We start from the raw sequence: 225963 nt of genomic DNA, 5'->3' as shown, positions 1-225963 counted from the left end.
GCAGATCGAGGTGCGCGGAATTGGCATTGCGATGCTGCCTTTTGCGCCGGAAGTTCCGCTGCGGCTGGTTATCGACCTTACAGATGGTGCGCAGCAACACTATGAGCAGGATGTCATTGAGCTGTCGGGATTGCGATTTCAGCGTCTCATTGTCGGGCAGCGTCAAACACAGTTTGAAGTCCTGATGAAGATTCTAGAAAAAATTGCGTAATTCTTTCGGCAATTGTATGGCAATGCGGCTTTTGCTCTTGCCATTCTGTTGGCAGTGCACAAAATAGCGTCCGCGAATTCCGGCTTTCTTTATCGCTTGGGAGAAAGTCCAACGGTGTTGGTTTGAATGATTGGTATGGTGTTGGTAACGCACGGGCATCTGGCGATTGAGTTTCGTCTGGCGCTCGAACATGTCGTCGGGCCGCAGAAACTGTTCGAAACGGTTTCCATCGGTCCTGAGGACGATATGGAGCAACGACGAAATGACATTCTGATGGCGGTGAAATCTGTCGACACCGGCTCCGGCGTGGTGCTGCTGACAGATATGTTTGGCGGGACGCCGTCCAATCTCGCCATTTCGGTGATGAGCAGCGGGCATGTGGAGGTGCTCGCCGGTGTCAATCTGCCCATGCTGATCAAGCTGGCCTCCGTGCGCGATATCTGCCCGCTGGAACAGGCCGTCGCCCAGGCTCAGGAAGCAGGGCGCAAATATATCAATATCGCCAGCCACGTCCTTGGAGCGAAATGATGATCGAACCGTCTCCCGAGGATTGCCCGCCCGTTGTCGCGCCGGAGGGCGCGATTGTCAGGGAGATGCTGATCGTCAACCGCAAGGGGCTGCACGCGCGCGCCACTGCCAAATTCGTCAATTGCGTCGACCAGTTCGATGCAGCCGTCACGGTGTCGCGCTGCGGAGAGACCGTGGGCGGCACGTCGATCATGGGCATCCTGACGCTTGGCGCGGGACAGGGCTCAACGATTACCGTGGCTGCAACCGGCGTCGATGCGGAGCGGGTGATCGATGCGCTTGCCGCTCTGGTGGCCAACCGGTTCGGCGAGGACGATTAGCGGGTTTGTTTCAATTTTGCGCCTTCGCCGTCCGGCATCTTGTGTGGAAGGCGCTTCGTGCTTAAATTCAGAGATCAATGCAGGATCTTTTCATGACTTATGCTGATGCTCAGGCCTTCCCCGCGCGTAAAAGCGGCGTGATCAAGTTGCACGGGCCGGAGGCCTTTGCCGCGATGCGCAAGGCGGGAGCGCTGGCCGCCGAGGCGCTTGATCTTATGGTTGACCTTGTCAAGCCGGGCGTTTCAACCGCTGCGCTCGACAAGGCCGCCTTTGAATTTGCGATGGACCATCAGGCTTATCCGGCGCCGCTCAATTATCGCGGGTTTCGCAAGAGCATCTGCACATCGATCAATCATGTCGTTTGTCATGGCATTCCGGACGAAAAGCCGCTGCGCGAGGGGGATATCGTCAATATCGACATCACGCTGATCGTTGACGGCTGGCACGGCGATTCCAGCCGCATGTATCTTGTCGGCGAAGTGCCCCGCCGGGCCGCGCGGCTTGTCGAGGTCACCTATGAAGCGCTGATGATCGGGATCAACGAAGTCAAGCCCGGTGCGACGACAGGCGATATCGGTGCCGCTATCCAGGCCTATGCCGAAGGTGAGCGTTGTTCGGTGGTGCGTGATTTTTGTGGTCACGGCCTCGGGCAACTGTTCCACGATGAGCCGAATATTCTGCATTATGGGCGCAGGGGCGAGGGGCCCGTCCTCAAGCCCGGTATGATCTTCACCATTGAGCCGATGATCAATCTTGGCCGGCCGGCAGTTAAAATTCTGTCCGACGGCTGGACGGCGGTCACGCGGGATCGTTCGCTCTCGGCGCAGTTTGAGCATACTGTGGGTGTCACGGAGACCGGCGTCGAAATATTCACGCTCTCGCCGCGCGGCCTGCATCAGCCGCCTTACAACGCCTGACCGGACAGACCGCATGGCGGCCAAATCCGCGAAAGGCTTTTCGGAGGCGCCGCATTATCTCGGCCACCGCCAGCGCCTGCGCGAGCGGTTTACGGAGCATGGGGCCACCAGCCTGCCGGATTATGAATTGCTGGAGCTTTTTCTTTTCCGTTCGGTGCCGCGGCGCGATATCAAGAAAATGTCCAAGGATCTCGTCAACCGCTTTGGCTCTTTTGCCGAGGTTGTGGCCGCGCCGCTTGATCTGCTGATGGAAGTGAGCGGGGTGGGCGAATCTGTCGCCTCAGACCTGAAACTGATCGAAGCTGCGGTTCAGCGCGTGACGAAAGGGCGTCTGAAGGCGCGTCCGACGCTCGGGTCATGGTCGGAAGTGATCGATCATTGCCGCGCAACCATGGCTTTTGCCGACAGGGAAGAGTTCCGGTGCCTGTTCCTTGACAAGAAAAACGGCCTGATCGCCGATGAGGTGCAGGGGCGCGGCACGGTTGACCATACGCCGGTCTATCCGCGCGAGGTGATCCGCCGGGCGCTCGAACTGGCTGCAACCGCGCTGGTGCTGGTGCATAATCATCCCTCCGGCGATCCGTCGCCTTCCACCGCCGATGTCAAGCTGACGCTGGAACTGATCGATATTGCCCGTCCGCTCGGCATCATCGTCCATGACCACATCATCGTCGGGAGGCAGGGACATGCCAGCCTCAAAGGGCTGCGCCTCATCTAGGCAGTCCGGTTCGCCCGGTCGGGCCGATCAGGGCCTGTGAGCCTCCTTGCAGCCATTCTTGGGCGAACTGAGAACGATGCATGAGCTTGCTTGTCAAAACAGAAAATACTCCGGCAGTCCGTTCACGCCTCATGTGCGGCGTTAATAAAATATATGGCGCGATATAGTCATTATTGGCCGCTACAGGCCCAATTCATCTGCGGATACATAATGACACTGGCGGAACATCTTCCTTTGCGTGTGCTGATGCTGCCGCGGCGCAGTCAGATGCAGCAGTCGGAGCCGCTGGCCGACATCATCGTCTTGCTGGATCCGGCGGGCTGGGACGAGCTTGGCCGGATCATGCCGCCAGCGCGCGCTGCCGTCGTTCCGGTGATCGATGCCAGCCGCATATCGCTTGACTGGGCGGATGTTCGGGCAGGCGATGCAGGGTCTCTGGCGCAGGCGCTGCCTGCCCTTGTGCCACTGGTGGCGCGCGTGGCGGCTCTCCCGGCCGGCTATTTTGAGAGCGGCGATGAGCGCGTCTGGCTGCTCGCACGCATGATGACGCGCGAAACGGCGTTGATGCCCGGGTTTTCCTTGCCGCCTGTCTTTGATGCCGGTGGCCCGACAGAGCTTTTTGCCGGTGGACTTACTTCGGATGCCCCGGTTTTGGCCGAGGAACTGGCGGAGCTTGGACTCGTTGATCGCTGTGCGCATGAGCGTCTCCGGGTGTGTCCGGCTTGCGGCACGCCCGCGCTCAGGCTTCGTTCGGTTTGTCCGTGCGGCGCGGGCAAGGCGGCCTGCACCTGCGGTGATACAGAGGCGGCGCTGATAGAATATGTGTGTTGCCGCTGCGCCCATGCCGGTTCATTTGATGGTTTGGCCAGCGAAGTGCACTATGCTTATCAGATCAACGAGGCAGGGCGCCGCGCCATCGTCTCCGGCGTGGAACTTTCGGCCTATTCCCCCGCGTTCCGGGAGCGGCAGTTGTTTTGCGCCAGCATGGTGCAATCTGAACGGCAGGGGCAAAGCGCGTCGGATCGGCTGCTGCGGATCAGGCCAAAAGCACAATCAGAACGGGATGGCGCTGCGCGCAGACAACGAATCCGGCATCAGCTCGTGCGTGAAGCGCTTGCGCCTTTTGCCAAATCCTATGTCTTCGATCAGTGTATCGTGGCGCATTTCGAGTCGAGTTCGGAGGAATTGTGGGATTCGGTGCCGCATGTGCGCGATATTCTGGCCGGCGCCGGAATAGAGGCGCAGGTTGATGTCATCAGCCCGCGTGATGTCATCAGAATGACGCAGGCGCAAGCCATTGATGCGAGCTCAGGAACAGGCGTAATTCCTTTGAAATAAATGTATTCCGGACAAGGTTCCGTCGTCTCTGTGCCATGATTGTTGCGCTATATGCGCTGAATAACGACAAGGTTTCCTTTATGCTGGATTGGCTGTTCCACCCGAGTTTTCACCATCTTCTCGCTCAGTTCGGCCCCTGGGCGGTTATGGTTGTGGTGATGCTGGAGAGTGCGGGCGTGCCGCTTCCGGGCGAGACAATGGTGGTGAGCGCGGCGCTCTATGCCGGCGCCACCGGCAATATCCATGTTTACTGGATTGTGGGCGCGGCGGCGGCGGGTGCGATTATCGGCGACAATATCGGTTATTGGATCGGGCGCGAGCTTGGCCTGCCTATATTGATCCGGCACGGCTCGAAAATTCATCTCACGCCAGCGCGGCTGCGCCTTGGCCAATATCTGTTTCTGCGGTTTGGCAGCGCCATTGTGTTTTTTGGGCGGTTTGTCGCCCTGCTGCGCACTTTTGCTGCTTTGCTGGCTGGGGCCAATCACTTCCACTGGGAGCGGTTTTTGTTCTTCAACGCGCTTGGCGGCGTGATCTGGGCCAGCATTTACGGCTTCGGCGCTTATTGGCTCGGCCAGAGTTTCGAGCATATCAAGGGGCCGTTCGGCGTTGCGGCGCTGATATTGGGCGTTCTCGGCGTCGTGGCCTTTGCGATATTTTTCCGGTATCACGAGGACCGGCTGCTGAAGCTTGCCGAAGAGGCCTTGCCCGGCCCCTTGCAGGTGGATTAATCCTCGGAGGGCTTGCCGACACGCAGGCTTTTGATGGCGCCGCGCGCCTTCTTGCTTTCAAGGCGCCGCAGCCGCGAGCCGTAGGTCGGCTTGGTGGCCTTGCGAGGTGGCGGCGGTGGTTCCAGCGCCTTCAATATCAGCTCGGTGAGTTTGTCGCGCGCATCCTGCCGGTTGTGTTCCTGTGTGCGGAAGCGCTGCGCGGTGATGGTGATCAGGCCATCCCTGGTGGCGCGGTGGCCCGCAAGCCGGATCAGCCGGGCGCGGATGTGATCGGGCAGCGCAGGCGTATGCGCGGCATCAAAACGCAACTGAACCGCTGTTTCAACTTTGTTGACATTCTGTCCGCCCGGCCCGGAGGCGCGGATGAACCGTTCGTCCAGTTCCGCTTCGTCGATATTGAGCCATGAATTGATGCGCATGGCTCTTGATAGAGCATTTTCCGGTTTGATGGAAACAGGTCTAAATCACCTCATAGCCATATTCAGCCGACGACACGCTCAGCCAGTGCCAGAAACTTCCAGCAAGGGAGCGCGGCACCGCCATGAGGAATGAGTCGTCGCCGGTGCGGCAGAGCAGTGCGCTGATATGAGATATGCCGGTGAGGGCCACTTCTCCGGTTTTAAGCACGGCAGGATCGATGTCGATGGTTACGCCTTTGCGCAGAACTTCGCGCACATTTGGCCCGCTGATTTCGACGATGGCCCGGCCGCCGCTCTGGTCGACAAGCGCGGCATGGGGCGTGGCGAGTTGTTGCAGCAACGCGGCATCCGCGCCGGTGGCCAGCCATTGACGCGGCCCTGCCCAGTACAGGCACAGTCCGTCTTTTTCGGCGCGGCAGGGAGTGAGCGGCAGATCAAGGCCGAGGCTGGCCCGGTATTGGCTGCGCAAGCTGTCTTGCTGCCCTTTGAAAGCCAGAATGGAGACCAGCGCCAGGCCGTTCATTTCCTTGATGACGACGCCCGCCTCGCCAGGGCGGCCATGGTGGCCGGGTGCAAGCGCAAGGGCGGGACGGGGAGAAAAATCAAGCACGCAGGCGGCTCCCTTCCGGATCGATGAAATGCGCAGAACAGACTTCGACAAGTGTTTCCTGCCCGCGGATGGGGTCATAGGCGCGTATGCGCGTGCCCATGCGCTGCGCGCCGTCTTTCAGCAATGCAAGGCCGATGTGATGCTTCAGATTGGGCGAATAACCCGCCGAAGTCACATGGCCAAGGTCATTGGCAGCAATATTGGCGACGCGCTCCTCGAGCAGATGGGCGCCAGCGGCGAAGCTGGCGCTTTTATCAACAGGCCGCAGGCCGACGAGCATTGGCCGGCCAGTCGCCACCAGAGCGGGGCGGTGGCTGAGCACACGGCCGATGAAGTCCTTTTTCATGGCCATCATCCTGCCCAGACCAAGGTCGGCTGCGGTTGTCTGGCCGTTGAGTTCGCCGCCGCCGACATGGCCCTTCTCGATGCGCATGACATTGAGCGCCTCGATACCATAGGGACGGATGTCATATTCGGCGCCCGCGGCCATGATGGCACGGATAAGGCTGTCGCCATATTGCGCAGGCACGCCGATTTCATAGGCCAGTTCGCCGGAGAAGGAAATGCGGTAGAGCCGCCCGCTGATATTGCCAATGGTGACTTCGCCGCAGGCCATATAGGGGAAGGCCTCGTTTGATATGTCCTGCGAAACCAGCGCCGCGACGACCTTCCGGGCATTCGGCCCGGCAATGGAATATTGCGCCCAATGTTCCGTCGCTGAGATGAGCGTGACATCGAGATGCGGCCAGAGCACCTGCGCGCAGAAATCAAGATGCTGCATCACCTTCACCGCATTGGCGGTGGTGGTCGTCATGAAATAATGATTTTCGCCCAGACGCGCCGTGGTTCCGTCATCCATGACGAATCCGTCCTCGCGCAGCATCAGGCCGTAACGCACCCGGCCGATGGGCAGCGTCGAGAAGGTGTTGCAATAGACGAGATCGAGAAATCTGGCCGCATCCTTGCCCTGAATGTCGATCTTGCCCAGCGTCGAGACATCGGCGACACCGACACTGGCGCGCACGGCCAGAACTTCGCGGTTGCAGGCGTCCAGCCAGCTCTTGTCGCCCCTGTCGGGGAAATATTGCGCCCGCAGCCACAGGCCCGCTTCCATGAACACCGCGCCCTGTTCCACGGCCCAGTCATGGCCTGCCGTCCTGCGGGTGGGGCGGAAGTCCCTTCCGGTGTGAATGCCGGCCAGCGCGCCGATGGATACGGGCGAGTAGGGCGGGCGGAAGCGCGTGGTTCCGGTCTGTTCGATGGTTTTGCGGCTTATCTGCGCCATCAGGGCAAGGCCATTGACATTGGCCGTCTTGCCCTGATCGGTGGCCATGCCCAGGGTGGTGTAGCGCTTCAGATGCTCGACCGAGCGGTAGCCCTCGCGATGGCTCAGTTCAATGTCCGCTGCGCCGACATCGTTCTGGAAATCGACGAAAGCCTTGCCGGGCGCATTCTTCACCTGCCAGAAGGCAGTGACGGCGACGGATTCGTCCGCGACCGGCGGCAGGGGCAACGGCACTCCGGCAAAGCCACAGTCTCGCGCAGCTTGCGCGCCGGCCTGCGCGCCTGCGCTCAGGCATCCGGCGAGCGACATATCGCCGTTGGCCGCGCCCGCGACAGACATGCCGGGCGGCAGGGTTCCGGGCAGGAAAGCGCTTTTTTCCTCGTTCCATTGCGGCTTGCCGCCAAGGTGCGAGGTCAGATGCACGGACGCGTTCCAGCCGCCGGACATGGCGATCAGGTCGCAATCGATGGTCCGTTCGCGGCCTCCGGCCTCGCGGATGAGCGCGCCGGAGACGCCGAGCTTGCCTCGGGCCTGCGCCACGACCCCGCAGATCACCTCCGCGCCTGCCTGCCGGGCAAGGGCTTTCAACCGGTCTGAGGGATCCCGCGTCTCGACATAAGCGGCAATTCCGATCCCCGCCGCGTGCAGGCTCTCGAGCGTCCGGAACGCATCGTCATTATTGCCGAAGATAACGGCGCGTGTTCCGGCTTTCACGCCGAGGCGTGTGGCATAGGTGCGCGCCGCATTGGCGAGCATCACGTTCGGGCGGTCATTGTCGCCGAACACCAGCGGGCGCTCTATCGCGCCTGCCGCCAATATGCTCCGGCGCGCGATGATGCGCCACAGGCGCTGGCGCGGCGCGAATTGCGGCGGCGTGGCGACGTGATCATTGACCCGTTCAATTGCGGCATAGGTGCCGTGATCATAAACGCCGAAGACGCAGGTGCGCTTCAGGAGTGTGACATTCCTGAGGCTTTTCAGTTCCGTGAGCGTCTGCTCCAGCCATTCCTGACCCGTTTGTCCGCCAAAATCATAGTTTTCGCTCAGAATGCGCCCGCCGAAGGCAAAATCCTCCTCTGCCAGCGTAACGCGCGCGCCGCTGCGCGCCGCACTCAGGGCTGCGGCAAGGCCAGAGGGGCCGGAGCCGATTACCAGAATGTCGCAATGATGCGTGACTTTGTCGTAATGGTCGGGGTCGGGCAGGCCCGAAGCGCGGCCAAGGCCTGCCGCGCGGCGGATCAGCGGTTCATAGAGCTTTTCCCACAGGGCAGCCGGCCACATGAAGGTCTTGTAGTAAAAGCCTGCCGCAAAGATCGGCGCCGCGAGAGAATTAATGCCGAGCACATCGAAGGCGAGCGATGGCCAGCGGTTCTGGCTCCGGGCCTCCAGCCCGTCATAAAGCTCGGCGGTTGTGGCGCGCGTATTGGGCTCACGCCGCGCGCCCTGCCGCAATTCAACGAGCGCATTCGGTTCTTCAAAGCCGGCGGAGAGCACGCCGCGCGGGCGGTGATATTTGAACGAGCGGCCCATCAGCCGTATGCCATTGGCCAGCAGCGCCGAGGCGAGCGTATCCCCCGGATGCCCGGCATAGGTTTTGCCGTCGAAAGTGAAATTCAGGCTGGCGCTGCGGTCGATAAGGCCGCCGTGCGCGGTGCGGAAGGGCTGGCTCATGGCGTGCGCTCCGCATGTGATGGGTAAAGCCCCTCGCTCCAGGCCTCGCCCCGCGCGCAGGCAGAGGGGGCGGTGCAGACGTTGCGCCCTCGCCCCGCCTGCGGGGAGAGGGTTGGGGTGAGGGGCATGGAAGGCTCCGGCTTGATATTACAACGCATATTGGCTTTCATCCTTCAAGCGCCTCAGCAAGCTCGGTGCCGGAGATCATGTGGGTGGAGACGTTGCGCGTCACCACGATCCAGGCGCGGCACCCGCTGGCGTGATACCATAATTCACGGTGCTCGCCCGGCGGGTTGGGGCGGATATGCACATAGTCATGCCAGCCTTTCATGTTCTCTAAACCGGTGCCGTCCGGCCGTCCGGCCAGACTGGCATCGCCGAGATAGGCGAATTCTTCGTTCGTGCGGGGGCCGCAATGCGGACAGGTGATGCGCATTTTGCCTCAATGCAGGTTGGGTTGCGGGCCGACGCCATGCTCGTCGACGAGATAGCCGGTCTCGAACCGGTTGAGCCGGAGCGCGGCGTTGAATTCATGCGGCGCGTCATGGGCGATTGTATGGGCGAAACACCATCCCGAGGCGGGCGTGGCCTTGAAGCCGCCATAGCACCAGCCGCAGTTGAGATAGAGGCCGGCAATGTCGGTCTTGTCGATGATCGGCGAGCCATCCATCGACATGTCCATGATGCCGCCCCATGAGCGCAGCACCCGCAAGCGTCCCAGAAGCGGGAACAGAGCCACGCCTTCCTCCATCACTTCTTCGACGGTGGGCATGTTGCCGCGCTGGGCGTAGGAATTATAGCCGTCGATCGAGCCGCCGAAGACAAGGCCGCCTTTGTCGGACTGGCTGATATAGAAATGGCCGGCACCGAAAGTGATGACCTGATCGATCAGAGGCTTGATGCCCTCGGTGACAAAAGCCTGCAGCACATGGCTCTCGATCGGCAGCCGCAGCCCTGCGAGCGCGGCGACGCGGCTGGTGTTGCCGGCGCAGGCGAGCCCGACCTTTTTTGATTTGATAAACCCGCGCGACGTCTCGACGCCCACGACATGGCCATGCTCCGTGCGTATGCCGGTGACCTCGCAATTTTGCACGATGTCGACGCCGCGCTGGTCTGCAGCCCGGGCATAGCCCCAGGCCACGGCATCGTGCCGCACCGTGCCGCCGCGGCGCTGCAGCAGCGCGCCGACAACCGGAAAGCGTGCATTGTCGTAATCTATATGCGGCACCATTTTGCGCAGGGCCTCGCGGTCGAGATATTCTCCGTCGACGCCATGCAGGCGCATGGAATTGCCACGGCGGATCGCGGCATCGCGCTGCGCATCGTTATGCACAACGTTGAGCACGCCGCGCTGGCTGACCATGGCGTTGAAATTGATGTCCTGCTCCAGCCCTTCCCAGAGCTTCAGGGAATGTTCATAGAAGGGCACATTGCCCGGTTCGCGGTAATTGGAGCGCACAATGGTGGTGTTGCGCCCGACATTGCCGGAGCCGATCCAGCCCTTTTCGAGAACGGCAATATTGCTCAGGCCGTGGTTCTTGGCCAGATAATAGGCCGTAGCGAGGCCATGCCCGCCGCCGCCCACAATAATTGCATCATATTCGGCCTTAGGCTCGGGGTCCCGCCAGGCGGGTTTCCAGTCCTGCTGGCCTTTGAACGCCTGCCCGATCACATTGAGAATATTATAGCGCAAGGGTCACCTCATTCGCGCGTATGATAGGCTGCAATGACGCGCAGGCTCAATGGGGTAGCCTATCTAATTGCGTGAGAGGCAATGCGAAATTGGGCATGTGGCGTATCAGGTCTGGCCAGAAGGTGCCGCTGCGCGAAGCCCGTGGATGGCCGGATCAAGTCCGGCCATGACGCGTTTGGCGATGTCTTGCAGAACAAGCCGTCATGCGCGGGCCTGACGCGCGTATCCGCGATTTGAGTCAGACCCAATTTCCCCCTACCCAAAGCGGCCGGCTTTGATTATGGTGCGCCGCAGTTCAGAACGTATGGGGCAGCTATGGCCGATCATAAGATTCCGCATTTCCACAATCAGCCGGGGCTGGCGCAGATTGCCGTCGGCGCGCGCGAATTCATGTGCGTCGGTGCTTTGCCGCCTTTCGATCATCCGCATATTTTCATCGATATCGGCCATGATAACGAGGCCATCTGTCCCTATTGCTCGACGCATTATGTCTATCGCGAATCGCTGCATGGCCATTCCGATCCCGCCGAATGCGAGCTGATTGAAGCGTGAGCGCCTCTGCGCTCATAGCGGGCGCAGGCATTGGCGGCTTGAGCGCGGCGCTGGCGCTGGCCAGAACCGGTATGCGTGTCGATGTCTTCGAACGCGCGCCGGATATCGAGGAAGTGGGCGCGGGCATCCAGATTTCGCCCAATGCCACCCGCGTGCTTGGCCGGCTTGGTGTTCTTGAGGCCGTTGCCGCGGCCGCAACCGTGCCGCAGCGTGTCGTTGTGCGGCGTGGCCGTGATGGCGCGCTGCTGAGCCAATTGCCGCTGGGCGAGGCCGCGGTGCGCCGCTGGGGCGCGCCGAGCTATACGATTCATCGTGCAGATCTGCAGAATATCTTGCTTCAGGCCGCACGGCGCGATTCGCGCATTGCCATCCACGCCGGTAACGAACTGCGCGGCTTTGCGCTGGACGGCGGCGAGGTGGTGCTGGCCGTCCAGCAGGGATTGCTGCGTGTGATGCGGCGCGGCGATCTGCTGATTGGCGCTGACGGGCTGCATTCGGTGGTCCGGGCACGGCTTAACGTGCCGGGCGCGCCGCGCTATACGGGTCAGCACGCCTGGCGGGCGCTGCTGCCCTGGGCTGCCGTGCCAAAAACCCTGCAAAACAATGAGACCGCACTCTGGCTCGGCCCGAAGACGCATCTGGTGCATTATCCGCTGCGCGGCGGCAGCGTGATGAACATCGTGGCGATTGTCGAGGCTGGCGAGGAGAAGATCGGCAACAGCTGGTCCGAGCTGGCGGATCCGGCGCGTCTGCACGCCGCTTTTACCGGATGGAACACCGCGGCCCGCGCCTTGCTGACAGCCGTGCCGGAATGGCGGCGCTGGCAATTGTTTGACCGTGACCCCAGCCCGCGCTGGGGCGACGGGCCGGTGACCTTGCTTGGCGATGCGGCGCATCCCATGCTGCCGTTTCTGGCGCAGGGGGCCAGCCAGGCCATCGAGGATGCTGCCGAGCTTGCATTGCAGCTTGGCCGGGGCGGGCCTCTGGCGTCTGCATTGCGCGCCTATGAGGACGCCCGCGCGCCGCGCGTGGCGCGCGTCCAGCTGGAAGCGCGCAATCAGGCCCGGATCTATCACCTCTCCGGCCCGGCGGCCTTTGCACGGGACACCGTCATGCGCATGATGGGCACTGAGCGTTTGCAGCAGCGTTACGACTGGCTGTATTCGGCCTGAATTTTGCGCCAGATCAATGTGCGAAGCGCTGCGCGCCATTATGCACGACCTATGATTGACCGTCTCCGCTTTGCCAGCCTCAATGTGCCCCGCTACACATCCTATCCGACCGCGCCGCATTTCAGCGCTGCAGTGAAGGCTGCCCGAATGCGGCAATGGCTGGGCGAGCTTGCGGCTGACAACAGGCTCTCGCTGTATTTCCATGTGCCGTTCTGCGTGTCCATGTGCCATTATTGCGGCTGCACCACGCGCGTTGCCAAAAAAATGGCGCCGGTTGACGTTTACACCGGGTATCTCCTCGATGAAATCGATCTTGTCGCCGCCGCCAGCGGCGCGCATCGCGTGACAGATATTCACTGGGGCGGCGGGACGCCCTCGATGCTCGGCCCTGAGAATTTCGCCTTTATCTGGCAGCGGCTGAACGAGCGCTTCGATCTTTCCGGCCTCGCGCATCACGCGATTGAGCTTGATCCGAGAACGCTGACGCCAGAATTTGCCGCCGCTCTGGCTGCCACCGGCGTCAACCGGGCCAGCTTCGGCATTCAGGATTTCAATGAGGATGTGCAGAAGGCGATCGGCCGCGTTCAGCCGTTCGATGTCGTGGCGCGGGCTTTCGGCCTGCTGCGCGCTGCGGGCATCACAAAGATCAATGCGGACCTGATTTACGGATTGCCGCATCAGACATTGGCGCATCAGGCGGAAAATATCCGCCAGACCGTGCGGCTGAACCCGGATCGCGTGTCTGTTTTCGGCTATGCCCATGTGCCCTGGATGAAGAAGCATCAGCGTCTGATCGACGAATCGGCCTTGCCGGACACGGCGACCCGGCTTGATCAGGCCGAAGCCGTGAGCCGGATGCTGATCGAGGCGGGATATGCCGCCATCGGCATGGATCATTTCGCCAGACCGGACGATAATCTGTGCGCCGCCGCCGAGGCGGGCATTCTGCATCGCAATTTTCAGGGCTATACGACAGATGCCGCCGATGCCATCATCGGTTTCGGCGCTTCGGCCATCAGCACCCTGCCGCAGGGCTACGCCCAGAACGAGCCGTCGACCGGGCTTTATCAGAAGCAGATCGGCGAAGGTCGTTTTGCCACCTGCCGCGGCCACGCCTTTTCGCAAGATGACAAGATCCGCAGCGCATTGATTGAGCGGTTGATGTGCAATTTTGCCGTCGATGTCGGCGAAGTTGCGCCGTCCAGCGATCTTGCCGGTGCATTTGACCGGCTTGGCGCCCTTGCCGCGGAAGGGCTTGTGCGTGTCGAGGGCAGCCGCGTGGAAATGACGCCGGAGGGGCGGCCGTTCGTGCGCATTGCCGCGCATGCGTTCGATGCCTATGCCTCGCCCGAGGCCCGCTATTCACGGGCCGTATGATCAGATCAGGGCAAAAAAGCCGGGTTCGACGCTGATGTCTTCGATAATCTGGACATTCACGCCAAGACGCAATTCTTTCAGCAGATGACAGAGCGCCTCGCCGTCGACAAGGTCTATGGGCGGCGCGCCGGGCCGGCCTGCCTCACGCAGCGCGGCCGGGGTGAAGCTTGAGGTCGTGAAAAACAAGCCTTTTTCGGCGCGGCCGGTCAGAGCGCCGCGAAAATCCCGCAGTTCAGGCGCGCCGACAGGCTGACGCCAGCGCTTGCACTGAAACATCACATGAAACGAGACAAGATTGACCCGGATAATGCCGATCCCGTCAATGCCGTCATCGCCGCTGCGCCCGGTAATTTCAACCCGGATGAAATTGCTGGCGCGCAGGATGCGCTGGCAGAGCCGCTCGAAAGCATCCGGCGTCATGGCCAGAATGGCGTCGAGCAATTGCCCCTGCCAGAGCGGCAGGACGGGCGCGGAAACGCCAGTGTCCTGCGGCGCCGGCAAATGGGCTGTCCGCGCCCTCTGTGCCACCAGTGGTTCCAGACCGCCTTCAGGCAGGCTGAGCGCCCTGAACCCGTCCGGCGTCAGCGCCCAGAGACCACGTGCCTGCAAAGCGATGAGATTGGCGGCGCGCAGCAGCGAGCGCGCCGCGGACAGATCAAACTCAAGACCGGGCCTGTCGGCGTCTGCGAACTCCGCGCCGGACGGAGATGCGCGCATCTGTTCGATGGCGAGGGCATCGATCTCCTGGCTGGTCGCGGGACGTTTCAGGCGTTTCAAAGCGCCAAGCACCAGTTCCATCATGTTTGAACTGCGCGGCACGATGGGTGTGGCCATTGCGAACCTTCAGGTTGGGGACTCCCCGTATGGGGCTGAAGCCCGGGCCGGCAGGCCGGATCGGATCAGGCTGAACCTTTTACTACAAGGGAATCTCAAGATTTATAAATTATATTCATGATATAACATGAATTGGCGTGAATAGTCATGAGCGACTATCTGAATAATCGTAAAATATACAGGCCGAAGCGCAGTTGCAGGCAATGCTTTGCTTAAGATCAGAGATTCTGCTGGTGTTTAAATGGTGCGGACGACGGGAATCGAACCCGTACACCTTGCGGCGAGAGATTTTAAGTCTCTTGCGTCTACCAATTTCGCCACGTCCGCATTGGCTGGGCCATGCCACTTCCGATTAGCCTGTCTGCGCTGGCTCGGCAAGACCCATTTCAACTGAGCCTGGTTTGCGGCGGCAATTCACCCTTCTTGAACGAAATCATGAGTTGCAGGGATTGAGCAATGCGCTCCGCCCGGTCAATCAGCAGATTGGCGGCACCATCCGCGAATTGTTCATGCGCTGTCTGGCGGAACAGGTCGAGCCAATGGGCAAAATGCGGTGCGTCCAACCCGGGAATTTTGAGATGTGCCGGTACGGGGCGGCCATGATAGCGCCCGCTCATCAGAATGACCGAGGACCAGAAATCGCACATTTTGGCGAGATGCGGTGTCCAGTCGGCAATTTCAGCATCGAAGATCGGCCCCAGCATCTCGTCGGCGCGGATTTTGGCATAAAAGCCATGCACCAGATCGTGAAGCTGCTGTTCGGTGATGCCAAAGCGGACGCCCGGCGCCTCGCCCATCTGAATGACGCGGGGAGGTGCTGTCATCCGAGGCTGTCCCGTGCAATGGGCGGCTGGAATGACAGGCCCATGTCCCACGGAAAATAGATCCATGTGTCCTGGCTGACCTCTGTGATGAACGTGTCAACCAGAGGGCGGCCAAGCGGCTTGGCATAAACGGTGGCATAATGGGCGTTCGGCAGCATTTCGCGCACCACCCGGAAGGTGCCGCCGGTATCGACGAGATCATCCACCACCAGCACCTTGCCGCCCTGATGGTTGACCCCGGCGGCTGCGTCCGCAATGCCCTTGATGACCTGCAGCCCGGATTGGTTCTTGTAATCATGATAAGAGGCGATGCAGACCGTCTCGATCATCCGGATGCCGAGTTCACGCGCGACGATGGCCGCAGGCACAAGACCGCCGCGGGTGATGCAGACAATGGCGTCGAAGGGCCCGCTGGCGGAAAGCCGCCAGGCTAGGGCGCGGGCGTCGCGGTGGAACTGATCCCAGGAAACGGGAAAGGCTTTCTGGTTGAGCGGTTCGGACATCGGTCTTCCTGAATTATAGCGGATTACGATCTGCCTGCAGCTTTTGCAGCATGGCGCGGATATCGGCAAGGCCTGCCTCGATGGCTGCGACATCGCGTCCGCGCACGACGATCTGCGCCGAGAAGACGCCGTCGCGGAACGAGGGATAAGAGCCGATCGAAAGGCCGGGATGTTTTGCGGCAATTTCGCCAAGGGGCGTGCCGTAAATGCCCTCTGGCACGCCATTCGTCTCGATGGCGCGCGAGAGCATTTTGACGCCGGTGTCGAGCGTGGGGGCGACATTGTCCAGCATGGCCTGCATCACCATCGGCACGCCGGCCATGACAATGACATTGCCGATGCGGAAGCCCGGCGCCTTGGAAATGGGGTTGAGAATCAGGTCCGCGCCCTCGGGGATGCGGGCCATGCGGCGGCGCGCCTCGGTGAGGTCCTCCGGTTTGTAGCGCTCCAGCATCAGGGCAATGGCGCGCGGGTCTTCGCCGATAGCGACGCCAAACGCCCGCGCCACGCAATCGGCGGTGATGTCGTCATGCGTCGGGCCGATGCCGCCGGTGGTGAAAACATAGCCATAGCGTGTGCGCAGCGCGTTGAGCGCAGGCACGATCTCGGCCTCGTCATCAGGCACGACGCGCACTTCCTTCACGTCGATGCCGATATTGGTGCAATATTCGGCGATATAGCCGATGTTTTTGTCCTTGGTGCGGCCGGACAGGATTTCATCGCCGATCACGAGAATGGCGGCGGTTATGATTTTTGCGGGGGTGTTTTCTTGGCTCATGCGCTCGTTTTAGGGGAAAAGGCCGGGCGTGGGAAGGGGGAAGGACAGAGCATCCTGTCTTGCGGCGCGCGTAGCCCGGCGGCTCGCGCGCACGGGCCTATCCGGCTGCATCCTGTGTTTCGCGGATGCCCCGCTGCCAATAGTCCTTGACCCATTGCACCGGCCCGTAACCGAATTTCATCCGAGTGCCCCAGCGGGAATTGTCGTCGCGGACAAGATCATCGGGATGGGGATAACCATGAAACACCACAATCTTGACGCCTCTGGGCTCTTTTACCTGCCTGAAGACGCGGTTCAGCGGCCATGAATGCAGACAATGACGCTTAAAGCTCACGGTCCAGTTTTCCGGCAGATAATGCGGCGCATGCGCATACCAGCCGATATATTTCTGGTCGTTGCTGGCCTTTTTATAGGTGCCTTCCGGGTCGGCGAGAAAATCCTCGAGCAGGTGATATTGCTCCCGCGGACGGAACAGAAACACCGAGCTCTGGCCATGCCGCTTGGGGCGCAGCGTCGCTGGCAGGTAATCGAGCGGCCAGATGTTCCACTCCCGCAATATATGCAGGCCGCCGAGTTTCTCGGCCCGCTCGAAAAAGGCGTCGAGATCGTCCATGACGAGAATATCGACATCAAGCACCATGACAAGGTCGTCGGGCTCGAACAGGCCGCGCTTGAACATGGCGAGCTTGGGCCACCCGCCCTTGGATTTCTTGTGTTCCGGCAGGCCGAGCGAGGGCAGTTCCCGGATATGGATGCCTTTTGCGAGGCCGGTGGGATCGTCGGTGAAGCAGATGAATTCAAAAGGCCGGCGCATGTGCCGCTTTACGGCGGCATAGAGCACATTGACATAGGAAGGGGGAAACTTCGTTCCCCATTTCATGCAGACGATCTTGTTCATTTGGGTTTGATTGCCCTTCTCTAATCCTCTGCCTCACCCTTCGGCAACCTCAGGGCGAGGAGAGGGGGAAGGATAATGACTTCGGTTAGTCTTGCGGCACAAATCTCATGGCCGCGCCATTCATGCAATAGCGCAGGCCGGTCGGGGCGGGGCCATCCTCGAAAACATGGCCGAGATGGCCGTTGCAGTTGGCGCAATGCACTTCCGTGCGCACCATGCCATGGCTGCGGTCAATGGAGCTTTTGACGGCGCCGGGCAGCGGGTCCCAGAAGCTGGGCCAGCCGCTTCCCGATTCAAATTTGGTTGTCGAGGGGTAAAGCGGGTTGCCGCATCCGGCGCACAGGAATGTGCCGTTGCGGTGTTCATGCAGCAGCGGGCTGGTGCCGGGGCGCTCGGTGGCATGTTCGCGCAGCACGCAGAAGGCCATGTCGTCGAGTTCGGCTTTCCATTCGGTTTCGGATTTTTCGATTTTCGTCATGTCGGGCTCCCTGATGAATGAAACCAATATAGAGCCTGTTTGGGCAAATTCGCGAGGGTGACGAAAATTTGATGAGGCGCACCTGTGTTCCGGCTTTCGGCGCCGGTTTGTCATTCACCGTGGTTCGCGGCTAAAATACCCGAACCTGAAAGAGAATCATAATGCAGCATTTCAACCATAACGGCATCCGCCTTGCCTATCTCGATGCGGCGCCGGTCGGCCGGGACAGAGGCGAGCCCATCCTGCTTATTCATGGCTTTGCCTCTAACTATAATGTCAACTGGGCGGCCACTCTCTGGGTCAAAGTACTCACCGAGGACGGGCGGCGGGTGATCGCCATCGACAACCGTGGCCATGGCCAGAGCGACAAGATCTATGAGCCGGACGCCTATTCCACCGAGAATATGGCCGGGGATGCGCTGGCGCTGATGGATCATCTGGGGATCGGCTACTTCGACGTCATGGGCTATTCGATGGGCGCGCGGATCAGCGCCTTCCTCACAGCGGCGCATCCCGAGCGCATCCGCAGTCTTATCCTTGGCGGACTGGGGCATTATCTCATCGAGGGCGGCGGGCTTTCGACGCGTATCGCCGAGGCGCTGGAAGCGCCGAATATCGCTGATGTCACCGAACCGACGCAACTCATGTTCCGCAAATTCGCCGAGAGCACGAAGAGCGATCTCAGGGCGTTGGCCGCCTGCATCCGCGGCTCGCGGCAGGCGCTGGGCCTGCCGCGCGCGGCGCGCCTCACCCCGCCCACGCTGGTCGCTATTGGCACAACCGACAAAGTGGCGGGCGATGGGGACAAGCTTGTCGCGGTTCTGCCGCATGCCGAATTTCTGCCCATACCGGGCAGGGACCACAACCTCGCCGTGGGCGACAAGGTTTACAAGGCGGGTGTTCTGGCCTTTCTTGCGCGCCGTCCCTAACGTAAAGCTTTACCTTAGGGTATGCCGGATTCATGAGTCATATGAATCACCTGCGGCAGGGAATTCATCAGGAAAGTGAGCCACTTCGCGCGTTGAATCAGATGCTTCGTAAAATGATTCAACTTGCGTGGCTCAGGCCGGGAGCGCTTGGCGACTAAAGACAGGATAGCATGGCGGCTTTAATTTCCGGTAAAGCGCGGGGGGCGTTTTTCCAGAAAGGCTGTCCGGCCTTCGATATAATCGGCGCTGTTGAAGCAATCCGCCGCCAGTTTTTCGCAGGTTTCAAAATCCGGTGCGCCCGCCAGGCGGGCGGCGTGGCGGATGGCGGCCTTGGCCGCGCTGATTGTCAAAGGGGCATTGGCGGCAATGGTTTGGCTGATGGTCCTGAGGCCGGAGTCGAAATCCGAAGCGGAGAAAACCCGGGCCAGAAAGCCGAGCCGCAGGGCCTCTTCCGTTTCAAAGCGGCGCGCCGTTGCAAAAAGATCCATAGTGGCCTGCATGCCCAGCGCGGCGACGATCATCGCCATGGCGCGGGGCGGATAGCCGACACCAAGCCGCGCCGCCGGAATGGCGAAGGCCGTACCCGCTTCGGCGATGCGGATATCGCAGCTTGCGGCGAGCCCAATGCCGCCGCCCATGCAGAAGCCGCGCATGGCGGCGAGCGTCGGCTTGGTGCAGCCTGCCAGCGCGGCAAAGGCATCTTCATTGGCCTGTTCATAGGCTCTGCCGCCGGCCGCCGTGGCGCGCAACGTCGAAAACTCGCTGATATCGGCGCCGGAGCAGAAGGCGGCGCGTCCGGTGCCGCGCAGCACGATAAGGCGGACATGTCTGTCGGCGTCGAGCTTTTCCACCAGAAGCGGCAGGGCCTTCCACATGGCAAGATCGAAGGCATTGCGCCGCGCCTCGTTGTTGATCTCTATAGTGCCGATGCCGTCGGCGATACTCGTCTGGAGCTTTTCGGACACGGCGACTCCTTTGGTTGCAGGTCTGAGTATAGCCAGCCCGTGCCTTCTGCCCAGCCTCCTTCAGTTTGATCTTTTGACCTATCTGGCACAACTGGCCCGGCTGACCTATCTATGCTAGGATCGAAAAAAACTCGGAGTGTTCCATGTCGCATCAGAGGGCGCCTGCCAGTTTCGGCGGCAAGGTCGTAGGATTGGGCAAGAATGACCCTGTTCTAGCACGTGTCCGGCAGGAAGCCGAGGACCTGATCAAGGCCGAGCCGGAGCTTGCCGGCTTCATCATGTCCACTGTGCTTAATCAGGACAGCCTTGAGGGGATTGTCATTCACCGCCTGTCGCAGCGCCTGTCGCATCAGGAGGTTCCGGCCGAGCTTATCCGGCAGGTCTACAATGAATTTGTAGCCAAGGATCGCTGGTTCGGCGAAGCCTTCCGCGCCGATCTGATGGCCGTCGTCGACCGCGATCCGGCCTGCAACCGTCTGATCGAGCCGATCCTCTATTTCAAGGGCTTTCATGCCATCCAGACGCACCGCCTTGCTCATGCGCTGCGTGCGGCCGGGCGGAAGGATTTTGCGCTTTACCTGCAGAGCCGCGCTTCTGAGGTGTTTCAGGTTGATATCAATCCGGCGGCGCAATTCGGCAAAGGGCTGTTTTTTGATCATGCCACCGGCATCGTCATCGGCGAGACCTGCGTGATCGAGGACGATGTCTCGCTGCTGCAGGGCGTTACTCTGGGCGGCACCGGCAAGGAAATCGGCGATCGTCATCCGAAGATCCGCCGCGGCGTGCTCATTGGCGCAGGCGCCAAGGTGCTGGGCAATATCGAAATCGGGCGCTGCGCCCGCGTCGCCTCCGGATCGGTCGTGCTGGCCAATGTGCCGCATAATACCACGGTGGCGGGCGTGCCGGCGCGTGTTGTCGGCGCAGCCGGATGTGCCGAGCCTGCGCGGACCATGGATCAGTTGTTGGCAGAAAAGCTTGAGCCTTAAATCGCTCTCGCCAAGCGCTGGCACACGCGCTAAAACCTCGGCAAATCACTGAGGAGATGAACGCGTGAAAAAGCACGAAATTCCCAAGCTGCAGAAGTTCCTGCGCAAAAGCTTTGGCCACCCCGGGCTGGTTGTCATCCCGGACCCCAAAAATGCCGAGGCGGCTGGCGTATTCATCGGCGAACGGCGTCTGGGTACGATCGTCGTCGATGATGAGGATGGCGACCGGTCCTTCTCGATGGATATGAAAATTCCCGTGGATCGCGCGGCGCTTCAGTCCTATCTGCGGCTGCTGTTTGAGAATGACGCGCTCAAGATCATGGCGCGCGGCAAGAAGGTTGATTCCGTCGAACTGAACAATGGCGACGAATTTCTCGGCATCATTTCCGCCGACGATCCGAAGCTGAAGAGCTTCACGTTTCAGATGGCCATTCTCGATCTTGACCTTGAAGAAATCTGAGGATTTTCATGCCCATCTACGCTCTTGACGGCATTGCGCCGCAACTGCCCGCCGATGCCTCGCACTGGGTTGCGCCCGACGCCAATCTCATTGGCAATGTGGCGCTGGGCGAGGAGGCGAGCGTGTGGTTCGGAGCCACCTTGCGCGGCGATAATGAAAAGATCAGCGTCGGCGCGCGCAGCAATATTCAGGAAGGCTGCATTCTGCACACGGATATGGGCTTTCCGCTGACCATCGGTGCCGATTGCACCATCGGCCATGGCGTGATTCTGCATGGCTGCACATTGGGTGAAGGTGTCCTCATCGGCATGGGCGCTGTGGTGCTCAACGGCGCCAGAATTGGCGACGGCTGTCTTGTCGGCGCCCATGCGCTGGTGACAGAGGGCAAGGAATTCCCGCCGAACTCGCTCATTGTCGGCTCGCCGGCAAAGGCCGTGCGCCAGCTGGATGCCAGCGCCGTCGCGCGGCTGAAGGCCTCTGCGGCGCATTATGTCGCGAATGCGAAGCGGCACAAACACGGCCTGCGGCAGGTGGGGTAATCAGCGGCGGAAAGCGAGAGGGCTGGGCTGTCAGTTGTTGGAAGCGCTGGCCTGCGTTCCGACAACATCGCCTTCGGACAGCCAGATATTCGGATTTTCCTGCGACTGGCGCTTGATGAACGTATAGCCGGTATCATTCCAGGCGCGCATATCCTCAACCAGATTGTCGAGAATGAAGTCGCCCTTGCTGGTTTTGACGGTGAGCACGGCATGGCCATTGCCTTGCAGGTCGCGCACCACCGTCATCAGCAACGCCTGACGCGGAAATCCCTCGTCCATCAGCAACTTGCGCTTGTAGAGCGCATAGATCTTGCAGTCGCCCTTGCCGTCCGTCGGGTAATCCCAGTGGTCGAGCAATGTGCCCCAATGTTCGAGGTTGCTGACCGGCTGGATATAGGCATTGACCTGCGCATTGATGCGGATCAGTTCGTTGAGTGCGGCGCTGGTGAGGTTGATATCGAGGGCGGGCAGGGGCTCAACCGCGCATTCCTCCGGGCGGCGGTGACAGAAATCCACCCAGCCATAAGGAACGGAGGTTGGCTCGCCAACCGGCGCATAGGTGCTCCTGAAGGTTTTTGCTTCGGCAAGACCTGCCATCTGCGCCAGACCCAGAACCATCAGACTAATTGTGAGCACCTTGGAAAACATGTCGATCCCCGTTTGCTTTCAGGGATCACCTTGCCAGAGATGATTTTCTGCTCTTTCAAGCAAAAAACTCAAATTTTACATGATCTTATAAAGAGCTTTTCATGTTTTGTAAGGCATAACGGGGTGTTAAAATTAATCTTTCGCAGCTTGATGATTTCTCTTAAATTCCTGATTATATTGTGCTTTTTCATTGGCTCGGATTTTACTCAAATTTTCGATTCATTTTAGCGAAACACTTTGTTCACCGTAACCGGGCGCCTCATGGTTAATTTTGGCGGCCCGGACCAAAAAAATCTGAAATTTTTCGCGTCGTAGGCTTTCCGGATGGGAGATTCCGGTCCGGGTTCAGCGTCCGCCTTCATAGACGCGTAAGTGCTTCCATACGCGCGGCCGCGGCATATGAGGGGCAAGCGGCAGGTGTCGCCGTTCAAAAAACGGCAGTCTTTCGCGTGGGGTTTGCAGGGCGCGTTGGGTAAAAACCGGAATCTGCGCCGGGGTAATGAAGCGATGGCTGACAAGCCTTGGTGCGGAGAGAACGGTTTCGCCGGGCGATGGCGGTTGGTGCATCGGCGAGAGGCAGCCAAGCAGGCGCGAATGGGTGCGCCCGTTATGGCGCAGCGGCAAAATCAATAATTCCAGACCGACAATCTGTCCGCCGAACTGAGCCTCCGCTCCCGCCGTCAGCGGCTTCATCTCGTCACAGACGCTATGAAGCAGATCCGAAATTCGGGCTCTATCGTCGGCGTGCCAGAGGTCGGCAAAAGCTGACTGGCGTAAATCCCGGTCGAACAGAGCGTTGGTGCGCGTCCCCGACAGGCGGAACATAAAGTTCTGATCGTCATCGGCCTCTAGAATAAACGTATCGGCCAGCAGCGAGCGAATGACATCGGGGTCGATGTCGCGCCGTTCTGGCGCCGAGCGCTTGGCGCGCAGCACATTCCAGTAGGCGAACAGTTCCTTGGTGATCGAATGTCTCATTTTGGGAATCCTGCCTCTCTTGTCCGGGTCGGTTGTGCGAATCTGAGACAATTCGTCCCGTATTCGCCGTATGGACAGGCAAGATGCAGATGCGATGCCGGTTTGCCGACCGCAGCTTGGTTAATGAAGAGTAAAGCGCATTAACCTTAATTGTATTTGCGGATTGAGTCTTTGCCGCAAATGGCGGACAGTTCAGGGGCTCCAGTATCTGAACAGGCCACCGATCTCCAGCGGCGGCAGGTGAGAGTAGAACAACATTCCGGCGTGCGACGGATCCAGCGTTGTCATGTCGAATTTTACCCGATAGTTTCAAAGAGGGTCGTCACTGGCCCTCTTTTTTTTGGAGAAAAATTTGTCCGAGATTCGCCGTTCTCAACCGGCTTTCAACATTCCCACGGTTGTTGTGGTGCTGATCGCCCTGTGCATAGGCATTTTTTTGCTTCAGGATCAGCTGGGCGATCAGGTCAATATGGATATGATCCGCCTGTTCGGCTTCATCCCCGCACGCTTGACGGGTTGGTTTGATCCGAATGCGCTGGCGACATTGATGCAGGACCTCTCCTCGGCACAGAACACACGCGATGCTGCTCTGGCCGGCTTTTTTCTGGGGGATGGGGCGCCGGAGCCCTGGACGGTGCTGAGCTATGCTTTTCTCCATGGAAGCTGGGCGCATGTGCTGCTCAACAGCCTCTGGCTGATGTCCTTTGGCGCGGCGGTTGCGCGCCGGTTTGGCACTGTGCCTTTCCTGGTCTTTTTCTGCGTGACGGCAATAGCCGGGGCGGGGGCGCATTTCATGGTTCATCCGCTTTCGGCCGAGCCGGTCATCGGTGCATCGGCGGCGGTTTCGGGCTGCATGGGGGCGGCGCTGCGCTTTGCTTTCGCGCCGGGTGCGCCGCTTGGCGGGGCATCAGGCGTCTATTTTCTCACCCGCAATGCGCCTTACAGGCTGCCGGCACCGCTGCTGCGCGCCGTTCTTTCGGATTCGCGGGCGATGACGTTCCTGCTTGTCTGGTTTGGCGTCAATCTTGTCTTCGGCGTGGGTTCAACGTCGTTCGGGTTATCGGATGCGCCCATCGCCTGGGAAGCGCATATCGGCGGATTTCTGGCTGGGTTCGTGCTGTTTCCGCTGTTCGACCGCTTCCGGACATAAAAGGAGCCTTGCGGGAAAATTCAATTCAGCGCATCCTGTCTGTCCTTCCTGCTTGGTCGGCAGAAACCAGGGGAAGGCAGGAAACATCAGGAGGTCGACATGACTGTTGCCCGTATTTTGGCGGTCAAGGGCCGTCTGGTCACAACCGTGCTCCCCCAGACGATTTTGGCGGACGCCGTGAACCTTCTCTCCGAAAAGAAGATCGGCGCGCTTGTTGTGGCCGGTGTGAACGGCGAGGTTTTGGGAATCCTCTCCGAGCGCGATATTGTCAAGGCGCTCGCGCGCGTCGGCGCTGTATGCCTGCGCGATCCTGTTTCCGCACATATGACGACCAAGGTCATCACGGCAACGGAAGAGACCAGCGTCAACAGCGTCATGGAAGAGATGACCTCAGGGCGCTTCCGTCATGTTCCGATCATTAAAAATGGCCGCCTCAATGGGCTTATTTCCATCGGCGACGTGGTCAAATACCGCCTTGAGGAGATCGAGAGCGAGCGTCAGGCCCTGCGCGAATATATCGCCTCAGCGTGAGGGCGGCGGGGCCGGGGTATCCAGAATGAGCTTTGGCCCGTTTTCACTCATCTCGATGCGGCGGTAGAAGCAGGATTTGCGGCCCGTGTGGCAGGCTTTGCCGTCGCCGCCCACGCGTACCCGCGCGATCAGCGCGTCCTGATCGCAATCTGTGCGCAATTCCATGAGCGTCTGCACCTGGCCAGATGTATCGCCCTTGCGCCAGAGTGTCTGGCGCGAGCGTGACCAATAATGCACGATGCCGGTTTCCAGCGTCTTGCTCAGCGCCTCGGCATTCATATGCGCCAGCATGAGAATTTCGCCTGTGGCGTGCTCTACCGTCACGCAGGTGATCAGCCCGTCGGCGTCAAATTTGGGGGTGAAAGCCGCGCCCTCTTCAAGGGCTTGCTTTGTCGAGGGTGGGGCAAATGGCGTTGAACTGGTCCACATGTGCGGGTTATGCACTTTTTTTGTACCAAGGCCAAACTGAAATTTGCGCTCATCCTTTGCTCAGCCCGGCCTTTCCCTGAGGCCGTCATGGCCGGATTTGATCCGGCCATCCACGTGGATACGCGGGTCGAGCCCGCGCATGATGCCAAGACAATTAGAATGCAGAAAGGCGGTCAGAATTACTGTCCAGCGCGGCACATTTTATGTGCAACGGCCATTCTGTAGCCGGCAATAATAAAATGCTTACCGTCCGCCCATGCGCAGCATGGTCATGAAGCGCACCTGCTCAGCCGGTGTCTCCTGAAAAATGCCGGTGAAGCCGCTGGTGAGCGTGACTGCGCCCTGCTTTTGCACGCCGCGCATCGACATGCACATGTGTTCAGCCTCAATCAGCACGGCGATGCCGCGCGGTTTGAGCGCCTCGTCGATGGCATTGACGATCTGGCTTGTCATGGTTTCCTGTGTCTGCAGGCGGCGGGCAAAAATCTCGACCACACGTGCCAGCTTGGACAGGCCGACTACGCCATTCGATGGAAAATAGGCGATATGCGCCTTGCCGACGAAGGGCACCATGTGGTGCTCGCAATGGGAGGAGAAAGGAATATCCTTCACCAGCACCATGTCGTTGTAATCGCCGACATCATGGAACACTTTTTTCAGTACCTCGGCAGCATCATCCTGATATCCGCCGAAGAACTCACCGAATGCCTTGGTCACGCGGCGCGGGGTATCCAGCAATCCTTCCCGCTGCGGGTCATCGCCGGCCCAGCGGATCAATGTGCGCACCGCCGCTTCCGCTTCTTCGCGGCTGGGTCGTTGGACGGGCTTGAGGCTCTCTTTATTTATGAAGGACTTGACCACGGCATCCATGTGGAGCCTCCCTTTCATCTTCATTCAACTGAGATCATTTACGCAGGATGAAACTAACTGGATCAGTTTCATTCTTCTTGACACGATACGACCCCTCGTCATCTGCCGAATGCAGGATTATATAGCAAAAGGAAAGTGTTTTTTCAGAGGATCGTCATGCTCAATGAAATTTATTCGCGCACCATCCTTGAGCTGGCGGCCAATATTCCGAGGCTTGGCCGGTTGCCCGATGCTGAAGGGACGGCGACAGGCCATTCCAAATTATGCGGCTCCACCGTTACGGTGGATGTGAAGATGCAGGGCGACGTCGTCTCGGATTTTGCGCATGAGGTGCGCGCCTGCGCGCTGGGGCAGGCTTCATCGTCTTTCATGGCACGGCATGTCATTGGAAGTTCGCTTGACGAATTGCGGCAGGTGCGTGACCAGATGCGCGCCATGCTGAAGGAGAACGGCCCGCCGCCCACCGGAAAATGGGCGGAATTACAGGCTTTCGAGCCTGTGCGCGATTTCAAGGCCCGCCACGCCTCGACATTGCTCACCTTCGATGCCGTTGTGGAGGCTGCGGAAAAAGCCATGGCCAAACAGACGGCGGCAGCGTGAATCGCGGCTCTCCCGGGCGCCTTGCCGCCCATTGGCTTATCCGGGCCTATCAGCTGACCCTGTCGGGTCTGATCGGCCGGCAATGCCGGCATCTGCCCACCTGCTCTGACTATACCGACGAGGCCATCCGCCGTCATGGGCTGTGGGCGGGCGGCTGGATGGGGTTTGCCCGTATCTGCCGCTGCAACCCCTGGGGAACGGCGGGCTATGATCCCGTGCCGCAGAATCTGCCCGAAGGCGCGCATTGGTATCGCCCGCTGGCCTATGGCAAATGGCGTGGTCCGCTGGTCTGCGATCAGGTGGAGCCAGACTGACCGCGCGTCACGCCAGGCTGCGCCAAAGCCATTCTACCAACGCTATTGTGCCATGGATTCCAGCGCCAGCGCATAGATGCTGTATCTGGCGGAAGCAGGAAGGGCAGCCAGAGCGGCATAATAAAGGCCGCCGATCACACAAACACGGGCGGGTTCCATCGGCTTTTCCGGCATCTGGCCGTCAAGAAGGGCGGAAATTTCCGCCTTGCTTAGCCCCGCCTGTGTCAGACGCTGCTCCAGCTGCGCAAATTCGGCGTCGCCGGGCGGCTGCCGGTCCATTTTGCTTTTTTCGCCGTCGATGATGGCATCGAGACCGGCATTGGCCATTTCACCGATTATGGCGCGGTTGGCGCGGGCAAAATCGGCGAAGGCAGGCGCATCGCCGCCAAAAAGGAAGTGGTCGCACAGGCGGGGCTCCTGCTGGCCAAGCAGATTCATCACCCGCGCCTGAACCCCGAAAATGCGGTCAATGGCCGAAGGAGCCGCTTTTGCCGCCATCATGCCGCGCGATTTGCGCAATATATCCACCGCGTCCAGCAAAACTGTTTCGGACGATACGGCGCCATTGACGAAAATCTGACTTTCCTTCGAATAGAATCTCTCAAAATCAATCGGATAATTCGCCTTGAAATTGGCATAGAAGGCGGAAAACTCCGGCGTGCTCCTGATGATTTCGTCGAGCTTGCCCGATGCCTGCATCATGACATTGGCCGGCGGCGTGGGCGCAGGCGGCTCCGGCTTTTCCATGACGACAGGTGCGGGCCGGGGCGGAGGGCTGGCCCGCTCTGCCAGAAACCGCGCTCCGAAAAAGGCAGCAACGCCTGCGCCGATAATGCCAATGATGATAAGTATCAGTCGCACGCGGGAAAATTCCTGATGATATGAGGGCTATGGCTTGCGATCATGGCTTTTGCGCGGCCCTCAAAGCAAGGATAGGCTTGAAATTTCCCCCGGCAGCCTTCATACACGCCAGCGCGCACGTCTTCAAACATTTATGCGCAGCTTATCAACATGCTTACGCTGATTGGTTTTAGCGAGTGAGCCAGGAGGATATTATGATTCACGTTACTTTTCCGGATGGCAACAAGCGCGCCTACGAGCCCGGAATTACCGGCATCGAAATTGCCAGAAGCATTTCGCCCTCGCTGGCCAAGCGCACCGTGGCCATGACGCTGGACGGTGCGCTGAGCGATCTGGCCGATCCTGTCGATCGCGACACCAAAATCGAATTTCTCAACCGCGAAGACCCGCGCGCGCTGGAACTCATCCGGCATGATTGCGCCCATGTTCTCGCGGAAGCCGTGCAGAGCCTCTATCCCGGTACGCAGGTCACCATCGGCCCGGTGATCGAAAATGGCTTCTATTACGATTTCTATCGCGCTACGCCGTTCACGCCGGATGAATTTCCGGCCATCGAAAAGAAGATGCGCGAGATTATCGCCCGCGATGCTGCCTTCACCAAGGAGGAATGGAGCCGCGACGATGCCAAGAACTATTTCGAGAAGAAGGGCGAGGCCTTCAAGGTGGAGCTGGTGGACGCCATTCCGGCCGACCAATCCCTGAAAATCTACAAACAGGGCGAGTGGCTCGACCTCTGCCGCGGCCCGCACATGACCTCTGTCGGCAAGATCGGTTCAGCCTTCAAGCTGATGAAGGTGGCGGGCGCCTATTGGCGCGGCGACTCGACCAAACCGATGCTCTCGCGCATTTATGCCACCGCTTTTGCTCGGCAGGAGGAGCTCGACGCCTATCTGCTGCGCCTCGAAGAGGCGGAAAAACGCGACCATCGCAAGCTGGCCCGCGAAATGGATCTTTTCCATTTTCAGGAGGAAGGGCCGGGCACCGTTTTCTGGCACCCCAAGGGCTGGACTTTGTTCCAGACGCTGATCGCCTATATGCGCCGCCGCCTTGCCGCCGACTATCAAGAAGTGAATGCGCCGCAGGTGCTGGACAAGGGCCTGTGGGAGACTTCGGGCCATTGGGGCTGGTACAAGGAAAACATGTTCATGGCGCGCCCGGCCGGCGACGATGCCGATGCCGAGGACGAGCGTATCTATGCTCTCAAGCCGATGAACTGCCCCGGCCATGTGCAGATATTCAAGCATGGCTTGCGCTCTTATCGCGAACTGCCGGTGCGCTTCGCGGAATTTGGCATGGTGCATCGCTATGAGCCCTCGGGAGCGCTGCATGGCGTGATGCGCGTGCGTGCCTTCACGCAGGATGATGCCCATATTTTCTGTCTCGAAAGCCAGCTTGCCGAGGAATGCCTCAAGATCAACGATCTGATTCTCTCGGTCTACAAGGATTTCGGCTTTGACAAGATCGTGGTCAAGCTCTCGACCCGCCCTGAAAAGCGCGTCGGCACCGATGCCATGTGGGATCATGCCGAAGACGTCATGATGAAGGTGCTCGAGGAGATCAAGACCCGCAACGGCGACATAGTGTCTATCGAACTGAACCCCGGCGAGGGTGCGTTTTATGGGCCGAAGTTCGAATATGTGCTGCGCGACGCCATCGGTCGGGACTGGCAATGCGGCACGACGCAGGTCGATTTCAACCTGCCAGAGCGGTTTGGCGCGTTCTATATCGACGCCAACAGCACCAAGCAGACGCCCGTGATGGTGCACCGCGCCATCTGCGGCTCTATGGAGCGTTTCACCGGCATTCTTATCGAACATTATGCCGGGCATTTCCCGCTCTGGCTGGCGCCGGTGCAGATTGTCGTGGCCACAATCACGCAGGATGCAGACGATTATGCTTTGGAGGTGGTCTCGCTTCTGCGCAAGGCCGGGCTGAAGGTTGAGGCGGACCTGCGCAACGAGAAGGTCGGCTATAAGGTACGCGAGCATTCTCTGGCCAAGATTCCGGCCATGGTGGTGCTGGGCAAGAAGGAGGCGCAGGAGCGCACGGTGTCTATCCGCCGGCTTGGTTCGCAGGCACAGGTCAACATGACGCTGGATGAGGCGCTGACTGCCTTCAGGCAGGAAGCAACGCCGCCTGATCTGCGGCGCTGAGGGTTTCCGCCCCGGAGTGCGCTCCCTTGCCATGTCATACGCGGGCCAAGCCCGCGTATGAGGTGGATGGCCGGAACAAGCCCGGTCATGACGGGAGGGTTCGCGGCGAAAGCGTGCTGCGAGGCGAGGAATTGCCTCACCCTCTTTCAAAAGCAGAGGGCAAACACATGACAGCGACAGAAACCAGCTAGGCTCTATTCGTCATCCTCGTCGAATGTCGAAAGATAATCTTCCAGCTGATCGAAACTGCCGCCCCAGCCCATGCTCATACTGTCCATGCCGGCGACGAAAGCGGCGCTTTCGTCCGGTGTTGGATTGATCGGCGTCCATTCTAGAGACACAAGCGTTCCATCCGGCACGGGCTTGAACGTGACTGTCGTCTGCAATTTCAAAGGCCAGTTGGCCTGCCAGGGATTGCGGGCAACATGGCCTTTTTCATCGGCGAAGGAATGTTCCCAGACGAGCCGGTCTTCTGAAATATCGCGATAAACGAATTTGCCCCAATGTTTGGGCATGCCGTCCATTTCCATGCTGAACAAAGCGCTGCCGCCGACCTGGAGGTCATGGGCCAGCATGGTGGCGCGGCCGCCTTTCGGACCCAGCCAGGCGGCGATGCGGTTGGGCTGGGTCCAGCATTCCCAGACAAGGGCAGGCGGCGCCCTGAATGTGCGGCTGATACGAAAGCTTTCCTGCGTGCTCATGGTAACCTCATGATCCGACGATGATGTCGAATCCTTCATAAATTGCCGCACAAAGCAAGAGAGCGCCGGTGAGGGCGCTCTCTGATTGATTGTATCTGATGTCAGAGAATGGGCTCTGGTTCGTGCAGATGCGGTGCCTTATGCAGCTTCGGATCGTCCTCGAAATCATGTGGCACGGTTTCATCCTTGCCGGTATTCGGCAGTATGAAAGACAGGGCCACCGATACGAGCGTATTCACTATAACCGAGAAGAAGCCGATATAGACCGAGAATCCGAGCGGTGTCGGCCAGACAGGAATCCACTTCGGCGGCGCATAAGCCAGGAAGAACCCAAGCGCCATACCGGCTATCCAGCCGATAAGCAGGGGGGTGCCGTGGATGCGGCGGGTATAAAGGCCGAAAACCATCGCAGGGAAGATCTGAATCATCGCCACGCCCCCAAGCAACTGGAAGTCAATTGCATATTGGGTTGGCATGAAGAAAATGAATGCAAGCGCCCCCACCTTGACGACGAGCGAGATGAACTTGGCAATGCCCGATTCCTGCTCCGCGCTCATGTTGCTGTTGACGAAAGGCCGCCAGACATTGCGCGTGAATGTATTGGCTGCGCCAATCGACATCACGGCTGCGGGAACAAGCGCTCCGATGGCGATGGCGGCGAAGGAGAAGCCAACAAACCAGTTCGGGAACATTTTAAGGAACAGCTGCGGTACGACATCGCCCGGATTGCTCACCTTGATGCCGGCGGCATGAGCCATGATGCCGAGAAGAGCGATCAGGCCAAGCACCAGCGAGTAGGCCGGCAGCGTCATTGCATTGCGCCGTATCGCATGGGCCGACGAGGCCGAAAGCACGCCGGTCAGCGAATGCGGATACATGAACAGCGCCATAGCCGAGCCGATCGCCAGCGTGATGAACGGCATGATCTGCGCCTGCGTCAGAGTGATGCCCGCCGCAAGTTTGGTTGGAGGTGTTGCCGCTGCCGCTGCAGCAACCTTGGCAGCATAGACCTTATCGGCTGCATCGAAAATGGCGCCAAATCCGCCCAGTTGATAAGGAATGATGATGACCGCCGCCACGACGAAGACATAGATCATGATGTCCTTGACAAAGGCGATCATGGCCGGTGCGCGCAGGCCGCTCTTATAGGTGTAAAGCGCCAGGATAACAAAGGCGATGGTCAGCGGAATGTGGGATTCCCAACCCTCTCCCTGGAAGCCGAGAGCCTGGATGACTTTTTCCATACCCACCAATTGCAGAGCGATATAGGGCATCGTGGCCAGAAGACCGGTGACGGCAATCGCCAGTTCCAGCCCTTTGTTGCCATAGCGCCCATAGACGAAGTCGCCGGCTGTGACATAGCCCTTGCGCGCCGATACATTCCACAGCCGCGGCATGATAAGGAAGATCAGCGGATATACGATAACCGTATATGGCACAGCGAAAAAGCCATAAGCGCCAATGGCATAAACCAGTGCTGGCACGGCAATGACCGTGTAAGCGGTGTAGAGGTCCCCGCCGAGCAGGAACCATGTGATCCATGACCCGAACTGGCGGCCGCCGAGGCCCCATTCGTTGATCTGGGTCAGGTCACCGGCCTTCCAGCTGGAGGCAATAAAGCCCAGGACGGTGACAAATGCAAAGAAGCCAACGAAAATGATCGTTGCTGTCCAATTGAGATGGTCAATCACTTCGAGGCTCCGGTCTTGCTCGCGGCATATATGAAGGCGACTGAAAATGGCACAAGCAGAAGATTGTACCAATAAAAGAACGGAAATCCGAACAGGCGAGGGTCCACGCTATTGTAAATCGGCGTGGCCAGTGCTGCGATGCACGGAATGATCAGTAGAATATATTTCACGAGTCCCTCCATATTCGTGGATTAAATCGGCTTTTTCTGTCTTTTTAAACCTTAGATATGCCGATTCACTACACTAGGTTCCATGATAAAGGCAAGCAAAGTCCGCTGGTTGTGGCTTTTGCTCCTTCTTTCTGACCGAATGATCCATATCGCTTTTTCACGGCGTTTTAAATCATGTCGGGTCACGGGCGTTGTATTCGCCGTTAATTATAATTGCAATCTCAATAATACATTACGTAAATTAAGTAAATACCGTATAGATTTATGCTGTAATCGTTGATAATAATTATTTGTTAAGCTTTTACAACATTGAGGGTGCCATGTTAAGCTGGATGAATAGGCGAAACTTTTCTGACAAATCTCGTCCGCGTTATCTTGTTTCTGGCAACTCGTCCGAGAATGTGCCGGTCAGTGCAGCTTCTGCGATGCATGCAACCGTCGCTGAAGACGTGAATGTGGCAATCCGTGCTTTGGGCGGGCACCATGAGGGGTTGCGCGCGCGCTGCGAGACAGTCGTTTCAACTCTGGGCATGTTTCGCTCGGCCTCCAATGAAATTGAAGAGCTTTTTCGTGAATTCGGCATGATCGCCTCGGGCCTTCAGGAAAAAAGCAAGGCGCTTCAGGACGTCTCGCACATGCTTGCGAAGGAAACGGAACAGCATAAGACGGCGCGCGAGGAAATTGCGGCGCTCACACATGCGCGTTCTGTCCTCGAAAATGAGGTGAATGCGATATATTCAGCAAAGTCCACGCTGGAAAAGCGCTACGCGGCGATTGAGACACAATTGCGCGCGACGCAGAGCGAATCGAAAGAGACGATGGCCCGCCTGCGCGATTGCGAGCAGGAGCTTTCCTCGCGCAAATCGGAGATTGCCAGCGCGGAGCAGGAAATTCAGCGGCTGTCGCAACGGATCAAGGTGCTGGACAAATCCTATACGGAGGCCAGCGAGGATCGGCGCATCGCACGCGAAAAACTCCTGTTCGAGACGGAAGAGCGGTTGAAGATCTCGAAAGCCAATGAAGATCTGAATGTCGCCCTGACTCAGACGCGCCGCAATTTTCTTGAGGCGCAGGGCGAGGCCGAGCAGTCCCGGGCACGAATCGTTGAGATCGAAAGCCATCTGCACCGCGCCAATAGTGAAATAGGCAAATTGCAGGATAATCTGCGTACGGTTGAAGGCGCGCGCGATACCGACCTTGCCGCCGCCAATTTGAAAATCGAGGGTATGAATTCAAGGCTCAAGCTCACGGAACATCTGCTCGAGCAGGCCAGGGATGAAGCGCGCCGCATGTTGGACGAGCGTCTCGCCTTTGACGAAACCGTCCGGCGCTACAAGGCCGCCGAGACTGCGATGGTGGAATTGCGCAATGAGCACAAGAAGGCGCTGGCGAAAGTGCTCGAACTTGAACAATCGCGCAGCACGCTCATTGACAGGGCCGACGAATTGCTGGCGCAGGTGCAGGAAAAGCAGTCGCTCAACGAGCAGGCAGCAGAGCGCATCCGTCTGCTGCAGGAACGCACCAGCCAGATCGAGGAGATCCACGGCCGCGAGATCGAAAAGATGAGCGAGCAGATCAAGAAACTGGCCGATGATCTGGCTGCGGAGCGTAACAGCAAGGCCTTTATCGAAGGTGCATTGCAGACTGCCCGCAAGGATCGCTCGCAGTTGCAGAGCAAGATCATCCAGCTCAAAAAGAGCGATACGCAAAAGACCTCGGTTATCGTCGATGAAGTTGTCGACGACGAGGCCCGGGATAATGAGATGTTGAATTTCGCCCTCAAAAGCAGCGAGGAGAACATCAAGAACCTGCGGCAATCCTGATCCGGCCGCGCCGCACTGTCGCCTCAGAAAATCGCCGCCCTCAGGGCGGCGTTTTTATTCAGGCGACCACTGCCGCGAAGGTCCGGCCGGGCTGGTGCGATCAAAGCCCGATCAGGACGCCAGCGACCGAATATCAGAAAGCCTTGAATGTTATGATGGTGCGGGTATCGACGATGCCGGGAATGACCTGAACGTGCTTGCCGACGAAATGGCCGATATCTTCTTCCTTCGGCACATAGAATTTCGCCAATATGTCGAATTGCCCGGCAATGGAATATATTTCCGAGGCGATCTCCGCTTCCGCCAGAGCATTGGCGACTTCATAGGTGCGGCCGAGCGCGCATTTGATCTCGACAAAGAAGGTTTGCATCGCTCACTCCTGTTTGGTCAGAACTTCAATATCGCGATCATAATTGGTTTGCACCTGAAATTCCGCCTGATAGGTCTTGGAATTGTGTCTGGCAATGGCAATGTAATCGCCCTCAGCCAGAACAAGTGACGGGAAGGCGCCCACCAGTTCGCGAATGGTGTCGCCGCCGGGGGTGAGTACCGTAAAGTTGGTATTGGCGAGGGCTTCGCCGCCGGGCTTGTTCACAAGCTTGAGGGTGATGGTGGCGGCATGGTGATGCAGCGTGGCGTCCGTGATTTTGCCTGCCGTGACGGAAAGATCGGCTTCGACAACGGAATTGGTTGTGAGCGGCGTGCCGGGAGTGGCGTCAAGCGCCCCGACGCCGACTGTGTCGAGATACACCGATTTGACGTGATAGCGCCCTTCCGGCAGCGGAATCAATTCGCCAGGTTTTGCGTCCGGGACGATGAGCTTGCCCTCCGCATTGTTTCGCTCGGGCACATAAATTGACATGGATACCCGGTTTGCGGGCAGTTTGTTGCTGCCAAGCACCGGCGTGATCATCATGGCCCCGGCGTTTATGCTGATCCGCTGATTGACGGGGCTGCTGTCGATGGTGACGATTTTGCTGGCCTCCGCGAGGCCGAAGGCCACATGTACGGTATAGGTGCCGCCGGGCAGCGAAAAGGACGGGGCGGGATCGGTGGATTCCGTAACGAGATCGACGGAATTGTCGTTATCCAGCTGGCCCCTGAAAATCCGCCAGTGCAGATTTGAGCTGATCGGCGTCGGATTGTTTCCAAGCGTTGCGCTGAGGATCAGATTGGGCGTGGACTGGGCCAAAGCTGTCTGAAGGCCGGCAAAGACACCCAGCAGCACCGCAAGGGCGGCGCAGATCGATGTTGCGAGGCGGGTTGTTCGAGTTTGCTTCATGATCTGATTGAACCGATCTTTGCCGTCACGTCAAATGCGCGTGCTGTTTCAGCAGCGCGCGTAACGCCGCGACAAGATTTTTGACGGAGAGGGGGCGGTAGTCGAAGCGCACAATATGATGGCCGGCAGCAATCTCGACACCGCGAAACAGGACATTGGTTCGCAGCAAAGGCATGGGTTCATTGTCGACGCTAACCTCCCATCCGGGATAGTAGATATCGTGCAGAACAAGTATGCCAGCCTTATCCGTGTCAACAACGAGCGTAACCGAATTGGCGTGATAGGCGCTGATACGAACATTGGTATTGGCGGCGGAAGCTGTTGCGGCGGCGGTGTAGTGGCTGTGCAAAAGGTTTATGTCGCTCTTGTCGATGAGTGCGGTGCGGCTGACGTCGAAATCCGGCAGGGCCTCGCCATCGGCGATAGCCTCGCTGTCGATTGGCAGCGACTCGGTGGCAAGATAAGCGCGTGGGCAGGGCGGCCGCAGCCTATAAATATACATGCCCTTGGTGCTGTACATCAGGGTTGCAACCGGGCGCGGCACATGGCGCGGCAGCTTCGGAAGGGGCTCGCCGAGAACAAGATACTCGAGGCCGAGAAGGCGGGCGAGCTTTGACTGGTAGCCGCGGAAATTTTCCGGAAAATGACGCAGGGAAATATCCCCCGCATTGTCGCCGGGGCCGACCGCACGCTCATAATCGGCGATGCGCAGCGGATTATAGCCGACAGTGTCCTCAAGACCAAACACCATAGAGGCGTTCATCCAGGCTCCCGAAAGACCGATGATCTCGACCCGGGGGAATTCGCCCCTGTCATGCGCGGCATTGATGGCCGCCCGCAGCATGTCGAGTCCCTGCTGCTGGTCGGCGGGCAGCCGGTCATAGGGCGCGTAAAAATGCGCGGGCTCGGCGTCGACGGAGGAGGCTGCATTACGCATCAGCAATTCTGCGCCAGTGACACCTACAAGCACGAAAACCATCAGCCGCGCGTGGCGCGTGCCAAGCCCCCAGACAACAGTCGCCACAATAAAAATCATGACCGCCGAGCCGCGAATCAAAGCGTCGAGCGAAGATGCGAAATGATGCTGCGTGAAGGCAAAATCCAGAGCCAGCCCGATGATGGACACGACCAGAATAGCCGCGAGCGCGGGCCATGCCCTTGTCCAGAGCCCTTTGGGTGCGGGCGGGATCTGGTTTTTGGCGACAAGATTGGCAAAATAGCCTGCCATCAGGGCGAAACACATGTTCATGGCGAATGTGGCGTCAGCCGGTCGGCGATAGAGGGCAACGCCGGGAACATGATCGAATATCCATTCGAAGGCGGGAGTTTCTCGGCCCAGTGCGTAAAAAATCGTGCAAATGCAAATCCAGAGGATCAGCCGCAGGTCGCGATCGAAGATGTGCCGGCGGGCAAGGCCGATCCAGAGCAGCAGCAGCGTCGGAAAGGAGCCGATGAAGAGATAGTTGATCGCGCGGTCCGTCCAGTCCCCGTTGGGCATTGTCGCATAGCCTGGGCCCCAGTAATCGTAGTTCCAGTCAAGCGTGCCGAAGAAATTCGGAATGGCCAGCGTGAGAAAATTGACAACAGACAGCGAGCCTTCCGCCGCCACGCCATAGGCGAAAGAAGGGCGGTTGGATTGTGCCAGAAATTGCAATGTGAGCAGGCAGGGAATCGCAAGAAGCGCCAGACCGGCAAAACCCATCAGGAGAATGAGCCAGATGCGGCTGCGCAAAAAAGCGAGCGGACGCGCGGCTTGCGTGATCTCCCATGCCAGCGCCGCGATCAGCCACAGACAGAACAGAAACGCCACCTGATCGCGCCCCTGCGCCATCAGCGCCGCCAGAAGGCTGAAAGCCAAGCCCGCGCCATAGGATTTTTCGCGCAAGGCTCTGACCATGAAATACCAGCAGAATGGAAAGAAGCTGTAAGACAGGATCATGCCCGTGTGCTGCAACCGGGCCGAGGCCGATCCGCCAATCATGTAGATCATGGCCGCCAGAACGGCGCCGGGCGCCGCCCAGTTCCGCTGGCGGAACAGAGCCAGCGTCCCGAGACCGCCAAAGATAAGATGCGCCATGATCACGGCATCGAAAACCTGCATCGAAGCCTTCGGCGCCAATAGCGCAAAAAGCACCATTGTTGGCGAGAATACCAGCGATTGCGGGTCGGCGGCGGAGGGATGTCCGGCGAAATGATAGGGATTCCAGAACGGCAGTTCGCCGTTTGCGAGCTGCTCGCCAAGAAAACGGAACATCGGATAGAAGTGGTTTTTGGCGTCCCAGGGCACGACATCGCCATGCAACAGCCATATTGCATCGGCGGCTATGCCAAACAGTACGACAATTGTCGTGGACAGGATCACGCATTGTGTGCTCCAGCCCGGCAAAGGCGCTTGTTGATCTTGACGAGAGACCGGTCTCGGCGGCATGTGTTCAATCAGAATGAGTTGGAAAATGCGGCGCAGGCCGGTCTTCTCAAGAGATGACGGCAAAGGTTCTGGCCGAGAAAATGGTCAAGATCAAGGCACTTTCTGGTAAGACGCTGGCATATTGAGGTTAAATGCATTCATGAATGAGATTCTGGATCATCTCGGGCGGCGGCGCTCGGTCAAGCCGCTCGAGATGCGTGCGCCCGGACCCGATGCGGCTCAGCTCGAGAAAATTCTGACATTGGCGGCCCGGGTGCCCGATCATGGCAAGCTGGCGCCATGGCGCTTTATTGTCTTCCAGGGCGAGGGGCGCGCTCGCGCCGGAGCGGCGCTGGCGGAGGTTTATGCGCGCCAGCACCCGGAAGCGGACGCCGACCGGCTGGATGTGGAGAGACGCCGGTTCCTGCTGGCTCCCCTCGTCGTGGCGGTAGTTTCCACAGCCGCGCCGCATGTCAAGATTCCTGTCTGGGAACAACAGCTCGGCGCCGGTGCCGTGTGCATGAATCTGACCATCGCCGCGACGGCCATGGGCTTTCGCACGGCATGGCTGACCGACTGGGTGGCCTATGCGCCCGAAGCTTTGGCGGCGCTGGGCATTGGCGCGGACGAAAAGGTTGCCGGGTTCATCCATATCGGCTCGTCGGACGTAGAACCTGCGGATCGGGCGCGGCCAGACATGGCGCAGAAGATAAGTTATTTCTAACGGGAGTTTCCATGTTTTATGCCCAGAATGAGCGTGATCGCGACCTGCTGCCGCATGATCCGTTCAAGGCTATTGTTGCGCCGCGTCCGATCGGCTGGATCTCGTCCTGCTCGCAGAACGGCGACCTCAACCTCGCGCCTTATAGTTTTTTCAATGCATTTTCGGGTTCGCCGCCGCTGATCGGCTTTTCCAGCGAGGGGCGCAAGGATTCCGTGGCCTTTATCGAGGAAACCGGAGAATTCACCTGGAACATGGCGAGTTATGACCTGCGTCACGAAATGAACCTCTCCGGCGCAACCCTGCCGCGTGGCACGAGTGAATTCGACCATGCCGGGCTTGCCACGACGCCTTCGCGGCTGGTGCGGCCGCCGCGGGTCGCTAATACGCCGGCTGCGCTGGAATGCAGGCTGACCCAGATTATCCAGCTCAAGGATATCAATGGCGATGCGACCCATAATTTTCTGGTGATGGGGCAGGTGGTCGGGGTTTATATCGATGACCGCTTTATCGAAAACGGCCGCTTTGAAACCGCCAAGGCCGCGCCTATAGCCCGTTGCGGCTATTCGGATTATGCCGTGGCCAACGCCATGTTTTCGATCATAAGACCGAAATAAAGCGGAATAAATTCTTTTATTATTTGCTGTTATTTAAATTTAATACAATATAAACTATATTTTTGCAGATTCATGGGTGGTCTATTCTGAGTGATCCCCATGATGACGCATGAAATTCTTGTTGAACTGCGCGCGGCGTCTTCAGTAATGCGCGCGCAAGCAGCAGGAATGCTGGCGCGAACCTTGCTTCATGTTCGCGCTACGCCGGACGAACGTGCCGAACTGACGGTAATTTTGACTGCGTTGCTGGACGATGCTTCGCCGGAAGTGCGCCGCGCGCTGTCGTTTGCCTTTGCGGATGCACCGGATGCACCTCATCACATCGTGCGTAGCTTGGCCGCAGATCAGGGCGAAGTGTCTTGTTTCATTCTTGCGCGGTCTCCGGTTCTCGATGAAAGGGACCTGCTGTCGCTTGTGCCTCTGGCCGATAATCTGTCGCTGTGCGCCATCGCTTTGCGGCGCAATCTTGGCGAAGCGGTCAGCGCGGCCATTGCCGAACAGGGCGGTTATGACGCAGCGCAGGCCCTCGTGCGCAACACAAGCGCGCAGCTCAGCAGCCTGACGGTGCGCCGGCTGCTGATGCGCCACAACGACGGGGCACTGCGCGAGGCTCTGCTTGCGCGGCCTTCTTTTACGCCCTGCCTGCGATATGAGCTGGTTGCAGCCACCGCAGGGGCGCTCTCGGCACTGGTGCGCAGGCGCGGATGGATGCCGGAGCCGCGTATACAAAAGCTGTGCACCGAGGCGCGCGAATCGATCGCCGTGCAGGCGTCCCTGCATCAGGACGATAAGACTCTGATTGAATTTATTCAGTATCTGCGTGATCTGGCGGCGTTGAATTCGAGCATGTTGCTCCGGGCCATTCTCACCGGTTCGCTGGATTTTTTCCGCTGTGCACTTGCCGTGCTCGCCAACGAACGGCCGGAGCGCGTCGCGGTTCTGATGTCGGAGGCAGGGGGAGCCGGTTTTGCGGCGCTGATCCGGCGTTCTGGCCTGCCGCCATCGCTCAGCACGGCGTTTTGCTCCGCTTTGTCTTTCCGGCTGGCGCTGGGCTGCGACGTGCCGGACGCGCGGCAGGTTCACTCTCTTGCCGATCATGTGCTGCGCTCATGCGCGCGGGCCGATGCGCTGCCAGACGCATTGCTCAATCTGCTGCGTTCCCTGGCGACCGATGCTGCGCTACGGGCGGCGCGCCAGCGTTCGAATGATCTGATGGCGGAGAGTTTGCGTCAGGTCCATCTTGAAGCCATGAGCTATGCGGCTGTTGCGGCCGCACTGGAATCACCAACCGACATGACTGAGGTGGATGGTCTCTATATCGCCCGGAATGCCGAACTTCTTGTTGCGGCCTGACGGTGCCCCTGTTCAGTAGCCAAATTGCTCCGCCAGAATTCTCTCGTCGAGGGAATGTCCCGGGTCATGCAAAAGAATGAGATTGGTGTTGTGATCCATGACAATCTCAACCCGCGTGACGCCTTTCATTTCAAAGTGATCGGCTACGGCGGCCACCGGGCGCTTATCCGCCTCCAGAACATCGATCACCACTTTCACCCTGTCAGGCAACAGTGCGCCGCGCCAGCGGCGCGGACGGAAGGCGGAAATTGGCGTGAGCGCCATCAGCGGCGTATTGAGCGGCAGGATAGGCCCGTTCGCGCTCAGATTGTAGGCGGTTGACCCTGCGGGCGTCGACAGCAGCAGCCCGTCCGCCACGAGTTCACCCAATCGCTCTTTGCCATCGACGCTGATGCGCAGTTTGGCAGCCTGATAGGATTGGCGCAGCAGCGACACTTCATTGATTGCGCGTGCCGTGTGACGTGAGCCATTTGACAGAGTCGCCGCCATGATCAGCGGATGGATGATCGAGCTTTCAGCACGTTCCAGCCGCTCGCGCAGGTTTTCCGGATGGTATTCGTTCATGAGAAAGCCGACCGAGCCGCGATTGAGTCCGTAGATCGGCTTGGCCATGCCCATGAAGCGGTGCAGAACCTGAAGCATCAGCCCGTCGCCGCCCAGCGCCACTATGACATCGGCGTCCATCGGTTCGTGATTGCCGTAGAGCGCGATACATTCTTCCAGCGCGGCATCGGCCTCCGGTGTACCGGACGACAGGAACGCGATGGATTGAAATTTACCCTTCTTCCCCCCATTCAAGCTCATACTGATGTGTGCTCCCGTTCATTTTGCCATCAGCATAGTGCGCTTGGTTGAAATCGCAATTGAAAGTGCCATATGGCGAGATGAAATGGCGTGTCTGGCCTGCAATCGCTGCTGCGGAGCGGCGGACTGCCGCGAGGGGGTATCATCATGGACAAGATTGGCGCCGAGCAGATGGCGCGCCTGTTTACCGAGGGGCGGACGTTCAGTTATTTTTTGCCGCGCGCTGTGGAGGACACGACATTGCGCGACCTGCATGAACTGGTGAAATATGCGCCAACTTCGGCCAATTGCATGCCGATGCGCGTCGCCTTTGTTAAAAGTCCCGAGGCCAAGGCGCGGTTAAGGCCACATCTCGCGCGCGGCAATGTCAACAAGACCATGGCGGCGCCTGTTACGGCCATACTGGCCTATGACATGGATTTTGCGTCCAATTTGCCGAAGCTTTATCCGCACGAGGACGCGCGCCCCTGGTTCGAGGGCACGGAGGATGAAGTTCGCGTCACGGCGCTGCGCAACGGCACGATTCAGGCCGGATTTTTTATTCTTGCAGCGCGCAGTCTTGGTCTCGATGCGGGGCCGATGTCAGGTTTCAGCGAGGCAGGGGTGAATGCGGAATTTTTTTCTGGAACGGCGATAAAGGCCAATTTTCTGGTCAATCTCGGCTATGGCGATGCTTCGCGCCTGCACCCGCGCCTGCCGCGCCTCAGCTTTGACGAGATGTGCAGCATCATATGAGGGAACCGGCAGCAGCGTAACTGGCGGTGTAGGATCTGTTAACCAGCAAAGTGCGCACCATTTCCATTTCACTTTGCAGCGTTCGCATGATTTCCGCGCCAAGCCGGATCAGCTCGCTGTCGTCGAGCCCCTGCCACGTGAGCAGAAGGTCGACAAGGCGGGTCGCGCCGATATTTCCCGAACAGCTTTGCAAGGCATGGCAGGCTGCGTTGAAGGCAGCAAGATCGCCTTCCGCTATGGCCAGCTTCATCGCTTTCGCCAGCGTGGCGCTTTCTTCGATGAATTGAGCGATGATCTCGGAGCAGAATTCCTCTCCGCCCAACCGGGCGAGATTGGCCAGAGGCGCCGGATCAAAATGGTCGGCTTTTCTGATTTGCGGCGCGGCCCCGGCTTTCTGTACGGCTGCTGGCGGCGCAACCGGATAGGAATGCGCGACCTGATTGATAATGGCGAGCAGGCGTTCGGTCTCGATGGGCTTGGTGCATACGGCTTTCATGCCCGCTTCGAGGCATTTGCGGCGCGTTTGTTCGGATGTGTCGGCCGTCAGCGCTATGATCGGCGTTTCACGCGCGTTGCCTGACGAAAGCTGATAGAAATTGGCCGCCTCGATGCCGGACAATTCAGGCATATTGACGTCAAGCAGCGCCACATCGAAGGTAGAACCCAGCAGCGCATCGAGCGCTTTTTCCCCATTGTCGACGGCAGTGACATCGTGGCCGGCAAGGGCGATGAGCTTGGCCATGATCTTCTGGTTGGTCTGGTTGTCCTCGGCGATTAAAATTTTCAGAGCGCGCGGCGGCGATGTTTCCAGAGAGATGTCGGGGTATATGATGTCGGTAGGCGGCCGGAACTGCGAAGATATACCGCGCTCATCGAGCGCCGCCACATTGATTTCAAACCAGAAATGACTGCCCTGATGCAGGGCGCTGTTGACGCCTATGGTTCCGCCATGCAGTTCGACCAGTTGTTTGGTGATGGCAAGCCCCAGCCCGCTGCCGCCGAATTGTGAAAGAATCGCGTCGTTGGCCTGTGTGAAGCGTTCAAAAATCCGGCTTTGCTGCTCCGGTGCGATGCCGATGCCGGTATCATATATGTCGCAGCGCAGCCGAAGCCGTGCGCCATCGCGCGCAGGAATTGTCAGCAGCACGCGCACCGAGCCGCGCGACGTGAATTTGACGGCGTTGCCGATAAGATTGAGCAGAATTTCCTCCAGATGGCGGAAATTGGCCTGCACAAATTGCGGCACATCATTGTTGATTTCCACCACAAGCCGCGTTTCGCGCCGCGTGGCCTGTACGCTGAGCATGGCGCGGATATCCGAGACCAGTTGATATAGGTCGACTTTTTCCGACAGCACACCCTGCGCGCTGGTCTCTGCCTTGGCGATGTTGAGGATGGAATTGATCATGCGCAGAAGCGAGCGGCTGGCCGAGGAAACGGTGCGAACCATATTGTCCTGTTCGCTCGACAGGCTGGTGCTCTGCAACAATTCGCTCAATCCGATGATTGAGGTGAGCGGTGTGCGCAGTTCGTGGCTGACCGAGGCTATGAACAGGCTTTTGGCCTTATTGGCCTCTTCGGCTTTGTTCAGAGCCGCGGAGAGTTGCCGGACAAGGCGCGCGGCGTAGAGCGGAATCATGATCAGTCCGCTGACAAGGCCGGCAACGATATAGGGATGCGCCTGCCAGAACGGGTTGATGAAATTTGCGGTCAGCAGCCCGGCGAGGCTGAGCCCCATGCCGATCAGCAGGTAGAAATTGCCAAATCTCAGCCCGTTTCCAAAAATAACCCACAGGTAAAGCGCGTATCCGGCTGTGAAATATTCACCGCCGACCGCAAGACAGGCGGTAATGGTGGCGATATCAATGAAAATTCCGAGAACTTTTCTGAACGTATACTCACTCTTCCATATGACAATATGTGCAAAGATTGTCAGTGAAAGCGCCGAATAACAAAAATGGATCAGGCGCAATTGTCCTGTCATGACAGGGGAAATGCCCGTATTTACAAAGACATCTGTATAAAAAAGAATGCCGAAGACAAGACAGAAGCACAGCCGGTTATAGGCAATCTCATATTCCCTGTTTCCGAGCCTGTTAGGGATGGGGAGCCTCTTTGCGATTTTCGCTGTCAGGTCTTTTCGGAGGTTGTTCAGCAGCTGCATTAATGGTCCAGTGTGATGAAGCGATTTCCAGCTTGATTATGGCATTAATGTTGGAAAATAGCCTGATATCGATAAACATAAAGCTAATGCTGGTGAATTATATTGAAATTTAATATTGTTTTTATAAAAGCTGATATGTCCGCTTTGGAGGTTTATATTTCCAGGCATTGCGTAATAACGCAATAAATACTCTATGATACAACCGGGTTAAAATTGGCTAATCTTTTGACAGACTTTTCCAGGCATCAATTCATACAGGATTGCAATACTTTTCCTGATTTTGAACTGATCTATGAGAGCCAGTCGCAGACAGCCTGGTTGACGGTGCGTCCCACGGCGCCGGTGCGCGCAACAGCAAGCTTCGTGCAGCAACTGACTTTGGCACAGGCGGCAGTCGCCCGCCGGAGTGTCGAAACGGATCCGTTGCCCGTCAGATTTTGTGTCACGTCCTCTGCGCTGCCGGGAATATACAATTTTGGCGGCGATCTGCCTTTTTTTGTCGATTGTGTTCGCAGGCGGGACCGCGAGGCGCTTTTGTATTATGCGCATGCCTGTGTCCGGATGATCCACAACAATTGCGTGGGCTGGGGTACGCGAGCGCTCACTCTGGCGCTTGTACAGGGCGATGCTCTGGGCGGCGGGTTTGAGTCCGTTATCAGTCACGATTTTGTTGTGGCGGAACGCGGCGCTCGCATGGGCATGCCCGAGATATTGTTCAATACTTTTCCGGGAATGGGTGCTTTCAGCTTTCTGCGGCGCAAGCTTGATGCGGTGCGCGCCGAGAGGATGATCCTTTCAGGCAAGATCTATTCAGCGTCCGAACTGTTTGACATGGGCCTCGTCGATGTCCTTGCTGAAGATGGACGGGGCAGGGACGAGGCGCGGCGCTTTATCAGCGACACGCGTCGCTACGATGTGCTTTGCTCTGTCAAAAAGGTGCGGGAACGCATTCACCCGCTCGAAATCGATGAAATGATGGATATCACCGACATATGGGTTGAGAATGTCATGAACATTCACCCATCTGATCTGCGCCGCATGGAGCATCTCGTCGCCGCCCAGGTACGTCGGCTGGCGCCGCTCCAGACTTCCTGATCATTCACGCAATAAAAAACCCCGCGCCGGAGCGCGGGGCAGATATGATGTAACCTCCGCTAGTTATTCGAGAATATGTCGCGGTCTTTGGTTTCAGGAATGAAGATCAGCCCGACAATAGCGGTCAGCAGCGCGAAGGCCACCGGATACCAGAGGCCATAGTAGATGTCGCCCGTGGAGGCCACCATGGCGAAAGCAGTTGCCGGCAGCAATCCGCCGATCCAGCCATTGCCGATGTGATAGGGCAGGGACATGGACGTGTAGCGGATGCGGGTCGGGAACAGTTCGACAAGGGCTGCGGCCATTGGCCCGTAAACCATCGTCACGAAGATGATGAGTACGAACAACAGGCCGATAACTGCTGAAGTTTGCGGACGGGCTATGTCGAACAAGCCGTTCATCTTGAGGATATTCGGGTCACCAGCCTTGGGATAGCCTGCTGCATACAGCGCAGTGGTCACATCCTTGGTAAATGCAGCCGGAACAGCCTTGACGGCATCGCCCTCAAGCTTGGTCTTGTCATAGGCGTTGATCGCCGTTTCGCCCACTTTCACGACAGCCAGCTGTCCGGCAGGGCCGGGCTGCGTGCTGTAGCGCACGGAGCTTTTTGCCAGCAGGTCGCGGGCAAGATCGCACGAGGTTGTGTAGACGCGGGTGCCGACAGGATTGAACAGCGAGCCGCATTCAGCCGGATCGGCGACGACGGTCACCTTGACGGTATTGATGGCCTTGTCGAGATCCGGATTGGCAATGGCAGTGATCTGGTGGAATACCGGAAACAGACAGATCGCGCTGATGAGGCAGCCCGACAGGATCACCGGCTTGCGACCGATCTTGTCGGAAAGCCAGCCGAAAAACACGAAGAACAAGGTGCCCAGCGCCAGAGCCCAGGCAACGAGCAGGTTTGCGGTGACGCCGTCAACCTTCAGGATCGCCTGCAGGAAGAACAGCACATAGAACTGGCCGGTGTACCAGACAGCCGCCTGTCCGGCGACAAGGCCGACCAGCGCGAGAATGGCAATCTTGGCGTTGGACCAGTTCCCGAAAGCTTCCGTTATCGGCGCTTTGGAGGTTGTTCCCTCGTCTTTCATTTTCTGAAAGGCCGGCGATTCGCTCAGCTGAAGGCGAATCCAGAGAGAGACGGCCAGAAGGGCGACGGACACCCAGAACGGCACGCGCCAGAAGAATTCCGCAAAGGCCTTTTCACCCGTGATCGAGCGGGTTACGAGAATCACCAGCAGGGACAGGAAGAGGCCAAGCGTCGCAGTGGTCTGGATCCATGAGGTATAGAAGCCGCGACGGCCATGCGGGGCATGTTCGGCGACATAAGTGGCGGCGCCGCCATATTCACCGCCAAGAGCCAGACCTTGCAGCAGGCGCAGGCCGATCAGGATTGTCGGTGCCCAGAAGCCGATCGAATCATAGCCCGGCAGCAGACCCACGATAAAGGTCGAAAGGCCCATGATCAGAATGGTGACGAGAAACGTATATTTGCGGCCGACAATATCGCCGACACGCCCGAAGACCAGCGCGCCGAAGGGGCGAACAAGAAAGCCGGCGGCAAAGGCCAGAAGGGCGAAGATGCCCTGGGTTCTTGTGTCGAACTTGCTGAAGAAGTTGGCGCCGATAATGGCTGCCAGCGACCCGTAAAGGTAAAAATCGTACCATTCGAAAACGGTGCCGAGCGAAGAAGCAAAAATAACTTTCCTTTCTTCGCCGGTCATCGGGCGTGCCACGCCCTTGGCTGCAATCGTGCTCATGTTCTCTCCCTCTCCTGCGGCTTCGCGCCGCATTTTTCCCGAACCATCGGCATGTTCCCCACATGTTATTGGTTCGTTGGCGTCCGGCCGGTAAATAGCCGTCCGCGATTTCCTCAATGCTTATATTCTAGCGGAGGAGAGGGGTAAGCGTCGATGAAACCTTCGTCTATGAGCGCGGTGCGGGGCAGGCTGTAACGTGGGTGCTGCGCGGCGCGGCCAAAGACATTTTCAGTGTGCCCGGAGCTTTTGCGAGACGAGACTCAGCGCTACCGCGCAGGCATTGGACACATTCAGGCTTTTTATCGCGCCGGGCATATCGAGGCGGGCCAGAACATCGCATTTCTCGCGGCTGAGCCGGCGCAATCCCTTGCCTTCCGCGCCGAGAACCAGTGCGACCGGCGCTTGCAGGTCGGTCTGCGCCAGATCTGCGGGCCCGTCGGAGTCTAGGCCGACGCGCTGGTAGCCCATGTCGCCCAGTTCTTCGAGGGCGCGGGCGAGATTGACGACACTGGCGATGGCCACATGTTCAAGGCCGCCCGATGCGCTTTTAGCCAGAATTCCGGTCATTTCCGGCGAATGGCGCTCGGTTGTCACGATTGCCTCAACATTGAAGGCAGCTGCCGTGCGCAATATGGCGCCGACATTATGAGGGTCCGTGACCTGATCGAGAACAAGCACAATCCCCGTGCGGCTGAGTTCGGAAAGGTCGATGGGCTCCAGAGGGCGCGCTTCAAGCAGCAGGCCCTGATGCACCGAATCACGCGGGAGCCGGATGGAAATTTCCTCGCCGGGGACAATCCGCAGTTCGACGCCCCGCGCCGCAATATCGGCGGCGAGTTTCTCGGCCGCCGAGTCGGTTGCAAAAAGCCGCACCAGCTTGCGGCGCTTCGAGCGCAGGGCCTCCCGTACCGAGTGATAGCCAAAAATGAGAGCCATATCCTTCGTGCGGGCCTGCGCGGAGGTCATGCCCCTTTGAAAGGCGGGCTGAGAGGCGCGTCCCGGGCCGGTTTCGCGCGGTGGCGGGCCTGAGGGCCTTTTTCCGGAAAATCCGCCTTTGCGGTCGTGGGAGCCGGTTTTGCGCGTCAAGATATGATCCTTCTTTGATGTGTTGTCTTCATCTCATGCCTCGCTTTCCGGCGCAATTGGCCAGTCTTGCCGAATTAAAACAGGAGGGCTGCTTTTTTCGGTTGACATATGCGCGGCAAGACAAGATAAACGCGGCGCTTCAGCCATTGCCGACTTGCTGAAGTCCAGTTGCTGACGCATTGGCAAATGGAGGAGTGTCCCGAGCGGCAAAGGGGGGGGACTGTAAATCCCCTGGCTAGCGCCTTCGTAGGTTCGAGTCCTACCTCCTCCACCATTTATTGTTCGCGCGATCTGTGTTACCCAGAAAAGGCGCGGGTGTAGCTCAATGGTAGAGCAGCAGCCTTCCAAGCTGAATACGAGGGTTCGATTCCCTTCACCCGCTCCAGTTCCATGCGCCCGCTGCGGTTTTGCGCCGCGGGAACGGTTTGTATCGGGGCAGTCTGGCCCGGAGGGAAGCATGATCATCACCACCATGAACGAACTGGCGGGCTATCGCGTCGAACGGTATCTCGGCCTTGTCCGCGGTGTTACAGTGCGCTCGCGCAGCGTGGTCGGCAATTTCGGCGGGGCGATACAGGCTTTTTTCGGCGGGCGGCTCTCGGTCTATATTTCGCTGGCGGAGCGGGCGCGCGCCGAGGCCACGCATCTCATGGAACTCCATGCCGAAGAACTCGGCGCGAACGCAATTCTGGCCATGCGATATGACGCGAACGACATCATGGCGGGTATTACGGAAGTGCTGGCTTATGGTTCGGCTGTGCGCGTGACGCCGCTCTGAGGTAGCGGAAAAGACCATGTTTTGCCCTTGCAATTTACATTAAGATGTTGCAAACAGGCTTGGCCTGACGGCATGCAGGGGTGTAGCTCAATCGGCTAGAGTATCGGTCTCCAAAACCGAGGGTTGAGAGTTCGAGTCTCTCCGCCCCTGCCATCTTGTATTTCTGAAATCAATCAAGATATTGCAGATCGATCGCTTCTCCCCGTTCTGTCATTACAAATTTCACTACAGAGGCAGGTTTGGAAGTGGCCGGCAAGATTCGGAATCTTGATTTTACGCGCGGTCGATATTCCACGCGCCTCGCAGTCCAGAAAGAACTGAGTGGGAATCGTTGGCACGACCGAACTTGTCAAGGCGCTCTTGGCTTGGATCAACTGGGAAATCTCGCAGAGCTAACGGAGATTGTTATTCGTGATCTAACTAACGATGAATTGATTCAAATCCATTCAGCCAACGGCGATAATGATTGTGATGGTGGCGATGCGGTTCAGTATGACTTTCAGCCCGTGCAGACGTGAGCCCGAACTGAAAGCGACACATTTATTTTCGCACGCCCTTCGATGTAAAAAAATCAACACGAATTAGGCCCTGATCAGTAAAGCGAAGTCCTAGAAAAAATCAGATTGGCCCAAGGGGGGGGCAGAATGCGTTCGAACAAAAAAACGAATATGAAAACCATTCCGGAGCTTGCATTATTTGAGTTATAATTTGGGAAATGTAATTAGTATTGAAGTTTTGTCAAAAGATTATCAGACAAAAACAAAGCCTGCTCGCCAATGCTCAAAGCTTGATATGGTTTAGCTCTCATTGAATTTAACGCATCATTAAACGCAATATACCAATCACGTATTGCATCAGATTTCGAATTATCTCGAGCATAAGCTTGTCTGAGACTGTCTGAAGTAGACTTTAGCTTTGATCTAAGCTCAGTCTCACAAAGTTTCGCAGTGTCCATTGCATTGCGAACATATGGAGTATCTCCAGCAATCCTATTAGCTTTGTACAAAATATCGTAGTTATAAGTGCACCTAACTAAAATGCTGTTTATAATTTCTTTGTCCTTAGCGAAATTTTCAGAAGATTTTGAGCGATCGATTAACGCACCAGCAGACTTAGAATCGGGAATTAATGCCTCAGCTCGCGGAGAAGTTGACGCAACGATGTCAGGCGATGGCGTTTCTCTGCCATAAGGATCACAATAACTTGGATCGCTCTTAAGAGTCTTAGTGGCTTCTGGATTACCTTCTAAAGCGCTTCTTACTAATTTTGCACATTTAGATTTTGGCATTCTTACGTAAACATCAGCAATATTGCCGGCGCAAGCACCACAAAGCCCCATGTCCACGAGCTTGTTCTCTAAATCATACGACCTCAATTCAGGCTTAGAAAAGGATTCCCGGATTGGATCAACTGAAAAAAATGAGGAATTGGCGTCACTGTCATCTGTTATTTTAGTCACTTTACAGTTTGTAAGCTGTAAAGCCTGAATTTTTTTCCCATCAATGACTAATTCCACTGGATAGCAATAGCCACCGTGTGAGCAATACACGCCCTCGCCGGATGCTTTATCAAGACGGTATTGGGTTATAGCGTCATCATATTCACCAAGTTTAAGTATTGAACTTGGATTTTCGACGGCAGCAACGTCGTGAAGAACAAGCGCTTTGCAGGGATCGTTCGCATGTGCTGGCGAAAGTGGGGCAAGAGCCAGAAACGCGAATAATCTCAAAATTTTTCGATACTTCTGAACCAATCAAACACCATGGCAGTTAAAGCGTCACAATACTATGTTTTGTGCAACAAGTGGACTGAATCGTCAAGCAAGGATCGCTATGCCGCCATCTCTAATCGCGTGAGTCTGTAGCAGGCTTGGAAAAAACGCTAAAAAAATATGAGCCACTACAAACCTGATGACGGTGTTCAAGTTTATTCAATAAAATCAATGTGTATAAAATAGTTCTTCAGAGTTCGAGTCTCTCCGCCCCTGCCATTTTCACAGGCCATTCTCTTACATAAAAGTCTCGCTCTGGCATCAAAGTCTCGACGCCGGTTCTGCCGTACTGATAGGCTTGACGCGCTGATCCTTCCGCCTGCGGGCGATGCGTATGTGCCTCTTCCAAGCAGTGCATCTGATTGCAAGCAATGTGTCTGGAAAATTTAAATATTAAAATATAATTACTTTCATATTATTAAATTTGAAGTATTTTTTTAAAACCAAGCGATAAATTTTTCATTTTAATCTAAATTTTTAACGAAATAAGCTTCGCGCAAGTTTCGGTTTCTACTTTCACATCTGCATTGAACCGCGTTCAGGGCGCGCCCGGAGTGTTGCCCGAAAGCCGGTCTTATCCGAACCAAAGGGGTTGGACAGATGATCGAAGAAGAAAAAAGCAAGATAGAACTGTCAGAGCGCCTGAATTTCATGGCGATGGACGGAAAGGCTCTGCAAAAGCTCGCGGCTTTGAATCCGGTCGTCATGAAATCCATCGGTCCCGCGCTTGAGGTTTTTTATGGCAGGGTTCGGACGACTCCGGCGACCCGGAAATTCTTCAGTGATGACCGTCACATGTCTGCAGCGCAGAGCCTGCAGGAAAAGCACTGGGGCATCATTTCGTCTGCCCAGTTTGATCAGTCCTACGTGGATGGCATTTTGCGCGTCGGCAAGACTCATGCGCGGATCGGGCTGGAGCCGCGATGGTATATCGGCGGCTATGCGCTGGTTCTGGAGCAGTTGATTCACGCCGTGGTCAGGCATTTGTGGCCCAGCCGGATGAGTCTTTCGCGGCTTTCTCCCGAGGCGGCGGCGAGTTCCATCTCAGTATTGGTGAAGGCAGCCTTGCTGGATATGGATTTCGCCATTTCGGTTTACCTTGAAACGCTCGACGAGCAGCGCAGAAAGGCGGAGGAGGCGCAAAACAAAGTCAAGGTGGAAGCGGAGAAGGCGGTAGCTAAAACCGCAGTTGGTCTCTCCCGGCTGGCGGCAAAAGACCTGACTTTCCGTCTGGACGGCGACATGCCGGAAGCCTTCGCCCAGTTGCAGAAGGATTTCAATGACGCGATCAGCGAAATGGAACGTGCGATTGAGGGCGTTTCACGCGGAATGCACGCCATGCATGGCGAGGCGAGCGAAATCACCTCTGCAGCCGACGATCTGGCGCGTCGCACCGAGCAGCAGGCGGCAAGCCTCGAGCAATCGGCCGCGGCTCTGACGCAGATCACCAGCACCGCCAAGAATGCGGCTGAAGGGGCGCATAACGCGCAGAAGATCGTTGTCGCCGCCGACGAAAATGCCAAAAAGAGCACGACCATCGTCCGGCAGGCCGTCTCGGCGATGGATGCCATTGCCAAATCAGCCCAGCAGATCAGCCAGATTATCGGCATCATTGACGAGATTGCCTTTCAGACCAACCTGCTGGCCCTGAATGCCGGCGTCGAGGCCGCCCGTGCAGGCGATGCCGGACGCGGCTTTGCGGTCGTTGCCTCAGAAGTGCGCGGTTTGGCGCAGAGGTCTGCGGATGCCGCCAAGGAGATCAAAGGCCTCATTTCGACATCGACGCAGCAGGTCGAGCAGGGCGTCAAGCTTGTCGCCGAGACGGGAAAATCGCTCGAACTCATCATGCGGCAGGTGGCAGAGATCAATAGTGTTGTCAACAATATAGCTGCCGGAGCCAAGGATCAGTCCATCGGGCTCGACGAGGTCAATACAGCTATTGGCGCCATGGATGTGGCCACGCAGCAGAACGCAGCGCTGGTGGAGGAATCCACCGCCGCAAGCCATTCGCTGTTGCGCGAGACCAAGCAGTTGCAGGATGTCATGAAGCAATTCAGATTTACCGAGCAGAAGGGCGCCGATCCTGTCAAATTGCGCCGCGAACTGGAAAATGTTGCTCCGCACGCTTTTCAAAAACCGGCTGAAGCACCGCAGGCGCCGCCGCCGAAGCGTCCGGCCGCCAAGGTGGCCAATGGTTCCGATAGCGGTGACTGGAAGGAATTTTAGCCGCAGGGTGCCTCTTTCCCGGGGTGGTTGGCAGTCTCCCCGCAGAATGCTCTTGCTGCCGTGATTGGATCCGACATCTATCCGTGGGGTTTATTCGATGAGTGTGTCGATGATTGACGTGTTGGGTGCGGGAGCCGTGCGCGCCGGCCTTTCGGGCGAGATTCTGTCCGATCTTGTTGAACGTACGCATCTTGTGTTTGTTTTTGAGGCGCCGTCCGCGCAACTGGCATATGCCAATCGTCTTTCATTGACACTCGCCGGTCTGGACAGCGGCGCGTCATTAAAGCAAGTGGATGCTGTCATCGAACGGCCGGAGCCGCAATTTGATCTTGCCTGGCGGACAGTCATGTCCGGCCGGCTCGCGGAGCTTGCCCTGACGATGCGCCCGGTTGGCAGCGAACAGCTTTGGGTTATGCCCGGACATCTGATTCCGGGCAGGAATGGCGACCATGTGTTCTTTCTCGTTGCGGAAGCAGCTCTGGCGGATTGCGACCGTCATGCATCGCGGGAGCGCGCGAAAGTTGCCGATCATACTCTGGGCTTTGTCGAAATTTCATCAGAGGGGTTGATCACATCGGCCAATTCCAATTTTCTCGAGTGGAGCGGCTATCAGCCGGATGAACTCGTCGGGCAGGATTTTCGCATTTTGCATGAGTCTGCCGCGACGCGGACGCCCGCATTCCGCCGCTTCTGGACCAAACTGATGCGCGGCGAGGCCGAATCCGGCGAAGTGCGGCTTCTGGGCCGGGAGGGGCAGGATCTGTGGCTGAATGCGACCCACATGCCCATATTTGATGGATCGGGCCGGGTGCGGAAGGTTATTCTCGCCGCCTCGGACCTGACACGGGTCAGGAATTCGGCCAATGATTTTGAAGGCAAGATACGGGCGATCTATCGCTCGCAGGCCGTAGCCGAATTTGATCCGAACGGGAATGTTCTGGATGAAAACGCCAATTTTCTGGCGTTGATGGGCTATTCTCCGAAGGAAATAGCCGGCAAGCACCATCGCATATTTTGCGATCCGGCTTACACGAACACCGATGCCTATCGCGCTTTCTGGGAAAAACTGAGCCGCGGAGAATTCGACTCGGGCGTCTATTGCCGCATTGGCCGCGATGGCCGCGAGGTCTGGATTCAGGCCAGTTACAATCCGGTTTTCGATCAAGGCGGCAAATTATGCAAAATTGTGAAATTTGCAGCCGATATAACGGCCAGCAAGTTACGTCATGTTGAAATGGAGGGGCGGATCAATGCGATAGAACGCAGCCAGGCCGTCGTCGAATTTGATCTCGAAGGCCATGTGCTGAGAGCCAATGAGAATTTTCTGCGGATCATGGGCTATTCCGCGCGAGAAGTTGTCGGGCAGCATCACAGCATTTTCTGCCCCGGCGATTACATCAAGACCGAAGAATACCGCGATTTCTGGATAAGGCTTAATCGCGGCGAGTTTCATTCAGGCAGATTTCATCGCATCGGCAAGTTCAACCGGAGTGTGTTCATCCAGGCGAGCTATGGCCCGATCCTTGATTTGAAGGGGGAGCCCATAAAAATAGTTAAATATGCCTATGACATTACCCAGCAGGTTGAACTGGAACAGAAGCTCAATGACAAGATGTCGGAGATGATGTCCGTTGTCACCGAAATGACCGGGTCGATTGATGAAGTGACCCGCGTTGCCGATGTTGCCAACAGTCTGGCGAGTGAGACGCAGAACAGCGCCGAAGTCGGGCAGGAGGCGCTTCAGAATGCGATCATTTCCATCGACCTTATTCAGAAATCGTCGAATGAAATATCTGAAATCGTGAAAGTGATTGGCGAGATCGCCAGCCAGACCAATCTGCTTGCCTTCAACGCGGCAATTGAGGCGGCGCGCGCTGGCGAGAACGGCGTCGGCTTTTCAGTGGTTTCGGCGGAGGTGCGCCGTCTGGCCGAGCGCAGTTCCGAGGCGGCTCTCAATATCACCAAGCTGATTGAGGAATCGGTTCTGCGGGTCAATCAGGGCAGCGACCGTTCGCAGCATGCAAAACTGGCGTTCGAACGTATCGTCGCCAGCATTTGCAAAACGACCGAGTCGATCAGGGATATCGCCAATTCAACTCAGTCTCAACAGGCGGTCTCGCAGCATGTCGTGAGATTGATTGAGGATTTGACCGTTGCCAGCAGGGCTTGAGGCATAAAGATGCAAACCTTGGGATTGATGCGGATCGGCGCGTTGTTCATGGCCCTGCCGGCCTTGAATATCCTCGAAGTTGTGTCTCATCCGAAGAGGCTGGCGGCGTTTGCCGGCGCCGCGCCTTTTCTGAAAGGTTCGCTGCAATTGCGAGGACTGGCGATTCCGGTGCTCGATCTGGCCAAGATCCTGAACACGGTTTCCGATTTGCGTTCCGGGCCTGTCATCGTGGTCATGCGTCACAACGGGTGCGTGCTTGGCCTTTGCGTCGATGCTGTTTGCGGGATCGCCACTCTGCCGGCGAAGCGGCTTGATGAACTGAAATGGTCTGGCTGCTCCGGTGCCGAGCTGCCGACCCATAGTTTCGAGCATCAAGGCCAGACATTCGTCCTGCTTGACCCGGGGCGCATTGCTCAACTGCCGGGAGTGCCTATGGTGTCCGAACGGCCGGATATTGGCGATGAAGGAGCAAATGCGAATTCGGAGCCTATTCTTCTTTTTCGTTGCGGCAAGCTTGGCTTTGGAATGCCGGTCGATATTGTCGGCGCTGCGACTGCCAGCACCGCCCTGAAGCCAAGCGCTCTTCAATCGGACATTTGCCTTGGCGTTATCGATTTTCATGGCAAGGAGATTCCGGTGGTGGATTTTCAGAGCCTCCTTGGGTTTCGCGAGATTCCTCCTGCCGCGCAAACCAGCGTTCTGGTGCTGAAATATCCGGAAAACGGCGCTCTTGGTCTCGCAATCGACGAGGTGTGCGAGATTGTGCGGGTGCCTTCGGATGAGATACATCCGGTGCCGGTTCTCGCCACAGCGAGCCACGCTTTGCTCATGGGCGCTATCATGCGGCCGGATGGCGCGCAGCACTTTATATTTGAAACGGATGGTCTCCTGAATCACGCGTCTCTGGCGGCGCTGGCGCGTCTGGCGCATGACAGGCCGGATGATGCCACAGAGGCCGGCATGGCTGAGGCGGCTGATGTAGCCGGTGAGCCCTATATTCTTTATGCTGCGGGTGGCGAATATGCATCGCCGCTTGGCCAGATTTCTGAAATTTTGCCCTATGGACACGGTATATTGCGCATGGAGCAGGCGCGAATGGATCATGTCGGCATGATCCAGCATCGCGGCGCGGTGGTGCCTTTGTTCGATCTTGCGGTGATGATGGGCCAGACCGTCAATATAGATCCCCGGCATGCCCGCGTGCTCATCGTGCATGACAGCGGGGTCACTGTCGGCTTTGTTGTTGCAAGGCTGCGCTCCATCGAGCGCGGGAGGCGCAGGCCCGTGCAGGCGGCGGGTGCGGCCGGGGCCTCGATTTGGGATGGTGTGGTCGAGGTGTTCTTTGACAGAAAGGCCAGGATTATTGCCTGTATGGATCTCCAGACTCAGGTTCGGGCGCTGCTGGACGCAGTTGATTGGCGCATGGACGGGTTTGATCGCAGCATAGATAATGATGTCGCCAGTGATGCCGCGCCCGGTTTTGGCTCATCCGCTGAAATTGCCATTGGCGCTGCCCGCGCGAATTGAAGTTTCGGGTAATTTTTTTCTTTGCAATTGGCCCAAGCTGGAGTATACGCCCTTCATCAGGCGCGTGACCGTTCGGTTCCGCGCCCTGTTTTTTGGTCCGGCTTTTGAACCGGGCCGCAACCGAGATTGGGCAGATGGTAAATCCGTTCGAATTCTTGTCGGAAGTGCGGGCCGAGGGACGCAAGGTGACCTGGCCGACCCGCCGTGAAACGCTGGTGACGACCGCCATGGTGCTGATCATGGTGATATTGGCCAGCCTGTTCTTCCTGACTGTCGACCAGGTGATTCACCTGGCTCTCAGCTTTATTCTGGGGCTTGGCCAATCATGAGCATGAGCTGGTATATCGTCCACGCCTATTCCAACTTCGAAAAGAAGGTGGCGGACAGCCTCAAGGAGCAGGCTGCCCAGCGCGGACTGAGCGAAAAATTCGAGGAAATCCTCGTGCCGACCGAGCAGGTTATCGAGGTGCGCCGCGGCCGCAAGGTCGCAACCGAGCGCAAGCTGTTTCCGGGCTATGTGCTGGTCAAATGCGACCTGACCGACGATGTGTTCCATCTGATCAAGAGCCAGCCGAAAGTGACCGGGTTCCTCGGCGCGGACAATAAGCCGATGCGCATTTCCGAGGCTGAGGCCAATCGCATCAAAGGGCAGATCGCAGAGGGCGTCGATCACCCCAAGAGCGCCATTCATTTCGAAATCGGCGAGCAGGTCAAGGTTTCGGACGGGCCATTCGCTTCGTTCAACGGCATCATCGAGGAAGTGGACACCGACCGTTCGCGCCTCAAGGTGGCCGTTTCCATTTTCGGACGTGCAACGCCGGTCGAACTGGAATATGGACAGGTCGAAAAGACCAAATGATTTTCACGCGGGGATGGTCCCCGCATGAAATGTGGGAGATGGTCCGGGCAGCCAGTCCGGGGAGCCGTTGAACCACAAACTGCAACCGGCACGGCGAAAGCCGGGCCAAATTTGGAGCAGAGAACATGGCAAAGAAGATCACGGGCTACGTGAAGCTTCAGGTTCCGGCCGGCGAGGCGAAGCCATCGCCCCCAATCGGCCCGGCACTTGGTCAGCGCGGCCTCAATATTATGGAATTCTGCAAGGCGTTCAACGCCAAGACAGCGCAGATGGAAAAGGGATCGCCGATCCCCGTGGTGATCACGGTTTATCAGGACCGTTCGTTCACCTTCGAAATGAAATTGCCGCCGGTGTCCTACTGGCTGAAGAAGGCCGCAGGCATCCAGTCGGGTTCCAAGACCCCGGGCCGCGGTTTTGTCGGCAAGGTCACCAAGGCCCAGATTAATGAGATCGCCTCGAAGAAGATCGTCGATCTCAATTGCTCGACCGTTGAAGCTGCAGCTGCGATGATTGAGGGTTCCGCCCGTTCCATGGGCCTGCAGGTTGTGGGGTAAGATCATGGCACATGTCGGAAAACGTATTAAGAAGGCCCGTGAGGCCATCAATCGCACCAAGCTTTATCCTGTGGCTGAAGCCCTGAAACTGGTGCGCGCCAGTGCAAGCGCAAAGTTCGACGAAACCGTCGAAATTGCCATGAATCTGGGCGTCGACCCCAAGCATGCGGACCAGATGGTGCGCGGCGTCGTCAATCTGCCGCACGGCACTGGCCGCGTTCTGCGCGTCGCCGTGTTTGCCCGCGGCGCCAAGGCCGACGAGGCCAAGGCTGCAGGCGCCGACGTTGTCGGTGCTGAGGAACTGGTGACCATCGTCCAGGGCGGCACGATCGATTTCGATCGCTGCATCGCTACTCCGGACATGATGCCGCTGGTCGGCCGTCTGGGTAAGGTGCTCGGCCCGCGCGGCCTGATGCCGAACCCGAAGGTCGGCACCGTCACCATGGACGTCAAGGCTGCTGTTGCTGCCTCGAAGGGTGGCGCCGTCGAGTTCCGCGTCGAGAAGGCCGGTATCATCCAGGGCAGCGTCGGCAAGACGTCGTTCGGTGAAGCCAAGCTCGAGGAAAACATCCGGGCGTTCGTCGATGCCGTGGCCAAGGCCAAGCCGGCCGGCTCCAAGGGCACCTATATCCAGCGTGTTGCGTTGAGCTCCACGATGGGTCCGGGTGTCAAGGTGGAAGTGGCCAGCGTCACTGGCGCTCAGGCCTGACGGGATAGCTTTTGCCGCATTTAATGCTTGGCAAGGGTGAAAAATCGCGCTAGTAAAGCGACGTGGAGCGGTTCGCTGCTCCACGCAAAAATTGAGATTCCATGGAAGTTCATTCGAAAGATTGTCTTTCATGGTGGATAAGCCGGTGGATCGGGGGAACACCTCGTGTCCTGACCGGCTATGTCCTGTCCGAGACTGCAGATGTAAATTCGTGATGAAAATCAGGGATTTGCTTAATTTCATCGAGGCGTTCCGGGTCTTCGGATCTGGGATTTAGGGGAGTTCCCCTGCCGAAGTCTGCATAGACGGGGAAGACCGCGAGTTTATGGGGCGAAAGCCCTGTCGTTTGGTTCGAACCATCTTTCCGGGCGAGTTATTCGCCGCGGGGACAGGCACGTGAGGGCCGGCCTGCAAGGGCTGGCATGTGCAAACGGCGAAGTTATTTCGTCAACCGGAGAGAGCAAAGTGGATAGAGCGGAGAAAAAAGAACTCGTCTCGACCCTCAATGATGTTTTCAAGAAAACGTCGGTGGTGGTTGTGGCGCAGTACTCCGGCCTGACCGTTGCCCAGATGCAAAATCTGCGCAAGCAGATGGCCAAAGCTGGTGCAACCGTGAAGGTCGCCAAGAACCGTCTCGCTAAAATCGCTCTTGAAGGCACGGATGTCGCTTCCATCGGTCCCCTGCTCAAGGGACCGACCCTGATCGCCTATTCGGACGATCCGGTTGCGGCGCCGAAAGTTGCGACCGCCTTCGCCAAGGAATTCGACAAGTTCGTTATCCTTGGCGGTGCGCTGGGCGCAACAGCTCTGAATGTGGATGGTGTCAAGGCGCTTGCGACCTTGCCGTCTCTGGATGAACTGCGTGCGAAGTTGATCGGCCTGCTTGTCGCGCCGGCAACCAAGATTGCACAGCTCTCCACCGCTCCCGCCGCCAAGCTGGCGCGGGTTGTCGGAGCTTATGCCAACAAAGATGCGGCTTAATCGGGCTGTTTATCATCAATATCAAGTTCGAACCGAACTGCTTTAAGGAAGTGAATAATGTCTAAGCTTGAAAAAATCGTCGATGAATTGTCGTCCCTGACCGTTCTGGAAGCTGCTGAACTGGCAAAGCTTCTTGAAGAGAAGTGGGGCGTTTCGGCTGCAGCCGCTGTTGCTGTTGCTGCTCCTGCCGGCGCTGCCGCCGCTGCTGCGCCTGCTGAAGAGCAGACCGAGTTCACCGTTGTTCTGGCTGCTGCCGGCGACAAGAAGATCGAAGTCATCAAGGAAGTCCGCGCCATCACCGGTCTGGGCCTGAAGGAAGCCAAGGATCTGGTTGAAGCTGCGCCGAAGACCGTCAAGGAAGGCGTTGCCAAGGACGAAGCCAAGAAGATCAAGGAAACCCTTGAGAAGGTTGGCGCCAAGGTCGAGCTCAAGTGAGTTCTCCGGCCCGCAAGCTTTGCGGGTGCTGAGTTTCAAGCGAACGGTCCCGAAAAGGTTCGGGGCCGTTCACGTCTTCCGGATTGCCTCTGGCAAACCGGGTGCCAAAGGGCAAACAGGGGCTGATCCCCGCGCGGCAATGCTGCGATCCGGCGTGAGACCATTTTGGTCCGCCGTTGAGATTTGAAGGTGCGAGGAGCGACGATGGCGCAAACGTTCACCGGCCGTAAACGTGTCCGTAAGTTTTTTGGTCACATCCGTGAGGTGGCCGAGATGCCGAACCTTATCGAGGTTCAGAAGGCATCCTATGATCAGTTTCTGATGGTGAAGGAGCCCGCAGGCGGCCGCCCATCTGACGAGGGTCTGCAGTCCGTATTCAAGTCCGTGTTTCCGATTGGCGATTTCGCGGGGAATTCCCTGCTTGAATTCGTCAAATATGAATTTGAGGCGCCTAAATATGACGTGGACGAGTGCCGTCAGCGCGGCATGACCTTTGCCGCGCCGCTGAAGGTGACTTTGCGCCTGATCGTGTTCGATGTGGATCCGGATACCGGCGCCAAGTCGGTCAAGGACATCAAGGAGCAGGATGTCTACATGGGCGACATGCCCTTCATGACGTCCAACGGCACGTTCATCGTCAATGGCACGGAGCGTGTCATCGTCAGCCAGATGCACCGTTCGCCGGGCGTGTTCTTCGACCACGACAAGGGCAAGACCCATTCGTCGGGCAAGCTTCTGTTCGCTGCGCGCATTATCCCCTATCGCGGTTCCTGGCTCGATATCGAGTTCGACGCGAAGGACATCGTCTATGCGCGCATCGATCGCCGCCGCAAGATACCTGTGACTTCGCTGCTGTATGCGCTGGGCATGGACGGCGAGGAAATTCTCTCGACCTTCTACAAGACCGTCACCTACACCCGCCAGAATTATGACGCGGAAGCCGGCTGGCGCATGCCATACGACGCCGAGCGCATGAAGGGTGTCAAGGCGTCCGTCGACATGGTTGATGCCGACACCGGCGAAGTGGTCATCGAGAACGGCAAGAAGCTGACCGCGCGTGCGGCGCGTCTGCTGGCCGAGCGCGGCGTCAAGGCTCTGCGCGTCAGCGACGACGATCTTTATGGTCAGTATATCGCGCAGGACCTCTACAGCCCGCAGACGGGCGAAATTTATGCTGAAGCCGGAGACGAAATCACGGCCAAGACGCTGGCCTTCCTCGTGGAGACCGGTTTCGAGGAAATTCCGGTTCTGGACATCGACCATATCAACGTCGGTCCCTATATCCGCAACACGCTGAATGTGGACAAGAATTCCTCGCGTGAGGATGCGCTGTTCGACATTTACCGTGTCATGCGCCCCGGCGAACCGCCGACCATCGACTCGGCTGAGGCCATGTTCCAGTCGTTGTTCTTTGACTCTGAGCGTTACGATCTTTCGGCTGTGGGCCGCGTCAAGATGAACATGCGTCTCGACCTCCAGGTCGAGGATACGATGCGGGTTCTGCGCAAGGACGACATTCTCGCTGTTGTGAAGGCGCTGGTCGATCTGCGTGACGGCCGTGGCGAGATCGACGATATCGACCATCTCGGCAATCGCCGCGTGCGCTCGGTCGGCGAACTGATGGAAAATCAGTATCGTCTTGGCCTGCTGCGTATGGAACGTGCCATCAAGGAGCGCATGTCGTCGGTCGAGATCGACAATACGATGCCGCAGGATCTTATCAACGCGAAGCCTGCCGCAGCCGCCGTGCGCGAATTCTTCGGTTCGTCGCAGCTGTCGCAGTTCATGGATCAGACCAACCCGCTGTCCGAGATCACGCATAAGCGCCGTCTCTCGGCGCTTGGCCCGGGCGGTCTGACGCGCGAGCGTGCCGGCTTCGAAGTGCGCGACGTGCATCCGACCCATTATGGCCGCATCTGCCCGATCGAGACGCCGGAAGGCCCGAACATCGGCCTGATCAACAGCCTTGCGACCTTCGCCCGCGTCAATAAATATGGCTTCATCGAAGCGCCGTACCGGCGCGTGCGCGATGGCCATGTCACGGATGAGGTGGCTTATCTCTCCGCCATGGAAGAGCAGAAATATTCCGTCGCTCAGGCCAATGTTTCCGTCGATGCCAATGGCGTTCTGGCGGACGATCTGGTCGTTTGCCGTCATGCCGGCGATGTGGTGATGGTGCCGCGCGACCGTGTCGATTACATGGACGTTTCGCCCAAGCAGCTTGTGTCCGTTGCTGCGGCGCTGATTCCGTTCCTTGAGAACGACGACGCCAACCGCGCGCTCATGGGCTCCAACATGCAGCGTCAGGCTGTGCCGCTTGTGCGCGCCGATGCGCCGCTGGTCGGCACCGGCATGGAATCTGTCGTGGCCCGCGATTCGGGCGCGGCGATTTCCGCCCGCCGCACCGGCGTTGTCGATCAGGTGGATGCGACGCGTATCGTCATCCGCGCTACGGAAGAGATGGATCCGGCCAAGCCGGGCGTCGATATCTACCGTCTGATGAAATATCAGCGCTCGAACCAGTCAACCTGCATCAACCAGAAGCCGCTCGTTCGCGTGGGCGATTTCGTGCAGAAGGGCGACATCATCGCTGACGGTCCGTCGACCGATCTTGGCGATCTTGCCCTTGGCCGTAACGTGCTGGTCGCGTTCATGCCCTGGAACGGCTATAACTTTGAAGACTCGATCCTCCTCAACGAGAAAATCGTCAAGGAAGACGTGTTCACCTCGATCCATATCGAGGAATTCGAGGTGATGGCGCGCGACACCAAGCTTGGCCCGGAGGAAATCACCCGCGATATTCCGAACGTCTCGGAAGAGGCGCTGAAGAATCTAGACGAAGCCGGTATCGTTTACATCGGTGCCGAAGTGCAGGCAGGCGACATTCTGGTCGGCAAGATCACGCCGAAGGGCGAAAGCCCGATGACCCCGGAAGAAAAGCTGCTGCGCGCCATTTTCGGCGAGAAGGCTTCGGACGTGCGCGACACCAGCCTGCGCGTGCCGCCGGGTGTGCAGGGCACCATCGTTGAGGTGCGCGTGTTCAACCGGCACGGCGTCGACAAGGATGAGCGCGCTCAGGCGATCGAGCGTGAGGAAATCGAGCGTCTTGCCAAGGACCGCGACGACGAACTGGCCATTCTTGACCGCAACGTCTATGCGCGTCTCGCTGATGTGCTCGAAGGCAAAACCGCAGTGGCCGGGCCGAAGGGCTTCAAGAAGGATACGGTGCTCAGCCGTGCCCTGATGGCGGATTATCCGCGTTCGCAATGGTGGGTTTTCGCTATCGAGAACGATCAGGCGATGGGCGAAATCGAGGCCATGCGCAAGCAATATGACGAGTCTAAGAAGGCGCTTGAAAACCGCTTCATGGACAAGGTCGAAAAGCTGCAGCGCGGCGATGAACTGCCGCCCGGCGTGATGAAGATGGTCAAGGTCTTTGTCGCGGTGAAGCGCAAGATCCAGCCGGGCGACAAGATGGCCGGCCGCCATGGCAATAAGGGTGTGGTTTCGCGCATCGTGCCTCAGGAAGACATGCCGTTCCTCGCGGATGGCACCCCTGTCGATATCGTGCTCAATCCGCTCGGCGTGCCAAGCCGCATGAATGTCGGTCAGATTCTCGAAACACATCTGGGCTGGGCCTGTGCAGGCCTTGGCCGGCAGGTGGGCGAGGCTTACGACGCTTACATGAAGGCGATCAAGGCCGATGCTGCGTCCGCAGGAGAGGCTATCGCGCCGCTCAAGCTGAAGCTGCAGCAGATCTATGGCGAGAACGAAACCGTCAAGTCGCTGTCGGATGAGGGCATTGCCGAACTGAGCCAGAACCTGCGTCGCGGTGTGCCGATCGCAACCCCCGTTTTCGACGGTGCGCGCGAGAAGGACATTGTCGAGATGCTGGAAATGGCAGGTCTGGCTTCCTCCGGTCAGTCGACGCTCTATGACGGACGCACCGGCGACACGTTCGACCGTCAGGTGACCGTGGGCTATATCTACATGCTGAAGCTGCATCACCTTGTCGACGACAAGATCCATGCCCGTTCCATCGGCCCCTACAGCCTCGTGACCCAGCAGCCTTTGGGCGGCAAGGCACAGTTCGGCGGCCAGCGCTTCGGCGAAATGGAAGTCTGGGCGCTGGAAGCTTATGGCGCGGCCTATACCTTGCAGGAAATGCTCACCGTCAAGTCGGACGACGTGGCGGGCCGCACCAAGGTTTACGAGGCGATCGTGCGCGGAGAGGACACGTTCGAATCCGGTATTCCGGAGAGCTTCAACGTTCTCGTCAAGGAAATGCGCTCGCTCGGCCTCAATGTCGAACTGGTCTCGCACGCCAAGCCGCTGCCGGAGACACCGTCGGCTGAAGCTGCGGAGTAATGCGGTCCGGGCGGGCTTTCGGGTCCGCCCCCAGATTTTGTTCGGGGCAGGGAACTGCCCCACAGTGCTTTTCCGGCCATGGTGGCGCGGCGCGCCCCAGCTTTAGGAGATGGTTATGAATAAAGAGGTTATGAATCTCTTCAATCCGGTGGCTCTGCCTCAGGCGTTCGATGCGATCCAGATCGGTATCGCAAGCCCTGAAAAGATCCTTTCCTGGTCGTTCGGCGAAATCAAGAAGCCGGAAACGATCAATTACCGCACCTTCAAGCCGGAGCGGGACGGCCTGTTCTGCGCCCGCATCTTTGGCCCGATCAAGGATTACGAGTGCTTGTGCGGCAAGTACAAGCGCATGAAATATAAGGGCGTTATCTGCGAGAAGTGCGGCGTTGAAGTAACGCTGTCCCGCGTGCGGCGCGAGCGCATGGGCCACATTTCGCTTGCCGCCCCGGTTGCGCATATCTGGTTCCTCAAGAGCCTGCCGTCGCGCATCGGTCTTCTGCTCGATATGACGCTGAAAGATCTGGAGCGCATTCTCTATTTCGAATCCTATATCGTCATCGATCCGAACCTGACGCCGCTCAAGACCCGCCAGTTGCTGTCGGAAGACGAATATCTGCGCGCCCAGGACGAATATGGTCAGGATTCCTTCGTGGCCATGATTGGCGCCGAAGCCATCCGCGAGATTTTGCGCTCGATGGACCTGGCCAAGATTGCGGCTGAACTGCGTATCGAGATTGCTGAATCCACCACCGATCTCAAGCCGAAAAAGCTGGCCAAGCGCCTGAAGATCATCGAGGCTTTCATGCAGTCTGGCAATAAGCCGGAATGGATGATCCTGACCGAGGTGCCCGTCATTCCGCCGGATCTGCGTCCGCTGGTGCCGCTCGATGGCGGCCGCTTCGCCACATCCGACCTGAATGATCTCTACCGTCGTGTGATCAACCGCAACAACCGCCTGAAAAGGCTGATCGAGCTGCGTGCGCCGGATATCATCATCCGCAACGAAAAGCGCATGCTGCAGGAATCGGTTGACGCGCTGTTCGATAACGGCCGCCGCGGCCGTGTCATCACGGGCGCCAATAAGCGTCCGCTCAAGTCTCTCGCAGACATGCTCAAGGGCAAGCAGGGCCGTTTCCGTCAGAACCTGCTCGGCAAGCGCGTGGATTATTCCGGCCGCTCGGTCATCGTGGTGGGTCCGGAGCTCAAATTGCATCAATGCGGCCTGCCGAAGAAGATGGCGCTCGAACTGTTCAAGCCGTTCATCTATTCGCGTCTCGATGCCAAGGGTCTGTCTTCGACCGTGAAACAGGCCAAGAAGCTGGTGGAGAAGGAAAAGCCGGAGGTCTGGGATATCCTCGACGAGGTCATCCGCGAACATCCGGTGATGCTGAACCGCGCGCCGACCCTGCATCGTCTTGGCATTCAGGCTTTCGAGCCGGTGCTGATCGAAGGCAAGGCGATCCGCCTGCATCCGCTCGTCTGTTCGGCCTTCAACGCCGACTTCGACGGCGACCAGATGGCCGTGCATGTGCCGCTGTCGCTGGAAGCGCAGCTTGAGGCGCGCGTGCTGATGATGTCGACCAACAACATCCTGCATCCCGCCAACGGCCAGCCGATCATTGTGCCGAGCCAGGACATCGTGCTTGGGCTTTATTATCTCACGCTGATGCGCGACGGCGACATCGGGCAGTACCGCGTCGATCCGGTGACGAAAATGCCGCTGGCCGGCATTTTCAGCAATATCAACGAAATTGAAGCCGCAATCGCGGCCAAGGAAGTGACGTTGCACACCCGCATCAAGGGCCGCGCCTGGACCTATGATGCTGCTGGCAACCGCGTGGCGAAAATCTTCGACACCACGCCGGGCCGCATGTTGCTGGGCCAGCTCATTCCTGAGCACAACAAGATCCCCTTCGATGTCGTCAACAAGCTGATGACGAAGAAGGAAATCTCCAACATGATCGATACGGTTTACCGTAACTGCGGTCAGAAGGAGACGGTTATCTTCTGCGACCGGATCATGGCGCTTGGCTTCCGCGAGGCGTTCAAGGCCGGTATTTCGTTCGGCAAGGACGACATGGTTGTGCCGGAGACCAAGCCGAAGATCATCGCCGACACAACGGCGCTCGCCAAGGAATATGAGCAGCAGTACAACGACGGTCTCATCACCCAGGGCGAGAAGTACAACAAAGTCGTGGATGCCTGGGCCAAGTGCTCGGACAAGCTCGCCGAGGAAATGATGATCCGCATCTCGTCCGTCAAGAAGGACGAGAATGGCAAGGATCGCCAGATTAACTCGATTTACATGATGAGCCATTCGGGAGCCCGCGGTTCGCCGGCCCAGATGAAGCAGCTTGCGGCCATGCGTGGCCTTATGGCCAAGCCGTCGGGCGAAATCATCGAGACGCCGATCATTTCCAACTTCAAGGAAGGTCTTTCGGTTCTCGAATATTTCAACTCGACCCACGGTGCCCGTAAGGGTCTTGCCGATACGGCGCTGAAAACCGCGAACTCCGGTTACCTCACCCGCCGCCTCGTCGACGTGGCGCAGGATGCGATTATCTCGACCGAAGATTGCGGCTCGCAGGGCGGCATCCGGATGCGCGCGATCATCGACGCGGGTCAGGTTGTTGCGTCTCTGGCCATCCGCATTCTGGGCAGAACTGCAGCCGAGGATCTCAAATCGCTCGACGGAAGCGTGATTGTTGCAGCCGGGGAGATGATTCAGGAATGGCATATTGACCGCATCAATGCTGCCGGCATTCAGGAGGTGAAGATCCGCTCGGTTCTCACCTGTGAAGCGCCGAACGGTGTCTGCGCCAAGTGCTATGGCCGCGATCTTGCTCGCGGAACGCCGGTCAACATGGGTGAGGCCGTCGGCGTCATCGCAGCACAGTCGATCGGCGAGCCGGGAACCCAGCTCACCATGCGCACCTTCCACATCGGCGGTGCGGCGCAGATTGCCGATTCGTCCTTCATCGAGTCGAACTTCGAAGGTACGGTCAAGATCCGCAACCGCAATCTGGCCCGTAACTCTGATGGCGACCTCATGGTCATGGCGCGTAACGTTGCTGTGGTCATTGTCGGCGCCGACGGACAGGACCGCGCCGTGCACCGCGTGCAATATGGCGCGCGCCTCAAGGTCGACGAGGGCGATCAGGTCAAGCGCGGTCAGCGTCTGGCCGAATGGGACCCCTATACCCGTCCGATCATGACGGAAGTTGAAGGCACCATCGGCTTCGAGGATCTCGTTGAGGGCGCGTCGATTTCGGAAGCCATCGACGAGGCCACCGGTATCGCCAAGCGCGTCGTCATCGACTGGCGCATGAGCCAGCGCTCCAGCAGCCTCAAGCCGGCTCTTGTCGTCAAGGGCAAGGACGGCAAGGTGGCAAAGCTGCCGCGCGGCGGCGATGCGCGCTATCTCCTGCCTGTCGAGTCGATCATCTCGTTCGAGCAGGGCGCGCATGTCAACGCGGGCGATATCATTGCCCGTATTTCGATGGAAAGCGCCAAGACCCGCGACATCACCGGCGGTCTGCCGCGTGTGGCGGAATTGTTCGAAGCCCGTCGTCCGAAGGATCACGCGATCATCGCGGAAATCTCCGGTACGGTTAAGTTCGGCAAGGACTACAAGAGCAAGACGCGCATCACCATCGAACCGCATGAGGACGGGCTGGATCCGGTGGAATATTTCATTCCGAAGGGCAAGCACATCCATCTGCAGGACGGCGACGTGGTGGAGAAGGGCGATTACATCGTCGACGGCAATCCGGCTCCGCACGACATTCTTGCGATCAAGGGTGTCGAGGAACTGGCGGCCTATCTCGTCAACGAGATTCAGGAAGTCTACCGCCTGCAGGGCGTGGGCATCAACGACAAGCACATTGAGGTGATTGTCCGCCAGATGCTGCAGAAGGTGGAAATCTCGGATGCCGGCGACAGCGACCTGCTGAGCGGCGAGCAGATCGACCGTATCGAAATGGATGCGATCAATCAGAAGCTTCTGGAAGAGCACAAGCGCCCCGCCGTGGGAACGCCTGTTCTCCTCGGCATCACCAAGGCGTCGCTGCAGACCAAGTCGTTCATCTCGGCTGCCTCGTTCCAGGAAACCACCCGCGTCCTTACCGAGGCTGCGGTCAATGGCAAAATGGATACGCTGGAAGGGCTGAAGGAAAACGTCATTGTCGGTCGTCTCATCCCGGCAGGCACGGGTGCAGCCATGTCGAAGCTGCGCCGCATCGCCACCATGCGCGACGAACTTATCGTCCAGCAGCGGGCCGAGACGTCCAAGCAGCCGGTTCAGATTGCCGCCGATCCGGCGGAATAATCCGAATCAGAATATTTAGAGACGGGGCCGTCTTCCGGACGGCCTCTTTTTTTGGCCAAATCGGAGACATTTGCCTCTCTATCTGAGCTCAGGCCGCTTTAGCGTGGCAATCCGGCGCCAGCCGGGGAGCAAACCTTAAAAAATCGAGTCATTTCAGTTTGATTTGACTCATCAAAGGGGTTGACGGGGGGGGAGGGTTTCAGTATGTTCCGCGCACTTCAACAGGCTGTAGGCTCTCTTCTTTCCGGACGTCTCGTCCAGAACACAAAGGTCCTAAACGCTGTTGGCCCTAGCCATGACGGTAAACGTCACTCCTAGCGCAAGCTAGTCAAGGCAAGATTGGCGAATTTCGCCAGTCCTCTGCGATTTGCGCACTTTAAGCCTTTAGTGAAAAGGCCAAGGTGCGGATTCGTGTTGCTTTATGAGTGTTGTGTGTCGCGGCAGGAATTCAAGCCGGGTGAAAGCCCGGGAGAGACAAGACAGAACTTCGGTTCACCAGAAGGGCAAACGATGCCAACGATTAGTCAGTTGATCCGCAAGCCGCGGGCGCCAAAGACCTACCGCGAAAAGGCTCGCCACATGGAGGCAAGCCCCCAGAAGCGTGGCGTGTGCACACGCGTTTACACCACGACGCCGAAGAAGCCGAACTCGGCTTTGCGTAAGGTGGCGAAGGTGCGTTTGACCAATGGCTTCGAGGTCATCGGCTATATTCCGGGTGAAGGCCATAACCTTCAGGAACATTCGGTTGTGATGATCCGCGGCGGCCGTGTGAAGGATTTGCCGGGTGTGCGTTATCACATCCTTCGCGGCGTTCTCGATACGCAGGGCGTCAAGGATCGTAAGCAGCGCCGTTCGAAATATGGCGCGAAGCGTCCGAAGTAATTTAAGAGGATTGAAGCGATGTCACGTCGTCACAGCGCTGAAAAGCGTGAAATTATTCCGGACCCGAAGTTCGGCAACATCATTGTCACCAAGTTCATGAATTCCATCATGTATGATGGCAAGAAGTCGGTTGCTGAATCGATCGTTTATGGCGCATTCGCCAACGTCGAGGCAAAGCTGAAGGCTGACCCGCTGCAGGTGTTCATGGCGGCTCTCGACAATGTGGCCCCTGCCGTTGAGGTTCGTTCACGCCGCGTTGGTGGTGCAACCTACCAGGTTCCGGTTGAGGTGCGCACCGAGCGTCGTCAGGCCCTTGCTATCCGCTGGCTGATTTCTGCTGCCCGTGACCGCAACGACAAGACCATGGTTGATCGTCTTTCATCCGAATTGATCGATGCTGCCAATAACCGCGGCAATGCCGTTAAGAAGCGCGAAGATACGCACCGCATGGCGGAAGCCAACCGCGCCTTCTCGCATTATCGCTGGTAATTCTTTTTAAGGACCTCAACATGGCCCGCTCGCATCAGATTCAGGATTACCGAAATTTCGGTATCATGGCTCACATCGACGCCGGTAAAACGACGACGACTGAGCGTATTCTTTATTACTCCGGCAAATCGCACAAGATTGGCGAAGTGCATGACGGCGCTGCCACCATGGACTGGATGGAGCAGGAGCAGGAGCGTGGCATCACGATCACTTCGGCTGCCACCACCACGTTCTGGAAGGGCAAGCGCCTTAACATTATCGATACCCCCGGCCACGTGGACTTCACCATTGAGGTGGAGCGCTCCCTGCGTGTTCTCGATGGCGCTGTCTGCGTTCTCGACGGTAACCAGGGCGTTGAGCCGCAGACCGAGACCGTCTGGCGTCAGGCCGACAAGTACAACGTTCCGCGTATCGTGTTCGTCAACAAGATGGACAAGATCGGCGCTGATTTTTACAAGTGCGTCGAGGATATCAAGACCAAGGTTGCCGGACGTGCGGTCTGCATCCAACTGCCGATCGGTTCCGAGAGCGACTTTGCCGGCATCATCGATCTCGTTCGCATGAAGGCTGTGGTCTGGGAAAACGAAGCGCTGGGCGCGAACTATCATGATGAGGAAATTCCGGCCAGCCTGAAGGATAAGGCCGCTGAATACCGCACCATGCTGATCGACGCTGCCGTCGAACTCGACGACGATGTCATGGCTGCCTATCTCGATGGCAATGAGCCGGACGAAGCCACGCTTCATCGCCTCATCCGCGCCGCCGTGCAGGGCCGCGTGTTCGTTCCGGTTCTCTGCGGTTCGGCCTTTAAGAACAAGGGCGTTCAGCCGCTTCTTGATGCCGTTGTCGAATATCTGCCGTCGCCGCTCGATCGTGGCGCGATCAAGGGTATAGATTTCGAAACAGAGGCTGAAATCGTTCGCAACCCGTCCGATGACGAGCCCTTCTCCATGCTCGCCTTCAAGATCATGGACGACCCGTTTGTCGGCACCATCACCTTCTCGCGCGTTTATTCGGGCAAGATCGAGTCGGGTACGACCGTGCTCAATTCCACCAAGGACAAGCGCGAGCGTGTCGGGCGCATGTTGCTGATGCATGCCAATAACCGCGAAGACATCAAGGAAGCCTATGCCGGCGATATCGTGGCTCTGGCTGGTCTGAAAGAAACGCGCACCGGCGATACGCTCTGCGATCCGAACAAGGCCGTGATCCTCGAAAAGATGATCTTCCCCGAGCCGGTTATCGAAATCGCCGTCGAGCCGAAGTCCAAGGCTGATCAGGAAAAGCTGGGCATTGCCCTGGCCAAGCTGGTTGCCGAAGACCCGTCCTTCCGTGTCTCGACCGACTCTGAGTCCGGTCAGACCATCATGAAGGGAATGGGCGAACTTCATCTTGACATCAAGGTCGACATTTTGCGCCGCACCTACAAGGTGGACGCGAATATCGGCGCTCCTCAGGTGGCTTACCGTGAAAAGCTCACCAAGAAGGTCGAAATCGACTATACGCACAAGAAGCAGACCGGCGGTACAGGCCAGTTTGCCCGCGTGAAGATTGTGTTCGAGCCGAATGAGCCGGGTGCAGGTAACGCTTTCGAATCCAAGATCGTGGGCGGCGCCGTGCCGAAGGAATATATTCCGGGCGTTGAAAAGGGCATCAACAGCGTCATGGGTGCGGGCATTCTTGCCGGCTTCCCGGTTGTGGACGTCCGGGCAACGCTGGTGGATGGCGCGTTCCATGACGTTGACTCGTCGGTTCTCGCCTTCGAAATCGCATCGCGTGCTGCTTTCCGCGAGGCACTCCAGAAGGGCGGTTCCGTTCTTCTTGAGCCGATCATGAAGGTGGAAGTGGTGACCCCGGAAGACTATACCGGTTCGGTCATGGGCGATCTTCTGGGTCGTCGTGGTCAGGTTCAGGGTCAGGACATGCGCGGTAATGCGGTCGTCATCAATGCGATGGTGCCGCTCGCCAACATGTTCCAGTACGTGAACACCCTGCGCTCGTTCAGCCAGGGCCGCGCGAACTACACCATGCAGTTCGATCATTACGAGCAGGTGCCGACCGCGGAAGCGGAAAAGGTCAAGGCGAAATATTCGGCTTGATCGGTCACTGAACATTCAAAGTTTTGAACCCTTAGGTTTAAGAGGAGCCTGTCATGGCAAAAGAAAAGTTTGAACGCACTAAGCCGCATTGCAACATCGGCACTATCGGTCACGTCGACCACGGCAAGACCTCGCTCACCGCAGCGATCACCAAGGTTCTGGCAGAAGCCGGCGGCGCCAAGTTCACCGCTTACGACCAGATCGACAAGGCTCCGGAAGAGAAGGCCCGCGGCATCACCATTTCGACCGCTCACGTCGAATATGAGACCCCGAACCGTCACTATGCCCACGTCGACTGCCCCGGCCACGCCGACTATGTGAAGAACATGATCACCGGCGCAGCCCAGATGGACGGCGCTATTCTCGTCGTGTCCGCTTCGGACGGCCCGATGCCCCAGACCCGCGAGCACATCCTGCTTGCCCGTCAGGTCGGCGTGCCTGCTCTCGTTGTGTTCATGAACAAGGTTGACCTTGTCGACGACGCCGAACTGATCGACCTCGTTGAAATGGAAATCCGTGAACTTCTCTCCAAGTACGAGTTCCCTGGCGACGAAATCCCGATCACCAAGGGTTCGGCTAAGGTTGCTCTCGACGACGGCGACAAGAAGATCGGTCATGACGCTATTCTGGCTCTCATGAAGACGGTTGACGAATATATCCCGCAGCCGGCCCGTCCGCTGGATCTGCCCTTCCTGATGCCGGTCGAAGACGTGTTCTCGATCTCTGGCCGCGGCACCGTGGTGACCGGCCGTGTCGAGCGCGGCATTGTCAAGGTTGGCGAGGAAATCGAGATCGTCGGCCTGCGTCCGACCACCAAGACCACCGTTACCGGCGTTGAAATGTTCCGCAAGCTGCTCGATCAGGGTCAGGCCGGCGACAACATCGGCGCGCTGCTGCGCGGCACCAAGCGTGAAGACGTTGAGCGTGGTCAGGTTCTCTGCAAGCCGGGTTCGGTCAAGCCGCATACGAAGTTCAAGGCTGAGGCCTACATCCTCACCAAGGAAGAAGGTGGCCGTCATACCCCGTTCTTCACGAACTATCGTCCGCAGTTCTACTTCCGCACCACCGACGTGACCGGCGTCTGCACGCTGCCGGAAGGCACGGAAATGGTGATGCCGGGTGACAACATCTCGATGGATGTGGCTCTTATTTCTCCGATCGCCATGGAAGAGAAGCTCCGCTTCGCTATCCGCGAAGGCGGCCGCACCGTTGGTGCAGGCGTTGTCGCATCGATCATTGAATAATTGAGGCTGATTGACTGGGCGGGGTCCTCGCCCCGCCTACCAATCGAGGGATGAACCTTATGAACGCTCAGAATATTCGCATACGTCTCAAGGCCTTTGATCATCGAATCCTTGATTCGTCGACGAAAGAAATCGTGTCTACGGCCAAGCGCACCGGCGCCCAGGTTCGTGGGCCCATCCCGCTGCCGACGCAGATCGAGAAGTTTACTGTGAACCGCTCGCCGCACGTCGACAAGAAGTCGCGCGAGCAGTTTGAAATTCGCACTCACAAGCGGGTGCTTGACATTGTTGATCCGACGCCGCAAACCGTCGACGCTTTGATGAAGCTCGATCTTGCAGCCGGTGTCGATGTCGAGATCAAGCTCTAAGTTTTGTTGTAACAGGCACCTCTCAACGAATGTGCCTTGAAGGATAAAGAACCATGCGGTCAGGTGTTATCGCACAGAAGGTCGGAATGACCCGCATCTTTACGGATGCCGGTGAGCACGTCCCTGTGACAGTTCTGAAGCTCGATGGCTGTCAAGTTATCGCGCATCGGACGCAAGACAAGAACGGCTACACGGCTGTTCAGCTCGGCATTGGCCGGGCGAAAGTCAAGAACGTTTCGCGCGCCGAGCGCGCCCGTTTCGCCATTGCGAAGGTTGAGCCCAAGATGCAGATTGCTGAATTCCGCGTGCCGGAAGACAAGCTGCTGCCGGTTGGTGCTGAAATCACCGCTGATCACTTCGTTGTCGGTCAGTTTGTCGATGTCAGCGGCACCACGATTGGTAAGGGCTTTGCCGGACCGATGAAGCGTTGGAATTTTGGCGGTCTGCGCGCCACGCATGGTGTCTCGGTTTCGCATCGTTCGCATGGTTCGACCGGCGGTCGTCAGGATCCGGGCAAGACCTTCAAGAACAAGAAAATGGCCGGTCACCTCGGTGTGGAGCGTGTCACCACCCAGAACCTGCGCGTCGTGCAGACAGATGTCGAGCGCGGACTGGTTCTGGTTGAGGGCGCTGTGCCCGGTTCCGCCGGTGGCTGGATCTATCTGCGTGACGCCGTCAAGAAGGCTCTGCCTCAGGATGCGCCGCAGCCCGGCAAGTTCCGTCTCAATAACGAAGTGAAGAAGGAGGGCGAGTGATGAAGATTGACGTCTCGTCCCTCGATGGGAAGAAGGCCGGTTCGGTCGAACTGAACGATGCCATTTTTGGTCTCGAGCCACGCCAGGATCTGATCGCCCGCATGGTGCGCTATCAGTTGGCCAAGCGTCAGGCCGGAACACATGAAACGCAGGGCCGCGCCGACGTTTGGCGCACCGGCAAGAAGATGTTCAAGCAGAAGGGTACGGGCTCTGCCCGTCACGGTTCTGCCCGCGCGCCGCAGTTCCGCGGCGGTGGCCGCGCCTTCGGACCGGTGACCCGCTCGCATGCTCACGATCTGCCCAAGGCCGTGCGTGCGCTGGCGCTCAAGCATGCCCTGTCCGCCAAGGTCAAGGCCGGCGAACTGATCGTGCTGGAGAACACCCAGTCGGAGCCCAAGACCAAGGTCGTGCTTGGCCATCTCAACACGCTCGGCATCAACAATGCTCTGTTCATCGATGGGGCGCAGGTGGATGCAGGTTTCAGCCTCGCTGCCCGCAACATACCGCACATCGACGTGCTGCCGGTGCAGGGCATCAATGTTTATGACATTCTTCGTCGCAGCAAACTGGTGCTGACGAAGGCTGCTGTGGAAGCGCTGGAGGCGCGGTTCAAATGAGCAATCCGTCCCGCATTTCCAAGGACTCGCGTCACTATGACATCATAGTGTCGCCGGTCATCACCGAAAAGGCCACGATGGCCTCGGAGAGCAACCAGGTCGTCTTCAACGTGCGCAAGGATGCCACCAAGCCTCAGATCAAGGCAGCTGTAGAAAAGCTGTTCGACGTCAAGGTGAAGGCTGTCAATACCTTGATCCGCATGGGTAAGCGTAAGGTGTTCCGCGGTTTCCGCGGCCAGCAATCCGATGTCAAGAAAGCCGTTGTGACTCTCGCCGAGGGCCACAAGATTGACATCACGACAGGCCTGTAAGGATTACGATCAATGGCACTGAAATCTTTCAAGCCGATCACTCCGGGCCTGCGCCAGCTGGTGATCGTCGACCGCAGCGAGCTCTACAAGGGCAAGCCGGTCAAGACCCTCACGGAAGGAAAGTCTTCCAAGGGTGGTCGCAACAATCTCGGTCGTGTGACCGTTCGCTTCCGTGGCGGCGGACACAAGCAGACCTACCGCATCGTCGACTTCAAGCGCCGCAAGCTTGATGCGCCGGCTGTGGTGGAGCGTCTGGAATATGACCCGAACCGCACAGCCTTCATCGCTCTCATCAAGTATAATGATGGCGAACTGGCTTATATTCTGGCGCCGCAGCGCCTTAGCGTCGGCGACGAGGTCGTCTCCGGCAACCAGGTTGACGTGAAGCCGGGAAATGCCATGCCGCTGGCCAATATTCCGGTCGGCACGATCGTCCACAACGTCGAGATGAAAATCGGCCGTGGCGGTGCAATCGCCCGCTCTGCCGGTTCTTATGCTCAGATTGTCGGCCGCGATCAGGGTTATGTGTCTCTGCGCCTCAACTCGGGCGAGCAGCGGCTCATCCATGGCCAGTGCTTCGCCACGATCGGTGCGGTATCCAATCCGGACCACATGAACACCAGCCTCGGCAAGGCCGGTCGCGCCCGCTGGCTCGGCCACAAGCCGCATAACCGCGGCGTGACCATGAACCCGGTCGACCATCCGCACGGTGGTGGTGAAGGCCGCACCTCGGGTGGCCGTCATCCGGTTACGCCGTGGGGCAAGCCGACCAAGGGTAAGAAGACCCGCAGTAATAAGTCGACAACGCGCTTTATCGTCGTGTCGCGTCACGACCGCAAGAAGAAGGGTTAACGAATGTCGCGTTCAATCTGGAAGGGACCATTCGTTGATGGCTATCTGCTCAAGAAGGCGGATGCAGCCAGCAGCTCGAAGCGGTCGGAAGTTATCAAGATCTGGAGCCGTCGCTCGACGATCTTGCCGCAGTTCGTTGGTCTGACCTTCGGTGTCCATAACGGCCATAAGCATGTGCCGGTGCAGGTTTCCGAAGAGATGATCGGTCACAAGTTTGGTGAATTCGCCCCGACACGGACCTTTACGGGTCACGCCGCGGACAAAAAGGCGAAGAGGGGCTAAATCATGTCTAAGCCTAAAACGCCGCGTGCGCTGAAGGATAATGAAGCAAAGGCTGTCTTGCGCATGGTGCGCATCAGCCCGCAAAAGCTGAATCTTGTCGCGCAGTTGATCCGTGGCAAGAAGGTCTCCGGCGCTCTCGCCGACCTGACCTTCTCGCGCAAGCGTATCGCCCATGATGTCAAGAAGACGCTGGAAAGCGCCATTGCCAATGCCGAGAACAACCATAGCCTCGATGTCGACGATCTCGTCGTCGCTGAGGCCTATGTCGGCAAGGCCATGGTTCTCAAGCGGTTCAGCCCGCGTGCGCGCGGCCGGGCCAGCCGGATCGAGAAGCCGTTCTCGAACCTGACCATCGTCGTTCGTGAAGTTGAAGCCAAGTCGGCCTGAGGAGAGACATATGGGACAGAAAGTCAATCCAATCGGTCTGCGTCTCGGCATCAACCGCACGTGGGACTCGCGTTGGTTCGCGAACAAGGGTGAATATGGCCAGCTTCTTCATGAAGACATGAAGATTCGCGAAGTGCTGATGAAGGCGCTGAAACAGGCTGCCATTTCCAAGATCATAATCGAGCGTCCGCACAAGAAGTGCCGCGTTACCATTCATTCGGCACGCCCGGGCGTGGTCATCGGCAAGAAGGGCGCTGACATCGACAAGATCCGTAAGCTTGTTGCTGGCCTGACGAAGTCGGAAGTGGTGATCAACATTGTCGAAGTCCGCAAGCCGGAAGTCGACGCCACCCTGGTGGCGGATTCGATCGCTCAGCAGCTGGAACGCCGCGTTGCATTCCGCCGCGCCATGAAGCGGGCTGTTCAGTCGGCCATTCGTCTTGGCGCTGAAGGCATCCGCATCAATTGCTCCGGCCGTCTCGGCGGTGCCGAAATTGCCCGGCTGGAGTGGTATCGCGAGGGCCGCGTGCCTCTGCATACGCTGCGCGCCGATGTGGACTACGGTGTCGGAACGGCCCATACGGCTTATGGCACCTGCGGCATCAAGGTCTGGATCTTCAAGGGCGAAATCCTTGAGCATGATCCGATGGCGCAGGACAAGCGTCAGGCTGAGAGCGATAATTCCGGCAACGCCAGCAGCCGCCCGCGTCGTGAACGTGAACCCCGTGATGCGGCCTAAGGCCCTGCAGCACAAGAATTGAAGAGTTGAGAACATGTTGCAGCCAAAGCGAACAAAGTTCAGGAAAGCCTTCAAGGGTCGCATCCGCGGCGCTTCGAAGGGCGGAACCGAACTCAATTTCGGCCAGTATGGCCTGAAGGCCATGGAACCTGAGCGTGTTACCGCGCGCCAGATCGAAGCCGCCCGTCGCGCCCTGACCCGCCATATGAAGCGTGCCGGCCGCGTCTGGATCCGGATTTTCCCTGACGTGCCGGTTTCGAAGAAGCCGACCGAAGTGCGTATGGGTAAAGGTAAGGGTGCGCCAGAATTGTGGGCATGCCGCGTTGCCCCCGGCCGTATCATGTTCGAGCTGGACGGTGTTCCGCTGGATGTGGCGCGTCAGGCGCTCACGCTGGCTGCTGCCAAGCTGCCGATCAAGACCCGCTTCATCCAACGTATTGCCGAATAGGAGAGAGGAATATGTCAAACAAGCAGCGCCTCTCTGATCTTAAGGTCATGACCGTTGATCAGCTTTCGGAAGAAATTCTGAATTTGAAAAAAGAGCAGTTTAACTTGCGCTTCCAGCGTGCTACAGGACAGCTCGAAAACACGTCCCGTGTTCGCATCGTTCGGCGTGAGATTGCCCGTGCCAAGACCCTTGCCGCCCAAAAGCGCAAGGCGTCGAAGGCATCGGCGTAAGTTATTAGAGGATAAACCATGCCGAAGCGCATTTTGCAGGGCGTTGTTGTCAGCGATAAGCAGGACAAGACCGTCGTTGTGAAGGTAGAGCGTCGTTTCACTCATCCGCTCTTGAAAAAGACGGTGCGTCGTTCGAAGAACTACCATGCACATGATGAAAACAAGACGTTTAAGGTTGGCGACACGGTTTCCATCGAGGAAACCAAGCCAATTTCAAAATTAAAGCGTTGGACTGTACTCGTTCCATAGTCTAAAGGCTTTATAACCACGAGGAGGCCTCTGGCCTCCTTCAGGCGTAGTCCGGGGAAGCATGGCGACATGACAGCCGGAAACCGATCTGAGAGAGAAGGCAAACCATGATTCAGATGCAAACGAATCTCGACGTCGCCGATAATTCTGGCGCGCGGCGCGTGATGTGCATCAAGGTATTGGGCGGCTCGAAACGCAAGTATGCGAGCGTCGGCGATATTATTGTTGTGTCCATCAAAGAGGCCATTCCACGCGGTCGCGTGAAGAAGGGCGATGTCATGAAGGCAGTTGTCGTGCGTGTGGCTAAGGATATACGCCGCACCGACGGGTCAGTGATCCGTTTTGACAATAATGCGGCGGTTCTGATCAACAATCAGTCCGAGCCGATCGGCACCCGCATCTTTGGCCCGGTTCCGCGCGAGTTGCGCGCCAAGAACCACATGAAGATTATTTCTCTCGCGCCGGAGGTGTTGTAATGGCCGCCAAGATAAAAAAGGGCGACAAGGTCGTCATCCTGGCTGGCCGCGACAAGGGCAAGTCGGGCGAAGTTGTTTCGGTCAATCCGACTGAAGGGCGCGCTACCGTGCGCGGCGTCAATCTGGTGAAGCGTCATCAGCGTCAGACACAGACGCAGGAAGGCGGGATCATCACCAAGGAAGCTCCGATCGATCTGTCGAACGTGGCTATTGCCGATCCCAAGACCGGCAAGGCAACGCGCGTTGGGTTCAAGGTGCTGGAAGATGGCCGCAAGGTTCGTTTCGCGAAAGCTTCAGGAGATTTGATCGATGGCTGAGGATAAGAAGGCCAAGGCTGCTCCGAAGGGCGCCAAGGCTCCGGCTGCTGGCGCTGAAAAAGTTGCGCGCGGCAGCATTGCTATTGAAAACACCAGTGCGGCTTCGGCCATGCCTGCGGATTATGTGCCGCGCATGAAGAAGCTCTATCTCGAGCAGATCCGCCAGCAGATGGTTGAGCAGTTCGGGTACAAGAATGCGCTGGAAGTGCCGAAGATCGAGAAGATCGTGCTCAACATGGGCGTGGGCGACGCGGTCAACGACACCAAGAAGGTGACGTCGGCTGCAGCCGATCTCGCGCTCATCTCCGGCCAGAAGCCGGTGATTACCCGTGCACGCAAGGCAATCTCGACGTTCAAACTGCGCGAGAATATGCCGATCGGCGCCAAGGTCACGCTGCGTCAGGCGCAGATGTACGAATTCCTCGACCGTCTCGTGACCGTGGCCCTGCCGCGCGTGCGAGATTTTCGCGGCCTGAATCCGAAGTCTTTTGATGGCCGTGGCAATTATGCCCTCGGTATCAAAGAGCATATCATTTTCCCTGAAATTGATTATGACAAGGCTGAGGCCAACCTGGGTATGGACATTATTGTCTGCACCTCGGCCAAGACAGATGAAGAAGCGCGCGCGCTCCTGCGGGCGTTTAACTTTCCGTTCCGGCAGTGAGCTCTCGCTCAAACGCGGCAACCTGAGGGTCAATATTTATGGCTAAGAAAAGCGCGATTGAAAACAACAATCATCGCAAGAAGCTGGTCAAGCAATATGCTGGCAAGCGGGCAAAGTTGAAGGCTATCGCCAACGACAAGAGCCTGAGCATGGAGGAGCAGTTCACCGCTCGTCTGAAACTCGCCGAACTGCCGAGAAATTCGGCGGTCAATCGTGTCATCAACCGTTGTGAGGTTACAGGCCGTCCGCGCGCCTTTTACCGCAAGCTGAAGATGTCACGTATTGCGCTTCGTGAATTGGGCAACAAGGGCCTGATTCCGGGGCTGGTGAAATCGAGCTGGTAGGAGCTAACCCATGTCAATGACAGATCCGTTGGGCGATATGCTCACACGCATCCGTAATGCCGGTATGCGTCGCAAGAACAGGGTTTCGACTCCCGGTTCCAAGATCCGTGCGCACGTTCTCGACGTGCTGCAGCAGGAAGGTTACATCCGCGGTTATTCGACCACGGAATTCGGCAACGGCCGCACCGAGTTTGAAATCGAACTGAAATATTTCGATGGACAGCCGGTCATCCGCGAAATCGAGCGTGTCTCGAAGCCGGGCCGTCGTGTTTACGCCGCTGTGGACAATTTGCCCCGTGTGGCGAATGGTCTCGGCATCACCATCGTCTCGACGCCGAAAGGCGTTATGGCAGATCACTCCGCCCGCGAACATAATGTCGGTGGCGAAGTTCTCTGCAAAGTCTTCTAACGATAGAGAGGGATTGAACAATGTCTCGTGTCGGTAAGAAGCCGGTTGCAGTTCCCGCGGGCGTGACCGCCCGTCTGGAAGGCCAGAAAGTCGTCGTCAAGGGCTCGAAGGGCGAATTGTCCTTTGTGGTTCCGGATGACGTGTCCGTAACAATGGAAGGCGGGGCCGTTTCGGTTGACCCGCGTTCCGACAGCAAGCGCGCCCGCGCCCTCTGGGGCATGTCGCGTTCGATGATCAACAACCTGGTGGTTGGCGTCAGCTCCGGTTTCGAAAAGAAGCTCGAGATCAACGGCGTGGGCTACAAGGCTGCCGTCGTCGGTAAGAACCTGAGCCTGTCGCTCGGCTACAGCCACGATGTAAACTATCCGATTCCGGATGGTATCTCGATCGTGACGCCGAAGCCGACGGAAATCACCATTTCCGGCATTGACAAGCGTCAGGTCGGACAGGTGGCTGCCGAAGTGCGCGCTTATCGCGGTCCTGAACCCTATAAGGGCAAGGGCGTCAAATACGTGGGCGAATTCATCTTCCGCAAGGAAGGCAAGAAGAAGTAAGGAGTGGCCAATATGGCAAAGGATGTACAAGCCGGAGAACGCCGCAAGGCGCGTGTCCGTCGCTCGATCCGGGCCCGGGCCTATGGTCGCCCGCGTCTTTCGGTGTTTCGTTCGTCGAAGCAGATTTATGCCCAGATCATCGATGATGAGAATGGCGTGACGCTGGCTTCCGCCTCGACGCTGGAAAAGGCGAACCGCGAGCAGTTGAAGACCGGCGCCAATGTCGACGCCGCCAAGCTCATCGGCAAGCTAATTGCCGAACGCGCCAAGGCTGCAGGCATTGAGGCGGTTGTCTTCGACCGTGGCAATTATAATTATCACGGCCGGGTGAAGGCTCTGGCTGAAGGTGCCCGTGAGGGTGGCCTGAACTTCTAAAAAAGCGATAATCCCGTTTGTAGCGGGGTTATCTTTGTTGCAGGGGAGGCTCTCCTGCTTTCGAAGCGAGCGGAATTTCCGCGTTAAGTGACGGATTTTAAAATGGCACGTGAAGGTGAAGGCGGCGGTCGCGGACGCGATCGTGAACGCGAAAAAGTCGAAAGTGAATTTGTTGATCGTCTGGTGCACATTAATCGTGTGGCCAAGGTGGTCAAGGGTGGCCGCCGTTTTGGTTTTGCCGCTCTCGTCGTTGTAGGCGACCAGAAGGGTCGGGTTGGTTTCGGTCACGGCAAGGCTCGTGAAGTTCCGGAAGCGATACGCAAGGCAACTGAAGCTGCCAAGCGCGGCCTCATCCGCGTGCCGCTGCGCGAAGGCCGCACTCTGCATCACGATGTGAACGGCCGTCATGGCGCCGGGCGCGTCATTCTGCGGGCGGCTCCGGCTGGTACCGGCATTATTGCCGGCGGTCCGATGCGCGCTGTGTTCGAGACGCTGGGCATGCATGACGTAGTGGCCAAGAGTCAGGGTTCTTCGAACCCTTACAACATGGTCCGTGCGACCTTCGATGCGCTCAAGCACGAAGACAGCCCTCGCGCTGTTGCGGCTCGCCGTAACCTCAAGGTTTCAACCATCCAGTCGCGCCGTCAGGGCGTTGACGCGGATTCAGCTGATTCGTGAGGCCACAGATGAGCAATTCAGCAGTTAAATCCGTTGTGGTCGAGCAGACCGCCAGCCCCGTCGGTCGTCCCGCCGATCAGCGCGCAACCTTGAAGGCCCTGCGCCTGAACAAGATTGGCCGCCGGTCGACTCTGGTCGATACGCCTGCGGTTCGCGGCATGATTGCCAAGGTTGCGCACCTCGTGCGCGTCGTTGAAGGCCAGTGAGGAGAGCATCATGAGACTCAATGGCATTTCAGATAATGCAGGTTCGTCCAAGAAGCGCATGCGCGTTGGGCGTGGTATCGGCTCTGGCAAGGGCAAGACCGGTGGTCGCGGCGTCAAGGGTCAGAAGGCTCGCTCGGGCGTTGCCGTCAAGGGCTTCGAAGGCGGTCAGATGCCGTTGCATCGCCGTCTGCCGAAGCGCGGTTTCTGGAACCCCTTCGCCACCGATTATAATGAGGTCAATGTTGGCCGCGTTCAGGAGGCTGTCGATTCGGGCAAGCTCGATGCGTCGAAGCCTGTGACGGTTGAGGCGCTTGTCGCCGCTGGGATCTGCTCCCGTCCGCGTGACGGCGTCAAGATCCTCGGCTCGGGTGAACTCAAGGCCAAGCTGGTTTTTGAAGTGGTGGGCGCGTCCAAGGGTGCGATCGAGGCCATTCAGAAGGCTGGCGGTTCAATCACCTTGCTGGGTCAGGCAGAAGCCTGAGATTGTGCAGCATTGCGGTTGACGCGAATGTGATTAATATCGGAACGGGGCGTGGGGTTGAAACCTTGTCGCCCCGTTTGCATGTAGGGGCTTCCGGGTGATATGGGAGGCTGTCTCCGGTCAGCGCGATCCCCGGATATTCCGGGCTTGTTGCAGACGATCGGATTTTTGATCAATTTGGAGCGATAAGATGGCATCGGCAGCCGAACAATTAGCGGCAAATCTCAATTTCTCCGCCTTTTCCAAGGCGGATGAGCTGAAAAAGCGGATTTGGTTCACGTTAGGTGCGCTGATCGTCTATCGGTTGGGGACATATATTCCGTTGCCGGGCATTGATCCGACCGCATTTGCCGCGAGCTTCAAGGGGCAAAGCCAGGGTATCGCCGGCATGTTCAACATGTTCTCCGGCGGCGCGGTGCAGCGTATGGCGATTTTCGCCCTGAACATCATGCCTTACATTTCGGCTTCGATTATCATTCAGTTGCTCACATCCGTTGTGCCACAGTTGGAAGCAATCAAAAAGGAAGGCGAGTCAGGCCGGAAAACCCTCAATCAGTATACGCGCTACCTCACGGTGGTGCTGGCCGCCTTTCAGGCCTGGGGCATCGCCGTAGGCCTTGAGGGTCAGGCCAATGTCGTCGCTGATCCAGGCTTCTTCTTCCGCATTTCGACCGTGATCACGCTGATGGGCGGCACGATGTTCCTGATGTGGCTGGGTGAGCAGATCACCGCGCGCGGTGTGGGCAACGGGTCCTCGCTGATCATTTTTGCCGGCATTGTTTCGGGATTGCCTGTTGCCATTGTCAATACGCTGGAGTTGGGCCGTCAGGGCGCGCTTTCGACCGGCATCATTCTCGGTGCGCTGGTGATGGCCATCGCCGTTGTCGGCTTCATCGTGTTCATGGAACGCGCCCAGCGCCGTCTGATGGTGACTTATCCGAAGCGTCAGGTCGGCAACAAGGTGTTCGATGGCCAGACGTCGTTCCTGCCGCTCAAGCTGAATACGTCAGGCGTGATTCCGCCGATTTTCGCTTCGAGTCTTCTGCTCCTGCCGACCACAATCGCCAATTTCGCCCAGACCAGCGGAACAGGTTTCCTTGGGCTCATTGCAACATACCTCGGTCATGGGCGGCCGCTGTATATGCTGCTTTATGTCGCGCTGATCATTTTCTTCTCGTTTTTCTACACGGCGAGCGTGTTTAACCCGGTTGATACCGCCGACAATCTGAAGAAATACGGCGGTTTCATTCCCGGTATCCGTCCCGGCGAGAAGACGGCGCAGTTCATCGACAAGGTGCTCACCCGCATCACCGTGATTGGCGCGCTCTATGTGGCCTTCATTTGTCTTATACCCGAAGTGCTGATTTCCTATGCAGCGCTGCCGTTCTATTTTGGCGGCACATCGCTGCTGATTCTGGTCAGCGTCATGATGGACACAGTGGCTCAGATTCATGGGCACCTGCAGGCGCATCAATATGAAGGCCTCGTCAAGAAGGCAAAATTGCGGGGTAAAAGAAAATGAGACTCATTCTTCTGGGTCCGCCGGGGGCAGGCAAGGGTACACAGTCGCAGCGTCTGGTTGAGAAATATAAAATTCCGCAGCTTTCCACCGGCGACATGCTGCGCGCCGCCGTGAAGGCCGGGACGCCTGTCGGCTTGAAAGCGAAGTCGGTGATGGATGCCGGGCAGCTTGTGTCGGACGAGATTGTGGTCGGCATTGTCGCTGACCGCATCGAGGAGCCGGACGCGCACAACGGTTTCATTCTTGATGGCTTTCCGCGCACGGTCGCTCAGGCCGAGGCTTTGGGCAGGATGCTGGACGGCAAGAAGATGAAGCTCGATGCCGTGATCGAACTCAAGGTGGATGAAGCGGCCTTGCTCGCCCGCATCGAAAAGCGCGTGGCGGAAACGCTGGCCGCGGGCGGAACTGTCCGCGCCGATGACAATGCCGAGAGCTTCAAGATCCGGCTCGAGGCCTATCGCGCGCAGACTGCGCCTGTCTCCGCCTATTATGCGGGACAGGGGCAGCTCAAGACGGTCGATGGCATGGCTCCGATTGAGCAAGTATCGGCAGCGATTGACAAAATTTTATCGTAAGGCTTGACGCGCGCTGCGAAAGCAACTAGGAACGCGCATCTGCAAATGAGCGCTTCCCTGCACTGCAGGGGAAAAGCGCTCTTTTTGTCGTTACCACAAGGGCCGGCCTCCACCGGACGTGGTTTCATCCCTGCCGGATATTCCGGCGCACATGGAGTGTAAAAAGTGGCACGTATAGCTGGTGTTAATATTCCGACCAACAAGCGCGTTCTGATCGCGTTGCAATATATTCACGGCATTGGCCCCAAAAAGGCCGAGGAAATTTGCCAGAAGGTGAATATTGCCGCTGATCGCCGCGTCGCGCAGCTTTCGGATGCCGAGGTTTTGCAGATCCGCGAGACCATTGACCGCGACTACATGGTTGAGGGCGATCTGCGCCGTGAAGTGGCGATGAACATCAAGCGCCTTATGGATCTTGGCTGCTACCGCGGCCTGCGCCACCGCCGCGGCCTGCCGGTTCGCGGTCAGCGCACGTCGACCAATGCGCGTACCCGCAAGGGCAAATCCAAGCCGATCGCCGGCAAGAAGAAGTAAGAAATCCCCAGCGCCTGGAATGACGGGCGCGTCTGAAGGATAGGAAAAAGAGACTATGGCAAAAGAAGCAACACGCGTCCGCCGCCGCGAACGCAAGAATATCGCATCGGGCGTTGCCCATGTGAACTCGACATTCAACAACACCATGATCACCATCACCGATGCGCAGGGCAACACGATTTCGTGGTCCTCGGCCGGCACGATGGGTTTCAAGGGTTCACGTAAATCGACCCCCTTTGCTGCTCAGATGGCTGCTGAAGATGCCGCTAAAAAGGCCGCCGAGCATGGCGTGCGCACCATTGAAGTGGAAGTCTGCGGTCCGGGTTCGGGCCGTGAATCGGCATTGCGCGCGCTTCAGGCTGCGGGCTTCACCGTGACCTCGATCCGCGACGTGACCTCGATCCCGCATAACGGCTGCCGTCCCCGCAAGCGTCGCCGCGTCTGATATTTCTATTGCGAAGCGGCCAGTGCCGACGGGCATTGGCCGTCCTTTATTCTCCGACAGCTTGGGGCCAGGGTTGACGAACCGATATGCCTCTTGCGCACAGATAAGGTGCCGTCGTGATCCAGAAAAATTGGCAAGAACTGATTAAGCCGAACAAGCTTGAGGTTGTCGTTGGCGACGATCCCAAGCGCTTCGCCACTGTCGTCGCAGAACCGCTTGAGCGGGGCTATGGCCAGACGCTCGGAAATTCCCTGCGTCGCATCCTGCTCTCTTCGCTGCAGGGCGCTGCCGTAACGGCCATTCAGATCGATGGCGTGCTGCACGAATTCTCTTCGATTCCCGGCGTCCGCGAGGACGTGACCGACATTGTCCTCAACGTGAAGGACATTGCGATCAAGATGCAGGGCGAAGGCCCGAAGCGTCTGGTGCTGAAAAAGCATGGTCCCGGCGTCGTTACCGCGGGCGATATTGCCACCACCGGCGACGTGCAGGTTCTCAACCCGGAAGTCGTGATCTGCACGCTCGACGAGGGTGCCGATATCCGCATCGAATTCACCGTGAACACCGGCAAGGGCTATGTTCCTGCTGACCGCAACCGCTCGGAAGATTCGCCGATCGGCCTTATTCCGGTCGACAGCCTGTATTCCCCGGTCAAGAAGGTCAGCTATCGCGTCGAAAACACCCGTTCCGGACAGGTGCTCGACTATGACAAGCTCACCATGCAGATCGAGACCGACGGGTCGCTGACGCCTGAGGATGCCGTGGCTTATGCGGCGCGTATCCTGCAGGATCAGCTCAATGTCTTCGTGAACTTCGAAGAGCCAAAGAAGGAAGAAGTTGCCTCGGCTATTCCGGAGCTGGCTTTCAATCCGGCCCTGCTCAAGAAGGTGGACGAACTCGAGCTTTCGGTCCGTTCGGCCAACTGCCTAAAGAACGACAATATCGTCTATATCGGCGATCTCATCCAGAAATCGGAAGCAGAGATGCTCCGCACGCCGAATTTTGGCCGCAAGTCCTTGAACGAAATCAAGGAAGTGCTGGCGCAGATGGGTCTGCACCTCGGCATGGAAGTGTCGGGCTGGCCGCCGGAAAACATAGAGGATCTCGCCAAGAGGTTCGAAGAGCATTATTGATTTTTGCCCCCCCCCCATGGAGGGGAGGGTGATAAAGAACGCCCGTACCGTGGCACGGCGGGCGTAACCTTCAAGGAGTAGCCAATGTATCACGGTAGAGGATTTCGTCGTTTCGGCCGTACCGCCGAGCACCGCAAGGCAATGTTCGCTAATATGGCGCAGGCCCTGATCAAGCATGAGCAGATTGTTACCACGCTGGAGAAGGCCAAGGATCTGCGCCCCGTCGTCGAAAAGCTGGTCACGCTCGGCAAGCGCGGCGACCTGCATGCACGCCGTCAGGCTATTTCGCAGCTGCGCGATGCCGATCTCGTCAAGAAGCTGATCGATGTGCTCGGCCCGCGTTACAAGGATCGCCACGGCGGTTATCTGCGCGTTCTGAAGGCTGGTTTCCGTTATGGCGACAATGCGGCTCTTGCCGTCATTGAGTTTGTCGACCGGGACGTCGAGGCCAAGGGCAAGGATTCGGGCCCGGTTCAGGTCAAGGCCGAGGCCGAGGCAGCCTGAGTCTGATGACAGAATTGTAATGGGGCGGTCTTCGGGCCGCCCTTTTTTTTGACTGAATTCGTGCCTATCTCTATGGCCTGTTGTGTTTACACTGAATCACTCTCTCTCCATTCAAATGGGGAAAGCAGACGTTCGCGATGTTTCCGCCCAAGCGCAACGCACTCGAACGCAGAGCAGGAGAATTTCATGAAATGGACGGGTTGGATCGGTGCGGGATTATTGGCCGTTGCAGCTTTGACGCTTCCGGCTGCCGCTCAGCCTTCGGTCGTGCCAGAGAGTCCGGCGCAGGTGAAATATTCCTTCGCCCCGCTGGTGAGGAAAGTGCAGCCGGCCGTGGTGAATGTCTACGCTTCGCGCACGGACCAGAGCGGCCATAATCCGCTGTTCGACGATCCGTTCTTCCGGCAGTTTTTTGGACTGGGGAATGGCCAGCGCCCCGGCGGACCTACGGCGCAATCGCTGGGTTCCGGCGTCATTGTCGATCCGGATGGCCTGATCGTGACCAATTATCATGTCATCGAGGGCATGACCGATGTGAAGGTGGCGCTGGGGGATAAACGCGAGTTTCCGGCCCAGATCGTTCTGCGTGATCCGCATTCCGACCTCGCCGTGCTGCGCATCAAAGATGGGGGCGGCTTTCCGGCCATGGAAATGGGCGACTCCGATACGCTGCAGGTGGGGGATTTCATTATCGCCATTGGCAACCCGTTCGGCGTCGGCCAGACCGTGACGCAGGGCATCATCTCTGCATTGGCGCGCACGCAGGTCAGCGCGAATGATTACCAGTTTTTCATCCAGACCGATGCCGCGATTAACCCCGGAAATTCGGGCGGTGCGATGGTGGATATGAGCGGCAGATTAGTGGGCATCAATTCAGCGATTTACTCGAAATCCGGTGGTTCAAACGGTATCGGTTTCGCCATTCCGGTGAATATGGTGCGCACTGTGGTTGCCGCGGCGCGGAGTGGGTTGACCAAGGTGCGCCGTCCCTGGGTGGGCGCAAAGACCCAGACCCTGACCAAAGATGTGGCGGACAGTCTCGGGCTGGACAGACCGAGCGGCGCGCTGGTCACCAATGTCAGCGCCAGGAGCCCTGCCGCCGAGGCCGGGTTGAAGGTGGGCGATGTGGTGACCGAGGTCAATGGCCATGCGATCGACGATCCGGAAGCCTTTGGTTTTCGGCTTGGAACACAGCCGCTTGGCAGCACCGCCGAACTGAAGGTCATGCGCTCCGGCAAGCCGGCGATGCTGACCTTGCGGATGATGGCGGCGCCGGAGGTGCCGCCGCGCGATCCGGTGCGGATCAAGGGCGAATCGCCGCTGACCGGTGCGGTGCTGATCAATATTTCGCCTGCGGTGGCCGAAGACATGTCCATCGACACCGTCGCGGACGGCGTTGCTGTCTCCGAGGTGCAGACTGGCTCGATCGCCGATGATCTCGGCGTCCAGAAAGGCGACGTCATTGTCGCCATTAATGGCGTCAGGATGCAGAATACGGCAGAAATAACATCGGCGACGGCGTCGCGGCGTTCCTACTGGAAGCTGACAATCAACCGGCACGGGCAGGTGTTTACATCGGTTTTCGGCGGATGAGTGGTTTTATCGGCGGTTTGGCGCTAAGCTGTTCGCATGAGTAATCTTTTTTCAGTGGCAGGTTTGGCGGCGGAGGCACCGCGTCCGCTGGCCGATCGTCTGCGGCCGCAGAGTCTGGGCGAGGTCTCGGGGCAGCAGCACCTGCTCGGGCCGGAAGGGGCGCTGACGCGGTTGCTGCGCACCAGATCTCTGGGCAGCCTGATTTTCTGGGGCCCGCCGGGAACCGGCAAGACGACGGTCGGGCGCCTTCTGGCGCATGAGACGAAACTGGCCTTCGTGCAGATTTCGGCGATTTTTTCCGGCGTGGCCGAACTCAAGAAGGTGTTTGACGAAGCGCGCGCCCGCAGGCTGACCGGGCAGGGCACTTTGCTGTTCGTGGACGAGATTCACCGTTTCAACCGCAGCCAGCAGGACAGCTTCCTGCCCGTGATGGAGGACGGCACGGTGGTGCTGATTGGCGCGACCACGGAAAATCCGTCGTTTGAACTCAATGCTGCGCTGTTGTCGCGCGCGCGCGTCATGACCTTCAGGTCGCTGGACGAGGCGGCTCTGTATCAGTTGCTGGAGCGCGCCGAAGGCGCGGAGGGCAAGAGTCTGCCGCTCGGCGCCGATGCGCGCGCGGCTTTGGTGCGCATGGCCGATGGCGACGGGCGCGCGGCCCTGACGCTGGCCGAAGAGGTCTGGCGCGCCGCCCGCGAGGGTGAGGTTTTCGATACGGCCGGTCTGGCTGAAGTGGTGCAGCGCCGCGCGCCGATCTATGACAAGGCGCAAGAGGGCCATTACAACCTGATCTCGGCCCTGCACAAAACGGTGCGCGGTTCGGACCCCGACGCGGCGCTTTATTATCTGGCGCGGATGCTGGTGGCGGGGGAAGATCCCCTGTTCATCGCCCGGAGAGTGGTGCGCATGGCCAGCGAGGATGTCGGCCTTGCCGATCCGCAGGCGTTGCAGATAGCCCTCGCCGCCAAGGACACTTTCGAGTTTCTGGGTTCGCCCGAGGGCGAACTGGCTTTGGCGCAGGCGGTGGTCTATGTGGCCTGCGCGCCAAAATCCAATGCTGTTTATTCGGCATTCAAATCGGCCATGCAGCTTGCGCGCGAACATGGCTCGCTGATGCCGCCGAAGGTCATTCTCAACGCGCCGACCAGTCTCATGCGTAATGAAGGCTATGGCGAAGGCTATCTCTATGATCACGATCAGCCCGAGGCCTTTTCCGGGCAGAATTATTTTCCGGATGCGCTGGGCCGTGTCGAGCTTTACCATCCGGTCGAGCGGGGCTTTGAGCGCGAGATCAGAAAACGGCTTGATTATTGGGCAAAGCTCAGGCTTCAGCGAGGCGAACCGTGATAAAAGACAAAAAGCCCAATGAGAAGAAATCGGCCTTGCCGAGCCGCGAGGATATTCTCGCATTCGTCGCGCGGGAGAAGGCCCTGCCGGGCGCAAGCCACGGCGGCAAGATCGGCAAGCGGGAAATCGCCAAGGCATTCGGCATCAAGGGCGATGCCCGCATTTTTCTCAAACATCTCCTGAAGGAGATGGAATCCGAAGGTCTGCTGGAGCAGCGCAACCGCGCATTGGTGAAGACAGGCGCTTTGCCGCCTGTGGTGCTGGCCGATGTCAAGGGCCGCGATGACGATGGCGAACTTTATGCCTTTCCGGTGGATTGGGATGAAGCACAGGGCAAGCGGCCGCGCATTCTGGTGCATGTGCCGCGTCGCGCCAGGCCGGATGCACCCGCCCCCGGCGTGGGGGATCGTGTTTTGTTGCGTGTCGAGCCGCAGCGGCATGTTGAAAAAGGCCAGCCTGCCTTTGTCGCCCGCGTGATCAAGATTCTGCCGAAGGCCCGCACACAGGTGCTGGGCGTTTACCGGGCGGGACCGGGCGCAGGCGGGCGCATCGTACCCGTGGAGAAGAAGGCGCAGGGTAAGGAACTGCTGGTGGCCGAGGGCGATACGCTGGAGGCCGCCGACGGCGATCTTGTGGCGGTGGATCTGGTGCGCAACGGCCGTTTTGGCCTGCCGGGCGCCAAGGTGCGCGAGCGGCTTGGCTCGCTCAATTCGGAGCGGGCGATCAGCCTTATCGCCATTCATACGCACAATATACCCAATGTGTTCAGCGCCGCGACGCTGAAGGCGGCAGAGGAGGCGCAGCCCGCCTCCATGGCCGGACGCGAGGACTGGCGCAAGATTCCGCTTGTCACCATAGATCCGCCAGATGCCAAGGATCATGACGACGCGGTTTTTGCTCAGGCTGATCCCGATCATTTCGGCGGGTACATCGTCACGGTCGCCATTGCCGATGTCGCGGCCTATGTGCGCAGTGGTTCAGCGCTCGACCGCGAGGCGCTGGAGCGCGGCAATTCCGTTTATTTTCCTGATCGTGTCGTGCCGATGCTGCCGGAGCGGATTTCCAACGATCTGTGCTCGCTGCGCGTGGGCGAGGACCGGCCCGCGCTGGCCGTGCGCATGGTTATCGGGCCGGATGGACGCAAGAAGCACCATAGTTTTCATCGCATCATGATGAGGTCGGCCGCCAAACTGGCTTATGCGCAGGCTCAGGCCGCCATGGACGGCACACCGGACGACGTGACCGGCCCTCTGTTCGGCGACGTGCTGAAGCCGCTGTACGAGGCTTATCGCGTGGTGGGCGTGGCCAGGGCCCAGCGTCAGCCGCTGGAGCTTGACCTGCCGGAGCGCAAACTGGTGCTTGCTCCGGATGGCTCGGTGGAGCGCGTCACCGTTCCCGAGCGGCTTGATGCGCATCGCCTGATCGAGGACTTCATGATTCTGGCCAATGTCTGCGCGGCGGAAACATTGGAGGAGGCGCGCATACCGCTGATTTATCGGGCGCATGACGAGCCAAGCCTCGAGAAGATCAACAATCTTGCAGAATTTCTTGCCTCCATCGGCATCAAGCTGGCCAAGGGGCAGGTGATGCGCGCAGCCCAGTTCAATGAAATTCTTGAGCGGGTCAAGGGGACGGAAAACGAGCATCTGGTCAATGAGGTGGTTTTGCGCTCGCAGGCGCAGGCCGAATATGTGACGCAGAATTATGGTCACTTCGGCCTCAACCTGCGCCGCTATGCGCATTTTACGTCGCCGATACGCCGTTATGCCGATCTCATTGTGCACCGTGCGCTCATCCGCGCCCTCAAATTCGGCGATGACGGCCTCAAGGACAGCGAATTCCCGCATCTTCCGGAGATAGCGGAGCAGATATCCATCGCCGAGCGGCGCGCCATGACGGCGGAACGCGAGACCATCGACCGGCTTATTGCCGCCTATATGCAGGACAAGGTGGGCGCCAGCTTCCATGGCCGCATCGCCGGTGTGACCCGCGTCGGTCTTTTCGTCAAGCTGGATGTGACGGGCGCAGACGGTTTCATTCCGGCGGCGACTTTGGGCGCTGACTATTACAGCTATGACGAATCCAGCCACAGCCTCACGGGAACGCGCACCGGTGAGACGCACCGGCTTGGCGACAGGGTGGAGGTGCGTCTCGTCGAGGCGGCGCCGATAGCCGGGGCTTTGCGGTTTGAGATGCTCAGCGAGGGGACGTTTTCGCCACATGGCAATAAATCCCGCCCCCGCGACCATAAGTCAGCTTTTGTTCGGCCAAATGAACGGGCTAAGGAGAGGCACAGATCAAGGAGACGATGATATGTCCTACGTAACCGAGCCGTCGCAGGTCGCTGCCCCGCGTGAGATGTGGCAATCGATCCGGCGCGGGTTTTTCGGCAAATGTCCGCATTGCGGCGAGGGGCGGCTGTTCCGCGCCTACCTTAAGGTGTGCGACAATTGCCCGAATTGCGGCGAAAATCTCTCGCACCAGCGCTCGGACGACGCCGCGCCCTACATGACGATTTTCGTTGTTGGTCATATCGTCGTGGCCGGCATTCTGTATGGCGAGGAATATTTCGATCCGGTGCCGAACTGGTTCAATTTTTCCGTCTGGCCGCTGCTGACCATCGTGCTTTCGCTCTGGCTGCTGCCAAAAATGAAGGGTGCCCTCGTCGGCCTGCAATGGGCGGCGAAGATGCATGGCTTCGGCCTGCCGGACGCCAATACGGCCGGGGTCGCTTCGTGAATGAACCGACGCTGCGCCTGAACGAAGCGGAGCGGGCCCGGCTCTGGCCCAATCAGCGCCCGAAGGATGCCGCAACCCTCATCCTGCTGGATAACAGCGGGACTTCGCCGAGCGTGCTGATGGGCAGGCGGCATGACGGACATAAGTTCATGCCGGGCAAATTCGTGTTTCCCGGCGGGCGTATCGAGCGCGCCGATTATGCGATGAATGTTGCGGGCGCCTTGCCCGCCCATGTGGAAGAGCGGCTCATGGCGCGCATGCAGCGCCCGTCGGCCGCCAAAGCCCGCGCTTTGGCGCTGGCTGCCGTGCGCGAGACCTTCGAGGAAACCGGCCTGATGCTCGGCACCCGGGATTTTGGCCCGCCTGAGCGCGTTCCGGCGGGGCCGTGGGCGCAGTTTGCGGCAGCGGGCGTCTATCCGTCTCTGGAGGATTTTCATCTGATTGCCCGGGCAATCACACCGCCCAAAAGACCCAAAAGGTTCGATGCGCGGTTTTTTTGTGCCGATGCCGGAGCCATTGCGCATCGCGTTGAAGGGATTGTCGGCCCCGATTCGGAATTGACGGAACTGGTCTGGGTGCCTCTGGCGCAGGCGCGTGCGCTGGATCTGCCCACCATCACCCGGGTTGTGCTCGATGAGCTCGATGCGCGGCTTGCGCGCCGCATGGCGCCTTATGTGCCGGTGCCGTTCTTTTTTGAAAGCCGCGGCAAATGGCAGAGGGTTGAGCTTTAGCGGCTTGACATTGCGCGTCAAATCCGTATTTTGCCCGCACTCGTTAAAGAGGCGGTGCTGCCGCCTTGTTGGGCCTGTGCCCGTTTCATTTTAAGGACCAATACCATGGCAAAGGCCGCCACGATCAAGATCAAGCTGCTTTCGACGGCAGATACCGGTTTCTTCTACGTTGCCAAGAAGAACGCCCGCACCAAGACCGAGAAGTTCACCTTCAAGAAATATGATCCGGTTGTGCGCAAGCATGTCGAATTCAAGGAAACTAAGATCAAGTGATTGATCAAAAAGGCCCCGGAAGGGGCCTTTTTATTTGGGGTGAACGGCTTTCCCGCTTTGGCGGAAATGCCCAGAGCATTACGTTTTCATTCAGAAGCATGCGTCAGCTTTTGGCGATCACCCGCGCATTTATCGGCGGGCGAAAAGCCCGACGGTGGCCATTTTCTCCGATCTCAGCCTGCGCGATTTGCCCATTCTGACTGACCTCTTCATCCTGAGCTTGTCGAAGGATGCGGGGAAGCGTCCGTCGGGAGGAGAAAGCCGCACGTTTTCATGAGGTTGAAACGCCAGAAATGCGATAAATCTATCCTTCTCGCGAAGGAGAAGGATCGCTCAGGGCGGGCGTGAGAACGCGGCAGGCTAGAGCAAGCCCAGCGCGGCAAGTTCCCGGCGCAGTTTTTCTGGCATGTCGGCGGGAACATTGGCATCGAGATCAGGCGGGGCATCGGATTGGGCGAGATAGCGCCAGCCCTGAAATGGGCGGCAGGGGCGCGGCTGCACCGGAACGACAACCGGGTCCATGACGAGGTCGCAGCGTGTGATGCCGTCGCTTGCCGTGAAGGGCCGGATGGCGGTCAGGCGCTGGCGCGCCATGATCTGCCCCTTGATGACCCAGTAAAGCGAGCCGCCGTCCAGTATTTCGTCCAGGCGCTTGGGCACCATCCGGGTGGTGTGCATGGCCTCATAGGCTTCGCCGAGGCGTTCCTTGGCGGCGCGGCGCTCGGCCATGTAGCGGTCGAGATCGGCAATGGAATCGGCGCCGACGCAAAGTTTGATCAGATGAAGAGTCATGGTTTCAAACTAGATCGAAGCTGCGGATTCGGAAAGGGACAAGGAAAAAATCGTCTCTTGCAGTTTGCTGCGACATTCCTATTTGACAATAGGCCTCTCTGTCCCCCATTTTCCTGCCCGAATGTTTTTGGGCCTGCAAGGCTCCGGCTGAAAGAAAAGAAATGAAAGTTGTCATCGTCGAATCGCCCGGCAAGACCAAGACGATCAATAAATATCTCGGTAAGGGTTATGAGGTGCTTGCCTCTTTCGGCCATATCCGCGACCTGCCGGCCAAGGATGGCTCGGTTGATCCCGAGCATGATTTCAACATGCTGTGGGAGGTGGATGGCAAGGCGGCCAAGCGGGTTGCCGATATTGCCAAGGCGGTGAAGGAGTCCGACGGTCTCATTCTCGCCACCGACCCAGATCGTGAGGGCGAGGCAATTTCCTGGCATGTGCTTGAGGTGCTCAGGGCGAAGAAGGTGCTCAAGGACAAGCCGATCGAACGGGTGGTTTTCAACGCCATCACCAAGGATGCGGTGATGGAGGCGATGCGGCATCCGCGTCAGATCGATCAGCCGCTGGTGGATGCTTATCTCGCCCGCCGCGCGCTGGATTATCTTGTGGGGTTCAACCTCTCGCCGGTCTTGTGGCGCAAGCTGCCCGGCGCGCGCTCGGCAGGACGGGTGCAATCCGTGGCGCTGCGCATTCTGAGCGACCGCGAACTTGAAATCGAAAAATTCGTGCGTCAGGAATATTGGTCGCTGATCGCGCATCTCAAGACAAAGGACGGCGCGGCTTTTCAGGCACGGCTGGTGGGCGCCGACGGCAAGAAGATCACGCGTCTCGATGTCGGCACCGCAGCGGAGGCCGATGCCTTCCGCGCAGCTCTTGAAAAAGCCCGGTTCACCGTGCGCGCGGTGGAGGCCAAGCCGGCTAAACGCCATCCCTATCCGCCCTTCACCACCTCGACTTTGCAGCAGGAAGCCTCGCGCAAGCTCGGCTTTGCCCCGGCGCACACCATGCGCATAGCTCAGCGCCTCTATGAGGGCGTGGATATCGGCGGCGAGACGGTGGGTCTCATCACCTATATGCGAACGGACGGCGTCGATATGGCGCCGGAGGCGATTGCCAGCGCGCGCAAGGTCATTGGTTCCGAATTCGGCCCCCGGTATGTTCCGGATGCGCCGCGCCGTTATTCGGCCAAGGCCAAGAATGCGCAGGAAGCCCATGAGGCCATCCGCCCGACTGATCTCTCACGCCTGCCCAAGCAGATCAGCCGGCATCTCGATGCCGAACAGGCCAGGCTCTATGAACTGATCTGGACACGAACCCTCGCCAGCCAGATGGAAAGCGCCCTGCTGGAGCGCACCACGGTCGATATTACGGGCGAGGTGGACGGGCGGGAGCTTGATCTGCGCGCCACCGGTCAGGTGATCCGCTTCGACGGCTTTCTGGCGCTGTATCAGGAAGGCAAGGACGACGAGGACGAGGAGAACGGCGGACGTCTGCCGCCGATGAATGTGCGTGATCCCGTCACGCGCGAGAAAATCGAGGCCAGCCAGCATTTCACCGAGCCGCCGCCGCGTTACTCGGAAGCTTCGCTGATCAAGCGTATGGAAGAACTGGGCATCGGCCGCCCGTCGACCTATGCCAGCACCATCGCCGTGCTCAAGGAGCGCGAATATGTGCGCGTGGAGAAGAAGAGGCTGGTGCCAGAGGATAAGGGACGTCTGGTGACGGCCTTTCTGGAGAGCTTTTTCAAGCGCTATGTTGAATATGATTTCACTGCCGACCTTGAAGAGAAGCTGGACAAGATCTCAAACGCAGAACTGGACTGGAAGCAGGTTCTGGCCGAATTCTGGCTGGAATTTTCGGCTGCGATCGGCGAAACGAAGGATCTGCGCACGACGCAGGTGCTGGACAGCCTCAACGCTCTGTTGGGGCCGCATATTTTCCCGGCCAAGGCCGATGGCGGCGATCCGCGGGCCTGCCCGACCTGCGGCACGGGGCAATTATCGTTGAAGCTTGGCAAATTTGGCGCGTTCATCGGATGCTCGAATTATCCTGAATGCAAGTTTACGCGCCAGTTTTCATCCGCCGGCGAAGAGCAGGCCAGAGTGGAGGGCGAGAAGCCCGGCCTGAAAGTGCTGGGGGTGGATCCGGCCACTGGCGAGGAGATCAGCCTGCGCGATGGGCGCTTCGGCCCCTATGTGCAGCAGGGCGATGGTGAAAAGCCCAAGCGCTCCTCGCTGCCCAAGGGCATGAGCGCGGCCACAGTCGATCTTGAAAAAGCGATTGCGCTGCTCAGCCTGCCGCGGGAGGTGGCGCGCCATCCTTCGAGCGGTGAGCCCATTCTTGCCGGGATCGGCCGTTTCGGGCCATATCTTCAGCACGGCAAGGTCTATGCTAATCTTGGCAAGGACGACGATGTTCTGGAGATTGGCGCCAACCGCGCCATCGATCTGATTGTCGCCAAGGAATCGGGCGCGCCAAGCTCGCGTTTTGGCGGCGGCGCGTCGTCCGGCACGGCTCTGGGCGAGCACCCGTCCGGCGGCACGATCACCATCAGGGATGGACGCTATGGCCCCTATGTGGCCTGGAACAAGATCAACGCAACCCTGCCGAAAGGCGCCGACAAGAGCAAATTCGCGCTGTCGGACGCGATTGCGCTGATAGACTCCAAGGTCAAGGGCGAGTCCGCCGCGGCAAGCGGGCGCGTGCTGGGCGCGCATCCGCAAGGCGGCGAGGTTGTCGTGCGCGCGGGACGTTATGGCCCCTACATTGCTGTGGGCAAAGCCAATTTCAACGTGCCGAAGGACATGAACCCCGAGGCACTGAGCCTTTCCGAAGCTCTGGCCATCATCGAGGAGAAGGGCGGCCTGCCGGAAACAGCTGCGGCCAAAAAGACCGCAGCCAAGCCGCGCATGGCCAAAAGCACGGCGGCTTCGGCTAAAAAGCCGGCCAACGCCAAAAAGCCTGCGGTTAAAAAGATCGCCAAGACCGGGAAATAGAACGCTGCTCAGGCTGACGCGCCTGAGACCGGAACGGCTCAGAGAATGATGCTGACGCAGTCGCGTCCGTCTGGATATTTGCAATCGAGATGGATGCGGACGCGGGGCTGGAGCGAAAGAGCCACAGCGCGGCGGGCGTCGCGCAGGTCCAGTCTCTGTCGCAGGTAGGCGCGCAATGTGCGTGCAGGGCTGGCGAATTCGTCGACATAAGTTGCTATGCGCGTAAGCCCAATGCGCGACAGCAATGGCCATTCCCGGGTGCGGGGGAGGCCGATGGAATCATGAAAAACCGACATTTTCAGCTCCTGAACGCAACGCGGAGACAGATCGATTAATTTCTGGTGGGGAAGCAGGAAAACCCCGCACGCTTCAGACGTTTGCAGGCTGCGACGGCTTCGTTTTCCTCAAGTCCGGCGAAGCGTGCCCGATACAGGGTCTGGCCGCCCTTCTGCACCTTTTCTGTGAAGGGAGACGCATCGCCCAGAGCACCTTTTGACTCCGAACGGGCACGGCTGAGCAGGGCGTTGGCCTTGGCCATGTCATCCGCTGCGCCGATCTGGATCATCCAGCCCGTGTGCGCGGCTGTCTCTTTTGCGGGCGCCTGATAGGCCGCCTGTTGCGGCGCAAGAGAGCCGGTCGGCATCGTATCCTCATTATCGGCAACGAGAATTGGCTTTGCTGCATTCGGCGCGGCAACGCCGGCAGGCCCCTGAACCCAGCGCATGGCCGGCTGCTTTGCATCGGCGGTGGTGATGAGGGGGCGGGCGCTGGTGGAGCCGTCCAGCGGCACGGTCTGCGTGCTTGCGCCGCGGGTCGCAACCGGCGTCTCAGGCGGGAGCGGGGCCTTCACGCTGGCGGAAATATAGGCCGGACGGGGCTTGGCTTCCGAAGCGGCGAGGGCGGCGGCGACCATGGGCATGGGCTTTGCGGCGGGTGTCCGGCTTGCGGTTTCCGCCACGGGCGCGTCGCCTTCCTCGCTGTCCGTGCTGTCATCGGCGGTGCTGGAATTGTTCAGAGCCTTGTCCTGCATGCGCAAACCGGGCGAGCTTTCTTCGGCGACCTTGATGGGCTGTGCCGATGGGCGGTCGGTGATCAGCGCGGCCGTGCGGCGTGTTGCGCCTTCATCAAGGTGGTCTTCCAGCAGGCTGGTCATGATGCGGTCACGCTCGGGACCGGACCGTCCGCCCAGAACAGAGGCGACAAGCCAATGTCCGTCCCTTTTGATCGAGGACAGCAGGTTGAAGCCCGACGCATTGGTAAAACCGGTTTTTATGCCGTCGACGCCTTCAACATGGCCGATCAGCCGGTTGTGATTGAGGATGGTGTGTCCGGCGAAATCAAATTCATGGGTCGAGAAATAATGATAATATTTCGGGAACCGATCCTGAATGGCGCGCCCGAGCAAGGTCAGATCGCGCGCCGTGGTGACCTGCTCGTTGTTGGGCAGGCCAGAAGCATTGCGATAGACAGTGCGGGTCATGCCCAGTTCGCGCGCCTTGCGTGTCATCATATCGGCGAAGGCGGGCTCGCTGCCGCCGATATTCTCGGCGATGGTCACGGCAACGTCATTGGCGGATTTGGTGACGATGGCCTTGATGGCTTCCTCAACCGTAATCGTGTCGCCCGGCGTCAGGCCCAGTTTGGACGGAGATTGCGCCGCAGCATGAGCCGAGACCTTGAGTTCGCTGTTGAGCGAGAAGCGGCCCTTTTCCATCTCCTGGAACAGCAGATAAAGCGTCATGACTTTGGTCAGAGAGGCCGGGTGGCGCAAGTCATTAGCATTTTGCGCATAGAGGATGTGGCCTGAATTGGCATCCACAACCATGGCGGCGAAGGGCGGCGTGTAGCCGCCGCCGCCGTGATGCCGGCGATGATGCAGGCGTGCTTCAGCGGGCGCTGTCATCAGTGTCGAGCAAGCCAGAGCAATACTGAGACCCATAGCGATGGTGCGCATTTTTCCACGCAACGACTTACTCATCAACATAAGCCCAATCCTGCAATCTTCCGGTACTATCAATCATGTTTGAGACAAGTGCAAAAGCGTCGCCCAAACGTCACATGCCTGCACGATATTGGAATGAGGTTACCGTGAGGTTAAAGGGTTAAAAATCCCTCCTAAAAGAGCTGATAAAGCTATTCAAATGATTTATGTTGCGGTGCACAAAATTCGCTTGACAAAAATTGTGCAGTGCGATTATATGACATTCATTCGAGATGACGGCCCTGTCGTTTCAATCCCCCGCCGATATCGGCGCAGATAAAGGTGAGACCATGCTTAAAAACTTTGAAGACCTCCAGAAGTTCAGCAAAGACCAGATCGAAGCTGCGACCAAGGCCGCCACCAATGTGGGCGAAGGCGTAAAGGCCATTGCCGCCGACGCTACCGAATTTTCCAAGAAGTCCTTCGAGGACATGACCGCTACCACCGAGGCTCTGCGTTCCGCCAAGACCTTCGAAGCAGCCGTCAAGATCCAGCAGGACTACGCCAAGACCGCCTACGAAGCCTTCATCGCGCAGGCCACGAAGGCAACTGAAGCTTATGCAAATCTCGTCAAGGAAACCTTCAAGCCGGTCGAAGGCATCTTCGCCCAGTTCCAGGACCTCACGAAGTCTGCTTCGTAATCTTCCGCCCTCAGAGGCAAAGTTTCAACGCCGTGACGGCATCCCCGTCGCGGCGTTTTCTTTTGTCTGGGCATGTCGTCGCTGCTTGGGCCGGGCTATCGTGATCAGGCTCGTCTGGGGCTGAAGATGGAGAGATCGAGTTCTTCGGACAGAATTTCCAGAGCTTTCTGCCCGGCGAGCGAATTGCCCTGTTCGTCGAGCGCGGGCGACCAGACCGCAATGGCCATGCTGCCGGGGGCAATGGCCAATATACCGCCGCCGACGCCGCTTTTGGCGGGAAGCCCCACGCGAACCGCGAAGTCGCCTGCCGCGTCATACATGCCGGCCACGGTCAGCAGCGCGTTGATCCGGTTTGTGTCCATCGGCGTGAGCAGGGCGCGCCCCTGTCCGTCGACGCCCCTGTTGGCGAACATAAGACCCGCCTGCGCAAGGTCGGATGTTGTCATGGATATGGCGCATTGCTGGCAATAGGTGTCGAGCAGATCGTTTACCTCGCCTTTGATTGTCCCGTAGTCGCGCATCAGATAGGCAATCGCGGCATTCTTGTTGCAGGTGGCTCTTTCGCTCGCGCTGACGGCGGCGTCGATATCGACCTCGGTATTCCCGGAAATATCGCGGATAAAGCGCAATATGCCGATCAGGCCATGAGCCATGCGCTGATTGATCAGATCCGTCACGAGCAGGGCTCCCGCATTGATGAACGGATTGTAAGGCCGGCCCTGTTCGTCATCCAGCCAGTGCAGGGAATTGAAGCTGACGTGGGTGCTGTCCTTGCCGATGCTGCTCCAGGCCTCCTGTCCCATGACCCGGATCAGCAGGGCAAGCGCAAAGAGCTTGGAAATGCTCTGGATGGAAAACGGCACGCGGCAATCGCCGATCTCAAACTTCTGTCCGTTGACGGTGCTGATGGTCAGGCCAAACTGATAGGGCTTGATTTTTGCAAGTTCGGGAATGTAGTGCGCGACCTTGCCGTGTTTCCATAAGGGAGCCGCTTCGCATTTGATGCGATGAAGCGCTGATTCGATCCGTCGTTTCGTGTGCATGGCGTCCTGTCAGGTTTGGGACAGAGGCATATATCATGACCGGACGTTGGTGATGTTCAATTCTCTGCATTAAATCAACGACTTTGATGCGCTGTATTGAAATTCAGGGAAAATCGTTAAATAGCCGGATGGATTTCGTGAATTTCAGTGCAAAATAGTGCACGCGGAACGTTTATGACAGCGCGGCACTCACACGGATGGATGCCACGCATCAGTCAGGGCTAGATCGTCCATTGCCGAATTGTCGTTCAATATCCTGCCGCTTGACTGCGGCTGCGTGTGGACCGCGTGCGAAGGCAATGCCAGCCAGAACAGTCCCATCAGCACGATAATCGTGAGCGTGAGGGCAATGTCGCGGCGCTTCTGGTCCATTTGGTAAAGGCTTTTGATAAGCTTCATCTGATGAAACCAGTGCAGAAGAGAACGATTGAGGATGTGACGCCCTTGTTTGCGGACGAGATAGGGCCAAATTGTGATGGCATTGGTTCAAATTGGTGGCAAATTCTTAATCACGGATTTGTTTGACGCCGGACACTGGCAAAAACGCCGGAAGGTTCATAGATTAAGCACAGACCAAGACAAGGGCTTTTCAGGAATGAGTGGTGTTTTTGCGACATCGGCGGGATATGGGCAGGCCTATCGGCTGGGCGAGGCCGGCGAGCCGCCGCGCCGGGGCAATGGCGGTCAAGATCCGAATATCGGCCTGATCACGAAAACCAAGGAAAAAACTAAAAAACCCAGTCTTTACAGGGTTCTTCTGTTGAACGACGATTATACGCCGATGGAATTCGTCGTTATCGTGCTGCAGAAGTTTTTTAATAAGTCGGCGGAACAGGCAACCGCTATCATGTTGCATGTGCATCACCATGGGGTGGGCGAATGTGGCATCTTTACTTATGAGATTGCCGAGACCAAAGTTACCCAGGTGATGGATTTCGCGCGGAAGCATCAGCATCCGTTGCAGTGCATCATGGAAAAGCAGTGAGGGATTGAGTTATGCCGACTTTTTCGAGCCATTTGGAACAATCCCTGCATCGCGCTCTTGCCGCAGCGAACGAGCGTCATCATGAATTCGCAACGCTTGAACATCTGCTGCTGGCCCTTCTCGAGGATCAGGATGCGGTGGCCGTCATGCGCGCCTGCTCAGTGGATATTGATCAGCTTCGCAAGAGCCTTGTCGATTATATCGACAACGAGCTTTCGAACCTGATTTCACAGGGTCATGCCGACGCCAAGCCCACCGCCGGTTTTCAGCGCGTCATCCAGCGCGCGGTGATTCATGTCCAGTCGTCCGGCCGCGAGGATGTCACCGGCGCCAATGTTCTGGTGGCTATTTTCGCTGAGCGGGAAAGCCACGCCGCCTATTTCCTCGCCGAGCAGGATATGACCCGCTATGACGCGGTAAATTATATTTCGCACGGCATCGCCAAGCGGCCCGGCCTGTCGGATGCGCAGCGCAATCCGCGCGGCGCCGAGGGGCGGGAGGATTCTGAGCCGCATGGCAAGGAATCGGGCGAATCCAAGAAGAAGGATTCGGCGCTCGACGCCTATTGCGTCAATCTCAACAAAAAGGCTGCTGAAGGACGGATCGATCCGCTGATCGGGCGTGAGGCCGAGGTTTCGCGTACAATCCAGATACTTTGCCGCCGCTCGAAGAATAATCCTTTGCTGGTTGGTGATCCGGGCGTCGGCAAGACCGCCATTGCGGAAGGGCTGGCCCGCAAGATCATCAAGGGCGAGGTGCCGGAAGTTCTGGCCGAATCCACGGTGTTCTCGCTCGATATGGGCACATTGCTGGCCGGCACGCGCTATCGCGGCGACTTCGAGGAGCGCCTGAAGCAGGTGATGAAGGAGATCGAGCAGTTCAAGGGCGCTATTCTGTTCATCGACGAAATTCACACAGTGATCGGCGCCGGGGCGACATCCGGCGGTTCGATGGATGCTTCAAACCTGTTGAAGCCTGCGCTTGCGCAGGGGACATTGCGGTGCATCGGCTCCACCACCTACAAGGAATACCGCCAATATTTCGAGAAGGACCGGGCGCTGGTGCGGCGCTTCCAGAAGATCGATGTCAATGAGCCGTCGATCCCCGATGCCGTGGCTATCATGAATGGCCTGAAGCCCTATTTCGAGGAATTCCACAAGGTCAAATATACCGCAGAGGCCATTAAGGGCGCTGTGGAGCTTTCGGCCCGCTATATTCACGACCGGAAACTGCCCGACAAGGCCATAGATGTGATCGACGAGACCGGCGCAAGCCAGATGCTGTTGCCGGAGGCCAAGCGCAAGAAGGTCATCGGCATTAAGGAAATAGAGACGACTATCGCCACGATGGCGCGTATCCCGGCCAAGAGCGTGTCGAAGGACGACATTGAGGTTCTGCAAAATCTCGAGGAGACTTTGAAGCGCGTGGTCTATGGGCAGGACAAGGCCGTCGCCGCACTCACTTCCGCCATCAAGCTTGCCCGTGCCGGCCTGCGCGACGGCGAGAAGCCGATCGGCTCCTATCTTTTCTCCGGCCCCACCGGCGTCGGCAAGACGGAAGCCGCGCGCCAGCTTGCCAAAAGTCTGGGAGTTGAGCTCATCAGGTTCGACATGTCGGAATATATGGAGCGCCACACCGTTTCACGGCTGCTCGGAGCGCCTCCCGGCTATGTCGGTTTTGATCAGGGCGGCCTGCTGACGGATGCCATCGACCAGCATCCGCATTGCGTGCTGCTGCTGGATGAAATTGAAAAGGCTCATCCCGATCTTTTCAACATTCTTTTGCAGGTCATGGATCACGGCAAGTTGACCGACCATACCGGCAAGCAGATCGATTTCCGCAATGTCATTCTGATCATGACCACGAATGCGGGTGCGCAGGATCTGGCACGCGAAAGCATCGGCTTTACCGCCGGAAAGCGCGAAGGCGATGATGTCGAGGCGATCAACAAGCTGTTCGCGCCGGAGTTCCGCAACCGTCTTGACGCCATCGTGCCCTTCGGACGCCTGCCGGAGCCGGTGATCTCCAAGGTCGTGGACAAATTCATCATGCAGCTTGAGGCGCAGCTTGCCGACCGCAATGTCTCGATCGAGCTTTCGGATGAAGCGCGCCAGTGGCTGGTCAAGCATGGCTACGATGAGGCGATGGGCGCGCGGCCAATGGCGCGCGTCATCCAGAGCACCATCAAGACGCCGCTGGCCGACGAGGTTCTGTTCGGACGGCTCAAGAACGGCGGCACTGTGCGTATTGTGGTCACGGCGGATGAGAAGGGTGAGACGAAATTGTCCTTCTTCTATCCGGAAGGGCCGACATTGCCGCGCCCTGAGCGGGATATTGTCGAGGCTGGCAAGAAGCGCAGCGATGCCGTGAAAAAGCCGGGGAGCCGCAAGCCGAAAGTGCCGACATCGGATAATGTGTCGTAAGTGAGTGCTGAGGAGTCGGCAATATTGCAACCGTTCCGCCGGGGCATTCTCGATGCCCTGACGGGACCGGCGTTTTTTGTCGGGATTGCCCTGACCGGCGTCGGCGGGCTGGCGCGCGATGCGGGCCACCCCTTGTTCGCGGCGGTCTTGTCGACGCTGCTGATCTGGGCGGGGCCGGCGCAGATCATCTTTTATGGGCTTGTCGCATCCAAGGCGAGCTGGGTGGCCATTGCGCTGGCGGTTTCTTTATCGTCCATTCGCTTCATGCCGATGAGCGTTTCTCTTTTGCCGAAGCTCACCACCGATAAAACCCGCCTGCCGCTGCAATTTCTGGCGGCGCATTTTATTTCCGTCACCGTCTGGGCGGAATGCATGCGCCGGGTTCCGCCGATGCCGCGCGATATCCGCATGAATTATTTTCTTGGCTTCGGAACGGCGTGCATCATTGTCGCGTCCGCATTCACCGCGGCAGGCTATTTTCTCATGCAGGCAGTGCCGCCGAATTTCGGCGCCGCGTTGCTCTTTGTTTCGCCGCTCTATTTTCTGCTGGCGGTGATGAAGGGGGCCCGCGGCCTGCCGGACTGGCTTGCACTGGTCTTCGGGCTTGTGCTGACGCCGCCGGCGGTGATCTGGATTGGCGGAAGCTTCGACCTGCTGGTTGTCGGAATTATCGGCGGCAGCCTGGCTTATGCGGCAGGAAAGCTGCGGGGGCGCTGATGGACTGGCAGTCGACGCTGATGCCCTATGCGATGCTGGTCGTTTTCGGCTTCTTGCCAAGCGAGATCTGGCGGTTTGTTTCGGTCTTTCTCGTTCAGGGGCTGGATGAGGGCGCTGAAGTGCTGATCTGGGTGCGGGCTGTTGCCACGGCGCTGCTTGCCGGCATCGTCGCGAAGATTTTGCTGCATCCCTCAGGGGCGCTGCTGCATGTGCCTCTCTGGGGGCGCGGAGGCACATTGCTGTTTGCGATAGGCGTTTTCTTCGCCCTGAAGCGCGCCGTTATCCCCGCTGTATTGGCCGGCGAGGCGATGCTGCTTCTCGTGGGATGGTATTTTGCGGCGGGCTAGCCCAGCGCCGCACGGATTTTTGCGGCATGCTCCGCCAGCACATCGGGATTTTCCATGCCGCCTGAATGCGGACGAAGCGGTACGCCCTCGAAACGCGGGATCACATGGAAATGTGTGTGGAACACGCTCTGTCCGCCGGCCGCTTCGGAAAATTGCATAAGCGTGACGCCGTCGGCTGAGAATGCGCTCTTCACCGCAATGGCGATGGTCTGCGCGCGCAGGATGAGTGCCGCTAGCGTCTCCGGCTTTATGTCCAGAATATTGCGGGATGGCGCCTTGGGCAGCACAAGGGTGTGGCCCTTGCCTTGCGGCATGACGTCCATGAATGCGAGCGTCACGTCGTCTTCGTAGACCTTGTGACAGGGGATCTCGCCGCGCAGGATTTTGGCGAAAATATTGTTGGAATCATACGACATGAAAAACCTCGGCAGTTGGCTCTGCCGAGGTTTGCCAATGTTGGCCGCGAGGTCAAGCCTCAAGGCCCGCTAAAGATTACTGATTGTCAGCCGGCCCCTGTTTGCCGGGGCCGCCATTTGCGCCGTCCTGACCGTTCCAGCGATCTCCCCGGCCATGGTGCGGGTGCATATTGTCGAAGATCTCCTTCTGCTTGTCGGAGAGGCTGGCGTAGAAGGCTTCAAGCTTGGGCTGAACGGTCTTCATGCCCGTCAGACGCGCATCGAGCGTCTTGATGGCGAATGCCGCGCGGGAGGGCATCGTTGAGAAATCCGGCTTGTCGGCGCAGACCGCAGCCTTGACGTCGTCATGAGATTTGGCGAATGCCGCCTGAAGATCGTCAAACAGTTTCTTTTGCGCATCATTCATATCCAGCCGCTTCGACACGCGCTCGGCCATTTTGGCGGGATCGAAATGCCGGGTATTTTCAATGCAGAGGCGCTCATACATGCGCATGCCGGGGTTAGGTCCGGGGCCCGGTCCGCCGCCACGGGCAAAGGCTATGCCGCTGCCGGCAAGGGTCGCAGCCATTGCGCCAGCCATAATAATTTTTGTCAGAGTCTTCATGACATGCTCCTTCGCGATACAGGATCAACCTGCTCGCTGATGAAGATGAAATTGTGGCGGATGAAGTTCAACTTAAAGATTTGTCATTCTTCGTACATGTCCGGTTCAGAAATACTGTCCTTGCTTGAGTTTGAACGTCGGAATGGCGTCATCTGGCCAAGCAGCATGGCGTGCTCGCTGACCGCGGCGCGCTCTTCCACAAGATATTCGGCGACGGCGCGCCGCAGACGCGGGTCAGCAATATCATGGGCCGAGTAGGTGATGACGGGCTCATAGCCGCGGGCAAGCTTGTGCTCGCCCTGTGCGCCCGCTTCCACGCGCTGCAGGCCGCGGCTTATGGCAAATTCAATCGCCTGATAATAGCAGACCTCAAAATGCAGGAACGGGTGGTGCTCGATCGCGCCCCAGTTGCGCCCATAAAGCGCATCCCCGCCAATGAAATTGATCGCCCCGGCGATGTAGCGCCCGTTGCGGCGCGCCATGATGAGCAGAATGCGATCCGCCATGCCAGCGCCGATCTCGCTGAAAAAGGCGCGGGTGAGATAGGGCCTGCCCCATTTGCGCGATCCCGTATCCATATAGAACGCGTAAAATGCATCCCAATGATGTTCCCTGATATCCGCCCCCGACAACCATTCGATCTCGATGCCCGCGCTCAGCGCATCCTTACGCTCGCGGCGGATATTCTTGCGCTTCTTCGAGGAAAGCGCCGCAAGGAAATCCTCGAAGTCGCGGTAGGCGCGATTGAAAAAATGAAATTGCTGGTCGGTGCGTTGCAGGAACCCGGCCAGCCCGAGTTCATCCCATTCGCGTTTTGTCAGAAAGGTGGCATGGATGGAGGAGGCCTTGAGCGAGGCGCGCAGCCCGCGCAAAGCGCCGACAAGCTCAAGGCGATGACTTTGCGTGCGCGCCAGCAACCGCCGCCCCGTTGCCGGCGTGAACGGAACGCTGACCTGCAGCTTGGGATAATAGCTGCCGCCAGCCCGTTCATAGGCCTGTGCCCAGCCCTGATCGAAGACATATTCGCCCATGGAATGAGATTTGACATAGGTGGGGCAGGCCGCCTGCACCTCGCCTGCGCCATTTTGCAGGATGATGTGGGCGCTTTGCCAGCCGGTGCCGCGCCCGACAGAGCCAGAACGCTCAAGCGCACTCAGAAATACATGGGAAATGAACGGGTTGAATGAATCGCCTTCAGAAAGTGATTCATCTTTTTCAGCACTTGATTCAACTGCCTCAGAGGCGGGTTCATGCGGTTGCGTGATTGATTCAGGTGTCTCGGAGACTGATTCAGCTTGTATGGTTAATGGATTGGAAACGCGCGCTTTTTCCGGATTGGCGCAGGCATCCCATTGTGCGGCGGGGATATCTCGCAGGGATGGGACGATACGAAGGCGCAGGTCTTCAGTCATGGTTCAATCGTTCCGGTTCAGACATGAGCCCCCGCATGTTTACGGCATCTGGCTCTGGCTGGATCTGGTGGTTTCCGGCGTTGCCATTATTCCGGAACAAAGCCTTCGAATACCATCTGGTCGGCGTGACGCGCGGCATGGATGCGCTGTTCGGCGGTGCGCACTGTCCAGCTCATGACTGGCAGATGCAGGCCATGGCGAAACAATATGCTGGCGGTGGAGGGCAGATCCTGCACCCAGAAGGAAAGAAAATCCGGACGCGATTGCGGAAAATGCACGAGATTTGCGAGATCGCGCTTGGTGGCGGCAGAGAGGAAATCCCACTCGGGGTCGTCATAATGCGCCTCGGCCACAATGCCGAGCGGCCGCGGACACTCAAGCTCGCGCAGACGGATCAGCATGGCCGGATCAAAACTCTTGAAGGCCAGCGGGCCTTGATAATTCTGAGCAACCGCAGATGCGCGATCCGCGAGCCGGGTGTTGTTGTCGAAGGCGCTTTTGATTTCACAGATCAGCGGTACCTGGCCATTGAGTAGGGCGAGCAGGCTTGCAAGTGTGGGTATGTGGTCCGTGCTTCCCTTCAGGGCGGTGCGCGCTGCCTCGGCGCTGGTCAGGCCATGGATGACACCTGTTGCGCCGGTGAGGCGCTCAAGCGTGTCGTCGTGGAACACGAGAGCCTCACCATCGCGCGAGAGCTGCACATCGCATTCAATGGCGAAGCCGTGCCGGACGGCCGCTGCCGCAGCGGAGAGCGAATTCTCGACGATGCCTGCCGCAAGCGTATGCAGGCCGCGATGGGCGATGGGGCGGGCGGTAAGCCAGCCGGGCGCATTGGCCATTATGCGACCTCGAACACGGCTTCGATCTCTATGGCGCTGCCGAGCGGCAGGCTGGCGACGCCAACGACAGCCCGGGCATGGCGGCCTTTGTCGCCCAGTACTGCGACAACAAGATCGGACGCGCCGTTCATCACCGCAGGCATGGCGGTATATTCCGGTGTGACATTGACAAAGCCGCCAAGCTTGACACAGCGGCTGATGCGATCCAGCGAACCCAAAGCCGCTTTGGCCTGCGCCAGAACATTGATGGCGCACCGGCGGGCGGCTTCCACACCGTCGGTCTGCGCAACATCCGCGCCGAGCTTGCCGACATGTTCTGCCGCGAGTTTGCCTTCGGTATTGAGCGGAAGCTGACCCGAGATGAACAGCAGATTGCCGCTCTGTACATAGCCGACATAATTGGCCAGCGGCGCGGCCGGCGAGGGCAGGGTGATTCCAAGATTTGCCAGATTGTGTTCAGCGGACATAAGATCGACTCCCGTTTTGTATGCGGGCTATTTTTGTGGGTAAACGGGCAAGGGGTCAAACCTAATTTCGCCATTTTGCTCTGTTGCATGGGATACCTGAAATGACGCGGGAGTGCATGATGAACTGGAAAAGCGCGGCATTGGCTGTTGGCCTGTCTCTGGCCATGGCCGGCACGTCTCAGGCGCAATTGCTGGCGCACCGGGCAGTATATGAGCTCAAGCTCCTGCATGGCAGCGGCTCAGGCGGTCCGGCGGATGCGCGCGGGCTGATCGCCTATGATTTTTCCGGCTCGCAATGCGAGGGATACACGACCAATTTCCGGCAGATGATGGAACTCTCCGGCGAGGACGGCAGCGTGCATGTCAGCGAAGTGCGCACCACCACTTTTGAAGACGCGGCCTATAATAATTTCCAGTTCCGGGCCAGCACGCTGAACGATGGCAGGCCCGGCGATGCGGTGGACGGCAAGGCCATGCGCGATGCGAATGGCGGCGTCAGCGTGAGCCTTGCCAAGCCGGATACAAGAAAGCTGAGCTTTCCCAAGGACATATTTTTCCCGACCCAGCATGTTGTCGCCATCATCAATGCCGCACGGGCCGGAGAGACCACTCTTGCCCATCAGGTTTATGATGGCTCCGACAATGGCGAAAAGCTGTTCGATACGCTGACCGTGATCGGCAAGGCCAAAACCGATGTGCCTGCGGGATTTGCCGGGCAGCAGGCTGAACTCAGGAATGTGCGGCGCTGGCCGGTCACCATCTCCTATTTCGAGGCGGGCCGTGCCCATGAGCAGCCGAGCTATGTCGTTTCCTTCGATCTTTACGAGAATGGCGTTTCGCGCGACCTCAAGCTCGATTACGGCGATTTCGTGCTGCAGGGCGAAATGCGGAAATTCGAGGCCGCGCCTGCCAAAGCATGCGCCAGATAGCCTCGTCAGGCCGCGTCGCGGATAACGCGGTTGCGGCCTTCGGTCTTGGCGCGATAGAGCGCGCGATCGGCGCGTTTGATGATGACGTCGCTTGAAATTTCCGGCCCGCGTTCGGCAAGTCCGATAGAGACGGTGATGTTGATCTTGTCCGCGCCGCCGTGAATGGGGAAGGGCTCGTCGGAAATCGTGGAGCGGATGCGCTCGGCCACTTTCATGGCGACAAGAGCGCTGGTGTCGGGCATGGCGATGACAAATTCTTCTCCGCCCATCCGGCACAGAAGGTCGGCGCCGCGCACGATGCGCTTGACCCGTGTTGCAAAGGTGCGCAGCACATCGTCGCCGGCATCATGGCCAAAGGTGTCGTTTACGCGTTTGAAATGGTCAATATCCATCACAAGCACCGAGAGCGGCTTGTTGCGTCCCGAGGCCTGTTCCATCAGGCTGGCTAGATGCATATCCATGAAGCGGCGGTTGTGCAGCCCCGTCAACTGGTCGACCACGGCCATTTCAATGGTTGTCTGTACTTCATTGCGCAGTGAATCCGCATATTTCTTGCGGCGCAGCTGCGTCCGGATGCGGGCGACAAGCTCGTTCCTGTCGACAGGGCGCATGATATAATCGTTGACGCCGAGATCAAGGCCGCGCATGACCCGTGTGCGGTCTTCCGTGTCGGTGATCAGGATAATCGGCAGGGTTCGTGTGCGTTCGAGAGCGCGGATCTGGCTGCACAGACGCAGCGCATCATAATTGTTAAGGCCAAGGCTGACCAGAATGACGTCGAAGTCACCTTCGGCGGCGCGAAACAGCGCCTCCTGCGGCTGGCGTTCGAGCTCAACCTCATGAAGCACGGATAATATATCGCTGATACGGGAGGCAGCGGAATCCCTGTCCTCGACCAGAAGAATGCGGCCCGTGGGATCGCGCTCGGCCATGATATCAAGCGCGGAGTCGCGCAGGCCGAAATTGGATGAGGATTTGGCGCGGATGCGCAGTTCATCCGTGGCGACTTTCAGCCGCGCCAGCGAGCGCACGCGCGCCAGCAGCGCCAGTTCGTCAACAGGCTTGGTGAGGAAGTCGTCGGCGCCGGCCTCCAGCCCCTTGACGCGGTCGGCCGGCTGATCCAGCGCCGTGACCATAACCACGGGCAGATGGGCGGTGCGGCGGTCGGCCTTGAGCCTGATGCAGGTCTCGAAGCCGTCCATTCCGGGCATCATCACATCCAGCAGAATGATGTCGACATTGCCCTGCTGGGCGATGGCGATGGCCTCTTCGCCCGAGCTGGCCGTATAGACCTCGAAATATTCAGCCGTCAGCCGTGCTTCCAGCAATCTGACATTGGCGGGAATATCATCGACAACAAGAATACGCGCGCTCATCGGCCGGCCTCACTTGTCATCCAGATAGATGCGCACGGTTTCAACGAATTTCGCCACGGAGATCGGCTTGGACAGATAGGCCTCGCAACCGCCCTGACGGATTTTTTCCTCATCGCCCTTCATGGCGAAGGCGGTAACGGCAATCACCGGGATATGCTTGAGATCCTCGTCGTCCTTGAGCCAGGCCGTGACCTGAAGGCCCGAGACTTCCGGAAGCTGTATGTCCATCAGGATGAGGTCAGGCCGGTGTTTGCGGGCCAGTTCCACGGCCTCGACGCCGTTGCGCGTCTGAATGGTGGCATAGCCATGGGCCTCCAGCAAATCGTTGAAGAGCTTCATGTTCAGTTCATTGTCTTCGACGATCAACACGCTTTTTGTCATAATTTCACCTGGGTGTCGCAGCCTGCGGCGGCGGTATCTGGCTGTGACATGATGCCATTTTCGTTACTTTATAGTATATGCCGTAAACGTGAACGATTTGAAAATGGGCCTGTGGAGAACTCATGTCATGGCCATCGTACGGAGAGAAGGCGCATCGGAAAACCGGCTTGCGCGACAGCGCGAAGCTGATGAGAAACTGGCGCTGTCAGCGCTGCAATATATGATCGGCGACGAGGATGTGATGCTGCGGTTTTTTGCCGAAACCGGTCTTGCGCCCGAGTCCCTGCGCGAGGCAGCGCAAGCGCCGCAGTTCTGGGGCTCGGTGCTGGATTTCATCTGCGCGGGGGATGACCTGATTGTCGCCTTTGCCGAACGGGAGAAGGTCAGGCCGGAATCGATCATGGCGGCGCGTATGCGCCTTTCCGGGCCGCAGCACTGGGATTCAATATGAGCGCTGTGGGCATGGGCCGTCCGGTCTGTCGCGATTGCCTTGCAGAGGCATCCGATATGTCGGCCGTGCGCTGCCCGTCCTGCCGGTCTCCGCGGCTGCTCAGACATGCGGAGCGTGACGCGCTTGCCATTGCCCATATCGATTGCGATGCCTTTTACGCTTCGGTCGAGAAGCGCGACAATCCGTCGCTCATCAATGAACCGGTGATCATCGGCGGCGGCAAACGCGGCGTTGTTTCCACATGCTGCTATATTGCCCGCACCTATGGCGTGCGTTCGGCCATGCCGATGTTTCAGGCGCTCAAGGCCTGCCCGAAGGCGGTGGTCATTGCGCCGGACATGGCCAAATATGCGCGCGTCGGGCGCGAGGTCCGCGAGATGATGCGGGCGCTGACGCCGCTGGTGGAGCCGCTCTCCATCGATGAGGCCTTTCTTGATCTGTCGGGGACGGCGCGGCTGCACGGCGCCAGTCCTGCGGTCAGTCTGGTGCGCCTTGCGCATAAAATTGAAAAGGACATCGGCATCACGGTTTCGGTCGGGCTATCCTATTGCAAGTTTCTGGCAAAGATCGCTTCTGATTTCGACAAGCCTCGCGGCTTTTCGGTTCTTGGCCGGGCGGAGGCGGTGGACTTTCTCTCCCGCCAGAGCGTGGGGCTGATTTACGGCGTCGGCAAGGTGGCGCTGGAGCGTCTCAGCCGCGATGGCTACCGTCTCATCGGCGACCTGCAGCGCGCGCAGGAGCCGGATCTGATGCGCCTTTACGGCGAGGAGGGGCGGCGTCTGTGGCGTCTGGCGCATGGCGAGGATAACCGGCGTGTCAGCCCCGAGCGCGAAACCAAGAGCGTTTCGGCGGAAACTACCTTCTTTGAGGATATTTCAACCCATGCGGCTTTATTGCCGGTGGCGCTCAAATTGTCCGAGCGCGTGGCGCAACGCCTGAAAAAAGCCGGTCTTTTAGGCCGAACCGTGACGTTGAAGCTCAAGGGCGCGGATTTCAGACTGCATACCCGAGCCAGAACGCTGCATGAGCCGACACAGCTTTCCGGGCGCATCTTCGCCGCCGCGCGCGAGGCGCTGGGTGCGGAGCCGGAAAAGCCTTACCGGCTTCTGGGCGTCGGCGTGTCCGACCTGTATCCGGCAGCGGAGGCCGACCACGGCGACCTTGCCGACGTGACATTACACCGCGAAAAGGCGACCGAGGCCGCGATGGACAAGCTCCGCGCCCGCTTTGGCGACGGCGTGCTGGTGAAGGGCATCGGGTTCAAGGGGTGATTAGTTCTCTATCCCTCGGGAGACGGTTAGGATCAGGCATCATTACAAAAGTCACGCGTTTTGCAGCTTTTCTGCCACTCTCACGGCAAAATAGGTCAGGATGCCGCTTGCGCCGGCGCGCTTGAAGGCCAGCAGGCTTTCCATCATTGCCTTTTCGCCGTCCAGCCAGCCGTTGTTGCCCGCAGCCATGATCATCGCATATTCGCCCGAGACCTGATAGGCGAAGGTCGGCACCGAAAACGTGTCGTGCACACGCCGGACAATGTCGAGATAGGGCATTCCCGGCTTGACCATGACCATATCCGCACCTTCCTCAAGGTCCATCTGCACTTCGCGCAAGGCTTCGTCGCTGTTGGCAGGGTCCATCTGATAGGTGCGTTTATCGCCTTTCAGGACACCGCCCGAGCCCACCGCGTCGCGGAACGGGCCATAGAAGGCCGAGGCATATTTGGCCGCGTAGGCCATGATCTGCACATGCTCGAAGCCCTCTTCATCCAGCGCGGCGCGGATGGCGGCCACGCGTCCGTCCATCATGTCGGATGGGGCGATGATGTCGGCCCCGGCGCGGGCCTGGTTCAGCGCCTGTCCGATGAGGGCGGCGACGCTGGCGTCGTTGACGATGTCGTTGCCGTCCATCAGCCCGTCATGGCCGTGGCTGGTATAGGGGTCGAGCGCGACATCGGTGATGACGCCGAGTTCCGGCACCTCGATTTTCAGCGCCCGCACGCATTTGCATACGAGATTTTCGGGGTTGTGCGCTTCCGAGCCCAGTTCGTCCTTGAGATCGGGGTCGGTATAGGGAAACAGCGCAATGGCCGGAATGCCTAGCGCGGCGGCGCGTTTCGCTTCTTGCACGAGCAGATCGATCGAAAGGCGCTCGACGCCGGGCATGGATTTCACCGGTTCGCGCCGGTTCTGTCCGTCGATAATGAAAACCGGCCAGATCAGATCATCGACCGAAAGCGCGCTTTCAGCGACCAGACGACGGGCCCAGTCGCTTTTGCGGTTGCGACGGGGGCGGTGGGTCAGTTGCAGTTTCAAGATCGGACCTCTTGGCGATTGGGTGCAGCACTGAATTGTTCCTGCACCCGTTTTCCCGCCGCCGTCAAGCGAAACGGCATTCCTTTATTAGCCGGATTTCCAGTTGCCCGTTTCGCCCGCAAATAGGTAATGGTGCAGGAGAAGGACAGGAGAGCATGAATGTCGATTCCATCGCCGCAGCCGGAAATTGTCGTCAGCACTGAAGGCGAGGCCGGACTCATTGTTCTTAACCGCCCCGATGCGCTCAATGCCCTGACGCTGAACATGGTGCGCCTGCTGGACGCGGCGCTCGGTCGTTTCGAGACGGATAAACGCGTGACGCGCGTGCTGGTCTGCGGCGCGGGGACGAAGGCGTTCTGCGCGGGCGGCGATATCCGGCGTCTCTATGAACAGGGCCGTGCGGGGGATCACGCGGCCCAACTGACATTCTGGCGTGAGGAATATCGCCTCAATATCCGCATCAGCCGGTTTTCAAAGCCGGTCATTTCGCTGATCGACGGCATTGTCATGGGCGGCGGGGTTGGCATATCGCAGCATGGCGCGTTGCGGATTGCCAGCGAGAAATATCTCTTCGCCATGCCGGAGGTGGGCATAGGCTTCTTTCCCGATGTCGGCGGAACCTATTTCCTGCCGCGCCTCAGGGATGATTTCGGCATAATGCTCGGCCTGACGGGACAGCGCGTGAAAGCGGGCGATGCGCTGGCCTGCGGCCTTGCGGATGCTTTTGTTCCGTCCGATCAATTCTCTGCCCTGAGAGAGGATCTGGCGGCTGGCGGCGCGATTGCGGATGTGGTGGCGAAATTCGCGCAGCCCGCGCCGCAGGCCGATGTTTTTGCGCGCTGGGCGGACATGCGCGCCTGCTTCACAACCATCGATGCAGCGGCGATCATGGAATGTCTGGCGCGCCGTGCCCGGGACGGGCACGACGATGCCGCGCGCATATTGGCCGATATGAAGGGCAAATCACCTTTTTCGCTGGCCCTGACCGCGGCGCAATTGCGCGAAGGCCGGCGTCTGAGCCGTGCGCATGAGGGGCTTGCCGCCGCAATGCAGGTTGAATATCGGCTTGTATCACGTATTATTCACCATAATGACTTTTATGAGGGTATTCGTGCGGTCATAATTGACCGGGACATGAAGCCGAAATGGCAGCATGAGAGCGTTGCCGCTGTGCCAAAAGGGGACATTGACGCCATGTTTGCCGCAATGCCCGGGCAGGAATTGAACGAGGACATCGGATGAAATCTTCCGGCGCTGCGCAACGCCCGAAACAGGTGCCGCTGGTGGTTGGGCCGCAACCGCCCATATCCGCCTCGCGAGAGGCCGCTTTTGGCACCAATCTGCCGCGATGGGGCTTTTTGCTCATCGTCTTTATGCGGGTGACGGCCTGCGTGTGGCTGCTGAAGGGCCTGCTGATCTGGTGCGGATTGCTTAACATCGGTCCAGTCCGCCCGATTGATATCGCAAATCTGTCAACGATCGCGGCGTTTGGCGTGGCGTTTTTCGCCGTATTCGACTTTGTTGCCGCTGTCGGGCTTTGGCTCGCGGCGTCCTGGGGCGGGGTGCTGTGGCTTGCGGCTGTCATCGCGGAACTCGCCACAATCACGCTGCTGGAATCGGCGCTGCCCAGCTATCTGGGCGAGCATATTGTCACGGTCGTGCTGGTTGTCTGCTACTTCGTGCTCTCCTGGCTTGCGGCGCGCGCGCTCGACAAAGAGGCCAGCTAAACCGGCACAACAGAGCTGGAGTCTTAGTAAACAGCTGATTTAATTTATCTTTGATTCACTCAATTTTGTATACGAGGGATTCATTCTATTACTTAAACTCGCTTTCATTCCTGCTGGTTAGTTTCATCCTCACAAACGAACCGGGCCGTGAGCCGGGAGTTAATCAGGGGTAAGACCATGTCAGCAGTGATGAAGAGCCAATCAACGGAAGCCCGCAAGGAGCGGGTGAACGAAATCCGCCCGATCTATCTTGAATCCCTCTCGCTGGTTGAGCGCCTGCATCGTTGCCTGCTCGACGTGATCAAGGATGAATTTGACCGCCGCAACGAAACGGAGATCAATTCGGTTCAGGCATTGCTGCTTTATAACATCGGCGACAAGGAACTCTCGGCCGGCGAATTGCGCACCCGCGGTTATTATCTGGGCTCGAACGTCTCCTATAATGTCAAGAAGCTGGTGGACATGGGCCATCTGCACCATGCCCGCTCCCGCATCGACAAGCGCGCCGTGCGTATCAGCCTGACGCCGAAGGGGAGAATCATTCACGATATCGTCGCCGAACTCTATGAGAAGCATGTGCGCACGGTGGAGCAGATCGGCGGCATTCAGGGAGAGGAATTTGCAGCACTTAACCGCGCGTTGACCCGCCTTGAACGCTTCTGGACGGATCAGATCAAATATCGCCTGTAAGTTTGAGCTGCGCGAACGACATTTTTTCGGGTCCGGCTATGTCCGGGCCCGATGTTTTTGGCAGGCTGCCATAATCTTGCCTGACTGGTCATGCATTTTTAATCACAAATCAGCAATAAATGCTCATATTTTATGAACGGCTGGAATTGCCAGTGCGGGCGTATGGCCGTACGAAGCAGATATGAGCGTAATGTTTTGTGGAGAAGTGCGTTGATCATGGGCACGAGCGAGAAAAATGCTCCTTTGCTGGGGCGGAGGATTGTGTTGACGGGAGCCGCGTCGGCTATGGTTCTGGGAATGTTGACGCAGGCCAGAGCCGATGATCTCGATAATCAGGCCGAGTGGCGCCAGAATTATGAAGTTTCGGCAAATCTGACCGTTCCGCGCTCCACGACGCCGATTTTGTCGCCTCAGACCGTTGCCGCCACCGAAGCGGCCATAACCCAGTATACCGATCTCATGGCGCATGGCGGCTGGCCGATGGTGCCAACGGGCCAGACCATGAAGCTGGGCTTCAAGGGCAAGTCGGTGCTGATCCTGCGCCAGAGACTGATCGTGACCGGCGATATGAGCGCCGATTCGAACGCCAGTCCAGTTTTTGATTCCTACGTTGAAGCGGGCGTGAAGAAATTTCAGGCGCGCCACGGCCTGACGGAAACCGGCGTTGTAGGGCCTGAAACGCTGACCATGATGAACATTCCTGTGGAATCGCGGCTGCGCCAGCTTGAAACGAACCTCATCCGGCTGCGGTCGTTCTCGGGCAACCTTGGTGAGCGCTATGTGACGGTGAATATTCCGGCGGCGCAGGTCGAGACCGTCGAGAACGGGCAGGTTGTCACCCATCACAATGCGGGCGTCGGCAAAATCGACCGGCAGTCGCCGGTGATGAATACCCGCGCGCTCGACATCAATTTCAACCCGTACTGGACGGTTCCGGCAAGTCTGATCAAGAAGGATCTCATCCCGCGCATGCAGGAGGATCCGAATTATCTGAGCGACCACAAGATCCGCGTGTTCAACCAGCAGGGTCAGGAAGTTCCGCCGTCCTCGATCAACTGGCATTCCACGGAAGCCGTCAATTACCGTTATCGTCAGGATCCGGGCGGCGATATCAATTCTCTGGGCTTCGTGCGCATCAATATCGCCAATCCTTACGGCGTTTACATGCATGACACGCCGGAGAAGGGCGTGTTCGGCGATGATTTCCGGTTTGTGTCCTCAGGCTGCGTGCGCGTGCAGAACGTGCGCGATTATGTCGCGTGGCTGCTGAAATATGAGCCGGGCTGGGATCGCGCCCGGGTTGATCAGGCGATGGAATCGGGCGAGCGGCTCGATGTGAAGATCACCAAGCCCGTCAATGTCTATTGGGTCTACATCACCGCCTGGGGCACGCCGGAGGGCGTGGTCAATTTCCGCGAGGATATTTATCAGCGCGACGGCAATGGCGCGACGCCGCCGGTGGCCAACAATGCCGTTTATTCCCGCACGCCGGTGCAGGACGCCAATTCGGTGGTTGAGCAGCCGAACGGGCAGGTTATGCCCGTCTCCAGTCAGGGGCAGGCGCCTGCGCCGGTCAATATCGACCAGCTTGCGCCTATGACCCAACAATAAGCTGAGTTGCAAAAGTTCTGAAGGCCGCGCCGCTCCAATGTTGCGGCCTTTTGCTTATTTAACGCCGGCCGTGCAGATGCCCCGCACAGACGGGTTAGAGGTGCGACATTGCGGTGTCGGAAATTGCGCGCTGGTGTCGCTTGTCGTGGCTTCTGCTCTTTCCTGACGCATAGACTTGTGTTAGGGGCTAAACTTCCCGTTCAAGCTCGTTCCGAACAAGGATCATCCGATGAGTTCCGCACCGCGCTATGCTTTATCCAACAGTTTCTTTTCCGCCGCGCTGGCCGATGCCGATCCGGAGATTGCGCGCACGATCGAGCTTGAACTCGGCCGCCAGCGCAGCGAAATCGAATTGATCGCGTCGGAGAATATCGTCTCGCGTGCCGTGCTTGAAGCGCAGGGCTCGGTGATGACCAACAAATATGCCGAGGGCTATCCGGGGCGTCGCTATTATGGCGGCTGCCAGTTTGTCGATATGGCCGAGAAGCTGGCCATTGATCGCGCCTGCAAGCTCTTCGACTGCAAATTCGCCAATGTGCAGCCCAATTCCGGCAGTCAGGCCAATCAGGCCGTGTTCATGGCTGTGCTGAAGCCGGGCGACACGTTCATGGGCCTTGATCTTGCTGCGGGCGGACATCTCACGCATGGTTCGCCGGTCAATATGTCCGGCAAATGGTTTAACGTCGTGTCTTATACTGTGCGGCCCGACGATCAGCTGATCGATATGGATGCCGTGGAAAAGCTGGCGCTGGACCACAAGCCGAAGCTGATCGTGGCAGGCGGTTCTGCCTATCCGCGTCATTGGGATTTTGTCCGTTTCCGCGCCATCGCCGATAAGATCGGAGCCATTTTTCTGGTGGACATGGCGCATTTCGCCGGTCTTGTGGCTGGCGGGGCGCATCCCTCGCCATTCCCGCATGCGCATATCGCCACCACCACCACCCACAAGACATTGCGCGGCCCGCGCGGCGGCATGATCCTCACCAATGACGAGGATCTGGCCAAGAAGATCAATTCGGCCGTGTTCCCCGGCCTGCAGGGCGGCCCTCTGATGCATGTGATCGCGGCCAAGGCGGTGGCCTTCCATGAGGCGCTGCAGCCTGAGTTCAAGCTCTATGCCAAGGCCGTGGCCGACAATGCCAAAGTGCTGGCCGCCACGCTGATGGCGCATGGCTACAAGCTGACCACGGGCGGCACCGACAACCATCTCATGCTGGTTGACCTGCGCTCGAAAGGCCTGAACGGCAAGGCGGCAGAGGCGGCGCTGGGCCGCGCCCATATCACCTGCAACAAGAATGGCGTGCCGTTCGATACCGAAAAGCCGATGATCACCTCGGGCATCCGCCTAGGCACTCCGGCTGCGACCTCGCGCGGCTTCGGCGCCGAGGAATTCAAGCTTGTTGGCGAATTGATCGCCGAGACGCTGGACGGGCTGGCGAAGAATGGCGAGACTGGCAATTCCGCGATTGAGGAGAGCGTCAAGGCCCGCGTGCATGAACTCACCAAACGCTTCCCGATTTATGCGTGAGGCGCCGGCCTTGCGCCGGATTTTCCAGCAAGGATAGACCATGCGCTGTCCCTATTGCGGCAGTCTCGATACGCAGGTGAAAGATTCCCGGCCGACGGATGATTCAGCCTCCATCCGCCGCCGGCGCATCTGCCCTGATTGCGGAGGCCGCTTCACGACATTCGAGCGGGTGCAGCTGCGCGAACTGACCGTGGTCAAGAAGACAGGCCGCCGCGTGCCTTTTGACCGCGACAAGCTGACGCGCTCGATCAATGTTGCCCTGCGCAAGCGTCCGGTGGAGCCGGAGCGAGTGGAGAGGCTGGTCAATGGCATTGTCCGCCAGCTTGAAAGTTCGGGGGAGACGGATATTCCGTCCGAGGATATCGGCAAGATCGTCATGGAAGGCCTCAAGGGTCTCGATGCCGTGGCTTACGTGCGCTTTGCCTCGGTCTACCGGGATTTCCGCGATGCCAAGGATTTTGGCGCTCTCGCCGAGGAATTGTCCGGCCTGAAAGAAAACAGCGATGACTGACGCGCGCCTGATGCAGGCGGCGCTGAGCTATGCCCGGCGCGGCATGGGGCGGGTTGCGCCCAATCCAGCGGTGGGGGCGCTCATTGTCCGGCATGGCGTCATTGTCGGACGCGGATTCACCCAGCCCGGCGGACGCCCGCACGCCGAGCCCGTGGCGATCGCACAGGCAGGCGCAGCCGCGCGCGGCGCAACGCTTTATGTCACGCTGGAGCCATGCAGCCATCACGGCAGGACGCCGCCCTGCGTCGATGCGATTATCGCGTCAGGCATTTCGCGGGTTGTTTCGGCGCTTGAAGATCCCAACCCGCTGGTGGCGGGGCAGGGCCATGCCCGTTTGCGCGCTGCCGGTATAAATGTCGATGTGGGCGTTGGGGCAGATGCCGCCCGGCGCGAGCATCTTGGCCATATTCTGCGCGTGACCCGCAACCGGCCGATGGTGACGCTGAAACTGGCCCAGACCGCAGACGGCTTTGCCGCCGGCGGACGGCATGATCCGCGCCTGATGATCACCGGGCAGGCGGCCAATGCCTATGTGCATATTCTGCGCAGCCAGCATGATGCAATCATGGTGGGAATTGGTACAGCGATCGACGACGACCCGTTAATGACCGTGCGCATTCCGGGGGCATCCTATGTGCCCTTGCGGGTGGTGCTCGATTCGCAGGCGCGACTGAGCCCGCGCTCCCGTCTTGCCACGACGGCGCGCGACGTGCCGATGCTGGTGTTCACAGGCCCGCAGGCCGATGCGGGACGTGTAGCGGTTCTGGAGCGCCTTGGCGTGACCGTTCAGGCGCTGCCGCTGGCGGACGGTTGTCTTGATCTTTCTGCTGCGCTGCGGGCATTGAGCGAACGCGGCATTCTGCGCGTGATGAGCGAGGGTGGCCCGAGGATCGGCGCTGCTCTGATCGCCGGAGGGCTTGCGGATGAGGTTGTGCTGCTCACCGGCCCCAAGCCGCTGGGGAGGGAGGGCGTTGCGTCGCTCCCGACCGGGGCGCGGGCGCGGCTGCTGGACCGGGTTCATTATGCGCGTCAGGATATCCGCATGATCGGACAGGACCGGGCCGAATTTTTTGAGAGGATATGACAATGTTTACCGGGCTGGTTACGGATGTGGGCGAGGTGCTGAGCGTCGAGGATCGCGGTTCGCTGCGCCGCATGCGCATCGGCTGTCATTATAAGCTGGAATCCATCGCGCTCGGCGCGTCCATTGCCTGTGCGGGCGTGTGCCTGACCGTCGTCGATATGGGCCGCGCCAGCGATCTGACATGGTTCGATATCGATGCCGCCGCAGAGACTTTGTCTCTTACCACGCTCAAGGACTGGAAGCCGGGGCGCCGCATCAATCTGGAGCGCTCGCTGAAAATCGGCGATGAACTCGGCGGCCATATTGTTTCGGGCCATGTGGACGGGCTTGCGCAACTGCTTTCGCGCGAGGATTTCGAGGGACAGGCGAAATTCACCCTGCGGGCGCCGCAGCATCTGAAGAAATTCATCGCGCAGAAAGGATCCGTGGCGCTGGACGGCACTTCGCTCACTGTTAACAGTGTCGAGGACGATGTGTTTTCCGTGCTGCTCATTCCGCACACGCTGGCGGTGACAAGCTGGGGCCTCGCCAGGGCCGGGGATGCCATTCATCTCGAGGTGGACATGATGGCGCGTTATGCCGCCCGTCTGGCCGAGGTGGGGTGATTGAGCAAGAATCGGGTTGCTCTTGCGCGTCGCGCAGTTTAACACAGCCGCATATCGAATGAGGAAGAGGGCCTATGGCTGAACCACGGCGCGAGACGCCCGTGCAGGTTGAATCTGTGCACGGAGCGCGGTTTTTAATTGTCGAAGCGCGTTTCTACGACGATATCGGCACCATGCTGCTCGACGGCGCCAAGGCTGCCTTTGCTGCGGCTGATGCACGGTTCGATGTGATCAGCGTGCCCGGAGCGCTGGAAATTCCGGCCATGGTGGCCATTGCCCTCGATGCGGCGCGCGATCTTGGCCGTCCCTATGATGGCGTGGTGACGCTGGGCTGCGTTATCCGCGGCGAGACCTATCATTTTGAAATCGTCGCCGGTGAAAGCGCCCGCGCGCTGATGGATCTGAGCATTGCGCGCAAGCTGCCGCTCGGCAATGGCATCCTGACTGTCGAAAATATGGCGCAGGCCGTGGCCCGCGCCGATATGGCGCAGGGCGACAAGGGCGGCGATGCGGCCCGCGCGGCACTGGCCGTTCTGCGGATCAAGCGCCAGATTGGTGCGCACTGATGGCAGCGGGCAACAAACGCGCCAATTCGCGGCTGGCCGCCGTGCAGGCGCTCTATCAGATGGATGTGACCGGCAAGGGAATCGACGAGGTCTTCGCCGAGTTCGAGACGTTCTGGATCGGGCAGGAGATCGAGGGCGACCAGTATCGTCCGGCCGAGCTGGCGTTTTTCCGCGATACGATGAACGGCGTGCTCAAGGATCAGGTGGCTATCGACCGGCTGATTGATGCGACGCTGGCCGAAGGCTGGCCCCTGACCCGTATCGAGGCCCTGATGCGCGCCATATTGCGCGCCGGAACCTACGAGCTGAAAAAGCGCAAGGACATTCCGCCGCGCGTCAGCATCTCGGAATATGTCGATGTGGCCTCCGCCTTCTTCGGACGCGAGGAATCGGGCATGATCAACGCCGTGCTGGATTCTGTGGGGCGCAAGGTCAGGCCGGACGAATTCCAGAAATAGGTCTTCTCTTTTTGCGCATCTGCGCGGATTGTGCGAGCCATGGCTCTTTCCGAAGACGAAATCATCGCCGCCTATTTCGCGCCGCTGGCCGGTGAGGGGGCATTCGGCCTGACAGATGATGCGGCGGAAGTCGTGCCGCCGCCGGGCGAGGCTTTCGTTGTCACCAAGGATCTCATCGTTGCGGACGGACATTTCTTCTCCGACGATCCGCCTGCCGATATAGCCCGAAAATTGCTGCGCGTGAATTTGTCCGATCTTGCGGCCAAGGGCGCGCGGCCATTTGGCTGTTTTCTCGGGCTTGTCATGCCCGAAGGTTTATCCGAACACTGGTTGCCGGAATTTGCCAGCGGTCTGGGGCAGGACATTCGCGGCTTTGGTTTTCCCTTGCTGGGCGGGGATACGGCCAAAGGTCCGCTGACATTGTCGCTGACGGCACTGGGCACCGTGCCGCTGGGCGGCATGGTGCGGCGTGGTGGCGCGCGGGCCGGAGACATTCTTTACGTGACGGGCACCATCGGCGATGCGGTGCTTGGTCTGAAGATCCGGCTCGATCAGCCGCAGGATCGCGGCTGGATCGCCGCATTGCCGCAGGAGGCGCGCGATTTCCTGCTGCAGCGCTATCTGGTGCCGGAGCCGCGCGTGGCGCTGGCGCAGGCAGTGCGGCAGCATGCCCATGGCGCGATGGATATTTCCGACGGCTTTGTCGGCGATGCGCGCAAAATGCTGAGGGTCTCGGGCGTGGGGGCTGTGATTCGCCTTGCCGACGTGCCGCTTTCCGCAGCCGCGCGGCTGGCGCTGGCGCACAGCCCGCATCTGTTCGATGACATGGTGACAGGCGGCGATGATTATGAGCTTCTGGTCGCCGTGGCGCCCGGGCAAAGCTCCGAATTTGAGCGCGCCGCCCTATCGAGCGGCGTGGCGCTGTGCGCTGTCGGACGGTGTGGCGGCGCAGATGCGGTTTTTCTCGGGTCCGATGGCGAGTCGCGCCACTTTGCCAGAGGCTCCTACGCGCATTTCTGAATTTTCGAAAATTATTTCCCCGACTTGATCATTATCCACCAAAACATTGAAAAAATGTGCGCTTTTGTCCTTTTGCGCGCATTGCGGCCCGCCTGACTTTCTGGCAACAATTACACACAGACTCCGGACAGTCCGATCACGGAGCGGCCGTAAAATGCGGAAAGCTAAGGAGAAGAAACGTCAATGGCAGTTATATGGCTCATTTTGCTGGGGGGACTCCTCTCGGTTATCTACGGCGTCGTGACCATTAATCAGGTGATGGCGGCGGATGCTGGCTCGCAGCGCATGCAGGAAATTGCCGCGGCAATCGCCGAAGGCGCGCAAGCCTATCTGAAACGCCAATATATTTCGATCGGTGCAGTCGGCGTCGTGATCTTCATCCTGCTTTGGGCCTTGCTCGGCGGGAAAGTGGCCATTGCCTTTCTGATCGGCGCCGTGCTTTCCGGCGCGGCTGGCTTTATCGGCATGAACGTTTCTGTACGCGCCAATGTGCGCACGGCGCAGGCGGCCTCTCAGTCTCTTGCGGGCGGCCTCAATATCGCCTTTAAGGCCGGCGCCGTGACAGGCATGCTGGTTGCGGGGCTGGCGCTGATCGGCGTGGCTGGCGAATTTTATGTGCTGACAGGCCCTATGGGGCTGGAACCGGGCAGCCGCGAGGTGATCGACGCCCTTGTGGGCCTTGGCTTCGGCGCTTCGCTGATTTCCATTTTTGCCCGTCTGGGCGGCGGTATCTTCACCAAGGGCGCCGATGTGGGCGCTGATCTTGTCGGCAAGGTTGAGGCCGGCATTCCGGAGGATGATCCGCGTAATCCGGCCACGATCGCCGACAATGTCGGCGACAATGTCGGCGATTGCGCCGGCATGGCCGCCGACCTGTTCGAAACCTATGCCGTGACGGTGGTGGGCACCATGGTGCTCGGCGCCATTTTCGCGGGCGGCGCCAATGTGGCGACCATGATGCTCTATCCGCTGGCCATCTGTGCGGCCTGCATTCTGACCTCGATCATCGGCACCTATTTCGTCAAGCTCAGCGCGGGGCCGAATCCTTCGATCATGGGCGCGCTGTACAAAGGTCTTATCGTTACCGGCCTTCTGTCTGTCGTTGGCCTGTGGCTTGCGACGGGTTTTGTTGCAGGCTGGGGCGAGATTGCCAAGGTCGGCGCCATGTCGGTTACCGGCATGAACCTGTTTGTCTGCGGGCTCATCGGTCTGGTGGTGACGGGTCTCATCGTTGTCATAACCGAATATTACACAGGCACGGGCAAGCGTCCGGTTGTCTCCATCGCGCAGGCTTCGGTAACGGGGCACGGCACCAACGTCATTCAGGGTCTGGCTGTTTCGCTTGAATCGACAGCCCTGCCGGCGCTGGTCATCGTGGGCGGCATTATCTCCACCTACCAGCTGGCTGGTCTCTATGGCACGGCTATCGCCGTCACCACCATGCTCGGCCTTGCCGGCATGATCGTGGCGCTCGACGCTTTCGGCCCGGTGACCGACAATGCCGGCGGCATCGCGGAAATGTCTGGCCTCGACAAATCGGTGCGTCACAATACCGACGCTCTCGATGCGGTGGGCAACACCACCAAGGCTGTGACAAAGGGCTATGCCATTGGTTCGGCGGGTCTTGGCGCGCTGGTGCTGTTTGCCGCCTATTCCAACGACCTGAGCTTCTTTGCGGCGAACAGCGATAAATATACCTACTTCAAGAATATGGGCGTCGTATCCTTCGACCTCAGCAACCCTTACGTTGTTGCGGGCCTGATCTTCGGCGGTCTTATCCCCTATCTCTTCGGCGGTATTGCCATGACGGCCGTCGGCCGTGCGGCCGGTTCCGTGGTTGAGGAGGTGCGCCGCCAGTTCCGCGAAAATCCGGGCATCATGGCGGGCACATCGAAGCCGGACTATGCCCGTGCTGTCGATATGCTGACCAAGGCGGCGATCCGCGAGATGATTGTGCCGTCCCTGCTGCCGGTTCTGGCGCCGATTGTGGCTTATTTCGGCGTGTTGCTGATATCCGGCTCCAAGGCTTCGGCCTTTGCGGCGCTGGGGGCCTCGCTTCTCGGCGTTATCGTCAACGGACTTTTCGTCGCTATTTCGATGACATCGGGCGGCGGCGCCTGGGACAATGCCAAGAAGAGCTTTGAAGACGGCTTCACAGATAAGGACGGTGTCAAGCATTTCAAGGGCGGCGATGCGCATAAGGCATCGGTGACCGGCGATACGGTCGGCGATCCCTACAAGGATACAGCCGGCCCGGCCGTCAACCCGGCCATCAAGATCACCAATATCGTGGCCTTGCTGCTTCTGGCCATTCTTGCCCATCAATAGTCCCGTCGCCGGCTCTCAGCGGGCCGGCGACCTGATTTCCTTTTCCTGCCGGGAAAGGGAAGGGCGATAGAAAAAATAAAGGCCGGAGAATCTCCGGCCTTTTGCATGTGTCGCCCGATGTATCCGGCGGCTCAGCCGAACCGGAACAGCCCCTTGAGCATGTTGTTGAGGAAGCTTGGCTCCGAACCGCCAGTGGGTGTGGTGCGCGAGATGAAGTCGAAGACCTTGCCGTCCTGCAGGCCATAATTGGCGATGCGCGCGACTTTCTTGTTCTTGTCGAAATAGACGGCCAGCACACGCTGGTCGGTAACTTCGGGCTTCATGAATTCAAGTTTCTTTTCAACCTTCTGGCTGATGTAATACCAGGCATCGCCGCCAACGGTTGATGTCGTCGAGGGCGTTCCAAGGAGGTTCAGCACTTTTTCCGCAGGCAGCCCCGGCTTCAACTGGGCGATGGTGTCTGAGTCCGGCACATAGCCGCGCGTGACCGTGCCGTCATAACCAAGACAGCCGGAGAGGCCCAGACCCAGAGCCAGCGCCAAAAAAGCGCGGCGGGAACCTTTGAGAGAACGGGCTGATGCGGGTACAGATACCTTTGCGGACATTCAACAACTCCACCGATGCTGGCGCCATGCCAGATTAGCTTCATCCGGCGAGGGACGAGTTTTCTCTTGCCACATGGCTTGTAGATGCCTAACTCGCACAGGGCTGAAAAGCAAGGTCGCCGTCTGCATTCGGCGATTTTACCTTGGTTGGAAGAAGTTCGAGCTTCGAGGGAAAAGAGCCGGATGATGTTTGAACATATATTGAAATTTTTCGGTATCGGCCAGAGCGGGAACCGCAGGCTGATCGACCGGCTTCACGCGCAGGTGGTGCTGGCGGCGCGTCAGCCTGCTTTCTATCTTGAATATGGCGTGCGCGATGATTTCGACGGCCGCTTTGATCTGTTTTGCCTGATGAGCAGCCTCGTGCTGCGGCGGCTGAAGCAATTGCCGCCGCCGGCGCAGGATGTGGCGCAGGATTTTGCCGACGCTGTCGTGCGCCATCTTGAAATCATTCTGCGGCAGGAAGGCATCGGCGATATTGCCGTGCCGAAACGCCTGAAGAAATATGCAAAATCCTTCGCAGGCAGAATCAGCGCCTATGAGGCTGCGCTTGCGGCCAAAGATCAGGCCGCGTTGCAAGACAGTCTGCGACGCAATTTCGGCGCTGGCGATGCGCAAGCTGCGGGAAATCATTTTGCGGCGGAGCGGATGCTGCGCTATGTTCTGGCCGCTGAGACGGCGCTGTCCGCCGCGGAACTCGCCATATTCACGGATGGTCAGGTGCCCTTTCCGGACCCGGCGCAGATCAGCCAGACCAACGGAGAGGGGTGAATCATGGAACCTGTGGCTGAAACCGGCGTCGCTGCGTCCGGCCCTTTTCACCTTATCTTTTCGGCAGACTCGCTGCGCGACAAGCCGGTAAAATTGCATGTGGCCGCGGATGCGGCGCAGCGCAAGGCTCTTGCCGAACTGAACAATCTTGTCGAGGTCAAATCCTGCGAGGCTGAGTTTGAGATTTCCCGCTTTGGCCGTGCAGGCGCGCGCGTGACCGGAAACGTGTCGGCGCAAGTCGTGCAGACATGCGTCGTGACGCTTGAGCCGTTCGACGTCAGCGTCAAAGAGCAATTCGAGCTTAAGTTTGTTCCGCCCGCCATGCCTGCGGCTGTGCCCAACAGCCGGTTCAGCAAGGCGCAGGTCATGAAGGATCTGCCCGAACGTGTCATCGAACATCATCTTGATGAAGAGGACGAGCCCGAGGAATTGGCGGACGGCAAGATCAACCTTGGCGCACTGATCATGGAATTTTTCACGCTCGGACTGGACCCCTATCCGCGCAAACCCGGAGCCGATCTCGGAGCCGTCGCCGAGGGGATCTCCCACCTTGAAGTCAACGCGCCGGAGGTGGAGGAAAGCACAACTTCGCCTTTTGCAACTCTTGCTAAGTTGAAGCCGGGCCCAAAAACCTCCGATTGAATTACATTTGCGGATTGCCATTGACCGGCGAGCGGTTATTGTCTCGCCGAAATTGAAATGTCATGATGCTATGATCTAACCTGTGCACGGGAGTCGGGATATTCTGATGGCGAAAGACGCGGGGGCAGCAAAAATTCGCATTGCAATCGATGCAATGGGCGGTGATTTTGGGCCAAAGATCGTCATTCCGGGAGCGGCCATAGCGATTGAGCGGCGGCCGGATATTTCCTTCATCTTTTTTGGCGACTCGAAGCAGGTTAACCCGCTGCTTGATCAATATCCGGCGTTGAAGGCGGCGTCCAGCGTCGAGCATACCGATGTTGCGGTTCAGATGACCGACAAGCCGAGCCAGGCGTTGCGGGCCGGGCGTAAGGTCTCGTCGATGTGGCTGGCTCTTGATGCGGTCAAGAGAGGCGCTGCGGATGTCGCGGTTTCGGCGGGCAATACCGGCGCTCTGATGGCCATGTCGAAATTCTGCCTGCGCACCATGCCGCAGATCGACCGGCCGGCCATTGCGGCCATGTGGCCGACCATGCGCGGCGAGAGCATTGTTCTGGATGTCGGCGCAACCATCGGTGCCGATGCGCAGCATCTGGTCGATCTTGCCATTATGGGCGCGGCCATGGCGCAGATTGTCTTCGATATCGACAGGCCCAGCGTCGGATTGCTGAATGTCGGTGTGGAAGAGATCAAGGGGCTTGAGGAAATCAAGGCCGCGGGGCGTATTCTGCGTGAAACGCCCATGCCTAACCTCACCTACCACGGCTTTGTCGAGGGCGATGATATTGGCCGCGGCACGGTCGATGTGGTGGTCACGGAGGGCTATACCGGCAATATCGCGCTGAAAACCGCAGAAGGTACGGCCCGCCAGCTGGCGCAGTTCCTGCGAGAGGCGATGAGCAGCAGCCTCATGGCCAAGCTTGGCTATCTGCTGGCGCGCGGCGCATTTGCCGCCATCCGCGAAAAAATGGATCCCCGGAAGGTCAATGGCGGCGTGTTCCTTGGTCTTGACGGCGTCGTGATCAAGAGTCACGGCGGCACCGATGCAATTGGTTTTGCAGGCGCGGTCGAAGTCGGCTATGAGATGGTCAAGCATGGTCTTTTAGGCAAAATCCGTGATGCGCTGGCTCTGGCGCAGGAGGGGAGACTGCCTCACGGGGCAACGCAGCAGTCTCAATATAGCGAAAACTGAACGGACAGATTGTGAAAGAATTCAAGTTTCCTGCCAGAAGGGCATTGCGGTCTGTCGTTTGCGGAATTGGATCGGCGCTGCCAGCCTCCTGTGTCACCAATGCGGACATGGAAAAGAGGGTGGACACATCCGACGAATGGATCACACAGCGCACGGGCATCCGGCAGCGCTATATCGCGGGGCCTGATGAAACCACATCCGTGCTGGCCACGCGCGCCGCGCGCGCCGCGTTGCTGGATGCCGGGGTGACACCTGATGACATTGATCTCATCATTGTTGCGACATCAACCCCCGATTTTACCTTTCCGGCAACGGCAACCATCGTTCAGGCCGAACTTGGCATCACACGCGGCGTGGCATTCGACATGCAGGCGGTGTGTTCGGGCTTTGTCTTTGCCATGTCCACCGCCGATAAGTTTCTGACGTCGGGCTCGCATCAGCGGGCTCTTGTCATTGGTGCGGAGACATTCTCCCGCCTGCTGAACTGGGAAGACCGCACCACCTGCGTGCTGTTCGGCGATGGCGCGGGCGCTGTTGTTCTCGAGGCGCAGCCGGTGACCGGCGCGCCGAACGAGCGCGGCATCATGACCAGCCACCTGCGCTCGGACGGGCGGCACCGGGCAAAGCTCTTTGTTGACGGCGGCCCTTCAACCACCCAAACCGTGGGGCATCTGCGCATGGAAGGGCGGGAAGTCTTCCGTCATGCCGTGGGCATGGTGACCGATGTCATCAACGATGCTTTCGCCGCGGCAGGGGTGACCGCGGACGATCTCGACTGGTTTGTGCCGCATCAGGCCAATCGCCGCATCATCGACGCATCCGCCGAAAAGCTTGGCATTGCGCCGGAAAAGGTTGTCGTCACCGTGCATTTGCACGGCAATACTTCGGCGGCTTCGATTCCGCTGGCGCTGAGCGTTGCCAAGGCGGACGGGCGTATCAAGCAGGGTGATCTGGTGATGATTGAAGCAATGGGCGGCGGTTTTACCTGGGGAAGCGCGCTTATTCGCTGGTGATCTGCAATTTACGCCAGAAAAATGCGTGGGGTGTCTTCCATTCTGAGAAAAATCCCCATAAAAGTCATTGGAGTAGGGTTTTATTTTTATACGCTCAGTGGCGGCGTGGTAAAAAGGTCAGCAAAATCTCATGAATAAGCCGAAAACGACAAGAACAATTACGCGCGCTGATTTGGCCGAAGCTGTGTATCAACGTGTCGGTCTTTCTCGAATCGAGTCAGCCGAATTGGTGGAAACCGTACTTGCCGAAATTTCAGAAACTCTGGTTCGCGGCGAAAACGTCAAGCTTTCCTCCTTTGGTTCATTTCTGGTTCGCTCAAAATCGGAGCGGATCGGGCGAAATCCCAAAACCGGCGTTGAAGTGCCGATAACGCCGCGGCGGGTGATGGTGTTCAAGCCGTCAAATATCATGAAAGCGCGCGTCAACGGGGAGACTGTCGCTGACGAAAGCGATTGAGACAGGCGAGAGGGGGCGCTTTTCGTAAATGGTCGATAAAAGCCCGGAAGCATTTCGCACGATCAGCGAGGTCGGAGTCGACCTCAATATTCCACAACATGTTCTGAGATTCTGGGAGACACGCTTCTCCCAGATCAAGCCGTTGAAACGCAGCGGCGGCCGCCGCTATTATCGCCCAGAGGATGTCGATCTGATCCGGGCGATACAGCAGCTTCTCTACGGGCAGGGCTATACGATCCGCGGCGTCCAGCGCATTCTGAAGGAGCAGGGGGTCAAGACCCTGATCGCTCAGGCGCAGAATCTGCATGGCGAGGTGATCATTGCGCCGCGGGCCGAGCAGGCTGCCGGACATCCCGACGACAGCGAGGATGATGCCGCACCCGACCACGATATGGCGCTGGATGGTGCCGAATTGCCGCTCGGGCTGGAGCAGACGCATCTGAGCTATGAGGATGCTCACCGTCTCAAGGCGGCGTTGTTCGAAATTGATGAGGGCGTGGCGATGCTGCGCCGTGCTCTGGCCGAATAGGCTTTTCAGGCGGTGCGTCAATCGCCGGAGCAGTGCAAGATTTTGTGGCGGGGGTCATTGCACTCGGGGCTGGCCTTCTCTATAAGGCGGGACAGTCGGAGTGTAGCGCAGCCCGGTTAGCGCACTAGTCTGGGGGACTAGGGGTCGTGGGTTCGAATCCCGCCACTCCGACCATTATCCTTTCTGTACTTTTTTCCTTTCTGCACTTTCTGCTTTTCGTGCCTGCAAAATTTGGCGAAACTGCATTTTGGTAATTGGGCGATCTTTCGCAGGTGAATGAAATGCAGAAAAAGGGTGTGGCGATCATCGGGGCCGGACACGGGGGCGTTCAGCTTGCCGCCAGTCTTCGCGAGGCGGGATACGAGGAACCGGTTCACCTGTTCTGCGATGAGCCGGATTTGCCCTATCACAAGCCGCCGTTGTCCAAGGCCTTTTTGAAAACGCCGGATCACGAGCCGCAGATTCTTCGCCCTGAGAGTTTTTATATCGACAATGCCATCGAACTGCGGCTGAAGACCCGGATTGCCCGGATCGATGCTCGTGCGCGCCGCCTCGAGACATCCGGGGGGGAAATTCACGCATTCGACAAACTGGTGCTGGCGACGGGAACGCGCCCGCGCCGGCTGCAGGTGGCGGGCGCCGACCTGCCCGGAACCTTCATGCTGCGATCACTGTCGGATGCCGGCATCCTGCGCGAGGCCATGTCACGCGCCCGTTCCGTGGTGGTGATTGGCGCGGGGTTTATCGGGCTGGAAGTGGCGGCGACAATGGCGGCACTGGGCAAGGACGTTGTCGTGCTGGAGGCGGGGGACCGCGTGCTCGGGCGCGCGGTTGCGCCGCTCATCTCGTCTTATATGGAAGAAATGCACTGCGGGTTGGGAGCGCGGATTTTTAAATCGGCGCGCATTGCCAAAATTGATGGCGAATCGCATGTCTCGGGCGTGATCATGGCCGACGGCAGCCGTTTCCCCGCAGATCTCGTGCTGATCAGCGTGGGTGCCGAACCGAATGTCGAACTGGCGGCCGAGGCCGGTCTGGCCTGCGCCAATGGCGTGTCTGTTGACGCGCAGTTGCGCACAGAAAATCACGATATTTTCGCGATCGGCGATTGTGCGAATTTTCCACATTGGCAGGTCGGCCAGAATATGCGCCTTGAATCGGTGCAGAATGCCACGGATCACGCGAAACTGGTTGCGCACAATATACTTGGCGCCGGAGAAACATATCGCGACGTGCCATGGTTCTGGTCGGATCAGGGTGCTGTCAAGCTCCAGATGACCGGGCTTAATGTTGCCACGGATCGTTCGGTTCTGCTGGGCAGCATCGAGAGCAATCAATTTTCGCTGTTTCATTTTCGCGGTCCGCGTCTGATGGCGGTTGATTCGGTCAACCGCGCCGCTGATCATATGCTTGGGCGGCGGATGATCGGTGCGGGGTTCAGCCCCACCGACAGTCAGATCGCGGGCGGCGTCGCAGAGATGAAAGCGGCGCTTGCGGTCTTTCAGGGCGCCTGAGGCCCGGCAAGAATGCCAACCTTGCGCTCCGTCATCCTTTGGCAGGGCTTCATCCGGCCCGCGAATATCTGTAAAACGGCCCATATACCCCGAAGAAGCGGGTAATCAGGGAAATAACATGGCTAATCATCTCTTTGACGCGTTTCTTGAGGCTGGAACCGCACCGGAGCGGCCTTTTATCGAGACGCAATCGGGCGAGATATTGACCTATGGCGATATGCTGGCGCAATCGGCGCGGCTGGCGAACGCGCTTGTTGCCGAGGGCGCGAAGCCGGGTGACCGGGTGAATGTGCAGGTCGACAAAAGTCCGGACGCCTTGTTTCTCTATCTCGCCTGTGTGCGCGCGGGAATAGTTTTCGTGCCGCTAAATACGGCTTACACGCAGAACGAGGTCGAATATTTCCTTGCAGATTCGGAGCCGGCGATTTTCGTCACGGCGCCGGAGCGGGCGGCGCATGCCGACGGTTTTTGCGCCGCGCGGTCGATCAAGGTTCTGACCCTTGGCACGGCCGGAGATGGCTCATTGGCGGACCGGGCGCGCGGGCAAAGCGCGGACTTTGCCAATGTCGCGCGCGGGGCCGGCGATCTTGCCGCTTTGCTCTACACATCCGGCACGACCGGACGCTCAAAGGGCGCCATGCTGACTCATGACAACCTTGCCAGCAACGCCCGGGCGCTGGTCACGCATTGGCGCTTCAGCGCGGCAGATGTGCTGCTGCATGCCTTGCCGATCTTTCATACGCATGGCCTGTTTGTCGCCAGCAATGTGACGCTGATGGCGGGCTCTTCGATGATTTTTCTGAGCCGGTTCGATCCGGACGAGATTCTGCGCCTCATGCCGCGCGCCAGTGTCCTGATGGGCGTACCGACCTTTTATGTGCGCCTGTTGCAAAATCCGCAGCTCAACCGCGATGCGGCGCGGCACATGCGCCTGTTCATTTCGGGCTCGGCGCCCTTGCTGGCTGATACGCACCGGCTTTGGTCCGAGAGAACCGGCCATGCCATATTGGAGCGCTATGGCATGACCGAAACCAATATGATCACGTCCAATCCCTATGACGGCGCGCGTGTGCCGGGCGCGGTGGGCCGGCCTTTGCCCGGCGTATCGCTGCGCATCGTCAATGCCGAGTCGGGCGTGCCGGTGCCGGATGGCGAGATCGGCATGATCGAGGTGAAGGGCCCCAATGTGTTCAAGGGCTATTGGCGGATGCCGGAAAAGACTGCTGCGGAATTTCGGGCTGACGGGTTTTTCATTACCGGCGATCTTGGCCGCATCGACGCCAATGGCTATGTGCATATTGTCGGGCGAGGCAAGGATCTCGTGATCACCGGCGGCTTTAACGTCTATCCCAAGGAAGTTGAAAGCGAGATCGACGCCTTGGATGGCGTGTTTGAGAGCGCGGTGATCGGTGTGCCGCATCCTGATTTCGGCGAGGCGGTGACGGCTGTCGTTGTGCGGGCAAAGGGCTCGGTCATTTCTGAATCGCAGATTCTTGAAGCGCTGGCGCCGAAACTGGCAAAATTCAAACAGCCCAAGCGGGTGATATTCGTTGAGGAACTGCCCCGCAACACGATGGGGAAGGTGCAGAAGAATGTCCTGCAGGCGGCCTACAGGACGTTGTTTGCCTGAAGCAATTCCATTTCGGTATGCTGCCGCGCATTCGTCTCGAATTCGCGGGTGATGTAGTCGCAGAGCAAGTCTGCGGTCGGAGAGAGCCTGCGCCCGCGCAACGTGATCAGACTGTAGGGTTGCAGGAGAATTTCGCGGTCCAGCGGCAGGATGTCGATGGAACCGGCCAGCCCGTCCTGACGGGTGATGAAATTGGCGACATCAATGGCAATGGGAGCGATCGAGTCGGATTGCGCCACCATGACCAGCGTCAGCAGCAGGGATGACGTGTTCAGCACATTTTCGGGCAGGGGGATCTGATGCGCCAGAAACATGGCCTCGATGGTCCGGCGCAGGAGCGAGCCGCCCGGCTGAAACACCCAGTCGAACCGGTTGATCTGATCGAGGCGGACCTGTGAATTGACCATGAGCGGATGATTTTTCCGCACGATCAGACAGGCTTTTTCGATGCCGATCACGCGGCTTTCAAACAGGCGCGGATTAAGATCGTCCGGAATGCGCGCCAGCATGAAATCAAGCCGCGAAGCCAGCAGCTCCTTGGCCAGCGTATTGCTCGTTTCCACCTGCACGCTGATCTGAACCCGCGGATAATGTGCGCGCAATTTGCGGATGGCCGGTCCGGCAATGGAAATGGCGGGAGCGGTGACGGTGCCCATGGCGACGAAACCGCCTTTGCCGGCTTTGAGATCCGCGATTTCGCGCTCGGTTTCGCGCAGTTCAAGCAGGATGGTGCGGGCATGTCGGGCAAAGGCCTGTCCGAACGGGGTAAGGCCGATGCCGCGCGGCAGGCGCTCGCACAATTGCACATTGAGAATGCCCTCCATCTCGGAGAGCATGCGCGAGGCAGCCGGCTGCGTGATGTTGAGCAACGAGGCGGCTGCGCCGATCTGCAACGTATCGGCCAGCGCCACGATCATGCGCATATGCCCAAGCTTGATGCGGTGGCGCAGCAGGGCATCGGAATCGAACAGGGGAAGGGAATCCGGCTCAGGCCTGGTGAACATGCTTCTTTCCGTCGGCGGGAATGACGCTGGCCGTCGATATGCAGATCAGCGCGGTTAATTCTCTTGGATCGTTCTAAAAAAGCATATCAGAATTGATATGGCAAGCGACGCAATGGGCATTTGACAATCGTCAGGATAAAAGCCAGCTTCGTTTCCGAGTGTTGCCTGCGTCAAGTTGTCCAGCCCGGGGGTTTTTATGCGGTTGGGCGACATGCTAGCCTGTAAGGCTGAAATTGCGCGGCAGCTCCATAATCGGGCGCGGAGGTAAAATCTGTGTCCAATAAGCAGGGAGAGCATATATGAAGGGTTTCAAATTTATCCGGTCGGTTCTGGCTGCTGGCCTTATTGGCTTTGCTGCTCATGCCGCCGCAGCTGCCGATAAGGGTTTGATCGGCATTTCAATGCCGACGAAGTCCTCGGCGCGCTGGATCGCCGACGGCGACAACATGGTCAAGGTGTTCAAGGAAAAGGGCTATGCCACCGATCTGCAATATGCGGAAGATGACATCCCGAACCAGCTGGCCCAGATCGAGAACATGGTCACCAAGGGCGCCAAGGTGCTGGTGATCGCCGCGATCGACGGCACCACCTTGTCGGATGCACTGAAGAACGCCGCTGCCAAGGGGATCAAAGTCATTGCCTATGACCGTCTGATCCGTAACTCGGCCAATGTCGACTATTATGCAACCTTCGACAATTTCCAGGTTGGCGTGCTGCAGGCGTCCTCGATTGTTGACGCGCTCGGCCTGAAGAGCGGCAAGGGTCCGTTCAATATCGAGCTGTTCGGTGGTTCGCCGGACGACAATAACGCCTTCTTTTTCTATAATGGCGCGATGTCGGTTCTCCAGCCCTATATCGACAGCGGCAAGCTCGTTGTTCAGTCCAAGCAGATGGGCATGGACAAGGTCGGCACCCTGCGCTGGGATGGCGCTGTGGCGCAGGCCCGCATGGACAATATTCTGTCGGCCTATTACGGCAAGGGTAAGCGCGTTGATGCCGTTCTCTCGCCTTATGACGGCCTGAGCATCGGCATTCTGTCCTCGCTCAAGGGCGTTGGCTATGGTTCCAAGGACCTGCCGCTCCCCTACGTGACCGGTCAGGATTGTGAGGTTGCCTCGATCAAGTCGATTATTGCCGGCGAACAGTCGTCGTCGATCTTCAAGGACACCCGCGAGCTCGCCAAAGTGACCGTCAACATGGTCGATGCCATGCTCTCGGGTGGCAAGGTTGAGGTCAATGACACCAAGACCTACGAAAACGGCGTCAAGGTTGTGCCGTCTTATCTGCTCAAGCCGGTTCTGGTCGATATCCATAATTATAAGGATGTTCTGATCGGCAGCGGCTATTACAAGGCCGATCAGCTCAAGTAACAGCCTTCAGGCACAAGAGCCCGGCATGGGTCGCCATGCCGGGCTTTTTCTGCAACAATGCCCCGGGTCGCAGCCTTGACGCGCGACGGCGGGGGCAAACCAGCTAAAATTCGAGGGAACGTGATGAGCATCATTCTCGAAATGCGCGGCATCACCAAGACATTTCCGGGCGTGAAAGCGCTTGAAAATGTCAATCTGAAAGTGCGCCAGGGCGAGATCCATGCACTCGTCGGTGAAAATGGTGCCGGAAAATCCACGCTCATGAAGGTTTTGAGCGGCGTCTATCCACATGGCACCTATGACGGGGATATTCTCTATCAGGGCGAAGTGCGCCGCTTTCGTAATATTTCCGACAGCGAAGAGCTGGGAATTATCATCATCCATCAGGAACTGGCGCTTGTGCCGCTGCTCTCGATTGCCGAAAATATCTTCCTTGGCAATGAGCAGGCCCGAAACGGCATTATCAACTGGGCCGATGTTCACCGCAAAACGCGGGATCTGCTGGCCAAGGTCGGGCTCAGGGAACCACCTTCGACCCTGATCACCAATATCGGCGTCGGCAAGCAGCAGCTTGTCGAGATTGCCAAGGCGCTGTCCAAGGAAGTGAAGCTGCTCATTCTCGATGAGCCGACGGCCAGCCTGAACGAGAGTGATTCAAACGCTCTGCTCGAGTTGCTGCTTGAATTCAAGGCGCAGGGCATTTCGTCCATCCTGATTTCGCACAAGCTCAATGAAATCTCCAAAGTGGCGGATTCCATTACGGTGCTGCGCGACGGCGCAACTGTCGAAACGCTTGACTGCCGCGAGGAGGCCGTGAGCGAAGACCGGATCATCCGCGGCATGGTCGGGCGCGAGATGGCCGACCGCTATCCGAAACGTACTCCGCAGATCGGAGAGCCGATCTTTGAAGTGCGCGACTGGCAGGTCTATCACCCCATCCATTCAGACCGCCGGATGATCAAGAAGGTGAGTTTCAATGTGCGCCGGGGCGAGATCGTCGGCATTTCCGGCCTTATGGGCGCCGGACGCACCGAACTGGCGATGAGCATCTTCGGGCGGTCCTATGGCCAGAAAATCAGCGGCACTGTGACGCTGCATGGCAAGGAGATCGATGTCAGCACAGTGGAGCGGGCAGTGGCCAATGGCCTTGCCTATGTCACAGAGGACCGCAAGAACTACGGCCTCGTGCTCAATGACAACATCATGCACAATATCTCGCTGGCCAATCTCTCCGGCGTCGCCAATAACGGCGTCATTGACGAGATGCGCGAATTGCAGGTGGCGAACGAATATCGCAAGCGCCTCAACATCCGCTCATCCAGCGTCATGCAGCAGGCGGTGAACCTTTCGGGCGGCAACCAGCAGAAGGTTGTGCTGTCGAAATGGCTGTTTTCGCAGCCGCAGGTTCTCATTCTCGACGAGCCCACGCGCGGCATCGATGTCGGCGCGAAATATGAAATCTATTGCATCATCCAGCAGCTGGCCGACGAAGGTAAGGGCGTGATCGTCATTTCCTCGGAAATGCCTGAGCTGCTCGGCATCTGCGACCGCATCTATGTGATGAACGAAGGTGAATTTGTGGCTGAAATGCAGGCCAGCGACGGCAGCCAGGAGAAGATCATGCGCGCCATCATGAGGGTCGGGCAGGAAATGGGAGAGAAAGTGCTATGAGCTCTGAACAGCGGGCCGTATCTGTGGCCAAGGATGCACAGGGTGCGCCAAAGATGTCGCGCGACTTCCTGAAGAGCAATCTGCGTGATTACGCGATGCTGATGGCGCTTGTCGTCATCATGTTGTTTTTTCAGTTCATGACCGGCGGCGTGCTGCTTGAGCCGCTCAACCTCACCAATCTGGTGTTGCAGAATTCTTACATCATCATCATGGCGCTGGGCATGCTGCTCGTGATCGTCGCGGGCCATATCGACCTTTCTGTCGGCTCGGTTGTCGGCTTCATCGGCGCGCTCGCTGCGGTGATGATCGTCGATTACAAGATCGACACGGCGCTGACGGTGCTGATCTGCCTCGTGTTCGGCGGGCTCATTGGTGCGGCGCAGGGTTATTTCGTCGCCTTTTTCCGCATTCCCTCGTTTATCGTGACGCTGGCGGGGATGCTGGTGTTCAAGGGCCTCTCGCTCTATTTCCTCAACGGGCGTTCGGTCGGGCCGTTCCCGCCCGCGTTCCAGCATATGAGCAATGGTTTCGTACCAGATTTTCTGTCGGCATTCGCGCCCTCTGCCGGACCGCTCAATATAGCTGCGCTGGGGATCGGCGGCCTCACGGCGCTGGCGCTGGTCTATTCCAATATCATGGAGCGCCGCCAGCATCAGAAGCACGGCTATGAAAATGAGCCGGCTCTGGTCTTCCATGTCAAGAATGCACTGACCATTGTCGTGATTCTCTATCTCTCCTGGCTCATGGCTTCCTATCGTGGCCTGCCGAATGTGCTCGTGATTATGGCGATCCTGATCGCGCTCTATACATTCGTCACCACGCGCACGACCATCGGCCGCCGTATCTACGCGCTGGGGGGCAATGAGAAGGCAGCGCGCCTTTCCGGCATCAAGACCGAGCGGCTCACCTTCTATACATTCGTCAATATGGGTGTTCTGGCTGCGCTTGCGGGCATGATTTTCGCAGCGCGCCTGAATACGGCGACGCCCAAGGCGGGCGCCGGCTTTGAGCTTGACGTCATTGCCGCCTGCTTCATCGGCGGGGCGTCCGCTTCCGGCGGCGTGGGCAAAGTGATCGGCGCTGTGATTGGCGCCTTCGTCATGGGGGTGATGAACAACGGCATGTCGATCCTGGGCGTCGGGATTGACCTGCAGCAGGTCATCAAGGGGCTTGTGCTGCTCGCGGCCGTGTTCTTTGATGTTTATAACAAGACAAAATCCTGATAAATCCTGTAAATTCAATATAAAGGCCCGGCTTATGCCGGGCTTTTTTATTTTTCGGCACATATTTTCCGACAATGCTATGAAATGAAATTCATTGAATATCCAATATATTGAATTATTCCAACTCATCATATTTTTTATGAATAAATCTCATTTATAGTTGTATCATAATTGCAACAATATTTGTAAAATTGATTATTTGTTGAAGTATTGTATCAATTAATGATTGCCTGAATCATCAAACTCAATATTTTGTATCCAGTCTGCAATGATCAACATGCAGTTTGAAATATAGATATTGTCTATATTTCATTTAAACAATCGTGGCGCTGAACCAGACGTGTTTTTGCCTGCAAAAATACATTTGCAATTCAGCGCATATGAACTGGAGATATAAAATGACTCTTACCAAGAGCCTTCTGATCGGTTCGGCTGCCGTTATCGTGGCTGCTGCATCCGCTCAGGCTGCTGACCTTCCCTCGAAGAAGGCTGCGCCTGCGCAATATGTCAAGATTTGCGACGCTGCCGGCGCCGGTTATTTCTACATTCCGGGTTCAGACACCTGCCTGAAAATCTCGGGCTATGTGGAATTTGACGCACGCGGCCAGAACATCAAGTCAAGCAATGCGGCTTATCGTTCGGCCAACGCGTTCGATATGTCGGTTGATACTGAAATCGACCTCGACACCGTTACCAAGACCTCGTACGGCGACCTGACCACCCATATCGGCTATGAAGCCGACTCGGGCGCTGCCAATTCCTACAACGGTCAGGCTTCGGCTTATATCGACACCGCCTATCTCAACTTCGCCGGCCTGACGGCTGGCCGCAAGGAGACGATCTTCAACCATATCGAAAGCGGCTATAACCACGCCATGTTCAACCCTGACTTCAAGTCGGTTGGTCTGTGGTATACCGCATCTTTCGGTGGCGGCTTCTCGGCGACGATCGGTATTGAGGATTCAACCCTGAATCGCGCGGCTACCCCGGTTTATCTTTACACCGCTAATGGCGGCCGTGCACCGGACGTGACGGGCGAGATCTCGGTCAAGCAGGGCTGGGGCGAAGCTGGCATCGACGCGGGCTATCACAACGCTTCTTATTATAACGCCGCCAACAAGACGGCTTCCGGTTGGGGCGCTGGCGCTTACACCAAGATCAACCTGCCGATGTTGGCCGCTGGTGATTTCATCGGCTTCCAGGCAAACTTTGAGCAGAATGCCCTCGCATGGGGCGGCTTCACCCGCTCGAGCCAGCGCTTCGGGCTTGGCAACGACGCTTCGGGTGTAGCGATTTCGCAGGTGGACTTTGTTGATGGCCATCGTCAGACCGGTTGGAACGTGATTGCCGATCTGTCGCATAACTGGACCCCGACTGTGTCGACCACCATCGGCGGCAGCTATGGCGAGGTTCGTTACGCCAGCAATTCCACTCTGACTGCGGCAATGCCTTATAATTACAATGCGTGGGCTGTCGGTCAGGTCACCAAGTGGAGCCCGGTCAAGGGTCTCGAGTTTGGCATCGACACCACCTATATCCGTTATGAAGACAAGTTGAATGCGACTCAGGCTGCTGCCAACAAGGGTGCGACCAAGTCCGACGACTTCCAGGTGGACTTCCGCATCATTCGCTCCTTCTGATAAAAGGCGCGTCTGATTGCCTCCCGGAAGGCCCCGGTTCGCCGGGGCCTTTTGTTTTTGGTCAGGCGCCAGTGATTCGAAAAATCCATCAGGCTGTCTGTGGTGCTCTGATTTGCCGATTGCTGACCGACGATCGCAGCCTTCCGCATGTGTCATGACAAACATGTGTCAAATCTGTGAAACTATCTTTAATCGTCCCGAATGCGACAAAAAGCCTGCGTCAATTCGCCAGCCTGTTGTTTTTACAAATTATTTACGATTGACCTCATCATGGGGCAATGTGACTCCGGCTTGTCGTGAAGCCGTGACTTTTCTGCAACATGGCCTGAAAAAGGCAGCCTGATGGCCGTCTTTGCCCTATTTCATGGTTGCGACGCAGAGGCACTTGAAGCAATGTTCGACAGCGAGCGGGGGGACCCGTTCCAGTTTGGGGCTTGGCCTATATTATTTTTGAATAAGTAATTGGGGATGAGGACATTCTCTCTCGGGGGGATGAAAACAGGTTCCGAAATTTATTTTAACTGGAGGTTTTTTTATGACTCTCACCAAGAGCATTCTTCTCGGATCGGCTGCCGCTCTCGTGGCTGCTGTTTCCGCGCATGCTGCTGACCTTCCTTCGAAGAAGGCTGCACCGGCTCAGTACGTCAAGGTTTGCGACGCTGCTGGCGCTGGCTATTTCTACATTCCCGGTTCGGACACCTGCCTGAAGGTCGGCGGCTACGTTGAAGTCGACGCTCGCGGCCAGAACATCAAGTCCTCGAATGCGCTGTACCGTTCGGCCAATGCTTTCGATATCTCGACCGACGTTGAAATCACTGTCGACACCGTCACCAAGACCTCCTACGGCGACCTGACCACCCACATCGGCTATGAAGCTGACTCGGGTGCTTCGAACTCGTTCAACGGCAATCTGTCGGCTTACATTGACACCGCTTACCTGACCTTCGCCGGCCTGACCGCCGGTCGCAAGGAAACCATCTTCAACCATGTTGAATCTGGCTACAACCATGCCATGTTCAACCCGGACTTCAAGGCCAACGGCCTGTGGTACACAGCAGCCTTCGGCGGCGGCTTCTCGGCGACCATCGGTATTGAAGATTCGGTCGGCAACCGCGCTGGCGTGCCTGTTTTGGAAGATAACGGCTTCTTGCAGCCGACTGTTAACGGTGGCCGCGCTCCGGACGTCGTGGGCGAACTGGCTGTCAAGCAGGGTTGGGGTGAAGCAGGCATCGATGCCGGCTATCACAATGCCCAGTACTACAGCATCATTAGTCAGAGCAACAAGACCGCCAATGGTTGGGGTGTTGGTGCTTACACCAAGATCAACCTGCCGATGCTGGCTGCTGGCGACGTGCTCGGCCTTCAGGCTAACTATGAGCAGAATGCTTTGGCATGGGGCGGGTTTACACGTTCCAACCAGCGTTTTGGCGGGTTTAACGACGCCAACTTCGAGGGAACCACCAATTCGCAGGTGGATTATGTCGACGGTCATCGTCAGACCGGCTGGAACGTGATTGTCGACCTCGTGCACAACTGGACGCCGACGGTCTCGACCGCTATCGGCGGCAGCTATGGTCAGGTGCGCTATGCTAATAACAGTACATTGTTCAGCGGCGTTGCTGTAAATCCGTCTGTTACTCCTGTGACCTTTGTCGGCGGTGCGTTCAATTATAATGTCTGGGCTATCGGTCAGGTGACCAAATGGACCCCGGTCAAGGGTCTCGAATTTGGTATCGACACCACCTACATCCGCTATGAGGACAAGGTGTCGAATCTCTCCGAGTTCGTCGGGGCTACCAAGTCTGACGACTTCCAGGTCGACTTCCGCGTGATCCGCTCCTTCTGATCTGAAGAGCGAAGCGTAAGCTTTGAGAGGCCCCGGTTTTCCGGGGCCTTTTTCTTTGCAAATTGTGCATCCGCATTTGTCACGGCTTGCGGCGGCTCTGCACTGTCTTTATAGATCGGGGCTATGAGCCGTCCGCAATTTTCCCATCGTCATCTTCTGTCCATCGAGGGCCTGTCGCGCCCGGATATCGAATTGCTGCTCGATATGGCCGATGATGCCGTCGAAGTGTCCCGCAAGGTCGAAAAAAAGCGGGCCGTGCTGCGCGGGCGCACGCAGATCAATCTGTTTTTTGAAAACAGCACCCGGACGCAGGCTTCGTTTGAGCTGGCCGGCAAGCGGCTTGGCGCGGATGTGATGAATATGTCGGTTGCCAATTCCTCGGTCAAAAAGGGCGAGACGCTGATCGATACGGCCATGACGCTGAACGCCATGCGGCCCGATCTGATCGTCGTGCGCCATTCGGCGGCGGGCGCCGTGCATCTGCTGGCACGCAAGGTCGATTGCTCCGTCATCAATGCCGGGGACGGTGCGCATGAGCATCCGACGCAGGCTTTGCTCGATGCGCTCACCATCCGGCGCAACAAGGGGCGTATCGGCGGGCTGAATGTCGTGATCTGCGGCGACATTCTGCATTCGCGCGTGGCGCGTTCCAACATCATTCTGCTCAATGCGCTGGGCGCGCGCGTGCGCGTCGTCGGGCCTTCGACGCTTTTGCCTGCAGGCATAGGCGAGCTGGGCGTCGAGGTTTTTCAGGATATGAACAAGGCCTTGTTCGATGCCGATATCATCATGATGCTGCGCCTGCAGCGCGAGCGCATGAATGGCGCTTTTGTGCCGTCCAGCCGCGAATATTTCCGGTTCTGGGGGCTTTCGGCGGAAAGGCTGGCGCTGGCAAAGCCAGATGCGCTGGTCATGCACCCCGGCCCGATGAACCGGGGTGTCGAGATTGCATCCGATGTCGCCGATGGCGCGCAGAGCCTCATCCGCGAGCAGGTGGAAATGGGCGTTGCCGTTCGCATGGCGGTTCTTGAGGCCCTGAGCCAGCACCTGCCCGGCGGAGGCATCGCATGATCACGCTCGTCAATGCCCGCTTTCCGGATGGCAGCCAGGGCGGCGTGCTGGTGCGCGACGGTCTGATCACGGATTTCGGCCCGCATATCAACGCCGCCAGCATGGCCGACGATCTGCAACTGATGGATTGCCGCGGCGATCTTGTTGCTCCGGGGCTTATCGACATGCAGGCCTTCACCGGCGAGCCCGGTTCGGAATATCGCGAGACATTGGCCTCCGCCAGCCGTGCGGCGCTGACCGGCGGTGTGACCTCGCTGCTCTCCATGCCCAATACCGAGCCCTGCGTCGATGATCCCGCCATTGTCGATTATGTGCTGCGCCGCGCCCATGACCATGCCGCCATGCGCATTTACCCCGCCGGTGCCCTCACGAAGGGGCTGGAGGGGCGGGAAATCGCAGAGATCGGTCTGCTCAAGGAGGCCGGGGCGATAGCCTTCACCGATGGCAACAGAAGCATCCAGCGCGCGGGCGTGCTGCGCCGCGCCATGACCTATGCCCGCGATTTCGATGCGCTGGTGCTGCATTTTGCACAGGATGAATCGCTGCGCGGCGACGGTGTGATGGGCGAGGGCGAATGGGCCACCCGTCTTGGCCTGACTGGCATGCCATGGGAAGCGGAAACCATCCTGCTCGAACGCGACATGCGCCTCGTCGAGCTGACCGGTGCGCGCTATCATGCCATGTGCGTCACCAACCCGAAATCGCTTGAGGTGATCGCCCGGGCCAAAGAGGCCGGCCTGCCGGTGACCTGCGGTGTGTCCATCAATCATCTCACGCTCAATGAAAACGACATCGGCGGCTATCGCACCTTCCTCAAGATCAATCCGCCCCTGCCCACCGAGGAGGTGCGCCAGCAGCTCGTCGCCGCTCTGGCCTCGGGGCTGATCGATGTGATCGTATCCGATCACGATCCGCAGGATGTTGAAACCAAGCGTCTGCCCTTTGCTGAGGCGGCCTTTGGCGCTATCGGGCTGGAAACCATGCTTTCCGCCGGATTGCGGCTGGTCAATTCCGGAGATCTGAGCCTGACGCGCCTGTTCGAGGCCATGTCCGACGCGCCGGCGCGCATTCTCAGCTTGCCACAGGGGCGTCTGGCCAAGGGCGCGCCCGCAGATCTTATCCGTCTGGATATGGATGAGCCCTATGTCGTCGATGCGCTCCGGCTGCATTCGCGCGCCAAGAATTCGCCCTTCGATGAAGCCCGCCTGCAGGGTGTTGTGCGCATGGCGATGGTGGGCGGGCAGGTTGTTCATCAGGCCTTATGATGGGCGCGGCCGTAGTTCGGCTTGCCTTTTGTGCCGGGTGTGGTCTATGTCCTTATAAACTCATGCAGAGATGGCGCGCGCGGCGCAGTCGTCCCTGCGTCATGACCAGCAGTTGGAAGGCCCATGTCCGATATTTTTCGTGAAGTCGATGAAGACGTCCGCCGCGAGAACGCCGCGCGCCTCTGGAGCAAGTACAGCATATTTGTCTATGGGCTGGCGGTTCTGATCGTGCTGGGGACCGCTGCGTTCCGCGGCTATGAATATTGGCAGACCAAGCAGGCGGAAGCCGCAGGGGCGCAATATGAGGCCGCCATGACCCTGATCAGGGACGGCAAGGTGGAGGACGGGCAGACGGCTCTGGGCAAATTGCAGGCGAGCGGCCCGGCAGGTTATGCGCTGCTGGCGCGGTTCCAGCTTGCCGCCAGCATGGGCGCGAAGGATGCGGCTGCAGGAGCCAAGGCTTATGAGGCGCTGGCCGCCGATGCCGGTATAGACCCCGCCTTTCGCGATGTTGCTTTGCTGCAATCGGTTTATCTGTCCGTCGATACGCTGAGCGCTGCCGATGTGCAGAAGAAATTGGCCCCGTTGGCCGAGGGCACCAGCCCGTTTCGTAATTCTGCACGCGAGCTTCTTGGCTTAAGTGCACTGAAAGCCAAGGATTATGTTAATGCTGGTCGTTGGTTCGATACGATCGTGACAGACCCGGAAGCCCCGCAGAGCCTTCGCGCGCGTGCAGATGCGTTTCTTGCATTGGTGCAATCGGAACGTCCCGCCGCGGCGGCAGGCAAATAAAAGTCAGGTATTGAATTATGTCTTTCACTCTCGCCATCATTGGCCGGCCCAATGTTGGCAAATCCACCTTGTTCAACCGGCTTATCGGCAAAAAGCTTGCGCTGGTCGACGATCAGCCCGGCGTGACGCGTGACCGGCGCGAGGGCGATGCCAAGCTCGGCGACCTGCGCTTCAAGGTGATCGATACTGCGGGATTGGAAGAAGGCGGGCAGGAAAGCCTGTCGGGGCGCATGCGCGCCCAGACCGAGGCGGCCATTGTCGATGCCGACGCCATTTTGTTTGTGATTGACGCACGGGTGGGACTGACGCCGTCGGATCAATATTTTGCCAGTCTGGTGCGCCGTGCCGACAAGCCGGTCATTCTGATCGCGAACAAGGCGGAAGGGCGCGAGGGCAGCAACGGCGTGATGGAGGCCTATGGCCTTGGTCTTGGCGATCCTGTGCCGCTGTCGGCCGAGCATGGCGACGGCTTCTCCGATCTTTACACCGTGCTGCTGGAGCGCCTGCCTGAAGAGACCGCCGAGCCTGAATCTGAAGAGGGCGATGTAGCGCCGGTGCTTGAATTCGGCGAGGATGAGGACGGCACGGAACTCGACATCACCAAGCCGCTGCGCATCGCCGTGCTGGGGCGGCCCAATGCGGGCAAATCGACGCTGCTCAACGCGATTCTTGGTGAGGATCGTCTTCTCACGGGGCCGGAACCGGGGATCACGCGCGATTCCATCGGCATTGATCATGTCTGGCGTGACCGGAAGCTCAAGGTCTTTGACACGGCTGGCGTGCGTCGCCGGGGCCGGGTGGAAGAAAAGCTGGAAAAGCTGGCTGTGGCCGATACGATCCGCGCTGTAAAATTCGCAGAAGTGGTCATCGTGCTGCTCGATGCGACCATTCCCTTCGAGAAGCAGGACCTCTCGCTCGTCGATCTGGCCGCACGCGAGGGCAGGGCGATTGTCATCGGCCTGAACAAGTGGGATCTGATCGAGGCCAAGGGCTCGACGCTGTCCAAGCTCAAAGAAGACGCCGACCGTCTGCTGCCGCAGATCCGCGGCGTCTCCGTGGTGCCGACATCGGGCCTCACCGGCGCGGGACTCGATAAATTGCTCGAAGCGGTGATCAAGGTGCACGAGACCTGGAACCGCCGCATCTCAACCGGAAAACTGAACCGCTGGCTGGGACTGACGATCGACCAGACACCGCCGCCCGCTATTTCGGGACGGCGCATCAAAATCCGCTATATGACGCAGCCCAAGGCGCGCCCGCCCTATTTTGTCGTGTTCGGCAATCAGCTCGAAGGGCTGCCTGAATCCTATAAGCGATTTTTGATCAATGGCTTGCGTGATACATTTAACCTTTACGGCGTGCCGATCCGCATCACCTTGCGCCAGAATGCCAACCCCTATGACAAGCAGAAGCGCTAGAAGATTTGCTGTATATTGACGGGCAGGCGCAGTTTGCCTTTTCCCTGTCTTTAGACGTCATTTCTTGCTGTGCGTAGCCCGGTGATTTGTGTTGGTTTTGGGAGAGCGCCAGCCTATTTTGACGGCTGGAGGCGATCATGAGTCGAGATAACGCGCGCAAGGATGTCGGGTTTGTGCATCTGCATGTGCACAGTGCCTATTCCCTGCGGGAAGGCGCGCTGACCATTGAAAAACTGTCGAAATTGGCGCAGGGCGACGAGCAGCCGGCGCTGGCCATAACCGATACGAACAACCTGTTCGGCGCGCTGGAATTTTCCGAGAAGATGACCAAGATCGGCATTCAGCCGATCATCGGCGTGCAACTGATGGTGGATTTTGGCGATGCCGAAGTTTTTGGCCGTCGCTTCGACCGCGATCATGTCGGACGCGGCAGCATTGTTTTGCTGGCTGCACGGGAAGAGGGCTACAATAACCTGATGAAGCTTGGCTCCGCCGCCTTTCTCGACCCGGTGGCAGGAGATCAGCCGCATGTGCCGTTTGACATGCTGGCGCGTCATGCAGATGGTTTGATTGCCTTAACCGGCGGGCCTTCCGGCCCTGTTGACCGCGCCATCACTCTGGAGCGTCGGGATGTTGCCGAACGGCGGCTGAATGAGCTTCATTCTGCTTTTGGCGACCGGCTCTATGTAGAACTGCAGCGCCACAATCTTGAGAGCGAGCAGCGCGTCGAGCCGGATCTGATTGATCTCGCCTATGCGCATGGACTGCCGCTGGTGGCGACGAACGAGGCATATTTTGGCGCTGTCTCAGACTATGAAGCCCATGATGCCTTGCTCTGTATTGCGGAAGGCACATTCGTTTCAGTGACGGAACGGCGCCAGCTCTCGCCGCAGCATCGATTCAAGACCCGCGCGGAAATGCTTGCTTTATTTGCGGATCTGCCGGAAGCGACCGCCAATACGGTTGAGATCGCAAAGCGGTGCTCGATGCGCCCGACCACCCGCAAGCCCATTCTGCCGCGCTTCACCAACGAGGACGGCACGCCGCTCGATGAAGTGGCGGCGCTTACCGCGCAGGCCGAGGCCGGACTGGAGCAGCGCCTGCGGCTCTATGGCATGGCCGAAGGTGCGAGCGCCGAGGACTATCGCCAGCGGCTTGCCTTCGAGCTTTCCGTTATCGTCCGGATGCAGTTTCCGGGCTATTTTCTGATCGTGGCGGATTTCATCAAATGGGCCAAGGCTCATGGCATACCGGTGGGGCCGGGGCGCGGTTCAGGCGCGGGGTCGCTGGTTGCCTATGCGCTCACCATTACCGACCTTGATCCGCTGCGGTTTGCGCTGCTGTTCGAGCGCTTCCTGAATCCGGAACGCGTGTCCATGCCGGACTTCGACATCGACTTTTGTCAGAACCGGCGCGACGAGGTTATTTCCTACGTGCGCCGCCGCTATGGCGCGGATCGCGTGGCGCAGATCATCACATTCGGTTCGTTTCTGGCGCGCGGCGTGATGCGCAATGTCGGGCGTGTGCTGGAAATGCCGCTCGGACAGGTGGACAAGCTCGCCAAACTGGTGCCGCAGAACCCGGCGGCGCCGGTCAGTCTGGCGCAGGCCATTGCCTCCGAGCCAAAGCTGCGCGAGGCGGCGGACACGGACCCCAAGGTTGAGCAGATGCTCAAAATAGCCGCGACCCTGGAAGGGCTTTATTCCAACGCGTCCACCCATGCGGCCGGCATCGTCATCGGCGACAGGCCCCTCAATGAACTTGTGCCGCTGTATCAGGATCCGAAATCCGACATGCCGGCCACTCAGTTCAACATGAAATGGGTGGAGCCTGCCGGACTCGTCAAATTCGACTTTCTTGGCCTGAAAACACTGACCGTGCTTTCCACCGCCGAAAACCTCATCCGCGCGCGGGGGATAGACATCGACCTGTCCGCCATAGCGATCAATGACAAAAAAACCTTCGAGATGCTTGGGCGCGGCGAGACGGTGGGCGTGTTCCAGCTGGAAAGTGCGGGCATGCGCAAGGCGCTTATTGAAATGCGCGCCGACCGGTTTGAGGATCTCATCGCGCTGGTGGCGCTCTATCGCCCCGGCCCGATGGCGAATATTCCGACCTATTGCGCCCGCAAACTCGGCGAGGAAGAGCCGGATTATCCGCATCCGCTGATGGTGGCCGGCCTCAAGGAGACCTTTGGCGTCATCATTTATCAGGAACAGGTGATGCAGGTCGCGCGAGACCTCTCCGGCTATTCGCTCGGCGAAGCCGACATGCTGCGCCGCGCCATGGGCAAGAAGATCAAATCCGAAATGGACGCCCAGCGCGACCGCTTTGTGCGCGGATGTCTGGAGAAGGACATTTCGGAGACCAAGGCCAATGAAATTTTCGATCTTCTGGCGAAATTTGCCGATTACGGCTTCAACAAGAGCCATGCCGCGGCCTATGCGCTCATCGCCTATCAGACAGCTTATCTGAAAGCCAATTTTCCGGTCGAATTCCTCGCGGCGTCCATGACGCTGGATAAATCCAACACCGACAAGCTGGCCGAATTCCGCAACGAGGCGCGGCGGCTTGGCATCAGGGTCGAGCCGCCTTCGATCAATCATTCCGGCGTGGATTTCGACGTGCATCCGCGCGGCGAGGAACTGGTGATCCGCTATGCTCTTTCGGCGATAAAGGGGGCCGGGGAAGCGCAGGTGGCGCATATCGTGGCGGCGCGCGGCGAGCGACCCTTCAGGGATTTCGGCGATTTCGCGCGGCGAATCAATCCGCGCGAGGTCAACAAGAAAGTGCTGGAAAGTCTGGCCGCGGCCGGCGCTTTCGATGAACTCGAGGCCGACCGCGCCAGAGCGCATGCCGCGATAGAGCCGGTGCTCGCGCTGGCCAACCGTTCCGAGGCTGAGCGTCTTGCAGGACAGAGCGGGCTCTTTGGCATGGTGGAGGACCACGCGCCGCTTCCCATCCCGAAAGTGGCAGGCTGGGAGCCGATCGAGCGTCTGCGCAAGGAATTCGAGGCTGTGGGTTTCTTCCTGTCGGGTCATCCGCTGGACGATTACGCAGCCGTGGTCAAGCGGTTCAAGCTTGGCAACTGGGCCGAATTTGTGCGGGCCGTGCGGGGCGGGGCCTCTGCAGCGCGTGTGGCCGCAACGGTGCTTGACCGTCAGGAGCGGCGCACCAAATCCGGCAACAAGATGGGTATTGTCACCTTATCCGATCCGTCGGGACAATATGAGGCCATCCTGTTTCAGGAGGGACTCAACATCTACCGCGACATGCTGGAAAAGGGTGCAGTTCTGCTGCTCAACCTGCATGGCTCGCTGGATGGCGATGAGGTCCGGGCGCGCATCATTGAGGCCGAACCGCTCGATCAGGCGGCCAAGCGGGTGCAGATGGGGCTGCGCATTTTCGTGCGCGACGCGCAAATATTCCCGCAGCTTGCCGAACGTCTGGCCCGCCAGCGGCAGGAAGCGCGCGACATGCGGGGCGGCGGCGATATCTCGCTGATCCTGATGCTAGAACAAAACCGCTCCGAGGTTGAATTGCGGCTGCCGCATAAAATTCCCGTGACGCCGCAACTGGCCGGCGCCCTGAAAAGCCTGCCCGGCGTGGTGCATGTGGAGCAGGTATAGCGGTGAGCGTTTAAAGGGTTATTTCTCCGTTGGTTTGCAGGATGTCAGGGTGGAGAATTTTGAACCTTTCGGGAAAAGCCGGATAAAAGTTCGTGTCAATCAGAGCATCAGGTCGCGTAGTTGCGCTGCATGGGCTTGAGAACAGTATTGCGCCCGTGATGACGATATTGTGTTCTTTCGGCGGGCGCTCCGAGCGTCTCTGCTGATTGACAGGCTGATCCAATTTCATGAGCTCCCGAGGTTGCTCAGCAGGACAATTTGCTGAACCATTGGCGCAAAACTGACATTGTCTGCAAGTTTGCGCATTCAGGATGGCGCGCAAGAATTTCACGCAACCGATCAATTTCGGTATTGGAAATTGAGCTCACCGCAATAATCATGTCGAGATCGCCTGCTATGGACCAGCAGCCGATTAATTCCGGCCATCCCCGGATGGATCGATATACCAGTTGGCAGGCTGGCCGTTTCAGTCGCAGCAAGAAGAAAGCCGCAGCGCTTTCGGATGTTTGCGCGCCGGAAGCTCCGAGTTTAATCGTGAAGCTTTCGATGATGCCACGTTCCCGCATCTCGTGAATGCGCGCCCTGACGCTGGCGCGTGCCAATCCCGTTATAGCCGCCAACTCTGAAATCGAGCGTCTTCCGTTCTGCTGAAGGAGCGCAATAATTTTCTGATCGGACTGTGTGAGGCGACGCGCATCCGTCTGTCCTGTTGTTGCTTTCGGCATATATTTTTCAGTCTCTGCTGCGGTAGCAACTGCCAGTTTGGCAGATTGATGCCAATTTATAGAGTAGAAATTGCCAGAAATGCATGAATTATTACGCAGCTGTAATGAATAAACAGCGGAGATAGTAAATGCTCGCGGGCAATATTGAATGTGAAACTGATAAATTATCACATTACGATAAATATCAGGTCGTAAGTGAATTTGGCGTTGATAGCTGGCAGAGAGTTTTGTTTGGAGAATTTGTTGGAGTAATGCTGAACGAATTGCGTCCGTTTCCATGTGTATTTGGAATTGTTGGCTTAAAACCAAATCATCTTAGATTTTCTTTTCTTGAGCAGCTTAATGCGGGTAACTTGGCTGAACCGCTAAGGCAATATGTCTCAAGCGCTAGAAATTACGGTAAAAATACTTCGTTGGTTGTGTTTTCCAGGCCAGAACCGGTGTGCTCAATCAGTAATTACAATAATCGATTTTTGGTCACTTCTGAGGGATCTGCACAAACTGGACAAGGTCGCTTGGCCGTCAGATATACCTGAGGCGCTGGATAACTATATATGGGAATTTTCATTTGCTGGAGAGCCCCTTTTTGTTGTGTGCAATACGCCAGCTCATGTACTTCGCCAAAGCCGCCGCTCGACGTCCTTTATGATAACGTTTCAGCCCCGGTGGGTTTTCGACAACATAATAGAAAATGATCACGTGTCGAAACGGATGCTCGTTAATGTTCGGGAGCGGCTGGCATCTTTCGATTTTATTTCTGCTTCGCCCAATCTGGGCCGGTATGGCGATCCAGATAATCGGGAATTTTCACAATATTTTCTTGACGATAATAATGAACGGCCCGTCTGTCCGTTCCGAATGCTGCAACAGGAGAGGGTTTAAAGCTGATGATCGAAATTCAAGCCGGAAGAGTAAATCCTGAGAAGCTGCCAGAGCTCGTGGCGGCAAGCCTCCCCAGGCAGGGTTGCATTGAATTGCAGCGCGACGAGCCGGGCAAGGAGCATGCGTGGCACAGTCATCCGAATGATGAGACACTCATAATATTGAGCGGATCGCTGCGCTTCTACTGGGAGCAGGGAGAACGGATTTGCAGACCCGGCGATGTCATCTTGCTGCCGTCAGGGACTCTGCATGGCTCTGAGGCGCTCGATGAGGGTACGACATACCTGATCGCCTTCCAGCGTGTCGATTTTGAACCCAGATCTCATTGTTGATCGCTGGAGTGTCACCATGCCTGAAATTCTGAATCGTACGCTTGGCGTCGGCCGCGGGACGGCGCTTTTGTTGAATATTGTCATCGGCGCCGGTTTGCTTACGCTGCCTGGCTTGGCCGTGAAGGCCTCGGGATCAGCTGCTTTTGTTGCCTGGCTGATATGTGCGCTGACCGCGTTTCCCTTGCTGTGCGTATTCATTTTGCTGGGTCGCCGATACCCAGAAGCTGGCGGAATAGCCGCCTATGCCGAGCGAGCATTTGGCAGGCTTGGTAGCCGCGTATCGTCCTTTTTGTTCCTTGGCGCGGTCACTTTCGGCTTGCCGGCTATTGCCTTGACCGGCGGTCATTATCTCTCCAGTCAGTTTGGCGGTTCTCCGCACGTTTATGCGGCGCTACTGCTCGTGCTTTCACTTGTTCCTCACGTTCTGCCCGGTGAAGGCGCGGCAAAGATCATGACTTTTGTTGCCTCCCTTGTACTTATTGTCGTCATTATTTTTCTGGCGATCGGATTGACCGGGATGTTTGGCTCTTCCAAGCTGAAATCGCCATGGCCCGAATATGGAGATTGGGCCCGCGTACTTTCGCCCTTCATGATGCTGTTCTTCGCATTCACGGGCTGGGAAGTAGGTGCCGGGATTGCCGAAGAGTACAAGAATCCCCAGCGCGATTATCCGCTGGCCATGATTGCGTCGTTCGGTTTGGCTACGGCGCTATACGTCGCCATCGCATATGTTTGCCAGTCGGCGGATATCGCAGGCGTTTATGAGGCACCGTTCGTTGCGATTGTTCGTCCGGTTTTGGGGAAGAGCGGAGAGCTTGCTGTGGCCTTGACAGCGGCTCTGATCGTCTTCGCCAATCTGTCTGGTGCCGTATGGGGCGTCTCACGTATGATCTTCGGTCTTGCGCGCGACGCAAAACTTCCGCGCTTTTTGTCGATGACATGGAGTGGCCGACCGGTTTCTGCGGTGTTGGCGACCATCGTCGCGCTTCTGCTTGTGTTAGGTGCGGACGCGCTTGGCTGGGTCGGGATTGAAAACATGTTGCGACTTGCAGGACAGAATTTTCTGACACTTTACGGAATCTCCGCAGCTGCTCTTTTTGTGCTCGCTAAAAGTACATCCGAGAAGATGATCGGATCTTTTGTAATTTTGCTGGTTGCCGTGTTCATAATTCTACAGGGCCTGCTGCTCGCCTATCCGGTGGCGCTCGCCTTGGTGGCACTGCTCGTGGAGGCTATATTTCCAAAGCTTCTGCCAAGCCCCAATCCCTGACCACCCATTAGCGTGCCCCGCATATCGGCAGATTCGGGCGTTGCAGATGTGCGCACTGCTGCCACGCAATGATGAGCTTCGAATCCAGCCGTAACAAATTGGTGGACTATGTAATGCAGGTTCGATGTGAAGATAGGTGAACAGCGTTCCCTCGCACGGAACGGTCCTTTCGGGAATTCAATCGCTGATCAGTGGATTGGCCTGTCACGGGTCTGCAAGATGGAACTGGTACATTGCTGTATGGAGAAATCTGCTTGTCGCTAAATCGGCTTGCCGAGCGCGTGTGCGCATTCTATTGAGAGGGCTGGATCAATTCAGGGCAATCAAATGACGGAAGAGCCGGAACACCCGCACCATAAAGGCCCAGGGTCGCGGTTGAGCAATTATTTCCTTACCGGCGTGGTGCTGGTGGGGCCTTTGGCCGTCACGCTTTATATCACCTGGTGGTTTATCGATACGGTTGATCACTGGGTGCGCCCGCTGGTGCCCGCCAGCCTGTGGCCGGACACCTATCTGCCAATCCATGTGCCGGGCCTCGGCGTCATCATCGCCGCCGTTGCACTGACGCTGCTCGGGTTTCTCACGGCCAATCTCGTGGGAATCACGCTGGTCAATCTCAGCGAGCAAATTCTCGACGGCATGCCGGTCGTGCGCGGCATTTACAAAAGCATGAAGCAGATTTTCGAGACTTTGTTCTCGAAAAACGGCACCTCGTTTCGCCGCGTCTGCCTTATTGAATATCCCGGGCGCGGCATGTGGTCGCTGGCCTTCATCTCCTCGGCGCCTGAAGGTTCGGTGAAACAGCACCTGCCGCAGGGCGAGGATTATATTTCGGTGTTTTTGCCCTGTACCCCCAATCCCACGACGGGATTTTATATATTTTTGCCGGTAAAGGACGTGGTTGAGATATCCATGACGCCGGATGATGCCTTTAAGCTGATCATGTCGGCAGGGCTTATCCAACCGGAAGCACAGGCGGCCCTGGGCACTCTGGCTCACGCTGCGCAACGTTCGAAAGGGGCTTCTGCCCAAGGGTAAAGCAAAAGTACAGGGCAAAAAACTCGCCAATCAGTTGTGCTGCGGCGGGATTTCGGCTTGCCTCAAGGTGTGCGCTGCGATAATCGTCTGTCGCAAATGGTGGTGTGAACCAGAATGGAAAAAGACACATGCCAAACCTGATATCGGATTATCTGCCGCTGGTGATTTTCATGGCGCTGTCGCTTGTGATCGGCGGGGCCCTGCTGCTGGTGCCTTTCGTGGTCGCCTATAAGGCGCCCGATGCAGAAAAGCTCTCGGCTTATGAATGCGGATTCAAGGCCTTCGATGATGCGCGCATGAAGTTCGACATCAGATTTTATCTGGTTTCGCTGCTGTTCATCATTTTCGATCTGGAAGTTGCTTTTCTTTTTCCCTGGGCTATCTCCTTCAGGCATGTGGGAGCGCTGGGATTCTGGTCCATGATCGGCTTTCTGGCCGTTCTGACCATCGGTTTCATTTATGAATGGAAGAAGGGTGCCCTCGAATGGGATTAGTCCTTGATTCGACCAATGCTGCGGTCGCCGCGGCGCCGAAGGGTCTTGTGGATGCCGCCGGCAGGCCGGTTGGCGCCAATGACCCGTTTTTTGGGCAGATCAACGATCAGCTTGCCGACAAGGGTTTTCTTGTCACGTCGACCGATGATCTCATCCAGTGGGCGCGCACCGGTTCGCTGATGTGGATGACCTTCGGTCTGGCTTGCTGTGCCGTGGAAATGATGCAGCTTTCCATGCCGCGTTACGACGTCGAGCGTTTTGGCTTCGCGCCGCGCGCCTCGCCGCGCCAGTCGGACGTGATGATCGTCGCAGGCACGCTGACGAACAAGATGGCGCCGGCGCTGCGCAAGGTCTATGACCAGATGCCGGAGCCGCGCTACGTTATTTCCATGGGCTCCTGCGCCAATGGCGGCGGTTATTATCACTATTCCTATTCGGTGGTGCGCGGCTGCGACCGAATTGTTCCGGTCGATATTTATGTGCCGGGCTGTCCGCCGACGGCAGAAGCTCTGTTGTATGGCGTATTGATGCTGCAAAAGAAGATCCGCCGTACCGGAACGATTGAACGTTAAAGAAGGCCGATATGTTGCAAGAGCTTGGGGATAAGATCGCCGCTGCGCTGAATGGCGCGGTTACCGGCGTCAAGGTGGCCTTCGGCGAATTGACGCTGGAGGCCGACGGCAGCCGGATCGTCGAGGTGCTGACCTATCTGCGCGACGCACCCGACTGTCTGTTTGTCAATTTCACCGATCTTGCCGGCGCGGATTACCCGGACCGCGAAAAGCGCTTTGACGTGGTTTATCATCTGCTGTCGCCGCGTCACAACATGCGCATCCGGGTCAAGGTTCAGGCGGACGACGTGTCGCCCGTGCCGTCCGTGATCAATGTTTTTCCCGCCGCCAATTGGTTTGAGCGCGAAGCTTTCGACTTTTACGGCATTCTCTTTTCCGGTCACCCTGATCTGCGCCGCATTCTCACCGATTACGGCTTTGATGGGCACCCGCTGCGCAAGGATTTTCCGACAACCGGTTATGTCGAGGTGCGCTATGACGATGCCGAGAAGCGCGTTGTCTATGAGCCGGTGAAGCTGACGCAGGAATTCAGAAATTTTGACTTTTTGTCGCCGTGGGAGGGCAGGCCCGATTATGTTCTGCCGGGCGATGAAAAGGCCAAGGCTTGAGGGGCGAGTTGATGGGCGAGCATAATATTCGCAATTTTTCGATCAATTTCGGCCCGCAGCATCCGGCGGCGCATGGCGTTCTGCGTCTGGTGCTGGAGCTTGACGGCGAGGTTGTCGAGCGCGTCGATCCGCATATCGGGCTGCTGCATCGCGGCACCGAGAAGCTGATCGAAGCCAAGACTTATCTGCAGGCGGTACCCTATTTCGACCGGCTCGATTATGTCGCGCCGATGAATCAGGAACATGCCTATGCGCTGGCGGTGGAAAAGCTGCTGGGCATTACGGTGCCCAAGCGTGGACAGCTCATCCGGGTGCTTTATTCGGAAATCGGACGGCTCTTGTCGCATATTCTCAACGTGACGACGCAGGCCATGGACGTTGGTGCGCTGACGCCGCCGCTCTGGGGCTTTGAAGAGCGCGAAAAGCTGATGATCTTCTACGAGCGTGCCTCTGGCGCGCGCATGCATTCGGCCTATGTCCGTCCGGGCGGCATCCATCAGGATATTTCGGCGCAACTCGTCGATGACATTTATGCGTTCTGTGATCCGTTTCTGAAAGTCTGCGACGATCTTGAAGGGTTGCTTACCGAAAACCGCATCTTCAAACAACGCAACGTCGATATCGGCGTTGTCAGTCTCGAAGAATGCTGGAAATGGGGTTTCTCCGGCGTGATGGTGCGTGGTTCGGGCGCGGCCTGGGATCTGCGCAAGGCGCAGCCTTATGAATGTTATGAGGAACTGGATTTCGACATTCCTGTCGGCAGAAACGGCGATTGTTATGACCGTTATTGCATCCGCATGGAAGAAATGCGCCAGTCCATCCGAATTATGAAGCAATGTTGCGAGCGTCTGCGCAGCACCGAGGCCACGGGGCCGGTTTCTTCGGTCGAAGGCAAGGTGGTGCCGCCCAAGCGCGGTGAGATGAAGCGCTCGATGGAAGCGCTGATCCATCACTTCAAGCTGTATACCGAAGGCTACAAGGTGCCGGAAGGCGAGGTCTACGCCGCCGTCGAAGCACCGAAGGGTGAGTTTGGCGTCTATCTGGTTTCGGATGGCACCAACAAGCCCTATCGCTGCAAGATCCGCGCGCCGGGCTTTGCCCATCTTCAGGCCATGGATTTCATGTGCCGCAAGCATATGCTGGCGGACGTGTCAGCCATTCTCGGCTCTCTCGACATCGTGTTCGGCGAGGTCGACAGATGATATTGCGCACGGGCATCGCCCTTGCGGGGCTTGGGTTTGCGGCGGGCGCTCCGGCGTTCGCGGCCGATTCCGGTTCCGCCGGCAATGCCCAGCTGAACATGAAATCGTCGGTTCCGCCCGTGGCGCAATTGCTCCAGCAGGGTTTTGAAGTAAAAACCGGATTTGTGGATGCTCTGGGCGTTGCGTATCTGGTGATGCAGAAGGGCGCTTCTGCTTATATCTGCCACGCCGGGGCATTTCCCGCCTGTGACAAGTTGAATTAAAGGCTGTAATTATGACCGTTCGTCGCCTTGCAGATCAGCAACCCGAGAGCTTCGCCTTCACTGCGGAGAATCTGGCCTGGGCAAACAAACAGATTGCGAAATATCCTGAAGGGCGTCAGGCCTCAGCTGTCATTCCATTGCTGTGGAAGGCGCAGGAACAGAATGACTACTGGCTGAGCAAGCCGGCAATTGAATGCGTCGCCGACCTGCTGGGCATGCCCTACATCCGCGTTCTGGAAGTGGCCACTTTCTACACGATGTTCAATCTGGCGCCGGTTGGCAAATATTTCATCCAGATGTGCGGAACCACGCCCTGCATGTTACGCGGCTCCAATGAAATCAAGGCCGTGCTCGAAAAACGCATCGGCGAGCAGCAGAAGGTGACGGCAGATGGCCTGTTCTCCTGGCTGGAGGTCGAATGCCTGGGTGCCTGCTGCAATGCCCCGATGGTTCAGATCAACAATGATTATTACGAAGATCTGAGTGCCGAAAGTTTCAACACGCTCCTCGATGATCTGGCTGCCGGGCGTCCGGTGAAAAAAGGCTCGCAGACGGGGCGTGTCACCTCGGAACCGGAATTTGGCAAGCTGACCACTTTAACGGATCTCTATCCCGCGGGGCCGCTTGCGGCCGACAAGACGGTTTAAGGACAAGCAGATGCTGACTGATAAGGACCGCATTTTCAGAAATCTCTATGGCTACGGCGACTGGGGCCTGGCCGGAGCGCGCTCGCGCGGAATCTGGGATGGCACCAAGGATCTGATTGAAAAGGGCAAGGATTGGATCCTGTCCGAGATGAAGGCTTCCGGTCTTCGCGGCCGGGGCGGTGCGGGCTTTCCCACCGGCTTGAAATGGTCGTTCATGCCCAAGGCCGATCCGAACCGGCCGAGCTATCTTGTCGTCAATGCCGACGAGTCCGAGCCCGGCACCTGCAAGGACCGCGAGATCATGCGCAGCGATCCGCACATGCTGATCGAGGGCTGTCTGGTTGCCTCATTCGCTATGGAGGCTCATGCCTGCTACATCTATGTGCGCGGCGAATATATCCATGAGCGCGAAAGGCTGGAAGCTGCGGTCGAGCAGGCCTATGAGGCCGGGCTCGTCGGCAAGAACAACATTCATGGCTGGCCGTTTGACATTTACGTGCACCACGGTGCGGGCGCCTATATCTGCGGCGAGGAAACCGCGCTGCTGGAAAGTTTAGAGGGCAAGAAGGGCCAGCCGCGCCTCAAGCCGCCGTTCCCGGCCAATATGGGTCTTTATGGCTGCCCGACGACGGTGAACAATGTCGAATCCATCGCTGTTGCGCCGACGATTTTGCGCCGTGGCGCGAGCTGGTTCTCCGGATTTGGCGCTAAAAATAATGCTGGAACCAAGCTGTTCTGCATTTCAGGCCATGTGAACAAGCCGTGCAACGTGGAAGAGGAAATGAGCATCCCGTTCCGCGAACTCATTGACAGGCACTGCGGCGGCATTCGCGGCGGCTGGGACAATTTGCTTGCGGTCATCCCGGGCGGGTCTTCGGTGCGCATGGTGCCGGCTGAGCAGATCATCGATTGTCCGATGGATTTCGACTCGCTGTCCAAGCTCCGCTCCGGACTTGGCACGGCGGCGGTGATTGTCATGGACAAGAGCACCGATATCGTGCGTGCCATCGCGCGTTTGTCCTATTTCTACAAGCACGAGAGCTGCGGACAGTGCACGCCCTGCCGCGAAGGCACGGGCTGGATGTGGCGCGTGATGACCCGCATGGCGGAAGGGCGCGCGCAAAAGCGCGAGATCGACATGCTGCTCGATGTCACCAAGCAGATCGAAGGCCACACGATCTGCGCGCTGGGCGATGCGGCGGCCTGGCCTATTCAGGGTCTTATTGCGCATTTCCGGCCTGAGATAGAAAAGCGTATCGATCAATATGCGGCCAACCCGCATAGCGAGCCGGTGCGCGTGGCCGCGGAATAGAATCAGGACGAGTTCAGGAAAGAAAGTTCAACGGATGACCAAGCTCATCATTGATGATATCGAAGTGGACGTGCCGCAGGACTACACCCTGCTGCAGGCTTGCGAGGCCGCTGGAGCTGAGATCCCGCGCTTCTGCTTTCACGAGCGTCTCTCGATCGCCGGCAATTGCCGGATGTGTCTCGTTGAGGTGAAGGGTGGCCCGCCGAAACCGACCGCCTCCTGCGCCATGGGGGTGCGCGATTTGCGCCCCGGGCCGAACGGCGAACCGCCGGTGGTGAGCACCAAATCGCCGATGGTGAAAAAGGCGCGCGAAGGCGTGATGGAATTCCTGCTGATCAACCATCCGCTCGATTGCCCGATCTGCGATCAGGGCGGCGAGTGCGATCTGCAGGATCAGGCCATGGCTTTCGGCGGGGATCATTCGCGTTTCGCCGAGAACAAGCGTGCCGTCGAGGACAAATATATCGGCGTTCTGGTTAAAACCTCGATGAACCGCTGCATCCAGTGCACGCGCTGCGTCCGTTTCTCGACGGAAGTGGCCGGCGTGACTGAACTTGGCCTCACCGGCCGCGGCGAAGATGTCGAGATCACCACCTATCTCGAACGCGCCATGACCTCGGAACTTCAGGGCAATCTGGTTGACCTGTGCCCCGTGGGCGCGCTGACGTCGAAGCCCGCCGCCTTCAATATGCGTTCATGGGAACTGACCAAGACCGAGTCGATCGATGTGATGGATGCTCTGGGCTCCGCCATCCGCGTCGACACGCGCGGACGCGAAGTCATGCGCATTCTGCCGCGCGTGAACGAGGCTGTGAACGAGGAATGGATTTCCGACAAGACCCGTCACGTGATCGATGGTCTCAAGGTGCAGCGCCTTGACCGGCCCTATATCCGCCGTGACGGCAAGCTGGTTGCGGCCTCCTGGGCCGATGCCTTGCAGACGGTGGCCGCGAAGGTCAGGGGCGGCAAGCTTGGCGCGATGATCGGTCAACTGGCTGGTGTCGAGGAAATGTTCGCGCTGAAAGCGTTGCTGACCAGCCTTGGCTCGTCGGCGATCAGCGTCGAGGGCGTCGGCACCCTCGATCCCGCGCATGGCCGCGCCTCCTATATATTCAATTCGACCATAGCCGGTATTGATCAGGCCGATGCGATCATGCTGATCGGCACCAATCCGCGCAAGGAAGCGCCGGTTCTCAATGCGCGCATCCGCAAGCGCTGGCGGCAGGGCAACCTTCTGACCGGTGTGATCGGCGAGCAGGCCGATCTGACCTATACCTATAATTATCTCGGCGCGGGCACGGAAAGCCTTGCCAATTTCGTTGAACACGGCCCGGCCAACAAGACCAACCCGATGCTGGTTGTCGGCATCGGCGCGCTTGAGCACGAAGGTGTTCTGGCCGTTGCTGCAAAGGCTGCTGTCTCGCTCGGGGTGGTCAAAGAGGGCTGGAACGGCTTCAATGTGCTGCACACGTCTGCTGCGGCTGTCGGGGCGCTGGATCTGGGCCTGAAGCGCAACGATCTTTCGGGCTGCGATGTCATCATCTCGCTCGGTGCGGATGAAACACCCGCTCCGGCAGGGGCCTTTGTTGTGTATATCGGCACGCATGGCGATGCTGGCGCGGAGCGGGCTGATGTGATCCTGCCCGGCGCCGCCTATACCGAGAAATCGGCGACTTACGTCAACACGGAAGGCCGGGTGCAGATGACCAGCCGCGCAGCATTCCCGCCGGGAAATGCGCGCGAGGACTGGTCGATCCTGCGGGCACTGTCCGATCTGGTCGGCCATAAGCTGCCGTTCGACTCGCTGGATCAATTGCGCGCGGCGCTTTATGCGGTCTATCCGCATTTTGCCGAGATCGACGGCATTGCTGCCGGGGCGCACTCTGAACTGTTGGCGCTGGCTGGTTCTGCCTCGGGGCTCGCCTCCGCCACTTTCCGGTCTCCGGTCAAGGATTTTTATCTGACAAACCCGATCGCCCGCGCATCCAAGGTCATGGCCGAATGTTCGGCACTGGCGCAGAATGCCCTGGCCCAGGCGGCGGAGTAAAAGATGTTTTCAACGATCATGCTCTTGAGTTTGCTCCTCACCGTCGTCAAGGCTCTGGCCTTGCTGGTCGGATTGCTGATTTTCGTGGCCTATGTGATTCTGGCCGACCGCAAGATCTGGGCAGCCGTGCAATTGCGCCGTGGCCCGAATGTCGTAGGGCCGTGGGGTTTGCTGCAAAGCTTCGCCGATATGTTTAAGTTCCTGTTCAAGGAACCGATCATTCCATCGGGTGCCAACAAAGGCGTGTTTCTGATCGCGCCGCTGGTGACATCCGTTCTGGCGCTGTCCGCATGGGCCGTGATTCCGCTCTCCTCGGGCTGGGCCGTTGCCGATCTTAACGTCGGAATTCTTTACATTTTTGCCATTTCGTCGCTCGGTGTTTACGGCATCATCATGGGCGGCTGGGCCTCGAATTCAAAATATCCGTTCCTCGGCGCGCTGCGTTCGGCGGCGCAGATGGTGTCCTACGAAGTCTCGATCGGCTTTGTGCTCATTACCGTGCTGCTCTGCGCTGGTTCGCTGAACCTTTCGGATATCGTGAAGGCGCAGGATACGCGCCTTGGCCTGTTTGGCTGGTATTGGCTGCCCTTGCTGCCGATGTTTGTTATCTTCTTCATTTCGGCTCTGGCCGAGACGAACCGTCCGCCCTTCGATCTGCCTGAAGCGGAATCCGAACTGGTTGCCGGTTTCATGGTGGAATATTCGTCCACGCCCTATCTGCTGTTCATGCTGGGCGAATATGTCGCCATCGTCACCATGTGCGCCATGACGACCATATTGTTCCTCGGCGGCTGGCTCTCGCCCATTCCGTTTGCACCATTCACTTGGGTTCCGGGTGTCATCTGGTTCATTTTGAAGGCCTCGCTGGTTTTCTTCATGTTCGCCATGGTCAAGGCCTTCGTGCCGCGCTATCGCTATGATCAGCTGATGCGCCTGGGCTGGAAGGTGTTTTTGCCGATCTCGCTGGTTGGCGTTGTTGTCGTGGCCGGAGTGCTGCAATATTTTGGAGCGCAGGGATGAGACTGGATCAAGCCGCCCGTTCGCTTTTTCTGACGGAGTTCGTATCGGCATTCTTTTTGTCGATGCGCTATTTCTTCAAGCCTAAAGCAACGCTGAATTATCCGCATGAGAAGGGCCAGCTTTCGCCCCGGTTTCGTGGCGAGCACGCACTGCGCCGGTACCCCAATGGCGAGGAGCGCTGCATTGCCTGCAAATTATGCGAGGCGATCTGCCCGGCACAGGCCATTACGATCGAGGCTGGTCCGCGCAACAATGACGGCACACGCCGCACCACGCGCTACGACATTGACATGGTCAAATGCATCTATTGCGGTTTCTGTCAGGAAGCCTGCCCGGTAGAGGCGATTGTCGAAGGCCCGAATTTCGAGTTTGCCACCGAAACCCGCGAAGAACTGCTCTATGACAAAGAGCGGCTGCTGGAGAACGGCGCGCGCTGGGAACGGGAACTGGCCCGGAACATTGCTCTGGATGCGCCTTATCGGTGATGTTGATTTGAATTGGCATGAATGCGCCGCCGATGCGGCGGGCGGGGATGAAGATTATGACTGTGGCGGCTGGCTTCTTTTATCTGTTCTCGATTGTCATGGTGGCGTCGGGCTTCATGGTGATCTCGGCGCGAAATCCGGTGCACTCGGTTTTGTTCCTGATTCTGGCTTTTGTGAATGCCGCCGGTCTGTTTCTGCTGCTTGGCGCTGAATTTCTGGCGATGCTTCTGGTTATCGTCTATGTCGGCGCGGTAGCGGTGCTGTTCCTGTTCGTTGTGATGATGCTCGACGTTGATTTTGCCGAACTGAAGCAGGGTTTTCTGCAATATCTGCCGGTCGGCGCACTTATCGGCATTGCGGTGCTGGTTGAGCTGGTATTTGTTGTCGGCACATGGCTGCAGGCGCCGTCCGAGCTCGTCACCAAGGCTGCGCCCACGCCGGAAGGCGTGTCCAACACCATGGCGCTGGGTAACGTGCTCTATACGCAATACGTCTATTTCTTTGAAATTTCAGGCTTTATTCTTCTGACTGCCATGATAGGCGCTATTGTTCTTACGCTCCGCCACAAGGAGGGCGTCAAGCGTCAGGATATTTCCGCTCAGGTTGCGCGTACCAAGGCAACGGCCATGGACGTCAAGAAAGTGCCGTCACGGGCAGGGGTGTGAGGAAATCAACATGATAAGTCTTGGCCATTATCTCACCGTTGCCGCTATTCTGTTCACGCTGGGCGTTGCCGGAATTTTTCTCAACCGGAAGAATGTGATCGTCATTCTTATGTCGATTGAGCTGATCCTGCTGTCGGTGAACATCAATCTGGTGGCATTTTCGAGCTTTCTGGGAGATCTGACAGGGCAGGTGTTCGCCCTGTTCATCCTGACTGTCGCAGCGGCTGAGGCGGCCATCGGCCTCGCCATTCTGGTGGTTTACTATCGCAACCGCGGCTCCATCGCGGTTGAAGATATCAATATGATGAAGGGCTAAGCCGACCCATGTATCAAATCATCGTCTTTGCTCCGCTCGTCGGCTTTCTGATTGCCGGTCTCTTCGGCCGCCAGCTTGGCGCGCGCCCGGCTGAACTGATCACAACCGCGTTGCTGTTTCTGTCGGCCATATTGTCATGGGTGGCCTTCGTGCAGGTAGGCTATGACCACGCCACGGCCCGTGTCGAGGTTGCCAACTGGTTATCTTCCGGCACGCTGCAGGTCGACTGGGCACTGCGCATCGACACGCTGACCGCTGTCATGCTTGTCGTGGTCAACAGTGTTTCCGCGCTCGTGCATCTCTATTCCATCGGCTATATGCATGAAGATCCCAGCCGCCAGCGCTTTTTTGCCTATCTGTCGCTGTTCACCTTCGCCATGCTGATGCTGGTGACCTCGGACAATTTGGTTCAGATGTTCTTCGGCTGGGAAGGCGTCGGTCTGGCCTCGTATCTGCTTATCGGGTTCTGGTATGAGAAGCCGTCGGCCAATGCCGCGGCAATGAAGGCTTTTGTCGTTAATCGTGTCGGCGATTTTGGTTTTGCGCTGGGCATCTTTCTGATTTTCGCCCTGACGGGTTCCGTGAGCTTCGAAACAATCTTCGGCGCAGCCGGTTCGCTGGCGGGCAAATCCATCATGGCTTTCGGTCATTCCTGGGATGCCCTGACGCTCACCTGCCTGCTCTTGTTCATGGGGGCGTGCGGCAAGTCGGCACAGTTCCTGCTGCATACCTGGCTGCCGGACGCCATGGAAGGCCCAACACCGGTTTCGGCGCTCATTCATGCCGCGACCATGGTGACAGCCGGCGTGTTCATGGTGGCCCGCCTTTCACCCCTGTTTGAGCTGGCGCCGACGGCCCTGACTGTTGTCACGGTGGTGGGTGGAACGACGGCCTTTTTTGCAGCAACCGTTGGTCTGGTGCAGAACGACATCAAGCGCGTTATCGCCTATTCGACATGTTCACAGCTTGGTTATATGTTTGTGGCGCTGGGCGTGGGCGGTTATCAGCTCGGTATTTTCCACCTCTTCACCCATGCCTTCTTCAAGGCTCTGTTGTTCTTGGGTGCCGGTTCGGTCATCCATGCAATGCACCATGAGCAGGACATGCGCAATATGGGCGGGCTGCGGACAAAAATTCCCTTCACCTTCTGGATGATGACGATCGGCACATTGGCGCTGACCGGTGTCGGCCTTCCGTTCACCTCATTCGGCTTTGCCGGGTTCGTTTCCAAGGATGCGATTATCGAAGCCGCATTCGCCTCCCAGACACCCGGCCATGTCTATGCCTGGTTGCTGATCGTTCTGGCCGCGGGTCTGACGTCGTTCTATTCCTGGCGTCTGGTGTTCATGACATTCTTCGGCCAGCCCGCTTCGCATGGGCATGCGGCGCACGGTCATGACGACCACGGCCATGGCCATGATGAACATGACCACGGTTCGCATGGTCACCATGAGCCGCATGAATCACCGCTGGTGATGCTGGTTCCGTTGGCCTTGCTTGGACTTGGCGCCGTGTTGGCGGGCTTCGCCTTCAAGAGCGTGTTCTTTGGCGGCGCGCATGAAGGATTCTGGCAGGAGGCCTTGTTCGTCGGCAAGGACAACCATCTTCTTGAGGAGATGGAACATGTGCCGGCGCTGGTGAGCCTGCTGCCGACGCTGATGATGATCGGCGGCTTCCTGCTGGCCTATTTCATGTATATCGCGCGTCCCGGCTCTGCCGATGCGCTGGCCAGAGCCAATCCGGTTCTCTACCGTTTCCTGCTGAACAAGTGGTATTTCGACGAGATTTACGACGTGATCTTCGTCAGGCCTGCCCTGTGGATCGGGCGGCTGTTCTGGAAGGGCGGCGACGGCGTTATCATTGACGGCATGGGCCCCGATGGCATTGCCGCGCGTGTGGTCAATGTGACCAACCGGGTCGTGGTGCTGCAGTCCGGCTATGTCTATCACTATGCGTTCGCGATGATGATTGGTGTTGCGGCGCTGATTTCCTGGTATCTGATTGGGGGCATTCACTGATGTTTGGCTTTGGCATTCTTTCCGGCCTGACGTTCCTGCCTCTTCTCGGGGTGGCCTGCCTGCTGCTGCTGCGTGGCGAGGACGAAGCGACCTTGCGCAATATCCGCTGGGTGGCGTTGCTGACGACTCTGGTGACCTTTGCTTTGTCTCTCGTGGCCTGGAGCCGGTTTGACACCTCCAGCGCGGCCTTCCAGCTTGTCGAGCAGCGGGACTGGTTTTCCGACAAGATCCTTTACAAGCTCGGCGTGGACGGCATGTCGATGCCGTTCGTGCTGCTGACCACGTTCCTCATGCCGTTCTGCATTCTGGCCTCATGGGAATCGATCACCTATCGGGTTCGCGATTACATGATTGCGTTTCTGGTGCTCGAAACACTGATGATCGGCGTGTTCACGGCTCTTGATCTTCTGCTGTTCTATCTGTTCTTTGAAGCCGGGCTCATTCCGATGTTCCTGATCATCGGCATATGGGGCGGCAAGCGCCGCATCTACGCCAGCTTCAAATTCTTCCTCTACACGCTGCTCGGCTCCGTGCTGATGCTGCTCGCCATCATGGCGATGTACTGGACGGCCGGAACAACCGATATCGTTGTTCTGCTCAAAACCGCGTTTCCGGCGGGCATGCAGAAATGGCTGTGGCTGGCTTTCTTCGCCTCTTTCGCAGTCAAAATGCCGATGTGGCCCGTACATACCTGGCTGCCCGACGCGCACGTCGAGGCGCCGACGGCGGGTTCCGTCATTCTGGCCGGTATTCTGCTGAAGATGGGCGGATATGGCTTCCTGCGTTTCTCGCTGCCAATGTTTCCCGATGCGTCGCATTATTTCGCGCCGCTGGTGTTCACGCTCTCCATTGTGGCCATCGTCTACACGTCGCTGGTGGCGCTGGTGCAGGAGGATATCAAGAAGCTGATCGCTTATTCCTCGGTTGCGCATATGGGGTTCGTGACCATGGGCCTGTTTGCGATGAACGCTCAGGGCGTGCAGGGCGCGGTTTACCAGATGGTGAGCCACGGTCTCGTTTCCGGCGCCTTGTTCCTCTGCGTGGGTGTGATCTATGACCGCCTGCATACGCGCGAGATCGCGGCTTACGGCGGTCTGGTCAAGCGGATGCCGATCTATGCCGTGGTCATGATGGTGTTTACCATGGCCAATGTCGGCCTGCCGGGTACCTCGGGCTTTGTCGGCGAATTCCTGACGCTGATCGGCACATACAAAGCCAACAGTTCTGTGGCCCTGTTTGCGACTCTGGGTGTCATTCTTTCGGCCGCCTATGCGCTTTATCTGTACCGCCGCGTGATTTTCGGAGTGCTCGACAAGCCGAGCCTCATGACGATGCGTGATCTGAGCGGGCGGGAAATTGTTCTGTTTGTACCGCTGGTTGTGCTTACGGTTTATTACGGGGTGCATCCGCAGCCCATACTGGACGCCTGTGCCGCTTCGGTATCTCACCTTATCGAGGGCTATGATACGGCTCTCCAATCCATGAAAACAGCTGCTCTGGCGGTTCACTGAGGTCTATGATGGTTTCGCCGACTCTTGCTCTTGCTCCTATTCTGCCTGAAGTGGTCACAGGCGTGGGGGCACTGATTCTGGTTCTGCTTGGCGCCTGGAAAGGCGAGCGGATCAGCGGGCTCATTTCCCAACTGGGAATACTTGTGCTCGTCGCGGCTCTGGTGCTTGTCTGGACGGGCAGGGGTCAGTCGGGCGTTGATTTTTCCGGGTCTTTCATCAGCGACAGCTTCAGCCATTACATGAAGATTTTGTCGCTGGTGGGCGCGATTGTCACTTTGCTGCTCTCACTCGATTATGCCAAGCGCGAGAAATTCTCGACATTCGAATATCCGGTGCTGGTGTTGCTCTCGACACTCGGCATGATGCTGATGATATCAGCCAATGATCTGATAGCGCTCTATCTCGGGCTGGAATTGTCTTCTCTGGCTCTTTATGTCATCGCCGCCATTCAGCGCGATAATGTCAAGTCAACTGAAGCGGGTCTCAAATATTTCGTTCTCGGCGCATTGTCCTCCGGCATGCTGCTCTATGGCGCATCCCTGATCTATGGTTTTGCCGGAACAGTGCATTTCGCCGGAATCGCCAAGGCCATCAATGGCCATGCCTCGATTGGCGTCATCTTCGGCCTGGTGTTCCTGATTGCCGGTTTCGCTTTCAAGATTTCGGCGGTTCCGTTCCATATGTGGACGCCGGACGTCTACGAGGGCGCCCCCACGCCCGTGACGGCGTTTTTTGCCTCCGCGCCGAAAATGGCCGCAATGGCTATGACGGTGCGCGTGATTTCCGTGGCCTTTCCGGGCATTCTGGCGCAGTGGCAGCAGATTTTCGGGTTTCTTGCGCTGCTTTCGATGCTGCTTGGCGCCTTCGCCGCGATCGGCCAGACCAATATCAAGCGGCTGATGGCTTATTCCTCAATCGGCCATATGGGCTTCGCACTGCTCGGTCTGGTGGCCGGTTCGGCCAATGGCATTCAGGGCGTCGTGATTTACATGACGATCTATCTTGCCATGACGCTCGGGACCTTCGCCGCTATCGTGCAGATGCGCCGCGCCGGGCAGAGCGTGGAAACCATCGCCGATCTCGCCGGTCTGTCGAAGACCAATGGAAAAATGGCCTTTTTCCTTGCAATGATGATGTTTTCGCTGGCGGGTATTCCGCCGCTCGCCGGTTTCTTTGCCAAATTTTATGTGTTCGCGGCGGCGATTCAGGCGCATCTGTATTTTCTGGCGGTCGTTGGCGTGCTTTCGTCTGTCGTTGGCGCGTTTTACTATCTGCGCATCGTCAAGGTGATGTATTTTGACGAGTCGAAGGGCGCCTTTGACAAGCCGCACTGGGCGGTGGATTGGGTGCTGGTGCTGGCGGGCATATTCGTTCTTGCCTTCTGGCTCGATCCCTCGCCACTGGTGACGGCCGCTGCCGCCGCTGCGCAATCCCTGTTCTAGAGCCTGTATTGACTGATCTTCTGGCGCTTCATCCGAGAGACCGGCTCGAGATTTTCGAGAGCCTTGGTTCAACGCATGATGAAGCGCTGGCGCGCGCGCGCGGCGGCGATCCGGGTCATTTATGGATCATGGCCCGGGAACAGACCGGCGGTCGCGGCAGGCTGGGTCGTGTCTGGCATTCGCCGCGGGGCAATCTCTACACCAGCCTGTTGCTTATTGACCCTGCGCCTGCCGGAAAGCTGGCCGAGCTTGGCTTCGTGGCGGGCGTGGCGCTCGCCGATGCTGTGCGTGCGGCCTCTGGCCTGCAAGAGCGGGTGCAGATCAAATGGCCGAACGATCTGGTTGTCGGGGGCGCGAAACTCTCGGGACTGCTGCTCGAAACTATCGCCATCAGATCAGGTTATTACGGGTGCGCGCTGGGGTTCGGCATCAATTTGCAGTCACATCCGGATGGACTGCCTTATGAGGCAACCAATATTCTTAAAGCCAGCGGCGTTTCCATCCCGCCTGAAGCCATGCTGGCGGCGCTTTCGCGCTCATTCGGCCATTGGCTGGATGTCTGGAACGCGGGGACGGGATTTTCCGCCATCCGGCATGCGTGGCTGGCGCGGGCAGCCCGGCTGGAGCGTGAGATCAGGGTGATCCGGCAAGATCAATCTTTGTCCGGTGTTTTTGCGGGAATTGATACGACCGGCCGCCTGTTGCTGCGGCGCGGGAATGAAACTCTGGCCATAGATGCGGGGGATGTGTTCCTCAACGGTTGAAGCACCAGAATTATATATTCATGTGGTTGGCGTTTGGATTTACGTCACCACATAGAGAAGATGAATGCCGGCAAGAAAAGTCCGCCTGCCGGCCAAGCGGCGAAAATGAAAGAAAAATATGAAGAAAAAAGTTGAAGGCCTTGTGTTCGTCCCTCTTGGGGGACTGGGTGAAATCGGTATGAATTGCGCGCTCTATGGCTTCGGGCCGGAAAAGGCGCGCAAATGGATCATGGTTGATCTGGGTGTTTCCTTTGCCGGAGACGATCTCCCTGGTGTGGATCTGATCATGCCGGATATCGGCTTCGTCGAAAAAATCCGCAAGGACCTCCTTGGATTGATCATTACCCATGCACACGAAGATCATATCGGGGCCGTGGCGGAGTTATGGCCACGCCTGAAATGTCCGGTCTATGCGACGCCGTTTGCTGCGGGTTTGCTGGAAGCCAAACGGCTTATGGAGCCGCAGGCACCCGATATCCGTGTGCATGTTGTGCCGCAGGGCGGGCATATCTTTCTCGAGCCGTTCGAGATCGAACTGGTTGCCGTCGCCCATTCCATTCCGGAAAGCTGCGCGTTGGCCATACGCACGCCTGCCGGGCTTATCGTCCATACGGGCGACTGGAAGATCGACGAAACGCCGATTGTCGGACGCGCGACCGACGAGGCGCGCCTGCGTGCGCTGGGCGATGAGGGCGTTCTGGCGCTGATCTGCGATTCGACCAATGTGCTGCGCGAGGGCATCAGCCCTTCGGAGACGGATGTCGCCAAAACGCTGAAAGAACTGATTGCCGATGCGCCGGGGCGTGTGCTGGTGACGACATTCGCCTCGAATGTCGCGCGCCTCAAAGCGACGGCGCTTGCCGCCGATGCCGCTGGCCGGCGCGTGGCCTTGATCGGCCGCGCCATGGACCGTGTCGTTCAGGTGGCGCGGGAATGCGGCTATCTTGACGGCGTGATGCCATTTTTGTCTTCGCAGGCCGCGCGCGATATTCCGCGCAAGCAATTGGTAGTGCTCGCCACGGGCAGTCAGGGCGAGCCAAGGGCCGCGCTGGCGCGTCTGGCCGAGGATGAGCACCCCGATCTGAAGCTCAGCCCCGGCGACAGAGTGATTTTTTCTTCCCGTCCGATTCCCGGCAATGAGAAGTCCATCAATTCGAATATCAACGGGCTTGTGGATCAGGGAATTGAGGTTGTCACGGACAGGACGCATCTCGTCCATGTGTCCGGGCATCCGCGCCGCGCAGAACTGCAACGCATGTATGAATGGATTCGCCCGCAAATCGCCATTCCGGCGCATGGCGAGCCTCTCCACCTTGATGTTCATGCGACCTTCGCCCGCGAGATGGGCGTGCCGAGGGTGATCAAGGCCCGCAACGGCGATGTCGTGCTCATTGCCGATATGTCGGGCGGGGAAGAGCCCGGCATTATTGATGACATTCCGCACGGCAGTCTGGTGAAGGATGGCAATGCGTTGGTTCCGGCCTCCGACGAGGCGATTGCGCAGCGCCGCCGGCTGGCCTTTGCCGGCGTGGTGAGCATCGCGCTCGCGCTGACCTCCAAGGGTGAGCTGGCGGGCGATCCGGATGTTGTCTTCGCGGGCTTGCCGATGCGCACCGCGCGCGGCGGCGCAATGGATGAAGTGGTCGATGCCGCTGTCTTTGCTGCGCTCGATCACATGCCCAAGGCACGCCGGCGCGATGCAGATATGGTGGTCGATGCGGTGGAGAAATCCGTCCGCTCGGCTGTCGGGCAGGCCTGGGGCAAGAAGCCTGCCGTTCATGTGCTGGTTGTGGAGGTCTGAGCCATGATAGGCCGGCTGAACCATGTTGCGATTGCCGTCAGGGATCTGGCGAAAGCCAGCGAAACTTATAAAGCCATGCTGGGGGCTGAGGTCGGCCCTCCGCTGGCCCAGCCTGAGCACGGCGTGACGGTGGTGTTTATCACGCTGCCCAACACCAAGATCGAATTGCTGGAGCCGCTGGGCGAGGCTTCGCCCATCGCCAGATTTCTGGAGAAAAATCCGGACGGCGGCATTCATCATCTGTGTTATGAGGTTCAGGATATTCTGGCGGCGCGCGATCATCTCGTTGCCATGGGTGCCCGTATTATTGGCGATGGAACGCCAAAGATCGGGGCGCATGGCAAGCCGGTTCTGTTTCTTCACCCGAAGGATTTTCTGGGGACGCTGACCGAACTCGAGCAGGTTTAACGGCCATGGGCCAGCGCGGCTGAATTGCGCTGGTTTTCAATTATTTATGAGAGGTTGCGCATGAACACGCCCATGAGCATTGCTGTATTCTTCACCATGTGGTGGATCATTCTATTTGCGGTACTCCCCTTTGGCGTCAAGTCGCAGCGGGAAGAGGGAAGCTATTTCCAGGGTACGGATCCGGGTGCGCCCGTTGCGCCGCATATGCTGAAAAAGATCCTCTGGACCACTGCGGTCACTATTGTGCTGTTTGGCATTCTTTACTATTTCGCCAATTATGCGCCGTGATGCTGCCGGCACCGGCGGCGATTTTTTGCAATAATGCTGTGCTGATGTCGCAATGGGCTTGACGCCATGATAAGATGCGGCTACCGAAGCGCAGCCTTGGAAACGCTTTCCACCGAGAGAGAGCGCGTAGCTCAGCAGGTAGAGCATCTGACTTTTAATCAGAGGGTCTCGGGTTCGAATCCCGACGCGCTCACCAAGGCTTTCCATATCGTTGCGCATTTTTGTCCCCGACCGGGACGAAGTGGCGCAGTTGCGCCCTGAGCAGGTCTCGGATATCAACCTTGTGAAATTATTTCCCACAAAATGGTCCAATTCAAGGTTTGCCAGATTGTGGCCGTGCGTTGAATTTGCTAATCCTTTCTAATGTCAGATCAAAAAGGTCATTCGTCCCGGTTCCTGAGCGCAGAGTTGGTTCTGCCACAGGTTGCGCGCATGATGCGCCCTTTGGTCGTTATGCTGATCCGGGCGGGCGTTACGTTCCCGGCATTGTCCAACATGCTGCGCGAGCTTTATGTGAGCGTGGCTGATTCGGATTTCACGCTGCCGGACAAACCGCAGACCGACAGCCGCATCAGCCTGCTTACCGGTGTGCATCGCAAGGAAATCAGCCGCTTGCGCGCCGCGGAAATGCCGGAGGCAGAAGTTTCCATTGCACTGTCGCGGAGCAGCCAGATTATTTCGCGCTGGACAAGCCTTTCGGAATATTGCGACGCCGAAGGCAAGCCGCTGCCGCTGCCACGCCAGTCCGGTTCGCCGGACGAGCCAAGTTTTGAATCGCTGGTCGCTTCAGTAACCCGCGACGTGCGGCCCCGTGCTGTCCTTGATGATTGGATCAATGCCGGCATTGTTGAATTGCAGGTGCCGGATCTTGTGGTGCTGAAAGAGTCGGCTCTCGTGCCCAAAGCCGGGGACGCGGAACAATTATATTATTTTGGCCGCAATCTTCATGATCACATGGCCGCTGCCGTTGCAAATGTCGGCGGAATAGAACCGCCCTTTCTGGAGCGGGCCGTTCATTATGACGGCTTGTCCGAGGCGGCTTCGGCGAAACTGGCCGCCGAGGCAAAAAAAGCTGCAATGGATATTCTGGTCGAGGTTAATAAGTCCGCCCTGCAGGTGGTGGATGCGCAGGATGAGGGGGAATGGCGCTGGACTGCGGGCGTGTATGTTTTTCGCGAGAAAATGCCCGCAAAAAAGGATTGATCAGAAGTGTTTAACCGCAAGTTTGTTGCCATATTTGCGTCAACGGCCTTTTTGGCCGCGATTCTTACGGGCGTCTGTTCGGGCAATGGCTCAGCCTTGGAAAAGCCGCGTGATCAGGGCATCGGCGGCACAGGCATTATTGGCGCGATAACCGGGTTTGGCAGCATATTCGTCAATGGCTATGAAGTGGATTACACGCCGGATCAGATCGTTGCGAATGACGCGCCCTCAGGCGATCCGACACAGCTAAAGATCGGTCAGATCGTATCCGTGATCGCACGCGGTTCGGGGCGGCACCTGCAGGCGGTTCGCATATCCGTCCAGCATGAAGTTGTCGGGCCGGTTTCGCATTATAACTGGCGTCGGCGGCTAGTCGTTATACTGGGACAAAAGATCGATATTTCCGCAGTAAAAAATCCCGGTCCCATCAGACAAGGGCAATGGCTGGCGGTCAGCGGGCTGCGCGACGGCAGGGGTATTGTGCGAGCGCGTCTTATCGAGGCGGCGCAGCCAGGCAATTTCCAGCTTATCGGAACGGAAGCTCAGATCGGACGTATACTTGGGGATGCCGGACGCCAGAAGCTGGGCGCACATAAGGCTGAGCAAAGATTTGTCGTGCGCGGACATGGTTCTGAATCGAACCTCACGGTCGATCAGACGACAAGCTGGGCTTATTTTGCCAATGCCGGTCATCTGAGCCATGTTTCAATCGAAGGATATTATGGTCTCAAGGCTGGCGACTCGGTCAAACTCCACCGCGAGACCGGATGGGGCGCCGATCTGGACGGATCACCGCTGCGTGTGGTGCACAAGATACTGAACATTCTGAGCACGCCCTTCAAGGGCAGAGAGCGGGAACGGATGGGTATCATGGAGGGCTCATTGAGTGCCGACGGCGTGATCAATGTGCGCAGGGTCAGTTATCCTGATTCGGGCCGGAATCATGACGGCGGACGTTTCCATCATGGCAAAAGCGGCAATAGCTATTATCTTCTGCCAGAGCAGGGCGGGGACGATCCCGGGAATTCGTCGGTGTCTACGCCGCGAGGCTCCGGCCTTGATAATTCGCGCGGGTCGGCGCATCCGGGTGCTGGCAATGGGGGCGGCGGGATTTCAAATGGCAATAGCCAGGGGCATGATTGAAAAAACTCCGGCAATGACGGATCATTGCCGGAGTTCTGATTTCAGTGTCTGCTGCGGGACGCTGTCTGAACAATAAAAGGAGCGATCGGCCCGCATCCAACCGCGTGGCTCTGCCCTCAGGCGGCCTTCTTGACCCAAATCTTGCACCAGCCCGTAGGAGCAACCGTACCGTCGACGGTTTTGCACTGATTGGGCGCAATAAACAGATTGCAATTTGAGCAGCTTTTGTCGCCTTTTGGCTCGTTCTGATATCCGACCGCAGACTGGGCTACCTTTGCGGATGCAGGCGAGGCGCAGAGCGCGATAACAGGCAGCGAACCTGCCGCGGCGATCGTCTTCATCACCAGACGGCGTGTAATTTTCCTGGATTCGCCTTTAAATTCATTTTCCATTTTGGTCTACTCCTAACGTCCTGAAACAGCGCGATGGAATGCCTGTTTGTGATAATGAGCCATGATTTAAATCAAATCTTTTGGCAGAGGTGAATTATGGCTTGCGCCTCCCCGCCGGCCTTTGCGTGCCGTTGCGTCCGTTGATTTAAATCATCGACACTGAGATATTTTCTCAATTAACATGATAGAGTTCTTAAGATTCGTTTGGTTTCGTTTGATTTTTATCAAGTTTTCGTCGGGGGCGAACATGCCGATATACCGCCATTGTGTTGATTTTCGCAGTTTTACGCGCTCGTTAAGTCAAATTCGAGGGTTGCTGCTTGCGATTATCGGGTTTTGTTTTGCAAGTGCATTTCTTTCGAGCAGCGCCTATGCCATTCCAAGTTTTGCCCGGCAGACGGGGCAGCCTTGTGCGTCTTGTCATACTGCCTTTCCTGAGCTGACGCCGTTCGGACGTCAGTTCAAGCTCAACGGCTATACGATGGGCGGCGGCGACTCCAAAATTCCAGCCTTTGCTGTCATGGATCAGGCGACCTTCACGAATTATATGCGCAAGCTTGATGCGCCAGATGGGAACTATGCGCCCCCGTCGCCAAATGGCGGCTTCAAGACCAACAACAATGTTGATCTGACGCAGCAGATCAGCCTCTTCTATGGCGGACAGATTTACGGCAATCTCGGCGCTTTCGTGCAGACGACCTTCAGCAATGACACGGCGGGCAACCATGTGGCGCTGGATCTGACAGACGTGCGCTATGCGGATACGGCCAAGATAGGCGGAACGGATATCGTCTGGGGCATCACGGCCAATAATGCACCGACCGTGCAGGATGTCTGGAATACGACTCCGGTTTGGTCTTTCCCCTTCATTTCGTCCAATTTCGGCTTTGGACCTGCCGCCGGGCCGTTGATTGAAAGCTTCGATCCCAGCCAGACCGCGGGTGTTGGCGCCTATGTTTTCGCGCATGATCTGGTTTATGCGGAACTGAGCGGATATAGTTCGCTGTCGCCGCGTGTGCAGACATCGCTCGGGCTTTCACCGCCAGACCCGACCAATACGATCAAGGGCGTTGCGCCATACTGGCGTCTGGCCGTTGAACCGACATGGGGCAACAGTTCGCTGATGGTCGGCACCTTCGGCATGTATGCCGAAATCGCTCCGGGACGCGATTACAGCATCGGAACCGACAAGATCACCGATATCGGCCTCGACAGCCAATACCAGTGGATCGGCGACATGCATGCGATCACCGCCCGCGCCAGCTATATCTACGAGAATCAGAAGCTGGATTCTTCCTCCCTGTATGCCGGAACAAATTCGACTGATCACCTGAACAGCTTCAAGGCCTCGGTCTCCTATATTTACGATCATACGGTCTCTCTGACCGCCGGTTATTTCTCGATATCCGGAACCGGAGATACAGCGCGCTACGGCTTTGACACTGCCGTTAACCCAAACGGCTCGCCCAATTCGGCTGGCTATATATTTGATGCAGCCTATCTGCCCTTCAGCCACGGGGCGCCCGGGCCGTGGCCCTGGCTCAACAGCCGCATCGGCGTCAGCTATACCGGCTATACCAAATTTGATGGGCTGAGCAGCAATATCGATGGTCATGGCCGCAAGGCCAGCGACAATAATACCCTGATGCTCTACGCATTCACGGCATTCTGATCGGGGATATCTGCAGGGCCGCCTTCCAGCGGCCCTGTTTTTTCCGGGCTGCGGGCAACCGTGGCCCGTTTTGTTTCCTAGGGTTTCGTTTACGCTGTGCCGCGCAAAGTTCCGGCGGGGCGATTGAATTTTTCTCCCGGCTCGCGGCATATAGGATTATTAAAGCTTGCCCGGCCTGCCGAAAGATGTGGCGAAGTGGCGCCTGGGCCCGGACGGGGCTTGGTTTCAGCCATACGGGGTTTGTTCTGTTATTATTCGATGGATGATTGACGACGGCATTATGAATTCGCCCACCAATGAAAATTCCAGCCGACGTGCCTTGCCGCGCGTGCTGCACTTTTTTGTGCCGGTTCTGCTGGGCGGCCTGCTTGGCCTTGGGGCGGCCTTTGCGCTGATGCGCCTGCGTCCGGCTGAATATGAGGCGACCGCGCAGATCAAAATCAATCTGCGCGGGGCAGCGGATGCGGCGCAGATGCGGGCGGCTGCGGAGTATATTGCGGAACGGGGAAGGGCGCTGGTTGCGGCACAGCAACCCGCTTCTGGCATGCGCCCCGAGCCTGTCCTGCATCTGGAGCAAGGACCATCGCCTGACCTTCTCAATATCAGGGTCATCCTGCCTGATCCGACGCGTGCGGCGGCATTTGCCAATCTTGTTGCAAAGGCGCTGGTGGATGGGGAAATGGCCACGGCCGCCGGGGCAAAGGCTGGCCAGATTCTGGCTTTGCAGGCTTCGCGGGCAGACGAGTTGGCCCGAGCTGCGGCGCAGTCGGCTGCGGCGGCGCAGGACTACAGATTGCGGCTGGGCGCGGGCGAAAGTCCCGCCAGCGATGCGGCGCAGATCGGCGCATTGACGGCGCAACTGACGCAATTGCGCGATGATCTGAAGCAGGCACAAGCAAGGGAACAAGCTCTCAAGCAGGTTTTGCCCGATGATATGGGCGATGTTCGATCGTCGTTTTCGACCGCTTTCGGGGCGTTGGTGGCGCAATATGCGGATATGCGGCGCCAGCAGGCCAAGATGAGCGAAGTCTACGGCCCGCTTCATCCCGACATGCAGCAAATCAGCGATAAGCTCAATGCGCTGCGCGGCCAGATCGAAAAAGAACGCCAGAGCCTGCTTGAAAGCGTGGGCAACGATATACAGACGCTGGAGACACGGATCGATGCGCTGACGCGTGAACTGACGGAAAGGCAACAAGCCCAGAGTAAAAGGGAAGGCCAGCTCGCGCAATTGCAGCGCCTCAATGCCAAGGCTGAAGCAGATCGTGCCGTGTCCGATGCATATCGCGCGCAGCAGCAGGCTGGTCCGGAAGCGGCTGAACAAACCAACATGCAGGTTCTGTCGGCGGGCTCGGCGCAAAGATTGCAGCCTGCATGGCAGGATTTTCGTTTTGTCTTGGGACTTGGCGCTTGTGGCGGCGCCTTGATCGGCCTAATGGCCGCCGGGCTTTTTTGGCGAACACAGACATATCGTTCGCGATTGCCGACCCAAAGCACGCAGGCGAGGGAGGATGAAACCCGGTCCGACATCATTGCGTCAGAACTCGTGAACGCGACGGATGAAACCCCGGTTTCTCCGGTGACAGCCTCTCTGGACAGAGACGTGCCTGCACAAGCTTCAACTCATACCGGGCGGATGCCAGCGGAGGCCTTCTCGGCTGTCATTGGCCCCTTGCCTGCATCTTCCGATCAGAGCCGGAACGCGCATCAGGGATTGATCCGGGTTGCCGATGCGCGAGAGGCCTGCAATGCGGTGTTCGAGAGCGAAATTCGCCCTTTCCTTCAGGGGCAGGCAGGTAAAATTATCGCTCTGGCGGCGATGCCCGGAGCTCATGGCCGCACGCTGGTGGCGACGGCATTTGCCCGGCTTGCGGCTGAAGCCGGCCTTTCCGCTCTCGTGCTGTCCGAGCATGGCCGCATTGTGCCCGGCCCGGGATTGCTTGATCTCGTGGCGCGTAAGGCCGATGTCTTTCAGCTGGCCAGACGCGACGAAGCCGGAGGCTTCATGCTGATGCGCATCGGCTGCGCGGTGCCAGAGGATTTCTGGGTTCTCGCGCAGCATCCGCGTTTCGAGGCGACAATTGCCCTGCTGCGCGAGGTCTGGGATATCATCTGCATTGAGCTTCCGCCATTTTCGCCGGAGGAAGACCCACCGCCGCCGCGCGATCTCTTTGAGAAGCTGATTCTGATCGCCGACCCGCTCCGGGATGAACAGGATGCCGTGCGTGCGGTAATGGCCCAATGGCAAAGCGGCGCGGATGCCCGCCTTATGCTCATCGGTAATGCCACGGATACGTAATCTTCCGCCCGCAATAGTGGCGCGACGCCTTAGGCGGCGGCAGAGCGGAGCCAGCCTGCGCGGCGCAATTAAGAGGCGGGAGGTGCCTATTTCGGCGTGCCTATTTCCCTCGCTATATGGCGCAGGCGCAGCGCATTGCCGACGACGCTGACCGATGAGAGCGACATGGCCGCCGCCGCGAGCACGGGTGACAGCAAAATCCCGAGAATTGGATAAAGCACCCCTGCGGCTATGGGCACGCCTGCGGCATTATAAATGAAAGCAAAGAACAGGTTTTGCCGGATATTGCGCATCGTGGCCCGGCTGAGCCTGCGTGCGCGCACAATGCCGCCCAGATCGCCCCTGAGCAGCGTAATGCCTGCACTTTCCATCGCGATATCGGTGCCGGTTCCCATGGCGATGCCCACATCGGCTGCGGCCAGGGCAGGCGCATCGTTGACTCCGTCGCCGGCCATGCCGACGATGCGGCCCTGCGCGCGCAATCGTGCGACAAAAGCTGCCTTGTCCTGCGGCAGAATCTCGGCTTCGACCTCGGCGATACCAAGTTGCCGGGCAACGGCCTGAGCGGTGGTCTTGTTGTCGCCGGTGAGCATGATCACTTTTATGCCTTCCGCGCCCAGACCCGCGAGGGCCGCTGGCGCAGACGCCTTGATCCGGTCAGCGACTGCGACGAGGCCAGCTGGCCTGCCATCGACGGCCAGGAAGACGACGGACGCGCCTTCGCCGCGGCGGGCTTCCGCCTCCGGGACAAATTCGTCGAAATTTAGTCCTGCTTCGGCCATCATGCGCTGGGTGCCGAGGACAAGGCTGCGGCCCTCCACAGTGCCTCTGATACCCTTGCCGGTGAGGCTGTCGAAATCCTGCGCATCACTCAGCGCCAGGCCGCGTTCTGCGGCCGCATCGACGATGGCGAGACCGAGGGGATGTTCGCTGGCGCGCTCCAGACTCGCCGCCAGCCGCAGCACATCCGCATCTGAAAAGCCGGACCCGGCCTTGATGGCGGCGAGTCTGGGCTTGCCTTCCGTCAGCGTACCGGTTTTATCGACGACCAGCGTATCGATCTTTTCCAGCCGCTCCAGCGCCTCGGCGCTCTTGACCAATACGCCGAGATGCGCGCCCTGACCGATGCCGACCATGATCGACATGGGCGTGGCCAGCCCGAGCGCACAGGGGCAGGCGATGATAAGCACGGCGACGGCCGCGACCAGCCCGTGGGCAAGACGCGGCTCCGGCCCCCACAGGCTCCAGACGGCAAAGGCGAGGATGGCGGCCAGAATGACAGCCGGCACAAACCATCCGGCGACATCATCCGCCAGACGTTGGATCGGCGCGCGGGAGCGTTGTGCTTCGGCCACCATCTGCACGATGCGCGCCAGCATCGTGTCCCGGCCAACCATGTCCGCACGCATGACGAAGGCGCCGGACTGGTTCAGGGTGCCGCCGATGAGCCGGTCGCCGGTCTCGCGGGTAATGGGCATCGACTCACCGGTGATCATCGATTCATCGATCGTGCTGCGGCCTTGCAGCAATTCCCCATCTACGGGAACCTTTTCTCCGGGACGCACCTGCAATTTGTCCCCGACATGGATCATGTCGAGCGCAACATCCTCCGTGGTGCCGTCATTACGTAGCCGCCGGGCTGTTTTGGGCGCGAGGTCCAGCAGGGCGCGGATGGCGCCGCCGGTCTGCTCGCGGGCGCGCAATTCAAGAATCTGGCCAAGCAGCACCAGCACAGTGATAACCGCCGCAGCCTCGAAATAAATAGCGACGGCGCCACCGGGCCCGCGGAATGTTGCGGGGAAGACTTGCGGCGCCACTGTGGCCACAAGGCTGTAAACCCATGCGACGCCTGTGCCCATGCCGATCAGCGTAAACATATTGAGATGACGCGTGATCAGCGATTGCGCCGCACGCTGGAAGAATGGCCAGCCCGCCCAGAGCACGACGGGCGTTGCCAAAATCAGTTGCAGCCAGTTGGCGGCATTGCGCCCCAGCAGCATGTGCAGGCCGAAGAAATGGCCGCCCATTTCCATGATGAAGACGGGCAGGGTCAGGACAACCGCGGCGCGGAAACGGCGGGTCATGTCGATGAGTTCTTCATTCGGAAGCGCTTCGAGAGAAGCGATCTCAGGTTCCAGCGCCATGCCGCAGATGGGGCAGGTGCCGGGGCCTGTCTTGCGGATTTCCGGGTGCATGGGACAGGTATAGATCACGCCCTCAGTGGCAGGGGCGACCTTCGCCGGCTCTGCCGCCGTTGCAGGGGAAGCAGGTTTGTTAAGATATTGTTCGGGCGCGGCCTCGAACTTTTTGCGGCAACCCTCGCAGCAAAAATAATAGGCTTTGCCGTTATGTTCTGTCGTGTGTTTCGCGGTGGCGGGATCAACATTCATGCCACAGACGGGATCGATGGCCTTTTTCGCCGCGACATCCCCATGGCCGTGGCAGCAGGCACTGCCGGAAGGGTGGACGTGATTATAGTCTGTCATGACTGATCCTCGCATGAACACGGACTTTGTCGCTGCGATGAAACAAAAGGACACGGCACGGTCTCGACGCCGCCGCGTGAAGTTTCATCCTGACTGAGATTATATATTCTCGTGAACACGCCGGTAGATAGCAATTTAATCGCGGGCGCCCTTTGATCCGGATCAAAATCCGGGCTTGAGAACATTGGCAGCCGGATTTGGATCACCGTATTAAAATATATCTTGCTAAATTAGTATTATTTAATTTATAAGGAGCCGAAATTTTTTCAGGAGTGAACTGCCATGTCCATTTTTAATGTTTTGTCCGGCATCCTCGGTGGCGGACAGGCCCTTCCGGCGATAGAGCATGATGCATTTGTCGAGGCTGTCGCAAAGCGCAAAGTGCGCGTAATTGACGTACGTGAACCGGGTGAATTTGCTGCGGGCCATATTCCCGGCGCCGAGAATCATCCTCTCTCGCAATTTGAGCCATCACGTCTGCCCAAGGAAGGCGCGGTGGTTCTGGTATGCCAGGCAGGCGCACGCTCGGCGCGTGCGCTTCAGCAGGCGCGGGCGGCTGGCATGGACAATATTGCCCATTATGCTGGCGGCACCGGCGGATGGAAAGCCAAGGGCGGACCGATCAGCCGCTAATTTCGTACGCCCGAATGGAAACGCTACAATTCAGCGCCGCTTGGCGCTGAATTCTTATTTTATATTTTCCGCGCGGACTGTTCCGCCTTTTTCAGACGCGCTTGCGCCATGTGCTCGGCCACCAGAAATGGCGCCATGTCTTTTGACTGCGCCTCCCGAAGCATGCTGTCGACACGTGCGCCAATTGCGAAGACCCGCTCCTGAATCAAGGCATCCGGCTCTCCGCGATATCCCGAAACAGCGGCGATAAGCCCGCCGGCGTTTGCGACATAATCCGGTACATAGATGATTCCGCGTTCGTGCAGCATCAGGCCATCGTCCTGTGACGTAATCTGGTTGTTGGCGGAGCCGACAATCAGTTTAGCTTTGATCGAGCCGATTGTGCGCCGATTAAGGCTGCCGCCGAGCAAGCAGGGTGCGAGAATATCCGCTTCTGCGCGCAGAATTTCATCTGGCGCGACAACGGCGGCTTCATAGGCGTTGGCGATAGCCTGAACGCGCTCGTTGTTCATATCCGAAATGATCAGGGACGCACCCTGGGCAGCGAGAAGGGCGCATAGAGCGCCGCCGGTCTCGCCGCAACCCTGAACAGCGACAACCGAGCCGCGTAACTGACGACCCGCGTAAATCATGGCGGCCTTCATGGCGCAAAATACTCCAAGCGCCGTCCAGGACGTAGGGCCGGAAACAGCCTGTTGCGTGTGCGGCGACAGTGCCGCAACATATCGGGTGCGGCGGCGGACTATATCCATGTCTTCAACGTTGGTGCCTATATCTTCAGTTGTGATGAAGCGGCCGCCAAGACTGTCCACGGCTTCACCATAGGCGGAAAAGACAGCCTCTCTCGGCGCATCCATATTTTGAATCCAGATCACGGCCTTGCCGCCGCCCGCGCCAATCTCCGCCAGGGCAGTCTTGAGGCTCATGCCCCTCGAAAGTCGCAAAGCATCGGTCAATATCTCGTTTTCATTGGCGTGGCTCGCTACGCGTGTGCCGCCAACAGCCGGGCCAAGGGCGGTGGAATGAAGCGCGATGCAGGCAGAGAAGCCAATGTCTGGTCGTTCAAGCAGATAAACAGATTTATGAGTATTCGTCGATATTTCTTTCAAATATGGAGAGATAACCATGAATACTCCACATATGTTTGGCTATTTATGTGTAAATATACGATAGCGACAGCGTGACAATCGTTGATCAATTTAGCAATAATATATCGTATTATAAAGTATTATTATGTGCAGAAAAATATTTAAGACATTATTTTATTATGAAATTTGAAATTTTTTCCTATATATTATTTTTATATGGGATCATTAAACAGCGGCTGGGATTATGGAACTCGATGAACTGGACTTACATATACTTGACGCAGTGCAAAAAAATCCTCCGCTTTCGACTGCGGAACTTGCAGATATGGTCGGGCTATCGCAATCGCCCTGCTGGCGTCGTCTGACGCGGCTTAAAGAATCCGGTTATATTCTTGATCAGGTGACGCGTCTGAATCCGGTTTTGCTTGGTTTCAAAGTCACAATATTTGCCAGTATCAGTCTTTCGGCACATGGGAAGGCCAATCTCAGCGAATTCGCAGATGCCATTCAGCAAATTCCCGAAGTCATGGAATGCCATGTCATCATGGGATCGTCGGATTTTCTGCTGCGGATTGTGGTGCGCGACGTTGCCGAATACCGGGAACTCATGTTTAACCGCCTCTCAGCTCTGGGAACAATTGCGGAAATCCGCTCCCTCATGAGCATCGATGTGATCAAATCCAAGACGGCGCTGCCAATCCGCGAGGATTGAACAGTAGAGTAAGTGATGCCTGAGCTTTTCGGTCTGAAGCTACTCGGTCCCGATAAACCGCAGAGTCGCGGAGTCTGGCTTAGTGGATGATTTCAGTGCAACGACTGTTCAATTATGCTTACGGCGCGTTTATCTGTGATTGCTTTCGTTATAAAAAAATAATTATTTGTGATTTTAATATACTGATAATGCCTAAATCAAGAATATTAAATAATTCGACATAATAATCTGTCAATTTATATTATTATTTAGATTCATTCATTATTTATATTTAAATTATGAATTCAAATTATCGTTATTATAATTTATTATTAGAATTAATATTAAATTCAATATTTATAATTTTTAAATAATATATTATTTTATTTCGAATTAAAAATGGCAAGATTGTTTATAAGTTACCTCTTAGCGTCATCTCACTTAGAGGTGGGGGAATTATACTGGCTGACAAGGTGAATCTGTGAACTGCCAAGTGCGTCGTGAATGCCTTTTAACTTCAATGGTCGAATCGCGGGATCAAAGGTGTGCGGAGCGCCGGATTGACGGGGCGTAGGGACGGCTTGCCGGCATTCTTCTGGAACCTGGAAGAGTATTAGCAGCCTTATTCCTTATGCTTTGCTGCTTTGTAAACGCGTCCTGCAAGGCAACAGGGACGTATTGATAAATTATAAAAAGTATAGGGCGAGTGGGGGCTCGAGCCGTGACGATGTTGACTGTGATTAATCTCCCGGAACTGGTGCGGCGTGAAACGCCGACATCCGCTCAGCATATTTTTTGCGGCTGCGTGGATTTTCCTGGCCCGTTTTCGGTTATCTCTCTCCCCGTCAATCCTGTCTGCAGATCGGGTACTAAAGCGGAGTGTTACATTATTTTTCCGGCTGCCGTCTGCGTGGGTGTTTCCGGACGGGAATCGACATCACCCGACAGGGAACATCGCTTTCGTCATTTTGGAGACTCTGCTGCGGTAGCAGCAAGCAAGAGCCGGCATGGTCGGCGCGCCCGCCGCAGGGTCCGTTTTTCAGGAGGGGTATCATCGGCTGATTCTTTGAAACGGCGGATGGAGGCTTGTAATGGATCGCTTTGAATTTCCCCTGCCGGAGTTGGGAGAAGGTGCAGGTGACGCAGAAATTGTGTCATGGCACGTCAATATCGGCGATTCAGTCAAGGCAGGTCAGTTGTTGGTTGTCCTTACGACGTATAGGACCGCTGTAGAAATAATGGCGCCAGTTGACGGGATTATTCTTAGCAGGATCGGCCAGATTGGCGATGCGGTGGCCGTGGGCGATATTCTGGTGGAGTTTGGATCTGTTCGGCCTGCTTCCGGTTCGACGAACGAATGTCCGCCATCCGGCAGCAACATGGTTGCGCCGGGCGATGCAGCACCGCAATCATGGGGGCAGGAGGCTGAAATTCCCTCGTCCCGGCCTTCGTCGCCCGATCTGCGTTCCGCAACCGATGCGATGCGTTTGCAATTTGTCAATAAGCCGCCGCTGGCTGCGCCCGCAGCCCGGCGCCGGGCATTTGAATTGGGCATATCGTTGAAGGATGTCAAAGGCTCCGGACCCTTCGGGCGAATTTTGCCGCATGATCTTGATCATCATATTCAGACAAAGCACCCATCATCCGTACAATTTGTCGATGAAAAATTTGCACATGCGGTCCGGGACGAGAGGATTGTTGGCCCGAGGCAGAAAATTGTGGAGAAAATACAGGAGTCCATGCGCTGGATTCCCCACTTTTCCTATATCGAGGAGTGCGATGTCACGGCGCTGGAAGCTTTGCGCCAGGAACTGAACCAGAATGTCTCAGCCAATAAGGTCAGGTTGACATTGCTGCCTTTTCTTATGCGGGCAATGGCGCGAATTCTTGCGTCATTTCCAAATATCAATGCGCGCTATGATGACGATGCAGGAATCCTTCGCATTCATGACGGAATTCACATTGGTATTTCCACGCAGACCCAGTCGGGGCTGGTTGTGCCCGTGGTGCGCCATGTCGAATCGCGCTCAATATGGAATTGCGCGCGGGAACTCGTGCGCGTTTGCTCATCTGCTCGTGACGGAAACGCCAAAAGCGATGACCTGAGCGGTTCGACGATCACGCTCACCAGCCTTGGCGCTTTGGGTGGGGTAGTGTCGACGCCGATCATAAACCATCCGGAAGTGGCCGTTATCGGCCCAAACAAGATTATGGAACGGGCGGTGGTTCAGAATGGGCGGATCGTCATCCGCAAAATGATGAATTTATCGACCTCCTTCGATTATCGCATCGTCGATGGACATGAAGCCGCGCGGTTTGTTCAGGCGCTCAAGCGATTGATTGAGAATCCAGCCCTCATTTTTGTGGATTAGACATGGCACATCATCTTAAACCGAAAGTCCTTGTGATCGGCGGCGGACCGGGTGGATACGTCGCTGCAATCCGCGCCGGGCAGCTGGGATTGGACACGGTTCTGGTCGAAGCGGATCGGCTTGGCGGGACCTGCCTGACGCAAGGTTGCATTCCTTCAAAGGCGCTGATTCATGTTGCCGGTCTTCACGCTCAGATGAGTGCCGCGGCCAGCCATGGAAGCTTCGGTGTGCATCTGGACAGGCCTCCGCGGCTGGAATTCATGGAGATGATGCGGTGGAAGGACAGCATCGTCGATAAGCTCAATCATCGCGTCGCAGCTTTGCTGGAGCGCGCCAGGGTGAGGGTCGTCAGAGGTTGGGGCCGATTTATCGATGGCGGCACCTGCCGGGTCGAGGGTGCGCAGGAATACCAGACCATACAGGCGGATCATGTCATTCTGGCGACAGGATCCCGGCCCATCGAGTTGCCGGCGCTGCCATTCGGCGGGCCAGTCATTTCCTCAAGTGAAGCTTTGTCGCTCGATGGCGTTCCGCGACGTCTGGTGGTTGTCGGTGCGGGCTATATCGGGCTCGAACTTGGTATGACCTATGCGAAATTTGGCTCGAAAGTAACCATTGTCGAAACCGGCCATCAGATCCTGCCGCAATATGACAACGATCTTGTCGAGCCTGTGCGGCGTAAGATCGATTCGCACGGCATCAGGCTCTATCTGGGCGCCAGGGTGGTGCAGATGCGGGATGAGGGACTGGAAATAACGGACAGGGACGGAGAAGCGCTGCTGCTGCCCGCCAACAAAGTGTTGGTGACCATTGGCCGTAAGCCCAACACGATCGGTTGGGGAATCGAAGAACTTCGCGTGAAGATGCTGGGATCTTTTATCGAGGTGGATGCGCGCTGCGCGACATCGGCGCCAAACATATGGGCGATCGGCGATCTGGTGGGTGAACCGATGCTCGCGCAGAAGGCGTCGGCACAAGGCGAGATGGTTGCGGAAATCATCTCCGGACGCCGCCGTCAGTTCGACGCTATGGCTATCCCCGATGTTTGCCATACCGATCCGGAAATTGTCAGCGTCGGGCTGAACCCGGCGGACATACCTGCGGGTGTTGAGGTTCTTACCGCGCAATTTCCGTTGGCGGCCAATGCACGGGCCTTGACCCTCGATATAGACGGCGGCGGCTTTGTACGTATCATTGCCCGAAAGGACGATCACCGCATTTTAACGTTGCAGGCGGTGGGGCCGCGCATATCGGAATTGTCCGGCCAGATGGCCACTTTGATTGAAATGGGTGCAGTGCTGGAGGATGTAGCCGGCATTCTCCATGGCTATCCGACAATAAGCGAGGCTATTCAACAAGCCTCGCTTGAGGCTCTGGGGCGCACAACCTTTATCTAGCTCGAACTATGCCGGAACCAGATCAAGGGTTTTTCCGGCTGTGTTTCATCATGCGGCGCGCTTCAAGGCATCGCCCAATATCGAGACGATGCTTGCTATTTCATCCTTTTGAATGATCAGCGGCGGCGAAAGCGCAATGATGTCGCCTGTGACGCGAATGAGGAGACCTTTCTGGAAACAGTCGACGAATATGTCATAGGCGCGTGTTCCCGGCGCGCCGTCGCGCGGGTTCAGTTCGATTGCGCCAACCAGGCCAAGATTGCGGATGTCGGCGACGTGCGGCAGGCCCTGCAGGCTGTGCAGCGCCTCCTGCCAGGTCTCGGCGAGGCCGGCGGCGCGGGTGAGCAACCCTTCTTCCTCATAAATTTCCAATGTGGCCAGACCTGCGGCGCTTGCCACCGGATGACCGGAATATGTATAGCCATGGAAAAGCTCGATCGCATTTTCCGGTCCGCTCATCAGCCCCTCATAGACCTTGCGGCTGGCAAAGACGGCACCCATGGGAATTGCGCCATTTGTCAGGCCTTTGGCCGTGGTGACGAGGTCCGGCACAACCTTGAAATAATCGGTTGCAAAGGGCGTGCCGAGTCTGCCGAAGCCGGTGATCACCTCGTCAAAAATGAGCAGGATGCCATATTTCTCCGAAATGGCCCGCAACCGCTCCAGATAACCTCTGGGCGGCAGGATAACACCCGCCGAACCTGACATCGGTTCAACAATTACCGCCGCAATGGTTTCTGCGCCATGAAGCGCGACAAGCCGTTCCAGATCTTCCGCCAGTTCGATACCATGGCTGGGCAGTCCTTTTGAGAAGGCATTGCGCCCGAGATCAAGCGTATGGCGCATGTGATCGGCCGGAATCTGCGGGAAGACCCGGCGGTTGTTGACAAGACCGCCGACCGAAATGCCGCCAAAGCCGACACCATGGTAGCCCTTCTCGCGTCCGATTATGCGGGTTCGTGTCCCCTGGCCGATGGCGCGCTGATAGGCTATTGCGATCTTGAGCGCCGTATCGACGGATTCCGAGCCCGAACCGGTAAAGAAGACGCGATCGAGCTGGGCGGCAGAGCCGCCGGGTGAAATGGCTGCCAGTTTGGCGGCAAAATCGAATGCGACAGGGTGCCCCATCTGAAACGTGGGTGCAAAATCCAGCGTGCGGAGTTGCCGCTCGACAGCCTCGGAGATGCGCCTGCGTCCATGGCCGGCATTGACGCACCAAAGGCCGGCAGTGCCATCCAGAACCTTATTGCCGTTGATGTCGGTATAATACATGCCTTCCGCGCCCGCGAGCAGCCGTGGGGCAGCCTTGAACTGACGGTTCGCCGTGAACGGCATCCAGAAATTTTCGAGGGTGGGCATGTTGGATGTCGGGTGAACGGTCATGACTGAGGGCTCCGTTAAAGGTCGCCATTATGTCGGGCATTTCGGATTTGCTAACAAGTCCTTTTCTTCTATCTTGTAAGCTATTGATATTAATAATATTGATTATAAAATGTTGTGGAATAATCAACATGATAAACGGGAGGGGTCATGTCGGTGGATATCGGAAGCCGTCTGCGACATGTGCGGATGGCGCACAAGCTTTCACAGCGCGAACTGGCGAAGCGCGCGCAAGTCACGAATTCGACGATCTCGCTGATCGAGTCGAATTCCACAAATCCGTCGGTGGGCGCTCTTAAGCGTATCCTTGACGGAATACCCATCAGTCTTGCAGAATTTTTTGCCTTCGAGCCCGAAAAAACGCGAAAAGCTTTTTATGCGGCTGAAGAACTGGTCGAGATTGGGAAAGGCGCCATTTCCTACCGGCAGATTGGCGAAAATCTTTTCGGCCGTAGCCTGCAAATTCTGAAGGAATGCTACCAGCCGGGTGCGGATACGGGCAAGGTGCCGCTTGTACACGAGGGCGAGGAAGGCGGCATCGTGCTCACGGGAAGGCTGGAAGTAACCGTCGACGAGGAGCGGCGAATTCTGGGGCCGGGGGACGCCTATTATTTTGAAAGCCGCAGACCGCACCGCTTCCGCTGCGTCGGTCCTGCGATATGCGAGGTGATCAGCGCCTGCACGCCGCCCACCTTCTGATGAAGAACGATGAATCCGCTTTTCCGGCGAATGTGTTTTCGTTCTTGTCAGATTGGCGGCAAACTCAGGGCCATGTTCTGGCCGCGCCGATCACGTTGCCGGTAGTTTTCGGGCGTGATGCCCTCGATGGTGCGAAAGACGTGAATGAGGTGCGGCAGGTCGCAAAATCCGGTATCTGCGGCAATAGCGGTGATCGAACGGTCGGTTGTGTCGAGAAGGTGCTTGGCTTTTTCGATGCGGATCATTCTGTCGGCGACGGAAGGCGAAATGCCCAGCGCGTTGCGAAAATGACGTTCCAGCTTGCGCCGGCCTATGGTGAGCTGCGCGCATATCTGATCAACCGATAGCGGCGTGTCGGCTGATTGCTGCATCTGCAGCAGTGCCCGCTTGACCAGCGGATCCTTGGTGGTCAGGGCAAGCGGAATTCCGGGCTGTGGCTTTTCGCCGCTCATTGCCTCGTCAATCAGCATGATGTTCAGGCTTTTGGCGGCGCGGGCGCGGCCAAGGTGGCGCTCAACAATGAAAGCCGCCAGATGGGCGGAGTTGACGCCTCCCGAACAGGTCAGGCGATCACGATCAACAATGAAGATTTGGTCGCTCACCGGTTTGAGCCCCTCGAAATGTTCGAGAAAATCCTCGTGGTGGAACCAGCTGACACAGGCCCGGTACCCTTTCATCAGACCGGCGCGGTGCAGAATGAAGGCACCCGTGCAGACTCCGACCAACGGCACGCGCGCGGCCACTGCCTTGCGCAGAAAGTCGATGGCCTCAGGATGAAGATGCTCGATCTCGTCGACCAGCCCGCCGACCACCACAATATAATCGAACCGGGCCGGGTCGCCGAGCCTTTCCTCCGGCTGAACGATGATTCCGCAGCTTGAGTGAATGGGCTGCATGTCGGCGGAAAGGACGCGCCAGGAGCAATGGATCGGCCGCGAGCGGTCCCCCTCGTCGGCGGCCAGCCGCACGACATCGACGAAATTGGCGAAGGCGCAGAGGGTGAAACGTTTGGCGAGGATGAATCCAATGCTCAATCTGGCCATCATCATGCTCCGATTTCTGGATCTGTGTCAGAATATTACAGCCACACTGTCGCGATTATACACTCAAAGGCTGCAAAACGCGACTAGCCTTCTTCACATTACAGGAGGCGGAAATGACGCATTTTTCTTTTGCCCAAGTGTTGAAAGGAGCCTTGACGGGCCAAAGGCACTGGACGCAGCAATGGCCTGATGCCGAACCCAAATCCGCCTATGACGTCATTATCATCGGGGCCGGCGGGCATGGTCTGGGCGCGGCCTATTACCTTGCCAAGGAACATGGCATCACCAATGTGGCCGTCATCGACAAGGGCTGGCTTGGCGGCGGCAATACCGGCCGCAACACCACGATCATCCGTTCCAATTATCTCTACGACGAGAGCGCGCATCTCTATAATCACGCGGTCGATCTGTGGACCGGTCTAAGTCAGGATCTGAATTACAACGTCATGTTCAGCGAGCGCGGCGTTCTGATGCTCGCGCATACGGTGCATGATGTGCAGTCGTTTCAGCGGCATATCCATTCGAACCGCCTTAACGGCGTCGATAATGCCTGGCTGAGCGCCGAGGAAGCCAAGGCATTCTGCCCGCCGCTGAATATTTCGCCGACGTCGCGCTATCCTGTTGTCGGAGCTGCTCTGCAAAGACGGGCCGGCACTGCGCGCCATGACGCGGTGGCCTGGGGCTATGCGCGCGCAGCCAGCGCGCGCGGCGTCGACATCATTCAGAATTGTGCCGTGAATGCGATCCGCCGCGATGCTTCGGGCCGGGTCGTGGGCGTTGAAACCAGCAAGGGCTTCATTGGCGCCAAAAAAGTCGCGGTTTCCGCCGCGGGCAACACGTCGGTGGTGATGCAGACGGCAGGCGTCAGTCTCCCGCTGGAAAGCTACCCGCTGCAGGCTCTTGTTTCCGAACCGATCAAGCCATGTTTTCCCTGTGTTGTGATGTCGAACAGCGTGCATGCCTATATCAGCCAGTCCGACAAGGGCGAACTGGTCATCGGGGCCGGCACCGATGCCTATATCAGCTACAGCCAGCGCGGCGGGCTGCATATTCTTGAGCATAATCTCGCGGCCATCTGCGAAATCTTCCCGATATTCCGGCGCATGCGCATGTTGCGCAGCTGGGGCGGCATTGTCGACGTGACGCCCGATCGCTCGCCCATTCTGGGCAAGACGCCGGTCGAGGGTCTTTATGTCAATTGCGGCTGGGGCACCGGCGGTTTCAAGGCCACGCCCGGTGCGGCGCATCTGTTCGCGCATACGGTGGCGAGGGACGAGCCTCACCCGATCAACGCGCCGTTCAATCTCGATCGTTTCCGCAGGGGCCGTCTGATCGACGAGGCTGCCGCTGCCGCCGTCGCCCATTGAGGAGGTCGCTATGCTGCTGATCCATTGCCCTTATTGTGAGGAAGACCGCCCCGAGAGCGAATATGCCTATGGCGGTGAAGCCCATATCGCGCGCCCCGCCAACCCGTCGGCGCTGAGCGACGAGGAATGGCGCGACTTTTTGTTCATCCGTTCCAATACGCGCGGCGTTCATGCCGAGCGCTGGCGGCATATTCATGGCTGCGGACGCTTTTTCAACGCGCTGCGCGAAACGGTCAGCGACAAGTTTTTTGCCACCTACAAAGCGGGCACGCCTCGCCCCGAACTTCCCGGAGATCAGCAATGACCCGCTATCGTCTCGCCGGTCGCGGCCGGATCAATACTGCGAAGAAAATCCGCTTTGCCTTTAACGGCACCAGCTATGAGGGATGCGAGGGCGATACGCTCGCCTCGGCGCTTCTTGCTAACGGCGTGCATCTGATGGGGCGCTCGTTCAAGTACCACAGGCCGCGCGGCGTGTTGTCAGCCGGTTGCGACGAACCCAATGCCCTGATGGGGATCAGCCGCGACAGCGCCCGGTTCGAGCCCAACACCCGCGCCACCACGCAGGAACTGCGCAACGGCCTCATTGCCGAGAGCCAGAACCACTTTCCGAGTCTGTCCTTCGATATTGGTGCGGTCAATAACACGCTGCACAAGCTGTTTTCGGCTGGCTTCTACTACAAGACGTTCATGTGGCCGAAGGCCTTCTGGAACAAGATCTACGAGCCGGTCATTCGCAATGCTGCGGGGCTTGGCCGTGCGCCGACTTTGCCGGATACCGACCATTATGCTGCCCGGTTCGCCCATGTGGATGTTCTTGTCGTGGGTGCGGGCCCGGCAGGGCTTGCCGCCGCGCTGGAAGCAGCGCGCAGCGGCGCCTCTGTTATGGTGGTGGATGAACAGCCGGAGATGGGCGGCAGCCTCCTGTCCGAACCAAATGTCACGATTGATGGCCGTCCGGCCTGGGACTGGCTGCAGGCAACGCTTTTTACACTGCGCAGCATGGCTGGCGTAAAGCTCATGACGCGCACGACGGCTATCGGCTATTATCATCAGAACTTCGTCGGCCTCTGCCAGCGCCTGACCGATCATCTTGAAACACCGCCGGAAGGCGCGCCCCGGGAGCGGCTCTGGCGAGTGCGTGCGGGCCGCGTGGTTCTGGCGCAGGGCGCCCTAGAAAAGCCGCTGGTCTTTGACGGCAACGACAGGCCCGGTGTCATGCTGGCCGGAGCGGGGCAGACCTATCTGAACCGGTTCGGCGTGAAAGTCGGCGACCGCCCCGTGATCGTGACCAGCCACGACAGCGCCTGGCACACCGCCTTTGATTTTGCCGAGGCCGGCGTCAAGCCGGTGGCCATCGTCGATATACGTGCGGATGTTGCTCCGGCGCTGGCGGCGCGCGCGCGCGCGCTCGGCATCGAGACGCTCACCGGCTGGACAGTGACCGGCACGGGCGGACGTCTCCGGGTCGGCAGTATCCGCGTCAACCCTGTCCGCGATGGTCAGGTAGGCCCCGCCCGTCAGCTCAGATGCGACGCGGTGCTGATGTCGGGCGGCTGGACGCCAAGTCTCCATCTCTTCAGCCACACGCGGGGCACGTTAAAATGGGATGCAGGCAGCCAGACTTTCCTGCCGGACCGCTCGCCCGAAAACTGCGCGATTGTCGGTGCGGCGCGGGGGCTTTGGGGTGTCGCTGCCGCGCTGAACGACGGGGCATCTCTCGCCGGGCAGAGCGAAGGCAGATATCAGGTTTCCAACGACAGGACAGGCAGTGGCATCTCCTGCAAGGAACTGCCCACCGACCGCGACCCGGGCAGCGCGCGGGCCTTCATCGACTTCCAGAACGACGTTCAGGCGAAAGACATCCGTCTTGCGGTGCGCGAGGGCATGCGTTCGATCGAACATGTCAAGCGCTACACCACGAATGGCATGGCGACCGATCAGGGCAAGAATTCGAATATGAATGGCCTGATGATCGCTGCGGATGCGGTGGGCAAGCCCGCCCCGCAGGTTGGCCTGACCACGTTCCGGCCACCTTACACGCCAACGACCTTCGGTGCTCTGGCCGGCTATCATCAGGGCGAAACCTTTGAGGTGACGCGCAAGACGACGATTGACGGCTGGGCCGAACAGCAGGGCGCGGTTTTTGAACCGGTGGCGCAATGGCGCCGCGCCCGTTACTTCCCCGCGTCCGGCGAGGATATGCACGCCGCGGTCGCCCGGGAATGCAAGGCGACCCGCGCTTCGGTCGGCATTTTCGACGCATCGACGCTGGGCAAGATCGATGTCTGCGGCCCCGACGCGGCCGAATTCATGAATCGCATGTACACCAATGCCTGGACGAAACTGGCGCCCGGCCGGTGCCGCTATGGCCTGCTGCTCGGCGAGGATGGCTATATCCGCGATGACGGCGTCATCGGGCGGCTGAGCGACACGCACTTCCATGTGACGACCACCACGGGCGGCGCGGCGCGTGTGCTGAACATGATGGAGGATTACCTCCAGACAGAATGGCCGGATCTCGATGTCTGGCTGACCTCGATCACCGAACAATGGGCCGTCGTTGCCCTGCAGGGGCCCAATGCCCGCAAGGTGCTGGAACCGCTGGTGCAGGGGCTTGATATTTCCGCGGCCGCCTTCCCGCATATGTCGGTGGCGGACTGCACGGTTGCCAGCTTTCCGGCAAGATTGTTCCGTGTCAGCTTTACCGGCGAACTTGGTTTCGAGATCAATGTTCCGGCGCGTCATGGTCTGAATCTGTGGCAGATCCTGATGAAGGCGGGGGCGGCTTACGGCATCACGCCCTATGGCACGGAAGCCATGCATGTGATGCGCGCCGAAAAAGGCTATATCATTGTAGGCCAGGATACTGACGGAACCGTTGCTCCCGACGATGCCGGCCTCTCATGGGCCATAGGCAAGACCAAACCGGATTTTGTCGGCAAGCGTTCGTTGTCGCGCCCGGACATGGCGCTGGCCGATCGCAAGCAGCTTGTCGGTCTGCTCACCGAAGATGCGCATGTCGTGCTGGAAGAGGGCGCACAGATCGTTGCCGACCCGAAACAGCCTGTGCCGATGAAGGTGCTTGGCCATGTCACCTCATCCTACATGAGCCCCGCGCTTGGCCGTTCCATAGCGTTGGCGCTTGTCTCGGGCGGGCGCGCACGCGATGGGCAAACCCTCTACGTGCCGATGCCCGGCGGCGCAATTCGCGCAAAGGTCACGAATGCGATGGTGTTCGTCGATCCGGACGGCCAGCGGCTGAACATTTAGGAAGGTGCCAAAAATGACGAATATGATCACTTTCTCCCGTTCGGCTTCGATCATGCCGCTCGAATATTGCGCCCGCTTCTCGCTGCGGTTGCGGCCGGAGAACAAGAGCGCCGCCGAAACAGCCCTCGGTTTTGCTCTGCCGGAGCGGATCGGCCTGCGTAATCAGGCGCAGGCACGCAGTGCGACGTGCCTTGGTCCCGACGAATGGGTGATCCATGCGCCGGAAAGCGACCGGGAAACATTGACAGCGGCTTTCAACGCCGCCGCAGCCCATGTGCCGCTTGCCCTGTGCGATATTTCCGACCGGGAACTGGCATTTCAACTCAAAGGGCCGCGTGTGCTTGATCTGCTCGCGACGGGGTGCCCGCTCGATCTTGCCAAAATGGCGGTGGGCACCGCCAGACGCACCATTTTCGATACGGTCCAGACGGTGTTGGTCCGCGAGGCTGACGACCAGTTCCGCATGGAGATCTGGCGCTCATTTGCGCCGCACGTTCTGGCGCTGCTGGCGCGGGCGCAGCGCGAACTCGATTCCGGCTTCTGAACCGCAGATCGGGCATCCAAAACGAGGATGCCAACATTGCCGCGACAATTGCAAAAACACGCCTCAAGGGGAGAAACAATGCTGGATAAATCACGGAACACGGGCATCTCTGATGCGCCCATTGCCGCCGCCATTGCGCGCGAGCTGGACCGGCAGCAACACCAGATCGAACTGATCGCCTCGGAAAATATTGTCTCGCGCGATGTGCTGCTGGCGCAGGGCTCGGTGCTGACCAACAAATATGCCGAAGGCTATCCCGGCAAGCGCTATTACGGCGGCTGTGAATTTGTCGATGAAGTCGAGGCTCTGGCCATCGCGCGCGTCAGGCAGCTGTTTGGCGCCGACTTTGCCAATGTGCAGCCCCATTCGGGCGCGCAGGCCAATCAGGCCGTGTTTCTGGCGCTGTTACAGCCGGGCGACCGGATTATGGGCATGTCGCTCGCGCATGGCGGGCACCTGACGCATGGATCTCCGGTGACCATGTCGGGCAAATGGTTCGATGTTGTCGATTATGAGGTGCGCAAAGGCGACCAGTTGATCGACTACGATGCGCTGCGGGCGCGGGCGCTCGAAACCCGGCCCAAACTGATTATCGCCGGGGCATCCGCCTATCCGCGTGTGATCGATTTCGCCGCCTTCCGCCAGATTTCGGACGAGGTTGGCGCTTATCTCATGGTGGATATGGCGCATTATGCCGGGCTCGTTGCAGCGGGACATTATCCCAACCCTGTCCCGCATGCGCATGTGGTGACCTCGACCACGCATAAGACCTTGCGCGGTCCGCGCGGCGGGTTGATCCTGACCAACGACGAAGCGCTGGCCAAAAAGCTGAATTCGGCGGTGTTTCCGGGCAATCAGGGCGGGCCGCTGATGCATGTGATCGCGGCCAAGGCTGTTGCGTTCAGCGAGGCGCTGGCACCCTCTTTCCGCGATTATGCGGGCCGGGTGATCGCCAATGCCAGAGTTCTGACCAAATCATTACAGGATGGCGGACTTGATATTGTTTCAGGTGGCACCGACTGCCACATGGTGCTGGTCGACCTGCGTCCCAAGCGCGTGACCGGGCGCGATGCCGAGCGCGCGCTGGAGCGCGCAGGCCTCACCTGCAACAAGAACGCTATTCCCTTTGATCCAGAAAAGCCGTTCGTTACGTCCGGCATTCGTCTGGGCACGTCTGCCGGCACGACGCGCGGTTTCGGCGAGGCGGAGTTTATCCGCATTGGCGAGATGGTTCTCGATGTTGTCGAGGCTTTGCGCGCCCGCGGCCCTGAGGGGGATGGCTCGGTCGAGGCCACGGTTCTTGCCGAAGTGCGCCGGTTGTGCGCGCGCCACCCCATCTATCAGGATTGATGGCGCGATGTTTCTCAGCGTCTTTGAGATCTTCAAGATCGGCGTTGGCCCGTCAAGCTCGCATACGATGGGGCCGATGCTGGCCGCCGCCCGCTTTCTGGACGCGATCAAAGATCACGTCGGGCAGGGTTTGGAGGCGGGCGCTGCGCGTATTTCAGCGACCCTGCACGGCAGTCTTGCTTTCACAGGCAAAGGACATGGCACCGACCGCGCCGTTATTCTCGGACTCCTCGGTTTCGTGCCCGACACACTCGACCCGGAAGAGGCGCTCCAGCGCGAGGCCGCCTTGCGCGTGTCCAGGCAGATATTGGTGGCGGGCGTCGGACATCTGACTTTCGACCCGGATGCAGACATTGACTTCGATTATGGTCCGCCGCTTGCATTGCATGCCAATGGTATGGTGATGCGGCTGTCCGATGCAGATGGCAAGGTACTGTTCTGCGAAACCTATTATTCGATTGGCGGCGGTTTTGTCCTGACCGAGCAGCAAATGCGGGAGAAGGAAGCAGGGCAGGCCGATAGTCCGCTGACCTGCCCCTATCCATTCACCAGCGCCGCCGAAATGCTGGCGATGGGGGAAGCGGCGGGGCTCGGCATTGCCGCTATGAAGCGCGCCAATGAAACCGTCCGCATGAGCCATGCGGCGCTTGACCAGAAGCTGGATCATATCTGGTCGGTCATGGATGAGTGTATCGGGCGCGGACTTGCCGCGCAGGGCATATTGCCCGGCGGTTTGAATGTGCGGCGCCGGGCGCATGCGCTTTATCAGGCGATGCTGGCCGAGCGCGGCAGTAATAATTTACAGCCGCATGCAGCGACCGATTGGCTGCACGTCTATGCAATGGCGGTCAACGAGGAGAATGCCGCAGGCGGGCGTATCGTCACGGCGCCAACCAATGGCGCGGCGGGTGTCGTGCCAGCCGTGCTGCGATATTACCGAGATCATTGCCGCGGCGCTGACAGAGACGGCATCCGTAATTTTCTGCTTGCCGCTGCCGCTATCGGCGGCATTATCAAGACCAATGCCTCGATTTCAGGCGCGGAGGTTGGCTGCCAGGGCGAGGTGGGCTCGGCTGCCGCCATGGCTGCGGCCGGGCTTTGCGCCGCTCTTGGCGGAAGCAACCAGCAGATCGAGAATGCAGCGGAAATTGCGCTTGAACATCATCTCGGCCTTACATGTGATCCGATAAGAGGGCTTGTTCAGGTGCCGTGCATCGAGCGGAACGGGCTTGGCGCGATCAAGGCGGTGACGGCGGCGTCGCTGGCGCTGAGGGGGGATGGGTGTCATATCGTGCCGCTCGACTCCTGCATCGAGACAATGCGGCAGACCGGCGCCGACATGAGCAGCAAATATAAGGAAACATCCACGGGTGGTCTGGCCGTCAACCTGCCTGAATGCTGAGGCCGGTTGCAGCTATCTTTGGCGGTCCGGGATTGTCGCGGGGCGGGCTCAGCCGGTTAGCGTGCTTGCAGGCCTTTGCCGCGCCGGGAGATAGAGGATCAGCGCCGCCAGCAGCAACAGCCCGAAGGCAATATGCAGATGCTGGTAGGCCGAGGCCGGCGTCGATGTTCCGATCAGGCCCATGTAAGCGCCCGATATGGGCTGAAGTATGCCCGCGCCGCCAATGAACAGCACATTCATGAAAGTGATGCCGCGTCCGAGCAACTGATCGGGAAAGAAGGCGCGTCCATGCGCCATGAGAACGCCATAAGTCATGCCGGACGCGCCCATTATGCCGAGGGCAAGAACTGCGGAGGTGAGCGACAGGCCGGGCAGGCCCAGCAGCAGAAAGCAGCCGGCGGTCATGCCGCTTCCAAGCATGACGATGAGTTTGTGCGAGCGTATGATGCGGTCCAGAAGGCCATAGCCCAGCGCGCCGACCGACATGGCGACGGCCATCAGAAGAATGGCGTTGCCGCGTTCGATATTGTTGAGTTTATAGACATCGGCGAAATAGGGCCCCGCCCAGAGTCCGCGTTCGGCCAGAACAACCGAATAGCTGACGGCGGTGATGGGAATCAGCGGCCAGAGCGCGCGAATGGACAGGATTGCGGCGATGCCGCGCAAGAAATTGATCGGCCGGTGCTGATGCGTCGTCTCGGCGTCCCGGATAAGTACCGCCAGAGCGAGCGCGGCGATTGCGGTAATTCCGGCCATGAGCATCATGGACGCGCGCCAGCCTATCGTGGCCGACAGGAAACTGAGCGGCGTCGCTGCGAGCAGGTTTCCGGCTGAACCCAGCCCAAGCAGCCCCGAACAGAGCAGGGCAAAACGATCGGCGTGAGTGGTACGGCCAAAGACGTAGATAGCGCCCATGTAGATCGCGCTGCAGCCGATGCCGATCAGCGCCATGGCCATATCCAGCGCCAGCGGCGACTGGGCGCGCGCAAACAAGGCGCCGCCCGCTACGGCGAAGATCATGGTTGCGGGTACGGATTTTCTGGCGCCCAGCGTGTCCAGCGCCCAGCCGACGGGAAATTGCATCAGCACGAAGCCTGCGATCCAGCAGGCCTGCATATTGCCAAGATCCTGCGGCGACAAGCCAAGCTGGTGCGATATGTCCGGCGCGATTACGGCCAGAAAGGAGCGATAGAACTGGCTGAGAATATAGGCGGACAGAAAGGCGAGAAACGAGACCATGACTTTCTTAAATATCCTTCTGGCTCGATCCCGCCACGTCATGGGGGCGATGGCCGCTTTGGGTCTCTCAGGTTTCCGTCTCGGATTCGGCGGGCAACTGGCGCGATTTGTCCAGATTCGGCTTGGAGAATGCATCCGCAAACTGCGCCGCCAGCGATTGCGCGCCCGTCGCGCGGGTGCCCTCGGCCAGATAAATGCCGACCACGACGTCCGACAGGGCGGGAAGATCGTAATCCGGAGGGATAGGCCGCAATTTTTCAGAGGCGATTCGCTTGGCCAGCACAGTCACGCCAAAGCCGCGGGTGACAGCAGCTTCGATTCCCGCCAGACTTGGGCTTGTATAGACAATGTCGAAGGCTCTGCCCTCGCGTTGCAGGGCTGAGAGCATGTTGCGCCGGTACAGGCAGCCCTCCGGATAGCAGACGATGCGCATGGGTTCGTCGGATTTCGATACCGCATTTGCCGGCCCGCCGACCCAGGTCAGCGGCTCGCGCCAGCTCATGAAGGCGCCTTCGGCCGGGCTTTCGGGCGTCATGGCGACAACCAGATCATAATGGCCGGTGCGCAGGTCTTTGAGCAGGTTCTGCGAGACATCGCACACGACATCAAAGGTCACATCGCGGTATTCATGCGCAAAGCGGTCAACCAGACTGGGCAGGAAATGGTCCGCATAGTCATTGGGAATACCGATGCGGATTTTGCCGCGCATATCGCGCCGCGCAAGCTTGAGCATCATCTCGTCGTTCAGGGCCAGAATCCGCCGGGCATAACCGGCAACGATCTCTCCGGCTTCGGTGAGTTGTCCGTCGCCGCTTTCCTTGTCGAAAAGCTGGACGTTGACCAGTTCTTGCAATCGCTTCATCTGCAGGCTGATCGCAGGTTGCGAACGACCGAGCCGGTCGCCCGCGCGGGTGTAGCCGCGCAGGTCGACAATGGTGATATAGGTGCGCAGAAGATCTGCCGGAATGTTTCTCATGACGCTGACGTGGTTCTTGCCGCTGCTGCTGCCGATGAGACCACGGGAGCCGCCTCCAGGCAAGACAGACTTGCCGGGGGGCGGATTCATGAGCGAAAGTCCGAGAAATTTGGTCACGTATCTCAGGCCCTGATGATGTTATGTTCCGGGCCGAAGGGAAATTTGGTGATGTTTTCGGCGCCATTTTCGCCGATGACGAGAATGTCATGCTCGCGATAGCCGCCCGCACCCGGCATGCCTTCAGGAATCGAGACCATCGGCTCCATCGAGACAACCATGCCCGGACGCAGCACCGTTTCGATATCCTCGCGCAGTTCGACGCCCGCTTCGCGGCCATAATAATGGCTCAGCACGCCGAACGAATGGCCATAGCCGAAGGAGCGGAACCGCAGGAGGCTGTGGTTCTGGTGAGTTTCCTGACGATAGATCTCGTTCAGTTCGGTCGCGATATCGCAGCAGCGTGCACCGGGGCGGATCAGTTCAAGGCCGCGGCGGTGAACCTTGCAATTGGCTTCCCAGATTTTGAGATGAGCATCGCTGGCGTGATCGAGAAAGAGCGTGCGTTCCAGCGCCGTATAATAGCCCGCGATCATGGGGAAGCAGTTGAGGGAGAGAATGTCGCCCTTCTGCACCTTGCGCGACGTAACGGGATTATGCGCGCCGTCGGTGTTGATGCCGGACTGGAACCAGACCCATGTGTCCATCAGTTCGGCATGGGGGAAGGTCTTGGCTATATGACGCACCATCGCCTGCGTTCCGGCCAATGCAACCTCGTGCTCCGGCACGTTTTCGCGCAGTGCCGCGGCAATGGCCGCGCCGCCCAGATCTGCCGTATGGGCGCCAGCCTTGATCAGTGCGATTTCCTCATCCGACTTGATTGTGCGCATCCACATTGTGGCCTGGCCAATGTCGACGAATTCAACATCCGGGAAGGCTGCCTCCAGCAGGCGGAGCGTATCCAGATTGATATGATCGAACTCAATGCCGATCCGCTTGCAACCCTTCAGTTCCTGCTGCAAGGCGAAGAAATAATTGTCCCTGCGCCAATCGGTGTAGGTGATATTATCGCCGAATGTTCTGCGGTAGGGCTGGCCGGCGTCAATGCCGGCGGATACGGAAATGGCCTTCTGCTGCGTGACGATGAAGGCGTAGCGCCGCCCGAAATAGCAATAGAGGAAGTCTGAGTAATAGCAGATATTGTGGTAGGATGTGAGCAGCGCCGCGTCGAGCTTCATGGCTTCGAGCTGGGCTCGCAACCCCGTTTGACGGCGGGTCATTTCGGCGGCGCTGAATGTCGGCGTGACTTTCTCGCCGTTGTGCATCTTCTGTACGCGCAGGAGATCCTGCGCATTCCCTGTCATTGCATTCATGGAAGCTGCTCCGTAGTTTGGCTGAGGTTTCCGGACAGCTGGATCGCCCGGAATTCATGGCAAAGAGTGGCAGCACAGTCGGTGCAACGGAAATTAGAAATCGTAATCAAGTCATCATCTGTTCAAATGGTCAGCACGATGACTGAATATTACGCCTGAATTTGCGTATTATTTCGTCGATTCCTTGAGGCATTGGTCTACCTTATCAATCCATTGCCAAAATTAATTTCAAGGGTGTGATTCTTTTGTCTAGCCTTCAGGTTGTGGGTAGGGAGCATTGGCCGGCAAAACCGCCTTCCAGCAAGAATATCAATGCTTTGGCCCGGATTGCGGGTTTATGCCGCACAGCAGAGGGGATTTTAGGATGCTCAGGACTTCATTGCTTGCAGGTATCGCTTTGGGCGCGGTCGCACTGGCCGCCGCCAGCGCCGATGCGCAGACGAAGGAATTGTCGATCATGAGTTTTGGCGGCGCCTATCAGTCGGCGCAGCATAATGCGGTGTTCCTGCCCTATACCGCCGCCAAGGGCGTGAAAATTGTCGAGCAGGAATATGGCGGCGAAATCGCCAAGATCAAGGCGATGATCGAGGCAGGCAACACCACGATCGATGTGGTTGACGTCGATGCGCCGACGCTGATGCAGGGCTGCGATGAGGGCATTTACGAAAAGATCGACTGGTCCAAGATCGGCGATAAATCGGAATGGATTTCCGGCACCACGTCCGATTGCGGCGTCGGCACCATCGTCTATGCAACCACCGTGGCCTTTGACGGGGCCAAGCTGAAGCAGGGGCCGCAAACCATAAAGGACTTGTTCGATACGAAGAAATTCCCCGGCAAGCGCGGATTGTGGAAGAATCCGGCCACCAATCTCGAATTTGCCTTGATGGCGGATGGTGTGGCCCCGGCGGACGTCTATAAAGTGCTTTCGACGAAGGAGGGTGTCGACCGCGCCTTCAAGAAGCTCGACACCATTAAAAAGGACATTGTCTGGTGGGAAGCTGGTGCTCAGGCGCCCGAATTGCTCGCATCTGGCGAAGTGGTGATGACGACAGCCTGGAATGGGCGCATCGCCAATGCCAACAAGGAAGGCAAGCAGTTCAAGATCGTCTGGGACAGCGAAATTCTCGACTCGAACTTCTGGGCCATTCCGAAAGGTGCCAAGAATGTCGGAGCCTCGATGGATTTCATCAATTTCGCGGTGGAGCCGAAAATTCTTGCCGGCCTAACCAAATACATTCCCTATGGCCCGGTCCGCAAGACTGCGGCGCAGTTTGTCCCGGCTGATATTGCCGCGCAGCTGCCGACAAGCCCGGACAATATGAAGGTCGCACTGACACTGGATAACGGCTTCTGGAGCGACAAGGGCGATGAAATCCGCAAACGTTTCACCACCTGGATTTCGGAATAATTGACCGCGCCACGCCTGGTCAGAGAGATAAAGGGAGGTTGTTCCATGTCGCGCCAGACAAATTTACTTAAGCACCCGGCCGGCGATGCTTTTGAGCCCGGATCTTCGCCGGGCTCCTCTCCCGAAGAGGGCTTTGTGCGGTTTGAGGGCGTCAAGAAGACTTATGACGGTCTGAATCTCGTCGTCAAAAATCTTAATCTCTCGGTCAGGCGTGGCGAGTTTCTGACCATGCTGGGGCCGTCCGGCTCCGGCAAGACCACAACTCTGATGATGCTGGGCGGCTTTGAGCAGCCCACTCAGGGGCATATTCTGCTCGAGGGCAGATCCGTCGAGCGGCTGCCGCCGGAAAAGCGCAATATCGGGTTCGTGTTCCAGAATTATGCGCTGTTTCCGCATATGAGCGTGGCCGAGAACGTGGCTTTCCCGCTGCGATACCGCAATATCAGGGGCGCCGACGCGGCCCAGCGGGTGAAGCAGGCGCTGGAACGGGTTCAGCTCGGAGCGTTTGGCGCGCGCAAGCCCGCGCAATTGTCGGGCGGCCAGCAGCAGCGCGTGGCGCTGGCGCGCGCGCTTGTTTTCGAGCCGACTCTGGTTCTCATGGACGAGCCGTTGGGTGCGCTGGACAAGCAGCTGCGCGAGCACATGCAGATCGAGATCAAGCACCTGCAACAATCGCTCGGCATCACCATGGTCTATGTGACGCATGACCAGTCCGAGGCGCTGACGATGTCGGACCGGATCGCCGTTTTCAACGATGGCAAGATCCAGCAGCTTGCCGATCCGAAGACCCTGTACAACGCGCCTGAAAATCATTTCGTCGCCAGCTTCATCGGCGAAAACAACATCGTCCCTTGCCGCATCGTGCGCGAGAGCGGGGCGCAGGCCATGGTGGTGACGCAGGATGGCACCGAACTGGCCGGAATGAAGGCGGCGTCTTGCGCGGTGGGCGAGGACCGGCTTCTGTCGATCCGGCCGGAAAGTTTTGCGCTGGCGCCGCAGTCGGTCGCGCCGGGCGAGAACAGTTTTGCGGGGCGCCTTAATGAGGTTTTCTTTCTCGGCGATCACATCCGCCTTTCGGTATCGGTCCTTGGAATGAAGGATCTGATTGCGAAGGTTTCTCCGAAGGGCGCGCACCAGCTTGTCGTCGGGCAGGAGATACGCCTGTCCTGTCAGGCCACTGATTGCAGGTTGATAGCGCCATGACCATAGACAACGCCATTCCCGATAAAGTCTCGCTGTTTCTGGCAGCGCGCGCCTCCGTCCGGCCTCAGCGCCGAGCCGCATTCTCGCTCACATTGCCTTTGCTCGGCTTTCTGTTGCTGACCTTTTTCATTCCGATCGGCGCACTGTTGGTCACGTCCGTGCGCAATCCGGAAACCCGCGAAGTGCTCCCCGCTACAGTGCAGGCGCTCTCGCATTGGGACGGAACCGGCACTCCGGGTGAAGAGGTATTCGCCGCTCTTGCCGGTGATCTGAAGATTGCCGCAGAGGCGCATACGGCTGCGGGCGTCGGCAAGCGCCTCAATTATGAAATTCCGGGCATGCGCAGCCGTATGGTTTCGGCGGCCCGCATGGTCTCGCATCTGGATACAGGCCCGTTCCGGGACAAGTTTCTGGCGGCGGACCCGGAGTGGGGCAATCCTGATCTGTGGGCCGTCATCCGCCGCAACAGCGGCTCTCTGACTGGCTATTATCTTCTGACCGCCGTGGACCTGCAAACCAAGGCGAACGGATATCTGGCGCGCGTCGATGCCGATCAGGCCATTTTTCTCGGCGTGCTGGCCCGCACGTTGCTGATTGCAGGCATCGTGACATTGGGTACCCTGATTCTGGGCTATCCGGTCGCTTATCTGCTCACCATTGCGCCGGCAAATATCGCACGGGTGCTCATGCTGCTGGTGTTGCTGCCGCTCTGGACATCCCTGCTCGTGCGTACGACAGCATGGGTCGTGCTGCTGCAGACAAACGGCATCATTAATGACGCCCTGCTTTACCTCGGCCTGACGTCGCACCGGCTGCAGCTCATTTTCACCCGCATCGGCACGGTCACGGCCATGGTGCATATCCAGTTGCCGTTCACCATTCTGCCGATCTATTCGGTCATGCGCGCCATTCCGGCAACGCAACTGCGCGCGGCAAGGTCGCTTGGCGCGCCGGCCCTGAGCGCCTTCTGGCGGGTCTATGCCCCGCAGACAGTACCGGGCGTGACGGCAGGCTGCCTGATGACGTTCATTCTGTCGCTTGGCTATTACATTACGCCGGCTTTGCTTGGCGGCCCGGCCGATCAGATGATTTCGAATTTCATTGCGACCTATATCAATCGCGATCTCAACTGGGGGCAGGCATCGGCGCTGGGTGTGGTGCTTCTTGTTGCCACTTTGGGAATTTACGGCCTGTTCCTGCGCCTTTCGGGCGCGGACCGGATCAAACTGGGGTGATGCAGATGTGGCTTCCGTCCTACGCAACAAGATCAGAAAAGTTCGGTCGGCTGATCGTGGTTCTCTTTGCTGTTCTCGTGCTTTTGTTCCTGATCGCGCCGCTGTTTGTGGTTGTGCCGCTATCGTTTTCGGACGATCCGTTCTTCACCTTTCCGGTGCCGAAATATTCCTTGCGCTGGTACTATGATTTCTTCGGCAACGACCGATGGATTCATGCGCTGATGAACAGCTGCATAACCGCCGTTTTCACCACAATATTGGCGAGCGTGCTCGGAACATTGGCGGCGCTTGGGCTCAACCGGCCGGAATTTCCCTATCGCCGGTCTGTCATGGCTATTCTGATCTCGCCGATGATCATGCCTGTCGTGATTGTGGCCGTGGGCAGCTATCTGTTTTTCGGCGGACTCGGCCTGACCAATACGCGTCTGGGGCTGGTGCTCGCGCATACCGCGCTGGCAACGCCTTTTGTCGTCATCACTGTGACGGCGACATTGTCCACCTATGACAACAACCTCACGCGCGCCGCACTGAGCCTCGGCGCGCCGCCGCTTGCGACCTTTTTCCGCGTGACCTTGCCGATGATCGCGCCCGGCGTGATCTCCGGCGGAATATTTGCCTTTGCAACGTCCTTTGACGAAGTTGTCATCGCTCTGTTCATGACAGGCGCGGAACAGCGCACCTTGCCTGTTCAGATGTTTGCCGGCATCCGCGACCAGATCAACCCCACGATCATGGCCGCCGCGACGATCCTGCTGGCTGTTTCCATTGTATTGTTCGTTGCCATATCGTTCATTTCCAGCCGCCAGAAATCCTGATGGCTGATTTTTTCGGCTGAATATCCCTGGAGGTCGATCAGGGCTTTGTCACATCTCTGTCAGTAAAATCCAATAAATGGATGCCTGTATCTGTTTGAATCATGACAGGGGCTTTCATTGACTCAGATTGCGACGTCGCGCCGCCAGACCAGCAAAAATCTTTCCAATGCCGTCCATCGTGCCGAAAAAATGTCGAAGGCCGGCGTGCTTGAGCGTGCCTTCACTTTTGCTTTCCGCGGTCTGGTCTATCCGCAGATTTGGGAAGATCCGGTCATAGATCTTGAGGCCATGCAGATCCAGCCGGGACAGCATGTCGTTGCCATTGCGTCCGGCGGCTGCAACGTGATGAGCTATCTCGTGGCTGATCCCGGCCATATCACGGCTGTCGACCTTAATGGCGCGCATGTCGAACTCAACAAGCTGAAAATTGCGGCGGCGCGGTTCCTACCAGATTACGAGAGCTTCCACCGGTTTTTTGCCAATGCCGCCGACAGGCAAAATATCGCTGCCTACAGGCGCTGGCTGCGGCCGCGTCTCGATGTGCAGGCGCGCCGGTTCTGGGATGGGCGCAATATTTTCGGCCGCCGTCGCATCGGCCTGTTTGCCCGCAATCTGTATGCTCACGGCCTTCTGGGACATTTCATCGGCTTGTCGCATTGGCTCGGACGCCTGCATGGCTGCGATCCAAGCAAGCTTATGCGCGCCAGCAACCCGGATGAGCAGCGGCAGATATTCGAAGCGGAGCTTGCGCCGATATTTGAAACGCCCTTCATGCGCTGGCTGGTCCGGCAACCGGCCTCGCTGTTCGGACTGGGCATTCCTCCGGCGCAATATTATGCTCTCGCAGGCTCGGCATCGGGCGGAATCACGCAGGTTTTGCAGGCGCGTCTCAAGCGTCTGGCCTGCGATTTCGACATCCGCGATAATTATTTCGCCGCGCAGGCTTTCGGGCGTGGTTATGCGCGAACGCCCGAGCCCTCGCTGCCGCCCTATCTCCAGCGCCAGAATTTTGCCGATATACGTGCCAGAGCCGACCGTATCGAGATTCTGCACCAGTCGTTCACGCAATATCTGCAGGGCCGCAGTGATGCGAGCCTTGACCGCTACGTGCTGCTGGATGCGCAGGACTGGATGAATGATGCCGAACTGACGGCGCTGTGGCGTGAAATCACCCGGACGGCAAAGCCCGGCGCGCGCGTCATCTTCCGGACGGCGGCTGAGCCGTCGCTGCTGCCCGGACGCGTGCCGGATGAAATTCTCGGCCGTTGGGATTATGATGAAGCGGCCTGCCGCGCCATGACCGCCCGGGATCGTTCATCCATTTATGGCGGCTTCCATCTCTATTGCCTGAAGGATGCCGCATGAGCGGGGATTATGCCGAAGCCAACGGGGCGGCCGCGCATATGGACCGGATGTATCGCTACCAGCGATATATTTATGACCTCACGCGCAAGCCTTATCTTCTGGGGCGCGACAGGATGATCGGCGCGTTGCAGCCGCGCGTCGGGGCGCGCGTGCTCGAAATCGGCTGCGGAACAGGCCGCAATCTGATCAAGGCGGCACAAATTTATCCCGAGGCCAGCTTTTACGGCATAGACGTTTCGGCAGAAATGCTGACGACTGCCAGATCCGCGCTTGTTGCCTCCGGGCTGGAGGGCCGCATTCAGGTTGCCAGAGCCGATGCGACCGATTTTGACCCTTTGTCGTTATTCGGTCAGGAAAAGTTTGACCGGATTTTTATTTCTTATGCACTGTCGATGATTCCCGAATGGCAGAGCGTATTGGCCCGGAGCCTGTCTCATCTTGCCCGCGGCGGCGCTGCACACATTGTGGATTTTGGCCAGCAGGAAGCTCTGCCGTTCTGGTTCAGGGCAGCACTGTATCGGTGGTTGGGATGGTTTTCGGTGGTTCCCAGACGGGAGCTGCCGGGTTTTGCCGAGGAACTGGCCAAACATAGCGGCATGACTGTGCTTCAGCACAAATATTTTGGCGGTTATGCCCTTCATATTGCGATATGCGATGGAGCAGGGGGCCACGGCGCTTGAACGGATGGCTAAGCCTTGGCCAGTCATTCAGCAAAGCACAGGAACGAGCGACGTGCGGGCTTCGGTGCCCTGAACCGGCTCAGGTCATGTATGATTCTGAACAGACTGATCACTTAAAGATGGTTTTGCATCTCGACCTTTCTGCTTCAAATCACAGCTCATTTGCTGCCCAAACTTTCTGATCGAAACGAGTCCGATAAAGCTGATCCAGACTCCGGCAAATGCGGCAAATCAGCTTTGTCCTTCTGCAGGTTAGATCAGATAAATCTTGTTGGGCAATTGATTGGCTTGCGTGGGGCCGGGCGGAAATTTAAGCGCCAGTTCGCCCGCGCAAATTTCGATGGCGCTGAGAAAGCCCTCGCCAATGTTGCCTGCGCGATTGCCCGCGAGCAATGCGTCGACAGCCGTTTGCCAATGTGCCGCCGGTATCTTTTCCGAAATCTCTTCGTCGACGATGATTCTGGCCCAGCGCTCGGCCAGAGATACGAAAATCAACACGCCATTCTGAGACCTGGCGCTGACCAACCGGTGCAGGCTGAACTGCTCCAGCGCTTTCCGGTGGGACTCTGCACGGCGCAGTCGCAGCGGTACAAGCGCGGTCCGGATTGGCGGGATCGAAAACAATAGGATTGCAGCAAAAAACGCCGCTATCTGGATGAGAAATATCCGGTCGGCGGCAATCAAAGTGAAGTGGATAAGTGGCCAGGGTGCCAGCAAAGCGATGAATGTCGCCCAGAACAGCGGAAAAAAATTGTAGGAAGACGATTCCCGCGCCAGCACGCAGACAATCTCGGCGCTGGTCCGGGCTTCAGCCCTGCGAATGGCATCCGATATCCGGGTCTGGTCGATCTGGCTGATGAGCATTACCATCCCCCTGAAGCGCCGCCGCCGCCGGACGAGCCGCCGCCCCCCGAAAACCCGCCGCCCGAAAAGCCGCTTCCGAAGCCGCTGCTGCCGGAGGAGCGGTTGTTGCGCCCGCCCGAAAGCAGAATGGCGAGAGCGATCTGGCCCAAAATACCGCCGCGCAGAATTGAGATGAAAATCAGAACAAAAAAGCCAAAGACCAGAAATGGCATGATCGCGTCGATTGCCGATTGATTGTCGGAAGCGCGAATATCAGGCTTGGCCTGCCAGGCGCCCGAATCCGAGGTCAGGACTGTGATGATGTCGTCGACACCGCGACTGATTCCGGCGTTGAAGTCTCCGGCCTTGAATTTTGGAGTCATGGCATTGGCGATGATGAGCTTGGAAATGGCGTCGGTGAGCGTGCCTTCCAGACCATAGCCCACTTCAATGCGAACGCGGTGCTCACTGGGCGCCACCAGCAGCAGAACGCCATTGTCCTTGCCCTTTTGTCCAAGCTGCCACTGACGAAACAGCGTGTTGGCATAGGGCTCTATTTCCTGCCCGCCGAGTGATGTTACCGTGGCGACAACAAGTTGTATCTGGGATTTATCTTCAAGGTCCTTCAGCTTGGCTTCGAGATTCTGCTTTGTGGACGCCGAAAGCAGATTTGCGGCGTCGACAACCCGGCCCGTCAGGGCGGGATAGCTGGTTGGTGCTGCAAAACTTGTGAAAGGTAAGAGCAACAGAAACATCATGGCCAAGATCGCGGCGAAATGTTTCGCCGGGTAAAGCGCTGCTGTGTTTTCCCGCCGCACGGGGGTTAAAACTTTACTTGCGGCGGCGTCTGCGACGTTTCGCTCGCCGTGAATGTTGCCAGCGGCTTTTTATCCGAAAAAACGGTCTTGGCCCAAATGATGGTCGGGAAGGTTTGCAGATCGGTATTAAACACCCGCACGGCTTCGATATAATCCTTGCGGGCGACGGCGATGCGGTTCTCGGTGCCCTCTAACTGCGATTGCAGAGCGAGAAAATTCTGGTTTGATTTCAGGTCGGGATAGTTTTCCGAAACGGCAAGCAACCGGCCAAGCGCGCCGGAGAGTTGCGCCTGCGCGGTCTCGAACTGCTTCAGCTTTTCCGGGTCGGTGATGGTCGAGGCGTCAATTTTGATCGACGTAGCTTTGGCGCGGGCTTCGGTTACGCCCGTGAGAACGTCCTTTTCCTGCTTGGCATAACCTTGAACGGTGGCCACAAGATTTGGGATCAGGTCAGCGCGGCGCTGATATTGGTTCTGGACTTCAGACCATTTGGCTTTGGCAGCTTCTTCGTCGGTTGGCAGTCTGTTGTAGCCGCAGCCTGACAAACTGAATCCGAGCAGGGCGACAACGGCTAGTGCGCGGAAAGAGGAAAGGTTCGGCGACATATTCGAACTCCCGGATGAATTATTTCAGACTGATGCGCCAGAATGAGGCCGGTGTTGTATCGCCTCGCACTGAATGAACATTACTCTGTAGCAGATTATCTATCAATGTTGCGGCGCTGGCCATGCGATAGGACAAAACAGGTGCTTTGTTGATCGATTGTTTGAGCATTTTTCCGGCATGAAAATCCGGAAAAATTTAAATCATTGATTTTATGAAGTAATAGACGGCAGCGAAAGCAGAGCTATCGAGACGAAGGGGTAGAAAAGCGAACGATATCTGGCTTGGGCGCAGTGATTGGCATATCGGGAAGAGCTCGGTCATGGGTTTTATTCCGTCGCGAGCGCATCAATGGAGCATCCTCGCGATGGCTATCGGCGAACCTTCCGGCAGGGCAGGGATATATCGCACAGTTTTCAACGCATACAGGGAATATAGGCGATCAAACATGATAAATGCTGACGTCCTATTCCTGCAAAAGTCTCGGCGAGCATCGGATAGCTTTTCAACCGAGGCCTTCGAGACGAACCAAGATGAACGCAACTGCGCCATCCGAACCTGCTGAGGGCGCTACGGAAGTTCTGGTGATCGGGACAGGTCAGGCCTTTGTGAATTTCTGACTGAATTCCAGGCAAAAATCCTTCACATTGACTCCGACGCTGTAAACAAGCCGATGGTCCTGCCATGTTTGATTGAAGATGCCGTCATCCGTCAGTTCTTTGATTTTGCGATAAACGGTGGCGCGAGACATTGTCGAGGTTTGGATGAGGTCTTCCGCGGACGTCAGGCTTCCGGCTTCTTCCCTTTGTACCAGCGTGTCCAACTGATCGCGCGATCCGTGATCCATGTGAAGGAGGCCATGGTGACGTTGCATGATCGTTAAAAACTGAAAAAATTTTGACATGCGCGACACGCTCAATTTCACTGTTCGATAACAGGTGTATCGGCGGCGGCTTGTTGAAAATCAACAGGACAGGCTAATCTTATTACGTCTAGCGGTCATGTGTGGTTGTTCTGGTCCGCGTCGGACGCGGCGCTCCGGGACCGGGGCGTGAATCACCGGCGGTCAGATTTTTATCATCGAACCAGCCGGCCGGGAGGGTGGCGCTGTTTGCAATTTGCGATGAAACCGGAGCCGTGTTGTTGATCGCACCTCGGCTATCGGCGTTTTCCGTCAGGCGATGACAGCAGCCTGTTTCTCGGCGGAGTTGCAGCGGACAATGACCATAAAGCCGGAATAGCTGTCGCGCAGTACCTTTCAGGTCAGGTGCGAAATATATAAATCAGGGTTCCGAACATTGGTCCTGTAAATATTTTGCAAGACTGCTGGATAGGCCAATTGCCCGGCCGGGTTGCATGAAACTGGACTTAGGCGGCGTATCTGCGGCCGTGATCGCCGCTTCAATCGCTGTTTCTACGCAATCTATATAATGGATACCTTTTGGCAGTTCATTTGCTATGTCTGTCAGCACGGCACCGCCCAGAATAATGCTTTCGGCACCACTTTCCGCGGCATCAATAGCGAGCGCGTTCAAGCCTGAGAGCACTGCATCGCGATCCTTAAGCATGCTGAGGCCGGTCCCATCCAGCGCAAAAACGCCTTTGAACAGGTGAGAAGATCGCGTCAGGGCAACGCGTTCTTCCAGCATGGATACCCATGGCCTGCCGATTGTGAGTATGGCAAATGGCTTGTTCCGCGCCAGCGCCTTTTGTATGGCGGCGTCGGCAAAACCAATAACAGGAACCGGCGCAAGTTCGCGGAGGGCTTCCAGTCCCGGATCACCGAAGCAGCCTATTATAACGGCATCACAGTCGGGCTTTTCGGAATAAGCTTCCAAGGTTGCACAGGCGGCCAGGGCAAAGGAAACGCGGCTTGCGATCACAGGAAAGCCGAATGAGGCTGTCGCCGCTGCGAGCGCATAGCCGGGGGGCAAATGGCGCAGGGCGACGCATATGACTTTATCTGTCACCGCCTTTGAAGTATTTGGATTGATCAGCAATATCCTCTTCATGGCTTTTCACCAAAAGTATCAATCCAGTGCCTGGCGATTGCGTCGCGCCGCGCGATCCACGCGCCGCCTTTCTGACGGATGTGACTCAAAACTGTCTCCAGGCCGCCGATACGTGCCGCGCGTCCTATCATGCGCAAATGCAATCCAACCGACATCATGCGGGGATGGTGCGCGCCTTCGCGCCAAAGCCGATCAAATGCGGCTATGACATAATCGGCAAAGTCCGAGGCGCTGACGAAGCGTTGTCCGCCTTTCTGGTGAAAATGCATGTCGTTTGTATCGAAGCAATACGGCAAAACAACATGCGACCGCCCGCTATTTGCTGCAAAGTAGGGCAAGTCGTCGTTGTAGGCGTCGCTATCATAGAGAAAGCCGCCGTGCTCCATCAGCAGACGCCGCGTGTTCACGGAAGGCGCTGACCGCGTATGCCATCCGACTGGCCTGACGCCTGCAGCCTGATGGATAGCCTCAACCGTGCGGGAGATGATGGAGCGTTCGGTATGTTCCTCCATGCCTACATGTCGCTCCCAACGCCAACCGTGGCATGAAATCTCATGACCGCGTTCTACAGCATCGCGTGCAATCCAAGGCGAGCGCTCGATCGCGCGACCGCAAGCGCTGAGTGTTGCCGGCGCATCAAACTGACCCAGAACGTCAGTTATGCGCCAGTAGCCCACGCGGGTGCCATACTCGTAATGCGTATCCTGACAGGAATCCGGCAAGTGCTGGATCTCGTCGACGGCTTCATAGACACCTTCGTTTTTTGGGTCGCCGTCTGTTATGGACGATTCCGCGCCTTCCTCAATATTGACTACGAAAGAGACGGCGACGCGTGCCTTGTTTGGCCAACGCGGATCAGGCGGCGTTTTGCCATAGCCGATGAAATCTCTGGTGGAAGAAATATTAGTCATGAGTTCTCACAATCTTGGCCCAATAATGCAGGGATTTTGAAGAGGTGACTGAAAACGAAGCAACCGGGCCAGCGAATTTGAGCTGGCGCGGAATTCTTCGGACGTGCGGATGAGGAAACGTCTCAGTTGACGCGCTCTGTATCTGATTGTAGTCAGTACACACAATTAAAGGACTCGAGCAATGAGTAAGGTGGACCGTCTCGCATGGATGAAAGCTTACGAGATGAGCGGCAGCGCCAGTCGGATATGTGCGACATTTGGCATTTCGCAGCCCACTTTTCGCAAGTGGCTCAAGCGGTATAATGAACAGGGAGAGGCGGGTCTGGAGGAACCGAGCCGAAGGCCGGTCACTTCTCCCAATCGTAAGGTTTTTGATCGCGAAGAAGCGCTGATACTGGACATGCGGCGCAGACAAAAGCTGGGCATTCACAAGATCAAGGCTGAACTCATCAGTCAGGGCGTCGACCTTTCGACTGATACGATTCTCAAGGTTTTGCGACGAGCGGGAGAACCGGCCCTTCGTCCTTCGCGGCAAGGCGGCCGCCCGCTTATGAAGAGCGGTGACGGAGAGGCCCTGACGGCGCCCATCTTGCAGCGTGGCGTGACAAACGATCACATCGCCGATGCCATTGCAAACCTCATAACGGATGGGCATTTCCGCCCCGGACAGAAGCTCAGCGAAAGTAGTCTGAGTACGATGCTGGGCACGGGGCGAGCGGCTGTCAGATCGGCTCTTCAGAAGCTTGCGCCGAGCGGTCTGGTTGTCTTGCAGCACAATCGCGGCGCTTTCGTCAATAATCCGTCCATGACCGAAGTCGAGCAGGCTTATGCGGCGCGGCGGTTGATCGAGGGCGAAATAGTCGAGGACGTCTGTCGCCATTGCACAACTCACGATGTTCGTTTGTTGCGGCGGCATGTCGAGCAGCAGGAACTGGCTGAGCGTGCGGGTGACCGCGGATCCCTGATCCGCCTCCTTACGGAGTTTCATACGCTGCTGGCCTCGCTGAGCGAAAACCGCGCGCTGGAGGAATTTGTACGAATTCTGGCGGTTCGTACGTCGCTTGCTGTGCTGTTGTATGACCATGTTGGCTCCTCCTGCGCCATCGAAGAGCACGGACGGCTCATCGACTTTATTGCCGCGGGCGATGTCGAGGCGGCGCGGGAACTGATGAAGAAACATTTGACCACCAATCAGAACAGATTGCCCAGAAAAGGCCCTGTCGATCCGAGACCGACAGGGTAGTTTCGACATTGAACGGAGGAAGAACGGCATTCGTTCAATGCGATATCGCTGCCAGATTTTGTCCCGGCTTGATTGAACGTGCGCCGAGCAGGCATCCGGCCGCAACGAGCGCGGCAACTGCGCCAGAGGTTGCCGCGATGACGGGAGAAGCGCCCGCGCTTTGCAGCGAGCCGTAGATCAGCGGGCCGAAGATGCCGCCGACCGGCCCGGCAACATTGATGTAAGCCGTGCCGGATCCACGCATGCGGGTGGGGTAGGATTCTCCGACATAGGCGAAGAAGGGTGCAGCTGCGCCTTGCGCAAAGAAAAGCACCATCGAATAGCCGATTACCACCGGCCAAAAGCCTTCGGCGACGAAGAGCAAGAACAACGTTGCTGCGGCCGCGAGAATTTGCGCGACGATTACCGCTTCTCGACGTCCTATCTTGTCGCCCATTCCGCCAAAGATGAGATATCCGAGAACAGCGACTCCGTTTCCTATAAAGATCGTCCACAACGCGCTGGTCAGTTCGATGCCTTTAACCTGCGCAAGGACGGATGTCGCCAGAACCGTGAGCTGTGAATCTGCAATTATTTTGAAAAAGAACGTCGCCCCAAGCGCAATGGAATGCTTGCGCAGCTCCGGAGAGAACAGGGGCGCGTAGGTGTTTTTCGAGGTGTGCTCCCTGGCATCGATTTGCCACTTGCGGGACAGCGTCTCTGCTTCCGTGATGCGACCGGATGCTTTTAGGCTGCGCAAATGCTTCAGTTTCAGGAAATAAGGTGACTCCTTCAAGCCCAGACGAAGGAAGAGCATGATCACGAGCGGCAAGGCGGCCACCAGAAAAACGCCGCGCCAGCCCAGGGTAGGCAGCAGCAGAGCGGCCAAACCAGATGACAGCATGACACCAAGCGGCCAGCCGGCCTGTACCATTCCGTAAAGAAGGCCTTTTCCCTTGGCGCCGAATACCTCGTTCAAGTAGGCCGAGTTGACCGCTTGCTCGGACATGCCAAAACCTGACAGTGCGCGGATGATGACAAGCGAGACCGGGCCGATAGCGAGAGCAGACAAACCAGAGCAGATGGCTGCGCCGCCGGTTGTGACCATCAAGGCAAAACGTCGTCCGAGAAGATCGATCATCGGGCCAACCGCAAGCGCTACGACGAGCGAACCGAGCCCGACAAGTGTTGCAACATAAGAGGCGGTCGAATTCGACCAGCCGAAGGCACTCTGGATAACGGGAAGCAGATTGCCAAAAGTAATCAGATCGTAAACGGCGAAGGTCCAGGCGAGCAATGCGACGAAGGCGGTATAGCCGACCTGTCCGCGGGTAAGAGGAGCAAAATCTGGGTTGTCGGATGATTGCAATTCGGTTGGATTGCCCAGGCCAACCGTGGGAGAGGAAGAAGAGGTGTTCATGACCAAAACTCCGAACCGATATGCCGGAAGCGGCGCTATCAGGGCAAAGCTGACAGAAAAATCGTGCGCCGACAAGCCAAATTGTCGACAATTTTTTATAACGATGACAATTTTTGCATTTTAATCATAAAATAAGCGCTATTTGATATCAAAAGAGGCGTTTTTGCAAAATTATTTGCGCATAACCACCTCACATGTGTAAATGTAAGTACACATATTTAATAAAGGTTTTGTGTCGGAAAGGTTCATAACGCAGCTGCCTGCGATGCGCGCAAGGGTGCCTGTGTGGATTTCTTTGTCGGATCGACCCACTTTTTTGATTTTTGGCGAGCCGGTTAAATCCAAATATATCTCTATATTTCAATTATTTGATGAGTCAAAATAGATCTGCCCACCGAGAGAATAATGGATCAATCCGGAGCGGGGATTGTCATTTTGGATATTAAACTCAACTCAGCGGGCAGGGGTCAGCCGGAGCGTTGTTGTTTTGAAACGCTTAATCAGCGAACTCATTGCAGGTTTCACCCTTGATCGCGTCCCAATCTTGGGCGGTATCGCGGCAAACTCAGTCCCCAATACAGAGCGGCTGCGCGCAGCGCAAAGCCGCAAATAAACCCGAAGCCAACTGCGAGATCCTGCGACACGCCCAGATAGGATAAAGCCACGAATGTCGTCGCGCCGATCAAAGCCGCGGTGATATATATTTCCTGACTGAGGATGACAGGGCTTTCCCCGCCGAGAATATCCCGGATGATGCCGCCGAATGTCGCCGTGGCGACACCCATCGCAATGGCTATCGATGGTGCGGCGCCATGTGCGAGTGCATCGCCCGCTCCGGTTACCGCGAACAGCGCGAGGCCGACTGCATCGAACCACAACAGATATCGGTATCTCGACTGCGGGATATGGGCGAAGAAAAACGTGATACTCGCAACCGCCACGCAGGTTAATATATAGGCCGGTTGTCTGATCCAGAATATGGGCTGCACCCCGAGCAGAACATCCCGGATCGTTCCGCCGCCTATTCCTGTCACGCTTCCAAGCAATGCAAAGCCGACGATATCCATGCGCTTGCGCGAGGCGACCAGTGCGCCCGTGACCGAAAACACGCAAAGTCCGAACCAGTCGAGGGCAAGAATAAAAGTTTGCAGCATGGCTGAGGCTTATCACGCCCGTCAGTTTGCGCCTAGTCAAGCTGGGGCAGGGGCTGGAATCTGTTTTTCCTTTATCCGTTATTTTCCTGCTCGTATTGAACCATTTTTCTATCTAGTGGCGGTCCGCGTTATCGAGAAATTTTCGATAAATTTCAGTGATTTGATTAAGTAAAAACGGATCAGCGCGGAGTGAGAAATGGGTCAATCTGAAGCGAAATTTAACAGTCTTTGTCGAGCGGCTCTGGCGAACGGACAAATACGAGGGGGCTACCTGCAGCTTATGCCAGCGTGCCCGAAGCCAAAGCTTTGCTCGAGCGTTATATCGACCACTTCTATAACGCAACCCGACCGCACTCGAGCCTTGACCGCTATACGCCTGACGAGGCCTACTTCAATGCAATGATGCCAATCCTGGCAGTAGCCTAACTGAGGCAGGAATCCGCATAGCAAATCACGCAAAACTGTTCAGACAAACCGAGCCGCTTCTCCTTCGGCTTTTTGCTTCCTTACAAGCGTCAGGCGTGCCTATATTGTCCCGCTGTGAAAATTGCTTGTCGCATCTTGATCTGGTGCCTGACGCCACACCCCTGCTTTTGGAGGGAGAAATAACCCATGTCGGAATCCCGCGATGCTAACGACGACAGGATTGCGCTTGATCTCCTTGTGAGGGGATTTCAGGTATCCCGCATGCTTCGCCTTGTTGCTGACCTCGGGGTTGCAGATCGCATCCCGCCCGATGGCCGCGCGGCCATCGAAACATTGGCGATGGAATGTGATGCGCAAACCCAGCCGTTGATCCGTGTGCTTAGGGCGCTTGCGGCCTTCGGCGTCTTTAGCGTTGCGCCTGACGGCAGCATCGGTCACACGCCGCGTTCCCGGTTATTGCGAACGGACACGCCGAAAAGTATGCACCATTCTGCAAGATTCTGGGCAGCTCCTGGATCTTGGGCTGCCTGGGGCATGCTGGACGTCGCTATGACCGGCGACGTTCCCCACATGGCTGCATGGAATGTGAGCCGGTTCGACTATCTGCGCGTGCATCCCGAGGAAGCGCGCGTTTTTGATGCGATGATGGCTAATTTTCCCGACAACCGGCACGCGGCACTTGCTGCGGCGTATGACTTCTCGGGGGCAGACTTAATTGCTGACATCGGCGGCGGCAATGGTGCGGCGCTGCGCCACATTCTCTCGCGCTTCCCCGCTCCGCGCGGGCTGCTGTTCGACCGCGAAGACGTCGTGCGCGCCGTTCAGGCGGATGACTTGATGGGCGAACGCATCAAGGTGGTTGGCGGCAGTTTCTTCGATACTATTCCCTCCGGCGCGGACATCTACATGCTGATCCGCGTGCTGCACGATTGGCCTGACGACGACTGCCTGCGCATCCTGCGGGCCTGCCGCGCGGCAATGTCGCAGAATACGGTTCTGCTCATCGGCGATCAAATCCTTGATCCAGATCCAACGCTGGGTCAACCAACCGGCTATCTGGTGGACACGCAAATGATGGCCATGTTCGGGAGCGCGCGAGAGCGGACCAAGGACGAGTTCGCCAGCCTCCTGGCTGAGTCCGGCTTTGCGTTGCGGCGTGTCATTCGCACGCAGTCACCGGTTTGGGTTGTTGAAGCAGTACCTGTGTGAGTGCCAGCTCGCGCTTTAGATTGGCACTCTTGTTTATTCCGAGCTGATAGAAGGCGCCGTTTATCGTGGTGCCGACAAAAGGCTTGCGAACCTCTTTTGGATTGCCTTTACGGATTGACCCCTTTTTCCATTCAGTATTGATCCGCGATATTTCATAATTTATTTCTAAATTTTCAATAATTTAACCAAGTTTTAGCGGATCGGCGCAGAGTGAAAAATTGATCAATCTGAAGCGAAAATCAACAACAAGGCGCTTCGGCGTCGCAACCATCAACCGAAGTCGCTTTTAAGCACGGCTCGGTAGCGGACCTTAATTTCGTGCAGCCGGTTGGACGTATTGTCGGCACGCAAAGTCGGGTTGGAAAGAGCACGGTCAGGGGTTGGACGTCACGACGGCGCTCCTTTGGTGCGATCATTCAATCAGGATTGCCCTAAAATCGTTGACATTTGTCCCGGTCGGTCCCGTGATAAACAGATCGTCAATGAGCGCAAAGGCCGAATAGGCGTCGTGGCTGGCCAGTAGTTGGCGCGGATCTCCGCCGGCGTGCCGCATCCGATTGATGCTTGAGCCATCTGCGAAGGCGCCAGCGTTGGTTTCCGAGCCGTCTATACCATCCGTATCCGCGGCGAGAGCAGTTATATTTTTATGGTCCTCGATGTCGATCGCGAAGGACAACAGAAATTCGCTGTTGCGTCCGCCGCGGCCGGACTGGTTGCCGCCGATGGTGACTGTGGTTTCGCCTCCGGACAGCAGAATGACCGGCTTTGTGAATGGTCGCTCGCGAATTTCTATTTCACGGGCTAATGCCGCGTGCATCCGTCCGATTTCCCGTGCTTCGCCTTCGATGGCATCTGACAGAATATGGGCCTGAATGCCGCGCTCGAGAGCTGCTTTCCGAGCTGCTTCCAGTGACAGAGCCGCGGATGCAATAACAAAATGCGGATTATCGGCGATATCCGGGTCTGATTTTATATTGTTTAATTGTGATTCGAGGCAGTCCATCACTTTCACAGGCAGGGCGATCCGATAGTTTTGAATGATTGCGAGCGCATCATGCGGCGTTGAAAGGCTGGGAATTGTCGGTCCGGAGCCAACCAGTGCCGGGTCGTCCTTCGGAACATCCGATACGATGAGCGTGACGACGCGCGCTGGCCGGGCCGCATGGGCCAGTCCGCCATTCTTGATTCTGGAAATGGCGCACCGAACCTGATTCATCGCAGAAATCGGCGCGCCGGAGGCTAGCAAGGCCCGGTTTACCGCAATTTCATCGTCAAGGTTCAGGCCGCTGATTGGGGCCGGCAGCAAGGCCGATGCCCCGCCCGAAATGAGGGCAATTACCAGATCGTCTGGCGAAAGGCCGTCAACGGCATGGAAAAGCGCAGCTGTCGCGGCAAGCCCTGCCGCATCCGGCACAGGGTGAGCTGCATGCAGCAGCCGGAATTTGGAGCTTCGCAGCTTATGGCCATGCGGTGCTACTGCAATGCCGTTGAACGGGCCGTCCCAGAGTTTTTCGAAGGCCTCGGCCATGGTGGTGGCGGCCTTGCCAGCGGCGATGACAACGACACGGCCGCGCGGCCTAGGGGGCAGGTGGCGCCGCATCGCCTCGGTTGGATCGGCCGCATGAACTGCCGCATGAAAGAGATCGGCCAGAATCTGTCTTTTGGAATTTTGAATTTCTATCATAGCCTGATGATCGGGTGATTGTGTTGGAAGGCGAGAGTTTTCGTCTTGCAAGGCGTGTTTAGCTTGCAGAACTTGGTCCAGAGGATGACTCTTGAGTTCTTTTGCGCGTTTCCCTGGCTTTCAGAAAAGCCGCGGTTCTTGTCTTTCTCTCGCTCGTATCGAGGATAAGCGAGGCAAGCAATCGTTCGATTCGCAGGGATTGCCGCAGATGCCCCTCCGCTGCTTCGCGCAGGATCTCGCGGGCAAAGCGAATGGCCGGGTCGCTTCGCTCGGTTATGGCCTGTGCCATGGCCATAGCTGCAGGCAGCAAGTCGCCGGATGGCAAGCAGCGCGCCGCAATTCCGTGGGCGACGGCCTCGGCTCCGCTCAGAATTCGGCCAGTCAGGATCATGTCAGCGGCCAGTGCGCGTCCGGCCAGACCAACAAGTCTTTGCGTGCCGCCTTGTCCGGCAATTACGCCGATGCCGGTTTCCGGCAGCCCAAATTTGGCGTCATCCGCACAAAAGATCAGATCGCAGTATAGCGCGAGTTCGAATCCGCCCCCCATGGCATAGCCGCGCACAGCTGCGATAATGGGCTTGCCGGTTCGGGCCACGTTGTCGATATCTTCCAGCCAATTGCCAAGAACGGCATCTATGCCAGAAAGTTCGTTGAATTCGCCGATATCGGCTCCCACTGAAAAATGGGTTAGGGTGCCGGTCAGAACGATGGCTGAAATGTCGGAATCCAGCTCCGCCCTTCTGATTTCAGCAATTAATGCCGTCACGAGGGCTGCGGAAAGCGGGTTGCCACGGCTCGGGCTTCCGGTCATTTCGATTAATCTGACCCTGCCTTGGGTGCATGTGGCGACAGGTGACGCATGCATTTTCTGTTCTCCTGATGAGCGATTGACAATACCGGGACTGCCGGGGCTTGTAAATAAGTAACTAGTTAGTTATAAATTCGCGAATGGCATGGTTTTGGTTTTGGCCAAAGATCGGGAGCACATCGAAATGAAGATTCTCGTGCCCGTAAAGCGGGTTGTTGATTACAACGTGAAGATCCGGGTCAAGGCGGACGGGAGCGGGG

At 58.2% G+C, this 225963-nt stretch carries 223 protein-coding genes, 6 tRNA genes and 3 pseudogenes (1 of these 232 only partly in view); 168 read left to right on the top strand and 64 right to left on the bottom strand.

Translation table 11 applies throughout. The features are described from left to right. From AC0N03_RS07195 to AC0N03_RS07165, 7 genes are all read left to right on the top strand, one after another. A protein-coding gene (locus AC0N03_RS07195) for an HPr kinase/phosphorylase (protein ID WP_474287961.1) crosses the window boundary here: on the top strand, positions 1–211 show its 3' portion. It extends 218 nt beyond the left edge of the window; the window shows 211 of its 429 coding nt (coding positions 219–429); the start codon falls outside the window, past its left edge; it ends in the stop codon at positions 209–211. 126 nt (positions 212–337) lie between these two features. Further along, complete coding sequence (locus AC0N03_RS07190) at positions 338–739, top strand: PTS sugar transporter subunit IIA (protein ID WP_474287960.1); 402 nt, start codon at positions 338–340, stop codon at positions 737–739. Further along, positions 739–1059 carry an HPr family phosphocarrier protein gene (locus AC0N03_RS07185; protein WP_474287958.1) on the top strand — a complete coding sequence of 107 codons (321 nt, stop codon included), beginning with the start codon at positions 739–741 and terminating at the stop codon, positions 1057–1059. Before AC0N03_RS07190 ends, AC0N03_RS07185 begins: the two co-directional genes overlap by 1 nt. Positions 1060–1151: 92 nt before the next feature. Then, positions 1152–1976 (top strand): type I methionyl aminopeptidase, encoded by an 825-nt coding sequence (gene map, locus AC0N03_RS07180; RefSeq protein WP_474287957.1) that lies wholly within the window; start codon positions 1152–1154, stop codon positions 1974–1976. A gap of 13 nt (positions 1977–1989) precedes the next feature. After that, a complete protein-coding gene (gene radC / locus AC0N03_RS07175) occupies positions 1990–2694 on the top strand; it encodes a RadC family protein (RefSeq protein ID WP_474287956.1) in 705 nt (234 codons plus the stop codon). Between the two features lie 210 nt (positions 2695–2904). Further along, complete coding sequence (locus AC0N03_RS07170; RefSeq protein ID WP_474287955.1) at positions 2905–4032, top strand: hypothetical protein; 1128 nt, start codon at positions 2905–2907, stop codon at positions 4030–4032. A gap of 80 nt (positions 4033–4112) precedes the next feature. Then, positions 4113–4763, top strand: a complete 651-nt coding sequence (locus AC0N03_RS07165; protein WP_474287954.1) for a DedA family protein — start codon at positions 4113–4115, stop codon at positions 4761–4763. Here AC0N03_RS07165 and arfB read toward each other — a convergent pair. Genes arfB through AC0N03_RS07135 form a run of 6 tightly spaced genes read right to left on the bottom strand, consistent with a single transcriptional unit; the run spans position 4760 to position 10441 of the window. Then, complete coding sequence (gene arfB / locus AC0N03_RS07160; protein WP_474287953.1) at positions 4760–5182, bottom strand: alternative ribosome rescue aminoacyl-tRNA hydrolase ArfB; 423 nt, start codon at positions 5180–5182, stop codon at positions 4760–4762. The two genes, AC0N03_RS07165 and arfB, sit on opposite strands and share 4 nt — an antisense overlap. 40 nt (positions 5183–5222) lie before the next feature. After that, on the bottom strand, positions 5223–5792 hold the full coding sequence (locus AC0N03_RS07155) for a sarcosine oxidase subunit gamma (protein ID WP_474287952.1): 570 nt from the start codon (positions 5790–5792) through the stop codon (positions 5223–5225). Further along, on the bottom strand, positions 5785–8748 hold the full coding sequence (locus tag AC0N03_RS07150) for a sarcosine oxidase subunit alpha family protein (RefSeq protein ID WP_474287951.1): 2964 nt from the start codon (positions 8746–8748) through the stop codon (positions 5785–5787). Before AC0N03_RS07150 ends, AC0N03_RS07155 begins: the two co-directional genes overlap by 8 nt. Next, positions 8745–8876 (bottom strand): hypothetical protein, encoded by a 132-nt coding sequence (locus AC0N03_RS07145; RefSeq protein ID WP_474287950.1) that lies wholly within the window; start codon positions 8874–8876, stop codon positions 8745–8747. Before AC0N03_RS07145 ends, AC0N03_RS07150 begins: the two co-directional genes overlap by 4 nt. 38 nt (positions 8877–8914) lie before the next feature. Further along, a complete protein-coding gene (locus tag AC0N03_RS07140) occupies positions 8915–9184 on the bottom strand; it encodes a sarcosine oxidase subunit delta (RefSeq protein ID WP_474287949.1) in 270 nt (89 codons plus the stop codon). A 6-nt stretch (positions 9185–9190) separates the two neighbouring features. Continuing rightward, positions 9191–10441 carry a sarcosine oxidase subunit beta family protein gene (locus AC0N03_RS07135; protein ID WP_474287948.1) on the bottom strand — a complete coding sequence of 417 codons (1251 nt, stop codon included), beginning with the start codon at positions 10439–10441 and terminating at the stop codon, positions 9191–9193. A 315-nt stretch (positions 10442–10756) separates the two neighbouring features. Between AC0N03_RS07135 and AC0N03_RS07130 the strand changes: the two genes are divergently transcribed. From AC0N03_RS07130 to hemN, 3 genes are read left to right on the top strand one after another with little or no spacing between them, the layout of a single operon-like run. Beyond that, on the top strand, positions 10757–10993 hold the full coding sequence (locus AC0N03_RS07130) for a zinc-finger domain-containing protein (protein ID WP_474287947.1): 237 nt from the start codon (positions 10757–10759) through the stop codon (positions 10991–10993). Beyond that, a complete protein-coding gene (locus AC0N03_RS07125) occupies positions 10990–12165 on the top strand; it encodes an FAD-dependent monooxygenase (protein WP_474287946.1) in 1176 nt (391 codons plus the stop codon). Before AC0N03_RS07130 ends, AC0N03_RS07125 begins: the two co-directional genes overlap by 4 nt. A 51-nt stretch (positions 12166–12216) precedes the next feature. Further along, complete coding sequence (gene hemN / locus AC0N03_RS07120) at positions 12217–13542, top strand: oxygen-independent coproporphyrinogen III oxidase (protein ID WP_474287945.1); 1326 nt, start codon at positions 12217–12219, stop codon at positions 13540–13542. Here hemN and AC0N03_RS07115 read toward each other — a convergent pair whose 3' ends face one another. The 7 genes from AC0N03_RS07115 to msrB form a co-directional block, all read right to left on the bottom strand. Beyond that, entirely contained in the window at positions 13543–14376 is an 834-nt protein-coding gene (locus AC0N03_RS07115; RefSeq protein WP_474287944.1) for a restriction endonuclease, read from the bottom strand. A 242-nt stretch (positions 14377–14618) separates the two neighbouring features. Continuing rightward, a tRNA-Leu gene (locus AC0N03_RS07110) sits at positions 14619–14703 on the bottom strand. Between the two features lie 59 nt (positions 14704–14762). Further along, positions 14763–15200 carry a group III truncated hemoglobin gene (locus AC0N03_RS07105; RefSeq protein WP_474287943.1) on the bottom strand — a complete coding sequence of 146 codons (438 nt, stop codon included), beginning with the start codon at positions 15198–15200 and terminating at the stop codon, positions 14763–14765. Next, positions 15197–15703 (bottom strand): xanthine phosphoribosyltransferase, encoded by a 507-nt coding sequence (gpt, locus tag AC0N03_RS07100; protein WP_474287942.1) that lies wholly within the window; start codon positions 15701–15703, stop codon positions 15197–15199. Before gpt ends, AC0N03_RS07105 begins: the two co-directional genes overlap by 4 nt. 13 nt (positions 15704–15716) lie before the next feature. Then, positions 15717–16481: a competence/damage-inducible protein A gene (locus AC0N03_RS07095; RefSeq protein ID WP_474287940.1), complete on the bottom strand. Its 765-nt coding sequence runs from the start codon at positions 16479–16481 to the stop codon at positions 15717–15719. A gap of 97 nt (positions 16482–16578) precedes the next feature. Beyond that, positions 16579–17361 (bottom strand): glycosyltransferase family protein, encoded by a 783-nt coding sequence (locus AC0N03_RS07090; RefSeq protein WP_474287938.1) that lies wholly within the window; start codon positions 17359–17361, stop codon positions 16579–16581. A 103-nt stretch (positions 17362–17464) separates the two neighbouring features. Further along, positions 17465–17857: a peptide-methionine (R)-S-oxide reductase MsrB gene (gene msrB, locus AC0N03_RS07085; protein ID WP_474287937.1), complete on the bottom strand. Its 393-nt coding sequence runs from the start codon at positions 17855–17857 to the stop codon at positions 17465–17467. 161 nt (positions 17858–18018) lie between these two features. Between msrB and AC0N03_RS07080 the strand changes: the two genes are divergently transcribed. Continuing rightward, positions 18019–18786 carry an alpha/beta fold hydrolase gene (locus AC0N03_RS07080; protein WP_474287935.1) on the top strand — a complete coding sequence of 256 codons (768 nt, stop codon included), beginning with the start codon at positions 18019–18021 and terminating at the stop codon, positions 18784–18786. A gap of 179 nt (positions 18787–18965) precedes the next feature. Here AC0N03_RS07080 and AC0N03_RS07075 read toward each other — a convergent pair whose 3' ends face one another. Next, complete coding sequence (locus AC0N03_RS07075; RefSeq protein WP_474287934.1) at positions 18966–19751, bottom strand: enoyl-CoA hydratase; 786 nt, start codon at positions 19749–19751, stop codon at positions 18966–18968. Positions 19752–19894: 143 nt separating this feature from the next. On the opposite strand from AC0N03_RS07075, the gene cysE reads away from it, so the two are divergent. The 3 genes from cysE to AC0N03_RS07060 all read left to right on the top strand — a co-directional run bounded on the left by cysE (position 19895) and on the right by AC0N03_RS07060 (position 21736). Next, positions 19895–20737, top strand: a complete 843-nt coding sequence (gene cysE, locus AC0N03_RS07070) for a serine O-acetyltransferase (RefSeq protein WP_474287933.1) — start codon at positions 19895–19897, stop codon at positions 20735–20737. Between the two features lie 64 nt (positions 20738–20801). Beyond that, on the top strand, positions 20802–21197 hold the full coding sequence (locus tag AC0N03_RS07065; protein WP_474287932.1) for a DUF3126 family protein: 396 nt from the start codon (positions 20802–20804) through the stop codon (positions 21195–21197). An 8-nt stretch (positions 21198–21205) separates the two neighbouring features. Then, on the top strand, positions 21206–21736 hold the full coding sequence (locus AC0N03_RS07060) for a gamma carbonic anhydrase family protein (RefSeq protein WP_474287931.1): 531 nt from the start codon (positions 21206–21208) through the stop codon (positions 21734–21736). Positions 21737–21766: 30 nt separating this feature from the next. Here the strand turns inward: AC0N03_RS07060 and AC0N03_RS07055 are convergent, their stop codons facing one another. Both AC0N03_RS07055 and AC0N03_RS07050 read right to left on the bottom strand, forming a co-directional pair. After that, entirely contained in the window at positions 21767–22384 is a 618-nt protein-coding gene (locus AC0N03_RS07055) for a transglutaminase-like cysteine peptidase (RefSeq protein WP_474287930.1), read from the bottom strand. Between the two features lie 345 nt (positions 22385–22729). After that, positions 22730–23362, bottom strand: coding sequence for a PAS domain-containing protein (locus tag AC0N03_RS07050; RefSeq protein ID WP_474287929.1), 633 nt, complete (start codon positions 23360–23362; stop codon positions 22730–22732). A gap of 352 nt (positions 23363–23714) precedes the next feature. On the opposite strand from AC0N03_RS07050, the gene AC0N03_RS07045 reads away from it, so the two are divergent. Both AC0N03_RS07045 and AC0N03_RS07040 read left to right on the top strand, forming a co-directional pair. Beyond that, positions 23715–24512 (top strand): rhomboid family intramembrane serine protease, encoded by a 798-nt coding sequence (locus tag AC0N03_RS07045; protein ID WP_474287928.1) that lies wholly within the window; start codon positions 23715–23717, stop codon positions 24510–24512. Between the two features lie 99 nt (positions 24513–24611). Continuing rightward, positions 24612–25043 carry a CBS domain-containing protein gene (locus tag AC0N03_RS07040; RefSeq protein WP_474287927.1) on the top strand — a complete coding sequence of 144 codons (432 nt, stop codon included), beginning with the start codon at positions 24612–24614 and terminating at the stop codon, positions 25041–25043. Here the strand turns inward: AC0N03_RS07040 and hisI are convergent. Further along, positions 25035–25472 (bottom strand): phosphoribosyl-AMP cyclohydrolase, encoded by a 438-nt coding sequence (gene hisI / locus AC0N03_RS07035; protein WP_474287926.1) that lies wholly within the window; start codon positions 25470–25472, stop codon positions 25035–25037. The two genes, AC0N03_RS07040 and hisI, sit on opposite strands and share 9 nt — an antisense overlap. 243 nt (positions 25473–25715) lie before the next feature. Next, positions 25716–26342 (bottom strand): GTP cyclohydrolase I FolE, encoded by a 627-nt coding sequence (gene folE, locus AC0N03_RS07030; RefSeq protein ID WP_474287925.1) that lies wholly within the window; start codon positions 26340–26342, stop codon positions 25716–25718. 156 nt (positions 26343–26498) lie between these two features. On the opposite strand from folE, the gene AC0N03_RS07025 reads away from it, so the two are divergent. Together AC0N03_RS07025 and yidD are read left to right on the top strand one after the other, a co-directional pair. After that, on the top strand, positions 26499–26942 hold the full coding sequence (locus AC0N03_RS07025) for an iron-sulfur cluster assembly scaffold protein (protein WP_474287924.1): 444 nt from the start codon (positions 26499–26501) through the stop codon (positions 26940–26942). Next, complete coding sequence (gene yidD, locus AC0N03_RS07020) at positions 26939–27256, top strand: membrane protein insertion efficiency factor YidD (RefSeq protein WP_474287923.1); 318 nt, start codon at positions 26939–26941, stop codon at positions 27254–27256. Before AC0N03_RS07025 ends, yidD begins: the two co-directional genes overlap by 4 nt. A 42-nt stretch (positions 27257–27298) precedes the next feature. Here yidD and AC0N03_RS07015 read toward each other — a convergent pair whose 3' ends face one another. Continuing rightward, the gene (locus tag AC0N03_RS07015) at positions 27299–28117 is read right to left on the bottom strand and encodes a hypothetical protein (RefSeq protein WP_474287922.1); all 819 of its coding nucleotides are present in this window, start codon (positions 28115–28117) and stop codon (positions 27299–27301) included. A gap of 194 nt (positions 28118–28311) precedes the next feature. On the opposite strand from AC0N03_RS07015, the gene thrS reads away from it, so the two are divergent. Next, positions 28312–30270, top strand: a complete 1959-nt coding sequence (thrS, locus tag AC0N03_RS07010) for a threonine--tRNA ligase (RefSeq protein ID WP_474287921.1) — start codon at positions 28312–28314, stop codon at positions 30268–30270. A 194-nt stretch (positions 30271–30464) separates the two neighbouring features. Here thrS and AC0N03_RS07005 read toward each other — a convergent pair whose 3' ends face one another. From AC0N03_RS07005 to AC0N03_RS06995, 3 genes are all read right to left on the bottom strand, one after another. Further along, entirely contained in the window at positions 30465–30971 is a 507-nt protein-coding gene (locus AC0N03_RS07005) for an SRPBCC family protein (RefSeq protein ID WP_474287919.1), read from the bottom strand. A 101-nt stretch (positions 30972–31072) separates the two neighbouring features. Continuing rightward, positions 31073–32662: a monocarboxylate uptake permease MctP gene (mctP, locus tag AC0N03_RS07000; RefSeq protein ID WP_474287918.1), complete on the bottom strand. Its 1590-nt coding sequence runs from the start codon at positions 32660–32662 to the stop codon at positions 31073–31075. After that, positions 32659–32832 carry a DUF3311 domain-containing protein gene (locus AC0N03_RS06995; protein ID WP_474287917.1) on the bottom strand — a complete coding sequence of 58 codons (174 nt, stop codon included), beginning with the start codon at positions 32830–32832 and terminating at the stop codon, positions 32659–32661. The genes mctP and AC0N03_RS06995 overlap by 4 nt, the downstream gene beginning before the upstream one ends. 425 nt (positions 32833–33257) lie before the next feature. Here AC0N03_RS06995 and AC0N03_RS06990 point away from each other — a divergent pair, with 425 nt between their 5' ends. After that, a complete protein-coding gene (locus AC0N03_RS06990; RefSeq protein ID WP_474287916.1) occupies positions 33258–34655 on the top strand; it encodes a hypothetical protein in 1398 nt (465 codons plus the stop codon). A 133-nt stretch (positions 34656–34788) separates the two neighbouring features. On the opposite strand, the gene AC0N03_RS06985 is transcribed toward AC0N03_RS06990, so the two are convergent. From AC0N03_RS06985 to AC0N03_RS06975, 3 genes are read right to left on the bottom strand one after another with little or no spacing between them, the layout of a single operon-like run. Continuing rightward, complete coding sequence (locus AC0N03_RS06985) at positions 34789–35025, bottom strand: Lrp/AsnC ligand binding domain-containing protein (RefSeq protein WP_474287915.1); 237 nt, start codon at positions 35023–35025, stop codon at positions 34789–34791. 3 nt (positions 35026–35028) lie between these two features. Continuing rightward, positions 35029–35937 (bottom strand): hypothetical protein, encoded by a 909-nt coding sequence (locus AC0N03_RS06980; RefSeq protein ID WP_474287913.1) that lies wholly within the window; start codon positions 35935–35937, stop codon positions 35029–35031. 25 nt (positions 35938–35962) lie between these two features. Further along, entirely contained in the window at positions 35963–38299 is a 2337-nt protein-coding gene (locus tag AC0N03_RS06975; RefSeq protein ID WP_474287911.1) for a YfhO family protein, read from the bottom strand. A 205-nt stretch (positions 38300–38504) separates the two neighbouring features. On the opposite strand from AC0N03_RS06975, the gene AC0N03_RS06970 reads away from it, so the two are divergent. From AC0N03_RS06970 to AC0N03_RS06960, 3 genes are all read left to right on the top strand, one after another. Continuing rightward, positions 38505–39068: a nitroreductase family protein gene (locus AC0N03_RS06970; protein WP_474287910.1), complete on the top strand. Its 564-nt coding sequence runs from the start codon at positions 38505–38507 to the stop codon at positions 39066–39068. A gap of 11 nt (positions 39069–39079) precedes the next feature. Next, positions 39080–39682, top strand: a complete 603-nt coding sequence (locus AC0N03_RS06965) for a flavin reductase family protein (RefSeq protein ID WP_474287908.1) — start codon at positions 39080–39082, stop codon at positions 39680–39682. A 99-nt stretch (positions 39683–39781) separates the two neighbouring features. Continuing rightward, on the top strand, positions 39782–41035 hold the full coding sequence (locus AC0N03_RS06960) for a DUF2336 domain-containing protein (RefSeq protein ID WP_474287907.1): 1254 nt from the start codon (positions 39782–39784) through the stop codon (positions 41033–41035). A 12-nt stretch (positions 41036–41047) separates the two neighbouring features. Here AC0N03_RS06960 and AC0N03_RS06955 read toward each other — a convergent pair whose 3' ends face one another. Continuing rightward, positions 41048–41839: an NAD kinase gene (locus AC0N03_RS06955; RefSeq protein WP_474287906.1), complete on the bottom strand. Its 792-nt coding sequence runs from the start codon at positions 41837–41839 to the stop codon at positions 41048–41050. 147 nt (positions 41840–41986) lie between these two features. Here AC0N03_RS06955 and AC0N03_RS06950 point away from each other — a divergent pair, with 147 nt between their 5' ends. Beyond that, positions 41987–42574, top strand: a complete 588-nt coding sequence (locus tag AC0N03_RS06950) for a malonic semialdehyde reductase (protein WP_474287905.1) — start codon at positions 41987–41989, stop codon at positions 42572–42574. On the opposite strand, the gene AC0N03_RS06945 is transcribed toward AC0N03_RS06950, so the two are convergent. Beyond that, entirely contained in the window at positions 42567–44558 is a 1992-nt protein-coding gene (locus AC0N03_RS06945) for an ATP-binding protein (RefSeq protein ID WP_474287904.1), read from the bottom strand. The two genes, AC0N03_RS06950 and AC0N03_RS06945, sit on opposite strands and share 8 nt — an antisense overlap. A gap of 405 nt (positions 44559–44963) precedes the next feature. On the opposite strand from AC0N03_RS06945, the gene AC0N03_RS06940 reads away from it, so the two are divergent. Next, the gene (locus AC0N03_RS06940; protein WP_474287902.1) at positions 44964–45833 is read left to right on the top strand and encodes a crotonase/enoyl-CoA hydratase family protein; all 870 of its coding nucleotides are present in this window, start codon (positions 44964–44966) and stop codon (positions 45831–45833) included. A 59-nt stretch (positions 45834–45892) separates the two neighbouring features. On the opposite strand, the gene AC0N03_RS06935 is transcribed toward AC0N03_RS06940, so the two are convergent. Both AC0N03_RS06935 and rlmB read right to left on the bottom strand, forming a co-directional pair. Then, positions 45893–47593, bottom strand: a complete 1701-nt coding sequence (locus tag AC0N03_RS06935; protein WP_474287900.1) for an MFS transporter — start codon at positions 47591–47593, stop codon at positions 45893–45895. 228 nt (positions 47594–47821) lie between these two features. After that, positions 47822–48679: a 23S rRNA (guanosine(2251)-2'-O)-methyltransferase RlmB gene (gene rlmB, locus AC0N03_RS06930; RefSeq protein WP_474287899.1), complete on the bottom strand. Its 858-nt coding sequence runs from the start codon at positions 48677–48679 to the stop codon at positions 47822–47824. A 188-nt stretch (positions 48680–48867) separates the two neighbouring features. On the opposite strand from rlmB, the gene AC0N03_RS06925 reads away from it, so the two are divergent. The 5 genes from AC0N03_RS06925 to AC0N03_RS06905 all read left to right on the top strand — a co-directional run bounded on the left by AC0N03_RS06925 (position 48868) and on the right by AC0N03_RS06905 (position 49975). Beyond that, positions 48868–48953: transfer RNA gene (locus tag AC0N03_RS06925), tRNA-Tyr, on the top strand. Between the two features lie 37 nt (positions 48954–48990). Beyond that, a tRNA-Gly gene (locus AC0N03_RS06920) sits at positions 48991–49064 on the top strand. Positions 49065–49136: 72 nt separating this feature from the next. Continuing rightward, complete coding sequence (locus AC0N03_RS06915) at positions 49137–49457, top strand: YbjQ family protein (protein ID WP_474287898.1); 321 nt, start codon at positions 49137–49139, stop codon at positions 49455–49457. Between the two features lie 76 nt (positions 49458–49533). Continuing rightward, positions 49534–49610, top strand: a tRNA-Trp gene (locus AC0N03_RS06910). 86 nt (positions 49611–49696) lie between these two features. After that, positions 49697–49975 carry a hypothetical protein gene (locus AC0N03_RS06905; RefSeq protein WP_474287897.1) on the top strand — a complete coding sequence of 93 codons (279 nt, stop codon included), beginning with the start codon at positions 49697–49699 and terminating at the stop codon, positions 49973–49975. A 203-nt stretch (positions 49976–50178) separates the two neighbouring features. Here the strand turns inward: AC0N03_RS06905 and AC0N03_RS06900 are convergent, their stop codons facing one another. Continuing rightward, positions 50179–51210: a hypothetical protein gene (locus AC0N03_RS06900; protein WP_474287896.1), complete on the bottom strand. Its 1032-nt coding sequence runs from the start codon at positions 51208–51210 to the stop codon at positions 50179–50181. A gap of 618 nt (positions 51211–51828) precedes the next feature. Between AC0N03_RS06900 and AC0N03_RS06895 the strand changes: the two genes are divergently transcribed. From AC0N03_RS06895 to rpmG, 48 genes are all read left to right on the top strand, one after another. After that, positions 51829–53454 carry a methyl-accepting chemotaxis protein gene (locus tag AC0N03_RS06895; protein WP_474287895.1) on the top strand — a complete coding sequence of 542 codons (1626 nt, stop codon included), beginning with the start codon at positions 51829–51831 and terminating at the stop codon, positions 53452–53454. 109 nt (positions 53455–53563) lie between these two features. After that, positions 53564–55624, top strand: coding sequence for a methyl-accepting chemotaxis protein (locus AC0N03_RS06890; protein ID WP_474287893.1), 2061 nt, complete (start codon positions 53564–53566; stop codon positions 55622–55624). Positions 55625–55633: 9 nt separating this feature from the next. Then, on the top strand, positions 55634–57151 hold the full coding sequence (locus AC0N03_RS06885) for a chemotaxis protein CheW (RefSeq protein ID WP_474287892.1): 1518 nt from the start codon (positions 55634–55636) through the stop codon (positions 57149–57151). 134 nt (positions 57152–57285) lie between these two features. Further along, positions 57286–57480, top strand: a complete 195-nt coding sequence (gene secE / locus AC0N03_RS06880) for a preprotein translocase subunit SecE (protein WP_474287891.1) — start codon at positions 57286–57288, stop codon at positions 57478–57480. Continuing rightward, positions 57477–58010 carry a transcription termination/antitermination protein NusG gene (gene nusG, locus AC0N03_RS06875; RefSeq protein ID WP_474287890.1) on the top strand — a complete coding sequence of 178 codons (534 nt, stop codon included), beginning with the start codon at positions 57477–57479 and terminating at the stop codon, positions 58008–58010. Before secE ends, nusG begins: the two co-directional genes overlap by 4 nt. 125 nt (positions 58011–58135) lie before the next feature. Beyond that, a complete protein-coding gene (gene rplK / locus AC0N03_RS06870) occupies positions 58136–58564 on the top strand; it encodes a 50S ribosomal protein L11 (protein ID WP_474287889.1) in 429 nt (142 codons plus the stop codon). A 4-nt stretch (positions 58565–58568) separates the two neighbouring features. Then, positions 58569–59273: a 50S ribosomal protein L1 gene (rplA, locus tag AC0N03_RS06865; RefSeq protein ID WP_474287887.1), complete on the top strand. Its 705-nt coding sequence runs from the start codon at positions 58569–58571 to the stop codon at positions 59271–59273. Between the two features lie 465 nt (positions 59274–59738). Continuing rightward, positions 59739–60254, top strand: a complete 516-nt coding sequence (gene rplJ / locus AC0N03_RS06860; protein WP_474287886.1) for a 50S ribosomal protein L10 — start codon at positions 59739–59741, stop codon at positions 60252–60254. A gap of 57 nt (positions 60255–60311) precedes the next feature. Continuing rightward, the gene (gene rplL / locus AC0N03_RS06855) at positions 60312–60689 is read left to right on the top strand and encodes a 50S ribosomal protein L7/L12 (protein ID WP_474287885.1); all 378 of its coding nucleotides are present in this window, start codon (positions 60312–60314) and stop codon (positions 60687–60689) included. Positions 60690–60893: 204 nt separating this feature from the next. Continuing rightward, positions 60894–65057, top strand: coding sequence for a DNA-directed RNA polymerase subunit beta (gene rpoB, locus AC0N03_RS06850; protein WP_474287884.1), 4164 nt, complete (start codon positions 60894–60896; stop codon positions 65055–65057). Positions 65058–65172: 115 nt separating this feature from the next. Then, positions 65173–69384, top strand: coding sequence for a DNA-directed RNA polymerase subunit beta' (gene rpoC / locus AC0N03_RS06845; protein ID WP_474287883.1), 4212 nt, complete (start codon positions 65173–65175; stop codon positions 69382–69384). A 510-nt stretch (positions 69385–69894) separates the two neighbouring features. After that, positions 69895–70266, top strand: coding sequence for a 30S ribosomal protein S12 (rpsL, locus tag AC0N03_RS06840; protein ID WP_474287882.1), 372 nt, complete (start codon positions 69895–69897; stop codon positions 70264–70266). Positions 70267–70284: 18 nt separating this feature from the next. After that, positions 70285–70755: a 30S ribosomal protein S7 gene (rpsG, locus tag AC0N03_RS06835; protein ID WP_474287881.1), complete on the top strand. Its 471-nt coding sequence runs from the start codon at positions 70285–70287 to the stop codon at positions 70753–70755. Positions 70756–70775: 20 nt separating this feature from the next. After that, on the top strand, positions 70776–72854 hold the full coding sequence (fusA, locus tag AC0N03_RS06830; protein WP_474287880.1) for an elongation factor G: 2079 nt from the start codon (positions 70776–70778) through the stop codon (positions 72852–72854). Positions 72855–72907: 53 nt separating this feature from the next. After that, positions 72908–74098, top strand: coding sequence for an elongation factor Tu (gene tuf, locus AC0N03_RS06825; protein WP_474287879.1), 1191 nt, complete (start codon positions 72908–72910; stop codon positions 74096–74098). 59 nt (positions 74099–74157) lie between these two features. Beyond that, complete coding sequence (gene rpsJ / locus AC0N03_RS06820) at positions 74158–74466, top strand: 30S ribosomal protein S10 (protein WP_474287878.1); 309 nt, start codon at positions 74158–74160, stop codon at positions 74464–74466. Positions 74467–74519: 53 nt separating this feature from the next. Then, positions 74520–75221: a 50S ribosomal protein L3 gene (rplC, locus tag AC0N03_RS06815; protein ID WP_474287877.1), complete on the top strand. Its 702-nt coding sequence runs from the start codon at positions 74520–74522 to the stop codon at positions 75219–75221. After that, positions 75221–75838 carry a 50S ribosomal protein L4 gene (gene rplD, locus AC0N03_RS06810; protein WP_474287876.1) on the top strand — a complete coding sequence of 206 codons (618 nt, stop codon included), beginning with the start codon at positions 75221–75223 and terminating at the stop codon, positions 75836–75838. Before rplC ends, rplD begins: the two co-directional genes overlap by 1 nt. Beyond that, entirely contained in the window at positions 75835–76149 is a 315-nt protein-coding gene (locus AC0N03_RS06805; RefSeq protein WP_474287875.1) for a 50S ribosomal protein L23, read from the top strand. Before rplD ends, AC0N03_RS06805 begins: the two co-directional genes overlap by 4 nt. Positions 76150–76161: 12 nt before the next feature. Next, positions 76162–77001 carry a 50S ribosomal protein L2 gene (gene rplB / locus AC0N03_RS06800; RefSeq protein WP_474287874.1) on the top strand — a complete coding sequence of 280 codons (840 nt, stop codon included), beginning with the start codon at positions 76162–76164 and terminating at the stop codon, positions 76999–77001. Positions 77002–77004: 3 nt separating this feature from the next. Beyond that, a complete protein-coding gene (rpsS, locus tag AC0N03_RS06795; protein ID WP_474287873.1) occupies positions 77005–77283 on the top strand; it encodes a 30S ribosomal protein S19 in 279 nt (92 codons plus the stop codon). A 3-nt stretch (positions 77284–77286) separates the two neighbouring features. Next, complete coding sequence (gene rplV, locus AC0N03_RS06790) at positions 77287–77670, top strand: 50S ribosomal protein L22 (RefSeq protein WP_474287872.1); 384 nt, start codon at positions 77287–77289, stop codon at positions 77668–77670. 10 nt (positions 77671–77680) lie between these two features. Next, positions 77681–78409, top strand: a complete 729-nt coding sequence (rpsC, locus tag AC0N03_RS06785) for a 30S ribosomal protein S3 (RefSeq protein ID WP_474287871.1) — start codon at positions 77681–77683, stop codon at positions 78407–78409. 34 nt (positions 78410–78443) lie between these two features. Beyond that, positions 78444–78857 carry a 50S ribosomal protein L16 gene (rplP, locus tag AC0N03_RS06780; protein ID WP_474287870.1) on the top strand — a complete coding sequence of 138 codons (414 nt, stop codon included), beginning with the start codon at positions 78444–78446 and terminating at the stop codon, positions 78855–78857. Between the two features lie 11 nt (positions 78858–78868). After that, a complete protein-coding gene (gene rpmC / locus AC0N03_RS06775) occupies positions 78869–79087 on the top strand; it encodes a 50S ribosomal protein L29 (RefSeq protein ID WP_474287869.1) in 219 nt (72 codons plus the stop codon). Between the two features lie 18 nt (positions 79088–79105). Further along, on the top strand, positions 79106–79336 hold the full coding sequence (gene rpsQ, locus AC0N03_RS06770) for a 30S ribosomal protein S17 (RefSeq protein WP_474287868.1): 231 nt from the start codon (positions 79106–79108) through the stop codon (positions 79334–79336). A gap of 107 nt (positions 79337–79443) precedes the next feature. After that, complete coding sequence (gene rplN, locus AC0N03_RS06765) at positions 79444–79812, top strand: 50S ribosomal protein L14 (RefSeq protein ID WP_474287866.1); 369 nt, start codon at positions 79444–79446, stop codon at positions 79810–79812. Then, entirely contained in the window at positions 79812–80129 is a 318-nt protein-coding gene (gene rplX / locus AC0N03_RS06760) for a 50S ribosomal protein L24 (RefSeq protein WP_474287864.1), read from the top strand. Before rplN ends, rplX begins: the two co-directional genes overlap by 1 nt. Then, positions 80122–80793, top strand: coding sequence for a 50S ribosomal protein L5 (gene rplE, locus AC0N03_RS06755; protein ID WP_474287863.1), 672 nt, complete (start codon positions 80122–80124; stop codon positions 80791–80793). Before rplX ends, rplE begins: the two co-directional genes overlap by 8 nt. Before the next feature lie 38 nt (positions 80794–80831). After that, positions 80832–81137, top strand: a complete 306-nt coding sequence (gene rpsN, locus AC0N03_RS06750) for a 30S ribosomal protein S14 (protein WP_474287861.1) — start codon at positions 80832–80834, stop codon at positions 81135–81137. A 10-nt stretch (positions 81138–81147) separates the two neighbouring features. After that, positions 81148–81546 carry a 30S ribosomal protein S8 gene (gene rpsH, locus AC0N03_RS06745; RefSeq protein WP_474287860.1) on the top strand — a complete coding sequence of 133 codons (399 nt, stop codon included), beginning with the start codon at positions 81148–81150 and terminating at the stop codon, positions 81544–81546. Positions 81547–81566: 20 nt separating this feature from the next. Continuing rightward, the gene (gene rplF / locus AC0N03_RS06740; RefSeq protein WP_474287859.1) at positions 81567–82100 is read left to right on the top strand and encodes a 50S ribosomal protein L6; all 534 of its coding nucleotides are present in this window, start codon (positions 81567–81569) and stop codon (positions 82098–82100) included. Between the two features lie 12 nt (positions 82101–82112). Then, positions 82113–82475, top strand: a complete 363-nt coding sequence (gene rplR / locus AC0N03_RS06735) for a 50S ribosomal protein L18 (RefSeq protein ID WP_474287857.1) — start codon at positions 82113–82115, stop codon at positions 82473–82475. Between the two features lie 102 nt (positions 82476–82577). After that, entirely contained in the window at positions 82578–83153 is a 576-nt protein-coding gene (gene rpsE / locus AC0N03_RS06730; RefSeq protein WP_474287856.1) for a 30S ribosomal protein S5, read from the top strand. 8 nt (positions 83154–83161) lie between these two features. Beyond that, positions 83162–83359 carry a 50S ribosomal protein L30 gene (gene rpmD / locus AC0N03_RS06725; protein WP_474287855.1) on the top strand — a complete coding sequence of 66 codons (198 nt, stop codon included), beginning with the start codon at positions 83162–83164 and terminating at the stop codon, positions 83357–83359. Between the two features lie 10 nt (positions 83360–83369). Continuing rightward, positions 83370–83840, top strand: coding sequence for a 50S ribosomal protein L15 (gene rplO, locus AC0N03_RS06720; RefSeq protein ID WP_474287854.1), 471 nt, complete (start codon positions 83370–83372; stop codon positions 83838–83840). 190 nt (positions 83841–84030) lie between these two features. Then, on the top strand, positions 84031–85362 hold the full coding sequence (gene secY, locus AC0N03_RS06715; protein ID WP_474287853.1) for a preprotein translocase subunit SecY: 1332 nt from the start codon (positions 84031–84033) through the stop codon (positions 85360–85362). Beyond that, the gene (locus tag AC0N03_RS06710) at positions 85359–85937 is read left to right on the top strand and encodes an adenylate kinase (RefSeq protein WP_474287852.1); all 579 of its coding nucleotides are present in this window, start codon (positions 85359–85361) and stop codon (positions 85935–85937) included. Before secY ends, AC0N03_RS06710 begins: the two co-directional genes overlap by 4 nt. Positions 85938–86102: 165 nt before the next feature. Then, positions 86103–86471, top strand: coding sequence for a 30S ribosomal protein S13 (gene rpsM / locus AC0N03_RS06705; protein WP_474287850.1), 369 nt, complete (start codon positions 86103–86105; stop codon positions 86469–86471). 55 nt (positions 86472–86526) lie between these two features. Next, positions 86527–86916: a 30S ribosomal protein S11 gene (gene rpsK, locus AC0N03_RS06700; protein ID WP_474287848.1), complete on the top strand. Its 390-nt coding sequence runs from the start codon at positions 86527–86529 to the stop codon at positions 86914–86916. A 116-nt stretch (positions 86917–87032) separates the two neighbouring features. Beyond that, a complete protein-coding gene (locus AC0N03_RS06695; protein WP_474287846.1) occupies positions 87033–88049 on the top strand; it encodes a DNA-directed RNA polymerase subunit alpha in 1017 nt (338 codons plus the stop codon). Positions 88050–88133: 84 nt separating this feature from the next. Next, complete coding sequence (rplQ, locus tag AC0N03_RS06690; RefSeq protein ID WP_474287845.1) at positions 88134–88553, top strand: 50S ribosomal protein L17; 420 nt, start codon at positions 88134–88136, stop codon at positions 88551–88553. Between the two features lie 186 nt (positions 88554–88739). Further along, positions 88740–90146, top strand: a complete 1407-nt coding sequence (locus AC0N03_RS06685; protein ID WP_474287843.1) for a DegQ family serine endoprotease — start codon at positions 88740–88742, stop codon at positions 90144–90146. Positions 90147–90182: 36 nt separating this feature from the next. Then, the gene (locus AC0N03_RS06680; RefSeq protein ID WP_474287842.1) at positions 90183–91493 is read left to right on the top strand and encodes a replication-associated recombination protein A; all 1311 of its coding nucleotides are present in this window, start codon (positions 90183–90185) and stop codon (positions 91491–91493) included. Next, positions 91490–93805, top strand: coding sequence for a ribonuclease R (gene rnr / locus AC0N03_RS06675; protein WP_474287840.1), 2316 nt, complete (start codon positions 91490–91492; stop codon positions 93803–93805). Before AC0N03_RS06680 ends, rnr begins: the two co-directional genes overlap by 4 nt. 1 nt (position 93806) lies before the next feature. Then, positions 93807–94232, top strand: coding sequence for a DUF983 domain-containing protein (locus tag AC0N03_RS06670; RefSeq protein ID WP_474287839.1), 426 nt, complete (start codon positions 93807–93809; stop codon positions 94230–94232). Continuing rightward, positions 94229–94963 (top strand): NUDIX hydrolase, encoded by a 735-nt coding sequence (locus AC0N03_RS06665; protein WP_474287838.1) that lies wholly within the window; start codon positions 94229–94231, stop codon positions 94961–94963. Before AC0N03_RS06670 ends, AC0N03_RS06665 begins: the two co-directional genes overlap by 4 nt. 105 nt (positions 94964–95068) lie before the next feature. Continuing rightward, the gene (rpmG, locus tag AC0N03_RS06660) at positions 95069–95236 is read left to right on the top strand and encodes a 50S ribosomal protein L33 (protein ID WP_474287836.1); all 168 of its coding nucleotides are present in this window, start codon (positions 95069–95071) and stop codon (positions 95234–95236) included. 360 nt (positions 95237–95596) lie between these two features. Here the strand turns inward: rpmG and AC0N03_RS06655 are convergent, their stop codons facing one another. Next, entirely contained in the window at positions 95597–96028 is a 432-nt protein-coding gene (locus AC0N03_RS06655; protein ID WP_474287835.1) for a DUF1489 family protein, read from the bottom strand. 161 nt (positions 96029–96189) lie between these two features. Here AC0N03_RS06655 and topA point away from each other — a divergent pair, with 161 nt between their 5' ends. Beyond that, positions 96190–99021, top strand: coding sequence for a type I DNA topoisomerase (topA, locus tag AC0N03_RS06650; RefSeq protein WP_474287833.1), 2832 nt, complete (start codon positions 96190–96192; stop codon positions 99019–99021). Positions 99022–99059: 38 nt separating this feature from the next. Here topA and AC0N03_RS06645 read toward each other — a convergent pair whose 3' ends face one another. Together AC0N03_RS06645 and AC0N03_RS06640 are read right to left on the bottom strand one after the other, a co-directional pair. Then, positions 99060–99317: a hypothetical protein gene (locus AC0N03_RS06645; RefSeq protein ID WP_474287831.1), complete on the bottom strand. Its 258-nt coding sequence runs from the start codon at positions 99315–99317 to the stop codon at positions 99060–99062. Between the two features lie 35 nt (positions 99318–99352). After that, positions 99353–101005, bottom strand: a complete 1653-nt coding sequence (locus tag AC0N03_RS06640) for a serine hydrolase (RefSeq protein WP_474287829.1) — start codon at positions 101003–101005, stop codon at positions 99353–99355. Between the two features lie 287 nt (positions 101006–101292). On the opposite strand from AC0N03_RS06640, the gene AC0N03_RS06635 reads away from it, so the two are divergent. Beyond that, on the top strand, positions 101293–101643 hold the full coding sequence (locus tag AC0N03_RS06635) for a phasin family protein (protein WP_474287827.1): 351 nt from the start codon (positions 101293–101295) through the stop codon (positions 101641–101643). A gap of 104 nt (positions 101644–101747) precedes the next feature. Here AC0N03_RS06635 and AC0N03_RS06630 read toward each other — a convergent pair whose 3' ends face one another. Then, positions 101748–102686: a glutaminase gene (locus tag AC0N03_RS06630; protein WP_474287826.1), complete on the bottom strand. Its 939-nt coding sequence runs from the start codon at positions 102684–102686 to the stop codon at positions 101748–101750. Positions 102687–102875: 189 nt separating this feature from the next. Then, the gene (locus AC0N03_RS06625; protein ID WP_474287825.1) at positions 102876–103085 is read right to left on the bottom strand and encodes a hypothetical protein; all 210 of its coding nucleotides are present in this window, start codon (positions 103083–103085) and stop codon (positions 102876–102878) included. A 196-nt stretch (positions 103086–103281) separates the two neighbouring features. Between AC0N03_RS06625 and clpS the strand changes: the two genes are divergently transcribed. The 4 genes from clpS to AC0N03_RS06605 are packed head-to-tail and all read left to right on the top strand — an operon-like array spanning position 103282 to position 107158. Next, on the top strand, positions 103282–103671 hold the full coding sequence (gene clpS / locus AC0N03_RS06620) for an ATP-dependent Clp protease adapter ClpS (protein ID WP_474288108.1): 390 nt from the start codon (positions 103282–103284) through the stop codon (positions 103669–103671). 11 nt (positions 103672–103682) lie between these two features. Then, positions 103683–106094, top strand: coding sequence for an ATP-dependent Clp protease ATP-binding subunit ClpA (gene clpA / locus AC0N03_RS06615; protein WP_474287824.1), 2412 nt, complete (start codon positions 103683–103685; stop codon positions 106092–106094). Positions 106095–106118: 24 nt separating this feature from the next. Further along, complete coding sequence (locus AC0N03_RS06610) at positions 106119–106811, top strand: AzlC family ABC transporter permease (protein ID WP_474287823.1); 693 nt, start codon at positions 106119–106121, stop codon at positions 106809–106811. Then, positions 106811–107158 (top strand): AzlD domain-containing protein, encoded by a 348-nt coding sequence (locus tag AC0N03_RS06605; protein ID WP_474287822.1) that lies wholly within the window; start codon positions 106811–106813, stop codon positions 107156–107158. The genes AC0N03_RS06610 and AC0N03_RS06605 overlap by 1 nt, the downstream gene beginning before the upstream one ends. On the opposite strand, the gene AC0N03_RS06600 is transcribed toward AC0N03_RS06605, so the two are convergent. The 5 genes from AC0N03_RS06600 to AC0N03_RS06580 all read right to left on the bottom strand — a co-directional run bounded on the left by AC0N03_RS06600 (position 107155) and on the right by AC0N03_RS06580 (position 110896). After that, a complete protein-coding gene (locus AC0N03_RS06600) occupies positions 107155–107574 on the bottom strand; it encodes an HIT family protein (protein WP_474287821.1) in 420 nt (139 codons plus the stop codon). The two genes, AC0N03_RS06605 and AC0N03_RS06600, sit on opposite strands and share 4 nt — an antisense overlap. Positions 107575–107650: 76 nt before the next feature. Next, a complete protein-coding gene (locus AC0N03_RS06595) occupies positions 107651–108178 on the bottom strand; it encodes a Spy/CpxP family protein refolding chaperone (RefSeq protein WP_474287820.1) in 528 nt (175 codons plus the stop codon). 83 nt (positions 108179–108261) lie between these two features. Continuing rightward, positions 108262–109590, bottom strand: coding sequence for a GNAT family N-acetyltransferase (locus tag AC0N03_RS06590; RefSeq protein WP_474287819.1), 1329 nt, complete (start codon positions 109588–109590; stop codon positions 108262–108264). A gap of 86 nt (positions 109591–109676) precedes the next feature. Then, on the bottom strand, positions 109677–110429 hold the full coding sequence (locus AC0N03_RS06585) for a glycerophosphodiester phosphodiesterase family protein (protein ID WP_474287818.1): 753 nt from the start codon (positions 110427–110429) through the stop codon (positions 109677–109679). After that, entirely contained in the window at positions 110429–110896 is a 468-nt protein-coding gene (locus AC0N03_RS06580; protein ID WP_474287817.1) for a RidA family protein, read from the bottom strand. The genes AC0N03_RS06585 and AC0N03_RS06580 overlap by 1 nt, the downstream gene beginning before the upstream one ends. Positions 110897–111015: 119 nt before the next feature. Between AC0N03_RS06580 and AC0N03_RS06575 the strand changes: the two genes are divergently transcribed. Next, the gene (locus AC0N03_RS06575) at positions 111016–111825 is read left to right on the top strand and encodes a cell envelope integrity EipB family protein (RefSeq protein WP_474287815.1); all 810 of its coding nucleotides are present in this window, start codon (positions 111016–111018) and stop codon (positions 111823–111825) included. A 5-nt stretch (positions 111826–111830) separates the two neighbouring features. Here AC0N03_RS06575 and AC0N03_RS06570 read toward each other — a convergent pair whose 3' ends face one another. Next, entirely contained in the window at positions 111831–113201 is a 1371-nt protein-coding gene (locus AC0N03_RS06570; RefSeq protein WP_474287814.1) for a PleD family two-component system response regulator, read from the bottom strand. 9 nt (positions 113202–113210) lie between these two features. Then, a complete protein-coding gene (locus AC0N03_RS06565) occupies positions 113211–113582 on the bottom strand; it encodes a response regulator (RefSeq protein ID WP_474287813.1) in 372 nt (123 codons plus the stop codon). Between the two features lie 127 nt (positions 113583–113709). On the opposite strand from AC0N03_RS06565, the gene AC0N03_RS06560 reads away from it, so the two are divergent. Together AC0N03_RS06560 and AC0N03_RS06555 are read left to right on the top strand one after the other, a co-directional pair. Next, the gene (locus AC0N03_RS06560; protein WP_474287812.1) at positions 113710–114033 is read left to right on the top strand and encodes a DUF3572 domain-containing protein; all 324 of its coding nucleotides are present in this window, start codon (positions 113710–113712) and stop codon (positions 114031–114033) included. Continuing rightward, the gene (locus AC0N03_RS06555; RefSeq protein WP_474287811.1) at positions 114030–115304 is read left to right on the top strand and encodes a DNA polymerase IV; all 1275 of its coding nucleotides are present in this window, start codon (positions 114030–114032) and stop codon (positions 115302–115304) included. The genes AC0N03_RS06560 and AC0N03_RS06555 overlap by 4 nt, the downstream gene beginning before the upstream one ends. Before the next feature lie 51 nt (positions 115305–115355). Here the strand turns inward: AC0N03_RS06555 and hemB are convergent, their stop codons facing one another. Continuing rightward, a complete protein-coding gene (hemB, locus tag AC0N03_RS06550) occupies positions 115356–116345 on the bottom strand; it encodes a porphobilinogen synthase (protein WP_474287810.1) in 990 nt (329 codons plus the stop codon). A gap of 159 nt (positions 116346–116504) precedes the next feature. Between hemB and AC0N03_RS06545 the strand changes: the two genes are divergently transcribed. The 12 genes from AC0N03_RS06545 to AC0N03_RS06490 all read left to right on the top strand — a co-directional run bounded on the left by AC0N03_RS06545 (position 116505) and on the right by AC0N03_RS06490 (position 128473). Continuing rightward, positions 116505–117587: an enoyl-CoA hydratase/isomerase family protein gene (locus tag AC0N03_RS06545; RefSeq protein WP_474287809.1), complete on the top strand. Its 1083-nt coding sequence runs from the start codon at positions 116505–116507 to the stop codon at positions 117585–117587. After that, the gene (locus AC0N03_RS06540; RefSeq protein WP_474287808.1) at positions 117584–118072 is read left to right on the top strand and encodes a DUF6163 family protein; all 489 of its coding nucleotides are present in this window, start codon (positions 117584–117586) and stop codon (positions 118070–118072) included. Before AC0N03_RS06545 ends, AC0N03_RS06540 begins: the two co-directional genes overlap by 4 nt. 177 nt (positions 118073–118249) lie before the next feature. After that, entirely contained in the window at positions 118250–118762 is a 513-nt protein-coding gene (gene ldtR, locus AC0N03_RS06535; protein WP_474287807.1) for a transcriptional regulator LdtR, read from the top strand. Between the two features lie 285 nt (positions 118763–119047). Continuing rightward, complete coding sequence (locus tag AC0N03_RS06530; protein WP_474287806.1) at positions 119048–120373, top strand: L,D-transpeptidase family protein; 1326 nt, start codon at positions 119048–119050, stop codon at positions 120371–120373. 229 nt (positions 120374–120602) lie between these two features. Continuing rightward, positions 120603–121901 (top strand): serine hydroxymethyltransferase, encoded by a 1299-nt coding sequence (gene glyA / locus AC0N03_RS06525; RefSeq protein ID WP_474287805.1) that lies wholly within the window; start codon positions 120603–120605, stop codon positions 121899–121901. Between the two features lie 40 nt (positions 121902–121941). Further along, positions 121942–122412, top strand: a complete 471-nt coding sequence (gene nrdR, locus AC0N03_RS06520; RefSeq protein WP_474287804.1) for a transcriptional regulator NrdR — start codon at positions 121942–121944, stop codon at positions 122410–122412. Next, positions 122405–123496: a bifunctional diaminohydroxyphosphoribosylaminopyrimidine deaminase/5-amino-6-(5-phosphoribosylamino)uracil reductase RibD gene (gene ribD, locus AC0N03_RS06515; RefSeq protein ID WP_474287803.1), complete on the top strand. Its 1092-nt coding sequence runs from the start codon at positions 122405–122407 to the stop codon at positions 123494–123496. Before nrdR ends, ribD begins: the two co-directional genes overlap by 8 nt. 2 nt (positions 123497–123498) lie before the next feature. Further along, on the top strand, positions 123499–124101 hold the full coding sequence (locus AC0N03_RS06510) for a riboflavin synthase (RefSeq protein WP_474288107.1): 603 nt from the start codon (positions 123499–123501) through the stop codon (positions 124099–124101). Positions 124102–124175: 74 nt separating this feature from the next. Continuing rightward, on the top strand, positions 124176–124667 hold the full coding sequence (gene ribH, locus AC0N03_RS06505) for a 6,7-dimethyl-8-ribityllumazine synthase (RefSeq protein WP_474287802.1): 492 nt from the start codon (positions 124176–124178) through the stop codon (positions 124665–124667). Continuing rightward, entirely contained in the window at positions 124667–125125 is a 459-nt protein-coding gene (gene nusB / locus AC0N03_RS06500; RefSeq protein ID WP_474287801.1) for a transcription antitermination factor NusB, read from the top strand. Before ribH ends, nusB begins: the two co-directional genes overlap by 1 nt. A 39-nt stretch (positions 125126–125164) precedes the next feature. Next, positions 125165–126145 carry a thiamine-phosphate kinase gene (gene thiL / locus AC0N03_RS06495; protein WP_474287800.1) on the top strand — a complete coding sequence of 327 codons (981 nt, stop codon included), beginning with the start codon at positions 125165–125167 and terminating at the stop codon, positions 126143–126145. Between the two features lie 183 nt (positions 126146–126328). Next, complete coding sequence (locus AC0N03_RS06490; protein ID WP_474287799.1) at positions 126329–128473, top strand: sodium-translocating pyrophosphatase; 2145 nt, start codon at positions 126329–126331, stop codon at positions 128471–128473. 131 nt (positions 128474–128604) lie between these two features. Here the strand turns inward: AC0N03_RS06490 and AC0N03_RS06485 are convergent, their stop codons facing one another. Beyond that, the gene (locus tag AC0N03_RS06485; RefSeq protein ID WP_474287798.1) at positions 128605–129078 is read right to left on the bottom strand and encodes an outer membrane protein assembly factor BamE; all 474 of its coding nucleotides are present in this window, start codon (positions 129076–129078) and stop codon (positions 128605–128607) included. 186 nt (positions 129079–129264) lie between these two features. Here AC0N03_RS06485 and AC0N03_RS06480 point away from each other — a divergent pair, with 186 nt between their 5' ends. From AC0N03_RS06480 to AC0N03_RS06440, 9 genes and pseudogenes are all read left to right on the top strand, one after another. Beyond that, positions 129265–129849, top strand: a complete 585-nt coding sequence (locus AC0N03_RS06480) for a ubiquinol-cytochrome C chaperone family protein (protein WP_474287797.1) — start codon at positions 129265–129267, stop codon at positions 129847–129849. Between the two features lie 3 nt (positions 129850–129852). Beyond that, a complete protein-coding gene (locus tag AC0N03_RS06475; protein WP_474287796.1) occupies positions 129853–130491 on the top strand; it encodes a YceD family protein in 639 nt (212 codons plus the stop codon). A gap of 106 nt (positions 130492–130597) precedes the next feature. Continuing rightward, complete coding sequence (gene plsX, locus AC0N03_RS06470; RefSeq protein ID WP_474287795.1) at positions 130598–131683, top strand: phosphate acyltransferase PlsX; 1086 nt, start codon at positions 130598–130600, stop codon at positions 131681–131683. Between the two features lie 44 nt (positions 131684–131727). Beyond that, positions 131728–132696, top strand: a complete 969-nt coding sequence (locus AC0N03_RS06465; RefSeq protein ID WP_474287794.1) for a beta-ketoacyl-ACP synthase III — start codon at positions 131728–131730, stop codon at positions 132694–132696. Positions 132697–132823: 127 nt separating this feature from the next. Then, a pseudogene (locus AC0N03_RS06460) lies at positions 132824–133153 on the top strand (integration host factor subunit alpha); the annotation flags it as partial. 28 nt (positions 133154–133181) lie between these two features. After that, on the top strand, positions 133182–133682 hold the full coding sequence (locus tag AC0N03_RS06455) for a MerR family transcriptional regulator (RefSeq protein WP_474287793.1): 501 nt from the start codon (positions 133182–133184) through the stop codon (positions 133680–133682). A gap of 96 nt (positions 133683–133778) precedes the next feature. Beyond that, positions 133779–133856 (top strand) — tRNA-Pro (locus tag AC0N03_RS06450). A gap of 107 nt (positions 133857–133963) precedes the next feature. Beyond that, positions 133964–135196 carry an NAD(P)/FAD-dependent oxidoreductase gene (locus tag AC0N03_RS06445; RefSeq protein WP_474287792.1) on the top strand — a complete coding sequence of 411 codons (1233 nt, stop codon included), beginning with the start codon at positions 133964–133966 and terminating at the stop codon, positions 135194–135196. Between the two features lie 118 nt (positions 135197–135314). Beyond that, positions 135315–136826: a malonate--CoA ligase gene (locus tag AC0N03_RS06440; protein ID WP_474287791.1), complete on the top strand. Its 1512-nt coding sequence runs from the start codon at positions 135315–135317 to the stop codon at positions 136824–136826. Here AC0N03_RS06440 and AC0N03_RS06435 read toward each other — a convergent pair. Further along, positions 136805–137830 carry a LysR family transcriptional regulator gene (locus AC0N03_RS06435; RefSeq protein ID WP_474287790.1) on the bottom strand — a complete coding sequence of 342 codons (1026 nt, stop codon included), beginning with the start codon at positions 137828–137830 and terminating at the stop codon, positions 136805–136807. The two genes, AC0N03_RS06440 and AC0N03_RS06435, sit on opposite strands and share 22 nt — an antisense overlap. Before the next feature lie 299 nt (positions 137831–138129). Between AC0N03_RS06435 and chvE the strand changes: the two genes are divergently transcribed. From chvE to dnaE, 10 genes are all read left to right on the top strand, one after another. Next, positions 138130–139200, top strand: coding sequence for a multiple monosaccharide ABC transporter substrate-binding protein (gene chvE / locus AC0N03_RS06430; RefSeq protein WP_474287789.1), 1071 nt, complete (start codon positions 138130–138132; stop codon positions 139198–139200). A gap of 123 nt (positions 139201–139323) precedes the next feature. Further along, positions 139324–140871 carry a multiple monosaccharide ABC transporter ATP-binding protein gene (gene mmsA, locus AC0N03_RS06425; RefSeq protein ID WP_474287788.1) on the top strand — a complete coding sequence of 516 codons (1548 nt, stop codon included), beginning with the start codon at positions 139324–139326 and terminating at the stop codon, positions 140869–140871. Positions 140872–140924: 53 nt separating this feature from the next. Continuing rightward, positions 140925–142094 (top strand): multiple monosaccharide ABC transporter permease, encoded by a 1170-nt coding sequence (mmsB, locus tag AC0N03_RS06420; protein WP_474288106.1) that lies wholly within the window; start codon positions 140925–140927, stop codon positions 142092–142094. 398 nt (positions 142095–142492) lie between these two features. Further along, positions 142493–143734, top strand: a complete 1242-nt coding sequence (locus AC0N03_RS06415; RefSeq protein ID WP_474287787.1) for a porin — start codon at positions 142493–142495, stop codon at positions 143732–143734. 535 nt (positions 143735–144269) lie between these two features. After that, positions 144270–145580, top strand: a complete 1311-nt coding sequence (locus AC0N03_RS06410; protein WP_474287786.1) for a porin — start codon at positions 144270–144272, stop codon at positions 145578–145580. 123 nt (positions 145581–145703) lie between these two features. Further along, a complete protein-coding gene (locus tag AC0N03_RS06405) occupies positions 145704–146651 on the top strand; it encodes an aspartate carbamoyltransferase catalytic subunit (RefSeq protein WP_474287785.1) in 948 nt (315 codons plus the stop codon). Next, positions 146648–147916: a dihydroorotase gene (pyrC, locus tag AC0N03_RS06400; protein ID WP_474287784.1), complete on the top strand. Its 1269-nt coding sequence runs from the start codon at positions 146648–146650 to the stop codon at positions 147914–147916. Before AC0N03_RS06405 ends, pyrC begins: the two co-directional genes overlap by 4 nt. 123 nt (positions 147917–148039) lie before the next feature. Beyond that, positions 148040–148708 carry a tetratricopeptide repeat protein gene (locus AC0N03_RS06395; protein ID WP_474287783.1) on the top strand — a complete coding sequence of 223 codons (669 nt, stop codon included), beginning with the start codon at positions 148040–148042 and terminating at the stop codon, positions 148706–148708. Positions 148709–148725: 17 nt separating this feature from the next. Next, on the top strand, positions 148726–150126 hold the full coding sequence (gene der / locus AC0N03_RS06390; protein WP_474287782.1) for a ribosome biogenesis GTPase Der: 1401 nt from the start codon (positions 148726–148728) through the stop codon (positions 150124–150126). A 137-nt stretch (positions 150127–150263) separates the two neighbouring features. Next, complete coding sequence (gene dnaE, locus AC0N03_RS06385) at positions 150264–153755, top strand: DNA polymerase III subunit alpha (protein ID WP_474287781.1); 3492 nt, start codon at positions 150264–150266, stop codon at positions 153753–153755. A gap of 245 nt (positions 153756–154000) precedes the next feature. Here dnaE and AC0N03_RS06380 read toward each other — a convergent pair whose 3' ends face one another. Beyond that, positions 154001–154480, bottom strand: a complete 480-nt coding sequence (locus tag AC0N03_RS06380; protein ID WP_474287780.1) for an Lrp/AsnC family transcriptional regulator — start codon at positions 154478–154480, stop codon at positions 154001–154003. A 128-nt stretch (positions 154481–154608) separates the two neighbouring features. Here AC0N03_RS06380 and AC0N03_RS06375 point away from each other — a divergent pair, with 128 nt between their 5' ends. The 27 genes from AC0N03_RS06375 to AC0N03_RS06245 all read left to right on the top strand — a co-directional run bounded on the left by AC0N03_RS06375 (position 154609) and on the right by AC0N03_RS06245 (position 178211). Continuing rightward, positions 154609–155016 carry a YqcI/YcgG family protein gene (locus tag AC0N03_RS06375; RefSeq protein WP_474287779.1) on the top strand — a complete coding sequence of 136 codons (408 nt, stop codon included), beginning with the start codon at positions 154609–154611 and terminating at the stop codon, positions 155014–155016. After that, positions 154898–155362 (top strand): YqcI/YcgG family protein, encoded by a 465-nt coding sequence (locus AC0N03_RS06370; protein WP_474287778.1) that lies wholly within the window; start codon positions 154898–154900, stop codon positions 155360–155362. Before AC0N03_RS06375 ends, AC0N03_RS06370 begins: the two co-directional genes overlap by 119 nt. A 5-nt stretch (positions 155363–155367) precedes the next feature. Then, positions 155368–155694, top strand: a complete 327-nt coding sequence (locus tag AC0N03_RS06365; RefSeq protein WP_474287777.1) for a cupin domain-containing protein — start codon at positions 155368–155370, stop codon at positions 155692–155694. A 16-nt stretch (positions 155695–155710) separates the two neighbouring features. Continuing rightward, positions 155711–156964, top strand: coding sequence for an APC family permease (locus AC0N03_RS06360; RefSeq protein WP_474287776.1), 1254 nt, complete (start codon positions 155711–155713; stop codon positions 156962–156964). A gap of 375 nt (positions 156965–157339) precedes the next feature. Further along, positions 157340–158002 (top strand): DUF502 domain-containing protein, encoded by a 663-nt coding sequence (locus tag AC0N03_RS06355; protein ID WP_474287775.1) that lies wholly within the window; start codon positions 157340–157342, stop codon positions 158000–158002. A 128-nt stretch (positions 158003–158130) separates the two neighbouring features. Then, positions 158131–158496, top strand: coding sequence for an NADH-quinone oxidoreductase subunit A (locus AC0N03_RS06350; RefSeq protein WP_474287774.1), 366 nt, complete (start codon positions 158131–158133; stop codon positions 158494–158496). Further along, positions 158487–159068 (top strand): NuoB/complex I 20 kDa subunit family protein, encoded by a 582-nt coding sequence (locus AC0N03_RS06345; RefSeq protein ID WP_474287773.1) that lies wholly within the window; start codon positions 158487–158489, stop codon positions 159066–159068. Before AC0N03_RS06350 ends, AC0N03_RS06345 begins: the two co-directional genes overlap by 10 nt. Positions 159069–159079: 11 nt before the next feature. Further along, complete coding sequence (locus AC0N03_RS06340; protein ID WP_474287772.1) at positions 159080–159676, top strand: NADH-quinone oxidoreductase subunit C; 597 nt, start codon at positions 159080–159082, stop codon at positions 159674–159676. 11 nt (positions 159677–159687) lie between these two features. Continuing rightward, a complete protein-coding gene (locus AC0N03_RS06335) occupies positions 159688–160878 on the top strand; it encodes an NADH-quinone oxidoreductase subunit D (RefSeq protein WP_474287771.1) in 1191 nt (396 codons plus the stop codon). Then, complete coding sequence (locus AC0N03_RS06330) at positions 160875–161141, top strand: hypothetical protein (protein ID WP_474287770.1); 267 nt, start codon at positions 160875–160877, stop codon at positions 161139–161141. Before AC0N03_RS06335 ends, AC0N03_RS06330 begins: the two co-directional genes overlap by 4 nt. 11 nt (positions 161142–161152) lie before the next feature. Next, positions 161153–161788 (top strand): NADH-quinone oxidoreductase subunit NuoE, encoded by a 636-nt coding sequence (nuoE, locus tag AC0N03_RS06325; protein WP_474287769.1) that lies wholly within the window; start codon positions 161153–161155, stop codon positions 161786–161788. Positions 161789–161798: 10 nt separating this feature from the next. Next, entirely contained in the window at positions 161799–163100 is a 1302-nt protein-coding gene (gene nuoF, locus AC0N03_RS06320) for an NADH-quinone oxidoreductase subunit NuoF (RefSeq protein WP_474287768.1), read from the top strand. 34 nt (positions 163101–163134) lie between these two features. Beyond that, positions 163135–165147 carry an NADH-quinone oxidoreductase subunit NuoG gene (gene nuoG / locus AC0N03_RS06315; RefSeq protein ID WP_474287767.1) on the top strand — a complete coding sequence of 671 codons (2013 nt, stop codon included), beginning with the start codon at positions 163135–163137 and terminating at the stop codon, positions 165145–165147. Positions 165148–165150: 3 nt separating this feature from the next. Continuing rightward, on the top strand, positions 165151–166167 hold the full coding sequence (gene nuoH, locus AC0N03_RS06310; RefSeq protein WP_474287766.1) for an NADH-quinone oxidoreductase subunit NuoH: 1017 nt from the start codon (positions 165151–165153) through the stop codon (positions 166165–166167). Beyond that, a complete protein-coding gene (nuoI, locus tag AC0N03_RS06305) occupies positions 166164–166652 on the top strand; it encodes an NADH-quinone oxidoreductase subunit NuoI (protein WP_474287765.1) in 489 nt (162 codons plus the stop codon). Before nuoH ends, nuoI begins: the two co-directional genes overlap by 4 nt. Before the next feature lie 56 nt (positions 166653–166708). Beyond that, positions 166709–167317 (top strand): NADH-quinone oxidoreductase subunit J, encoded by a 609-nt coding sequence (locus AC0N03_RS06300; protein WP_474288105.1) that lies wholly within the window; start codon positions 166709–166711, stop codon positions 167315–167317. Between the two features lie 10 nt (positions 167318–167327). Further along, positions 167328–167633 (top strand): NADH-quinone oxidoreductase subunit NuoK, encoded by a 306-nt coding sequence (gene nuoK / locus AC0N03_RS06295; protein WP_474287764.1) that lies wholly within the window; start codon positions 167328–167330, stop codon positions 167631–167633. Positions 167634–167641: 8 nt separating this feature from the next. After that, positions 167642–169651: an NADH-quinone oxidoreductase subunit L gene (nuoL, locus tag AC0N03_RS06290; RefSeq protein WP_474287763.1), complete on the top strand. Its 2010-nt coding sequence runs from the start codon at positions 167642–167644 to the stop codon at positions 169649–169651. Beyond that, complete coding sequence (locus tag AC0N03_RS06285) at positions 169651–171162, top strand: NADH-quinone oxidoreductase subunit M (protein ID WP_474287762.1); 1512 nt, start codon at positions 169651–169653, stop codon at positions 171160–171162. Before nuoL ends, AC0N03_RS06285 begins: the two co-directional genes overlap by 1 nt. Positions 171163–171167: 5 nt before the next feature. After that, positions 171168–172604 (top strand): NADH-quinone oxidoreductase subunit NuoN, encoded by a 1437-nt coding sequence (gene nuoN, locus AC0N03_RS06280; RefSeq protein ID WP_474287761.1) that lies wholly within the window; start codon positions 171168–171170, stop codon positions 172602–172604. An 8-nt stretch (positions 172605–172612) separates the two neighbouring features. Further along, a complete protein-coding gene (locus tag AC0N03_RS06275) occupies positions 172613–173368 on the top strand; it encodes a biotin--[acetyl-CoA-carboxylase] ligase (protein WP_474287760.1) in 756 nt (251 codons plus the stop codon). 118 nt (positions 173369–173486) lie between these two features. Continuing rightward, entirely contained in the window at positions 173487–175169 is a 1683-nt protein-coding gene (locus AC0N03_RS06270) for a ribonuclease J (RefSeq protein WP_474287759.1), read from the top strand. 3 nt (positions 175170–175172) lie between these two features. Beyond that, entirely contained in the window at positions 175173–175577 is a 405-nt protein-coding gene (gene mce, locus AC0N03_RS06265; protein WP_474287758.1) for a methylmalonyl-CoA epimerase, read from the top strand. Positions 175578–175637: 60 nt separating this feature from the next. Continuing rightward, positions 175638–175865, top strand: coding sequence for a DUF1467 family protein (locus AC0N03_RS06260; RefSeq protein WP_474287757.1), 228 nt, complete (start codon positions 175638–175640; stop codon positions 175863–175865). A 120-nt stretch (positions 175866–175985) separates the two neighbouring features. Beyond that, positions 175986–176061 (top strand) — tRNA-Lys (locus tag AC0N03_RS06255). Positions 176062–176297: 236 nt separating this feature from the next. Continuing rightward, positions 176298–177068 (top strand): DUF6502 family protein, encoded by a 771-nt coding sequence (locus AC0N03_RS06250; RefSeq protein WP_474287756.1) that lies wholly within the window; start codon positions 176298–176300, stop codon positions 177066–177068. A 6-nt stretch (positions 177069–177074) separates the two neighbouring features. After that, positions 177075–178211 carry a DUF5666 domain-containing protein gene (locus AC0N03_RS06245; protein ID WP_474287755.1) on the top strand — a complete coding sequence of 379 codons (1137 nt, stop codon included), beginning with the start codon at positions 177075–177077 and terminating at the stop codon, positions 178209–178211. Between the two features lie 116 nt (positions 178212–178327). On the opposite strand, the gene AC0N03_RS06240 is transcribed toward AC0N03_RS06245, so the two are convergent. Then, entirely contained in the window at positions 178328–178603 is a 276-nt protein-coding gene (locus AC0N03_RS06240) for a high potential iron sulfur protein (RefSeq protein ID WP_474287754.1), read from the bottom strand. Positions 178604–178916: 313 nt separating this feature from the next. Here AC0N03_RS06240 and AC0N03_RS06235 point away from each other — a divergent pair, with 313 nt between their 5' ends. Together AC0N03_RS06235 and AC0N03_RS06230 are read left to right on the top strand one after the other, a co-directional pair. After that, positions 178917–180275, top strand: a complete 1359-nt coding sequence (locus tag AC0N03_RS06235) for a cytochrome C (protein WP_474287753.1) — start codon at positions 178917–178919, stop codon at positions 180273–180275. Positions 180276–180555: 280 nt separating this feature from the next. Next, positions 180556–182574, top strand: coding sequence for a hypothetical protein (locus AC0N03_RS06230; RefSeq protein ID WP_474287752.1), 2019 nt, complete (start codon positions 180556–180558; stop codon positions 182572–182574). A gap of 86 nt (positions 182575–182660) precedes the next feature. Here the strand turns inward: AC0N03_RS06230 and AC0N03_RS06225 are convergent, their stop codons facing one another. Beyond that, the gene (locus tag AC0N03_RS06225; RefSeq protein WP_474287751.1) at positions 182661–185060 is read right to left on the bottom strand and encodes a heavy metal translocating P-type ATPase; all 2400 of its coding nucleotides are present in this window, start codon (positions 185058–185060) and stop codon (positions 182661–182663) included. 282 nt (positions 185061–185342) lie between these two features. Here AC0N03_RS06225 and AC0N03_RS06220 point away from each other — a divergent pair, with 282 nt between their 5' ends. Then, the gene (locus AC0N03_RS06220) at positions 185343–185693 is read left to right on the top strand and encodes a rhodanese-like domain-containing protein (protein WP_474287750.1); all 351 of its coding nucleotides are present in this window, start codon (positions 185343–185345) and stop codon (positions 185691–185693) included. 59 nt (positions 185694–185752) lie between these two features. On the opposite strand, the gene AC0N03_RS06215 is transcribed toward AC0N03_RS06220, so the two are convergent. After that, positions 185753–186820, bottom strand: a complete 1068-nt coding sequence (locus AC0N03_RS06215; RefSeq protein WP_474287749.1) for a Glu/Leu/Phe/Val dehydrogenase family protein — start codon at positions 186818–186820, stop codon at positions 185753–185755. A gap of 205 nt (positions 186821–187025) precedes the next feature. Here AC0N03_RS06215 and AC0N03_RS06210 point away from each other — a divergent pair, with 205 nt between their 5' ends. The 3 genes from AC0N03_RS06210 to lpdA all read left to right on the top strand — a co-directional run bounded on the left by AC0N03_RS06210 (position 187026) and on the right by lpdA (position 191241). After that, a complete protein-coding gene (locus tag AC0N03_RS06210) occupies positions 187026–187493 on the top strand; it encodes an Lrp/AsnC family transcriptional regulator (protein ID WP_474287748.1) in 468 nt (155 codons plus the stop codon). 1070 nt (positions 187494–188563) lie between these two features. Further along, positions 188564–189844, top strand: a complete 1281-nt coding sequence (locus AC0N03_RS06205; protein ID WP_474287747.1) for a dihydrolipoamide acetyltransferase family protein — start codon at positions 188564–188566, stop codon at positions 189842–189844. A 2-nt stretch (positions 189845–189846) separates the two neighbouring features. Continuing rightward, positions 189847–191241, top strand: coding sequence for a dihydrolipoyl dehydrogenase (gene lpdA, locus AC0N03_RS06200; RefSeq protein ID WP_474287746.1), 1395 nt, complete (start codon positions 189847–189849; stop codon positions 191239–191241). A gap of 48 nt (positions 191242–191289) precedes the next feature. On the opposite strand, the gene aptA is transcribed toward lpdA, so the two are convergent. After that, positions 191290–192624 (bottom strand): omega-aminotransferase AptA, encoded by a 1335-nt coding sequence (gene aptA / locus AC0N03_RS06195; protein ID WP_474287745.1) that lies wholly within the window; start codon positions 192622–192624, stop codon positions 191290–191292. Positions 192625–192771: 147 nt separating this feature from the next. On the opposite strand from aptA, the gene AC0N03_RS06190 reads away from it, so the two are divergent. Next, positions 192772–193320 carry a cupin domain-containing protein gene (locus AC0N03_RS06190; protein ID WP_474287744.1) on the top strand — a complete coding sequence of 183 codons (549 nt, stop codon included), beginning with the start codon at positions 192772–192774 and terminating at the stop codon, positions 193318–193320. Between the two features lie 47 nt (positions 193321–193367). Here AC0N03_RS06190 and AC0N03_RS06185 read toward each other — a convergent pair whose 3' ends face one another. After that, complete coding sequence (locus AC0N03_RS06185) at positions 193368–194363, bottom strand: GlxA family transcriptional regulator (RefSeq protein WP_474287743.1); 996 nt, start codon at positions 194361–194363, stop codon at positions 193368–193370. Positions 194364–194476: 113 nt separating this feature from the next. On the opposite strand from AC0N03_RS06185, the gene AC0N03_RS06180 reads away from it, so the two are divergent. The 6 genes from AC0N03_RS06180 (at position 194477) to AC0N03_RS06155 (ending at position 202299) form a co-directional block, all read left to right on the top strand. Next, on the top strand, positions 194477–195730 hold the full coding sequence (locus AC0N03_RS06180) for a sarcosine oxidase subunit beta family protein (protein ID WP_474287742.1): 1254 nt from the start codon (positions 194477–194479) through the stop codon (positions 195728–195730). 10 nt (positions 195731–195740) lie between these two features. Further along, positions 195741–196034: a sarcosine oxidase subunit delta gene (locus tag AC0N03_RS06175; protein WP_474287741.1), complete on the top strand. Its 294-nt coding sequence runs from the start codon at positions 195741–195743 to the stop codon at positions 196032–196034. Beyond that, positions 196031–199003, top strand: a complete 2973-nt coding sequence (locus AC0N03_RS06170; RefSeq protein ID WP_474287740.1) for a sarcosine oxidase subunit alpha — start codon at positions 196031–196033, stop codon at positions 199001–199003. Before AC0N03_RS06175 ends, AC0N03_RS06170 begins: the two co-directional genes overlap by 4 nt. Positions 199004–199016: 13 nt before the next feature. Further along, a complete protein-coding gene (locus AC0N03_RS06165) occupies positions 199017–199547 on the top strand; it encodes a sarcosine oxidase subunit gamma (protein WP_474287739.1) in 531 nt (176 codons plus the stop codon). A 78-nt stretch (positions 199548–199625) separates the two neighbouring features. Further along, on the top strand, positions 199626–200897 hold the full coding sequence (gene glyA, locus AC0N03_RS06160) for a serine hydroxymethyltransferase (protein ID WP_474287738.1): 1272 nt from the start codon (positions 199626–199628) through the stop codon (positions 200895–200897). Between the two features lie 7 nt (positions 200898–200904). Continuing rightward, on the top strand, positions 200905–202299 hold the full coding sequence (locus AC0N03_RS06155; protein ID WP_474287737.1) for an L-serine ammonia-lyase: 1395 nt from the start codon (positions 200905–200907) through the stop codon (positions 202297–202299). Positions 202300–202347: 48 nt separating this feature from the next. Here the strand turns inward: AC0N03_RS06155 and AC0N03_RS06150 are convergent, their stop codons facing one another. From AC0N03_RS06150 to AC0N03_RS06140, 3 genes are all read right to left on the bottom strand, one after another. Beyond that, a complete protein-coding gene (locus tag AC0N03_RS06150; RefSeq protein ID WP_474287736.1) occupies positions 202348–203538 on the bottom strand; it encodes an MFS transporter in 1191 nt (396 codons plus the stop codon). Positions 203539–203605: 67 nt separating this feature from the next. Next, complete coding sequence (locus AC0N03_RS06145) at positions 203606–204631, bottom strand: LysR substrate-binding domain-containing protein (protein WP_474287735.1); 1026 nt, start codon at positions 204629–204631, stop codon at positions 203606–203608. 5 nt (positions 204632–204636) lie between these two features. Next, a complete protein-coding gene (locus AC0N03_RS06140) occupies positions 204637–205884 on the bottom strand; it encodes a M24 family metallopeptidase (protein WP_474287734.1) in 1248 nt (415 codons plus the stop codon). 364 nt (positions 205885–206248) lie between these two features. On the opposite strand from AC0N03_RS06140, the gene AC0N03_RS06135 reads away from it, so the two are divergent. The 6 genes from AC0N03_RS06135 to AC0N03_RS06110 all read left to right on the top strand — a co-directional run bounded on the left by AC0N03_RS06135 (position 206249) and on the right by AC0N03_RS06110 (position 212593). Then, on the top strand, positions 206249–207295 hold the full coding sequence (locus tag AC0N03_RS06135) for an ABC transporter substrate-binding protein (protein WP_474287733.1): 1047 nt from the start codon (positions 206249–206251) through the stop codon (positions 207293–207295). Positions 207296–207340: 45 nt separating this feature from the next. Continuing rightward, positions 207341–208498, top strand: coding sequence for an ABC transporter ATP-binding protein (locus AC0N03_RS06130; RefSeq protein WP_474287732.1), 1158 nt, complete (start codon positions 207341–207343; stop codon positions 208496–208498). Further along, the gene (locus AC0N03_RS06125; RefSeq protein WP_474287731.1) at positions 208495–209733 is read left to right on the top strand and encodes an ABC transporter permease; all 1239 of its coding nucleotides are present in this window, start codon (positions 208495–208497) and stop codon (positions 209731–209733) included. Before AC0N03_RS06130 ends, AC0N03_RS06125 begins: the two co-directional genes overlap by 4 nt. A gap of 5 nt (positions 209734–209738) precedes the next feature. Further along, positions 209739–210548, top strand: a complete 810-nt coding sequence (locus AC0N03_RS06120) for an ABC transporter permease (protein WP_474288103.1) — start codon at positions 209739–209741, stop codon at positions 210546–210548. A gap of 117 nt (positions 210549–210665) precedes the next feature. After that, positions 210666–211913, top strand: coding sequence for a BtaA family protein (locus tag AC0N03_RS06115; RefSeq protein ID WP_474287730.1), 1248 nt, complete (start codon positions 210666–210668; stop codon positions 211911–211913). Next, positions 211910–212593 carry a class I SAM-dependent methyltransferase gene (locus AC0N03_RS06110; RefSeq protein ID WP_474287729.1) on the top strand — a complete coding sequence of 228 codons (684 nt, stop codon included), beginning with the start codon at positions 211910–211912 and terminating at the stop codon, positions 212591–212593. Before AC0N03_RS06115 ends, AC0N03_RS06110 begins: the two co-directional genes overlap by 4 nt. Before the next feature lie 252 nt (positions 212594–212845). Here the strand turns inward: AC0N03_RS06110 and AC0N03_RS06105 are convergent, their stop codons facing one another. The 6 genes from AC0N03_RS06105 to AC0N03_RS06080 all read right to left on the bottom strand — a co-directional run bounded on the left by AC0N03_RS06105 (position 212846) and on the right by AC0N03_RS06080 (position 217780). Continuing rightward, the gene (locus AC0N03_RS06105) at positions 212846–213457 is read right to left on the bottom strand and encodes a TPM domain-containing protein (protein ID WP_474287728.1); all 612 of its coding nucleotides are present in this window, start codon (positions 213455–213457) and stop codon (positions 212846–212848) included. Continuing rightward, entirely contained in the window at positions 213457–214194 is a 738-nt protein-coding gene (locus AC0N03_RS06100) for a TPM domain-containing protein (RefSeq protein WP_474287727.1), read from the bottom strand. The genes AC0N03_RS06105 and AC0N03_RS06100 overlap by 1 nt, the downstream gene beginning before the upstream one ends. Positions 214195–214259: 65 nt before the next feature. Beyond that, on the bottom strand, positions 214260–214859 hold the full coding sequence (locus tag AC0N03_RS06095) for a LemA family protein (RefSeq protein WP_474287726.1): 600 nt from the start codon (positions 214857–214859) through the stop codon (positions 214260–214262). 596 nt (positions 214860–215455) lie between these two features. After that, entirely contained in the window at positions 215456–215761 is a 306-nt protein-coding gene (locus AC0N03_RS06090; protein WP_474287725.1) for a hypothetical protein, read from the bottom strand. Between the two features lie 379 nt (positions 215762–216140). Next, positions 216141–216869, bottom strand: coding sequence for an aspartate/glutamate racemase family protein (locus tag AC0N03_RS06085; RefSeq protein WP_474287724.1), 729 nt, complete (start codon positions 216867–216869; stop codon positions 216141–216143). Beyond that, entirely contained in the window at positions 216866–217780 is a 915-nt protein-coding gene (locus AC0N03_RS06080; RefSeq protein WP_474287723.1) for a polysaccharide deacetylase family protein, read from the bottom strand. The genes AC0N03_RS06085 and AC0N03_RS06080 overlap by 4 nt, the downstream gene beginning before the upstream one ends. Before the next feature lie 181 nt (positions 217781–217961). Here AC0N03_RS06080 and AC0N03_RS06075 point away from each other — a divergent pair, with 181 nt between their 5' ends. Further along, positions 217962–219023 (top strand): FCD domain-containing protein, encoded by a 1062-nt coding sequence (locus AC0N03_RS06075; protein WP_474287722.1) that lies wholly within the window; start codon positions 217962–217964, stop codon positions 219021–219023. A gap of 34 nt (positions 219024–219057) precedes the next feature. On the opposite strand, the gene AC0N03_RS06070 is transcribed toward AC0N03_RS06075, so the two are convergent. Both AC0N03_RS06070 and AC0N03_RS06065 read right to left on the bottom strand, forming a co-directional pair. Next, positions 219058–220497, bottom strand: a complete 1440-nt coding sequence (locus AC0N03_RS06070) for an MFS transporter (RefSeq protein WP_474287721.1) — start codon at positions 220495–220497, stop codon at positions 219058–219060. A gap of 446 nt (positions 220498–220943) precedes the next feature. Beyond that, a complete protein-coding gene (locus AC0N03_RS06065) occupies positions 220944–221576 on the bottom strand; it encodes a trimeric intracellular cation channel family protein (protein WP_474287720.1) in 633 nt (210 codons plus the stop codon). Between the two features lie 224 nt (positions 221577–221800). Here AC0N03_RS06065 and AC0N03_RS06060 point away from each other — a divergent pair. Both AC0N03_RS06060 and AC0N03_RS06055 read left to right on the top strand, forming a co-directional pair. Continuing rightward, a pseudogene (locus tag AC0N03_RS06060) lies at positions 221801–222002 on the top strand (integrase core domain-containing protein); the annotation flags it as partial. A 186-nt stretch (positions 222003–222188) separates the two neighbouring features. Further along, positions 222189–223211, top strand: a complete 1023-nt coding sequence (locus AC0N03_RS06055; RefSeq protein ID WP_474287719.1) for a methyltransferase — start codon at positions 222189–222191, stop codon at positions 223209–223211. A gap of 412 nt (positions 223212–223623) precedes the next feature. On the opposite strand, the gene AC0N03_RS06050 is transcribed toward AC0N03_RS06055, so the two are convergent. Both AC0N03_RS06050 and AC0N03_RS06045 read right to left on the bottom strand, forming a co-directional pair. Then, complete coding sequence (locus AC0N03_RS06050) at positions 223624–224895, bottom strand: glycerate kinase type-2 family protein (protein ID WP_474287718.1); 1272 nt, start codon at positions 224893–224895, stop codon at positions 223624–223626. A gap of 58 nt (positions 224896–224953) precedes the next feature. Next, a complete protein-coding gene (locus AC0N03_RS06045; protein WP_474287717.1) occupies positions 224954–225760 on the bottom strand; it encodes an enoyl-CoA hydratase/isomerase family protein in 807 nt (268 codons plus the stop codon). A 127-nt stretch (positions 225761–225887) separates the two neighbouring features. Here AC0N03_RS06045 and AC0N03_RS06040 point away from each other — a divergent pair. Further along, positions 225888–225963 (top strand): annotated as a pseudogene (locus tag AC0N03_RS06040) (electron transfer flavoprotein subunit beta/FixA family protein); the annotation flags it as partial.

The sequence above is a fragment of the Methylocystis sp. sgz306128 genome (genome assembly GCF_056032725.1).
The sequence above is the reverse complement of the archived record's forward strand: the minus strand, read 5'-3'. Positions and strand labels throughout refer to the sequence as shown.

What these genes read in the sequence shown, in the direction of transcription:
- AC0N03_RS06220 (WP_474287750.1), top strand. Translation starts at nt 185,343, where the DNA reads ATGTCCATTTTTAATGTTTTGTCCGGCATCCTCGGTGGCGGACAGGCC.
- chvE (WP_474287789.1), top strand. Translation starts at nt 138,130, where the DNA reads ATGAAGGGTTTCAAATTTATCCGGTCGGTTCTGGCTGCTGGCCTTATT.
- AC0N03_RS07055 (WP_474287930.1), bottom strand. Translation starts at nt 22,384, where the DNA reads ATGTTTTCCAAGGTGCTCACAATTAGTCTGATGGTTCTGGGTCTGGCG.
- AC0N03_RS07165 (WP_474287954.1), top strand. Translation starts at nt 4,113, where the DNA reads ATGCTGGATTGGCTGTTCCACCCGAGTTTTCACCATCTTCTCGCTCAG.
- AC0N03_RS06090 (WP_474287725.1), bottom strand. Translation starts at nt 215,761, where the DNA reads ATGTCAAAATTTTTTCAGTTTTTAACGATCATGCAACGTCACCATGGC.
- rplO (WP_474287854.1), top strand. Translation starts at nt 83,370, where the DNA reads ATGAGACTCAATGGCATTTCAGATAATGCAGGTTCGTCCAAGAAGCGC.
- AC0N03_RS06150 (WP_474287736.1), bottom strand. Translation starts at nt 203,538, where the DNA reads ATGGTCTCGTTTCTCGCCTTTCTGTCCGCCTATATTCTCAGCCAGTTC.
- AC0N03_RS06250 (WP_474287756.1), top strand. Translation starts at nt 176,298, where the DNA reads ATGATGCGCCCTTTGGTCGTTATGCTGATCCGGGCGGGCGTTACGTTC.
- AC0N03_RS06360 (WP_474287776.1), top strand. Translation starts at nt 155,711, where the DNA reads ATGCCTGAAATTCTGAATCGTACGCTTGGCGTCGGCCGCGGGACGGCG.
- AC0N03_RS06135 (WP_474287733.1), top strand. Translation starts at nt 206,249, where the DNA reads ATGCTCAGGACTTCATTGCTTGCAGGTATCGCTTTGGGCGCGGTCGCA.
- AC0N03_RS06570 (WP_474287814.1), bottom strand. Translation starts at nt 113,201, where the DNA reads ATGAGCGCGCGTATTCTTGTTGTCGATGATATTCCCGCCAATGTCAGA.
- AC0N03_RS06680 (WP_474287842.1), top strand. Translation starts at nt 90,183, where the DNA reads ATGAGTAATCTTTTTTCAGTGGCAGGTTTGGCGGCGGAGGCACCGCGT.
- rpsQ (WP_474287868.1), top strand. Translation starts at nt 79,106, where the DNA reads ATGCCGAAGCGCATTTTGCAGGGCGTTGTTGTCAGCGATAAGCAGGAC.
- AC0N03_RS07040 (WP_474287927.1), top strand. Translation starts at nt 24,612, where the DNA reads ATGACTGTTGCCCGTATTTTGGCGGTCAAGGGCCGTCTGGTCACAACC.
- AC0N03_RS06455 (WP_474287793.1), top strand. Translation starts at nt 133,182, where the DNA reads ATGGTCGATAAAAGCCCGGAAGCATTTCGCACGATCAGCGAGGTCGGA.
- der (WP_474287782.1), top strand. Translation starts at nt 148,726, where the DNA reads ATGTCTTTCACTCTCGCCATCATTGGCCGGCCCAATGTTGGCAAATCC.
- nuoH (WP_474287766.1), top strand. Translation starts at nt 165,151, where the DNA reads ATGTTTTCAACGATCATGCTCTTGAGTTTGCTCCTCACCGTCGTCAAG.
- AC0N03_RS07145 (WP_474287950.1), bottom strand. Translation starts at nt 8,876, where the DNA reads ATGCCCCTCACCCCAACCCTCTCCCCGCAGGCGGGGCGAGGGCGCAAC.
- AC0N03_RS07185 (WP_474287958.1), top strand. Translation starts at nt 739, where the DNA reads ATGATCGAACCGTCTCCCGAGGATTGCCCGCCCGTTGTCGCGCCGGAG.
- nuoL (WP_474287763.1), top strand. Translation starts at nt 167,642, where the DNA reads ATGTATCAAATCATCGTCTTTGCTCCGCTCGTCGGCTTTCTGATTGCC.
- AC0N03_RS06065 (WP_474287720.1), bottom strand. Translation starts at nt 221,576, where the DNA reads ATGCTGCAAACTTTTATTCTTGCCCTCGACTGGTTCGGACTTTGCGTG.
- AC0N03_RS06490 (WP_474287799.1), top strand. Translation starts at nt 126,329, where the DNA reads ATGGCAGTTATATGGCTCATTTTGCTGGGGGGACTCCTCTCGGTTATC.
- AC0N03_RS06685 (WP_474287843.1), top strand. Translation starts at nt 88,740, where the DNA reads ATGAAATGGACGGGTTGGATCGGTGCGGGATTATTGGCCGTTGCAGCT.
- AC0N03_RS06405 (WP_474287785.1), top strand. Translation starts at nt 145,704, where the DNA reads ATGAGCCGTCCGCAATTTTCCCATCGTCATCTTCTGTCCATCGAGGGC.
- pyrC (WP_474287784.1), top strand. Translation starts at nt 146,648, where the DNA reads ATGATCACGCTCGTCAATGCCCGCTTTCCGGATGGCAGCCAGGGCGGC.
- AC0N03_RS06600 (WP_474287821.1), bottom strand. Translation starts at nt 107,574, where the DNA reads ATGTCGTATGATTCCAACAATATTTTCGCCAAAATCCTGCGCGGCGAG.
- rpsN (WP_474287861.1), top strand. Translation starts at nt 80,832, where the DNA reads ATGGCTAAGAAAAGCGCGATTGAAAACAACAATCATCGCAAGAAGCTG.
- AC0N03_RS06095 (WP_474287726.1), bottom strand. Translation starts at nt 214,859, where the DNA reads ATGTCGCCGAACCTTTCCTCTTTCCGCGCACTAGCCGTTGTCGCCCTG.
- AC0N03_RS07170 (WP_474287955.1), top strand. Translation starts at nt 2,905, where the DNA reads ATGACACTGGCGGAACATCTTCCTTTGCGTGTGCTGATGCTGCCGCGG.
- folE (WP_474287925.1), bottom strand. Translation starts at nt 26,342, where the DNA reads ATGGATGCCGTGGTCAAGTCCTTCATAAATAAAGAGAGCCTCAAGCCC.
- rpsL (WP_474287882.1), top strand. Translation starts at nt 69,895, where the DNA reads ATGCCAACGATTAGTCAGTTGATCCGCAAGCCGCGGGCGCCAAAGACC.
- AC0N03_RS06510 (WP_474288107.1), top strand. Translation starts at nt 123,499, where the DNA reads ATGTTTACCGGGCTGGTTACGGATGTGGGCGAGGTGCTGAGCGTCGAG.
- AC0N03_RS06595 (WP_474287820.1), bottom strand. Translation starts at nt 108,178, where the DNA reads ATGAAGACTCTGACAAAAATTATTATGGCTGGCGCAATGGCTGCGACC.
- AC0N03_RS06155 (WP_474287737.1), top strand. Translation starts at nt 200,905, where the DNA reads ATGTTTCTCAGCGTCTTTGAGATCTTCAAGATCGGCGTTGGCCCGTCA.
- AC0N03_RS06285 (WP_474287762.1), top strand. Translation starts at nt 169,651, where the DNA reads ATGTTTGGCTTTGGCATTCTTTCCGGCCTGACGTTCCTGCCTCTTCTC.
- AC0N03_RS06640 (WP_474287829.1), bottom strand. Translation starts at nt 101,005, where the DNA reads ATGTTGATGAGTAAGTCGTTGCGTGGAAAAATGCGCACCATCGCTATG.
- AC0N03_RS06180 (WP_474287742.1), top strand. Translation starts at nt 194,477, where the DNA reads ATGACGCATTTTTCTTTTGCCCAAGTGTTGAAAGGAGCCTTGACGGGC.
- AC0N03_RS06480 (WP_474287797.1), top strand. Translation starts at nt 129,265, where the DNA reads ATGTTTGAACATATATTGAAATTTTTCGGTATCGGCCAGAGCGGGAAC.
- AC0N03_RS06170 (WP_474287740.1), top strand. Translation starts at nt 196,031, where the DNA reads ATGACCCGCTATCGTCTCGCCGGTCGCGGCCGGATCAATACTGCGAAG.
- gpt (WP_474287942.1), bottom strand. Translation starts at nt 15,703, where the DNA reads ATGTCCGAACCGCTCAACCAGAAAGCCTTTCCCGTTTCCTGGGATCAG.
- cysE (WP_474287933.1), top strand. Translation starts at nt 19,895, where the DNA reads ATGTCGCATCAGAGGGCGCCTGCCAGTTTCGGCGGCAAGGTCGTAGGA.
- AC0N03_RS06165 (WP_474287739.1), top strand. Translation starts at nt 199,017, where the DNA reads ATGACGAATATGATCACTTTCTCCCGTTCGGCTTCGATCATGCCGCTC.
- AC0N03_RS06105 (WP_474287728.1), bottom strand. Translation starts at nt 213,457, where the DNA reads ATGCTCATCAGCCAGATCGACCAGACCCGGATATCGGATGCCATTCGC.
- rplN (WP_474287866.1), top strand. Translation starts at nt 79,444, where the DNA reads ATGATTCAGATGCAAACGAATCTCGACGTCGCCGATAATTCTGGCGCG.
- rpsJ (WP_474287878.1), top strand. Translation starts at nt 74,158, where the DNA reads ATGAACGCTCAGAATATTCGCATACGTCTCAAGGCCTTTGATCATCGA.
- nrdR (WP_474287804.1), top strand. Translation starts at nt 121,942, where the DNA reads ATGCGCTGTCCCTATTGCGGCAGTCTCGATACGCAGGTGAAAGATTCC.
- AC0N03_RS06445 (WP_474287792.1), top strand. Translation starts at nt 133,964, where the DNA reads ATGCAGAAAAAGGGTGTGGCGATCATCGGGGCCGGACACGGGGGCGTT.
- AC0N03_RS06560 (WP_474287812.1), top strand. Translation starts at nt 113,710, where the DNA reads ATGGCCATCGTACGGAGAGAAGGCGCATCGGAAAACCGGCTTGCGCGA.
- AC0N03_RS06915 (WP_474287898.1), top strand. Translation starts at nt 49,137, where the DNA reads ATGATCATCACCACCATGAACGAACTGGCGGGCTATCGCGTCGAACGG.
- AC0N03_RS06435 (WP_474287790.1), bottom strand. Translation starts at nt 137,830, where the DNA reads ATGTTCACCAGGCCTGAGCCGGATTCCCTTCCCCTGTTCGATTCCGAT.
- rplC (WP_474287877.1), top strand. Translation starts at nt 74,520, where the DNA reads ATGCGGTCAGGTGTTATCGCACAGAAGGTCGGAATGACCCGCATCTTT.
- AC0N03_RS06100 (WP_474287727.1), bottom strand. Translation starts at nt 214,194, where the DNA reads ATGATGTTTCTGTTGCTCTTACCTTTCACAAGTTTTGCAGCACCAACC.
- AC0N03_RS06945 (WP_474287904.1), bottom strand. Translation starts at nt 44,558, where the DNA reads ATGACAGGACAATTGCGCCTGATCCATTTTTGTTATTCGGCGCTTTCA.
- rplB (WP_474287874.1), top strand. Translation starts at nt 76,162, where the DNA reads ATGGCACTGAAATCTTTCAAGCCGATCACTCCGGGCCTGCGCCAGCTG.
- AC0N03_RS06890 (WP_474287893.1), top strand. Translation starts at nt 53,564, where the DNA reads ATGATTGACGTGTTGGGTGCGGGAGCCGTGCGCGCCGGCCTTTCGGGC.
- AC0N03_RS06950 (WP_474287905.1), top strand. Translation starts at nt 41,987, where the DNA reads ATGGACAAGATTGGCGCCGAGCAGATGGCGCGCCTGTTTACCGAGGGG.
- ldtR (WP_474287807.1), top strand. Translation starts at nt 118,250, where the DNA reads ATGTCAGCAGTGATGAAGAGCCAATCAACGGAAGCCCGCAAGGAGCGG.
- msrB (WP_474287937.1), bottom strand. Translation starts at nt 17,857, where the DNA reads ATGACGAAAATCGAAAAATCCGAAACCGAATGGAAAGCCGAACTCGAC.
- nuoN (WP_474287761.1), top strand. Translation starts at nt 171,168, where the DNA reads ATGATGGTTTCGCCGACTCTTGCTCTTGCTCCTATTCTGCCTGAAGTG.
- AC0N03_RS06590 (WP_474287819.1), bottom strand. Translation starts at nt 109,590, where the DNA reads ATGACTGAAGACCTGCGCCTTCGTATCGTCCCATCCCTGCGAGATATC.
- nuoE (WP_474287769.1), top strand. Translation starts at nt 161,153, where the DNA reads ATGACCGTTCGTCGCCTTGCAGATCAGCAACCCGAGAGCTTCGCCTTC.
- AC0N03_RS06205 (WP_474287747.1), top strand. Translation starts at nt 188,564, where the DNA reads ATGGATCGCTTTGAATTTCCCCTGCCGGAGTTGGGAGAAGGTGCAGGT.
- AC0N03_RS07090 (WP_474287938.1), bottom strand. Translation starts at nt 17,361, where the DNA reads ATGAAATGGGGAACGAAGTTTCCCCCTTCCTATGTCAATGTGCTCTAT.
- rplL (WP_474287885.1), top strand. Translation starts at nt 60,312, where the DNA reads ATGTCTAAGCTTGAAAAAATCGTCGATGAATTGTCGTCCCTGACCGTT.
- AC0N03_RS06300 (WP_474288105.1), top strand. Translation starts at nt 166,709, where the DNA reads ATGACTGTGGCGGCTGGCTTCTTTTATCTGTTCTCGATTGTCATGGTG.
- AC0N03_RS06545 (WP_474287809.1), top strand. Translation starts at nt 116,505, where the DNA reads ATGTCGATTCCATCGCCGCAGCCGGAAATTGTCGTCAGCACTGAAGGC.
- AC0N03_RS06985 (WP_474287915.1), bottom strand. Translation starts at nt 35,025, where the DNA reads ATGCAAACCTTCTTTGTCGAGATCAAATGCGCGCTCGGCCGCACCTAT.
- AC0N03_RS06575 (WP_474287815.1), top strand. Translation starts at nt 111,016, where the DNA reads ATGAACTGGAAAAGCGCGGCATTGGCTGTTGGCCTGTCTCTGGCCATG.
- tuf (WP_474287879.1), top strand. Translation starts at nt 72,908, where the DNA reads ATGGCAAAAGAAAAGTTTGAACGCACTAAGCCGCATTGCAACATCGGC.
- AC0N03_RS06075 (WP_474287722.1), top strand. Translation starts at nt 217,962, where the DNA reads ATGAGTAAGGTGGACCGTCTCGCATGGATGAAAGCTTACGAGATGAGC.
- AC0N03_RS06395 (WP_474287783.1), top strand. Translation starts at nt 148,040, where the DNA reads ATGTCCGATATTTTTCGTGAAGTCGATGAAGACGTCCGCCGCGAGAAC.
- radC (WP_474287956.1), top strand. Translation starts at nt 1,990, where the DNA reads ATGGCGGCCAAATCCGCGAAAGGCTTTTCGGAGGCGCCGCATTATCTC.
- rpsE (WP_474287856.1), top strand. Translation starts at nt 82,578, where the DNA reads ATGGCACGTGAAGGTGAAGGCGGCGGTCGCGGACGCGATCGTGAACGC.
- rpmG (WP_474287836.1), top strand. Translation starts at nt 95,069, where the DNA reads ATGGCAAAGGCCGCCACGATCAAGATCAAGCTGCTTTCGACGGCAGAT.
- AC0N03_RS06895 (WP_474287895.1), top strand. Translation starts at nt 51,829, where the DNA reads ATGATCGAAGAAGAAAAAAGCAAGATAGAACTGTCAGAGCGCCTGAAT.
- AC0N03_RS06965 (WP_474287908.1), top strand. Translation starts at nt 39,080, where the DNA reads ATGTTTTATGCCCAGAATGAGCGTGATCGCGACCTGCTGCCGCATGAT.
- rplA (WP_474287887.1), top strand. Translation starts at nt 58,569, where the DNA reads ATGGCACATGTCGGAAAACGTATTAAGAAGGCCCGTGAGGCCATCAAT.
- AC0N03_RS07005 (WP_474287919.1), bottom strand. Translation starts at nt 30,971, where the DNA reads ATGAGCACGCAGGAAAGCTTTCGTATCAGCCGCACATTCAGGGCGCCG.
- AC0N03_RS06540 (WP_474287808.1), top strand. Translation starts at nt 117,584, where the DNA reads ATGAAATCTTCCGGCGCTGCGCAACGCCCGAAACAGGTGCCGCTGGTG.
- mmsA (WP_474287788.1), top strand. Translation starts at nt 139,324, where the DNA reads ATGAGCATCATTCTCGAAATGCGCGGCATCACCAAGACATTTCCGGGC.
- rplK (WP_474287889.1), top strand. Translation starts at nt 58,136, where the DNA reads ATGGCAAAGAAGATCACGGGCTACGTGAAGCTTCAGGTTCCGGCCGGC.
- AC0N03_RS06440 (WP_474287791.1), top strand. Translation starts at nt 135,315, where the DNA reads ATGGCTAATCATCTCTTTGACGCGTTTCTTGAGGCTGGAACCGCACCG.
- ribD (WP_474287803.1), top strand. Translation starts at nt 122,405, where the DNA reads ATGACTGACGCGCGCCTGATGCAGGCGGCGCTGAGCTATGCCCGGCGC.
- AC0N03_RS06555 (WP_474287811.1), top strand. Translation starts at nt 114,030, where the DNA reads ATGAGCGCTGTGGGCATGGGCCGTCCGGTCTGTCGCGATTGCCTTGCA.
- AC0N03_RS06365 (WP_474287777.1), top strand. Translation starts at nt 155,368, where the DNA reads ATGATCGAAATTCAAGCCGGAAGAGTAAATCCTGAGAAGCTGCCAGAG.
- AC0N03_RS06565 (WP_474287813.1), bottom strand. Translation starts at nt 113,582, where the DNA reads ATGACAAAAAGCGTGTTGATCGTCGAAGACAATGAACTGAACATGAAG.
- fusA (WP_474287880.1), top strand. Translation starts at nt 70,776, where the DNA reads ATGGCCCGCTCGCATCAGATTCAGGATTACCGAAATTTCGGTATCATG.
- AC0N03_RS06670 (WP_474287839.1), top strand. Translation starts at nt 93,807, where the DNA reads ATGTCCTACGTAACCGAGCCGTCGCAGGTCGCTGCCCCGCGTGAGATG.
- AC0N03_RS06215 (WP_474287749.1), bottom strand. Translation starts at nt 186,820, where the DNA reads ATGGTTATCTCTCCATATTTGAAAGAAATATCGACGAATACTCATAAA.
- AC0N03_RS06270 (WP_474287759.1), top strand. Translation starts at nt 173,487, where the DNA reads ATGAAGAAAAAAGTTGAAGGCCTTGTGTTCGTCCCTCTTGGGGGACTG.
- AC0N03_RS07025 (WP_474287924.1), top strand. Translation starts at nt 26,499, where the DNA reads ATGCTCAATGAAATTTATTCGCGCACCATCCTTGAGCTGGCGGCCAAT.
- nuoK (WP_474287764.1), top strand. Translation starts at nt 167,328, where the DNA reads ATGATAAGTCTTGGCCATTATCTCACCGTTGCCGCTATTCTGTTCACG.
- AC0N03_RS06655 (WP_474287835.1), bottom strand. Translation starts at nt 96,028, where the DNA reads ATGACTCTTCATCTGATCAAACTTTGCGTCGGCGCCGATTCCATTGCC.
- nuoI (WP_474287765.1), top strand. Translation starts at nt 166,164, where the DNA reads ATGAGACTGGATCAAGCCGCCCGTTCGCTTTTTCTGACGGAGTTCGTA.
- AC0N03_RS06260 (WP_474287757.1), top strand. Translation starts at nt 175,638, where the DNA reads ATGAACACGCCCATGAGCATTGCTGTATTCTTCACCATGTGGTGGATC.
- glyA (WP_474287738.1), top strand. Translation starts at nt 199,626, where the DNA reads ATGCTGGATAAATCACGGAACACGGGCATCTCTGATGCGCCCATTGCC.
- AC0N03_RS06140 (WP_474287734.1), bottom strand. Translation starts at nt 205,884, where the DNA reads ATGAATGCAATGACAGGGAATGCGCAGGATCTCCTGCGCGTACAGAAG.
- secE (WP_474287891.1), top strand. Translation starts at nt 57,286, where the DNA reads ATGGTAAATCCGTTCGAATTCTTGTCGGAAGTGCGGGCCGAGGGACGC.
- AC0N03_RS06240 (WP_474287754.1), bottom strand. Translation starts at nt 178,603, where the DNA reads ATGGAAAATGAATTTAAAGGCGAATCCAGGAAAATTACACGCCGTCTG.
- AC0N03_RS06960 (WP_474287907.1), top strand. Translation starts at nt 39,782, where the DNA reads ATGATGACGCATGAAATTCTTGTTGAACTGCGCGCGGCGTCTTCAGTA.
- rpsK (WP_474287848.1), top strand. Translation starts at nt 86,527, where the DNA reads ATGGCAAAAGAAGCAACACGCGTCCGCCGCCGCGAACGCAAGAATATC.
- AC0N03_RS06330 (WP_474287770.1), top strand. Translation starts at nt 160,875, where the DNA reads ATGATATTGCGCACGGGCATCGCCCTTGCGGGGCTTGGGTTTGCGGCG.
- rpoB (WP_474287884.1), top strand. Translation starts at nt 60,894, where the DNA reads ATGGCGCAAACGTTCACCGGCCGTAAACGTGTCCGTAAGTTTTTTGGT.
- AC0N03_RS06580 (WP_474287817.1), bottom strand. Translation starts at nt 110,896, where the DNA reads ATGTCCGCTGAACACAATCTGGCAAATCTTGGAATCACCCTGCCCTCG.
- AC0N03_RS06375 (WP_474287779.1), top strand. Translation starts at nt 154,609, where the DNA reads ATGCTCGCGGGCAATATTGAATGTGAAACTGATAAATTATCACATTAC.
- AC0N03_RS06210 (WP_474287748.1), top strand. Translation starts at nt 187,026, where the DNA reads ATGGAACTCGATGAACTGGACTTACATATACTTGACGCAGTGCAAAAA.
- rplR (WP_474287857.1), top strand. Translation starts at nt 82,113, where the DNA reads ATGGCAAAGGATGTACAAGCCGGAGAACGCCGCAAGGCGCGTGTCCGT.
- AC0N03_RS06230 (WP_474287752.1), top strand. Translation starts at nt 180,556, where the DNA reads ATGAATTCGCCCACCAATGAAAATTCCAGCCGACGTGCCTTGCCGCGC.
- AC0N03_RS06935 (WP_474287900.1), bottom strand. Translation starts at nt 47,593, where the DNA reads ATGAGCACGATTGCAGCCAAGGGCGTGGCACGCCCGATGACCGGCGAA.
- AC0N03_RS06225 (WP_474287751.1), bottom strand. Translation starts at nt 185,060, where the DNA reads ATGACAGACTATAATCACGTCCACCCTTCCGGCAGTGCCTGCTGCCAC.
- AC0N03_RS06625 (WP_474287825.1), bottom strand. Translation starts at nt 103,085, where the DNA reads ATGAAGCTTATCAAAAGCCTTTACCAAATGGACCAGAAGCGCCGCGAC.
- AC0N03_RS06345 (WP_474287773.1), top strand. Translation starts at nt 158,487, where the DNA reads ATGGGATTAGTCCTTGATTCGACCAATGCTGCGGTCGCCGCGGCGCCG.
- plsX (WP_474287795.1), top strand. Translation starts at nt 130,598, where the DNA reads ATGGCGAAAGACGCGGGGGCAGCAAAAATTCGCATTGCAATCGATGCA.
- AC0N03_RS06120 (WP_474288103.1), top strand. Translation starts at nt 209,739, where the DNA reads ATGTGGCTTCCGTCCTACGCAACAAGATCAGAAAAGTTCGGTCGGCTG.
- AC0N03_RS06710 (WP_474287852.1), top strand. Translation starts at nt 85,359, where the DNA reads ATGAGACTCATTCTTCTGGGTCCGCCGGGGGCAGGCAAGGGTACACAG.
- thiL (WP_474287800.1), top strand. Translation starts at nt 125,165, where the DNA reads ATGGCTCTTTCCGAAGACGAAATCATCGCCGCCTATTTCGCGCCGCTG.
- rplQ (WP_474287845.1), top strand. Translation starts at nt 88,134, where the DNA reads ATGTATCACGGTAGAGGATTTCGTCGTTTCGGCCGTACCGCCGAGCAC.
- AC0N03_RS06645 (WP_474287831.1), bottom strand. Translation starts at nt 99,317, where the DNA reads ATGTCGGTTTTTCATGATTCCATCGGCCTCCCCCGCACCCGGGAATGG.
- rplF (WP_474287859.1), top strand. Translation starts at nt 81,567, where the DNA reads ATGTCTCGTGTCGGTAAGAAGCCGGTTGCAGTTCCCGCGGGCGTGACC.
- AC0N03_RS06380 (WP_474287780.1), bottom strand. Translation starts at nt 154,480, where the DNA reads ATGCCGAAAGCAACAACAGGACAGACGGATGCGCGTCGCCTCACACAG.
- secY (WP_474287853.1), top strand. Translation starts at nt 84,031, where the DNA reads ATGGCATCGGCAGCCGAACAATTAGCGGCAAATCTCAATTTCTCCGCC.
- AC0N03_RS07140 (WP_474287949.1), bottom strand. Translation starts at nt 9,184, where the DNA reads ATGCGCATCACCTGTCCGCATTGCGGCCCCCGCACGAACGAAGAATTC.
- AC0N03_RS06805 (WP_474287875.1), top strand. Translation starts at nt 75,835, where the DNA reads ATGAGCAATCCGTCCCGCATTTCCAAGGACTCGCGTCACTATGACATC.
- AC0N03_RS07115 (WP_474287944.1), bottom strand. Translation starts at nt 14,376, where the DNA reads ATGGCCACACCCATCGTGCCGCGCAGTTCAAACATGATGGAACTGGTG.
- AC0N03_RS06485 (WP_474287798.1), bottom strand. Translation starts at nt 129,078, where the DNA reads ATGTCCGCAAAGGTATCTGTACCCGCATCAGCCCGTTCTCTCAAAGGT.
- rplV (WP_474287872.1), top strand. Translation starts at nt 77,287, where the DNA reads ATGTCTAAGCCTAAAACGCCGCGTGCGCTGAAGGATAATGAAGCAAAG.
- AC0N03_RS06055 (WP_474287719.1), top strand. Translation starts at nt 222,189, where the DNA reads ATGTCGGAATCCCGCGATGCTAACGACGACAGGATTGCGCTTGATCTC.
- AC0N03_RS06185 (WP_474287743.1), bottom strand. Translation starts at nt 194,363, where the DNA reads ATGGCCAGATTGAGCATTGGATTCATCCTCGCCAAACGTTTCACCCTC.
- rpsG (WP_474287881.1), top strand. Translation starts at nt 70,285, where the DNA reads ATGTCACGTCGTCACAGCGCTGAAAAGCGTGAAATTATTCCGGACCCG.
- dnaE (WP_474287781.1), top strand. Translation starts at nt 150,264, where the DNA reads ATGAGTCGAGATAACGCGCGCAAGGATGTCGGGTTTGTGCATCTGCAT.
- nusB (WP_474287801.1), top strand. Translation starts at nt 124,667, where the DNA reads ATGGCAGCGGGCAACAAACGCGCCAATTCGCGGCTGGCCGCCGTGCAG.
- arfB (WP_474287953.1), bottom strand. Translation starts at nt 5,182, where the DNA reads ATGCGCATCAATTCATGGCTCAATATCGACGAAGCGGAACTGGACGAA.
- AC0N03_RS06130 (WP_474287732.1), top strand. Translation starts at nt 207,341, where the DNA reads ATGTCGCGCCAGACAAATTTACTTAAGCACCCGGCCGGCGATGCTTTT.
- rpsC (WP_474287871.1), top strand. Translation starts at nt 77,681, where the DNA reads ATGGGACAGAAAGTCAATCCAATCGGTCTGCGTCTCGGCATCAACCGC.
- AC0N03_RS06980 (WP_474287913.1), bottom strand. Translation starts at nt 35,937, where the DNA reads ATGAAGCAAACTCGAACAACCCGCCTCGCAACATCGATCTGCGCCGCC.
- rpsH (WP_474287860.1), top strand. Translation starts at nt 81,148, where the DNA reads ATGTCAATGACAGATCCGTTGGGCGATATGCTCACACGCATCCGTAAT.
- rplE (WP_474287863.1), top strand. Translation starts at nt 80,122, where the DNA reads ATGGCTGAGGATAAGAAGGCCAAGGCTGCTCCGAAGGGCGCCAAGGCT.
- AC0N03_RS06585 (WP_474287818.1), bottom strand. Translation starts at nt 110,429, where the DNA reads ATGGCCAATGCGCCCGGCTGGCTTACCGCCCGCCCCATCGCCCATCGC.
- clpS (WP_474288108.1), top strand. Translation starts at nt 103,282, where the DNA reads ATGAGTGGTGTTTTTGCGACATCGGCGGGATATGGGCAGGCCTATCGG.
- AC0N03_RS06350 (WP_474287774.1), top strand. Translation starts at nt 158,131, where the DNA reads ATGCCAAACCTGATATCGGATTATCTGCCGCTGGTGATTTTCATGGCG.
- AC0N03_RS07060 (WP_474287931.1), top strand. Translation starts at nt 21,206, where the DNA reads ATGCCCATCTACGCTCTTGACGGCATTGCGCCGCAACTGCCCGCCGAT.
- rplP (WP_474287870.1), top strand. Translation starts at nt 78,444, where the DNA reads ATGTTGCAGCCAAAGCGAACAAAGTTCAGGAAAGCCTTCAAGGGTCGC.
- AC0N03_RS07190 (WP_474287960.1), top strand. Translation starts at nt 338, where the DNA reads ATGATTGGTATGGTGTTGGTAACGCACGGGCATCTGGCGATTGAGTTT.
- rpmD (WP_474287855.1), top strand. Translation starts at nt 83,162, where the DNA reads ATGAGCAATTCAGCAGTTAAATCCGTTGTGGTCGAGCAGACCGCCAGC.
- AC0N03_RS07130 (WP_474287947.1), top strand. Translation starts at nt 10,757, where the DNA reads ATGGCCGATCATAAGATTCCGCATTTCCACAATCAGCCGGGGCTGGCG.
- AC0N03_RS06410 (WP_474287786.1), top strand. Translation starts at nt 144,270, where the DNA reads ATGACTCTCACCAAGAGCATTCTTCTCGGATCGGCTGCCGCTCTCGTG.
- glyA (WP_474287805.1), top strand. Translation starts at nt 120,603, where the DNA reads ATGAGTTCCGCACCGCGCTATGCTTTATCCAACAGTTTCTTTTCCGCC.
- AC0N03_RS06970 (WP_474287910.1), top strand. Translation starts at nt 38,505, where the DNA reads ATGAATGAGATTCTGGATCATCTCGGGCGGCGGCGCTCGGTCAAGCCG.
- AC0N03_RS06885 (WP_474287892.1), top strand. Translation starts at nt 55,634, where the DNA reads ATGCAAACCTTGGGATTGATGCGGATCGGCGCGTTGTTCATGGCCCTG.
- hisI (WP_474287926.1), bottom strand. Translation starts at nt 25,472, where the DNA reads ATGTGGACCAGTTCAACGCCATTTGCCCCACCCTCGACAAAGCAAGCC.
- rplD (WP_474287876.1), top strand. Translation starts at nt 75,221, where the DNA reads ATGAAGATTGACGTCTCGTCCCTCGATGGGAAGAAGGCCGGTTCGGTC.
- AC0N03_RS06050 (WP_474287718.1), bottom strand. Translation starts at nt 224,895, where the DNA reads ATGATAGAAATTCAAAATTCCAAAAGACAGATTCTGGCCGATCTCTTT.
- AC0N03_RS06125 (WP_474287731.1), top strand. Translation starts at nt 208,495, where the DNA reads ATGACCATAGACAACGCCATTCCCGATAAAGTCTCGCTGTTTCTGGCA.
- thrS (WP_474287921.1), top strand. Translation starts at nt 28,312, where the DNA reads ATGATTCACGTTACTTTTCCGGATGGCAACAAGCGCGCCTACGAGCCC.
- nuoF (WP_474287768.1), top strand. Translation starts at nt 161,799, where the DNA reads ATGCTGACTGATAAGGACCGCATTTTCAGAAATCTCTATGGCTACGGC.
- nusG (WP_474287890.1), top strand. Translation starts at nt 57,477, where the DNA reads ATGAGCATGAGCTGGTATATCGTCCACGCCTATTCCAACTTCGAAAAG.
- map (WP_474287957.1), top strand. Translation starts at nt 1,152, where the DNA reads ATGACTTATGCTGATGCTCAGGCCTTCCCCGCGCGTAAAAGCGGCGTG.
- aptA (WP_474287745.1), bottom strand. Translation starts at nt 192,624, where the DNA reads ATGACCGTTCACCCGACATCCAACATGCCCACCCTCGAAAATTTCTGG.
- rpmC (WP_474287869.1), top strand. Translation starts at nt 78,869, where the DNA reads ATGTCAAACAAGCAGCGCCTCTCTGATCTTAAGGTCATGACCGTTGAT.
- ribH (WP_474287802.1), top strand. Translation starts at nt 124,176, where the DNA reads ATGGCTGAACCACGGCGCGAGACGCCCGTGCAGGTTGAATCTGTGCAC.
- AC0N03_RS07105 (WP_474287943.1), bottom strand. Translation starts at nt 15,200, where the DNA reads ATGACAGCACCTCCCCGCGTCATTCAGATGGGCGAGGCGCCGGGCGTC.
- AC0N03_RS06955 (WP_474287906.1), bottom strand. Translation starts at nt 41,839, where the DNA reads ATGAGCTTGAATGGGGGGAAGAAGGGTAAATTTCAATCCATCGCGTTC.
- AC0N03_RS06085 (WP_474287724.1), bottom strand. Translation starts at nt 216,869, where the DNA reads ATGAAGAGGATATTGCTGATCAATCCAAATACTTCAAAGGCGGTGACA.
- mmsB (WP_474288106.1), top strand. Translation starts at nt 140,925, where the DNA reads ATGTCGCGCGACTTCCTGAAGAGCAATCTGCGTGATTACGCGATGCTG.
- AC0N03_RS06475 (WP_474287796.1), top strand. Translation starts at nt 129,853, where the DNA reads ATGGAACCTGTGGCTGAAACCGGCGTCGCTGCGTCCGGCCCTTTTCAC.
- AC0N03_RS07080 (WP_474287935.1), top strand. Translation starts at nt 18,019, where the DNA reads ATGCAGCATTTCAACCATAACGGCATCCGCCTTGCCTATCTCGATGCG.
- AC0N03_RS06415 (WP_474287787.1), top strand. Translation starts at nt 142,493, where the DNA reads ATGACTCTTACCAAGAGCCTTCTGATCGGTTCGGCTGCCGTTATCGTG.
- AC0N03_RS06045 (WP_474287717.1), bottom strand. Translation starts at nt 225,760, where the DNA reads ATGCATGCGTCACCTGTCGCCACATGCACCCAAGGCAGGGTCAGATTA.
- mce (WP_474287758.1), top strand. Translation starts at nt 175,173, where the DNA reads ATGATAGGCCGGCTGAACCATGTTGCGATTGCCGTCAGGGATCTGGCG.
- AC0N03_RS07050 (WP_474287929.1), bottom strand. Translation starts at nt 23,362, where the DNA reads ATGAGACATTCGATCACCAAGGAACTGTTCGCCTACTGGAATGTGCTG.
- rpoC (WP_474287883.1), top strand. Translation starts at nt 65,173, where the DNA reads ATGAATAAAGAGGTTATGAATCTCTTCAATCCGGTGGCTCTGCCTCAG.
- AC0N03_RS07095 (WP_474287940.1), bottom strand. Translation starts at nt 16,481, where the DNA reads ATGAGCCAAGAAAACACCCCCGCAAAAATCATAACCGCCGCCATTCTC.
- topA (WP_474287833.1), top strand. Translation starts at nt 96,190, where the DNA reads ATGAAAGTTGTCATCGTCGAATCGCCCGGCAAGACCAAGACGATCAAT.
- AC0N03_RS06175 (WP_474287741.1), top strand. Translation starts at nt 195,741, where the DNA reads ATGCTGCTGATCCATTGCCCTTATTGTGAGGAAGACCGCCCCGAGAGC.
- AC0N03_RS06530 (WP_474287806.1), top strand. Translation starts at nt 119,048, where the DNA reads ATGGTTCTGGGAATGTTGACGCAGGCCAGAGCCGATGATCTCGATAAT.
- AC0N03_RS06340 (WP_474287772.1), top strand. Translation starts at nt 159,080, where the DNA reads ATGTTGCAAGAGCTTGGGGATAAGATCGCCGCTGCGCTGAATGGCGCG.
- AC0N03_RS06190 (WP_474287744.1), top strand. Translation starts at nt 192,772, where the DNA reads ATGTCGGTGGATATCGGAAGCCGTCTGCGACATGTGCGGATGGCGCAC.
- AC0N03_RS06605 (WP_474287822.1), top strand. Translation starts at nt 106,811, where the DNA reads ATGGACTGGCAGTCGACGCTGATGCCCTATGCGATGCTGGTCGTTTTC.
- AC0N03_RS06080 (WP_474287723.1), bottom strand. Translation starts at nt 217,780, where the DNA reads ATGACTAATATTTCTTCCACCAGAGATTTCATCGGCTATGGCAAAACG.
- AC0N03_RS07150 (WP_474287951.1), bottom strand. Translation starts at nt 8,748, where the DNA reads ATGAGCCAGCCCTTCCGCACCGCGCACGGCGGCCTTATCGACCGCAGC.
- rplX (WP_474287864.1), top strand. Translation starts at nt 79,812, where the DNA reads ATGGCCGCCAAGATAAAAAAGGGCGACAAGGTCGTCATCCTGGCTGGC.
- AC0N03_RS06335 (WP_474287771.1), top strand. Translation starts at nt 159,688, where the DNA reads ATGGGCGAGCATAATATTCGCAATTTTTCGATCAATTTCGGCCCGCAG.
- nuoG (WP_474287767.1), top strand. Translation starts at nt 163,135, where the DNA reads ATGACCAAGCTCATCATTGATGATATCGAAGTGGACGTGCCGCAGGAC.
- clpA (WP_474287824.1), top strand. Translation starts at nt 103,683, where the DNA reads ATGCCGACTTTTTCGAGCCATTTGGAACAATCCCTGCATCGCGCTCTT.
- lpdA (WP_474287746.1), top strand. Translation starts at nt 189,847, where the DNA reads ATGGCACATCATCTTAAACCGAAAGTCCTTGTGATCGGCGGCGGACCG.
- hemN (WP_474287945.1), top strand. Translation starts at nt 12,217, where the DNA reads ATGATTGACCGTCTCCGCTTTGCCAGCCTCAATGTGCCCCGCTACACA.
- AC0N03_RS06110 (WP_474287729.1), top strand. Translation starts at nt 211,910, where the DNA reads ATGAGCGGGGATTATGCCGAAGCCAACGGGGCGGCCGCGCATATGGAC.
- AC0N03_RS06635 (WP_474287827.1), top strand. Translation starts at nt 101,293, where the DNA reads ATGCTTAAAAACTTTGAAGACCTCCAGAAGTTCAGCAAAGACCAGATC.
- AC0N03_RS06630 (WP_474287826.1), bottom strand. Translation starts at nt 102,686, where the DNA reads ATGCACACGAAACGACGGATCGAATCAGCGCTTCATCGCATCAAATGC.
- rpsS (WP_474287873.1), top strand. Translation starts at nt 77,005, where the DNA reads ATGTCGCGTTCAATCTGGAAGGGACCATTCGTTGATGGCTATCTGCTC.
- AC0N03_RS06990 (WP_474287916.1), top strand. Translation starts at nt 33,258, where the DNA reads ATGCATGCAACCGTCGCTGAAGACGTGAATGTGGCAATCCGTGCTTTG.